The 230,686-nt window shown below is 71.8% G+C and carries 161 protein-coding genes, 3 pseudogenes and 1 riboswitch (2 of these 165 cut by a window edge); of the genes and pseudogenes, 69 read left to right on the top strand and 95 right to left on the bottom strand.

Features of this window, described 5'->3' with window-relative positions:
- The 6 genes from CGL27_RS42710 to CGL27_RS42685 form a co-directional block, all read right to left on the bottom strand.
- Positions 1–676, bottom strand: partial view of a phosphatidylinositol-specific phospholipase C domain-containing protein gene (locus CGL27_RS42710; protein WP_119992905.1) — the 5' portion only. Its footprint begins 392 nt before the window's first position; only the first 676 of its 1,068 coding nucleotides appear in the window; it begins with the start codon at positions 674–676; its stop codon lies beyond the left edge, outside the window.
- A 231-nt stretch (positions 677–907) separates the two neighbouring features.
- A complete protein-coding gene (locus CGL27_RS42705) occupies positions 908–1,996 on the bottom strand; it encodes an NAD-dependent epimerase/dehydratase family protein (RefSeq protein ID WP_119992903.1) in 1,089 nt (362 codons plus the stop codon).
- A gap of 64 nt (positions 1,997–2,060) precedes the next feature.
- The gene (locus CGL27_RS42700) at positions 2,061–3,899 is read right to left on the bottom strand and encodes a transketolase (RefSeq protein ID WP_119992901.1); all 1,839 of its coding nucleotides are present in this window, start codon (positions 3,897–3,899) and stop codon (positions 2,061–2,063) included.
- Positions 3,900–3,926: 27 nt separating this feature from the next.
- Positions 3,927–5,246, bottom strand: a complete 1,320-nt coding sequence (locus CGL27_RS42695; RefSeq protein ID WP_078639052.1) for an NAD(P)/FAD-dependent oxidoreductase — start codon at positions 5,244–5,246, stop codon at positions 3,927–3,929.
- Between the two features lie 140 nt (positions 5,247–5,386).
- Positions 5,387–6,598 carry an NAD(P)/FAD-dependent oxidoreductase gene (locus CGL27_RS42690; RefSeq protein WP_119992899.1) on the bottom strand — a complete coding sequence of 404 codons (1,212 nt, stop codon included), beginning with the start codon at positions 6,596–6,598 and terminating at the stop codon, positions 5,387–5,389.
- 241 nt (positions 6,599–6,839) lie between these two features.
- On the bottom strand, positions 6,840–7,706 hold the full coding sequence (locus CGL27_RS42685) for a DNA-formamidopyrimidine glycosylase family protein (RefSeq protein WP_119992897.1): 867 nt from the start codon (positions 7,704–7,706) through the stop codon (positions 6,840–6,842).
- A 159-nt stretch (positions 7,707–7,865) separates the two neighbouring features.
- Between CGL27_RS42685 and CGL27_RS42680 the strand changes: the two genes are divergently transcribed.
- Positions 7,866–10,697 carry a peroxidase family protein gene (locus CGL27_RS42680; RefSeq protein ID WP_119992895.1) on the top strand — a complete coding sequence of 944 codons (2,832 nt, stop codon included), beginning with the start codon at positions 7,866–7,868 and terminating at the stop codon, positions 10,695–10,697.
- Between the two features lie 24 nt (positions 10,698–10,721).
- Here CGL27_RS42680 and ccrA read toward each other — a convergent pair whose 3' ends face one another.
- The 21 genes from ccrA to CGL27_RS42555 all read right to left on the bottom strand — a co-directional run bounded on the left by ccrA (position 10,722) and on the right by CGL27_RS42555 (position 70,280).
- Complete coding sequence (ccrA, locus tag CGL27_RS42675; RefSeq protein WP_119992893.1) at positions 10,722–12,065, bottom strand: crotonyl-CoA carboxylase/reductase; 1,344 nt, start codon at positions 12,063–12,065, stop codon at positions 10,722–10,724.
- A gap of 113 nt (positions 12,066–12,178) precedes the next feature.
- Positions 12,179–13,555 (bottom strand): NDP-hexose 2,3-dehydratase family protein, encoded by a 1,377-nt coding sequence (locus CGL27_RS42670; protein ID WP_119994827.1) that lies wholly within the window; start codon positions 13,553–13,555, stop codon positions 12,179–12,181.
- Complete coding sequence (locus CGL27_RS42665) at positions 13,549–14,535, bottom strand: aldo/keto reductase (protein WP_119994826.1); 987 nt, start codon at positions 14,533–14,535, stop codon at positions 13,549–13,551. The genes CGL27_RS42670 and CGL27_RS42665 overlap by 7 nt, the downstream gene beginning before the upstream one ends.
- Positions 14,535–15,500, bottom strand: a complete 966-nt coding sequence (locus CGL27_RS42660) for an NAD(P)-dependent oxidoreductase (RefSeq protein ID WP_119992892.1) — start codon at positions 15,498–15,500, stop codon at positions 14,535–14,537. Before CGL27_RS42660 ends, CGL27_RS42665 begins: the two co-directional genes overlap by 1 nt.
- 92 nt (positions 15,501–15,592) lie before the next feature.
- Entirely contained in the window at positions 15,593–16,294 is a 702-nt protein-coding gene (locus CGL27_RS42655) for a response regulator transcription factor (protein ID WP_119992890.1), read from the bottom strand.
- Positions 16,291–17,553, bottom strand: a complete 1,263-nt coding sequence (locus CGL27_RS42650) for a sensor histidine kinase (protein WP_119992888.1) — start codon at positions 17,551–17,553, stop codon at positions 16,291–16,293. Before CGL27_RS42650 ends, CGL27_RS42655 begins: the two co-directional genes overlap by 4 nt.
- Before the next feature lies 1 nt (position 17,554).
- Entirely contained in the window at positions 17,555–18,292 is a 738-nt protein-coding gene (locus CGL27_RS42645) for an ABC transporter permease (protein WP_119992886.1), read from the bottom strand.
- Between the two features lie 21 nt (positions 18,293–18,313).
- Positions 18,314–19,222 carry an ABC transporter ATP-binding protein gene (locus CGL27_RS42640; protein WP_014056963.1) on the bottom strand — a complete coding sequence of 303 codons (909 nt, stop codon included), beginning with the start codon at positions 19,220–19,222 and terminating at the stop codon, positions 18,314–18,316.
- Between the two features lie 163 nt (positions 19,223–19,385).
- Positions 19,386–19,982 carry a dTDP-4-dehydrorhamnose 3,5-epimerase gene (gene rfbC, locus CGL27_RS42635; protein WP_078639059.1) on the bottom strand — a complete coding sequence of 199 codons (597 nt, stop codon included), beginning with the start codon at positions 19,980–19,982 and terminating at the stop codon, positions 19,386–19,388.
- Positions 19,979–21,232, bottom strand: a complete 1,254-nt coding sequence (locus tag CGL27_RS42630) for an activator-dependent family glycosyltransferase (protein WP_078639060.1) — start codon at positions 21,230–21,232, stop codon at positions 19,979–19,981. The genes rfbC and CGL27_RS42630 overlap by 4 nt, the downstream gene beginning before the upstream one ends.
- Positions 21,233–21,246: 14 nt before the next feature.
- Positions 21,247–22,032: an alpha/beta fold hydrolase gene (locus CGL27_RS42625; RefSeq protein ID WP_119992884.1), complete on the bottom strand. Its 786-nt coding sequence runs from the start codon at positions 22,030–22,032 to the stop codon at positions 21,247–21,249.
- A gap of 57 nt (positions 22,033–22,089) precedes the next feature.
- Complete coding sequence (locus CGL27_RS42620) at positions 22,090–28,356, bottom strand: type I polyketide synthase (protein ID WP_119992882.1); 6,267 nt, start codon at positions 28,354–28,356, stop codon at positions 22,090–22,092.
- A 41-nt stretch (positions 28,357–28,397) separates the two neighbouring features.
- A complete protein-coding gene (locus CGL27_RS42615) occupies positions 28,398–38,600 on the bottom strand; it encodes a type I polyketide synthase (protein WP_119992880.1) in 10,203 nt (3,400 codons plus the stop codon).
- A gap of 24 nt (positions 38,601–38,624) precedes the next feature.
- Positions 38,625–43,526 carry a type I polyketide synthase gene (locus CGL27_RS42610; RefSeq protein WP_119992878.1) on the bottom strand — a complete coding sequence of 1,634 codons (4,902 nt, stop codon included), beginning with the start codon at positions 43,524–43,526 and terminating at the stop codon, positions 38,625–38,627.
- Between the two features lie 61 nt (positions 43,527–43,587).
- The gene (locus CGL27_RS42605; RefSeq protein ID WP_119992876.1) at positions 43,588–48,546 is read right to left on the bottom strand and encodes a type I polyketide synthase; all 4,959 of its coding nucleotides are present in this window, start codon (positions 48,544–48,546) and stop codon (positions 43,588–43,590) included.
- On the bottom strand, positions 48,546–61,901 hold the full coding sequence (locus CGL27_RS52615; RefSeq protein WP_276147897.1) for a type I polyketide synthase: 13,356 nt from the start codon (positions 61,899–61,901) through the stop codon (positions 48,546–48,548). The genes CGL27_RS42605 and CGL27_RS52615 overlap by 1 nt, the downstream gene beginning before the upstream one ends.
- A 137-nt stretch (positions 61,902–62,038) precedes the next feature.
- Complete coding sequence (gene rfbB, locus CGL27_RS42575; protein WP_119992873.1) at positions 62,039–63,013, bottom strand: dTDP-glucose 4,6-dehydratase; 975 nt, start codon at positions 63,011–63,013, stop codon at positions 62,039–62,041.
- A 13-nt stretch (positions 63,014–63,026) separates the two neighbouring features.
- Positions 63,027–63,899 carry a glucose-1-phosphate thymidylyltransferase RfbA gene (gene rfbA, locus CGL27_RS42570; RefSeq protein ID WP_119992872.1) on the bottom strand — a complete coding sequence of 291 codons (873 nt, stop codon included), beginning with the start codon at positions 63,897–63,899 and terminating at the stop codon, positions 63,027–63,029.
- Between the two features lie 135 nt (positions 63,900–64,034).
- Positions 64,035–66,908 (bottom strand): AAA family ATPase, encoded by a 2,874-nt coding sequence (locus tag CGL27_RS42565; RefSeq protein ID WP_119992870.1) that lies wholly within the window; start codon positions 66,906–66,908, stop codon positions 64,035–64,037.
- 574 nt (positions 66,909–67,482) lie between these two features.
- On the bottom strand, positions 67,483–69,201 hold the full coding sequence (locus tag CGL27_RS42560; protein WP_119992868.1) for a 3-hydroxyacyl-CoA dehydrogenase: 1,719 nt from the start codon (positions 69,199–69,201) through the stop codon (positions 67,483–67,485).
- 38 nt (positions 69,202–69,239) lie between these two features.
- Positions 69,240–70,280, bottom strand: coding sequence for a beta-ketoacyl-ACP synthase 3 (locus CGL27_RS42555; protein WP_119992866.1), 1,041 nt, complete (start codon positions 70,278–70,280; stop codon positions 69,240–69,242).
- A gap of 295 nt (positions 70,281–70,575) precedes the next feature.
- Between CGL27_RS42555 and CGL27_RS42550 the strand changes: the two genes are divergently transcribed.
- Complete coding sequence (locus tag CGL27_RS42550) at positions 70,576–72,021, top strand: lipase maturation factor family protein (RefSeq protein WP_119992863.1); 1,446 nt, start codon at positions 70,576–70,578, stop codon at positions 72,019–72,021.
- A gap of 19 nt (positions 72,022–72,040) precedes the next feature.
- Here the strand turns inward: CGL27_RS42550 and CGL27_RS42545 are convergent, their stop codons facing one another.
- Complete coding sequence (locus CGL27_RS42545; RefSeq protein WP_119992862.1) at positions 72,041–72,355, bottom strand: hypothetical protein; 315 nt, start codon at positions 72,353–72,355, stop codon at positions 72,041–72,043.
- A gap of 104 nt (positions 72,356–72,459) precedes the next feature.
- Between CGL27_RS42545 and CGL27_RS42540 the strand changes: the two genes are divergently transcribed.
- Positions 72,460–77,094, top strand: a complete 4,635-nt coding sequence (locus CGL27_RS42540; protein ID WP_162953196.1) for a cation-translocating P-type ATPase — start codon at positions 72,460–72,462, stop codon at positions 77,092–77,094.
- A gap of 167 nt (positions 77,095–77,261) precedes the next feature.
- Complete coding sequence (locus tag CGL27_RS53315; protein WP_014056945.1) at positions 77,262–77,390, top strand: hypothetical protein; 129 nt, start codon at positions 77,262–77,264, stop codon at positions 77,388–77,390.
- Between the two features lie 155 nt (positions 77,391–77,545).
- Here the strand turns inward: CGL27_RS53315 and CGL27_RS42535 are convergent, their stop codons facing one another.
- A complete protein-coding gene (locus CGL27_RS42535) occupies positions 77,546–78,544 on the bottom strand; it encodes a cation diffusion facilitator family transporter (protein WP_119992857.1) in 999 nt (332 codons plus the stop codon).
- A gap of 294 nt (positions 78,545–78,838) precedes the next feature.
- Between CGL27_RS42535 and CGL27_RS42530 the strand changes: the two genes are divergently transcribed.
- On the top strand, positions 78,839–79,093 hold the full coding sequence (locus CGL27_RS42530; protein ID WP_119994824.1) for a hypothetical protein: 255 nt from the start codon (positions 78,839–78,841) through the stop codon (positions 79,091–79,093).
- A gap of 76 nt (positions 79,094–79,169) precedes the next feature.
- Here the strand turns inward: CGL27_RS42530 and cobN are convergent, their stop codons facing one another.
- Complete coding sequence (gene cobN / locus CGL27_RS42525; RefSeq protein ID WP_119992855.1) at positions 79,170–82,814, bottom strand: cobaltochelatase subunit CobN; 3,645 nt, start codon at positions 82,812–82,814, stop codon at positions 79,170–79,172.
- Positions 82,815–82,868: 54 nt separating this feature from the next.
- Positions 82,869–82,952: riboswitch (cobalamin riboswitch) on the bottom strand.
- Positions 82,953–83,084: 132 nt separating this feature from the next.
- On the opposite strand from cobN, the gene CGL27_RS42520 reads away from it, so the two are divergent.
- Genes CGL27_RS42520 through CGL27_RS42510 form a run of 3 tightly spaced genes read left to right on the top strand, consistent with a single transcriptional unit; the run spans position 83,085 to position 86,856 of the window.
- Entirely contained in the window at positions 83,085–84,713 is a 1,629-nt protein-coding gene (locus tag CGL27_RS42520) for a nitrite reductase (protein WP_119992854.1), read from the top strand.
- The gene (locus tag CGL27_RS42515) at positions 84,710–85,360 is read left to right on the top strand and encodes a precorrin-8X methylmutase (RefSeq protein WP_119992853.1); all 651 of its coding nucleotides are present in this window, start codon (positions 84,710–84,712) and stop codon (positions 85,358–85,360) included. The genes CGL27_RS42520 and CGL27_RS42515 overlap by 4 nt, the downstream gene beginning before the upstream one ends.
- A complete protein-coding gene (locus CGL27_RS42510; RefSeq protein ID WP_119992852.1) occupies positions 85,357–86,856 on the top strand; it encodes a precorrin-2 C(20)-methyltransferase in 1,500 nt (499 codons plus the stop codon). Before CGL27_RS42515 ends, CGL27_RS42510 begins: the two co-directional genes overlap by 4 nt.
- Before the next feature lie 9 nt (positions 86,857–86,865).
- Here the strand turns inward: CGL27_RS42510 and CGL27_RS42505 are convergent.
- Positions 86,866–87,626 (bottom strand): annotated as a pseudogene (locus CGL27_RS42505) (cobalt-precorrin-6A reductase).
- Positions 87,627–87,679: 53 nt separating this feature from the next.
- Here CGL27_RS42505 and CGL27_RS42500 point away from each other — a divergent pair.
- Positions 87,680–88,828, top strand: coding sequence for a cobalt-precorrin-5B (C(1))-methyltransferase (locus tag CGL27_RS42500; RefSeq protein ID WP_119994823.1), 1,149 nt, complete (start codon positions 87,680–87,682; stop codon positions 88,826–88,828).
- A 28-nt stretch (positions 88,829–88,856) separates the two neighbouring features.
- Here CGL27_RS42500 and CGL27_RS50500 read toward each other — a convergent pair whose 3' ends face one another.
- From CGL27_RS50500 to CGL27_RS42440, 14 genes are all read right to left on the bottom strand, one after another.
- A complete protein-coding gene (locus CGL27_RS50500) occupies positions 88,857–88,994 on the bottom strand; it encodes a hypothetical protein (protein WP_162953195.1) in 138 nt (45 codons plus the stop codon).
- 473 nt (positions 88,995–89,467) lie between these two features.
- Positions 89,468–90,238 carry a precorrin-4 C(11)-methyltransferase gene (gene cobM, locus CGL27_RS42495; RefSeq protein ID WP_078639081.1) on the bottom strand — a complete coding sequence of 257 codons (771 nt, stop codon included), beginning with the start codon at positions 90,236–90,238 and terminating at the stop codon, positions 89,468–89,470.
- Positions 90,235–91,530, bottom strand: coding sequence for a precorrin-6y C5,15-methyltransferase (decarboxylating) subunit CbiE (cbiE, locus tag CGL27_RS42490; RefSeq protein WP_346345771.1), 1,296 nt, complete (start codon positions 91,528–91,530; stop codon positions 90,235–90,237). The genes cobM and cbiE overlap by 4 nt, the downstream gene beginning before the upstream one ends.
- 50 nt (positions 91,531–91,580) lie before the next feature.
- Complete coding sequence (locus CGL27_RS42485) at positions 91,581–92,390, bottom strand: acyltransferase (protein WP_119992848.1); 810 nt, start codon at positions 92,388–92,390, stop codon at positions 91,581–91,583.
- Positions 92,391–92,442: 52 nt separating this feature from the next.
- Entirely contained in the window at positions 92,443–93,186 is a 744-nt protein-coding gene (locus CGL27_RS42480; RefSeq protein ID WP_119992846.1) for a (2Fe-2S)-binding protein, read from the bottom strand.
- Positions 93,179–94,177 (bottom strand): methylmalonyl Co-A mutase-associated GTPase MeaB, encoded by a 999-nt coding sequence (meaB, locus tag CGL27_RS42475; protein WP_078639084.1) that lies wholly within the window; start codon positions 94,175–94,177, stop codon positions 93,179–93,181. Before meaB ends, CGL27_RS42480 begins: the two co-directional genes overlap by 8 nt.
- 3 nt (positions 94,178–94,180) lie before the next feature.
- On the bottom strand, positions 94,181–96,409 hold the full coding sequence (scpA, locus tag CGL27_RS42470) for a methylmalonyl-CoA mutase (RefSeq protein ID WP_078639085.1): 2,229 nt from the start codon (positions 96,407–96,409) through the stop codon (positions 94,181–94,183).
- Positions 96,409–98,292 (bottom strand): methylmalonyl-CoA mutase small subunit, encoded by a 1,884-nt coding sequence (gene mutA, locus CGL27_RS42465; RefSeq protein ID WP_119992843.1) that lies wholly within the window; start codon positions 98,290–98,292, stop codon positions 96,409–96,411. Before mutA ends, scpA begins: the two co-directional genes overlap by 1 nt.
- Before the next feature lie 337 nt (positions 98,293–98,629).
- Complete coding sequence (locus tag CGL27_RS42460; RefSeq protein ID WP_119992841.1) at positions 98,630–99,859, bottom strand: cytochrome P450; 1,230 nt, start codon at positions 99,857–99,859, stop codon at positions 98,630–98,632.
- A 191-nt stretch (positions 99,860–100,050) separates the two neighbouring features.
- Positions 100,051–101,235 carry an MAB_1171c family putative transporter gene (locus CGL27_RS42455; protein WP_119994821.1) on the bottom strand — a complete coding sequence of 395 codons (1,185 nt, stop codon included), beginning with the start codon at positions 101,233–101,235 and terminating at the stop codon, positions 100,051–100,053.
- Positions 101,228–101,965, bottom strand: coding sequence for a hypothetical protein (locus CGL27_RS42450; protein ID WP_119992839.1), 738 nt, complete (start codon positions 101,963–101,965; stop codon positions 101,228–101,230). The genes CGL27_RS42455 and CGL27_RS42450 overlap by 8 nt, the downstream gene beginning before the upstream one ends.
- Positions 101,952–102,479, bottom strand: coding sequence for a helix-turn-helix transcriptional regulator (locus CGL27_RS42445; protein ID WP_078639089.1), 528 nt, complete (start codon positions 102,477–102,479; stop codon positions 101,952–101,954). Before CGL27_RS42445 ends, CGL27_RS42450 begins: the two co-directional genes overlap by 14 nt.
- Before the next feature lie 280 nt (positions 102,480–102,759).
- Positions 102,760–102,930, bottom strand: coding sequence for a hypothetical protein (locus CGL27_RS50495; RefSeq protein WP_162953194.1), 171 nt, complete (start codon positions 102,928–102,930; stop codon positions 102,760–102,762).
- Between the two features lie 181 nt (positions 102,931–103,111).
- Entirely contained in the window at positions 103,112–104,740 is a 1,629-nt protein-coding gene (locus CGL27_RS42440) for an FAD-dependent monooxygenase (protein ID WP_119994820.1), read from the bottom strand.
- 131 nt (positions 104,741–104,871) lie between these two features.
- Here CGL27_RS42440 and CGL27_RS42435 point away from each other — a divergent pair, with 131 nt between their 5' ends.
- The 4 genes from CGL27_RS42435 to CGL27_RS42420 all read left to right on the top strand — a co-directional run bounded on the left by CGL27_RS42435 (position 104,872) and on the right by CGL27_RS42420 (position 111,043).
- The gene (locus CGL27_RS42435) at positions 104,872–105,468 is read left to right on the top strand and encodes a TetR/AcrR family transcriptional regulator C-terminal domain-containing protein (RefSeq protein ID WP_119992837.1); all 597 of its coding nucleotides are present in this window, start codon (positions 104,872–104,874) and stop codon (positions 105,466–105,468) included.
- A gap of 244 nt (positions 105,469–105,712) precedes the next feature.
- Positions 105,713–108,043 carry a glycoside hydrolase family 95-like protein gene (locus tag CGL27_RS42430; protein ID WP_119992835.1) on the top strand — a complete coding sequence of 777 codons (2,331 nt, stop codon included), beginning with the start codon at positions 105,713–105,715 and terminating at the stop codon, positions 108,041–108,043.
- 209 nt (positions 108,044–108,252) lie between these two features.
- Positions 108,253–109,812 (top strand): phosphatase PAP2 family protein, encoded by a 1,560-nt coding sequence (locus CGL27_RS42425; protein ID WP_119992833.1) that lies wholly within the window; start codon positions 108,253–108,255, stop codon positions 109,810–109,812.
- Positions 109,813–109,909: 97 nt separating this feature from the next.
- The gene (locus CGL27_RS42420; protein WP_119992831.1) at positions 109,910–111,043 is read left to right on the top strand and encodes a DMT family transporter; all 1,134 of its coding nucleotides are present in this window, start codon (positions 109,910–109,912) and stop codon (positions 111,041–111,043) included.
- A 77-nt stretch (positions 111,044–111,120) separates the two neighbouring features.
- On the opposite strand, the gene CGL27_RS42415 is transcribed toward CGL27_RS42420, so the two are convergent.
- Entirely contained in the window at positions 111,121–112,005 is an 885-nt protein-coding gene (locus CGL27_RS42415; protein ID WP_119992829.1) for an NAD(P)-binding domain-containing protein, read from the bottom strand.
- A 140-nt stretch (positions 112,006–112,145) separates the two neighbouring features.
- On the opposite strand from CGL27_RS42415, the gene CGL27_RS42410 reads away from it, so the two are divergent.
- Together CGL27_RS42410 and CGL27_RS42405 are read left to right on the top strand one after the other, a co-directional pair.
- Positions 112,146–112,484, top strand: a complete 339-nt coding sequence (locus tag CGL27_RS42410; RefSeq protein ID WP_078639095.1) for a helix-turn-helix domain-containing protein — start codon at positions 112,146–112,148, stop codon at positions 112,482–112,484.
- A 184-nt stretch (positions 112,485–112,668) separates the two neighbouring features.
- The gene (locus CGL27_RS42405) at positions 112,669–113,958 is read left to right on the top strand and encodes an MFS transporter (protein WP_237298495.1); all 1,290 of its coding nucleotides are present in this window, start codon (positions 112,669–112,671) and stop codon (positions 113,956–113,958) included.
- Between the two features lie 25 nt (positions 113,959–113,983).
- Here CGL27_RS42405 and CGL27_RS42400 read toward each other — a convergent pair whose 3' ends face one another.
- Positions 113,984–114,451 carry an ATP-binding protein gene (locus tag CGL27_RS42400; protein ID WP_078639097.1) on the bottom strand — a complete coding sequence of 156 codons (468 nt, stop codon included), beginning with the start codon at positions 114,449–114,451 and terminating at the stop codon, positions 113,984–113,986.
- 224 nt (positions 114,452–114,675) lie between these two features.
- On the opposite strand from CGL27_RS42400, the gene CGL27_RS42395 reads away from it, so the two are divergent.
- The 3 genes from CGL27_RS42395 to CGL27_RS42385 are packed head-to-tail and all read left to right on the top strand — an operon-like array spanning position 114,676 to position 116,650.
- Positions 114,676–115,533 (top strand): helix-turn-helix transcriptional regulator, encoded by an 858-nt coding sequence (locus CGL27_RS42395; RefSeq protein WP_078639098.1) that lies wholly within the window; start codon positions 114,676–114,678, stop codon positions 115,531–115,533.
- Positions 115,534–115,535: 2 nt separating this feature from the next.
- Positions 115,536–115,835 (top strand): DUF397 domain-containing protein, encoded by a 300-nt coding sequence (locus CGL27_RS42390; protein WP_078639099.1) that lies wholly within the window; start codon positions 115,536–115,538, stop codon positions 115,833–115,835.
- Positions 115,832–116,650, top strand: coding sequence for an SAM-dependent methyltransferase (locus CGL27_RS42385; protein WP_119992827.1), 819 nt, complete (start codon positions 115,832–115,834; stop codon positions 116,648–116,650). Before CGL27_RS42390 ends, CGL27_RS42385 begins: the two co-directional genes overlap by 4 nt.
- Positions 116,651–116,707: 57 nt before the next feature.
- Here the strand turns inward: CGL27_RS42385 and CGL27_RS42380 are convergent, their stop codons facing one another.
- Both CGL27_RS42380 and CGL27_RS42375 read right to left on the bottom strand, forming a co-directional pair.
- Positions 116,708–118,120, bottom strand: coding sequence for a HAMP domain-containing sensor histidine kinase (locus CGL27_RS42380; protein ID WP_119992824.1), 1,413 nt, complete (start codon positions 118,118–118,120; stop codon positions 116,708–116,710).
- Positions 118,120–118,824, bottom strand: a complete 705-nt coding sequence (locus CGL27_RS42375) for a response regulator transcription factor (protein ID WP_119992821.1) — start codon at positions 118,822–118,824, stop codon at positions 118,120–118,122. Before CGL27_RS42375 ends, CGL27_RS42380 begins: the two co-directional genes overlap by 1 nt.
- Positions 118,825–118,999: 175 nt before the next feature.
- Here CGL27_RS42375 and CGL27_RS42370 point away from each other — a divergent pair, with 175 nt between their 5' ends.
- Positions 119,000–120,262 carry a glycosyltransferase family 4 protein gene (locus CGL27_RS42370; protein ID WP_119992819.1) on the top strand — a complete coding sequence of 421 codons (1,263 nt, stop codon included), beginning with the start codon at positions 119,000–119,002 and terminating at the stop codon, positions 120,260–120,262.
- Between the two features lie 229 nt (positions 120,263–120,491).
- Here the strand turns inward: CGL27_RS42370 and CGL27_RS42365 are convergent, their stop codons facing one another.
- The 7 genes from CGL27_RS42365 to CGL27_RS42335 all read right to left on the bottom strand — a co-directional run bounded on the left by CGL27_RS42365 (position 120,492) and on the right by CGL27_RS42335 (position 127,181).
- Positions 120,492–121,970, bottom strand: coding sequence for an SDR family oxidoreductase (locus CGL27_RS42365; RefSeq protein WP_119992818.1), 1,479 nt, complete (start codon positions 121,968–121,970; stop codon positions 120,492–120,494).
- 90 nt (positions 121,971–122,060) lie between these two features.
- Positions 122,061–123,167 carry a pyrroloquinoline quinone biosynthesis protein PqqE gene (gene pqqE / locus CGL27_RS42360; protein ID WP_119992817.1) on the bottom strand — a complete coding sequence of 369 codons (1,107 nt, stop codon included), beginning with the start codon at positions 123,165–123,167 and terminating at the stop codon, positions 122,061–122,063.
- Positions 123,164–123,475, bottom strand: a complete 312-nt coding sequence (gene pqqD / locus CGL27_RS42355; RefSeq protein WP_119992816.1) for a pyrroloquinoline quinone biosynthesis peptide chaperone PqqD — start codon at positions 123,473–123,475, stop codon at positions 123,164–123,166. Before pqqD ends, pqqE begins: the two co-directional genes overlap by 4 nt.
- Positions 123,472–124,179 (bottom strand): pyrroloquinoline-quinone synthase PqqC, encoded by a 708-nt coding sequence (gene pqqC, locus CGL27_RS42350; protein WP_119992815.1) that lies wholly within the window; start codon positions 124,177–124,179, stop codon positions 123,472–123,474. The genes pqqD and pqqC overlap by 4 nt, the downstream gene beginning before the upstream one ends.
- Entirely contained in the window at positions 124,176–125,075 is a 900-nt protein-coding gene (gene pqqB, locus CGL27_RS42345; protein WP_119992814.1) for a pyrroloquinoline quinone biosynthesis protein PqqB, read from the bottom strand. The genes pqqC and pqqB overlap by 4 nt, the downstream gene beginning before the upstream one ends.
- A 10-nt stretch (positions 125,076–125,085) precedes the next feature.
- Entirely contained in the window at positions 125,086–125,229 is a 144-nt protein-coding gene (gene pqqA, locus CGL27_RS42340) for a pyrroloquinoline quinone precursor peptide PqqA (RefSeq protein ID WP_078639109.1), read from the bottom strand.
- 158 nt (positions 125,230–125,387) lie between these two features.
- Positions 125,388–127,181 carry a discoidin domain-containing protein gene (locus CGL27_RS42335; RefSeq protein ID WP_119992812.1) on the bottom strand — a complete coding sequence of 598 codons (1,794 nt, stop codon included), beginning with the start codon at positions 127,179–127,181 and terminating at the stop codon, positions 125,388–125,390.
- A gap of 273 nt (positions 127,182–127,454) precedes the next feature.
- Here CGL27_RS42335 and CGL27_RS42330 point away from each other — a divergent pair.
- The 3 genes and pseudogenes from CGL27_RS42330 to CGL27_RS42320 form a co-directional block, all read left to right on the top strand.
- Positions 127,455–128,681, top strand: a pseudogene (locus tag CGL27_RS42330) (glycoside hydrolase family 27 protein); the annotation flags it as partial.
- 90 nt (positions 128,682–128,771) lie between these two features.
- Positions 128,772–128,960, top strand: a complete 189-nt coding sequence (locus CGL27_RS42325) for a hypothetical protein (RefSeq protein WP_119992811.1) — start codon at positions 128,772–128,774, stop codon at positions 128,958–128,960.
- Between the two features lie 11 nt (positions 128,961–128,971).
- Positions 128,972–130,054, top strand: a complete 1,083-nt coding sequence (locus tag CGL27_RS42320; RefSeq protein WP_119992809.1) for a PQQ-dependent sugar dehydrogenase — start codon at positions 128,972–128,974, stop codon at positions 130,052–130,054.
- 75 nt (positions 130,055–130,129) lie between these two features.
- On the opposite strand, the gene CGL27_RS42315 is transcribed toward CGL27_RS42320, so the two are convergent.
- Genes CGL27_RS42315 through CGL27_RS42305 form a run of 3 tightly spaced genes read right to left on the bottom strand, consistent with a single transcriptional unit; the run spans position 130,130 to position 133,983 of the window.
- Positions 130,130–131,275 carry a glycoside hydrolase family 88 protein gene (locus CGL27_RS42315; RefSeq protein ID WP_119992807.1) on the bottom strand — a complete coding sequence of 382 codons (1,146 nt, stop codon included), beginning with the start codon at positions 131,273–131,275 and terminating at the stop codon, positions 130,130–130,132.
- A gap of 27 nt (positions 131,276–131,302) precedes the next feature.
- Positions 131,303–132,589, bottom strand: coding sequence for an FAD-dependent oxidoreductase (locus tag CGL27_RS42310; RefSeq protein ID WP_078639115.1), 1,287 nt, complete (start codon positions 132,587–132,589; stop codon positions 131,303–131,305).
- Positions 132,586–133,983: an MFS transporter gene (locus CGL27_RS42305; protein ID WP_078639116.1), complete on the bottom strand. Its 1,398-nt coding sequence runs from the start codon at positions 133,981–133,983 to the stop codon at positions 132,586–132,588. Before CGL27_RS42305 ends, CGL27_RS42310 begins: the two co-directional genes overlap by 4 nt.
- Before the next feature lie 170 nt (positions 133,984–134,153).
- Between CGL27_RS42305 and CGL27_RS42300 the strand changes: the two genes are divergently transcribed.
- From CGL27_RS42300 to CGL27_RS42285, 4 genes are all read left to right on the top strand, one after another.
- Entirely contained in the window at positions 134,154–135,365 is a 1,212-nt protein-coding gene (locus CGL27_RS42300) for a sugar diacid recognition domain-containing protein (protein WP_119994818.1), read from the top strand.
- Positions 135,366–135,392: 27 nt separating this feature from the next.
- The gene (locus CGL27_RS42295) at positions 135,393–136,373 is read left to right on the top strand and encodes an iron-siderophore ABC transporter substrate-binding protein (RefSeq protein ID WP_119992805.1); all 981 of its coding nucleotides are present in this window, start codon (positions 135,393–135,395) and stop codon (positions 136,371–136,373) included.
- Between the two features lie 340 nt (positions 136,374–136,713).
- Positions 136,714–138,072: a glutamine synthetase family protein gene (locus tag CGL27_RS42290; protein ID WP_119992802.1), complete on the top strand. Its 1,359-nt coding sequence runs from the start codon at positions 136,714–136,716 to the stop codon at positions 138,070–138,072.
- 3 nt (positions 138,073–138,075) lie between these two features.
- Positions 138,076–139,245, top strand: a complete 1,170-nt coding sequence (locus CGL27_RS42285) for an amidohydrolase family protein (RefSeq protein ID WP_078639118.1) — start codon at positions 138,076–138,078, stop codon at positions 139,243–139,245.
- Positions 139,246–139,318: 73 nt separating this feature from the next.
- Here the strand turns inward: CGL27_RS42285 and CGL27_RS42280 are convergent, their stop codons facing one another.
- Both CGL27_RS42280 and CGL27_RS42275 read right to left on the bottom strand, forming a co-directional pair.
- Positions 139,319–139,783 (bottom strand): hypothetical protein, encoded by a 465-nt coding sequence (locus tag CGL27_RS42280; protein WP_078639119.1) that lies wholly within the window; start codon positions 139,781–139,783, stop codon positions 139,319–139,321.
- Positions 139,780–140,019 carry a hypothetical protein gene (locus tag CGL27_RS42275; protein ID WP_119992800.1) on the bottom strand — a complete coding sequence of 80 codons (240 nt, stop codon included), beginning with the start codon at positions 140,017–140,019 and terminating at the stop codon, positions 139,780–139,782. Before CGL27_RS42275 ends, CGL27_RS42280 begins: the two co-directional genes overlap by 4 nt.
- A gap of 717 nt (positions 140,020–140,736) precedes the next feature.
- On the opposite strand from CGL27_RS42275, the gene CGL27_RS42265 reads away from it, so the two are divergent.
- The 6 genes from CGL27_RS42265 to CGL27_RS42240 all read left to right on the top strand — a co-directional run bounded on the left by CGL27_RS42265 (position 140,737) and on the right by CGL27_RS42240 (position 148,294).
- Positions 140,737–142,053: a transcriptional regulator gene (locus CGL27_RS42265; protein WP_240450830.1), complete on the top strand. Its 1,317-nt coding sequence runs from the start codon at positions 140,737–140,739 to the stop codon at positions 142,051–142,053.
- Positions 142,054–142,069: 16 nt separating this feature from the next.
- The gene (locus tag CGL27_RS42260) at positions 142,070–142,798 is read left to right on the top strand and encodes a 5-formyltetrahydrofolate cyclo-ligase (protein WP_119992799.1); all 729 of its coding nucleotides are present in this window, start codon (positions 142,070–142,072) and stop codon (positions 142,796–142,798) included.
- Positions 142,799–143,077: 279 nt separating this feature from the next.
- On the top strand, positions 143,078–143,569 hold the full coding sequence (locus CGL27_RS42255; protein WP_119994816.1) for a MarR family winged helix-turn-helix transcriptional regulator: 492 nt from the start codon (positions 143,078–143,080) through the stop codon (positions 143,567–143,569).
- A 253-nt stretch (positions 143,570–143,822) separates the two neighbouring features.
- Entirely contained in the window at positions 143,823–144,614 is a 792-nt protein-coding gene (locus tag CGL27_RS42250) for an SDR family NAD(P)-dependent oxidoreductase (RefSeq protein ID WP_078639124.1), read from the top strand.
- 126 nt (positions 144,615–144,740) lie between these two features.
- A complete protein-coding gene (locus CGL27_RS42245; RefSeq protein ID WP_119992797.1) occupies positions 144,741–147,146 on the top strand; it encodes a GH92 family glycosyl hydrolase in 2,406 nt (801 codons plus the stop codon).
- Positions 147,147–147,229: 83 nt separating this feature from the next.
- A complete protein-coding gene (locus CGL27_RS42240; RefSeq protein ID WP_119992795.1) occupies positions 147,230–148,294 on the top strand; it encodes a zinc-dependent alcohol dehydrogenase family protein in 1,065 nt (354 codons plus the stop codon).
- Between the two features lie 154 nt (positions 148,295–148,448).
- On the opposite strand, the gene CGL27_RS42235 is transcribed toward CGL27_RS42240, so the two are convergent.
- Positions 148,449–149,756 carry a citrate:proton symporter gene (locus CGL27_RS42235; RefSeq protein WP_162953193.1) on the bottom strand — a complete coding sequence of 436 codons (1,308 nt, stop codon included), beginning with the start codon at positions 149,754–149,756 and terminating at the stop codon, positions 148,449–148,451.
- A gap of 144 nt (positions 149,757–149,900) precedes the next feature.
- Here CGL27_RS42235 and CGL27_RS42230 point away from each other — a divergent pair, with 144 nt between their 5' ends.
- The 4 genes from CGL27_RS42230 (at position 149,901) to CGL27_RS51160 (ending at position 153,735) form a co-directional block, all read left to right on the top strand.
- A complete protein-coding gene (locus CGL27_RS42230) occupies positions 149,901–150,845 on the top strand; it encodes a LysR family transcriptional regulator (RefSeq protein WP_014056888.1) in 945 nt (314 codons plus the stop codon).
- Positions 150,846–150,959: 114 nt separating this feature from the next.
- Entirely contained in the window at positions 150,960–152,171 is a 1,212-nt protein-coding gene (locus CGL27_RS42225) for a CoA transferase (protein WP_119992791.1), read from the top strand.
- A gap of 22 nt (positions 152,172–152,193) precedes the next feature.
- The gene (locus CGL27_RS42220; RefSeq protein WP_240450829.1) at positions 152,194–153,171 is read left to right on the top strand and encodes an aldolase/citrate lyase family protein; all 978 of its coding nucleotides are present in this window, start codon (positions 152,194–152,196) and stop codon (positions 153,169–153,171) included.
- 246 nt (positions 153,172–153,417) lie between these two features.
- Complete coding sequence (locus tag CGL27_RS51160) at positions 153,418–153,735, top strand: hypothetical protein (RefSeq protein ID WP_205587839.1); 318 nt, start codon at positions 153,418–153,420, stop codon at positions 153,733–153,735.
- On the opposite strand, the gene CGL27_RS42210 is transcribed toward CGL27_RS51160, so the two are convergent.
- Positions 153,656–155,251: a serine hydrolase domain-containing protein gene (locus CGL27_RS42210; protein WP_240450828.1), complete on the bottom strand. Its 1,596-nt coding sequence runs from the start codon at positions 155,249–155,251 to the stop codon at positions 153,656–153,658. The genes CGL27_RS51160 and CGL27_RS42210 overlap by 80 nt on opposite strands.
- Positions 155,252–155,361: 110 nt before the next feature.
- Between CGL27_RS42210 and CGL27_RS42205 the strand changes: the two genes are divergently transcribed.
- Together CGL27_RS42205 and CGL27_RS42200 are read left to right on the top strand one after the other, a co-directional pair.
- The gene (locus CGL27_RS42205) at positions 155,362–156,582 is read left to right on the top strand and encodes a sensor histidine kinase (protein ID WP_119994814.1); all 1,221 of its coding nucleotides are present in this window, start codon (positions 155,362–155,364) and stop codon (positions 156,580–156,582) included.
- Positions 156,573–157,220, top strand: a complete 648-nt coding sequence (locus tag CGL27_RS42200; protein WP_119992787.1) for a response regulator transcription factor — start codon at positions 156,573–156,575, stop codon at positions 157,218–157,220. The genes CGL27_RS42205 and CGL27_RS42200 overlap by 10 nt, the downstream gene beginning before the upstream one ends.
- A gap of 175 nt (positions 157,221–157,395) precedes the next feature.
- Here the strand turns inward: CGL27_RS42200 and sigJ are convergent, their stop codons facing one another.
- Complete coding sequence (gene sigJ / locus CGL27_RS42195; protein WP_119992785.1) at positions 157,396–158,286, bottom strand: RNA polymerase sigma factor SigJ; 891 nt, start codon at positions 158,284–158,286, stop codon at positions 157,396–157,398.
- Positions 158,287–158,484: 198 nt separating this feature from the next.
- Between sigJ and CGL27_RS42190 the strand changes: the two genes are divergently transcribed.
- Positions 158,485–160,332 (top strand): glycoside hydrolase family 9 protein, encoded by a 1,848-nt coding sequence (locus tag CGL27_RS42190; protein WP_119992783.1) that lies wholly within the window; start codon positions 158,485–158,487, stop codon positions 160,330–160,332.
- Positions 160,333–160,393: 61 nt separating this feature from the next.
- On the opposite strand, the gene CGL27_RS42185 is transcribed toward CGL27_RS42190, so the two are convergent.
- On the bottom strand, positions 160,394–160,882 hold the full coding sequence (locus CGL27_RS42185; protein WP_119992781.1) for a glutathione peroxidase: 489 nt from the start codon (positions 160,880–160,882) through the stop codon (positions 160,394–160,396).
- Positions 160,883–161,042: 160 nt separating this feature from the next.
- Here CGL27_RS42185 and CGL27_RS42180 point away from each other — a divergent pair, with 160 nt between their 5' ends.
- Complete coding sequence (locus tag CGL27_RS42180; RefSeq protein ID WP_119992779.1) at positions 161,043–161,588, top strand: DUF3761 domain-containing protein; 546 nt, start codon at positions 161,043–161,045, stop codon at positions 161,586–161,588.
- Positions 161,589–161,656: 68 nt separating this feature from the next.
- On the opposite strand, the gene CGL27_RS42175 is transcribed toward CGL27_RS42180, so the two are convergent.
- Together CGL27_RS42175 and CGL27_RS42170 are read right to left on the bottom strand one after the other, a co-directional pair.
- A complete protein-coding gene (locus tag CGL27_RS42175; RefSeq protein WP_078639138.1) occupies positions 161,657–162,571 on the bottom strand; it encodes a YceI family protein in 915 nt (304 codons plus the stop codon).
- Between the two features lie 90 nt (positions 162,572–162,661).
- A complete protein-coding gene (locus tag CGL27_RS42170) occupies positions 162,662–164,410 on the bottom strand; it encodes an FAD-dependent monooxygenase (RefSeq protein ID WP_119992777.1) in 1,749 nt (582 codons plus the stop codon).
- A gap of 162 nt (positions 164,411–164,572) precedes the next feature.
- Between CGL27_RS42170 and CGL27_RS42165 the strand changes: the two genes are divergently transcribed.
- The 6 genes from CGL27_RS42165 to fxsT all read left to right on the top strand — a co-directional run bounded on the left by CGL27_RS42165 (position 164,573) and on the right by fxsT (position 175,722).
- Complete coding sequence (locus CGL27_RS42165) at positions 164,573–166,360, top strand: helix-turn-helix domain-containing protein (protein WP_240450827.1); 1,788 nt, start codon at positions 164,573–164,575, stop codon at positions 166,358–166,360.
- An 86-nt stretch (positions 166,361–166,446) separates the two neighbouring features.
- Complete coding sequence (locus tag CGL27_RS42160) at positions 166,447–167,004, top strand: hypothetical protein (RefSeq protein ID WP_078639141.1); 558 nt, start codon at positions 166,447–166,449, stop codon at positions 167,002–167,004.
- A gap of 81 nt (positions 167,005–167,085) precedes the next feature.
- Complete coding sequence (locus CGL27_RS42155; protein ID WP_119992773.1) at positions 167,086–168,309, top strand: hypothetical protein; 1,224 nt, start codon at positions 167,086–167,088, stop codon at positions 168,307–168,309.
- 392 nt (positions 168,310–168,701) lie between these two features.
- The gene (locus tag CGL27_RS42150) at positions 168,702–170,189 is read left to right on the top strand and encodes a hypothetical protein (protein WP_237298505.1); all 1,488 of its coding nucleotides are present in this window, start codon (positions 168,702–168,704) and stop codon (positions 170,187–170,189) included.
- Positions 170,186–171,367 carry a MoxR family ATPase gene (locus CGL27_RS42145; protein ID WP_119992771.1) on the top strand — a complete coding sequence of 394 codons (1,182 nt, stop codon included), beginning with the start codon at positions 170,186–170,188 and terminating at the stop codon, positions 171,365–171,367. Before CGL27_RS42150 ends, CGL27_RS42145 begins: the two co-directional genes overlap by 4 nt.
- On the top strand, positions 171,364–175,722 hold the full coding sequence (fxsT, locus tag CGL27_RS53310; protein WP_119992769.1) for an FxSxx-COOH system tetratricopeptide repeat protein: 4,359 nt from the start codon (positions 171,364–171,366) through the stop codon (positions 175,720–175,722). The genes CGL27_RS42145 and fxsT overlap by 4 nt, the downstream gene beginning before the upstream one ends.
- Before the next feature lie 45 nt (positions 175,723–175,767).
- On the opposite strand, the gene CGL27_RS53305 is transcribed toward fxsT, so the two are convergent.
- The 3 genes from CGL27_RS53305 to CGL27_RS42130 form a co-directional block, all read right to left on the bottom strand.
- The gene (locus CGL27_RS53305; protein ID WP_119992767.1) at positions 175,768–177,588 is read right to left on the bottom strand and encodes an HEXXH motif domain-containing protein; all 1,821 of its coding nucleotides are present in this window, start codon (positions 177,586–177,588) and stop codon (positions 175,768–175,770) included.
- 6 nt (positions 177,589–177,594) lie between these two features.
- The gene (locus CGL27_RS50490; protein WP_162953191.1) at positions 177,595–177,771 is read right to left on the bottom strand and encodes a hypothetical protein; all 177 of its coding nucleotides are present in this window, start codon (positions 177,769–177,771) and stop codon (positions 177,595–177,597) included.
- Positions 177,772–177,934: 163 nt separating this feature from the next.
- A complete protein-coding gene (locus CGL27_RS42130) occupies positions 177,935–178,684 on the bottom strand; it encodes a DUF4232 domain-containing protein (RefSeq protein WP_119992765.1) in 750 nt (249 codons plus the stop codon).
- A 266-nt stretch (positions 178,685–178,950) separates the two neighbouring features.
- Here CGL27_RS42130 and CGL27_RS53300 point away from each other — a divergent pair, with 266 nt between their 5' ends.
- Entirely contained in the window at positions 178,951–179,370 is a 420-nt protein-coding gene (locus tag CGL27_RS53300) for a LysM domain-containing protein (RefSeq protein WP_119992763.1), read from the top strand.
- Between the two features lie 139 nt (positions 179,371–179,509).
- On the opposite strand, the gene CGL27_RS42120 is transcribed toward CGL27_RS53300, so the two are convergent.
- Both CGL27_RS42120 and CGL27_RS42115 read right to left on the bottom strand, forming a co-directional pair.
- Positions 179,510–179,779, bottom strand: coding sequence for a DUF1876 domain-containing protein (locus CGL27_RS42120; protein WP_078647125.1), 270 nt, complete (start codon positions 179,777–179,779; stop codon positions 179,510–179,512).
- A gap of 17 nt (positions 179,780–179,796) precedes the next feature.
- Positions 179,797–180,459 carry a phosphoribosyltransferase gene (locus CGL27_RS42115; RefSeq protein WP_119992761.1) on the bottom strand — a complete coding sequence of 221 codons (663 nt, stop codon included), beginning with the start codon at positions 180,457–180,459 and terminating at the stop codon, positions 179,797–179,799.
- Positions 180,460–180,603: 144 nt separating this feature from the next.
- Here CGL27_RS42115 and CGL27_RS42110 point away from each other — a divergent pair, with 144 nt between their 5' ends.
- Together CGL27_RS42110 and CGL27_RS42105 are read left to right on the top strand one after the other, a co-directional pair.
- The gene (locus CGL27_RS42110; RefSeq protein ID WP_078639150.1) at positions 180,604–180,843 is read left to right on the top strand and encodes a hypothetical protein; all 240 of its coding nucleotides are present in this window, start codon (positions 180,604–180,606) and stop codon (positions 180,841–180,843) included.
- Positions 180,840–181,598, top strand: coding sequence for a DUF72 domain-containing protein (locus CGL27_RS42105; protein ID WP_119992759.1), 759 nt, complete (start codon positions 180,840–180,842; stop codon positions 181,596–181,598). Before CGL27_RS42110 ends, CGL27_RS42105 begins: the two co-directional genes overlap by 4 nt.
- Before the next feature lie 51 nt (positions 181,599–181,649).
- Here the strand turns inward: CGL27_RS42105 and CGL27_RS42100 are convergent, their stop codons facing one another.
- From CGL27_RS42100 to CGL27_RS42085, 4 genes are read right to left on the bottom strand one after another with little or no spacing between them, the layout of a single operon-like run.
- Positions 181,650–182,474: a carbohydrate ABC transporter permease gene (locus CGL27_RS42100; RefSeq protein WP_119992757.1), complete on the bottom strand. Its 825-nt coding sequence runs from the start codon at positions 182,472–182,474 to the stop codon at positions 181,650–181,652.
- On the bottom strand, positions 182,471–183,379 hold the full coding sequence (locus tag CGL27_RS42095; RefSeq protein ID WP_119992755.1) for a sugar ABC transporter permease: 909 nt from the start codon (positions 183,377–183,379) through the stop codon (positions 182,471–182,473). Before CGL27_RS42095 ends, CGL27_RS42100 begins: the two co-directional genes overlap by 4 nt.
- The gene (locus CGL27_RS42090; RefSeq protein WP_119992753.1) at positions 183,376–184,806 is read right to left on the bottom strand and encodes an extracellular solute-binding protein; all 1,431 of its coding nucleotides are present in this window, start codon (positions 184,804–184,806) and stop codon (positions 183,376–183,378) included. Before CGL27_RS42090 ends, CGL27_RS42095 begins: the two co-directional genes overlap by 4 nt.
- Before the next feature lie 31 nt (positions 184,807–184,837).
- Positions 184,838–185,965, bottom strand: a complete 1,128-nt coding sequence (locus CGL27_RS42085; protein WP_119992751.1) for a PfkB family carbohydrate kinase — start codon at positions 185,963–185,965, stop codon at positions 184,838–184,840.
- A 142-nt stretch (positions 185,966–186,107) separates the two neighbouring features.
- Between CGL27_RS42085 and CGL27_RS42080 the strand changes: the two genes are divergently transcribed.
- From CGL27_RS42080 to CGL27_RS42045, 8 genes are all read left to right on the top strand, one after another.
- Positions 186,108–186,869 (top strand): DeoR/GlpR family DNA-binding transcription regulator, encoded by a 762-nt coding sequence (locus tag CGL27_RS42080; RefSeq protein ID WP_078639156.1) that lies wholly within the window; start codon positions 186,108–186,110, stop codon positions 186,867–186,869.
- Entirely contained in the window at positions 186,866–188,218 is a 1,353-nt protein-coding gene (locus CGL27_RS42075; RefSeq protein ID WP_119992749.1) for a 6-phospho-beta-glucosidase, read from the top strand. Before CGL27_RS42080 ends, CGL27_RS42075 begins: the two co-directional genes overlap by 4 nt.
- Before the next feature lie 277 nt (positions 188,219–188,495).
- On the top strand, positions 188,496–189,257 hold the full coding sequence (locus CGL27_RS42070) for a DeoR/GlpR family DNA-binding transcription regulator (protein WP_078639158.1): 762 nt from the start codon (positions 188,496–188,498) through the stop codon (positions 189,255–189,257).
- A gap of 53 nt (positions 189,258–189,310) precedes the next feature.
- The gene (locus tag CGL27_RS42065) at positions 189,311–190,660 is read left to right on the top strand and encodes a sugar ABC transporter substrate-binding protein (protein WP_119992748.1); all 1,350 of its coding nucleotides are present in this window, start codon (positions 189,311–189,313) and stop codon (positions 190,658–190,660) included.
- Positions 190,657–191,622: a sugar ABC transporter permease gene (locus CGL27_RS42060; RefSeq protein WP_078639160.1), complete on the top strand. Its 966-nt coding sequence runs from the start codon at positions 190,657–190,659 to the stop codon at positions 191,620–191,622. Before CGL27_RS42065 ends, CGL27_RS42060 begins: the two co-directional genes overlap by 4 nt.
- Positions 191,619–192,497: a carbohydrate ABC transporter permease gene (locus CGL27_RS42055; protein ID WP_078639161.1), complete on the top strand. Its 879-nt coding sequence runs from the start codon at positions 191,619–191,621 to the stop codon at positions 192,495–192,497. Before CGL27_RS42060 ends, CGL27_RS42055 begins: the two co-directional genes overlap by 4 nt.
- Positions 192,494–193,483, top strand: coding sequence for a zinc-dependent alcohol dehydrogenase family protein (locus CGL27_RS42050; RefSeq protein WP_059146081.1), 990 nt, complete (start codon positions 192,494–192,496; stop codon positions 193,481–193,483). The genes CGL27_RS42055 and CGL27_RS42050 overlap by 4 nt, the downstream gene beginning before the upstream one ends.
- Positions 193,484–193,561: 78 nt before the next feature.
- Positions 193,562–194,932, top strand: a complete 1,371-nt coding sequence (locus CGL27_RS42045; RefSeq protein WP_119992746.1) for a hydroxylase — start codon at positions 193,562–193,564, stop codon at positions 194,930–194,932.
- Between the two features lie 82 nt (positions 194,933–195,014).
- Here the strand turns inward: CGL27_RS42045 and CGL27_RS42040 are convergent, their stop codons facing one another.
- Positions 195,015–195,782 (bottom strand): aldolase/citrate lyase family protein, encoded by a 768-nt coding sequence (locus CGL27_RS42040; protein WP_119992744.1) that lies wholly within the window; start codon positions 195,780–195,782, stop codon positions 195,015–195,017.
- A gap of 327 nt (positions 195,783–196,109) precedes the next feature.
- On the opposite strand from CGL27_RS42040, the gene CGL27_RS42035 reads away from it, so the two are divergent.
- Positions 196,110–196,907: a DeoR/GlpR family DNA-binding transcription regulator gene (locus CGL27_RS42035; protein ID WP_240450826.1), complete on the top strand. Its 798-nt coding sequence runs from the start codon at positions 196,110–196,112 to the stop codon at positions 196,905–196,907.
- A 61-nt stretch (positions 196,908–196,968) separates the two neighbouring features.
- On the opposite strand, the gene CGL27_RS42030 is transcribed toward CGL27_RS42035, so the two are convergent.
- Complete coding sequence (locus CGL27_RS42030) at positions 196,969–197,529, bottom strand: snapalysin family zinc-dependent metalloprotease (RefSeq protein WP_119992740.1); 561 nt, start codon at positions 197,527–197,529, stop codon at positions 196,969–196,971.
- A 159-nt stretch (positions 197,530–197,688) separates the two neighbouring features.
- On the opposite strand from CGL27_RS42030, the gene recQ reads away from it, so the two are divergent.
- Positions 197,689–199,560: a DNA helicase RecQ gene (gene recQ, locus CGL27_RS42025; protein WP_078639167.1), complete on the top strand. Its 1,872-nt coding sequence runs from the start codon at positions 197,689–197,691 to the stop codon at positions 199,558–199,560.
- 154 nt (positions 199,561–199,714) lie between these two features.
- Here the strand turns inward: recQ and CGL27_RS42020 are convergent, their stop codons facing one another.
- Together CGL27_RS42020 and CGL27_RS42015 are read right to left on the bottom strand one after the other, a co-directional pair.
- Entirely contained in the window at positions 199,715–201,868 is a 2,154-nt protein-coding gene (locus CGL27_RS42020) for a family 16 glycoside hydrolase (protein WP_237299787.1), read from the bottom strand.
- Between the two features lie 62 nt (positions 201,869–201,930).
- Positions 201,931–204,387 carry a ThuA domain-containing protein gene (locus CGL27_RS42015; RefSeq protein ID WP_119992739.1) on the bottom strand — a complete coding sequence of 819 codons (2,457 nt, stop codon included), beginning with the start codon at positions 204,385–204,387 and terminating at the stop codon, positions 201,931–201,933.
- Positions 204,388–204,650: 263 nt separating this feature from the next.
- Between CGL27_RS42015 and CGL27_RS42010 the strand changes: the two genes are divergently transcribed.
- The gene (locus CGL27_RS42010) at positions 204,651–205,637 is read left to right on the top strand and encodes a multicopper oxidase domain-containing protein (protein ID WP_240450825.1); all 987 of its coding nucleotides are present in this window, start codon (positions 204,651–204,653) and stop codon (positions 205,635–205,637) included.
- A 67-nt stretch (positions 205,638–205,704) separates the two neighbouring features.
- Here CGL27_RS42010 and CGL27_RS42005 read toward each other — a convergent pair whose 3' ends face one another.
- Complete coding sequence (locus CGL27_RS42005; protein WP_119992735.1) at positions 205,705–206,898, bottom strand: S1 family peptidase; 1,194 nt, start codon at positions 206,896–206,898, stop codon at positions 205,705–205,707.
- Between the two features lie 130 nt (positions 206,899–207,028).
- Complete coding sequence (locus CGL27_RS42000; RefSeq protein WP_119992733.1) at positions 207,029–207,739, bottom strand: FadR/GntR family transcriptional regulator; 711 nt, start codon at positions 207,737–207,739, stop codon at positions 207,029–207,031.
- Between the two features lie 232 nt (positions 207,740–207,971).
- Here CGL27_RS42000 and CGL27_RS41995 point away from each other — a divergent pair, with 232 nt between their 5' ends.
- The gene (locus CGL27_RS41995) at positions 207,972–209,243 is read left to right on the top strand and encodes an SLC13 family permease (protein ID WP_119992731.1); all 1,272 of its coding nucleotides are present in this window, start codon (positions 207,972–207,974) and stop codon (positions 209,241–209,243) included.
- A gap of 42 nt (positions 209,244–209,285) precedes the next feature.
- Here CGL27_RS41995 and CGL27_RS41990 read toward each other — a convergent pair whose 3' ends face one another.
- The 3 genes from CGL27_RS41990 to CGL27_RS41980 all read right to left on the bottom strand — a co-directional run bounded on the left by CGL27_RS41990 (position 209,286) and on the right by CGL27_RS41980 (position 213,257).
- The gene (locus tag CGL27_RS41990; RefSeq protein WP_119992729.1) at positions 209,286–211,700 is read right to left on the bottom strand and encodes a glycosyl hydrolase family 65 protein; all 2,415 of its coding nucleotides are present in this window, start codon (positions 211,698–211,700) and stop codon (positions 209,286–209,288) included.
- A gap of 92 nt (positions 211,701–211,792) precedes the next feature.
- A complete protein-coding gene (locus CGL27_RS41985) occupies positions 211,793–212,248 on the bottom strand; it encodes a lamin tail domain-containing protein (RefSeq protein WP_119992727.1) in 456 nt (151 codons plus the stop codon).
- Between the two features lie 265 nt (positions 212,249–212,513).
- The gene (locus CGL27_RS41980; RefSeq protein ID WP_119992725.1) at positions 212,514–213,257 is read right to left on the bottom strand and encodes an SDR family oxidoreductase; all 744 of its coding nucleotides are present in this window, start codon (positions 213,255–213,257) and stop codon (positions 212,514–212,516) included.
- 251 nt (positions 213,258–213,508) lie between these two features.
- Here CGL27_RS41980 and CGL27_RS41975 point away from each other — a divergent pair, with 251 nt between their 5' ends.
- Positions 213,509–216,070 carry a PA14 domain-containing protein gene (locus tag CGL27_RS41975; protein WP_240450824.1) on the top strand — a complete coding sequence of 854 codons (2,562 nt, stop codon included), beginning with the start codon at positions 213,509–213,511 and terminating at the stop codon, positions 216,068–216,070.
- Positions 216,071–216,127: 57 nt separating this feature from the next.
- Here the strand turns inward: CGL27_RS41975 and CGL27_RS41970 are convergent, their stop codons facing one another.
- Both CGL27_RS41970 and CGL27_RS41965 read right to left on the bottom strand, forming a co-directional pair.
- Positions 216,128–216,793: a TetR/AcrR family transcriptional regulator C-terminal domain-containing protein gene (locus tag CGL27_RS41970; RefSeq protein ID WP_119992721.1), complete on the bottom strand. Its 666-nt coding sequence runs from the start codon at positions 216,791–216,793 to the stop codon at positions 216,128–216,130.
- Positions 216,794–216,946: 153 nt separating this feature from the next.
- Positions 216,947–217,420: pseudogene (locus CGL27_RS41965) on the bottom strand (RNA-guided endonuclease TnpB family protein); the annotation flags it as partial.
- Between the two features lie 448 nt (positions 217,421–217,868).
- Between CGL27_RS41965 and CGL27_RS41960 the strand changes: the two are divergent.
- From CGL27_RS41960 to CGL27_RS41930, 7 genes are all read left to right on the top strand, one after another.
- The gene (locus tag CGL27_RS41960) at positions 217,869–219,311 is read left to right on the top strand and encodes an MFS transporter (RefSeq protein WP_119992719.1); all 1,443 of its coding nucleotides are present in this window, start codon (positions 217,869–217,871) and stop codon (positions 219,309–219,311) included.
- Positions 219,312–219,751: 440 nt separating this feature from the next.
- Entirely contained in the window at positions 219,752–220,306 is a 555-nt protein-coding gene (locus CGL27_RS41955; RefSeq protein ID WP_237298511.1) for a GNAT family N-acetyltransferase, read from the top strand.
- A 177-nt stretch (positions 220,307–220,483) separates the two neighbouring features.
- Positions 220,484–221,392 carry an amino acid ABC transporter permease gene (locus tag CGL27_RS41950; protein WP_119992718.1) on the top strand — a complete coding sequence of 303 codons (909 nt, stop codon included), beginning with the start codon at positions 220,484–220,486 and terminating at the stop codon, positions 221,390–221,392.
- On the top strand, positions 221,389–222,177 hold the full coding sequence (locus CGL27_RS41945) for an amino acid ABC transporter ATP-binding protein (RefSeq protein ID WP_078639180.1): 789 nt from the start codon (positions 221,389–221,391) through the stop codon (positions 222,175–222,177). The genes CGL27_RS41950 and CGL27_RS41945 overlap by 4 nt, the downstream gene beginning before the upstream one ends.
- Before the next feature lie 91 nt (positions 222,178–222,268).
- Positions 222,269–223,522 (top strand): membrane dipeptidase, encoded by a 1,254-nt coding sequence (locus CGL27_RS41940; protein ID WP_078639181.1) that lies wholly within the window; start codon positions 222,269–222,271, stop codon positions 223,520–223,522.
- 53 nt (positions 223,523–223,575) lie between these two features.
- On the top strand, positions 223,576–224,520 hold the full coding sequence (locus tag CGL27_RS41935; protein ID WP_119992716.1) for a transporter substrate-binding domain-containing protein: 945 nt from the start codon (positions 223,576–223,578) through the stop codon (positions 224,518–224,520).
- An 8-nt stretch (positions 224,521–224,528) separates the two neighbouring features.
- A complete protein-coding gene (locus tag CGL27_RS41930) occupies positions 224,529–226,430 on the top strand; it encodes a CocE/NonD family hydrolase (protein WP_205587838.1) in 1,902 nt (633 codons plus the stop codon).
- Between the two features lie 21 nt (positions 226,431–226,451).
- Here CGL27_RS41930 and CGL27_RS41925 read toward each other — a convergent pair whose 3' ends face one another.
- The 8 genes from CGL27_RS41925 to CGL27_RS41890 all read right to left on the bottom strand — a co-directional run.
- Positions 226,452–227,543: a helix-turn-helix domain-containing protein gene (locus CGL27_RS41925; RefSeq protein WP_078639183.1), complete on the bottom strand. Its 1,092-nt coding sequence runs from the start codon at positions 227,541–227,543 to the stop codon at positions 226,452–226,454.
- Between the two features lie 109 nt (positions 227,544–227,652).
- The gene (locus CGL27_RS41920) at positions 227,653–227,952 is read right to left on the bottom strand and encodes a gas vesicle protein K (RefSeq protein WP_078639184.1); all 300 of its coding nucleotides are present in this window, start codon (positions 227,950–227,952) and stop codon (positions 227,653–227,655) included.
- Complete coding sequence (locus tag CGL27_RS41915) at positions 227,942–228,154, bottom strand: gas vesicle protein (RefSeq protein WP_014056820.1); 213 nt, start codon at positions 228,152–228,154, stop codon at positions 227,942–227,944. Before CGL27_RS41915 ends, CGL27_RS41920 begins: the two co-directional genes overlap by 11 nt.
- Complete coding sequence (locus tag CGL27_RS41910) at positions 228,151–228,978, bottom strand: GvpL/GvpF family gas vesicle protein (RefSeq protein WP_119992714.1); 828 nt, start codon at positions 228,976–228,978, stop codon at positions 228,151–228,153. The genes CGL27_RS41915 and CGL27_RS41910 overlap by 4 nt, the downstream gene beginning before the upstream one ends.
- Positions 228,975–229,355 carry a gas vesicle protein gene (locus CGL27_RS41905; RefSeq protein ID WP_119992712.1) on the bottom strand — a complete coding sequence of 127 codons (381 nt, stop codon included), beginning with the start codon at positions 229,353–229,355 and terminating at the stop codon, positions 228,975–228,977. The genes CGL27_RS41910 and CGL27_RS41905 overlap by 4 nt, the downstream gene beginning before the upstream one ends.
- Entirely contained in the window at positions 229,352–229,798 is a 447-nt protein-coding gene (gvpO, locus tag CGL27_RS41900) for a gas vesicle protein GvpO (protein ID WP_119992710.1), read from the bottom strand. Before gvpO ends, CGL27_RS41905 begins: the two co-directional genes overlap by 4 nt.
- Positions 229,799–229,801: 3 nt before the next feature.
- On the bottom strand, positions 229,802–230,053 hold the full coding sequence (locus CGL27_RS41895) for a gas vesicle protein GvpG (protein WP_059146109.1): 252 nt from the start codon (positions 230,051–230,053) through the stop codon (positions 229,802–229,804).
- Between the two features lie 2 nt (positions 230,054–230,055).
- A protein-coding gene (locus CGL27_RS41890) for a GvpL/GvpF family gas vesicle protein (protein WP_119992708.1) crosses the window boundary here: on the bottom strand, positions 230,056–230,686 show its 3' portion. The gene runs 155 nt beyond the window's last position; 631 of the gene's 786 nt are visible here — the last part of the coding sequence; its start codon lies off the right edge, out of view; it ends in the stop codon at positions 230,056–230,058.

Raw genomic sequence — 230,686 nt, 5'->3', positions numbered from 1 at the left:
TCCACAGCGAGTCCAGCGGGTTGTTCTCCTCGACGGTGCCCGGGATCAGCTCGACGACGAACTTGCCCGCGAGCGCGGAGCGGGACGGCCAGCCGTCCGCCCGCACCGCCTCGTCGAGGTTGGCGTGGCCGCCCACCACATCCGCCGGGCGCAGCAGCGCGTCGCCCAGGGTGGCGCTGAGGAGGGCATCGAGGTCGCCCGGGCCGCGTCCGCTCTTGCCGTAGAAGCCGTCCTTCATCTCGACCTTGATGAAGACGGGACGGTGGCCCGGATGGGCCTGGTGCCAGGCCCGCATGTCGGCGAGGCAGCCGGTCAGGCTCTGGTCACGGGGCTTGGTGCGCAGCTCGTCGGGGCCGGCGGCGTTCTCGCAGTTGTTGTCGTTGCCGAGCGGATTGCCGTGCGAGACCCGCCAGCCGGCGCCGAACGCATTGGTCCACACATCGAGTTCCAGGAGCGAGGCGCCGGAGTCCAGCGCGTCGGCGAAGTACGGATACTTGCCCTTTTCGTACGCGTTGTGCACCCCTACCGAAGTGGTGGCGGAATAGGACGGATCGTCCGCGGCGGCGGGCCGGGCCTCCGCCGGTGCCGTCAGACACAGTGCGGCGGCCGCCGCGGCGACCGCCACCGTCCCCGTGCGCCGGGCATGACCGCGCGCCGGATTCCCCACCCTGCCCATGTGTCCCCACCCTCGTCGACAACCCGACCAACTGGGCAGAAGCGTACGGGAGTCGCGTCACGGGTTACGAGGGGCTATGGGTCACAGCGGGACGGGCCCCGCGGCGGTGCTGCCGCTGAGCCCGTCTCATGTGCCGCGTCTCACACGGCTGGGGGCCGTTCCCCACCCGGCCGACGCCCCGGCCGGGGCCCTTTTCGGGGTCAGGGGATCGGCGGGGTAAGGGGCTCGGGGTCAGGGTCGCTCCCCCACACCGGTCGTCGCGGCCTCGCGCGGCCGTCCGCCGGGCAGCTTGGCGGCCAGCGGGGCGGTCTGATCCATACCGGTGCCGCGCCGCAGCCCGGTGAGGAACTCCCGGAGCGTCTCGACGGCGGTGTGCCGGGGCCGCCAGCCCAGTTCCTCCTGGGCACGGGTGGTGTCCATCAGCGGGAGCCGCAGGGCCGCGTCGAAGAGCTGGGGCGAGGGAGGCAGCAGACGCAGATGCCAGGCCGTGGCCATGGCCGAGCGGGCGGCGACGCGCGGGATCCGCACCGTCCGTGCGTCGAGGAGGCCGGCCAGGGTCTCGCCGTCGACCGGCGGTTCGGCCGCGAGGTTGAAGGCGCCGCGCACCTGCCGACCGAGCGCCAGGCGGTACGCCTCGGCGGCGTCGTCGGTGTGCAGGACCTGGAGGCGCAGCCCGGGCAGGTCGAAGACCGCGGGCAGGAAGCCGGCGCGGATCAGCCGCCGGGGCAGGAACGGCCCCATGAACAGCCGGCGCTGCTCGGCCGCCGCCTCCTCCTTGAAGAGGAAGCCCGGCCGCATCCGCACCACCCGGATCTGCGGATGCTCCCGTTCGAAGGTGTCGAGCACCCGCTCCACATACGCCTTCTCACGGCAGTACGCGGCCTCCGGCCAGCCGTGGGTGGGCCAGGACTCGTCCACCGGGCGGCCGTCCTCGGGGCCGGGTGAGTAGGCGCCCACCGAGGAGGCGTACACCAGCACCGGCACCTCGGCCCGCGCCACCGCCTCGAACACGCGGATGCTGCCGAGGACATTGGTGTCCCAGGTGACGGCGGGCCGGTGGCTGGGCTGGATCAGCCAGGCGAGGTGGACGACCGCGTCGGCGCCCTCGAAGTGCCGTACGAGATCGGCCTGGGCACCGGCGTCCCGGCCGATGTCCGCCCGTACCCAGGTGGTCTTCGGCGGCGACCAGTTGGGCACCCGGCGGGCGACGCCCACGATCGACTCGATGTCCGGGGCCTCGCCGAGCGCACGGACGACGCTCGTACCGGCGTTACCGGTGGCTCCGACCACCACCACGCGCATGCCCTGCTTGATGCCCATGTGTCCGCTCCTTCCGGCCGCGTCGTGTCCTCGGCCGTCCCGGGGTCCTCGGCCGTCCGCCTCCTCAGCCGGCCCGGCCGACCAGCTCGCGCGCGGCCGCGACGATCGCGTCCGCGTCGATCCCCGCGTCGCTCAGTTGCTCGTCGGGGGTCGAGGAGCCCGGCATCGTGCGCAGTGCGAGCCGGATCGTCCGGGGCGCCGGGCGGCCGTCGCCGAACGCCCCGAGCACCGCGTCGCCCAGTCCGCCCTCGGGGTGGTGGTCCTCCACGGTGATCAGCCGGCCCGTCACCTCGGCGGCGGTGCGCAGCGTCTCGGCGTCCACCGGCTTGACCGAGTACAGGTCGATGACGCGGGCGGGGATGCCCTCCTGGGCGAGCCGGTCGGCGGCCTCGATGGCCTCGTGCAGGGTGACCCCCGCGCCGATGAGGGTGACCTGGTCGTCGTCGGTGGCGCGGACGACCTTGGAGCCGCCGATGGGGAAGCTCTCGGTGGGCGGGTAGATGACCGGCGTTCCGCCGCGGGTGGTGCGCAGATAGCGGATGCCGGACTCCGCGGCCATGGCCGCGGTCAGCTGGGCGGTCTGGTTGGCGTCGCATGGGTAGAGCACCGTGCTGCCGTGCACCGCCCGCATGGCCGCCAGGTCCTCCACGCCCATCTGCGAGGGGCCGTCCTCACCGATGGCCACCCCGGCGTGGGAGCCGATGAGGTTGAGGTCCGCGTCGCTGATGGCGGCCATCCGGATGAAGTCGTAGGCGCGGGTGAAGAAGGCCGCGAAGGTGGAGACGTACGGGTTCCAGCCGCGGGCCTGCATGCCGACGGCGGCGGCCACCAGTTGCTGCTCGGCGATGAAGAACTCGAAGTACCGCTCGGGGTGTTCCTTGTGGAAGTACTCCAGGCGGGTGGAGTCGCCCACCTCGCCGTCGAGCGCCACCACATCGCCGCGGGCGGTGCCGACGGCGGCCACCGCCTCGCCGAACGCGTCACGGGTGGGGACCGAGTCGCCGGTGTTGTAGCGCGGCAGGACCAGCGGGCCCTCGGCGAAGGGCCGGGTGGGAGAGACCGAGGGCGGGCCGAGCACCGGCACGGCCAGGTTGCGTACGCCGCCGAGTTCGGCGATGGCCTCCTCCGGGTTCTTCAGCGGCTTGCCGTGCATGCCCTCGCGGTTCTCCACCGAGGCGACGCCGCGGCCCTTCATGGTGCGGGCGATGATGGCGGTGGGGCGGCCGACCGTGGACAGCGCCTCGGCGTAGGCGCGGTCGATGGCCTCGATGTCATGGCCGTCGATCTCGATGGTGTGCCAGTCGAAGGCGCGGATGCGCCGCGCGTAGGCGTCCAGGTCCCATTCATGGCGGGTGGGGCCGCGCTGGCCGAGCCGGTTCACATCGATGATGGCGGTGAGGTTGTCCAGCCGCTCATAGCCCGCGTGCTCGAACGCCTCCCACATCGAACCCTCGGCCATCTCGCTGTCGCCGCACAGCACCCAGACGCGGTACGGCAGGTGGTCGAGCCGCTTGCCGCTCAGCGCCATGCCCACGCCGTAGGGCAGGCCCTGCCCGAGCGATCCGGTGGCCACGTCCACCCACGGCAGCCGCGGGGTGGGGTGGCCCTCCAGCCTGCTGCCACGCTTGCGGAAGGTGATGAACTCCTCGTCGCGGAGGGCCCCGGCCGCCTTGTAGACCGAGTAGAGCAGCGGGGAGGCATGGCCCTTGGAGAAGATCAGGTGGTCATTGCCCGGACGCTCGGGCTGCTCGAAGTCATAGCGCAGATGGTTTCCCATCAGGACGGCCATCAGGTCCGCCGCCGACATCGACGACGTGGGATGGCCGGACCCGGCGGCATCGGCGGCGCGCACCGAGTCCACACGGAGCTGCTGGCCGAGCTCGCTGAGTTGTTCGTGTCGCATTGTTCTCCTTCCAGGTTTCGCCGACGGTCAGCCGCGACCCGCCCGTACCGTCTGCGCGACCTCGGGCGATTCGGTGTCCAGCGGCACCGCCCACGGCGGGATCACCCCGAGCTGCACCGCCTGACGTGGCAGCACCGCGTCGAGCAGCCAGTCGGCGGCGACCCGGACCCGGTTCCCCGGCATCGCCATCAGGTGATAGCCGCGGGTGACCGCGTTCGCGATCGGCCCGGACAGCGGTATGTGCAGCGGGTCCGCGGCGGCCTGCACCCCGCCGAGGTCGACGGTGAACCCGAGGTCATGGTGTTTGTACGGTTTGGGGTCGCCGCGCCCGAGGGAGGCCAGGACGTTGTGGGCCGCGACCTTTCCCTGCCGGTGGGCGTGCTGTGCGGTCATCGGGGTGAACTGGCCCGGCCGGGTCAGATCGGGTACCGCGGCGGCGTCCCCGCAGGCCAGCACCTCCGGATGGCCGGGCACGGCCAGATACTGGTCGACCCTCAGCCGGCCGCGTTCGGTCGGCAGCCCGAGCTGCTCCACCAGCGGGTCGGGGCGCACCCCGACACACCAGATCAGCGACCGGGTGTCGATGAACTCGCCGTCGTCCAGCCGAACGCCCTCCGAGGTGGCCTCCTTGACCGTGGTACGGGTGCGGATCTCCACGCCCCGTTTGCGCAGCACCCGGTCGGCCGTGCGGGACAGCTTCTTGTCCAGCTCCGGCAGCACCCGGGGCGCGATGTCGACCAGCAGCCAGCGGGGCCGCGGCGCGTCGCGCAGCGTGGTGTTCTCGCGCGCGAGCGAGTCGGTGAAGAGCACCCCGTGGGCGGCCACCTCGGTGCCGGTGTAGCCGGCGCCGACCACCACGAAGGTGCGGCGGGCGGCCCGCTCCCGCGGGTCCTCACTGGTGCCGGACATCTCGATCTGCCGGGTGACGTGGTCGCGCAGGTAGAGCGCCTCCGGCATGCCGCGGAAGCCATGGGCGTGCTCGGCCACACCGGGAATCGGCAGCAGCTTGTTGACGCTGCCCACGGAGAGGATGAGGCGGTCGTACGCCATCTCGGCGGTCCGTCCGTCCGGGTCCCGCCAGGAGATCCGGCGGGCGTCCAGGTCCACGCCGTGAACCTCGCCCAGCACCAGCCGGACATGCGGCAGGGTGCCGGTGAGAGAGACCGAGATCCGGCGGGGCTCCAGGACCCCGGCCGCCACTTCGGGCAACAGCGGCAGATACAGGAAGTAGTCATTGGGGTTGATCAGGACGATGTCCGCGGCGCCCCGCAGAGTGCGGGAGAGGTCACGGGCGGCCTGATAACCGGCGAAACCGGCACCGACGATCACTATGCGTACTGGGCTCACACGAATCTCCCGGGCATACGGGGCCAGGGAGCACCAAGTGCCCGTGAGAGTCCGGACCAAACGTCGGGCCCACGCGGCCCCGCCCCCGGGACCGCGTTCCGGAGGGTCCCGGTACGGTCCGGGGGCGGGGCCGCGGTGGGTCAGCGGCGCCGGCGGGCCGTCTGCGCGTCGACCGGCTCGTCCCAGTCGATGCGGTAGCCGGTCAGCCAGTCGGGGGCGCCGTTGCCGGCCCGGTCCAGCTTGCGCGGCATGGTGGCATCGCGCAGGGCCCGCGCCACGGGTCCCGGCGCCGTGCGGCGGGCCATGCCCGCGCTGCCCGCGGCGACCTTCTCGACCCGCTCCCGGCGCAGCGCCTCGTACGCGGCGAAGGCCGACTGGGGCGAGCGCAGATCGCGCAGGCATTTGGCGAGCACGACACCGTCCTCGATGGCCATCGACGCGCCCTGGGCGGCGTTGGGCGCGCAGGCGTGTGCGGCATCGCCGACGATGACCATGGCCTCCTCGGACCAGGTGGGGGTGGAGACGATGTCGTAGGCGGCGGTGGCCACGATGGCGTCGCTGGTGGCGCGGACCAGGTCGGCGGCGGGGGTGTTGTCCTCGGCGAAGAGCTTCAGCAGCCGCTCCCGCCACTCCTCGGCGGTGATGGCGGCGAGCTCACCCTTGGACATCTCCTCGGCGGGAGCGTTGCAGAACCACCACACCTCGCCGTCCGGGGCGGTGGTGCAGCCGAAGAACGCCTGCTTGCCGAAGATCATGGTGTAGGCGTCCGGGTCCGGGGGCGTCTCGGCGTCACGGGTGTAGCCGCAGACGGTGTGCTGTCCGGTGTAGCGGGGCCGGGGCGCGGCCGCGTCGATGGACCTGCGGACGAGCGAGTGGATGCCGTCGGCGCCGATCAGCACATCGCCCACGGCGCGCCCGCCGTCGGCGAAGGAGCCGACGATCCGGCCGTCGGGGCTGGTGTGTGCGGCCAGCAGCCGCTTGCCGTGCTCGATGCGCACTCCGCGGCGCACCGCCTCCTCGCGCAGCACCCGGGCGAGGGTGGCGCGTTTGAGGGTGACGGAGCCGAGGCCACCGTCCTGCGATCCGGACATGGGCCGGTTGCCGAGCCGCTTGCCGGTGTTGCTGATGAACTCGACGCGGCCGACCGGGAAGGAGTTCTCCAGCACCGGTTCATGGGCGTCGATGGTGCGCAATGCCTCCAGGCCGTTGGCGGCGACGACGAGGAACGCACCCGCGTCGGTGGCGTCCGTGGGGTACGTCTCGTAGACGACCGCGTCGATCCCGGCTTTCCGCAGGGCCATCGCGGTCACCGTGCCGGCGATGCCGCCACCGATGATCAGGGCTGTGGTCATGGTGCTCCGTGACGTGGCGTGGGGTGGTCGTGTCATGGGGTTGCGACAGCACCATATGGCGGACCGGAGCCCCCCGGGTCAAGACCGGCAGTTCAACTGCCCTGCGGCGGGCGGCATTTGGGACAGCTCCGGCAACCCGCCACGTGAGCGGCCCGCTACCTGAGCCGCCCCGCTACCTGAGCCGCCCCGCTACTTGAGCGGATCCGCCACATCAGCGGCTCCGCCACGTCAGCGGTCCCGCTTACTTGAGCAGCCGGGACAGCCGCCGGTCGGCGAGCGGCTTGCCGCCGGTCTGGCAGGTGGGGCAGTACTGCAGCGAGGAGTCGCGGAAGGACACCTCGCGGACGGTGTCCCCGCACACCGGGCACGGCTGCCCGGTGCGGCCGTGCACCCGCATGCCGCCGCGCTTCTCCCCCTTGAGGTCGGTGGCGGCCAGACCGCGGGAGCGCTCGACGGCGGAGCGCAGCGTGGCGCCCATCGCCTCGTACACCCAGGCGATCTCCTCTTCGGTGAGGTCCGAGGCGAGCCGGTAGGGCGACATCCGGGCGGCGTGCAGGATCTCGTCGGAGTAGGCGTTGCCGATCCCGGCGATGACGCTCTGGTCGCGCAGCACCCCCTTGATCCGGTGGCGTACGCCGCGCAGCAGCCCGGCGAACGCCTCCAGGGTGAAGGAGTCGTCGAGCGGGTCCGGGCCCAGCCGGGCGATCCCGGGGACCTCCCGCGGGTCGCGGACCACGTACACCGCGAGCCCCTTGCGCGTCCCGGCCTCGGTGAGGTCGAACCCGGAGCGCTCCGGACCGGCCAGGAGCAGCCGCAGCGCGAGCGGGCCCTTGCCGGGGCGGGGCGGGGCCTCGGGGAGTCCGTCCCGCCAGCGCAGCCAGCCCGCCTTGGCGAGGTGGACGACCAGATGGGGGCCGTCGGTGGCCAGGTCGAGGAACTTGCCGTGGCGGGCCGCCGCCGTGATGGTGTGGCCTTCGAGCGCGCTCGGCGGCGGGTCGTAGGTCTTCAGGACGCTCACCGCGACGGGGAGGACACGGGCGATCTCCCGGCCGGCGGCGCGCTCGGCCAGGATCGCGGTGAGGGCCTCCACCTCGGGCAGCTCCGGCATGCCACCAGTGTGCCGCAGGGCGGAGGTGATTCACCCGGGGCGCCCCGGAGGGGGCCGGTTACCACCGGCGCACCGCTCCGGGCTGCGGCCTCGCGGGCGCTCCCTTACCGTCTCTTTTGTCCCCTCTCGTCCCAGCCTGCCCCGTACGGAGCGTTCCTCATGGTCGACACCGGACAGCAGTCCGTACGAAGCGAGGCAGTACGCGGCGGTGCGGCGGCACGCGTCGGCGAGGCGGCACGGCACGAGGCGACGGGCGGGACGCGAGGCGCGACGTACGAGGGCTATGAGGCGTACGAGGGCGGCAGCCCCGAGGCCGAGCGGCGGCGCTTCGAGAAGCTGACCCGCGAGCTGATGCGGACGCAGCGGGCACGCCCCGGCGGCGCGGACGGCCTGGGCGCCCCGCAGCTCCTGCGCCCCTTCCGGGCCAAGGCGGCGCTGGGTGTGGAGAACGCCCGGCTGCGGTTCCGTGACGACCTTCCGCCGGAGCTGTGCGTGGGATACGCCCGGCCGGGCGCCGAGTACCCGGCCGTGGTGCGGCTGTCCAGCGCGAGCGGCACCGAGCGGCACGACACCACACCCGATCTGCGCCGGATGGCGGTGCGGGTCCAGGCCGGTCCTGAGGAGACCCACGATCTGCTGGCCACCAGCTTCCCGGTGTCCCATGCCGCCGATGTACACGAGTTCGTCGCCTTCGCCAAGGCCACGGCGGGCGCGGGGAGCACCGTGGAGAAGGCGTTCGGGCTCTTCGTCCGGCTGCCGCTGGCGGTGGGCTGGGCCACCGCCGACCGGATGCGCCGCAATGTGCGGATCGCCACCCGCCATACGGTGGGCTCGCTGGCCCGCGAGACCTTCTGGAGCCGGGGCGCGATCCTGTGGGGCCCGGCCGGTCCGGTGCGGTATCAACTCCGTCCGGCGCCCGGCGGCACCGCCGCTCCCCCGCCCGACCGCGGCGACCCCGAGTATCTCGACCGTGAGCTGGCGATGCGGCTGTCCACCGGCGACATCGCCTTCGAGCTGTGTGTGCAGCGCTATCTGGACGACCGCCGCACCCCGGTCGAGGACGGCTCGGTGGAGTGGCGGGAGGGCGACGCCCCGGTCGTCCCGGTCGCGGTGCTCACCGTGCCGTGCCAGGACCTGGACAGCGCCCGGGCCCGGGCCGCGGCCCGCCGGGTCGAGCTGCTGGCGTTCAACCCCTGGCACACCACCGAGGAGTTCCGTCCGCTGGGCAATCTCAACCGGGCGCGCAAGGCCGCGTACGAGGTCGCCGCGGCGCACCGCCTCGGCCTGCGCTTCCCCACCGCGGGGCCGGGCCCCACCGCCGGGCCGGGCCCTGCCGCCGAGCCGGGCCCCTCCTGCGAACCGCGTCCCACCGCACTGCTGCCCGTTCCGGTGCGCGCCGCCTTCGGCCTGCCGGTGCGCGCGGCCTTCGGCCTGGTCAACCGCTGTGCGCCCTGGCATCGGCTGCCGGACCCGCTGGGGCTGCTCAACCCGGTCGCGCTGGGCCGGACGCTGCACCGGCTCGGCCTCCTCGACGCGGCCCCGCCCGAGGCGCCGCCGCGCCCCGATCCGGCTCCCGCCCCGGCCGGGGAGAGGCCGCGGGTGGCGCGCCCGTACGACGGCCCGGCCGGCGATCCGGGCATGGCGCGAAGAGACGTGGCCGGGGCCGCCGTCGGCCGTCGTCTGTCACCGGTCCGCCGGCCCGAACTGATCCATGTGCCCCACCCCGCCACGGTCAGCGGACGGCTGCTGCACCGGGAGCGTTTCCGGCCCGCCACCTCGCTCAATGTCCTGGCGGCCGCCTGGACCCACTTCCAGTCCCCGGACTGGGTCGACGCCACCTCCCACCGGTGGGACGGCTCGCAGGTGCACGGCGGCACCGGGCCGCGCCTGGAGGAGGGCCATCTGCCGCTGGGCCCGGGCGGAGTGCCGCCGATCGGCTCGGCCGGCGCCTGGTGGCTGGGGCTCAGCGCGATGCACACGCTCTTCGCCCGTGAGCACGAGGCGGTGTGCGAGGCGCTGCGCCGCACCCATCCGGCGATGGACGAGGAGTCGGTGCGTCACACGGCCCGGCTGGTGGTCTCCGCGCTCATCGCCAAGATCCATACGGTGGAGTGGATTCCGGCGATCCTCACCACCGAGGTGATCGACCTCGGCTCGAAGACCAACTGGCAGGGCCCGCCCGCCCATTGGCTGTCCCGGCTCGGCCTGTGGCTGTTCGAGGCGAGCGCGGCGGCGGGCGGCCCCCGCGGTGTGCCGGACCATCCCGGGGTGCCGTTCGCCCTCGCCGAGGAGTTCATGACGGTCTACCGGACGCATCCGCTGGTCCCGGACGACGTCGAGCTGTGCGACCACCGCTTCGGGCGGCGGTCGCGGTCGCTCGGCTTCGACGAGGTTCGGGGCGCGGCGGCCGAGGCGGTGATGCGCAAGACGGGGCTCGCGGACGCCCTCTACTCCTTCGGCATCGCCCGTCCGGGCGCGATCACCCTGGGCAACTACCCGCGCGCACTGCGGCGTTGTGAGCGGGACGGCGAGCTCCTCGATCTGCCGGTGGCGGATCTGATGCGGGCCCGGCGGCGGGGCGTACCGCGGTACAACGACTTCCGGGCCCGGCTGGGCAGAGCGCGGATCCGCTCCTTCGAGGAGCTGTCCCCCGACCCGGACACGGTCGCGCGGCTCGAGGAGGTCTACGCCTCGGTCAATGAGATCGACACCATGGTCGGGCTGTTCGCGGAGAACCGGCCCGAGGGGGCCGGCTTCAGCGAGACGGCGTGCCATGTCCTGCTGCTCATGGCCACCCGGCGGATTCAGGACGATCGCCTTCTGACCGTGGATTTCCGGCCCGAGGTGTACACGCCGCTGGGGCTGGACTGGGTGGAGAAGTCCAGCATGACCTCGGTGGTCCTGCGGCACTGCCCGGAGCTGGCCGGAGTGCTGCCCCGCGGGGCGAGTCCGTTCGCGCCCTGGCGGCCGGTGGTGCCGTCGCTGTCCTGACCGCGGCCGTGGACCGGTTCAGGTTCAGTCCTGGCTGCGGAAGCGGTTGATGGACGGCAGATGGCGCTCGCGCAGCTCCGGATCGCGCACCCCCAGGCCCTCCTCCGGGGCCATGCACAGGACGCCGACCTTCCCGGAGTGGCGGTTGCGGTGGACGTCCTGGGTGGCCGTGCCGACCGCGGCGAGCGGATAGACCTTGGAGAGCGTGGGGTGCACCATCCCCTTCTCGATCAGCCGGTTGGCCGCCCATGCCTCACGGTAGTTGGCGAAGTGGGTGCCGATGATCCGCTTGAGCGCCATCCACAGATAGCGGTTGTCGTACTCATGGCGGTAGCCGGACGTCGAGGCGCAGGTGACGATCGTTCCGCCGCGCCGCGCCACGTACACACTGGCGCCGAAGGTCTCCCGGCCGGGGTGCTCCAGGACGATGTCCGGATCGTCGCCGCCGGTCAGTTCGCGGATCCGGGCGCCGAAGCGCTTCCACTCCTTGGGGTCGGGCGTGGTCGCGTCCTTCCAGAACCGATAGCCCTCCGCGGCCCGGTCGATGACCAGCTCGGCCCCCATGGAGCGGACGAGTTCGGCCTTGCGCTGCCCGGAGACCACGCACACCGGGATGGACCCGCCGTTGACGGCCAGTTGGGTGGCGTACGAGCCGAGGCCACCGGCCGCGCCCCAGATGAGGGTCACATCGCCCTGTTTCATCTGGGCGCCGTTGCGGGAGACGAGCTGCCGGTACGCCGTGGAGTTGACCAGGCCGGAGGACGCGGCCTCCTCCCAGGTGAGGTGGGCGGGCATCGGCATCAGCTGGTTGGCCTTGACCAGCGAGAGCTCGGCGAGCCCGCCGAAGTTGGTCTCGAAGCCCCAGATGCGCTGCTCGGGGTCGAGCATGCTGTCGTCGTGGCCGTCCGGTGAGCGCAGTTCGATGGACAGGCAGTGGGCCACCACCCGGTCGCCGGGCTTCCAGTGGCGCACCCCCGGCCCGGTGCGCAGCACCACACCGGCCAGATCGGAGCCGAGGACGTGGTAGGGCTGGTCGTGGCGGGCCGCTCCGGGGTCGTCGGTCCGTGCGTACCGCTCCAGGAAACCGAAGGTCGGCAGCGGCTCGAAGATGGCGCTCCACACGGTGTTGTAGTTGATCGCGCTGGCCATGACCGCGATCACCGCCTCGCCCGGGCCCGGTTCGGGCGTGGGCACCTCACGGATGTGGAGCGACTTCTGAGGGTCCTTGTCCTTGGTGGCCATGCCCTCGAACATCCCGGATTCCTCTTTGAGGATCACCGCGCCCCGATAGGACTCGGGCACGTTCAAGGCGGCGAAATCCGCGGCCACCGCATCTTCTGCCAGCACGGCGCTGATGATGTCCTGCATGACATGTCCTCCGATGTACCGCCCCGGGCAGCCTGTGTCCCGGAGGCTATGGCAGCGGCCACGATCCGAATAACCCCTACGTCCGCCCAGGTCCGGCCCCCCTAGGCGCCCCCCTATACCGCCAGGGAGTGCAGACAGGCGATGAGCGTGCGGGCCTCGACATTGACGTAATGGCTGTGGCGTATCAGGTCGAGCAGCTGACGCACCGCCATCCAGCGGTAGTGCGACGGCTCCTCGGGGACGGCGCTCATCTCGGTCTCCACGACGAGATAGCGGTTGAAGGCGTGGAAGAAACGGCCGCCCTCCTCGGAGAGCACGGTGTCGAACCGCACCCGGTCGGCAGGCGCCTCCACCACCTCCCGGAGAAACGGCGGGGTGGCCCCCTCGGGCAGGTGGGTGTAGTTGCGCGGGATGCACTGCACGGTGGGGGCCAGCTCCACCACATCCGTGTAGCCGGGTTCGGCGCGGGCCTGCACCAGCACATGCGGCACCTGGTCGGCGTAGGCCAGCAAAAAAGCCGCCACGCCCGGGCCATGGGGCTCGATCATGGGCTGGGTCCAGCCGCCCACCTCACGGCCGCCCGCGGTCACGTCCACGGCCATCACGCTGAAGAAGCGCCCGCTCTCATGGGAGATCCGATGGGCGCTGCGGTGCCAGCCGGCCGTCTCCCGCAGTGGTATCCGCTCGGTGAACACCTCGCGCTCGGTGCGCAGCCCGGTGATCCAGCTCAGGATGTCGGCGTCACGGTGGCGGCTGTGGGCCTTGAGGGCCGGGAAGGTCTCCTCGGGGTCCAGCGGGGAGTGCGGCAGACAGGCCAGGACGCTGCGCGCGTCCATGTTCACCAGGTCCTCCACGGCCAGCAGATGGTGCAGCTGGCCCAGCGTCAGCCAGCGGAAGCCGTCGCGCACCTCGACGTCCGTCTCCGGTGCGACCTCGACCAGCATGTTGCGGTTGCGCTTGTGGAAGAACCAGCTCCCCTGCTCCGACTGGCGGACGTCGGCGAGCACCCGGTGCCGGTCCGCCCGCTGGAAGTACTCCACATACGGCACGGCCCGGCCCTTGTGCACCCGGGTGTAGTTGCTGCGGGTCGCCTGGACGGTGGGCGAGAGCTGCAGTCCGCCGTGGTTGCCCGGCTCCATCTTGGCCTGCATCAGGAAGTGCGGTACGCCGTCGAAGTCCTTGACCAGGATGCCGAGGATGCCGATCTCCGGCTGGTGGAGGATCGGCTGGCGCCACTCCTCCACCGGCGCCCCGGGCATCCGTACCCGGATGCCCTCGACGCTGAAGAACCGGCCGGTCTCATGGACGAGGTTGTGGGTGTCCGGCGCGAAGTCCCAGCCGCGCAGCTTCTCGAACGGAATGATCTCGACCCGGGACTCGTCGGCGTCGACGCGCTCCCGGAACCAGCGCTGGAAGTCGGCGAGCAGGGTCACCGAGCTGTCGACGGTGGCGGCCGAGCGGACCAGCCGCTCCTGGAGCGTTTTCACCACGCCCACGCCTCCGGTCCGGGGCCGCCGTTGCCGATCGGCGGGAACAGCCGGTCCAGTTCGGTCAGCACCTCGTCGGACAGCGTCAGCTCCATGGCCTTGAAGGCCCCTTCGAGCTGCTGCAGGCTGCGCGGCCCGATGACCGGCGCGGTGATGCCGGGGCGGCCCATCACCCAGGCCAGGCCCACCTCGGCCGGGTCGGCGCCGAGGCCGTCGCACAGCTTCTCGTACGCGGCGACGGCGTCCCGGTGGACCTCCAGCGCCTGGGCCGCCCGGCCCTGGGCGGTCTTCATCGCGGTGCCCTCGGCCAGCTTGCGCAGCGCCCCGCTGAGCAGTCCGCCGTGCAGCGGGGACCAGGCGAGCACCCCGACCCCGTACCGCTGGGCGGCGGGGATCAGCTCCAGTTCGATATGGCGGGTGACGAGGTTGTAGACGCTCTGCTCGGAGACGATGCCGAGGAAGTGGCGGCGGGCGGCGGTCTCCTGGGCCTCGGCGATATGCCAGCCGGCGAAGTTGGACGAGCCGACGTAGCGCACCTTGCCCTGCCGGGTCAGCGTCTCCATCGCCTGCCACACCTCCTCCCAGGGGGCGTGGCGGTCGATGTGGTGCATCTGGAACAGGTCGATCCAGTCGGTGCCCAGCCGGCGCAGCGAGTCCTCGCAGGAGGCGATGATGTGCCGGGCGGACAGCCCCGAGTCATTGGGCCAGTCGCTCATCGGGTTGAACACCTTCGTGCCCAGCACGACCTTCTCGCGCCGGCCGCCTCCCTGGGCGAACCAGCCGCCGAGGAACTCCTCGGTGTAGCCCTTGTGCTTCTGCCAACCGTACTGGTTGGCGGTGTCGACGAAGTTGACCCCGCGGTCCAGTGCGGTGTCCAGGATCGCGTGGCTCTCCTCGTCGCTCGCCCTGACCCCGAGGTTCAAGGTGCCCAGGCACACCCGGCTCACCTTGAGGCCGGTGCGTCCGAGATAGGTGTACTCCATCAGTGTCCTTCGGTACGGGCCGCCGCGGCAGCCGGTCGGCTCGAGGTGGCGGAGGCGGCCCACAGGTCGTGGAGGGATTCCTTCATGGCCACCTTCGGGGACCAGCCCATGAGCCGCCGGGCGAGGCGGATGTCGGCCTGGGTCCAGCTGCCGCCCTTGCTGTGCACGGCACCGCTCTCCTCGCGCACCAGATCCGCGGGGACCTGGGAGGCGGAGATCAGCAGCCAGGCCAGTTCGCGCATGCTGGAGGCGTCGCCCTGCCCGATGTTGATCGCCCGGCCGGTCACCGGGCTGCTCGCGGCCAGCGCCACGGCCTCGGCGACGTCGCGGACGTCGATGAAGTCGCGCTGGTCGTCGACGAGGGTGAGGGAGAGCGGAGCGTCCTTGGTGGTCCGGCGCAGCCGGTGGGCGAGTCCGCCGAGGAAGCTGCCCCGGGGGGTGCCCGGTCCGCAGACGTTGGTGACGCGCAGGACACAGCCGTCGATACGGCCCGCGTCCGCCGCGCCCAGGACGATCCGGCTGCCGACGAGCTTGGTGCGGGCGTAGGGGGTGTGGGGGGCGGTGGGGTGGTCCTCGGTGATGGCCGTGCCGTCGGGGACGGGGCCGTACTCGTGCACCGAGCCCAGATGCACCAGCCGCGGCCGCCTGGGGAGGGTCGCCACGGCGTCCACCAGCCGGTCGACGAGCGGGATGTGCGAGGCCGTCATGCTCGCCTCGTCGCCTTCCCAGCTGTCGCCCGCGGCGTTGACGACGAGATCGGCGGACTTCGCGGCCCGGGCGATGTCGTCGCTCGGCGCGGATACCGCGTCAAGGGGCAGAAATGCGACTCCGGGAATGGGTTCAGCGGGTTTTCTCGCTATTGCCAGGACTTCATATCCGCGTTTGGCGAGAGCCCTGCAGATATGTCGCCCGATGAATCCGGTGCCGCCGATCACAACGGCCTGCCGATCTCGCATGTGGGCCATATCGCCACCGTATTGGCGCCGCTTCGAGCGGAACAACCCCTACCCTCATCCACCCCTATCTGCCACCCCTATCACGGCTCCGACCTGCGATGTCATTGGAATAGATGTCGTTTATGGGCCTCGCTGACGGCTGCCGCGCGATCCTTCACCCCGAGTTTCTCGTAGACATGCAACAGATGTGTCTTCACGGTCGCCTGACTGATGAACAACGCCGCCGCGGCCTGTCGATTCGTGGCCCCGTCCGCGATAAGCCTGAGCACTTGGAGTTCTCGGTCACTCAACGGTCCCTGGGTGGGTTTGCGGACCTGGCCGAGAACTCGTCCGGTGACCGCGGGCGAGAGGACGGACTGGCCCGAGGAGGCGGACCGCACGGCACGGGTCAGCTCCTCGCGCGGGGTGTCCTTGAGGAGATAGCCGGTCGCCCCGGCGGCCAGGGCGCCCATGACGTCGCTGTCGGTGTCATAGGTGGTCAGCACCAGGATCCGGGCCTCCGGGTCGCCGCGCAGCAGCCGTTTGATGGCCTCGACCCCGCCCATCCGGGGCATGCGCAGATCCATCAGGACCACATCGGCCGGCCGCCGCTCGTACAGTTCGACGGCCTCGGCACCGTCACCGGCCTCGCCGATCACCGTGAAGTCGGGGTCCCGCTCCAGCACCCCGCGCAGCCCGTCGCGGACCACGGGGTGGTCGTCCACGATGAGGATGCGGATGGGCGCGGCGGTGGCGCGGTGGGCGTCGCCGCCGTCGTGGGCGTTACCGCCGTGGGTGTGACCGCTGGGGGTGATTCCGCTCATGCACCGGCTTCCTGGGGGATGACGGGGACGGCCGCGCTGATGGCGGTGCCCTCGCCACGGGCGCTTTCGATGTCCAACGTACCGGCGACCCGGCTCAGCCGGCGCCGCATCGCCACAAGCCCCAGCCCGTGGTCACCGGAGGTGCCGGCCGCGGCCTCCGCGGCCACGGGGTCGAATCCGACGCCGTCGTCGAGCACATCGAGGACGACCACGTCCTCCATGTACGACAGCGTGATGCCCACCTTCGACGCCTCGGCATGCTTGGCGATGTTGGCGAGGGCCTCCTGCGCCACCCGGTAGAGCGTGGCCTCCAGTTCGGCGTGGACGGGGGTGGCGGTCCCGGTCGTCGCGAACGCGACCTTCGCCCCCCGCCCCCGTGACCAGCCCTCGGCCAGGCACTCCAGGGCGTCGGGCAGCGTCCGGGACTCCAGTTGCTCGGGGCGGAGCGCCTGGACCGACCGGCGCGCCTCGGCCAGGCTGTCCCGGGCCAGGTCCTTGGCCGCGCCGAGATGGCGGCGCCACACCTCGCGGTCGCCTTCGGCGTGTTCGGCGGCTTCCAGCTGCCGGATGATGCCGGCCAGCCCCTGGGCGAGGGTGTCATGGATCTCCCCCGCCATCCGCTGGCGCTCGTCCAGCACTCCGGCCTCCCGCGCCTGGGTGATGAGCTGGGCGTGCAGCCCGGCGTTCTCGTTGAGCGCCGACCGGAGTTCGGCCACGGTCCGTTTACGCCGCTGATGCTGTTCGTTCAGCCGGCTCGACAGCAGATTGATCCAGCCGATCACCACGGTCTGGAAGGCGATGGCGGCGATATAGCCGACCACCGCGCCGGTCGTGGGGCGCGGGAAGCCGTCCGGCACGGTGTTGACGACGAACGAGGTGGCCGCCACGGACACCAGCGCCCAGACCGTCGGCAGCAGCACCAGCGCCTGCAGGAACCCGGTGGCGGCGAAGACCATGAACACCTGGTCCCGCGCCATCAGCGCGGCAGAGAGGGCGAGCAGCCCGGTGAAGTAGACGGCTGTCGGCGCCATGCCGTACGGCTGTCTGCTGCGGCGGCCCGTCGGCAGGGTGTAGGTGCCCAGGATCCAGAGGGCGGCCAGCGCCGCCAGGCCGAGCGTGGTGAGCAGCTCCCGGGCCGGCGGCGGGCCGTGGACCACGCTCAGGGCCGTGGACAGAAACAGCAGAAGGTAGGGCAGCCCTCCGAACAGGATGTCGGAGTGCCGCTCCCACCGTCCGCCGTCGTCCTTGGACGCGCTCACCTCACTCCCAGCGGAACAGCTTGGCCGCGGCCGCGGTGGCGGCCACCGAGATCACCCCGAGGACGGTCAGATGCAGCGCCTGCGGCCACTGGTTCTCCCAGGAGTCGCGCAGGGCCTGCAGCGCGGCGCCCAGCGGGGTGTAGTCGCCGATGGTGGACACGGTCTCGGGCAGATCCTCCTTGGGGAGGAACGCCCCGCCGAAGAAGAGGCTGGGGAAGAGCAGGGAAAGGCCCATCGCGGTGGCCGACTTGCTGCTCGGCGCGATGGCCGCGATGACCAGGCCGATGGAGAACAGCGCCCAGGTGCCCAGGGCGAAGCTCACCAGGAAGGCCGGGACGTCACCGGGCAGCTTGGTGTCGAAGGCGGCCTTGCCGACGATCAGCACCAGCACCGCGGAGACCGCCGCCGTGACCAGGTTGATGAAGAGCTGGGCGATCAGCAGGTTCCCCGGGTGGACGGGGCTCGCGGCCAGGCGCCGCAGAATGCCCTTCTCCCGGTAGGTCGCCAGCGTCGTGGGCAGCAGGTTGAGGGCCAGCATCGTCAGACACAGCGACATGGCCATCGCGGGGACGAACGCGGCCATCGACTCCTTGGTGGCGGCGTCGTCGTTGGACTTGGTGGTGACGAAGTGGAAGATGGCCAGCAGCATGATGGGCAGCGCGATGACGAAGAACACCGCGGTGGGATCGCGCAGGAACAGCTTGCTCTCGACGAAGGTGAGCTTGGTGCGCCCGGACATGGCAGAGATCTCCTCGGCGGTTCAGTTGGCGGGCTTGGAGCCGGTCAGGGCGACGAAGGCGTCATCGAGACTCGCCTGCTCCAGGCGGAGTTCGTTCGCCACGATCTGATTGCGGGCCAGGACGGAGATCACCGCGTAGACGACATTGCCCTTGCCGACCACCGTCACCTGCGACTTGGACCGGGTCACGCTGCTCACCTCGGGCAGCGAGGTCAGCAGTTCGTCGTCCATCGGCACGGACGGCTTGAACCGGATGATCTGCTGCTCATCGACCCGGGACACCAGTCCGGAGGGGGTGTCCAGGGCCACGACCCGGCCGGATTCGATGATGGCGATCCGGTCGCAGAGCCGCTCGGCCTCCTCCATGAAGTGGGTGACCAGCAGCACGGTCACGTCCTGCTCCCTGACCTTCTCGATCAGCTTCCAGGTCTCGCGCCGGGCGTGAGGGTCGAGTGCGGTGGTCAGCTCGTCGAAAACGGCGATCCTGGGGTTGCCGACCAGGGCGAGCGCGATGGACAGCCGCTGCTGCTGTCCGCCGGACAGCGATCCGTAGGGCGTGTCGGCCTTGCCCGAGAGGCCCCAGTCCTTGATGAGCTCGCGCCAGTCGACGGGGTCGCGGTAGAAGGTGCTGTAGAGCTCGAGCGCCTCCCACACCTTCATCTTGGGGGGCAGTTCGCTCTGCTGGAGCTGGATCCCGATGGACTCGCGCAGCTCGGCGAGGTCCTTCAGCGGGTCCAGGCCCATCACGGAGATCTCGCCACCGTCCCGTTTGCGCATCCCCTCGATGCACTCCACGGCGGTGGTCTTGCCCGCGCCGTTGGGGCCCAGGATGCCGAAGATCTCACCCTCCTCCACGGAGAAGGACACGTCTTGTACCGCGACGTGATTGCGGTATTCCTTCCGCAGGTTACTGACCTCGATCAGCGGCATCGGCCCGGGTCCTCCTCGCTCGGTTCCTTCACTCTTCCACCGTAGGAAGCGGGTATCCCCCGCGGATCGGCCCATCGGCTGCCCACCGGGCTGATCCTCCCTCCACCCACCGGCTGACCGGCCGCATCAACCGATCGGTGGAGAGGGGTACGCCACGGCCGGGTCAGTCACGCCGGGGGTGCAGCGCCCGGCAGACCTCGTAGGACGGCAGCAGGCCCGCCCGCTCGGCCTCGGCCAGCCCGGGGGCGTTCCGGTCGCGCTGGGAGACCAGATACTCCAGGTCCGTGGGCCAGGGCAGGCCGAGCGCCGGGTCGAAGGGGTCGATCTCGTGCTCGGCGCCCGGGTTGTACTCCGCCGAGTTCAGATAGGCCGCCACGGTGTCGTCCCGCAGGGCGATGAAGGCGTGGCCGAGGCCCTCCTCCAGATACACCGCCCGGTACGAGACGGCATCCAGGCGCACACTGTCCCAGTGGCCGAAGGTGGGCGAGCCCACCCGCAAGTCCACCACCACATCGAGGAGTTCACCGCTGGTGCAGGTCACCATCTTGGCCTGGCCCGGAGGTACGTCCGCGTAGTGCACCCCGCGGACCGTGCCGCGCCGGGAGACACTGTGGTGGTTCTGGCCCAGGCGCAGCGGATGGCCGACGGCCGCGGCGAAGGCCGCTTCGGTGTAGTGGGCGACGAACGCGCCACGCTCGTCACGGTGGACGTCCGGGCTGAACTCGTAGGCGCCGGAGACCGCCAGCTCACGTACCTTCATCGGCCGTGCTCCATGGTGAGCTTCTCCAGCACCGGCACCACATCGTGCGGGGTGGGCGTGTGCAGGTTCTCCTCGCGCAGCCGCTCGGCGGTCTCCTGGTACGTGGCGTCCCCCAGCAGCCGTTCGACGCTCTCCCGCAGCACCTCTGCGGTCAGCTCGGAGGCGTGCACGGCCAGTCCGGCACCGGCCTCGTGCAGACTGGTGGCCTTGTTCCACCAGTCGCCGTAGCGGATGGTGGGGATGAACTGCGGTACGCCGTTGACCAGTGCGGTGCCCCAGGAGCCGAAGCCGCCGTGGTGGATGAGGACCGCGGCGCCGGGCAGCAGGGCGTGCAGCGGGACGAAGTCGACGATGCGGGTGTTGGCGGGGATCTTCTCCAGGGCCTCGACGTCCTCGGGCGGCAGCGCGGCCACCACGTCGATGTCCATGGTCCCGAGGGTGTCGATGATGTCGGTGACCGGCATGAAGGTGCCGCCCAGGGCCGCCCGTGCGGAGACGCCGGAGGTCAGCACGACCCGCGGCCGCTCGGGGACCTCGCGCAGCCAGTCCGGGATCTCACAGGGGCCGTTGTAGGGCAGATAGCGGACCGGGACCCGCTGGACCGAGAGCGGAAGCTGGAGGCTGGTGGGGATCTGGTCGATGGTCCACTGGCCAACCACGACCTCCTCGTCGAAGGTGCGGTCGTAGCGGGCGAGGATGCCGCCGAGCCAGTCGGCCAGCGGATCCTCGCGGCGCTCCTCGGGCTGCTCCGCGAGGCGGGTCAGGAACACCTCGCGCATCTTGGAGTAGATGTCGATACACCACAGCAGCCGGGCGTGGGCGGCGCCCACGACCCGGGCGGCCACCGGGCCCGCGTAGGTGACCGGGTCCCAGATGACCAGGTCGGGCTGCCAGTCGCGGGCGTAGGCCACCAGCTCGTGCACCATGCAGTCGTTGTAGGTCTGGTACGCGAACATCACGCTGACCTTGAACTTCATCAGCACCTGTTCCCAGGAGTGCTGATCGAGGTCCGGAGTGGACCAGTCGGACAGCGGGTTCTCCAGCGAGTCGCGGTTCTGCGTCAGCATCTCGTGGAGATTGTGGTCGGTGCCGACGGAGACGGCCGTCAGACCGGTGCTCTTGATGTGCTCGGTCAGCGCGGGGTTGCTGGCGACATGCACCTCGTGGCCGGCCGCGGCCAGCGACCAGGCGAGCGGGACCATGGTGAACAGGTGCGATTTCTCGGACACCGTCGCGAAAAGGATACGCATCGTCGGTTTCTCTCTCAGTCGATAGGTCGTCGGGGGCGGGCGGTGGCCGCCCGCAGGGTGTCCGTGATGACTCCGGCCACCGCTGCCTTCTGTTCACCCAGGTAGAAGTGGCCGCCGGAGAAGACCTCCAGCCGGAAGGAGCCCGAGGTGTGCTCCCGCCAGCCCGCCATCTCCGGGGCCCTGACGCGGATGTCGCTGTCGCCGGCGAGCCCCACGATGTCGCAGCGCAGCCTGGCGCCGGGCCGGTACTCATAGGTCTCGGCCGCCTTGTAGTCGCTGCGGATGGCCGGCAGGGTCAGCCGCAGCAGTTCGGCGTCGCCGAGGATGCGCGAGTCGGTCCCGCTGACCAGCTGGAGCTCGGCGATGAGCCCGGCGTCGTCGCGCCGGTGGATGCCCAGGCTCCGGTGGTGTGAGGGCGCGGGCCGGCCCGAGGCGAAGAGCACCACGGGGACGGTTCCCAGCTCCCCTTCGAGCAGCCGGGCCAGCTCGAACCCGACGCTCGCGCCCATGCTGTGGCCGAACAGCGCGACCGGCCGGTGTGCGGTCAGTGGCGTCAGCGCCTGGAAGATCTCGCCCGCCATCTCATGGATGTTCTCGATGGGCGTGTCATGGCGGCGGTCCTGCCGTCCCGGGTACTGGACGGCCAGCGCCTCCACGGTCGGCGGCAGCAGCTCGGAGATGGGGAAGTAGAAGCTGGCGGCTCCTCCGGCGTGCGGCAGGCAGACCAGGCTGACCTCGGCCTCCGGACGCGGATGGAACCTGCGGAACCACAGGCTCTCATCGGTGACGGGCAACGCCATGGTCGTCGTTCCTTTCGCGGTGCGGGGAGGGCGCCTCGGCGGCGGGTGCGGGCGTGGTCAGGCGCCGTCGCGCGGCAGGGACTCCAGCCAGTCCTCGATGGCCTGGGCGGTGGGGAGGGAGTGGTCCTCCATCATGGTGAAGTGGTTGCCGCGCACATCGACGATGTCGTGCGGCAGCTCCCAGAAGGACCGCCAGTCGGGCAGCTCTTCGAGCTTCAGCGAACCGGTGGACAACGGCTCCAGCGCGCGCACGAGGAGGGTGGGGGTCGCGATCGGCTCGGGATCCCAGCTTCCGAAGAGGTTGAGATACCAGCCCATGGCCGACAGCCGGTCGTCGTCCATGGTCACGAACACGCCCTCGCGCTCGGTCATCCCGTCCATGAGCGAGAGCCCGAACTGGTTGAGGATGCTGCTCTTGGGCACGTACGTGTCCACCAGCACCACCGCGGTCGGCTGGATGCCCATCCGCTCCAGATGTCCCGCCGCCGCATGGGCGAACCAGCCGCCCGCCGAGGAACCGAGCAGCACGATCGGCGCCCCGTCCGCGGCCTTCGCCACCGCCTCGGCCTGGGCGGCGACCACCGCGTCCGCCGTCTCCGGAAGGGGCTCGCCGCGGCCGAAGCCCGGCAGCGCGAGCGCCGACACATCGCGCCGGCCCCGCTGCGAGGCCGCGAACCGCGCGTACTGGTGGATGCCCGCGACCGCCAGGCACGAGGAGAAGCAGAACATGTGCTGCTCGGCCGGGCCCTTGCTGAGCCTGACCGGCGTCGGCAGCTTCGCCAGCTCGGAGGTGGCACTGAACCGGGGCCGCAGCGCCGCCGTGGCATGCAGCAGGTCGAAGATCTCTTTCCATTTCCCGGTCTCGAACGCCTGGGTGTAGAGCGCGCTCAGCGTGGTGGACTCACCCGCGGCGGCGGCCGTCGTGCCCGTGGGCGTCTCCACGGACGGGCCCGACTGCCGGGCCGCGGCCAGGTCCGAGCGGAGCCGGGCGGCCAGATCGGTGGGCGTCTCGTGGTCGAAGACGAGCGTGGCGGGAAGCCTCAGCCCGGTGGCCGCGTTCAGCCGGTTGCGCAGCTCGACCGCGGTGAGCGAGTCGAAGCCGGAGTCCACGAACTCATGGGTGGCGCCGATGGCGGACGGGTCCGGGTGGCCGAGCACGGTGGCCACCTGCGTCCGCACCAACTCCACCAGTACGGCGTCCTGTTCGCTCTCGGTCAGCCCGGCGAGCCGTTCCCGCAGCGCGGATTCGCCACCCGGTGAGCCGGCGCGCGTGGTCGCGCCCGCCCGGCGCGCCGGTGCCCGCACCAGTCCACGCAGCAGCAGCGGCACCGAGCCGGATCCGGCGTTCGCGCGCAGCGCCGCGAGGTCGAGCCGCATCGGGATCAGCAGCGGAGTGTCCAGGGCGAGGGCGGTGTCGAGCAGTTCCATGCCCTGTTCGGAGGTGAGCGCGGCCACGCCCGAGCGGGCGGCCCCGGCCGTGTCCGCCGTGCCGGTCATCGTGCTGGTCTGCGCCCACAGCCCCCAGGCGAGGGAGTGGGCGGGCAGCCCCTGCGCCCTGCGGGTCTGCGCGAAGGCGTCGAGGAAGCCGTTGGCGGCCGCGTAGTTGCCCTGTCCGGCGCCGCCGAGCACCCCGGCGGCCGAGGAGAAGAGCACGAACGCGGCCAGGTCCAGCTCCCGGGTGGCCTCGTGGAGGTGGAGTACGGCGTCGGCCTTGGGCCGCAGCACCGTGTCCATCCGCTCGGGGGTGAGCGAGGAGAGCACCCCGTCGTCCAGTACCCCGGCGGTGTGGAACACCCCGGTCAGCGGGTGGTCGCCGGGCACCTGGGCCACCAGGGCGGCCACGGCGTCCCGGTCGGCGGTGTCGCACGCCGCCACGGTCACGGTGGCGCCGAGCGCGGTCAGTTCGTCCCGCAGCCGCCCGGCGCCCTCGGCGGCCGGTCCCCGGCGGCTGGTCAGCAGCAGATGGCGGACGCCGTGCCGGGTCACCAGGTGGCGGGCGAGCAGCCCGCCGAGCGTACCGGTGGCGCCGGTGATCAGGACGGTGCCCTCGGGGTCCAGCGCACGCGTGGCGCCGGTCTCGCCCTGAGCGCGGGCGAGCCGCGGGGTGTGCGCCTGGCCGGCGCGCAGCGCGAGCTGTGGCTCGCCGGAGGGGAGGAGCGCCGGGAGAGCCCGTACGGACTCCTCGTGCTCGTCGAGGTCGACGAGGGTGAACCGGTCGGGGTTCTCCGACTGCGCCGAGCGCACCAGGCCCCAGACGGCGGCGCCCGGCAGATCGGTGACGTCCGCGCCGGGTGCGGTGGCCACGGCGCCACGGGTGACGAACACCAGCCGGGAGTCGGCGAACCGCTCATCGGCCGACCAGTTCTGGGCCAGCTCCAGGGCGGTGCCCAGGGAGGCCCGTACCGCGTCGGCCGGTGCGCCGGGCCCGGCCTGGCAGCACACCAGGACCGCCGCGGGGGCGGCCGTACCGGCGTCGACGGCCGCGCCCAGCGACTCCAGGTCCACATACGACTCCAGGTGGACTCCGGCCGCGAAGAGGCTCTCGGTCACCTCCAGTCCGTCGTCGCCGACCAGCGCGGCCCGGGTCAGCGGGGTGGCCGGGGCGGAACCGGCGAGAGCGGGCCAGTCGAGCTGGAACAGTGCCTCGTTGCTCGCGGCGCGGGCGCCGCTGAGCTGGTCGCCGGTCATCTTCCGCAGCAGCAGGCCCTCGATGGTGGCCACCGGGCGGCCGGTGGGGTCGGCCACCGCGAGCGCCACGGTGTCCTCCCCGGCCGGGGAGATCCGCACCCGCACCTCGTCGGCCCCGGCGGCGTGCAGCGACACCCCGGTCCAGGAGAACGGCAGCCGCCCCTGCGCCGTCTCGGGGTCCTCTCCGGCGAAGAGGGTGCCGAGCGCGATGCCGTGCAGGGAGGCGTCGAGCAGGGCCGGGTGGATTCCGTACGCGGCGGCGGCCGACTGCTGCTCCTGGGCCAGCCGTATCTCGGCGAACACCTCGTCGCCGCGCAGCCAGGCGGCCCGCAGGCCCCGGAAGGCCGGGCCGTAGCCGAAGCCCCCCGCCGCGTACCGCTCGTACATGTCGCTGACGTCGAGTTCGGTGGCATCCGCCGGAGGCCACGCGGTCAGCTCCGCGGGCGTGGCCGGGGCGGCGGTGGCGAGCGTGCCGGTGGCGTGCGGGGTCCACGGCTCGCCGAACCCGGCGCCCTCGGGGCGGGAGTGGACGTTCAGCGGGCGCCGTCCGCTCTCGTCGGGTTCCCCGGCGGTCACCCGGAGGGTGAGCGCGCCACGGGCGGGGAGGATGAGCGGCGCCTGGAGCGTCAGCTCCTCGACCTGGTCGCAGCCGACCTGGTCACCGGCCTGGACCGCCAGCTCCAGGAAGGCGGTGCCGGGGAAGAGGACCGTGCCGGAGACGGCGTGGTCGGCCAGCCAGGGCTGGGCGGCCAGAGACAGCCGGCCGGTGAGCACCAGGCCGTCGGTGTCGGCGAGTTCGACGGCGGCGCCCAGCAGCGGATGCCCGGCGGCGCCAAGACCCGCGGAGGTCACGTCGCCGGCCCGGTCGGGGCCGTCCAGCCAGTAGCGCTGGCGCTGGAAGGCGTACGTGGGCAGCTCCACCCGGCGGGCGCCACGGCCCGCGAACACCTTCTCCCAGTCCACCTCGCCGCCGTGGGCATGCACCCGGCCGACCCCGGCCAGCAGCGACTCGGCCTCACCCCGGTCCTTGCGCAGCAGCGGGACGAACGCGACGTCATCGGTGCCGGAGACGCACTCCTGTCCCATCACGGACAGCACACCGACCGGGCCCAACTCGACATAGCGGGTCACGCCCTGGTCCTCGAGGAACCGCATGCCGTCCTGGAACCGCACCGGCTGCCGCACATGGCGCACCCAGTAGTCGGGCGTGCACAGCTCCTCGGCCGCCGCCTGGCCGGTCACATTGGACACCACCGCGATCCGTGGGGTGGCGTAGGTCAGCTCGCCGACGACCTTGGCGAACTCCTCGAGCATGGGGTCCAACAGCGGCGAGTGGGCGGCGACGCCGACCCGCAGCCGCTTGCTCTGGACGCCCACCGCTTCCGCGATCCGCAGGACGGTCTTCTCGTCACCGGAGATCACCGTGGCGGCCGGGCCGTTGACCGCGCCCAGGGCCACCTGGTCCTCGTGGCCCGCCAGATGGGGCAGCACCTCGGCCTCGCCGGTCTGCAGCGAGACCATCGCGCCTCCGGCGGGCAGCGCGTCCATCAGCCGGCCCCGGGCCGCGACCAGCGCACAGGCGTCCGGCAGCGAGAACACGCCCGCCACATGCGCCGCCGCCAGCTCGCCCACCGAGTGGCCGACCAGGAAGTCCGCGGTCACGCCCCAGGATTCCAGCAGCCGGTACAGCGCCACCTCGACGGCGAAGAGGCCGGTCTGGGTGTAGAGGGTCCGGTCGAGCAGCTCCGCGTCCTCGCCGAAGACCACGTCGCGCACCGCGTGCTCGACATGGCCGTCCAGGTGGCGGTCGAGTTCGGCGCAGACGGTGTCGAACGCGGCGGCGAAGACCGGGAAGGCGGTGTGCAGGGCGCGTCCCATGCCGAGCCGCTGTGCGCCCTGCCCGGTGAACAGGAACGCCGTCTTGCCCGCACCGGCCACCGCGCCGGGCGTGACACCGGACGCCAACTGGTCGAGTTCGCCGAGCAGTTCGGCACGGTTCGATCCCACGACCACCGCGCGGTGGGTGAAGGCGGAGCGGGTGAGCGCCAGCGAGTAGCCGATGTCCACGGTGGACGGCTCGGGCGCGCCCGCCACATACGACCGCAGTCGCGCGGCCTGAGCCCGCAGGGCCTCCTCGGTCCGCCCCGACAGCGGCCACGGCACCAGGTCACAGGCGGCGGGCCCGGTGTCCGCGGGGGCCTCGGCCTCGGCCTCGGCCTCGGTCTCGGTCTCGGCCTCGGTCTCCTCGGCGGGGGCCTGTTCCAGGATCACATGGGCGTTGGTGCCGCTGAATCCGAAGGCGGACACGGCGGCGCGGCGCGGCCGCTCGGTGTCCGGCTCGGGCCACGGCCTGGCCTCGGCCAGCAGCCGTACCGCGCCCGACTCCCAGTCGACGTTGGGTGTCGGCTCCTCGGCGTGCAGTGTCCTGGGCAGCACGCCGTGGCGCAGCGCCAGCACGGTCTTGATGATCCCGCCGACGCCCGCGGCGGCCTGGGTGTGGCCGATGTTGGACTTCAAGGAGCCGAGCCACAGCGGGCGGTCCTCGGGCCGGTCCTGGCCGTAGGTGGCGAGCAGGGCCCCGGCCTCGATGGGGTCGCCGAGCGAGGTGCCGGTGCCGTGTGCCTCGACCGCGTCCACATCGGCGGCGGTGAGCCCCGCGTCCGCCAGCGCCTGCCGGATGACGCGCTGCTGGGAGGGGCCGTTGGGGGCGGTGAGCCCGCTGCTGGCGCCGTCCTGGTTGGTGGCGGAGCCGCGGACGACCGCGAGCACCCGGTGGCCGTTCTCCCGCGCGTCGGACAGCCGCTCCACGAGCAGCATGCCCACGCCCTCGCCCCAGCCGGTGCCGTCGGCGGACGCGGCGAACGCCTTGCAGCGGCCGTCGGAGGCGAGCCCGCGCTGCCGGCTGAAGTCCACGAAGGCCACCGGTGTGGACATCACCATCGAGCCGCCGACGAGGGCGAGTTCGCACTCCCCGCGGCGCAGCGCCTGCGCGGCGAGATGCAGGGCCACCAGCGAGGACGAGCAGGCGGTGTCCACGGTGACCGCGGGGCCTTCGAGACCGAAGGTGTAGGCGATACGGCCGGAGGCGATGCTGCCGGAGCCACCGCTGCCGACGTATCCCTCGACGTCGTCGGGCACCTGGCGCAGCCGGGTCGCGTAGTCCTGGTACATCACCCCGGCGAAGACCCCGGTGCGGCTGCCGCGCAGCGTGGCCGGGTCGATCCCGGCCCGCTCCAGGGCCTCCCACCCGGTCTCCAGCAGCAGCCGCTGCTGCGGGTCCATGGCCAGGGCCTCGCGCGGGGAGATGCCGAAGAACGCGGGGTCGAAGTGGTCGGCGTCGGTGACGAAGCCGCCTTCCCGCGCATAGCTCGTCCCCGGCTTGTCCGGGTCCGGGTCGTAGAGGGCCTCCAGGTCCCAGCCCCGGTCGGCGGGGAACTCGGTGACCGCGTCACGGCCGTTCGCCACCAGCTCCCACAGGTCCTCCGGGGACGCCACACCGCCGGGGTAGCGGCAGGCCATCCCGACGATGGCGATGGGCTCGTGGTCCTTGGCCTCGGCCTCCTGAAGGCGCTGGCGAGTGCGGTGCAGATCCGTGGTCACTCGCTTGAGGTAGTCGCGGAGCTTTGCCTCGCTCACCGTGTACCGCCCATCTCTTTGATTTCCAACTCCGGGTACTGTCAGGACAGGCCGAGTTCGTTCTCGATGAAGTCGAAGATCTCGTCGTCCGAGGCGGCGTCGATGCGGCCGGCGACCGCGTCCTCCGCGTCTTCCGGGCCCTGGCCGAGCCGTACCAGCAGGTCCTGCAGACGTGAGGCGAGCGTGGTGCGCGCCTCCTCGTCGGTGGCGACCCGGGCCAGATTGCTTTCCAGGGCGTCGAGTTCCGGAAAGGCCATCGACGCGGCGGTGAAGGTCTCCGGGGCGATCTCCGCTTCCAGGTACGCGGCCATCGCCGTGGAGGTGGGGTAGTCGAAGAGCAGGGTGACCGGCAGCCGCCGGCCGGTGGCCTTGCCGAGCTGGTTGCGGAGTTCGACCGCGGTGAGCGAGTCGAAGCCGAGGTCCAGCAGACCGCGTTCCGCCTCGACGGCGGCCACCGAGTCGAAGCCCAGCACCCCGGCCACGGTCGTGCGGACCAGGTCCAGCAGGAACCGGCCGCGCTCGGCCTCCGGCAGGCTGGAGAGATGCTGCTTGAGCCCCTCGGGCCGGGCGGGCGCTGCCCCGGCGCCCGCTCCCGCGACGGCCGGCCGGGCGGGTTTGGCGGGCGCGGCCTTCACCAGCCCGCGCAGCAGCGCCGGTACGTCACCGGAGCGCGCCGCGAGCCCCGCGGTGTCGAGCCGCATGGGCAGCACGACGGCGGCGTCCACGGCGCGTGCGGCGTCGAAGAGCCTGGCGCCGTCCTCCGAGGAGAACGGGACGATGCCACCGCGCGCCAGCCGGTTCAGATCGGCGCCCTCCAGCTTGCCCGTCATGTCGCTGCGCTGGGCCCACAGCCCCCACGCATGCGACTGGACGGGGCGGCCCTGGGCGCGGCAGTGCTGGGCGAAGGCGTCGAGGAAGGCGTTGGCCGCCGAGTAGTTGCCCTGGCCCATCCCGCCGAAGGTGCCGGCGATGGAGGAGAAGAGGACGAGCGCGGACAGGTCCAGGTCGCGGGTCAGCTCGTGCAGGGTGAGCGCGGCGTCGACCTTGGGCCGCAGCACCCGGTCCATCCGCTCGGGGGTGAGCGAGGACACCACCCCGTCGTCCAGGACGCCCGCCGTGTGCACGACGGCCGTCAGCGGATGTGCGGCGGGGACGGTGGCCAGCAATGCCGCCAGCGCCTCCCGGTCGGCCACATCGCAGGCGGCGAGGGTGACCTCGGCGCCCAACTCGGTCAGCTCCGCCCGGAGTTCGGCGGCGCCTTCGGCGTCCGGTCCGCGGCGGCCGGCGAGCAGCAGATGCCGTACGCCGCCCTCGGCCACCAGATGGCGGGCGATGACCCCGCCGATGGTGCCGGTGGCTCCGGTGACCAGCACCGTGCCCTCGGGGTCCCAGGCGGGCGGGGCGGTGTCGGGGGCGGGGGTGGTGGCGAGCCTGGCCACCGTGATGTCGCCCCGGCGCACCGCCACTTGCGGCTCGTCGAGGGCGAGCGCGGTCGGCAGTGCGCCCACCGACTCCTCGTGCTCGTCGAGGTCGACGAGGACGAACCGGTCGGGGTTCTCCGACTGCGCGGAGCGCACCAGGCCCCAGACGGCGGCGTGGGCCAGATCGGGCACCTCAGCGCCGGGCGTGGTGGCCACCGCGCCCCGGGTGACGAACACCAGGCGGGAGTCGGCGAACCGCTCCTCGGCCAGCCAGGCCCGGACCAGCGCCAGCGCCCGGTGGGTCGCCGTCCGTACGGCGTCGGCCACCCCCTGGGGCTCCGGTGCGCAGGGCACCAGCACGGTGGCGGGCATGGCGGCCGGGTCGGCGGGCAGCGCGTCCAGGTCGCGGTAGGTGTGCGCGTCGAGTCCGACCAGCTTGAAGTCGTCGTCGCCGAGCAGACCCCAGCTCCCGGCGGGGTGCTGCTCGGGCGCGGCGGCGGAGGTGTCGGCGGCCACCCAGTCGAGCCGGTAGAGCGTGTCACCACCGGTGGCGGCGTCGCCGAGCCGTTCGGGCCGCTTGCGCAGCACGAGGGATTCGACGGTGGCCACCGGGCGGCCGATGGTGTCCGCCACGGTCAGGGCCACCGTGTCGGCGCCGCCCGGTGTGAGCCGCACCCGTACCTCACCGGCCCCGGCGGCGTGCAGCGACACCCCGGTCCAGGAGAACGGCAGCCGGCCCTCGCCATCCTGGAACGTCGGGCCGAGCGCGATGGTGTGCAGCGCGGCGTCCAGCAGGGCCGGGTGCAGTCCGTAGCCGGTGGCGGCGGACTGCTGTTCCTGGGCCAGCCGTACCTCGGCGAACACCTCGTCGCCGCGCAGCCAGGCCGCGCGCAGCCCCTGGAACGAAGGGCCGTAGCCGAAGCCGCCCGCCGCGAACCGCTCGTACAGGTCCTCGACCTCGATCGGTTCGGCGCCCGGCGGCGGCCATGCCCCGCCCAGGTCGTAGGAGCCCTCGGCGGCACCGACCGCCAGCACACCGGTGGCGTGCCGGGTCCACGGCAGCTCCCGCTGCGCGTCCTCGGGGCGGGAGTAGACGTTCAGTGTGCGGTGGCCGTCCTCGTCGGGCGCGTCCACCACCAGTTGCAGGGTGACGGCTCCGCGCTCGGGGAGGATGAGCGGCGCCTGGAGGGTCAGCTCCTCGACCCGGTCGCAGCCCACCTGGTCACCGGCCTGGATGGCGAGCTCCAGAAACGCGGTGCCGGGGAAGAGGACCGCGTCCAGGACCGCGTGGTCGGCCAGCCAGGGCTGACCGCGCGTGGACAGCCGCCCGGTGAGCACCAGGCCGTCGGTGCCGGCGAGTTCGACGGCGGCGCCCAGCAGCGGATGCCCGGCGGCGCCGAGACCGGCCGAGGCCACATCGCCCACGGTGGCGGGCGCGTCCAGCCAGTAGCGCTGCCGCTGGAAGGCGTACGTGGGCAGCTCCACCCGGCGGGCGCCACGGCCCGCGAACACCTTCTCCCAGTCCACCTCGCCGCCGTGGGCATGCACCCGGCCGACCCCGGCCAGCAGCGACTCGGCCTCACCCCGATCCTTGCGCAGCAGCGGGACGAACGCGACGTCATCGGTCTCGGTGTCGGTCTCGGCCAGGCACTCCTGGCCCATGGCGGAGAGCACACCGGCGGGGCCGATCTCGATGAAGCGGGTCACCTTCCGCCCGGCGAGGCAGCGGATGCCGTCCCCGAAGCGCACCGCCCGGCGGACGTGGCGCACCCAGTACTCCGGCGAGCACAGCTCCTCGCCCGCCGCCTCACCCGTGACGTTGGAGACCACCGCGATCCGCGGCGCGGAGTAGCCGATCCCGGCGGCCACCGTGCCGAACTCGGCGAGCATGGCGTCCATCAGCGGCGAGTGGAAGGCATGGGACACGGTGAGCCGCTTGCTCTTGCCCCCGACCGCCTCCGCGATCCGCAGGACGGTCTCCTCGTCACCGGAGATGACGGTCGCCCGCGGCCCGTTGACCGCCGCCACGCTCACCCGGTCCTCATGGCCCTCGAGATGCGGCAGCACCTCGGCCTCGGCCGCCTGGAGCGACACCATCGCACCGCCCTCGGGCAGCGCCTGCATCAGCCGGCCCCGGGCCGCCACCAGCGCACAGGCGTCCCGCAGCGAGAACACGCCCGCCACATGGGCCGCCGCCAGCTCGCCCACCGAGTGGCCGACCAGGAAGTCCGCGGTCACGCCCCAGGACTCGACCAGCCGGTACAGCGCCACTTCGAGGGCGAACAGCCCGGTCTGGGTGAACACGGTCCGGTTCAGCGGCTCCGGGTCCTCCCCGAACACCACCTCCCGTACCGAGCCGTCCAGATGCGGGTCCAGCTCCGCGCACACGGCGTCGAACGCCGCCGCGAACACCGGGAAGGCGTCGTACAACTCCCGTCCCATACCGGGTCGTTGAGCGCCCTGTCCGGTGAAGAGGAAGGCGGTCTTCCCGGTGTCGGCCACCGTCTCCTGGGCCGTTCCCGAGGCAAGCTCCGCCAGGCCCCGCAGCAGTTCCTCGCGCGCGGCGCCGACGACTACGGCACGGTGGCCGAAGGCCGAGCGGTTCGTCGACAGCGCGTAGCCGACGTCCACCGGGCGCAGCTCCGGCCGCTCCTCCAGATAGGCCCGCAGCCGCCCGGCCTGCGCCCGCAGCGCCGTCTCGCTGCGCCCGGAGAGCGCCCAGGGCACCACATCGGAGTCGATCGACCGCTCGGCCACCGGCGCGGTGGGCTCGGGGCCCTGTTCCAGCACCACATGCACATTCGTGCCGCTGACGCCGAAGGCGGACACGCCCGCGCGCCGCGGCCGTCCCGTTCCGGGCCACTCCCGGGCCTCGGTCAGCAGCTCCACCGCACCGGCCGACCAGTCCACGTCGGGCGAGAGCGCATCGGCGTGGAGGGTCTTCGGCAGCACACCGCGGCGCAGCGCCAGCACCATCTTGATGATCCCGGCGACACCCGAAGCGGCCTGAGTGTGGCCGATGTTGGACTTCAGCGCACCCAGCCACAGCGGCCGGTCCGCGTCCCGCCCCTGGCCGTAGGTGGCCATCAGGGCCTGTGCCTCGATCGGGTCGCCGAGCCGGGTGCCGGTGCCGTGGGCCTCGACCGCGTCCACATCGGCGGCCGACAGGCCGGCGCCGGCCAGCGCCTGGCGGATCACCCGCTGCTGGGAGGGGCCGTTGGGGGCGGTGAGGCCATTGCTGGCGCCGTCCTGGTTGACGGCGGAGCCGCGCACCAGGGCCAGCACCTCATGGCCGTTGGCCCGCGCGTCCGACAGCCGCTCCAGCAGCAGCATGCCGACGCCCTCGGCCCACCCGGCGCCGTCGGCGTCCGCCGAGAACGCCTTGCAGCGGCCGTCGGGGGCCATGGCCCGCTGCCGGCTGAACTCGATGAAGGTGTCCAGCGTGGACATCACGACGACGCCGCCCGCGAGCGCCAGCGAGCACTCCCCCTGGCGCAGCGCCCAGGCCGCCTGGTGGAGGGCGACCAGCGAGGACGAGCAGGCGGTGTCGACGGTGACCGCGGGGCCTTCGAGGCCGAAGGTGTACGAGATGCGCCCGGACGCCACGCTGCTCGCGCTGCCGGTGGCCAGATAGCCCTCGAACTCCTCGGGCGCGCGGCCGAAGCGCGATCCGTAGTCGTTGTAGCTGGCGCCGATGAAGACTCCGGCCTGGGTGCCCTTCACCGAGGCCGGGTCGATCCCGGCCCGTTCGAACGCCTCCCAGCTTGTTTCCAGCAGCAGCCGCTGCTGCGGGTCGATGGCGAGCGCCTCGCGCGGGGAGATCCCGAAGAACTCGGGGTCGAAGTGGTCGGCCTCGTGGAGGAAGCCGCCGCCGGTGGCGTAGAAGGTGCCCGGCTTGTCGGGGTCGGGGTCGTAGTGGCCCTCGATGTCCCAGCCGCGGTCGGTGGGGAAGTCCGAGACGGCGTCGCGGCCGTCCATCAGCAGCTGCCACAGCTCCTCGGGGGTGGTCACCCCGCCGGGCAGGCGGCAGCTCATGGCCACGATGGCGATCGGGTCGTCGTCAACCGCGACGGTGGCGGGCACCGGGCCCACCGGGGCGGTGGTATCGGTGCCGTCGGCGCCGCTCTCGGCCAGCAGGAAGCGGGTCAGCGCGGTGACGGTCGGGTAGTCGAAGACGAGGGTGACCGGCAGCCGCAGTCCGGTGGCCGCGTTCAGCCGGTTGCGCAGGTCGACGGCGGTGAGCGAGTCGAAGCCCAGTTCGCGGAAGGCGCGCCCGGACTCGACCGCCGTGGTGTCGGGATAGCCGAGCGCGGCGGCCACTTCGGTGCTGACGAGGTCGGCCAGCGCGTCCTCGGCCTCCTGCGGCGACAGTCCGGCCAGCCGCTGGGCGAGCGGGGTGTCCGCGTCGGCCGTGGTGGCGTCCGCCGCGTCCGTCCGCCGGGCGTCGGGGAGTTCGCCGAGCACGGCGGCCCCGTCCAGCGAGGGGGTGGCGGCGATGAGCCGGTCCCACTCGATATCGGCCACGGCCACATGGGTGTCGCCCACGTCCAGGGCACGCTGCAGGGCGCCGATCGCCGGGTCGGGCGACATCGCGGGCATACCGGTGGCCCGCAGCCGCGCCTCGACCGCCTCGTCGACCAGCCCGCCACCGGACCACGCGCCCCAGGCCACGGAGGTGGCGGGGAGGCCCTGGGCGCGGCGGGCGTGGGCGAGCGCGTCGAGGAAGGCATTGGCGGCCGCGTAACTGCCCTGGCCGGGGCCGCCGAGTGTGCCCGCGAAGGAGGAGAAGAGCACGAAGGCGGACAGCTCACGGTCGCGGGTGAGCTCGTGCAGATGGAGCGCCGCGTCCACCTTCGGGCGCAGCACCCCCTCGGCGCGCTCGGGGGTGAGGGTGTCGAGCACCCCGTCGTCCAGGACGCCCGCGGTGTGGACGACCGCGTCGAGCGGGGCCTCGTCCTCGTCCAGCGTGGCGAGGAGGGCGGCCAGCGCGTCGCGGTCGGCGGCGTCGCACGCGGCCACGGTCACCCGGACCCCCGACTCCCTTAGCTCAGCGGCGAGTTCGGCCGCGCCGGGAGCCTCGGGGCCCCGGCGGCCGGCGAGCACCAGGTGTTCGGCTCCGCCCCGGGCCAGCCAGCGCGCCACATGGGCGCCCAGGCCGCCGGTGCCGCCGGTCACCAGCACGGTGCCGCGCGGCCGCCACGGCGCGGTGGCGTCGGTCAGCGCCGCCGAGGCCCTGACCAGCCTGCGTCCGTGGACACCGGAGGCGCGCACCGCCACCTGATCCTCACCGGTCAGACGGCCCGCGAGCACACCACACAGCCGGGCGATGGCGCGGTCGTCGAGGGTGCCGGGCAGATCGACCAGACCGCCCCGGCGCCTCGGGTACTCCGCGGCGGCGATCCGGCCCAGGCCCCAGGTGAGGGCCTGCAGCGGGTGGTCCAGTACGTCCGCGCGGCCCACGGACACCGCCCCGCGCGTGGCGTACCAGATGGGGACGTCGGCGCCGGTGTCGCCGAGCGCCTGCAGCAGGGCGAGGTTGAGGGCGAGGCCGAGCGGCTGTGCCGTGCCCGTCCCGTACGGCTCCTCGGCGAGCGCGAGGAGCGAGAGCACCGCGGTCGGTGGCGCGTCCGCGGTCGAGGGCGCGTCCGCCGTCGGGGGCGCGTCCGCCGTCGCCTCGCCGAGCCTGCGGGCGAGTACCTCGCGTACGGCGTCCGCTTCGGTCAGCTCCACCAGCCGGACCTGGGCGCCGCGTTCCCGCAGCGCCTCCGCGACGCGCGGGCCTTCCGGCGCTCCGGCGGGCGCGGCGATCAGCCAGGTGGCACCAACCGACGACCGGTCGTGCGGGGCGGTGAGCGCGTCGCCCAGGGGCGTCCAGGTGATGTGGTAGCGCCAGGAGTCGAGTACCGACCGCTCGCGGCGCGCCCGGCGCCATGAGGCCAGTGCCGGAACCACCATGGCCAGGGACGACTCGTCGGCGTCCACCTCCAGCGCGGCGGCCAGCGCCGCCAGGTCCTCGCGCTCCACGGCGTCCCAGAAGTCCGCGTCCGCCGCGTCGCCTTCGGCGGCGGGTGCGGAGGAGCCCTCGAGCCAGTAGCGCTGTCGCTGGAAGGCGTACGTCGGCAGTTCGACGACCGAAGCCCCCGCCCCGGCGAACAGCGCGGCCCAGTCGACGGCCACGCCACGGACGAACGCCTCGCCCAGCGAGGCCAGGAACCGCTCCGGACCGCCTTCGTCACGCCGCAGCGACCCCACCACGACCGCGTCCTCGACGGTCGCCTGCAACGGCATCGTCAACACCGGATGGGGGCTCATTTCGAGGAACGTCCCGAACCCGGCCGCCGACAGAGCCCGCACCGCCGACTCCAGCTCCACCGTCTCCCGCAGATTGGTGTACCAGTACCCGGCGTCGAGCCCGGTGGTGTCGATGGTGTCGCCGGTGACCGTCGAGCAGAACGGCACCTCGGCGCGGCGCGGGGCGATCGGGGCGAGGACGTCGAGGAGTTCGTCGCGCAACTCCTCGACATGGGCCGAGTGGGACGCGTAGTCCACCGGAATGATCTTCGCCCGTACGTCCTCGGACTCGTACTCCGCCTGGAGTTGGCGCAGCGCCCCCGGGTCACCGGACACCACGATCGAACCGGGGCCATTGACCGCCGCCACCGAGATACGGCCCTCCCAGGCGGTGATCCGCTCCCGCACCCGATCGGCGCTCTCGGCGACGGACATCATCCCGCCACGACCCGCCAGCCCACGCCCGATGGCCTGCGACCGCAACGCCACCACCCGCGCCCCATCCTCCAACGACAACGCACCCGCCACCACCGCCGCCGCGATCTCACCCTGCGAATGCCCCACCACCGCCGCAGGCACCACCCCACACGACCGCCACACCTCCGCCAACGACACCATCACCGCCCACAACGCCGGCTGCACCACATCCACCCGCCCCAACCCCGGACCCCCACCCCGCAACACCTCACTCAACGACCACTCCACAAACCCCGACAACGCCACCTCACACTCCGCCAACCGACCCGCGAACACCGGCGACGAATCCAACAACCCCACCGCCATCCCCACCCACTGCGACCCCTGCCCCGGAAACACGAACACCGGACGGGCGTCGGTCGCCGTGACTCCCTCGCCGCGCACCACGTGCGGGGACTCGCCGCCCGACGCCAGAGCGCCCAATGCGTCGATCAGCTCGTCACGGTCGACACCCAGGACCAGCGCACGGTGGTCGAAGCGGCCACGAGTGGTGGCGAGCGAGTGGCCGATGTCGACCGGGGACAGGCCGGGGCGCGCGGTCACATGCGTCAGCAGCCGCTCGGCCTGCGCCCGCAGGCCCGCCGCGCTCTTCGCCGACAGCACCCATGGGACCACTCCCCCGCCCACCGGGGCGTCCCCCTCGGCCGAAGTGCCCGAAGGCTCCGCCTCGGGCGCCTCCTCGATGATGGTGTGCACATTGGTGCCGCTGGCCCCGAAGGCCGAGATACCGGCCCGGCGGGGCTCCTCGCCACGCGGCCACTCCCTGGCCTCGGTCAGCAGCTCCACCGCCCCCGCCGGCCAGTCGATCCGCGAGGAACGCTCCTCGGCGTGGAGCGTCTTGGGCAGCAGGCCGTGGCGCATGGCCTGCACCATCTTGATGACACCGCCGACCCCCCCGGCGGCCTGCGGATGGCCGATGTTGGACTTCAGCGAGCCGATGAGTACGGGGCGGTCCGCCGCGCGGTCCTTCCCGTACGTGGCGAGCAGCGCGCCCGCCTCGATCGGGTCGCCCAGCGGGGTGCCGGTGCCATGGGCCTCGACCGCGTCGATCTGCTCCGCCGTCAGGGCGGCGTTGGCGAGCGCCTGGCGGATCACTCGCTGCTGGGAGCGGCCGTTGGGGGCGGTGAGGCCGTTGCTGGCGCCGTCCTGGTTGACGGCGGAGCCACGCACCAGAGCCAGCACCGGGTGGCCGTTGCGGCGGGCGTCCGAAAGCCGTTCCAGCAGCAGCATGCCGATGCCCTCGCCGAGGCCCATACCATCGGCGCCCTCGGCGAACGCCTTGCAGCGGCCGTCCTGCGCCAGTCCGCGCTGCCGGGCGAAGCCGATGAGCCCCATCGGGGCGCCCATCACGGCGGCGCCGCCCGCGAGGGCGAGGGAGCAGTCGCCCTGGCGCAGCGACTGGCAGGCCAGGTGGAGGGCGACCAACGAGGAGGAGCAGGCGGTGTCGAGGGTGACGGCAGGGCCCTCCAGGCCCAGGGTGTAGGCGATGCGGCCGGACATGATGCTCGCGGAGATGCCCGTGACCAGGTGGCCCTCCAGCCCTTCGGGCATATGGGGCCAGTCGGGGATGTAGCCCTGGTAGGCGGCGCCCACGAAGATGCCGGTCTTGCTGCCACGCAGGCCCGCCGGATCGATTCCGGCGCGCTCGAACGCCTCCCAGGAGGTCTCCAGCAGCAGCCGCTGCTGCGGGTCCAGCACGGTGGCCTCGCGGGGCGAAATGCCGAAGAACGCGGGGTCGAACTGGTCGGCGTCGTGCAGGAATCCGCCCTCGGTGGCGTAGACGGTGCCCTGCCGGTCGGGGTCCGGGTCGTACAGGTTCTCCAGGTCCCAGCCGCGGTTGCCGGGGAAGCCGGAGATGGCGTCGCGCTCGCCGGTGACCAGCTCCCACAGGTCCTCGGGGCCACGCACATCGCCCGGGTAGCGGCAGCTCATCGCCACGATGGCGATGGGTTCGCGGGACGCGGCGGTGAGTTGCTGATTGGCCCGGCGCAGCCGTTCGGTCTCCTTCAGAGACTCCCTCAGCGCGCCAACGATCTTGTCGGTTGGGTTTGCCATTGTCAGCTCCGCAGTCGAGTCTCGTCAGAGGTCGTTCTTGTCGTAGGCCATGCGGACGAGGTCATCCACGTCCAGGTCGTCGATGGACTCGGCGGGCTCCTCGTCCACCGGTCCGGTGGCGGGGTCGTGGGAACCGGCCAGCCGCAGCAGCTCGTCCAGCAGCCCGGATTCGCGGAGCCGGAGCAGGGGGATGGAGGTCAGCGCCGCGCGGACCTCGGCCTCCTCGGGGTCGAGGCCGCTGCCCGCGGTGTCGTCGGGGAAGAGTTCGGCGCCGATGTGTCCGGCGAGCTCCTCCGCGCTCGGGTAGTCGAAGACGACGGTGACGGGGAAGCGGAGCCCGGTCGCGGTGCCCAGGCGGTTGCGCAGGTCGACGGCGCTCAGGGAGTCGAAGCCCAGCTCACGGAAGGCGCGCTGGGCGTCGACGGCCTCCGGGCCGGGGTAGCCGAGCACGGTGGCGATTTGGGAGCGCACCAGCGACAGCACGGCCGCCTGCCGGTCCGCCGGGGCCAGGTCGGCCAGCCGGTCGCGCAGCGAGGAGGACTCGCCGGTCGGGTCCGCCCCCGTGTCGGCGTCGGCGGCGAGGATCCGCGCCACGTCGGGCACCTGGCCGATGAGCGGGCTGGGCCGGGCCGAGGTGAAGACGGGGACGAACCGCTCCCAGTCCACGTCGGCGACCACCACCACGGTCTCGTCCCCGTCCATCACCTGCCAGAACGCGTCGATGGCGAGCCTGGGCGTCATGAACGGGATGCCCCGGCCGCGCAGTTGCTCCTCGGCGAGGTTGGCGGCCATGCCGCCCTCCTCGGGGCTCCAGATGCCCCACACCACCGAGGTGGCGGTGAGGCCGCGGGCCCGGCGGTTCTCGGCGAGCCCGTCGAGATAGGCGTTGGCGGCGGCGTAGGCACCGTGTTCGCCACTGCCCCAGACGGCCGAGATGGAGGAGAAGAGCACGAAGGAGTCGAGCGTGTCCCGGTCGAAGAGGGCGTCCAGGTTGGCGGCGCCCGCGACCTTGGCCTCCGCCGTGTCGGCGAACTCCGCCAGATCGGTGTCGGCGAGCGGGACGAGCACACCGGCACCGGCGATGTGCAGCACGGAGCGGATCGGCGGGCCCTCGGCCTCCACCTCCCGTACGAGCGCCTCCAGCGCGGCGCGGTCGGCCACGTCGCACGCGGCGACGGTGACCTTGGCGCCGAGCTCGGTCAGTTCGGCCTTGAGCTTGTCCGCGCCGGGCGCCTCGGGGCCGCGTCGGCTGGTGAGCACCAGGTGTTCGGCACCGGCCTGGGCCAGCCGGCGGGCGATCTGGGCTCCGACGCCACCGGTGCCGCCGGTGAGCAGCACGGTGCCCTCGGGGGTCCAGGCGGCGCCGCTCCCCCGGTGTCCGGCGGCCCGTACCAACCGCCGGGTGAACACACCGGAGGGCCGCAGGGCCAACTGGTCCTCGTCGCCGAGACGGCCCGCGAGCGCGCCGCACAGCCGTGTGGTGACCCGGCCGTCGACGGTGCCCGGCAGGTCGATCATGCCTCCCCAGCGCTGGGGGTGTTCGAGGGCGGCGACCCGGCCCAGACCCCATACGGCCGCCTGGGCCGGGCTGTCGAGGACATCGGTGCCCCCGACGGACACGCCCCCACGGGTGGCCAGCCACAGCGGGGCCGCAACCCCGGTGTCGCCGAGGGCCTGGACGAGGGCGAGGGTGAGCGCGAGGCCCATGGGCACCCCCGCGTGGCCGGGGTGCGGTGCGTCGGCGAGCCCGAGCAGGGAGAGCACCCCGGCCGGGGTGTCTCCGGCGGTGGCCTCGGCGAGCCGTGCGGCGACCGCGGCGCGGTCGGCCTCGGCCGCCTCGACGGTGACGACCGTGGCTCCGTTGGTCTCCAGACCGTCGCGTACGGCGTCGATGAGCTCGGTGCCGGGGTGTCCGGCCGGGACCACGAGCAGCCAGGTGCCGGTCAGGGCCGCCGAGGCCGGGTCCGACATCCGGTTCCAAGTGACGTGGTAGCGCCAGGAGTCGAGCACGGACCGCTCCCTGCTGCCGCGACGCCATGAGGACAGCGCCGGGAGCACGGTCCGCAGCGACGACCGCTCCTCGTCGGCGTCCACCTCCAGCGCGGCGGTCAGCGCGGCCAGGTCCTCGCGCTCGACGGCGTCCCAGAACTCGGCGTCCACCGGGTCGCCTCCGGCGGCGGCCACCGGTGCCGGGGGCTGCTCCAGCCAGTACCGCTGCCGCTGGAAGGCGTACGTCGGCAACTGCACCACGGACGCGCCCAGCCCGGCGAACACCACGGCCCAGTCGACGGCCACCCCGCGGACGAACGCCTCGCCCAGCGAGGCCAGGAACCGCTCCGGACCGCCCTCGTCACGCCGCAGCGACCCCACCACCACCGCATCCTCGACGGTCGCCTGCAACGGCATCGTCAACACCGGATGGGGGCTCATTTCGAGGAACGTCCCGAACCCGGCCGCCGACAGAGCCCGCACCGCCGACTCCAGCTCCACCGTCTCCCGCAGATTGGTGTACCAGTACCCGGCGTCCAGACCCGCGGTGTCCAGGGGTGTGCCCGTCACGGTGGAGTGGAAGGTGATGTCCGAGGTGCGCGGGCGAATCGGGGCGAGGAGGTCGAGCAGTTCCCCGCGCAGCTCTTCCACATGGGCCGAGTGGGACGCGTAGTCCACCGGGATCAGCTTCGCCCGTACGTCCTCTGCCTCGCACTCCGCCTGGAGTTCGCGGAGGGCCTCGGGGTCGCCGGACACCACGATCGAGCCAGGGCCGTTGACCGCCGCGACGGAGATACGTCCGTCCCAGGCGGTGATCCGCTCGCGCACCCGATCGGCGCTCTCGGCGACGGACATCATCCCGCCACGACCCGCCAGCCCCCGCCCGATGGCCTGCGAGCGCAACGCCACCACCCGCGCCCCATCCTCCAACGACAACGCACCCGCCACCACCGCCGCCGCGATCTCACCCTGCGAATGCCCCACCACCGCCGCAGGCACCACCCCACACGACCGCCACACCTCCGCCAACGACACCATCACCGCCCACAACGCCGGCTGCACCACATCCACCCGCCCCAACCCCGGACCCCCACCCCGCAACACCTCACTCAACGACCACTCCACGAACTCCGCCAGCGCCACCTCACACTCCGCGATCCGCCCCGCGAACACCGGCGAAGAGTCCAGCAACTCCACCGCCATCCCCACCCACTGCGACCCCTGCCCCGGAAACACGAACACCGGCTTACCGGCCGGGCCCGCCACGCCCTGGGCCACGAGGCCACCGGGCTCGCCCCGGGTCAGCGCCGTCAGGCCGCCGCGGAAGTCCTCGACGCCGCCACCGACCACCACGGCGCGGTGGTCGAAGAGGGCGCGGGTGGTGGCCAGCGAGAGGCCCACGTCGGCCGGGGCCAGCTCCGGGTCCTCCGCGAGGCGCGCCAGCAGCCGTTCCGCCTGCGCCCGCAGGCCCGACTCGGTCTTGGCCGACAGCACCCAGGGCACCGTTCCGCCGCCCACCGGGGCGTCCCCCTCGGCCGAGGAGCCCGAAGGCTCCGCCTCGGGGGCCTGCTCGATGATGGCGTGGGCGTTGGTGCCGCTGGCGCCGAAGGCGGAGACCCCGGCGCGGCGGACCCGCCCGGTCTCCGGCCACGGCCGGGCCTGGGTGAGCAGTTCGACGGCGCCCGAGGACCAGTCCACGTTGGGCGACGGCTCCTCGACGTGCAGGGTCCTGGGCAGCACACCGTGGCGGATCGCCTGCACCATCTTGATCACGCCGCCGACCCCCGCGGCGGCAGCCGTGTGGCCGATGTTGGACTTCAGCGAGCCGAGCCACAGCGGCCGGTCGGCCGGGCGCTTCTTCCCGTACGTGGCGAGCAGGGCGCCCGCCTCGATGGGGTCGCCCAGCGACGTCCCCGTGCCATGCGCCTCGACCACATCGACATCGGCGCCGGACAGCGTGGCGTTGGCCAGCGCCTGCCGGATCACCCGCTGCTGCGCACGGCCGTTGGGCGCGGTGAGGCCGTTGCTGGCGCCGTCCTGGTTGATGGCGGAGCCGCGGACGACCGCGAGCACGGTGTGGCCGTTGCGGCGGGCGTCCGAGAACCGTTCCAGCAGCAGCACTCCGACGCCCTCGCCCCAGGCGGTGCCGTCGGCCGTCGAGGAGAACGCCTGGCAGCGGGAGGAGGTGGACAGCGCCCGCTGGCGGCTGAACTCGATGAAGCCGCTCGGTGTGGACATCACGGTGGTGCCGCCGGTGAGCGCCATCGAGCAGTCGCCCTGCCGCAGCGCCTGGCCGGCCATGTGCAGCGCCACCAGCGAGGACGAGCACATGGTGTCGACCGTGACGGCCGGTCCCTCCAGCCCCAGGGTGTAGGCGACCCGGCCGGAGAGGATGGCGCCCGAGGCGCCCATGGACATCTGGCCTTCGAGCCCTTCGGGCAGCTCGGTCAGACCGCGGGCGTAGTCGAAGTCGGTGGCACCCATGAAGATGCCGGTGTCGCTGCCGCGCAGGGTGCCCGGGTCGATTCCGGCCCGTTCGAAGGTTTCCCAGACCACTTCCAGCAGCAGCCGCTGCTGCGGGTCCATGGTGAGGGCCTCGCGCGGCGAGATGCCGAAGAACGCCGGGTCGAACTGGTCCACATCATGGAGGAATCCGCCCTGGCGGGCGTAGGTGCGGCCCTCCCGGTCGGGGTCCGGGTCGAAGAGGTTCGGCAGGTCCCAGCCCCGGTCGGCCGGGAAGTCGCCCATGCCGTCCCGGCCTTCGGCTACGGCCTGCCACAGGTCCTCGGGGGACCGGATGTCGCCCGCGTAGCGGCAGTTCATCCCCACGATGGCGATGGGCTCGGGGGTCTGCAGCTCCTGGATCCGGCCGTGTGCCGCGCGGAGGTGGCCGGTGGCCCGCTTGAGGTAGTCGCGCAGCTTCTTCTCGTTGTCCATGGTCGTCAGCTCCTCAAGAGGGCCGGAACGTCGGTGGCGGCCGGGGCGGTGGCGCGGGGGTTCATCGGGCCGTCAGATCCCGGCCCAGCAGCTGGAACATCCCGTCCAGCAGCTCGAACATCTCGTCGTCCGTGGCCGATTCGATGTCGTCCAGCTCCAGGGCGGCGAGGGTGGACTGGGCGCGGTCGAGCTCCGCGAGCGACGTGGTGTCCATGGACTCCTCGTCCGAGGGCAGGAGTTCCTCCCGCAGCAGCCCGGCGAGGTCGCCGGCGGTCGGGTAGTCGAAGACGAGGGTGACCGGCAGCCGCAGACCGGTGGCGGCGTTCAGCCGGTTGCGCAGATCGACCGCGGTGAGCGAGTCGAAGCCCAGCTCCTTGAAGGCCCGCCCGGTCTCGACCGCGCCCGCGTCGGTGTAGCCGAGGGCCGCGGCCGCCTGCTCGCTCACCAGCTCCACCAGGGCGGTGTGACGGTCGGCCGGGCTCAGCTCCACGAGCCGCTTGCGCAGCGCCGCGGCGCCACCGGCCTCCTCCCGCTCCGCCCCGGCCGGGTCCTGCCCGGTGCCGCCCGCCTCGGGGAGGTCGGCGAGCAGCGGCAGCGGCCGGAGGGCGGACAGGGTGGGTGCGAAACGGCCCCAGTCGATGTCGGCGGCGACGAGGAAACCGTCGCCGTGCGCGACCGTCTGCCGCAGCAGTTCCAGGGCCCGCGCACCGTCGATGGGGGGCGCGCCACGCCGTCCTAGCTGGTCCGCCACCTCACCGTCGATCATTCCGCCGCCCGCCCAGGCGCTCCAGGCCACCGACGTGGCGGGCAGGCCGTCCGCGCGCCGGAGTTGGGCGAGTGCGTCGAGATACGCGCTGGCCGCCGCGTAGTTGCCCTGTCCGGCGGCGCCCACGGTGCCGGCGATCGAGGAGAGCAGGACGAACGCGTCGAGGTCCAGGTCCCGGGTGAGCTCGTGCAGATGGCGCGCGCCCGCCGCCTTGGGGCGCAGTACGGCCTCGATCCGCTCGGGGGTGAGCGCGTCGACGGTGGCGTCGTCCAGCGCGCCCGCGGCGTGCACCACGGCGGTCAGCGGGTGGTCCGCGCCGTCGCCCGTGACCGAGTCCAGCAGATGTGCCAGCGCCGCGCGGTCGGCCACATCGCAGGCGGCGACGGTCACCTGGGCGCCGCGCCCGGTCAGTTCGGCCGCCAGCTCGGCCGCGCCCGGAGCCTGGGGCCCGCGGCGGCTGACGAGCACCACGTGTTCGGCGCCCTCGTGGACCAGCCCGCGGGCGATCTGGGCGCCGACGCCGCCGGTGCCACCGGTGATCAGGACGGTGCCGCGGGGCCGCCAGCGTTCGGCGGAGGAAGTGGCACCGGCCCGCCTCAGCCGCCGGGCGAGGGTGCCCGAGGCGCGGATGGCCAGTTGGTCCTCGCCGTCCTGGGCGGTCAGGGCGCGGGCGAGCGCCCGGAGGGAACCCTCGTCGAGCCTGGCGGGAAGATCGATCAAACCGCCCCAGCGCTGCGGGTGTTCCAGGGCGACCGCACCGCCCAGGCCCCAGACGAGGGCTTGCGCGGGGGCTTCGAGACGGTCGGCGCCACCCGCGGAGACGGCGCCGCGGGTGACACACCACAGGGGCGCGTCGAGGCCCGCGTCGCCCAGCGCCCGCACCAGGGCGAGGGTGGTGGCGAACCCGGTGGGGACGTCGAGGTGTGCCGGATGCGGTGCCTCGTCGAGGGCCAGCAGGGACACCACCCCGCCGGGCGCCCCGGCTTCTCCGAGTGCCTCGGTGATACGGGTGGCGAGGCGGGCGCGGTCGGTGTCGTCCGGGCCGATCCGCAGGGGGACGATCTCGGCGCCGAGGGCGGCGAGTCCGGCGGTGATGGCCTCGGTGTCGGCGGCTCCGGCGTGGGTGGCTCCGGTGTCGGAGGCATCGGTGTCGGCGGCATCGGTGTCGGAGGCATCAGTGCTGGTGGCCTCGGTGTCAGCGGCCCCGGTGGTGTCGGGCACCGCCACCAGCCAGCGGCCGGTGAACGCGGGGGTCCGCTGTCCGTCGACCGGCTGCCAGCCGATGCGGTAGCGCCACGAGTCGAGCAGCGCCTGGTCGCTCAGCCGGGACCGCCACGAGGAGAGCAGCGGAAGCACCTCGCTGAGGGGCGCGTCGGCGCCGGTGCCCAGTGTGGCCGTCAGCGTGTCCAGGTCGGCGTTCTCGACCGCAGTCCAGAACTCGGCCTCCGCCCGGCCGGTGGCCGCTTCGGCGACGGGCCCGGTCTGGGGCTCCACCCAGTAACGGGCGCGCTGGAACGCGTACGTGGGAAGGTCGACGCGGCCGACTCCCCGCCCGGCGAACAGCGCCCGCCAGTCCGCCTCCGCGCCGTGGACGTACGCCTGGGCGAGCGAGAGCAGCATCCGCTCGGGGCCGCCCTCCTCGCGACGCAGGGTGCCGATGACGGCGGCCGTGCCGTCGGCGGCCTCGACGGTGGCCTCCATGGCGGCGGCCAGTACGGGGTGCGGGCTCACCTCCACGAACAGCCGGTGGCCGCTGGTGAGCAGCGCCCGGGTGGCCGTTTCGAGCCGCACGGTCTCGCGCAGGTTGCGGGCCCAGTAAGCGGCGTCGAGCCCGGCGGTGTCGAGGGGTTCCCCGGTGACGGTCGAGTGGAAGACGATCCGCGAGGTGCGCGGACGGATGGGGGCGAGGATGTCCAGCAACTCGTCGTGGATCTGCTCCACCTGGGCGGAGTGCGAGGCGTAGTCCACCGGGATCACCTTCGCCCGTACGTCCTCGGCCTCGCAGCGGGCCAGCAGCTCGTGCAGTGCCTCCGGTTCACCGGAGACCACCACCGCGCCGGGGCCGTTGACGGCCGCCACGGAGATACGGCCGTCCCACGCGGCGATCCGCTCCCGCACCTCCTCGACCGGGAGCGAAACGGACATCATGCCGCCGTGTCCGGCAAGGCCGCGTGCGATGGCCTGCGACCGCAGCGCCACCACCCGCGCCCCATCCTCCAACGACAACGCACCCGCCACCACCGCCGCCGCGATCTCACCCTGCGAATGCCCCACCACCGCCGCAGGCACCACCCCACACGACCGCCACACCTCCGCCAACGACACCATCACCGCCCACAACGCCGGCTGCACCACATCCACCCGCCCCAACCCCGGACCCCCACCCCGCAACACCTCACTCAACGACCACTCCACAAACCCCGACAACGCCACCTCACACTCCGCCAACCGACCCGCGAACACCGGCGACGAATCCAACAACCCCACCGCCATCCCCACCCACTGCGACCCCTGCCCCGGAAACACGAACACCGGACGGGCCTCCACCACCGCAGCGCCCTCGCCGCGCACCACCCCGGCGGACACCCCTCCGGAGGCCAACGCCGCCAGATGGCCGAGCAGTTGGGAGCGGTCCGCGCCCACCACGGCGGCGCGGTATTCGAAGGCCGACCGACCGGTGGCGAGCGCGTGGCCGACGTCGGCCGGGGACAGGCCGGGACGCTCGTTCAGCCGCGCCAGCAGCCGCTCCGCCTGCGCCCGCAGGGCCGCTTCGCTTCTCCCGGAGAGCACCCAGGGGACGGCGGAGCCGCCGAGCGCGGTCCCGTCGAGTGCGGGTGCGCCGTCTTCGTCGCCCTCCCCGGCGGCCGGGGCCTGTTCGAGAATGACATGGGCGTTGGTGCCGCTCACACCGAACGCGGACACCCCGGCGCGGCGCGGGCGGCCACGCTCCGGCCACTCCTGGGCCTCGGTCAGCAGCTCGACCGCGCCGGAGGACCAGCTGACGGCCGGGGACGCCTGGTCGACGTGGAGTGTCCTCGGCAGCGTTCCGTGGCGCAGCGCCATCACCGTCTTGATGACCCCGCCGGCCCCGGCCGCCGCCTGGGTGTGGCCGATGTTGGACTTGAGCGAGCCGAGCCACAGCGGATGGCCCAAGGTGCGGCCCTTTCCGTAGGTGGCGAGCAGCGCGCCCGCCTCGATCGGGTCGCCCAGCGCCGTGCCCGTGCCATGGGCCTCGACGGCGTCGACGTCGTCCACCGTCAGCCCGGCGGCGGTCAGCGCCGCCTCGATGACCCGGCGCTGGGCCGGGCCGTTGGGCGCGGCGAGGCCGTTGCTGGCGCCGTCCTGGTTGATGGCGCTGGAGCGCAGGACGGCGAGGACCGGGTGACCGTTACGGCGGGCGTCGGACAGCCGCTCCAGTAGCACCATGCCCGCGCCTTCGCCCCAGCCGGTGCCGTCGGCGCCCGCGGCGAAGGACTTGCAGCGGCCGTTGGCCGCCAGTCCGCGCTGGTGGCTGAACTCGACGAAGACACCGGGGGTGGCCATGACCGCCACGCCTCCGGCCAGCGCCAGCGAGCATTCGCCGCGGCGCAGCGCCTGGGCCGCCAGATGCATGGTCACCAGCGATGAGGAGCACGCGGTGTCCAGGGTGACGGCCGGGCCTTCGAGGCCGAGGGTGTAGGAGATGCGGCCGGAGGCGACGCTGGAGACGTTGCCGATCAGCAGATGGCCCTCGACGCTCTGCGGCGCGTACTGCGGATCTCCGCCGTATTGGAACGAGGCGAGTCCCACATAGACTCCGGCCCTGCTCCCCTTCAGCGAGAACGGGTCGATGCCCGCGCGTTCGATCGCCTCCCAGGACACTTCGAGCAGCAGCCGCTGCTGCGGGTCCATGGCCAGTGCCTCACGCGGGGAGATGCCGAAGAAGGCCGGGTCGAACTGGTCGGCGTCGTGGACGAATCCACCTTCGCGGGTGTTGCAGGTGCCCGACCGGCCCGGATCCGGGTCGTAGAGTCCCTCGACGTCCCAGCCCCGGTTGACGGGGAACTCCGAGATCGCGTCCCGGCCCTCGGCCACCAGCCGCCACAGGTCCTCCGGTGAACGGACACCGCCGGGGAAGCGGCAGCCCATCGAGACGATGGCGATCGGCTCCCGCTCGTCGGCCTCGATCTGGTCCAGCCGCGCACGGGCCTGCTTGAGGTCGGAGGAGACCCGCTTGAGGTAGGTGAGGAGTTTCTCTTCGTTCTCGTTCGCCATCAGGAAGCCCCGAATTCGTTGTCGATGAAGTCGAAGACCTCGTCGGCGGTAGCGGAAAGGAGTTCGGTGTCGGGGGATGGGCTGCCGGTGTGCTCCACGGGCGTGCCGCCCAGCTTCGCCATGAGGTCGCCGAGACGCCCCGTCAGCCGCTCCCGGACTCCGTCGTCGGCGATCAGCTCCGGCAGTGCGGACTCCCACCGGTCCAGGTCGTCGAGGAGGGTGAGCGCGTCCGTCGGCCGGGCCGACGGCAGCTCGCCGCGGAGGTACTCGGCCAGCGGCGCGGGCGCCGGATAGTCGAAGACGAGGGTGGCGGGCAGGTCGAGTCCGGTGACCGTGGCCAGCCGGTTGCGCAGTTCGACGGCGGTGAGCGAGTCGAAGCCCAGCTCCTTGAACGGGCGGCCGCCGGCGACCGCGTCGGACGAGGAGTGGCCGAGCACGGCCGCCGCCTGGGCGTGCACCAGATCCCGCAGGGCCCGGTTCAGGTCCTCGCCCGACAGGCCCGCGAGGCTCTCCAGGAAGGTGTCCGCCACGCCGTCCGGCCCGCCGCCGTCGGGGGCGGCCGCTGTGGTGGCGAGGGCGTCGCGCACCTCCGGCAGCTCGCCGATCAGCGGCCGGGGGCGCGCCGCGGTGAAGCCGGGGACGAAGCGGTCCCAGCGCACATCGGCGAGGACGAGCGAGGTCTCGCCGGTGTGCAGTGCCTCGCCGAGCGCGGCCACCGCCAACTGCGGTGCCATCGCGGGCAGTCCGCGGCGGCTGAGGTGCTCCGCCACCTCGCCGTGCTCGATCATGCCGTGGTCGGCCCAGGGGCCCCAGGCCACGGAGGTGGCGGGGAGGCCGCGTGCCGCGCGGTGCTCGGCGAGGGCGTCCAAGTAGGCGTTGGCGGAGGCGTAGGCGCTCTGTCCGCCACTCCCCCAGGTGGCGGCGATCGAGGAGAAGAGCACGAACGCCTCGAGGTGGTCCTGGTCCAGCAACGCGTCCAGATGGGCGGCGCCCAGGACCTTGCCGTCGGCCATCTCCGCGAAGTCGGCCACCGTGCTGTCGGCGAGTTGGGAGAACTCCACGACGCCCGCGGCGTGGAAGACGGCGTGCACCGGATCGCCCCCGGCGGTGGTCCGGTGCAGCAGCGCCGCCACCTCGTCGCGGTCGCGGACGTCGCACGCCGCCACCGTCACCCGCACTCCGCCCTCACCCAGCGCGGTCAGCTCGTCGCGCAGTTCGGCGGCGCCGGGTGCCGCCGTGCCACGTCGGCTGGTGAGCACGAGATGTTCGGCGCCGGAGCGGGCCAGCCAGCGGGCGACCTGGGCGCCGAGCCCGCCGGTGCCCCCGGTGATCAGCACCGTGCCATGCGGCTTCCAGCTCTCCCGGCCCGGTGTGCGCAGTGGCGCCCGGACGAGCCGCCGGACGAACACCCCGGCGTCGCGGAGGGCGAGCTGGTCCTCCGGACCGCTGTCGCCGACGATGCCGGAGAGCGCGGCGCACAGCCGGTCCGCCGTCCGCTCGTCGAGGTCCCCGGGGAGGTCGACCAGACCGCCCCACCGCTGGGGGTGTTCCAGGGCCATGACCCGGCCGAGGCCCCAGGTGGCGGCCTGGGCGGGGCTGCCGAGCGGATCGGATCCGCTCACCGACACGGCCCCGGCGGTGGCGAGCCACAGCGGCGCGGCGATCCCCGCGTCGCCCAGCGCCTGGATCAGTCCGAGGTTGAGGGCCAGACCGGTGGTGAGCGCGGTGTGTTCGGGGTGCGGGCCGTCGTCGAGGGCGAGCAGCGAGAGCACACCGGCCGGGGTGCCCCCGGTGGCCACCACCTGGCGCAGCCGCTCGGCGAGCGCGTCACGGCCGGTCGTGGCCAGGGTGAGGGGGTTGACGTGTGCGCCGCGCCGGTCGAGGGCCGCCACCACGGCGGCGACCCGCGCGCTGTCGGCCCGGCCCTCGGGCACGGCCAGCAGCCAGGTGCCGGACAGCGGCGCCGTACGTTCCTCGACGGACACCGGGGACCAGGTGATCCGGTAGCGCCAGGAGTCCACGGTGGCGCGGTCGCTCTGGCCCCGGCGCCAGGAGGAGAGCGCGGGCAGCAGTTCGCTGAGCCGCGTCTGCTGGTCGATCTCCAGGGTGGTGGTCAGCGCCTCCAGGTCCTCGCGCTCGACCGCCTCCCAGAAGCGTGCCTCCACGGCGGACGTGTCCGTGGCGGCGGCAGTCGGGGTTCCAGACGTGGCGGGGTCGAACCAGTAGCGCTGCCGCTGGAAGGCGTACGTGGGCAACTCCACCCGGCACGCACCGCGCCCGGCGAACACCCGCTCCCAGTCCACCTCGCCGCCGTGGGCGTGGAACTGGGCGACCCCGGACAGCAACGCCTCGACCTCGGCACGGTCCTTGCGCAGGAGGGGTACGAACGCGGCGGCGGCCTCCGAGACGCAGTCCCGGCCCATGGCGGAGAGCACACCGGCCGGGCCGATCTCCACATACCGGGTGACCCCCTGCCCTTCGAGGAACCGTACGCCGTCCCCGAAGCGGACTGCCTGACGCACATGGCGCACCCAGTACTCCGGCGAGCACACCTCCTCGCCCACCGGCTCACCTGTGACGTTCGAAATGATCGCCAGTCCCGGTGCGGAGTAGGTGATCCCGGCCGCCACTTCGGCGAATTGGCCTAGCATCCCCTCCATCAGCGGCGAGTGGAAAGCGTGCGAGACGCTCAGTCGCCTGCTCTTGACGCCCACCGCCTCGGCCACCGCCAGCACCGCCGACTCCGCACCGGAGATGACGGTCGCCGCCGGGCCATTGACAGCCGCCACACTCACCCGGTCCTCGTAACCGGCCAGATGTGGCAGCACCTCGGCCTCCGCGGCCTTCAGCGACACCATCGCACCGCCCTCGGGCAGCGCCTGCATCAGCCGACCGCGCGCGGCCACCAGCGCACACGCGTCCTCCAGCGAGAAGACCCCCGCCACATGGGCCGCGGCCAGCTCCCCCACCGAATGCCCCACCACGAAATCCGGTGCGAGACCCCACGTTTCGATGAGCCGGAACAGCGCCACCTCCACAGCGAACAGCCCGGTCTGCGTGAACACCGTCCGGTCCAGCGCCTCCGCATCCCCGCCGAAAACCACCTCCCGCACCGAACCACCATCCAGATGACGGTCCAACTCCGCACACACCGCGTCGAACTCCGCCGCGAACACCGGGAACGCCGCGTACAACTTCCGTCCCATACCGGGTCGTTGCGCACCCTGCCCGGTGAACAGGAACGCCGTCCTGCCCTCCTCGTCCGCCACCGCGCCGGGGGTGACGCCCGTGGCGAGCTGGTCCAGCCCGCTCAACAGCTCCGCCCGGTCGCGGCCGATGACCGCCGCGCGGTGGCCGAAGGCGGTCCGGGCCAGCGCCAGCGAGTAGCCCACATCCACCGGGTCCAGCTCCGGCCGCTCCGTCACGTACGACCGCAGCCGCGCTGCCTGGGCGCGCAACGCCACCTCGGTACGGCCGGACACCACCCACGGCACCACATCGGTGCGCACCGACGGCTCCGGGTCGGCGGCGGGCCCGGCGGGCGGTTCCTCCAGGATGAGGTGGGCGTTGGTGCCGCTGATGCCGAAGGCGGACACCCCGGCGCGGCGCACCCGCTCGCCCACCGGCCAGTCCCTGGCCTCGGTCAGCAGCTCGACCGCTCCGGCCGTCCAGTCCACATGCGGGGTGGGCTCCTTGACGTGGAGTGTCCTGGGCAGCAGACCGTGGCGCATCGCCATGACCATCTTGATGACACCGGCCCCGCCGGCCGCGCCCTGGGTGTGGCCGATGTTGGACTTCAGCGCGCCCAGCCACAGCGGCCGTTCGGCCTCCCGGCCCTGACCGTAGGTGGCGAGGATGGCCTGGGCCTCGATCGGGTCGCCGAGCGTGGTGCCGGTGCCGTGGGCCTCGACGGCGTCCACCTCGGCGGCCGACAGCCCGGCGTTCGCCAGGGCCTGGCGGATCACCCGCTGCTGGGAGGGGCCGTTGGGGGCGGTGAGGCCGTTGCTGGCGCCGTCCTGGTTGACGGCGGAGCCGCGCACCAGCGCGAGTACCTCATGGCCGTTGGCCCGGGCGTCGGACAGCCGCTCCAGGAGCACCATGCTGACGCCCTCGCCCCAGCTGGTGCCGTCGGTGTCGGAGGAGAACGCCTTCGACCTGCCGTCGGGGGCGAGGCCGCGCTGCCGGCTGAACTCGATGAACAGGCTCGGCGTGGACATCATCGTCGTGCCGCCCGCCAGCGCCATCGAGCATTCGCCCTGGCGCAGCGCCTGCGCCGCCTGGTGGATGGCGACCAGGGAGGAGGAGCACGCGGTGTCGATGGTGAGCGCCGGGCCCTCCCAGCCGAGGGAGTAGGCGATGCGGCCGGAGACCACGCTGGCGGCCTTGCCGGTCAGCAGATACCCCTCCATGTCCTCGGGGATCTCGCCGAGCCCCGAGGCGTAGTCCTGGCCGGTGGAGCCGATGAACACGCCGGCGGTGCTGCCCCGGGTGGTGTGCGGGTCGATCCCGGCGCGCTCCAGCGCCTCCCAGGAGGTCTCCAGCAGCAGCCGCTGCTGCGGGTCCATGGCGAGCGCCTCGCGCGGGGAGATCCCGAAGAACTCGGGGTCGAAGTGGTAGGCGTCGTAGAGGAAGCCGCCCTCCTTGGCGTAACTCCTGCCCGGCGTATCGGGGTTGGGGTCGTACAGCTCCTCGACGTTCCAGCCGCGGTCGGCCGGGAAGGCCGAGATCACATCGCGGCCGTCGGCCACCAGCTCCCACAGCTCCTCGGGCGCGCGGACCCCGCCCGGCAGCCGGCAGCTCATGGCCACGATGGCGATCGGGTCGTCATCGGCGGGCCGGACGGCGGCCACCACGGCCGCCACCTCCTCCCGCTCGCCCAGTGCCTCGCGCCGCAGATGGTCCACCAGCACGGCGGGGGTCGGATAGTCGAAGAGGAGGGTGGTCGGCAGCCGCAGCCCGGTGGCCGCGCCCAGCCGGTTGCGCAACTCCACGGCGGTCAGGGAGTCGAAGCCGACCTCGCGGAAGGCGCGGGTGGCCTCGATGTCCTCCGGGGCGGCGAGCCCCAGCACGGCCGCCGCGTGTTCCCGCACCAGGTCCAGCAGGAACGGATCACGGTCGGCCGCCGCCAGGGCGGCCAGCCGCCGGCCCAGCGAGCTCTCGCCGGTTTCCACGGCTCCGCCTCCGCCACCGGCCCGTACCACCCGGCGGACCGGCGTCCTGACCAGGCCGCGCAGATAGGCGGGGACGGCGTCCTGGCCGGGGGTGCCGCTCGTGGCCCGCCTGCGCAGGTCCGCCAGATCGAGCCGGACGGGCACCAGAGTGGCGTCCCCGGCCGCCCGCGCGGCGTCGAAGAGTTCCATACCCTCCACGCTGGGCAGCGGACGGATGCCGGAGCGCGCCATGCGCCGCACATCGGCGTCGGCCAGATGGCCGCTCATGCCGCTGCGCTGCTCCCACAGGCCCCAGGCGAGGGACTGGGCGGCCAGGCCGCGGGCCCTGCGGTGCTGGGCGAGGGAGTCCAGGAAGGCGTTGGCAGCGGCGTAGTTGGCCTGTCCGGCGTTGCCGATGGTGGCGACGACGGAGGAGTAGAGGACGAACGCGGCCAGGTCGTGGTCCGCGGTCAGCTCGTGCAGATTCCATGCGGCGTCCACCTTGGGCCGCAGCACCCGGTCGAGCCGCTCGGGGTTCAGCGCGTCCACGACGCCGTCGTCGAGCACCCCCGCCGCGTGGATCACGGCGGTCAGCGGATGCGCGGCGGGTATCGCGCCGAGCAGCCCGGCAAGCGCCTCCCGGTCGGCCGTATCGCAGGCGGCGACGGTGACGGTGGCCCCCAACTCGACCAGCTCCGCGCGGAGTTCGGCCATGCCCTCGGCGGCGGGCCCGCGCCGGCTGGTCAGCAGCAGATGCCGTACGCCGTGCTCGGTCACAAGGTGGCGGGCGAGGAGCCCGCCGAGGGTGCCGGTGGCGCCGGTGACGAGAACGGTGTCCTCGGGATCCAGCCGTCGGTGGGCGTCGGCGGCCTCGGTGGGCCGTGCACCGGCGGACTCGGTAGCCCTGGTGGAGGCGACCTCGATGGCTTCGGTGGCAGTGGTCTCGGCGGCCTCGGTGGCGGCGGCCACGGTCGCGGCGAGCCCGGCAACCCCGGTGGCGGCAACCCCGGCAACCTCGGTGCCGTTGGCCTCAGCGGTCTCGGCGCCGGTGGCCACGGTCGCGGCGGGCCCGGCAACCCCGGCCCCAGCGACCTGGGCAACCCCGGTGCCGGTGACCCCGGAAGTCCGGGTGGCGACGGCCCCAGCAGCCCCAGCAGCCGCACCGGCCCCAGCCCCCATAGCCACCCGGCCCAGCCGGGGCACCCGGGCCCGGCCCTCGCGCACCGCGCACTGCGGTTCGCCGGAGGCCACCGCGCCCGGGAGGGCGTCCACCGACTCCGGGTGGCCGTCGAGGTCGACGAGGACGAAGCGTCCGGGGTGCTCCGACTGCGCCGAGCGCACCAGCCCCCATACGGCGCCGTATGCCACATCTGGCACCTCTTCGCCGGGGACGGCCGCGACCGCGCCTCGGGTGACGAACACCAGCCTGGAGGAGGCGAGGCGCTCGTCGGAGATCCACCGCTGGATCAGCGCCAGCACGCGGTGGGTGGCCGCGTGGGCCGCCTCCGCCACATCTCCGTCGCCCTCGGCGGTGCGGGTGCACGGCACCAGTACCGCGTCCGGCACGTCCGCCGCCTCGTCGTAGGGCACCGCGTCCACAGCCGGGGAGAGCCCGAGCGGATCGTCGCCGAGCACCGCCCAGGTCGCCGGGGCCACGGCCGTGGCCGCGGCGGGCGCGGCGGGCCACTCCAGGCGGAACAGCGACGGGTGGAGGGCGGAGCGGCCACCGATCGGCTCGGGCGTGTCCATCGTGCGCAGTACGAGCCGGTCCACCGAGACCACCGGGGCGCCGCTCGGGTCGGCCGCGGCCACCGCGTAGGTGTCGGGACCGGCCGGTGTCAGCCGTACCCGCAGTGCCGTGGCGCCCGTGGCGTGCAGTACGGCACCGCTCCATGCGGAGGCCAGCCGCGACCCGCCACCGTCACCCGGGGCCTCCACCACGTCGAGCACGGACTCCAGCAGCACCGGGTGCAGACCGTAGCGCTGGGCGTCGGCCTCCTCGGCCTCGGTCAGCCCCACCTCGGCGTAGAGGTCCTCACCGAGCCGCCAGGCCGCGACGGCGCCACCCGACACCTCCACCGGGACCGCGTCGGCCGGGGGCCACACGGCGAGGCCGGGGTCCACGGCCGGGGCACCGGCGCCCAGAATCGCCGTGGCGTACCGCGTCCACGGCTCGTCGGAGTCCGCGCCCTCGGCGCGTGCGTAGACGCTGAGCGCGCGCAAGCCGCCACCGTCCGGGGCGCCGACGCGTACCTGGATCACCGCGGCGCCCTTCTCGGGCAGTACCAGCGGCGTGTCCAGGGAGAGTTCCTCGATCCGGTCGCAGCCGACCTGGTCGCCCGCCCGGATCGCCAGTTCGGCGAGGGCGCTGCCGGGGAGCACGGCCGCGTCCGGGCCGGTGCGCTCGGTCAGCCAGGGGTGGTCCTGTGCGGAGATCCGGCCGGTGAACAGATGGTCGTCCGCCCCGGCCAGCCGGACCGCCGCGCCGAGCAGCGGATGTCCGGCCGCGTCGAGCCCGGCGGCGGCCACATCGCTCGCCGCGACCGGCTTGTCCAGCCAGTACCGCTGCCGCTGGAACGGATACGTCGGCAGCTCCACGTCCGGTGCGCCGTGCCCCGGGCCGCCCTCGAACACGGCGTCCCAGGACGGCTCGACACCTTGCACGTACGCCTCGGCGAACGAGCCGGCGAAGCGCTCCGGGTGGCCCTCGTCCCGGCGCAGCGTGCCGACGACGGCGGCGCTCCCTCCGGTGTCCTCGATGGTCTGCTGGAGCGACATGGCGAGCATGGGGTGCGGCGCGCACTCGATGAACGCCGTGTGACCGTCGGCCAGCAGCGCCCGGGTGGCCCGCTCGAAGTCCACCGGCTCGCGCATGTTCCGGTACCAGTAGTCGGTGTCCAGCTCCGCGGTGTCCAGCGGCCCGCCGGTCACCGTGGAGTAGTACGCGATCCGCGAGGCGCGCGGCCGCACCCCCGCCACTTCGCGCAGCAGCCGCTCGCGCAAGCCGTCGACCTGCGGGGAGTGCCCGGCGGTGTCCACACCCGGCACCCGGCGGGACTTCACCCCGTCGGCGGCCAGCTCGGCCATGAAGGCGTCCAGGGCCTCCGGATCGCCGGAGACGGTCACCGTCGCGGGGCTGTTGACGGCGGCGATGCCGAGCCGTTCGCTCCACGGCCGAAGCCGCTCGGCGACCGTCTCGGCCGACGCGAGCACCGAGAGCATGCCGCCCTTGCCGCTCAACTCGGCCCATGCCTGGCTGCGCCGGGCCACCACCTTGGCGGCGTCCTCCAGCGAGAGCCCACCGGCCACATACGCGGCGGCGATCTCGCCCTGCGAATGGCCCACCACCGCCGCCGGTTCGACGCCGTACGAGCGCCACAGCGCGGCCAGCGAGACCATCACCGCGAACAGCGCGGGCTGGACGACGTCGATGCGGGACAGCGACGGGGCGCCCGGCTCACCGCGCAGCACCTCGCGCAACGACCAGTCCAGGAACGGCTCCAGGGCGTCGGCGCACTCCTCCAGCCGCTCCGCGAAGACGGGCGAGGCGTTCCACAGCGGGAGCGCCATCCCGATCCACTGCGAACCCTGCCCGGGGAAGACGAACACGGTCTTCCGGCGCCCGCCCGCCGTGCCCTCGACCACATGGGGCGCCGGGGTGCCCTGCGCGAGCGCGCCGAGCCCGTCCAGGAGCCGCTCCCGGTCCCGGCCGAGGATCACCGCCCGGTGACCGAAGGCCGTCCGGGTGGTGGCGAGGGCGCGGCCGAGTGCGGCGAGGTCGGTGCCGGGGTGGTCGGCCAGCTGGTCGCGCAGTTGCTCGGCCCGGGTCCGCAGGGCCTGTTCGGTGCGCCCGGTGAGCACCCAGGGCAGCACGGGCAGGCCCGCGGCAGCGGGACGGGCCTCCTCCTGGGCGGCGACGTCCGGTTCGGCCGGGGCCTGCTCCAGGATGGCGTGGGCGTTGGTGCCGCTGATGCCGAAGGACGAGACGCCCGCGCGCCGTGGCCGCGCGGTCCCCGGCTCCGGCCACGGCCGGGCCTCGGTCAGCAGCTCCACACCCCCGGACGACCAGTCGACATGCGGCGAGGGCTCGTGTACGTGCAGGGTCTTGGGGAGCGTGCCGTGGCGCAGCGCCATCACCATCTTGATGACCCCGGCCACGCCCGCCGCCGCCTGGGGGTGGCCGACATTGGACTTCAGCGAGCCGAGCCACAGCGGCCGGTCCTCGGGGCGGTCCTGACCGTAGGTGGCCAGCAGGGCCCCGGCCTCGATGGGGTCGCCGAGCGAGGTGCCGGTGCCGTGGGCCTCGACCGCGTCCACATCGGCCGTGGTGAGTCCGGCGTCCGCCAGCGCCTGCCGGATGACGCGCTGCTGGGCCGGTCCGCTCGGGGCGGTGAGGCCGTTGCTCGCGCCGTCCTGGTTGGTGGCGGAGCCACGGACCAGCGCCAGTACCCGGTGGCCGTTGCGCCGCGCGTCCGACAGGCGCTCCAGCAGCACCATGCCCACGCCCTCACCCCAGCCGGTGCCATCGGCGTCGGACGAGAACGCCTTGCAGCGGCCGTCGGGCGACAGCGCCTTCTGGCGGCTCAGCTCCACGAAGATCCCGGGGCTGGACATCACGGTGGCGCCACCGGCCAGGGCCAGCGAGCACTCGCCCTCACGCAGCGACCGCACGGCCATGTGCAGGGCCACCAGGGATGACGAGCACGCCGTGTCCACGGTGACCGCCGGGCCCTCAAGACCCCAGGTGTAGGCGATCCGGCCGGAGGCGACGCTGGTGGTGCCACCGGTCAGCAGATAGCCCTCGAACCCTTCCGACGCCTCGTCCATCCGCGGCCCGTAGTCCTGCGGCATGGTGCCGACGAAGACGCCGGCGTCGCTGCCCTTGAGCGTGGCGGGGTCGATCCCGGCGCGCTCGAACGCCTCCCACGCGGTCTCCAGCAGCAGCCGCTGCTGGGGGTCCATTGCCTGGGCCTCGCGGGGGCTGATGCCGAAGAAGGCCGGGTCGAACTGGTCGGCCTCGTAGAGGAATCCGCCCTCGCGCACATAGCTGGTGCCGTGGCGGGCCGGGTCCGGGTCGTAGAGCCCTTCCAGGTCCCAGCCCCGGTTGGCGGGGAAGCCCGCGATGGCGTCCCGGCCCTCGCCGACCAGCTGCCACAGCTGCTCGGGCGTGCGCACCCCGCCGGGGAGGCGGCAGCTCATCGCCACGATGGCGATCGGGTCGTCGTGGCCGGTGGCGCGCCGGGCGGCGGCAGGACGCGTGGCCGTGGCGGTCCGGGAGCCCACCGCCACGTCCTGGACGTGGCGGGAGAGGGCCAGCGGGGTGGGGTGGTCGAAGAGGACGGTCCCGGCGAGCCGTGTTCCGGTGGCGGTGCTGAGGAGGTTGCACAGCTCGACGGACATCAGCGAGTCGAAGCCGAGATCCTTGAAGATCTTCTCGGGGTCGACGGTGTCGGGGCCCCGGGAGCCCAGGACCCAGGCGGTGTGCGTACGGACCAGTTCCAGCGCCACGCGCTCGCGCTCGGCGGGGTCGGTCAGGGCGGCGAACTCCGCGCGCCACGAGAGGGGTTCACCGGTGGCGGCCTCCTCGATCCCGGGCAGGTCGCTGTCCAGCCAGTAGCGCTGCCGCTGGAAGGCGTACGTGGGCAACTCCACCCGGCGCGCACCGCGCCCGGCGAACACCCGCTCCCAGTCCACCTCGCCACCATGAGCGTGGAACTGGGCGACCCCGGACAGCAACGCCTCGACCTCGGCACGGTCCTTGCGCAGGAGGGGTACGAACGCGGCGGCGGCCTCCGAGACGCAGTCCCGGCCCATGGCGGAGAGCACACCGGCCGGGCCGATCTCCACATACCGGGTGACCCCCTGCCCTTCGAGGAACCGTATGCCGTCCCCGAAGCGCACCGCCTGACGCACATGGCGCACCCAGTACTCCGGCGAGCACACCTCCTCGCCCGCCAACTCGCCCGTGACGTTCGAGACGATCGCCAGTCGCGGTGCGGAGTAGCCGATCCGGCCCGCCACCTCGGCGAACTCGGCCAGCATCCCCTCCATCAGCGGCGAGTGGAAGGCATGCGAGACGGACAGCCGCCTGCTCTTGACGCCCACCGCCTCGGCCACCGCCAGCACCGCCGACTCCGCACCGGAGATGACGGTCGCCGCCGGGCCATTGACCGCGGCCACACTCACCCGGTCCTCGTAACCGGCCAGATGTGGCAGCACCTCGACCTCCGCGGCCTGGAGGGAGACCATCGCGCCGCCCTCGGGCAGCGCCTGCATCAGCCGACCGCGGGCCGCGACAAGGGTCGCCGCGTCCTCCAGCGAGAACACCCCCGCCACATGGGCCGCGGCCAGCTCCCCCACCGAATGCCCCACCACGAAATCCGGCGCGATACCCCACGACGCCACCAGCCGGAACAGCGCCACCTCCACAGCGAACAACCCGGTCTGCGTGAACACCGTCCGGTCCAGCGCCTCCGCATCCCCCCCGAAGACCACCTCCCGCACCGAACCATCCAGATGACGGTCCAACTCCGCGCATATCGCGTCAAACTTCGCCGCGAACACCGGGAACGCCGCGTACAGTTCACGCGCCATGCCCAGCCGCTGGGCACCTTGCCCGGTGAACAGGAACGCCGTCCCACCGCGGCCCGCCACCGTGCCCGGGACGACCCCCGTGGCCAGTTCGTCGAGGCCCCTCAGCAGCTCCTCCCGGTCGCGGCCGACGACCGCCGCCCGGTGGCCGAAGGCGGACCGGCCCAGCGCCAGCGAGTGGCCCACATCCACCGGCTCGAGCTCCGGCCGCGCCGCCACGTACGACCGCAGCCGCCGCGCCTGAGCCCGCAGCGCCGCGTCACCGCGGGCCGAGAGCACCCAGGGCACCACGTCGAGGTCCATCAGCCGTTCCGCGGCCGGGTCTTCGGCGGGTGCCTGCTCCAGCACCATGTGCACATTGGTGCCGCCCATGCCGAATGAGCTGACGCCCGCGAGCCGTGGGGTGTCCGCTTCCGGGGCCCAGGGGTCGAGGGCGGTCTGAACCGTGAGGCCCAGGGTGTCCAGGGGGATGGCGGGGTTCGGTGTCCGGTAGTTGAGGCTCGGGAACAGTTCGCGGTGGGTGAGCGAGAGCACCGTCTTGATGAGGCCGGTGATTCCGGCGGCCCCTTCGAGGTGGCCGACGTTCGTCTTGGCGGAGCCGACGCGCAGCGGCGCGCCGTGCGCCCGGCCGACACCCAGGACCGCGCCCAGTGCCTCGGCCTCGACCGGGTCGCCGACCTTGGTGCCGGTGCCGTGCAGTTCGACGTACTGGACCCGGGCGGGGTCGACCCCGGCGCGCTCGTAGGCGGCGCGCAGCATGGCCACCTGCCCGTGGGCCGCGGGGGTGGTGAGGCTGTCGCCGCCGCCGTCGTTGTTGGCCTCGGAGCCGCGGATCACCCCCAGCACGGGGTCGCCGTCGCGTCGGGCGTCCGCGAGCCGTTTGAGCACGACGAGGCCGCCGCCCTCACCGCGCACATAGCCGTTGGCGCGGGCGTCGAAGGTGAAGGAGCGGCCGTCCGGGGAGAGCGCGCCGAACCGCGAGGCGGCGATGAAGCTGTCGGGGGCGAGGTTGAGCTGGACGCCGCCCGCGACAGCGGTCTCGGTCTCGCCGCGCCGCAGGCTCTCGCAGGCCAGGTGGACGGCGGCCAGGGACGAGGACTGCCCGGTGTCCACGGCCACGCTGGGGCCGCGCAGTCCCAGGGCGTAGGAGACCCGGTTGGCGATGATGCCGCGGTTCAGACCGGTGAGGGTGTGCTGGGTGATGGCGGCCGGTTCGCGGCGGTGGACCAGTGTCGCGTAGTCGTCGGCGATGGCGCCGATGAAGACGCCGGTGCGGCTGCCCTCGAGGTGCGCGGGGACGAGTCCGGCGTTTTCCAGGGCCTCCCAGCACAGTTCCAGCGCGAGCCGCTGCTGGGGGTCCATCGCCAGTGCCTCGCGGGGTGAAATCCCGAAGAACTCCGGATCGAACTCGGCTGCCGTTTCGACGAACCCGCCGAATCGAATGCCGGCGTCCCGGAGCTCATCGGCATACCGGTCCGCCGGAATCTCCGTGATGGCGCTCTCTCCATTGCGCAGCAACTGCCAGAACTCATCGGGTGTCGATGCGCCCGGTACGCGACATGCCATACCGATGACCGCGATGTGCCCGTCACGCACCAGGGAGTTCTCCGACATCACGACCTCAGACTCTTCTCTCAGTTGAGATACGACGCGACTGGACTGACCATGATCCGGAAGTCGACGGTATGGGCTCGGGAGTCGCCTCAACCACCCCTAACCGTCGGTACCCCTAACCGCGGGTATAGGGGTGGTCACCTCTTCTTGAGAGGTTCCCACCAACCGCGGTGTGTCATGTACCACTTGGCGGTTTCCGCGAGGCCGTTCTCGAACGACATCTCGGGACGGTATCCCAGTTCGGCGGAGATTTTCGCGATGTCCACCGAGTAACGGCGGTCATGGCCCTTGCGGTCGGGCACCCTCTCGACCATCGACCGGTCGGCGCCGAGGAGTTCGAGCAGCCGTTCCGTCAGTTCCAGATTGGTCAGTTCGGTGCCGCCGCCGATGTTGTAGACCTCTCCCGGGCGGCCGTTCTCGGCGACCAGGGCGATACCGCGGCAGTGGTCGTCCACATGCAGCCAGTCCCGGACGTTTCCGCCGTCACCGTAGAGCGGCACCGGTTTGCCGTCCATGAGGTTGGTGACAAAGAGCGGAATGACCTTCTCGGGGTGCTGGTACGGGCCGTAGTTGTTGGAGCAGCGGGTCACGCAGACGGGCAGTCCATGGGTGCGGTGGAAGGCCCTGGCCAGCAGATCGGAGGATGCCTTGGACGCGGAATACGGCGAGTTGGGCTCCAGCGGTTCCTCTTCGCTCCAGGAGCCGCTTTCGATGGAGCCGTAGACCTCGTCCGTGGAGACGTGGACGAATTTTCCGACCGCCGCGTTCGCGGCCGCGTTGAGGAGCGTATGCGTGCCCAGAACATTGGTGCGCACGAATTCCTCGGCGCCGGATATCGAGCGGTCGACATGCGATTCCGCGGCGAAGTGCACCACCAGATCGGTGCCGCGCAGCAGCTCGCCGACGAGCTCGCCGTCGCAGATGTCGCCGCGGACGAAGCGCAGCCGGGGGCTGTCGGCGACCTCGGCCAAGTTGGCCTCGTTGCCCGCGTAGGTGAGCTTGTCGACCACCACGACCTGGGCGTCCGCCCAGGCGGCGTACGCCCCTGTCAACGTCTGCCGGACGAAGTGGGAGCCGATGAAGCCCGCGCCGCCGGTCACAACTATGCGCACTGGAGACAACCCTTCAGCGATGATTGGCCGCGATATCCATCAGATATTTTCCGTAGTCCGTCTTGCCGAGTTCGACACCGAGCTCATAGCAGGCGGCCGCGTCGATGAAACCCATGCGGAAGGCTATCTCCTCGAGACAGGCGATCCGCACTCCCTGGCGCTGTTCCAGAAGCTGCACATACTGGCCCGCCTGCAGCAGCGAGTCATGAGTTCCGGTGTCCAGCCAGGCGAATCCGCGGCCCAGCCCGACCAGTCTGGCCTTTCCGCGCTCCAGATAGACGCGATTGACGTCCGTGATCTCCAGTTCACCGCGCGCGGAGGGCTGTACGTTCTTGGCGATGTCCACGACGTCGTTGTCGTAGAGATACAGACCGGTGATCGCCAGATTGGACTGGGGAGCGGCCGGCTTCTCCTCGAGGGAGATCAGCCGGCCCTGCTCGTCCATTTCCCCGACACCATAGCGCTCGGGGTCCTTGACTCCGTAGCCGAAAAGCACACAGCCGTCGACATGGCTTGCCTCGTTGTGCAGCATCTTCGAAAACCCGGGCCCGTGGAAGATGTTGTCGCCCAGGACCAGCGCCACCTGGTCGTCGCCGATGAACTCGGCTCCGATGATGAATGCCTCGGCGATGCCATTGGCCTCGGGCTGTTCGGCGTACTCGATCGAAAGGCCCAGCCGGCGGCCGTCGCCGAGGAGTGCGCGGAACAGCCCCACATGGAGCGGGGTGGAAATGATCTGGATTTCCCTGACGCCGCCGAGCATGAGCACCGACAGCGGGTAATAGATCATCGGTTTGTTGTAGACGGGAAGGATCTGCTTCGACACCGCATGTGTCAAAGGATGCAGTCGGGTACCGCTTCCTCCGGCGAGGACTATGCCCTTCATGCGGCCAGAAGCTATCAACGCGGTCGGCCCGCGCTCCAGGTCTGCCGCGGCGATAGGGGGGTAATCAGGGGTGGTCTTGGAACAGGGGTGGCATCATGCGGCCACCCCTTCCGCGGGACCTCGCCCCGTCAGCGCTCAGGCGATTTCATCCACCTGGGCCCGCAGCGCGGTCGGCAGCTGCTGGCGACTCCTGATATTCAGCTTGCGGTACACCCGCGTCAAATGCTGTTCAACTGTGCTGATGGTGATGAAGAGGCTGGCGGCTATTTCCCGGTTCGTATAGCCGTCCACCGCCAGGGCGGCGACCCGGGCCTCGGATTCGCTGAGCTTCGTCCCCAGGGACGGCGGCACCGCCGGTTTCGGGCCGAGCGGTCCGGACACCGGCCGCACCACCGGCCGTGGATCGCGGGCCTCCAGACCGGAGTCGAGGCGGATCCGGTCACACAGCTCCTCGGCGCCGCACTCCTTGGCCATCCGCCAGGCCCGGCCGGTGATGGCGTCGGCCCGTCCGAGCTCCCCCGAGCCGCGCAGCGTACGGCCCAGGTCGTCCAGCGCCCGGGCCAGCTCCAGCCGGTCGCCGGAGCACTGCAGCTCCTCCACGGCCTGGCCGAGCAGCCGGGACCTGTTGTCGATGTCGCCCGCGGCGGCCAGTAACCGCAGGGAGACGCCGCGGACCCGGGAATCCCCGGCGCCGTTCCTGGCCAGCTGCTCGGAGACCAGGTTCGCGGCCTTCTCCCGGTCGCCGAGCTCCAGCCACGCCTCGGCGGCGTCGGAGCGCCAGGGCAGCAGCGCGGGCTGGTCGAGCTCCCACAGCTGGGCGAGCCGGCCGGCCATCAGGAATTCGCCGAGCGCCGCGTTGATGCGGTTGGTGGCCAGGTAGTAGCGGCCGCGGGCGCGGGTGTAGCCGAGTCCGTAGATGCTCTTGAACAGCGCCTCGGGGACCGGGCGGCTCAGCTGCCGCGCCGCCGCGTCGTACTTGCCCATCGCCGTGTACGCGAGGATCTGGCTGGCCAGCGGACCGCCGATGAAGACGCTTCCGTCGCTGCCGGGCACGATGTCCAGGGCGGTGGTCGCATAGGCCGCCGACTCCACGAGGTTGCCCTGCCGCAGGGCGATCTCGGCCCGGATCGAGGCGAAGATGGCCCGCCAGCCCGGTGCCCGGCGCCGCTCGGCCTCCTCCATCAGCGAATCGCACCACGGCGCCGCCTTGTCCGGGCGGCCCGCGTACACCAGCGCGTTCACCGAGTTGACGATGGGTTCGAAGGTGGCGTCGGTGAGCGGCGAGACCTCGAGCACCTTCTCCGCCGCGGCGACCGGCGACTCCTCGCTCCCCCCGCGGCCGAAGAAGCCGCTGAACGCCGCCGTGATCGTCGATAGCGAGGAGGGTCTGCGGGATCTGAGCGAGGTACGGGAGGCGCCGTCCTCGCCCTGGCGCGCCGCGGCCCCGGGGCCGCGGTCCGGCGCACCGGCGTCCTGGGCCCAGCGGGCGGTCATCCGGAAGTGGGCCATCGAGGTGGGCCCCGCGTTGCTCATGACGGCGTTGAGCCGGCCGATGGCACCGCGCGCCTCCTCGATCCGGCCGTGGGCGAGCAACAGCTCGATCAGCCGCCCGATATGGGAGGCGGGCAGCCGGTCGGCGCACAGCGCGGCCAGCGGCTCCTCCAGCATCCGCTCGGACGCCGAGGGGTTCAGCCGCCACATGATCCCGGCGGTGCCGATCCTGATGCCGGCCCGCAGCTCCTCGTCCTGGCAGGCCGCGTACGCCAGCTCCAGGCAGGCGACCGCCAGCTTGGCGTCGTCCTCGGCGAGCGCCTGCTGCGCGGCGTCCCGCAGCAGCGGCACCGCCCAGGGCTCGTCGGCGGCCTGGGCGGCGAGCAGATGGCGGGCCACGGCGAGGGTGGCCCCGCCACCCTGGTGCAGCAGGACGGCGGCGCGGCGGTTCATGTCCAGCCGGACCTCGGGGTCCATGTCCTCCAGCACCGCGGCCTCGACATACGGGTGGCGGAAGGCGAGGCCGTCGACGAGGCCCGCCGCGTCCAGCGCGGCGACTCCGCGCCGGGTTCCGGCGGAGCCGATGCGCAGCAGCCGGCCGAGGAGTTCGGAGGAGGCGGACGCGCCGAGCACCGCGATGCCCTCGGCGAGCCGGGAGACGGTGTGCCCGCTGCGGTAGACGCACGTGAGCACGGCCTGGACGAACATGTCGCCCACCACGGGTTCCACGGCGCGACCGTGCCGTGGAGGCGCCCCGGCGGTGCGGTAATCGTCTATCACCGCGCGTAGCAACAACGGATTTCCGCCGCTCACCTCATACCAGCTGTAGGCCACATCGGCCGTATCCGGAAGTCCCAGACGGGTGGTCAGCAGATGTGCGGTCTCCTCCCAGGACAGCCTCTCCAGCCGCAGCCGCTGGAAATTGGGCTGGCGCAGCAGTTCGGTATTGAAGACGGCGTCTTTCTGATCGCTGTCCGTCGCCTGTGCGAACACCATGAGCAGTTTGGCGGAGTGTGAACGGGTCGCCAGATACAGCAGGTACTGGAGTGACTCCGCGTCGACGAGCTGTAGTTCGTCGACGCAGATCACCACCGGTTCACGGGAGGCGAGTTCACACAGCGCGGCACGGAACTCCCGGGCTCCCTGAATATGCGGCGGGGTCACGCCGGCGGGGTCGCCACCAGGGGTTTCGCGGGGCTGTGCGGCGTCGAGGGCGCCCTGGTCGAGCGCCTCGCGCAGATGGTCGGCGGTCGCCTTGGGCAGCCGGGGCGAGTCCAGAAGCTGGCGCAGTGTGCCGAGTGGAGCCCGGTCGGCCGACGTTCCGTATGCCTTGAGGACGAGGGCTCCGGCCTTCGCCGCATGGGCCGTGACGGCTTCGAGCGTATAGGTCTTGCCGCAGCCGACCGCACCCTCGACGAGCACGATGCCCGCTTCCCCGGACAGGCACCGGGAAAACGCCCGGCGAAGTCTCTCGAATTGTGCGTCGAATTGTCTGGCTCTGGCCGATGAAAATACCATTGCTCGCACCCCCGAATGCGACGCGAAGCACTGCTCACGGCAGCCCGCACGACTTCCAGCAAGCTATACGCCCACCTGCCACGCCACCATCGCCGCACGTAAAATCATCGTTAACGAATTACCAATTCTGAGCGGACTGCCCGACGATCGACAAAATCGATGCGATCGAGCCGGCCCCTACCTGGGGCAACACCGCGGAGCCGAAGTGCACCAACACCCTGACAACCCTGCGCCACCCCCGTTCACGTGGGCATTTGTTCGGAGGGGCCAGCATACACGAGACCCCCTAGCAGCACCCGGGGCAGCTCATGACATCCTTGACTTCGGCACTAAGTGGTCATCGATTGAGGCACCCCGGGATCCCCTTCGAACATTTATTTGCCCGTTTTGAGCGCTAATGCGATTCTTATGTCTGTTGCCACTGGTAACCGCAAGCGATTCGCCGGGAATTCTCATGCCATAAAGCGGACAGAGACGTGGCGCGCCAATCCCTGTCACAATGAATTCCGCAGCCACGCATCCAACCCACACATCCAGCCATTGGACTATTCCAATGGCACGTGCATACCCATTGTCATCGCTCGTGGAGGTGCAGCCCCCTGCCGCCCTTGCGGCCCAGGTGACCCGCCTCGACCAGCCGCTCCAGATGGCGGGCCGGCGCCAGGGCCGGATCCCGGAAGGTGCCGTGCAGGGTGCGCTGGATGGCGAGGGAGACATCGAGCCCGATCACATCCAGCAGACGCAGCGGACCCATCGGATAGCCCTGCCCGGCCGCCATCACCGTGTCGATGTCCGCGGCGGTGGCCCAGCCCTCCTGAACCATCGCCACCGCGCTGTTCAGATAGGGAAAGAGCAGGGCGTTGACGATGAAACCGGCCCGGTCCGGGCAGTCCACCGCACGCTTGCCGAGCGCCGCGGCCACCGCGTGCGCCGTGCCCAGCGCCTCCTTGGAGGTGAGCACGGTGTGCACCACCTCGACCAGCCGCATCACCGGGGCGGGGTTGAAGAAGTGCATCCCGATGACGTCCTCGGGCCGCCGCGTCGCCATCGCGCACTCGATGACGGGCAGGCTCGAGGTGGAGGTGGCCAGCACCGCCCCCGGTGCGCACACCCGGTCCAGATCGGCGAAGACGGCCCGCTTGACGTCGATGTCCTCCGCCACGGCCTCGACCACCAGGTCGCAGGTGCCGAGCGCCTGAAGTTCACGTCCCGCGGTCAGCCGGTCCATCGACTCGGTGAGCAGCCCGGGCGCCAGCTTGCCGCGCCGCACCCCCCGCTCCAGCGAGCGCTCGACGGCGGCCGTGGCCTCCTTCGCGCGCAGCTCGCTCCGGGCCACCAGCACCGTCGGATAGCCGGAGCGCGCACACACCTCCGCGATGCCGACGGCCATCGTGCCCGAGCCCACCACGCCGATCCGCCGTACCGCGCGGGCCGGTACGGGCTCGCCGAGGCCGTCCCCCTCCCCGCCCCTCGCGGCCCCGCCCGCCTCGTACTCGTAGAAGCCGCGGCCCGCCTTCACCCCCAGCAGACCGGCGGTCACCATATGGGCCAGGGTGGGCGCGGGCGCGTACCGCGGATCGCCGGTGCGCTCGTACAGCGCCTCCAGGGAGTCCCGCGCGGTGTCCAGGCCCATGGCGTCGAGCTGGGCCAGCGGCCCCATCGGCAGTCCGCAGCCGAGCGTCATGGCGGTGTCGATGCTGTCGCGCGAGGCGTAGCGCCGCTCGTACATGGCCACGGCGTTGTTGAGGTACGCCATGGTGAGCGCGCCCCCGATGAAGCCCGGCCGGTCGGCCACCGGCACCGGGATCCGGCCCAGGTCGCGTACCAGTTCCCGGACGTCCGCCAGGACCGCGTCGCCGGTGAGCGGGGTGCCCACCACCTCCACCGCCCGGTCCTCGCGGTCGGGGCCCAGCGGGAAGAGGTGCAGCCCCACCGTGCGGTCGGTCCGGCCGGAGCCGAAGGCGATCTCGGTCACCGGCAGCCCGGTGGTCGTGGTGGCGAACACCGTCTCCGGCGGACAGTCGGCGTGGGCGCGGGCGAGCAGCCGCCGCTTGGTCTCCAGCCGTTCGGGGACCGCCTCGACCACCAGATCGGCCCGTGCGGCCGCCGCGGGGTCGGTGGTGAATTCGACGGCGGATTCCGCCGCGGTCACCCGCCCCCGGCCGCGCCGCAGGGCCGCCTCGTCCCGCTCCACGGCGATCACCCGCCGACCGCTGCGGACCAGGGCGTCCACGAGGTGGCGGCCGGTGGTGCCGAGCCCGAACACCGCGACGGTGGGAAAGCGCTGTGCCATGCCGATGAGTCCTTTCACTGGCTGGGACCTTGGGTTGGTCACGAACCGCCGTGGCCGTCCTGCCACCTGACGAGCGCCGCGCCGAGCGACATCCCGCCGCCGAAACCGGCCAGCAGCAGCAACTCCCCGTCGGTGAACACGCCCTGCCGCCGGGCTTCGTCGAGCGCCAGCGGGATGGAGGCGGCGCTGGTGTTGCCGTGCTCGGCCACCGTCAGATGCGTGCGCGCCCGCGGCAGCCCGAGGTCCGGGAGCGCCTTGGCCATCAGCACGCCATTGGCCTGATGGGGAATGAAGTGATCCACGCTCGCGGCGTCCGTGCGATGCGTGGCCAGCAGGGCCCGTATCGCACGCGGCAGCTCGGCGAGAACGTACTCGCTGACCGCGCGGCCCCGCATCCGGAAGAAGTGGCCCCCGTCGGCGAGGGTCTTCTCCGACGCCGGCGCGCGGCTGCCGCCCGCCGGCACCTGGATCAGCTCGTGGAGTGCGCCGTCGCTGGTGAGCAGCGACCCGGTGAGGCCGTAGCCGGGGCGTACGGGCCCCAGCACCACCGCCCCCGCCCCGTCGCCGAAGAGCACCGCGGTGCGCCGGTCGGTACGGTCGATGATGCGGGAGTAGACATCGGCGCCGATCACCAGGGCGTACGGGGCGGGGGCGCCGGAGCCGGCCGACAGCAGCCCGGCCGCCGTCACCAGGGCGAACACGAAGCCGCTGCAGACCGCGTTGATGTCGAAGGCGGCGGCGCCCGTGGCGCCGATCCGGTGCTGCACCAGACAGGCGGTGGCGGGCTGGGGGTGATCGGGGGTCGAGGTGGCCACCACGATCCAGCCGAGCTGACCGGCGCGGATCCCGGCGTCCGCGAGGGCGGCGCGGGCCGCCTCCACGGCCAGGTCGGAGGTGGCCTCGTGGGCGGCGGCGTAACGGCGGCGCCGGATCCCGGTCTTGGCCGAGATCCACTCCGCGGTCACCCCGGCGCGCTCGGCCACCAGCTCATTGGACACGGCCTCGGCCGGCAGATAGGAGCCGGTGCCGAGGATCCCGACGGGCCGGCCGCCCGGTGTCCGGACCGGATGGTCGGTCATCTGGCTCTCCCGGCCCGCGCGGCCACCGCCGCCTTCGCCGGTGCCATCGCTGTGGTAGCTGTCCGCGGGGTTCGGCGGTGCTCGAGAAGAAGCATTGAGTGGTTCCCTCCGGATCCATGCCGGGCTTTGACGCTACGGACCGGGCACGGCACGGATAACCCCTAACCCATCACACCCCTAGGCCCCCTACCGGATGAACCCGGTCCGCCGTATGAGCCGGCGCATGGCGGGCACCCGCCCAAGGTGGTACCGATACATGCAGGCCGAAGGCAGTCCGGCTCAGGGAGCGGCCCCCATGGAGTGGTTCACCTCATCCGACTACTGGCTGAGCCGACTCGTCTTCCAACGGGGGCTGGCCGCCGTCTATCTGATCGCCTTTCTGACGGCGGCCCTGCAGGGCCGGGCGCTGCTCGGCGAGCGGGGGCTGACCCCGGTGCCGCGCTTCCTCGAGCGGGTGCCGTTCCGGCGCTCGCCCAGCCTGTTCCATCTGCACTACTCCGACCGGCTCTTCGTCTGCTGCGCCTGGCTGGGGGCCGCGCTGTCGGCCGCGCTGCTGGTGGGGGCCGCGGACCGGGCGCCCCTGGCGGTCGCGATGGTGGCGTGGCTGGTGCTGTGGCTGCTGTATCTGTCGATCGTCAACGTGGGACAGGTGTGGTACGGCTTCGGCTGGGAGTCCCTGCTGCTGGAGTCGGGGTTCCTCGCCGTCTTCCTGGGCAATGAGCACACCGCGCCACCCGTGCTCATCCTGTGGCTGCTGCGCTGGCTGCTGTTCCGGGTGGAGTTCGGCGCCGGGCTGATCAAGATCCGTGGGGACCGCTGCTGGCGGGACTTGACGTGTCTCTACTACCACCATGAGACCCAGCCGATGCCGGGGCCGCTGAGCTGGTTCTTCCACCATCTGCCGAGGCCGCTGCACCGGGCGGAGGCGGCGGCCAACCATGTGGCGCAACTGATCGTGCCGGTGCTGCTGTTCACCCCGCAACCGGTCGCGAGCGTGGCGGCGGGGATCGTCGTGGTCACCCAACTGTGGCTGGTGGCCTCCGGGAACTTCTCCTGGCTCAACTGGCTGACGATCCTGCTGGCGCTCCCGGCGGTCGACGGGCGCCGCGCCGCCGAGGTGCTGGGGCTGTCCCGGCCGCCGCCCCTCGCCGCTCCCCCGGTCTGGTACGAGGTGGTGGTGCTGGCCGCCACCGCGCTGGTGCTGGTGCTCAGCTACTGGCCGGCCCGCAATCTGCTGTCGGGCCGTCAGCTGATGAACTATTCGTTCAACCCGCTGCACCTGGTCAACACCTACGGGGCCTTCGGCAGCATCAGCCGCGGCCGGCAGGAGGTGGTGATCCAGGGCACCGGCGAGGCCGTCCTCACCCCGGACACGGTCTGGAAGGACTACGAGTTCCGGGGCAAGCCGGGCGATGTGCGGCGGAGGCCGCGCCAATACGCCCCGTACCATCTGCGGCTGGACTGGATGATGTGGTTCGCGGGGCTCTCGCCCGCCTACGCCGGGTCCTGGTTCACCCCGCTGATCGGCAAGCTGCTGGTCAACGACCGGGCGACGGTGAAGCTGCTGCGCGCCACCCCCTTCCCGGGGACGCCGCCCACCCATCTGCGCGCGCGGCTTTATCTCTACCGCTTCACCACCCCGGCGGAACGGCGGGCCACCGGGGCCTGGTGGCATCGGACCCTGCTGAGCGAGTTTCTGCCGCCGGTCAGGCTGGAGGACCACGGCTCGTCGCGGGCGTGACACCGGGCCGGGCCGACGCTCAGGCGGCGGCACCCTTCGCGTTCGGAGTCTCGGCGCCCGGCGGGGGGTTGCGCAACACGGCATAGCCGACACCGACGCCCACCGCGATCGGCCATTCCAGCACTCCGGCGAGGCCCATCGCGCCGAGGCCGAGATAGAGCGGAAGCCCGCCCTTGGCGGGCAGGATCCGCCGTGCGGTCCTGATCGGCAGCGTGACCACGCTCGCCGTGGCCATGGCGGCGCGGGGGACGGTGAAGGTGACGGTGCGGTCCTTCCCGTGGGACGCGCCCGTCCTCCGGGCGTCGGCCGTCTTGGCTGTCGTCGCTGCGCTCACGCCTTCCTCCTACCGGATGTCGCTTTGGTTACTTTATGGCGTAATTAGGTAAGTATAGGCCGAATTTACGATCCGGCATATCAGGACCGAGGGGAGAGCAGCCGTTGCTGCCCATCACTATGTTCACGGGCCTCGTCTCCGCTCCGTCCCGCGGGATGAGCGGTCTGCGGCTGCGCCTCGCGGACATCGCCGACGTCCTGCGCGACACCGGCGACCGGCGCACCAGCCGGAGGGTGTGGGCGCGGGCCGGCCGGGCCCATGTGGAGGTCCACGGGCTCACCGGCCACGGGGAGGGCCATGAGCGGCTGGCCCGGGCGGTGGAGGAGGCGCTGCGGCGAGTGGCGGGCGTCAACTGGGCCGGGGTGAACGCGGCACTGGGCCAGGTACTGGTCGACTTCGACGAGGACCAGCTCGGCCCCGAGGACGTGCTGAAGGTGGTCGAGCGCGTCGAAGCGGCCCAGGGGACGGACGCGGACTCCTTCCCGGCGGGCCGTCCGCAGCCGCCGTTCGCCTCCGCGCCGGCGACGCTGGCCGCGGCCGCGCTCGCCGCCGACTGCCTGGGCCTGGTGGCGGCCACGATCCGGCGGGTGTCGATGGTGCCCGCACTCTCCCCCGCGCTGCGCATCCCCACGGTGATGGCGGAGATCCAGCCGCGGGTCCGCGGTCTGCTGGAGTCCCGGCTCGGCCGTGTCCAGGCCGACGCCCTGATCGGCGTGTCGAACGCCGTGGTGCACGCCCTGACCAGGGGCGAGGCCCCGCTCGCCCTGGACGCGCTGCAGCGCATGCTGCAACTCGCCGAGATCCGCGGCCGACAGGTCGTATGGCAGGGCCGGGAGCCCGAGTTGGTGACGGACGGCGACGGGCTCCCCGAGCGCTCGCACCCGCCCGTCCCCCGGCCCGCTCCCCTGCCTCACGGGCCGGTGGAGACCTGTATCGACCGCACCTCCCTGGCCTCGCTGTCCAGTGCGGGCGGGCTGCTGGCGTGGACCCGCGACCCCGAGCAGGCCGCGAAGGCGCTGCTGGCCACCGTGCCGAAGGCGGCCGCCATGGGGCGGGAGGCGTTCGCCGCCCGGCTGGGCGATGTGCTGGCACGCGACGGCGTGGTGCCCATGGACGGCACCGCGCTGCGGCTGCTGGACCGCGTGTCGGCGGTGCTGATCGACTCGCGGGTGCTGTGCGCCGGCCGTCCGCGGCTGATGTCGGTCGCCACCGTCGGCGATCTGGGGGAGGCCGAGGCGTGGAGCGCCGCGCAGTCCGTCCTGGACCGCCGCACGCTGCGGGAGCTGTCCGACGAGGGGCCCTGGACGCGCGGCCCCTGGCGGCTGGAGCGGCCCCACGACATCCCCGCGGCGATCCCGGCGAGCCCCTTGGCGCTGACCGCGGACCTGCACGCCGAGGACGGTCGGCGGCAGGCCCGGATCCGGATCGGCTGCGAACTCGACCCGCTGGCCGATGCCGTGGTGGCGGCGGCCCGCACCGGCGCGCAGCGCCTGGTGCTCACCGGACACGCCAGCACGGACGAGATCGCTCCATGGGCCGACGAACTGCTCCCCCTCGGCACCTCGCTCCCCGACACGGTGCGCCGGCTGCAGATCGAGGGCCACGGCGTGTTGCTGATCAGCGGCGAGGATGACGAGGCGCTCGGCGCGGCCGATCTCGGCGTCGCCGTCACGGCGCGCGGCGAGAGCCGGGTGTGCTGGTCGGCCGATCTGATCTGCGGCCCCGGCCTGCTCCATGCGTGGCGGGTGCTGCGGGCGCTGGAGGACGCGCGCTCGGTCAGCCGGCGCTCGGCCCGGCTGTCGATGGGCGGATCCGCGCTCGGCGCGCTCATCGCCGCGGCGGGAACCCGGCCCGCGGTGGCCGGGCTCGCCACCTCTCCGGTGTACAGCGCGGCGTTCCTGGCCGTGCTCGGCGGGATCGGCGCGGCGCGCCGGGTGGAGCGCCGCCCCCCGCCCCCGCCCCGCGTCCGCGGCAACTGGCACGCCCTGGGGGCGCGGGAGACCCTGAGCGTGCTGTGCGCGTTCCGGGAGAACGGGACGGAGCTGCCCGACGGCTCGGGCGCGTCACGCGGTGCGGGTGCCGGGGAGCCGGGCGCGCCGGGGTCCTCCGGGGCCCTGTGGTCCGCCGGGGTGCGCCCGGTGCGCAAGGCCGCCGGGACGGTCGTAGGGGCCGGGGCGCCCGGTGTCATGGGGTCCGCCTCCGCCCGCTTCGCGGCGCTGCACCGGAACACCGCCTCGCTGGTGAACGCGGTGCGCGAGGAGCTGCACGATCCGCTCACCCCGGTGCTGGCGCTCGGCGCCGCGGCCTCGGCGGCGGTGGGATCCGGTGTGGACTCCTTCCTCGTCGTCAGCGTGATGGCGGGCAACGCGGTGATCAGCGGCGCGCAGCGGCTGCGCGCCGAGCGCTCGCTGCGTGGCCTGCTGCTGGGCGAGCGGATGAACGGACGGCTGGTCGACTGGGCGCCCGCGATGTCCCTGGCGGACGGGGTGGCGGCGGACCGCGAGGTGTTCTTCGCGGGGCTGACCGCCGCCCCGGTGCGCACGGTGGCCGCCGAGGAGCTCCGGGTCGGGGACGTCATCGCGCTGCGGCCCTCGGATGTCGTACCGGCCGACGCCCGGCTGCTGGTGAGCGACCGGCTGGAGCTGGACGAGGCCGGGATGACCGGCGAGTCCGGGCCGGTTGCCAAGGACCCGGCCGCCACTCCGGGGGCCGACCTGGCGGACCGGTCCTGCATGGTCTACGAGGGCTGCACGGTGCTCGCCGGAACCGGTTACGCCGTGGTCGTGGCCGCCGGGGCGCAGACCGAGGCGGGGCGCGCCGCCGAACTGGCCGGACGCGCCACCGCGCCCATCGGGATCGAGGGCCGGCTGGCCGCGCTCACCAAGGTCGCGCTGCCCGCCACCGGCCTCGGCGGCGCCGCCGTCACCCTGCTGGGGCTGATGCGCGGGGTGCCGGTGCGCGAGGCGCTGTCCACCGGCGTGGCCATCGCGGTGGCCGCCGTGCCCGAGGGGCTGCCGCTGGTGGCCACGGTGGCGCAGTCCGCCGCGGCGCGCCGGCTCTCGCACCGCGGAGTGCTGACGCGCTCGCCGCGGGTGCTGGAGGCCCTGGGCCGGGTCGACGTCGTGTGCTTCGACAAGACCGGCACCCTGACCGAGGGCCGGCTGGCCGTGGCCCGGGTCGCCGGGTACGACCACGAGCTGCCGACCGGCAGTGCGCTGGGCATGCGGCTGCTGCGTACGGCGGCCCGGGCCTGCCCCGAGCGCGAGGGCGGGCGGGCGCTGGCCCACGCCACCGACCAGGCCGTCATCGACGCGGCGGCCGCGCACTGCGACGGGGACGGCGCCTGGTCTCCGGTCTCCGAGCTGCCCTTCGAGGCCAGCCGGGGATTCTCGGCGTCGCTGGGCACGGAGTCCGGGCGCCCGCATCTGGCGGTCAAGGGGGCACCGGAGATCGTGCTCGCCCGGTGTGCGTACGCCCTGAGTCCGGGGGCGGCGGGCGACACCGTGCCGCTGACCGCCGAGCGGCGGCATGCCACCGAGCGCCTGCTGTACTCGCTGGCCTCCGACGGGCTGCGGGTGCTTGCGGTGGCCGAGACCCGGCCCGCCACGTCCGACACGCCGTCGGCGGAGGTGGCCGGGATCGCCACGGAGCTCACGCTGCTGGGCTTCATCGCCATCGCGGACACCACGCGGCCGGGTGCCGCCGAGACCGTCAAGCGACTGACGGACGCCGGAGTACGCGTCGCCATGGTCACCGGCGACCATCCGACCACGGCGGTCGCCATCGCCCGGGAGCTGGGCATCCCGGACGCCGAGCCGGTGCTCACCGGGACGGAGCTGGACACCCTGCCCGAAGGCGAACGGGTCAAGCGGATCGCCCGTACCACCGTCTTCGCCCGGGTCTCCCCCGAGCACAAGGTCCGTATCGTCCAGGCGCTGCGGCAGGCCGGGCAGGTGGTGGCCATGACCGGGGACGGGGTGAACGACGCGGCCGCCATCCGCCTCGCGGACATCGGCATCGGGCTGTCCGCCCACGGCTCGGCCTCGGCCCGCGCCGCGGCGGACATGGTGCTCACCGACCCGGACCCGACCCGGATCCTCGACGCGCTGCAGGAGGGCAGGGCGCTGTGGCGCAGTGTGCGCGACGCGGTGGCGATCCTGGTCGGCGGGAACGCGGGTGAGGTCGCCTTCACCGTCCTGGGCGCGGCGGTGGCCGGGCGGGCGCCGCTGGGCACCCGTCAGCTGCTTCTGGTGAATCTGCTCACCGACATGCTGCCCGCCCTGGCGGTCGCCCTCGCCCGGTCCCGGGAGCAGAAGTCCGGTGAGGACCCGCTGGTCGGTGGCCCGGCGTCCGCGCTGTTCGGCTCCGATCTGGGCCGCATTCTCGTGGTGCGCGGCAGTGCCACCGCGCTGGGCGCCGCCGCGGCCTGGCAGTGCGGGCGGATGACGGGCCGGGCCCGGCGGGCGAGCACCATGGGGCTCGCGGCGCTGGTCGGCACTCAGCTTGGCCAGACGTTCATGACCGACTGGCACAGCCCCCTGGTGCTGGTCACCAGCGTCGCCTCGGCGGCCACGCTGTTCGCCATCGTGGAAACCCCGGTGGTCAGCCACTTCTTCGGCTGTACGCCCCTGGGCCCGATGGCCTGGTCGGTCGTCGGCACGTGCTCGGCCGCCGCCACTTTGGGGGCGGCCGTCGCGCCGCGGCTGCTCTTCCCCCGGCGGGCGCCGCTCGCGGTCTGAACGCACCACCCCGGAAACGGGACATCTCGGGCGCTTCTTAACCTGAGCTTTCCATCCATTCACCCCACGCTCACCCGGTGTGCGCCACCCGCTTTCCGGCGCGGGTCAGGCTACGGATTGGAAGCGGATGCCTCGCTTCCGCTCGTGTTCCGTCCAGTGAGGTACTCATGGCCCACATTCTGACGACCGTCCTGGTCAAGCTGGCCCAGATTGCGCTGGAGGCGTTTGTCGCCCAGTTCGTGAAGACGCTTCTGACCTCGACCTTCCGGCCGGCCGCCGCTCCGGCCGCCGCCTGATACGCCGCCTGATACGGCCGGCACCCGCCGGCCGTTCGGGGTGACGTCCCCAGGGACGGCGCCCCGTCATCGTCACCGAGGCCCGGAAGCGCCGCGACGCTCCCGGGCCTTCCGCAGGGCGGCGGCGCTGCGCGGCACTGCTCAGCGCGGCGCGCTCAGTGGCCGTACGACGCCGCCCGGTGCACCGGACCGTGGGCGGTCGGGCAGTGCTCCTCGTCCTCCCGTCCCCGCGCGGCGGGGACGTCCAGATGGTCGACCTGAAGCGTGGTGTGGGTGATCCCGTACTCGCCGCGCAGCACCGTCTCCAGGTCCTCCCGGACCGCATGGCAGTCGCCGCCCGCCGCGACCAGGACATGGGCGGAGAGCGAGACCTCACCCGAGGTGATCTGCCAGACATGCAGATCGTGCACCTCGGCCACCTGTCCGTGGGCGACGAGTCGGCCGCCCACCTCATCGGGCTCGACGCCGGTCGGGGCGGCCTCCAGCAGCACCCGGCCGGAGGCCCGCAGCAGCTCCACACCCGCCTTGATCATGAGGACGACCACCAGCAGACCGGCGATCGCGTCGGCGCGGGCGAAGCCCGTCGTCACCACCACCAGTCCGGCGACGGCGGTGGCGATGAAGGCGTAGAGATCGTTGAGCACATGCTGGAAGGCGCCCTCGACATTGAGCGAGGAGCGGTTCGCCTTCGACATGCACCACGCCGCCGCGAGATTCACCACCACACCGGCCAGCGCGGTGACCAGCACCAGACCGCCGGTCACCTCGGGCGGATCGATCAGCCGCCCCACGCTCTCATAGCCGAGATAGGCGCCGAGCAGCAGCAGAGAAAGGCCATTGGCCTGGGCGGAAAGGATTTCCGACCGCTTGAGCCCATAGGTGTATCCGCCGCGTGCGGGGCGCGCCGAGAGCCGGATCGCGATGAGCGCGAGCACGATCGAGGCGGCGTCGGTGAGCATATGGGCCGCGTCGGACAGCAGCGCCACGGAGCGGGCGATGACCCCGACGACGACCTCGACCGCCATGAAGCCGCTGATCAGCGCGAGGGCGAGGGACAGCCACCGGCGGTCCGCGTTCTCCGCCACGCCGTGGGCGTGGCCACCGTGCCCGGCTCCGCCGTGCCCCTCGTCGGGTCCGTGCGCATGAGCTCCCACCGGCTCCTCCTCGGATCGTGTTCGGGACAGCGCAATTGAAACAGCCCCGAGGGGAATTCACCAAAGGCTGCAATGGACACGGTTATCAATAAACTTCCGCACTGGCGACGAAGAGGCTTTATGAATGCGGCAATGCTTTTCATTACGGAGTGCGAAAAGGGTGCGCGGCCCGGTCGCCCGGGCCCGCCACCAGGGAGTCGCTGACATGTGCGAGACCACGCCGATGCGGGTGAGACCGGCGCGCGGAAGGTGACCCGGCGGGGCACGGCGCGTTGTCCGACTATGACGACGACGATGCGACGCCGTTCTCTCTCGCAGCCGAGCAGAGCGCTGGACCGGAGCACCGAAGGCGACGGAACGGTTAATCAGACCGTTCACACATCCACATCCGTACCGATCTACGCGGATCTGGTCGAGCGCTGGGCGTCCGCGGGGCGCGCGGTGCCCGGGCGCTACGACCGCGAGTGGACCGAACTGGTCAACTGTCCCCCCTGGCCGGACCGGATCCGGGCGGCGGCCCGCCCGGCGGCACGACCGTCCGCCGACTGAACCACCGCCCGTTCACCGGCCGGCTCATCGCGCGGGGCGCGGATATGCCTACTCATCCCCGCGGACGCGGACGCGCCTATTCGTCGTCCCCGCCCTCCAGGCCGCCCTCCGTCTCCAGATACAGCTCCCGCACCCGCTCCAGCACCTCCGGGTCGGGCTCGTCCCACAGCCCGCGGCTCTCGGCCTCCAGCAGCCGCTCGGCCATGCCGTGCAGCGCCCAGGGGTTGGCCTGCTCCAGGAAGGCGCGGTTCTCCGGGTCGAGCAGATAGGTCTGGGCGAGCTTGTCGTACATCCAGTCGGCGACCACGCCCGTGGTCGCGTCGTAGCCGAAGAGGTAGTCGACCGTCGCGGCGAGCTCGAAGGCGCCCTTGTAGCCGTGGCGGCGCATCGCCTCGATCCAGCGCGGGTTGACCACCCGGGCGCGGAAGACCCGTGAGGTCTCCTCGTGGAGGGTGCGGGTGCGGACCGTCTCGGGGCGAGTGGAGTCGCCGATGTACGCGGCGGGCGCGGTGCCCTTCAGGGCGCGCACGGTGGCCACCATGCCGCCGTGGTACTGGAAGTAGTCGTCGGAGTCGGCGATGTCGTGTTCGCGGGTGTCGGTGTTCTTGGCCGCGACCGCGATCCGGCGGTAGGCGCTCTCCATCTCGGCCCGCGCCGGCCGCCCCTCCAGACCGCGGCCGTAGGCGTAGCCGCCCCAGACCGTGTAGACCTCGGCGAGGTCGGCGTCGGTGCGCCAGTCGCGGCTGTCGATGAGCTGGAGCAGCCCGGCGCCGTAGGTACCGGGGCGGGAGCCGAAGATCCGGGTGGTGGCGCGGCGCTCGTCACCGTGGGCGGCGAGGTCGGCGCGGGTGTGCGCCCGTATGTAGTTGTCCTCGTCGCTCTCCTCCAGGGAGGCGGCGAGCCGTACGGCGTCGTCCAGCAGCCCGACGACATGGGGGAAGGCGTCCCGGAAGAATCCGCTGATGCGCAGGGTGACATCGACGCGCGGGCGGCCCAGCTGGTCGAGCGGCACGGGTTCCAGGCCCGTCACCCGGCGCGAGGCGTCGTCCCACACCGGACGGACGCCCAGCAGCGCCAGTGCCTCGGCCACATCGTCGCCGGAGGTGCGCATCGCGCTCGTGCCCCACAGCGAGAGGCCGACGGACTTCGGCCACTGGCCGTCGTTGTCGGCGCGGTAGCGCTCCAGCAGCGAATCGGCGAGGGCCTGGCCGGTCTCCCAGGCCAGCCTGCTGGGCACGGCCTTGGGGTCGACGGAGTAGAAGTTACGGCCGGTCGGCAGGACGTTGACCAGGCCGCGCAGCGGCGAGCCGGACGGCCCCGCGGGGACGAACCCGCCGGCGAGGGCGTGGACGGCGTGGTCGATCTCGTCCGTCGTGGCGGCCAGCCGGGGGACGACCTCGCGGGCGGCGAAGTCGAGAATCGCGGAGACGCCGGGGCGCTGCTCCTCGGGCAGGGTGAGGACGGCCTTCTCGACGGCCTCCGGGGCCCATTCGGCGTCCTCCATCGCCTGGACCAGCGCGCGGGCCCGCTCCTCGGCCTCGTCGGCGCCGGTGCGGGTGGCGGCCGACTCGTCGAGGCCGAGCGCCTCGCGCAGGCCGGGGAGTGCGGACGTACCGCCCCAGATCTGGCGGGCGCGGAGGATGGCCAGCACCAGGTTGACGCGCGCGGGCCCGGCCGGGGCGGTGCCCAGGACATGCAGTCCGTCGCGTATCTGGGCGTCCTTGACCTCGCACAGCCAGCCGTCGACATGCAGCAGGAAGTCGTCGAAGCCGTCGTCGTCCGGCCGGTCGTCCAGGCCCAGGTCGTGGTCGAGGCGGGCGGCCTGGATGAGGGTCCAGATCTGGGCGCGGATGGCGGGGAGCTTGGCCGGGTCCATCGCGGAGATGGCGGCGTACTCGTCGAGCAGCTGCTCCAGCCGCGCGATGTCGCCGTAGGAGTCGGCGCGGGCCATCGGCGGGACGAGGTGGTCGACGAGGGTGGCGTGGACGCGGCGCTTGGCCTGGGTGCCCTCGCCCGGGTCGTTGACCAGGAAGGGGTAGATGAGCGGCAGATCGCCGAGCGCGGCGTCGGGGCCGCAGGCGGCGGACAGTCCGGCGTTCTTGCCCGGCAGCCACTCCAGGTTGCCGTGTTTGCCCAGGTGGACCATGGCGTCGGCGCCGAAGCCGCCGTCGGCGCGGGGCGTGGCCATCCAGCGGTAGGCGGCCAGGTAGTGGTGCGAGGGCGGCAGATCGGGGTCGTGGTAGATGGCGATGGGGTTCTCGCCGAAGCCGCGCGGGGGCTGGATGACCACCAGGAGGTTGCCGCGGCGCAGCGCGGCCAGCACGATCTCGCCCTCCGGGTCGCGGCTGGTGTCGACGAACATCTGGCCGGGCGGCGGGCCCCAGTGCTCCTCGACCGCGTCCCGCAGCGCCTGCGGAAGCGTGGCGTACCAGCGGCGGTAGTCGGCGGCCGGGACACGGACGGGGTTGCGGGCGAGCTGCTCCTCGGTGAGCCACTCCTGGTCGTGGCCGCCGGCCTCGATGAGGGCGCGGATCAGGTCGTCGCCGTCGCCGGAGACCAGGCCCGGGAGCGCGTCCGGCCCGTCCTCGGGGCCGAGGTCGTAGCCATCGGCGCGCAGCCGGCGCAGCAGGGCGACGGCGCTCGCGGGGGTGTCGAGGCCGACGGCGTTGCCGATCCGGGAGTGCTTGGTGGGGTAGGCGGAGAGGACGAGCGCCAGGCGCTTGTCGGCGGCGGGGATATGGCGGAGCCGGGCGTGCCGTACCGCGATTCCGGCGACACGCGCGGCGCGCTCGGCATCGGCGGCATAGACCGGCAGGCCGTCCTCGTCGACCTCCTTGAACGAGAACGGCACGGTGATGAGCCGCCCGTCGAACTCGGGAACGGCGACCTGGGTCGCGGCGTCCAGCGGGGAGAGCCCCTCGTCGTTCTCCTCCCACGCGGCGCGCGACGAGGTCAGGCACAGCGCCTGCAGCACGGGCACGTCGAGCGCGGTGAGCGCGCCCGCGTCCCACGCCTCGTCGTCGCCGCCCGCGGACGCCTCGGCGGGGCGGGTGCCACCGGCCGCGAGGACGGTGGTGACGATGGCGTCGGCCGCGCCGAGGGCCTCGATCAACTCGGGTTCGGGGGCCCGCAGCGAGGCGACGAACAGCGGCAGCGGGCGGCCACCGGCGTCCTCCACGGCCCGGCACAGGGCCTCCACGAAGGGGGTGTTGCCGCTCATGTGGTGGGCGCGGTAGTAGAGCACCGCGATGGTCGGGCCGGTGACGTCGCCGGGGCCGGCCGCGCGGTCGGTGCGCTCCAGCGGACCCCAGGTGGGCGCGGGCGCGGGCGGTTCGAAGCCATGGCCGGTGAGCAGCACGGTGTCGGAGAGGAACCGGGCGAGCTGGTCGAGGTTGGCGGGCCCGCCGTGGGCGAGGTAGGCGTGGGCCTCGGCGGCGATGCCGACCGGGACCGTGGACGCCTCCATGAGCTGGGCGTCGGGCGCCTGTTCACCGGTGAGGACGACGACGGGCAGGTCGCCCGCGAGCAGCGTGTCGAGCCCTTCCTGCCAGGCGCGGATGCCGCCGAGGAGCCGTACGACGACGAGTTCGGCGCCGTCGAGGAGGCCGGGGAGGTCGCCCGGAGCGAGGCGGGCCGGGTTGGCGAGGCGGTACGGCACCGGGCCCGCGGCGGCACGGGCGCTGAGCAGGTCGGTGTCGGACGTCGACAGCAGCAGAATCATGCGGCGGCATGCCTTCCTCGGGGTCCGCGCCCCGGGCGGGTTGAAGACGGCGGCAGTTCCTGGCTCGCGCGGCCGCTGCCGTTCGGCAGCCGCCGCGCTCACAGTGGCGGGACCGCGCCGGATTTCCACCGGCTTCCTACCGTGAGTGCCGTCTTGTGCGTTCGGCGGGCCGGGACCGACCCACCGCTGAGCATAGTAAGCGTTGCTGACCTGCCACGGGATGGTGAGTTCCGGCCTGGCCGGGGCGGCGGGCCGGACCGGATCGTCGGTATGCTCGCCGCCATGCCCCTCCCCCCGACAACCACCCCATCCGGGGATGAAAGCCCCGTGCGCGGGCGCGATGACGCCTGTCCGGGCGCGCTGCGGCTGCACCCGGCGGACGACGGTTCACTCGCCCGGATGCGGGTGCCGGGCGGGCTGCTGACGGGCCGTCAGGCGGTGGCGCTGGGGCGGGTGGCGGAGGAGCTGGGCGACGGGCGGCTGGACATCACCTCACGGGGCAACCTGCAGGTGCGCGGCCTGGACGCGGGGTGCGGCGCGGAACTGGCGGCCCGGCTGCGGGCGGCCGGACTGCTGCCCTCGGACCGCCATGACCGGGTGCGCAACATCGTGGCGTCGCCGCTGTCCGGCCTGGACGGCGGGGGGCATGCGGATGTGGTGGCGTGGGTGCGGGAACTGGACGCCGCACTGTGCGACGGCACACCGGCTGGGGGCGGTGAATTGTCGGGCTTGTCGGGCAGGTTCCTGTTCGCGCTGGACGATGGGCGTGGCGATGTGGCCGCCTTGGGCGCGGATGTGACATTGATCGCAACGCCGGACGGTGGAGCGGTACTCCGGGTCGGCGGTCCGCTGCCGGGTCCGGATGTGCCGTCGCCGCCGACGGCGGGGACACGCCCGGACGCGGCAGGGCGGCGGGGGTCTCGTACGGCCGGGTCGGCGGCGGGGAGCGGCCTCCGGGTGCGGAGCGAGGACGCGCCGCGAGCGGCGGCGCTGGCCGCGGTGGAGTTCCTGGCCAAGGCCCGTGAGAGCGGCACCCGGGCGTGGCGGATACGCGAACTCCCGGCGCGACACGCCGTGACGACCGAGGGATTGGTCGCGCGACTCGCCGACGCGGGCGTCGAGGCCGTACCCGTGGAGCGTGAACCAGCGCCCCGCGCCCGCGCCACACCCCCCGTCCCCGGACCGGTCCCCGGCCCGAACGGGCGTCACGCACTGTCCATCGCCCTCCCCCTGGGCCGGGTGAGCGCCGCGCAGTGGCGGCTGCTCGCCGGGCTCGCCTCCCGGAGCGGGGCCGATGAGCTGCGTATGACACCCTGGCGCGGCGTGGTGCTCCCCGGGTTCGCCCCGGACGACACACGCGGTGCCTTGGCCGAACTGTCCGACGCGGGACTGGTGACCACGCCGGATTCGGCGTGGCTCGGGGTCGGCGCGTGCACGGGACGGCCGGGCTGTGCCAAGTCCCTGGCGGATGTGCGGGCCGACACGGCACGCATGGTCGCGGACCCGGCGCGGGGGGTTGCGGGCACGGCGCCGGGGACCTCGGGCACGGCTCGGGGGGCCGCGGACCCGGCGGGAGTGGTCGCGGACCCGGCGGGAGTGGTCGCGGACCCGGAGGCAGTGGTCGCGGGCGGTTCGATGCCGTGGCCGGTGAGCGGCACGGCGTACGGCGGCGGCCCGGCCGGGCCCGATCCGCTGCCGGTGTATGTCTCCGGCTGTGAACGGCGCTGCGGTCACCCCGGGGGCCGCTGGGTGGACGCGCTGGCGACCGGCGACACGGACTACCGCGTCACCGTACGCGGCGCGAGGGGGGACACGCCGGAGGCGGACAGCACGGACAGCGTGGATGTGACAGCAGAGCAGTTGGCCGACGCCGTCGCGGCGGCCCGTGGAACGACATGATCGAGGACACCGTGTTCGACTACGAGAAGGACGGGGCGGCCATCTACCGCGCGTCCTTTGCCACCATCCGCGCCGAGGCCGACCTCGGCGGGCTCCCCGCCGACGTCAGCCAGGTGGCGGTGCGGATGATCCACGCCTGCGGCATGGTCGACCTGGTCAAGGACGTCGCGTACACCCCCGAGGTGGTCTCCCGCGCCCGCGCCGCGCTGCGGTCCGGCGCGCCGGTGCTCTGTGACGCGCGCATGGTCGCCAGCGGGGTCACCCGCAAGCGGCTGCCCGCCGACAACGAGGTCATCTGCACCCTCGCGGACCCCGCCGTACCGGAGTTGGCGCGGCGCATGGGCACCACACGCAGCGCCGCCGCGCTGGAGCTGTGGCGGGACCGGCTCGAAGGGGCGGTGGTGGTGGTCGGCAACGCCCCCACGGCGCTGTTCCGGCTGCTGGAGATGATCGAAGAAGGAGGGGCGGGCGCGCCGCGCCCGGCCGCCGTGATCGGTGTGCCGGTGGGCTTCATCGGCGCCGCCGAGTCCAAGGAGGCGCTGGCCGGGCATCCGGCGGCGCTCGACCACCTGGTGGTGCACGGCCGGCGGGGCGGCAGTGCCATCGCCGCGGCCGCGATCAACGCGATAGCGAGCGAGGAAGAGTGAGCGAGCAGCAGACGGGCCGGCTCTACGGTGTGGGGCTCGGCCCCGGCGACCCCTCCCTGATGACCGTACGCGCCGTGGAGGTCATCGCCGAGGCCGAGGTCGTCGCCTACCACAGCGCCCGGCACGGGCGCAGCATCGCCCGCTCCATAGCCGAGCGGCATCTGCGGCCCGACCACATCGAGGAGCGGCTGGTCTACCCGGTCACCACGGAGACCACCGACCATCCGGGCGGCTATCGCGGCGCGATGGACGAGTTCTACGCGGACGCCGCCGCCAGGCTCGCCGCGCATCTGGACGCGGGACGCACGGTCGCGGTGCTCGCGGAGGGCGATCCGCTCTTCTACGGCTCGTACATGCACATGCACAAGCGGCTCGCCGACCGCTATCCCACCGAGGTCGTCCCCGGTGTCACCTCGGTCAGCGCCGCGGCCGCCCGGCTCGGCGCGCCGCTGGTGGAGGGCGAGGAGGTGCTGACGGTCCTCCCCGGCACCCTGCCGGAGGAGGAGTTGACGGCCCGGCTGGCGACGACGGACGCGGCGGCCGTGATGAAGCTCGGCCGGACGTTCCCGACGGTGCGGCGCGCGCTGGAGCGGTCGGGGCGGCTCGCGGACGCGCGCTATGTGGAGCGCGCCACGATGGACGCGGAGCGGACCGCCCCGCTGGCCGAGGTCGACCCGGAGTCGGTGCCGTACTTCTCGATGGCGGTGCTGCCCAGCCGGGTGGACGCGCCGCGCGACGAGTCCGGCGCGGGCGAGGTCGTGGTCGTCGGCCTGGGCCCGGCCGGTCCGCTGTGGCTCACCCCCGAGGCGCGCGGCGAACTGGCCGCCGTCGATGACCTCGTCGGCTACAGCACCTATCTGGACCGGGTGCCCGTACGGCCGGGCCAGCGGCGCCACGCCTCCGACAACAAGGTCGAGTCCGTACGCGCCGAGTTCGCCCTCGACCTCGCCCGGCGCGGTCGGCGTGTCGCCGTGGTCTCCTCCGGCGACCCCGGCGTGTTCGCCATGGCCACCGCCGTCCTCGAGGCCGCCTCCGAGGACCCCTACCGCGAGGTCCCGGTGCGGATCGTCCCCGGTATGACGGCGGCCCACGCCGCCGCCGCCCGGGCCGGTGCCCCGCTCGGCCACGACTACGCGGTGATCTCCCTCTCCGACCGGCTCAAGCCCTGGGAGGTCATCGCCGAGCGGCTGCGCGCCGCCGCCACGGCCGACCTGGTGCTCGCCCTCTACAACCCCGGCTCCCGCAGCCGCGTCTGGCAGGTGGGCAAGGCCCGCGAACTCCTGCTGGAGCACCGCGCCCCCGACACGCCCGTGGTGCTGGGCCGCGACATCGGCGGCCCCGGAGAACGGGTGCGGATCGTCCGCCTGGCCGACCTCGACCCGGCCGATGTCGACATGCGCACGATCCTCCTGGTGGGCTCCTCCCAGACCCGCACGGTCCACCGCGGCGACGGCACCGACGTCGTCTGGACGCCACGCCGGTACCCGGAAGGCTAGCCGCCGGGCTCAGGCCAGGGTCGTTCGGAGCCAGGCGGCGGCTTCGGCAGGGGTCTCGGCCACCGGGATGTCCTGGGGGCGGGTGGGCGTTGGATGACGACGACCGGGATGCCGGCGGCGCGGGCCGCGGCGAGTTTGGGGGCGGTGGCGTGGGCGCCGCTGTCCTTGGTGACCAGCACCTCGACGCGGTGGCGGCGCAGCAGCTCCGCCTCGCCGCCGAGGGTGAACGGGCCGCGGTCGAGGATCGCCTCCATCCGGGGCGGGACCGGCGGCTCGGGGGCGTCGACCGAGCGGACCAGGAACCATGGCTCGGTGAGGTGGGCGAAGGCGGCCAGGCCCATCCGTCCCGTGGTGAGGAAGATCCGCTCCCCCAGGGCCGGGGCCAGCCGCGCCGCGTCGGCCAGTGAGCCGGCCGAGTGCCAGCGGTCGCCCGGACCGGGTACCCAGCCGGGGCGGCGCAGGGCGAGCAGGGGAACATGGACGTCGGCGGCCGCCCGGGCCGCGTGGGAACTGATCGTGTCGGCGAAAGGATGGGTGGCGTCGATGAGCGCGTCCACCTGGTGCTCGCGGAGCCAGCGGGCCATGCCCTCGGCGCCCCCGAACCCGCCGATCCGCACCTGCCCCACGGGCAGTCGCGGCGCGGCGACCCGGCCCGCGAGGGAGCTGGTGACGCGCAGGGCGGGGTCGTCGGCGAGTTCCCCGGCGAGGCGGCGCGCCTCGGTGGTGCCGCCGAGGATGAGCACATGGCGCTGCGCCGGTGCGCTGTTCATCGGGTGCCTTTCGTCGTCCGTGCGCCCGTCATCGTATGCGCGGCGGCCGGCCCATGGCTGAGGCGGAGACGGAGGCCAAGGCGACCGGGGGACGGAGCGCGCAGCTGGAGCGGACGGGGCTGCGGCACGGCTGGACCACCGGGGCGTGTGCCACGGCCGCGACGACGGCCGCGTACACCGCGCTGCTGAACGGGGAGTTCCTCGACCCGGTGACCATCGAACTGCCCAAGGGGCAGCGGCCCGCGTTCGCGCTCGCGGCCGAGGAGCTGACGGCGGACCGGGCCATGGCCGCGGTCGTCAAGGACGCGGGGGACGACCCGGATGTGACCCACGGCGCGCTGGTCAGGGCCACGGTACGGGCCCTGCCGCCCGGCGGCGGAGTGGTCTTCCGGGCCGGTCCGGGCGTCGGCACGGTGACCCGGCCCGGATTGCCGCTCCCGGTGGGCGAACCGGCCATCAACCCCGTGCCGCGCCAGATGATGCGCGACCACATCGCCGCGGTCGCGGCCCGGCACGGCGGAACCGGTGACGTCGAGATCGAGATCTCGGTGGACCACGGCGAGGAGATCGCCCGCTCCACCTGGAATCCGCGGCTGGGCATCCTCGGCGGGCTGTCCATCCTCGGCACGACGGGCATCGTGGTGCCCTACTCCTGCTCGGCGTGGATCGACAGCATCCGGCGCGGGGTGGATGTCGCACGCGCGGCGGGGCGGCGCCACGTGGCGGGCTGTACGGGTGCGACGTCCGAGAAGGTGGCGGTGGCCGTGCACGGGCTGCCACAGGACTCACTGCTGGACATGGGCGACTTCGCGGGGGCGGTGCTGAAGTATCTGCGCCGCCACCCGGTGGACCGGCTGACGGTCGCCGGAGGCTTCGCCAAGCTCTCCAAGCTGGCCGCCGGGCATCTGGATCTGCACTCCTCACGCTCCCAGGTGGACAAGGGGTTCCTCGCGGACCTGGCCCGCCGGGGCGGGGCGGACGAGAAGCTGGCGGAGGCGGTTGCGACGGCCAACACCGGCCTGGAGACGGTGCAGTTGTGCTCCGCCCGCGGCGTACCACTCGGCGATCTGGTCGCCGCGGCAGCCCGCGACACGGCGCTCGGCGTGCTGCGCGGGGCGCCGGTGACGGTGGACGTGATCTGCATCGACCGCGCAGGCACGATCGTGGGCCGCGCCGAGCCACGCGGCCCCCGGGAGCGCTGACCCCCGGCGCGATCGCCGCACCCCCGCGTCACAGCACGGCACCCGGCAGGGTGCGGGGCGGCACCCGCACCCGTGCCACGCCCTCCCGGGCCGACACGTCGGCGAGGCGACACACCGGCCCGTGGGATACGGCCACCCGCGGGGCGTGGCACACGGGACGGTGCACGGATCATCACCGCGCCCGCCGCACGGACCCGCCACGCACTGAGTCAGCACCCCCGACACGCCGCGGACACCTCGCCTTGCAGGCCACGCGCGCCGGTGCCGCCGCCTCCGGTCGACGCGACGACACACCGGCACGGCGCGGTACGGCCGCCGTCCACCCGCGCGACGCGGCGAACCGGACGGGGTGCGGGCCTTCACCACGCCCGTCGCGCGGACCCGCTGCCGCCGCAGCCGGCACCGACCCGCTCGGCGCGGTCGCGGTGGCCCGCCGCCGGCGTCCTCGACACGCCGCCGCCCCCTGGCGGCCTTGGACCCCTCGCCCGGTGCCCCGCACGGACCGTGCGACGCCCCGCACGGGCGCGCGTCGCACGCTGCCGGGGCACAGCGTCCCCGACCCCATCGAGGCCACGCCACCAGGGCCGATGCCCCGGCGCCGGCACACGGCGGGCGGTCGTGGTCCCGGCCGGGCCGGGATCAGGTGCCGTGTGGGTGGCAGGACTCGTGGGGGCGTTCGCGGTCCGAGGAGTAGAGGTGGCTGTCGCGGAACTGTTCGGCGCCCAGGGTGCGGCCAACGATGATGACCGCCGTCCGTACCACGCCCGCCGCCTTCACCTGGGCCGCGATGTCGTCCAGCGTGCCGCGGAGCACCAGTTCGTCGGGGCGGCTGGCCATGGCGACCACGGCCGCCGGGCAGTCGGCGCCGTAGTGCGGGAGGAGTTCGCCGACGACGCGGTCCACGTAGCGGGCGGCGAGATGCAGCACGAGCAGGGCACCGCCGCGGCCGAGAGTGGCGAGGTCCTCGCCTTCCGGCATGGGGGTGGCCTGCTGGGCGATGCGGGTGAGGATGACGGTCTGGCCGACGGTCGGGACCGTCAGTTCGCGCTTCAGCGCGGCCGCCGCGGCGGCGAAGGCGGGAACGCCCGGGACGACGTCGTACGGAATGCCGGCGGCGTCGAGGCGGCGCATCTGCTCGGCGACGGCGCTGAAGACCGACGGATCGCCGGAGTGGAGGCGGGCCACGTCATGGCCCGCCTCGTGGGCGGCGGCGAACTCGGCGGTGATCTGGTCGAGGTCGAGCCGGGCGGTGTCGACGAGACGGGCGTCCGGCGGGCATTCGGCGAGCAGTTCACGCGGCACCAGGCTGCCCGCGTACAGACACACCTGGCAGCGGGCCAGGGTCCGGGCGCCGCGCACCGTGATCAGATCGGCGGCACCGGGGCCCGCGCCGATGAAGTACACCGTCATCGTGTCTCTCCTTGAGCGGCTTCGACGGATCCCGCGGGAGCGGCGGCGTACCCGCCAGGGCCCCGGGAGTCGAGCGGTTTGGTGGCGGACCACTGGGTGACCGGCATCGCCTGCCGCCAGCCGGTGAAGGCCCCGACCGGGGTGGCGTGGGAGACGGCGAGGCGGACGAGGTCGCCACCGTGGCGGCGGTACCGGTCGGCGAGCAGCGCCTCGGACTCCAGGGTCACGGTGTTGGCGACGATCCGGCCACCGGGCGGCAGGGCCGCCCAGCACGCCTCCAGCAGCTCTGGGGCGGTCAGGCCGCCGCCGATGAACACCGCGTCGGGGATGGGCAGTCCGGCCAGGGCGTCCGGGGCGGCGCCGGTGACAACGGTCAGCCCGGGCACACCGAGCGCGTCGGCGTTGCGGCCGATGCGCTCGGCGCGCACCGGGTCGCGTTCGACCGAGACCGCCCGGCAGGTGCGGTGGGCGCGCATCCACTCCACGGCGATGGAGCCCGAGCCGCCGCCGACGTCCCACAGCAGCTCCCCGGGGGCGGGGGCGAGCGCGGCGAGGGTGGCGGCCCGCACATGGCGCTTGGTGAGCTGTCCGTCGTGGTCGTACGCCGTGTCGGGCAGCCCCGGCGCGAGCGACAGTGGCCGGGCGCCGTCCGCCGGGGCGCAGTCGACGGCGATGACGTTGAGGGGGTCGCCGGGCGGATGGGGCCATTGTTTGGCCGTGCCCTCCACACAGCGCTCCCGCGCGCTCCCCAACCGCTCCAGCACCCGCATCCGGCTCGGTCCGAAACCGCGGTCCGCGAGCAACCCGGCCACCTCGGCGGGGGTTTGGGCGCCCGCGCTGAGCACGAGCAGCCGCCGTCCGGCGTACAGCTCACGGTTCAGCGTGGCCAGGGGACGGCCGACGAGGCTGATCACCTCGGTCTCCTCCAGCGCCCAGCCGAGCCGCGCACAGGCCAGGGAGACGGACGAGGGATGGGGCAGCACCCGCAGCCGCTCGGCGCCCAGCAGCTCGGCCAGGGTGCGGCCGATGCCGAAGAACATGGGATCGCCGCTGGCCAGTACACAGACCCGCCGCCCGGTGTGCGCGGCGAACAGCCCGGGGACGGCGGGGCGCAGCGGGGACGGCCAGGGCACCCGCTCACCGTGGCACTCCGGCGGCAGCAGGCCCAGATGGCGATGTCCGCCGATGACCACCTCGGCCGTGCGCAACGCCTCACGGGCCGTGGGACCGAGCCCGTCCCAGCCGTCGGCGCCGATGCCGATGACGGTCACGGGGGGAGGCGGCGGGCTCACGATGGTCACCTCGCGGGTCGGGGAACGGTCCACGAAACTCTACTGACCTGCTACGACGCCCCGGCCCCCGGCTCCCGCTCCAGGCCCCGCTCCCCCGGCTGCTCCCGCTGCCCCGCCTGCTCCCGCTCGCGCTCCAGCTCCGCCAGCGCCAGCAGTTGCTCGACGGTCATGTCCTCGGGGATCGGCACCGGCGCCGGGGTGCGCAGCGGCGGCTGCCAGCCCTCCTCCGGGGCCCACCGCCGTATGATCCGGGCCGGCGCCCCGGCCACCACGGCGTGGTCGGGCACCTCGCCCCGTACGACCGCGCCCGCCGCGACCACCACGTTGCGGCCCAGCCGCGCCCCGGGCAGGATCACCGCGCCCGCGCCCAGCCAGCTGCCGGGGCCGATGTGGACGGGCGCGGAGCGCGGCCACTGGCGGCCGATGGGCTGCTCCGGATCGTCGTAGGAGTGGTTGTCGCTGGTCACATAGACGTACGGGCCGCAGAAGACATCGTCGCCGAACTCCACGGGCACCGACGCGATCACATGGCTGCCCCGGCCCAGCACCACGCCGTTGCCGATGCGCAGAACCGGATCGGGGCCGAGGTCCACACCGGGCATCATGCCGGCGGTGAGGGTCACCTGCTCGCCGATGACGCAGTGCTCGCCGAGCTCGATCCACGGTTCGCCGAAGAGGGTGCCCTGGGGGAACGCCAGCCGGGTGCCGACGCCGATGCGGCCGAACCGGTACGGGCCGGGGCGCTCGGCCGTCACCGCGCCGGCCCGCTGCACGGCGCGCCATCCGCGGTGGACCAGACGGGAGGTGACGCGTCCGCACCAGCCCCGCCAGGATGAGAACAGGTTCTCGTTCTTCGGCATTCGCCCACCGTATCGGCCCATCGGGAGGCCGTCCGCGTCACCCCGGCGTCCCCTACGCGCTCCCGCGTCCCGGCGCCTCGCGCAGTACGCAGTCGCCACACAACCCGCCGCCGGGCACGCGGTAGTAGAGACAGCAGGTGCGGCGCCGGTAGCCGAGCGGCGCGGTGCTCAGGGTGCCGGCCTCGCGCAGCGGCGGGTGGGCGAGCTGGGCACGTGCCAGCTCGGTGGCCCGGTCCGCCGCCTCGGCGCGGCCGTGTGCCCGGCACCAGTCGTGCAGCACGCGCAGCGAACCGGCCAGTGCCGAGGCGGCGTTGCCCCACAGCAGCCGCCCCGAGACCCGGTAGGCCCGTCCAATGGCGTGGTGCAGCGGCATCAGCTGGACGAACGCCGCGGTGCCCACCTGACCGGCGAGTCCTCCCGGTTCGCCCATCACCGGCGGCACGCCGGGCCACCACAGGTCGTCGGGGGCGACCCGCCCGGGGTTCCACCACAGCCGGTCGGGCCGGAGGTGGGGCACCTGGTCGGAGAGGGCAGCCGGGCCGAGCGCGAGCGACCACACCCGGGCGGCGAGGCCCTGGAAGGCGAGGGAGGCCGCGACCCTCGGCTCATCGGTGCGCAGGCTCGCGGCGACCGCCTCCACCCGGGCGCGCAGCACCGGCCCGGCGGCGCCCTCGCCGGTCAGCCGGTACGCCTCGCCGATCCGTACGTACCCCTCCTCGCGTGGCTCGCCGATACCGGTGCGCAGGGCGAAGAACGGCCCGACCCGGGCCGCTTCCGGCAGCGGCGCCTCATCCACCGTCGGCCGGGGCCCGGAACGCCTCCAGCAGCCGGTCCGCCGCCAGCGTGGCCGTCAGGGTGCCCTCGCGGACCCGCTGCTCCAGCTCGGGCCCGAGCCGCCGCACCTCGGGGTGGGCGTGCAGCCGCGCGAGCAGTTGGTCGCGCACCATCGACCAGGTCCAGTCGACCTGCTGGTCGCGCCGCTTGGCCTGCAGCGCGCCCGTGGCCTCCAGCACCCGGCGGTGCTGCTCCAGGCGTTCCCACAGCACGTCGAGCCCGGTGGACTCGCGGGCGCTGCAGGTGAGCACCGGCGGGTTCCAGGGCGCGTCCGCGGGCTGCAGCAGCCTCAGCGCGCCCGCCAGCTCACGGGCCGCCGACTTGGCGTCCCGCGCGTGGGGGCCGTCGGCCTTGTTGATGGTGACCACGTCGGCCAGCTCCAGGACACCCTTCTTGATGCCCTGCAGCTGATCGCCGGTGCGGGCCAGGGAGAGCAGCAGGAAGGAGTCGACCATATTGGCCACTGCGGTCTCGGACTGGCCCACGCCCACGGTCTCCACCAGCACCACGTCATAGCCCGCGGCCTCCATGACGACCATGGACTCGCGGGTGGCGCGGGCGACCCCGCCCAGCGTCCCGGCGCTGGGCGAGGGCCGTACGAAGGCGTCGGGGTCGACCGCCAGCCGCTCCATCCGGGTCTTGTCACCCAGGATGGAGCCGCCGGTGCGGGTCGACGAAGGGTCGACGGCGAGCACCGCGACCTTGTGGCCGGCCCCGGTGAGCATGGTGCCCAGGGCGTCGATGAAGGTGGACTTGCCCACCCCGGGCACCCCGCTGATGCCGATCCGCCGCGCCCCGCCGGTGTGCGGCAGCAGCTCGACCAGCAGCCGCTGGGCGAGGTCGTGGTGGTCGGGCCGGGTGGACTCGACGAGCGTGATCGCACGGGCGATATACGCGCGATGGCCGTCGAGCACGCCCTTGGCGTACTCCTCGATGTCGATCGTCCGTGGCATGGACTACAGCTCGTGGCCGAGGTCGGCGGCCAGCTTCCGCACCAGGTCATGGGCGGCGTCCGGGATGACCGTGCCCGGCAGGAAGACGGCGGCGGCGCCGGCGTCGTGCAGGGTCTGGACGTCGTGCGGCGGGATGACCCCGCCGACCACGATGGTGATGTCCTCACGCCCCGCCTCGGCCAGTTGCTCGCGCAGCGCGGGCACCAGCGTGAGGTGGCCGGCCGCGAGCGACGACACGCCGACGATGTGCACATCGGCCTCCACCGCCTGCCGCGCGACCTCCTCCGGGGTCTGGAACAGCGGGCCGACGTCGACGTCGAAGCCCAGGTCGGCGAAGGCGGTGGCGATCACCTTCTGGCCGCGGTCGTGACCGTCCTGGCCCATCTTGGCGACCAGGATGCGGGGGCGGCGGCCCTCGGCGCTCTCGAACTTCTCCACCAGCGCGCGGGTGCGGCTCACGCCGGAGGATGCTCCGGCCTCTTCTCGGTACACACCGGAGATCGTACGGATCTGCCCCGAGTGGCGCCCATAGACCGCCTCGAGCGCGTCGGAGATCTCGCCGACGGTCGCCATGGCGCGGGCGGCGTCCACGGCGAGCGCCAGCAGATTGCCCTCCAGACCCGCGCCCGGACCGGACCGGGCCGCGGCGGTCAGGGCGCGCAGCGCGTCCTGGCAGACGGCCTCGTCGCGCTCGGCGCGCAGCCGCCGCAGCTTCTCGATCTGCTGGGTGCGCACCGCCGAGTTGTCGACCTTGAGGACCTCGAGCTGCTCATCGCTGTCGATGCGGTACTTGTTGACGCCGATCACCGGCTGGCGGCCGGAGTCGATCCGCGCCTGGGTGCGGGCGGCGGCCTCCTCGACGCGCAGCTTGGGGATGCCCGCGTCGATGGCCTTGGCCATGCCGCCGGCCGCCTCGACCTCCTCGATGTGCTGCCAGGCCCGCCGCGCCAGGTCGTACGTCAGCTTCTCGACGTACGCGCTGCCGCCCCACGGGTCGATGACCCGGGTGGTGCCCGACTCCTGCTGCAGCAGGATCTGGGTGTTGCGGGCGATCCGGGCGGAGAAGTCGGTGGGCAGCGCGAGCGCCTCGTCCAGCGCGTTGGTGTGCAGCGACTGGGTGTGGCCCTGGGTGGCGGCCATGGCCTCCACACAGGTGCGCGCCACATTGTTGTAGACGTCCTGGGCGGTCAGCGACCAGCCGGAGGTCTGCGAATGGGTGCGCAGCGACAGCGACTTGGGGTTCTTCGGGTCGAACTGCTTGACCAGCTTGGCCCACAGCAGCCGCGCCGCCCGCAGCTTGGCGACCTCCATGAAGAAGTTCATGCCGATCGCCCAGAAGAACGACAGCCGGGGCGCGAAGGCGTCCACGTCCATCCCGGCGTCCCGGCCGGCCCGCAGATACTCCACACCGTCGGCCAGGGTGTACGCCAGCTCCAGATCGGCCGTGGCTCCGGCCTCCTGGATGTGGTAGCCGGAGATGGAGATGGAGTTGTAGCGCGGCATCCGCTGCGAGGTGAAGGAGAAGATGTCGGAGATGATCCGCATCGACGGCTGCGGCGGATAGATGTAGGTGTTGCGGACCATGAACTCCTTGAGGATGTCGTTCTGAATGGTCCCGGCCAGCTTCTCGGGCGGTACGCCCTGTTCCTCGGCGGCCACGATGTAGAGCGCGAGCACGGGCAGCACCGCGCCGTTCATCGTCATCGACACGCTCATCCGGTCCAGCGGGATGCCGTCGAAGAGCTGCCGCATGTCGTAGATGGAGTCGATGGCCACGCCCGCCATGCCGACGTCACCGGTGACCCGGGGGTGGTCGCTGTCGTAGCCCCGGTGGGTGGGCAGGTCGAAGGCGACCGACAGGCCCTTCTGTCCGGCCGCGAGGTTGCGGCGGTAGAAGGCGTTGGACTCCTCGGCGGTGGAGAAGCCCGCGTACTGCCGGATGGTCCAGGGCTGGTTGACGTACATCGTCGGGTACGGGCCGCGCAGATAGGGCGCGGCGCCGGGGTAGGTGCCCAGGAAGTCGACGCCCTGGAGGTCCTCGGCGGTGTAGAGCGGTTTGACCCCGATGCCCTCGGGGGTGTCCCACACCAGGTCCTCCACGCCCTTGCCCACGCTGTTCTGCAGCGCGGCGGCCCAGTCGCCGGAGCTGGGCACCGGGCCTTCGGCCGGTCCGTCCAGATCGACCGCCGAGAAGTCCGGGATCTTGCCCGGCTCCACCGGAGCGCCGGCCATCACGCCACCCCCATGGTGTTCAGAGCCGAGGTGAGCACCTCGACCGCGTCGCAGCCCGCGAAGACGAATCCGTCCACTCCGGCCCGTTCGTACTCATCCTGTTGTGTGCCCGGCCGTCCGGCCAGGTAGACCCGGGTCGCCCCGGCCGCCTTGAGCCGCTCGGCCACGGCCGCCGCCTCCTGCGCGTACAGCTTGTCGCTGGAGCACAGGCAGGCCACGCGGGCGCCGCTGGCGGCGAACGCCTCGGCGACCGTCTCCGCGGTCACCGTGGCGGGTTCGTGGACCGCCTCGATCCCGCCCGCCTGGAAGAGGTTGGCGGCGAAGGAGGCGCGGGCGGTGTGTGCGGCGGCGGGGCCCAGCGCGGCCAGGAAGATCCTGGGCCGGCTGCCCTCGGCCGCCAGCTGGGCGTCGGCGCGGGTGCGCAGCGCCTCGTACGCCTCGTCGCGGCGCACCCTCGGCAGTCCGCCGCTGGGCGGCTCCGGGACGGGCTCGCGCTCGACGGGCCGCTCGGCGAGGTTCGGGAACTCACTGACGCCGGTGATCGGCTCCTTGCGGCGGGCGAGGTCGCGGCCGCGGCGCGCCCAGGTTTCGGCGAGCCGGTCACGGACCAGCCCGGAGGCGAGGGCCGCGGCCATCCCCCCGGCGCGCTCGATCTCCTGGAACCAGGCCCAGGCGGCGCGGGCGACGTCGTCGGTCAGCTTCTCGACGTACCAGGAGCCGCCGGCCGGGTCGATCACCCGGGCCAGCTGTGACTCCTCCAGCAGGATCGTGGAGGTGTTGCGGGCGATCCGGCGGGCGAAGTCGTCGGGGAGGCCGATCGCGCTGTCGAAGGGCAGCACGGTGACCGCGTCCGCGCCGCCGACGCCCGCCGCGAGAGTGGCGACGGTGGTGCGCAGCATGTTCACCCAGGGGTCGCGCCGGGTCATCATCACCGGGGAGGTCACCGCGTGCTGACGCTGGGCGCGCGCCTCCGACGGCGCGCCGCACGCCTGCGCCACACGCGCCCACAGGCGACGGGCGGCCCGGAGCTTGGCGATGGTGAGGAACTGGTCGGCGGTGGCCGCGTAGCGGAACTCAAGCTGGGCGCAGGCGGCTTCGACGCTCAGCCCGGCCTCGGTGAGGGTGCGCAGATACGCCACCGCGGCGGCGAGGGAGCAGCCGAGCTCCTGGGCCGCCCCGGCGCCCGCCTCGTGGTACGGCAGGGCGTCCACGGCGAAGGCCGTCACTCCGGGGTGGTCGCGGTGGCAGATCCCCGCGAGGTCGGCCGCGGCGGCCAGCTGCCCGGCCAGGCCGTCGTCGCGTCCGGTACGGGCCGCGAGCCCCAGCGGGTCCGCGCCGAGGTTGCCGAGCGCGGCGCCCGGCGGCACCTCGCGGCCGGCGTAGAGCCGCAGCAGGGCGCGGGCGGCGTCCTCGAAGTCGGCGCCCGCGTCGAGGGCGACGGGGGCGAGGTCGAGGTAGACCCCCTTGAGGGCCTCGGGCAGCCCGTCCACGGGCACCCCGGCCGCGCCGGCCGCGAGCCAGACCGAGCCGGCGCCGTTCTCCAGGTCGGCGAGGATCGCCTGGTTGGTGCGCGCCGGATCGGGGTGGGCGTGGCGCTGGCGTACGTCCCATCCGGATACGGCGGAGCCCTCGGCCCGGCCGCCGCGCACGAAGGGCGCGAAGCCGGGGAATCCGGCGTCCTGGGGCGCGTCTTCGGCGGTGTAGAGGGGGTGGACGGTGATGCCGTCCTCGAGCGCGGTAGCGAGGGCCGCTTCGGCCTCGGCGCCCACGGCGTCCGATGTGCCGGTTTTACGCAGCACGCCTTCGACAAGGTGGCGCCATTGGTCTCGCGTCACTTCAGGGAAATCGTCGGCTAGGGGAAGCCCGTCGGGCAGGACCGTCATAGGAGGAGGCTAATGGGGTCCGCTAAAGCCGAAGCAGTGGTTAAGCCTGTGAGCTTACTCTCTAGTGATCTCAGGGGTGAGCTCTAGGGATTTCAGTAGTGTCGACCGCCCACGGCCGGGGTGGGTGAGGCGTATGGGCCCGGCGCGGGGTGCGGAACGGGCTCTCATGGTCGACGACGACCCCGGACCATGGTCGACGACGGCCCTGGACCTGGGACCGCCGCGGACACACAGAGGCCCGCCCGGTGCGACGGGGGATGCACACCGGGCGGGCTCGAAGACCTTTTTACCGCATCGGCGGGGTGTTATGCATCAAAAACGTGTTCGCTTCCCCGTTTCACCATGCGACGGGCAGCGAGATCAGGCCACGCGCGCGGATCGACGGCCGCCATCGGAGCTCCTCCCTCGGGACGTCCAGCCGCAGCCCCGGAAAACGCCGAACCAGCGCGGCCAGCGCGATTTCCAGCTCCATCCGGGCCAGGGGCGCGCCGAGGCAGTAGTGGATGCCATGGCCGAGCGCAAGGTGACCGGACTGGCCAAGATGTGGATTGAAGTCGTCCGGATCCTTGAACTGGGCCGGGTCACGGTGTGCCGAGGCCATCGAGAGCAGCACGGTCTCCCCGGCGGGGATGGTCACACCGCCGATCTCGATCTCCTCGAGCGGGAAGCGGCGGATTCCCAGGGACGCCGGGCCCTCGTACCGCGCCAGTTCGTCGAAGGCGGCCGCGAGACCACCCGGATCCGCGCGCAGCTCCTGGAGGACCGTGGGGTGGTCGAGCAGGGTGAGCACCGAGTTGGCGATGAGGTGGACGGTGTTCTCGTAGCCCGCGAGGAGGATGAGGAAGGCGAGCGAGGTCAGTTCGTCCTCGGTGAGCCTGCCGTCGCCGTCCCCGGGCTCGTCGTCGCGGACCCGGATCAGATCCGAGAGCAGATCGTCCCCGGGCTCCGCGCGCTTCTTCTCGATCAGCCCGGTGTAGAAGCGGAGCATGCTGCCGACCGCTTCCTTCGCCGCCTGCGGCCGCGCCGGATCGGGGGTGATCAGGGCGTCGCTCCAGGCCCGGAAGTCGCGCTGGTCGCGCTGCGGGACGCCGAGCAGATCGCAGATGACGATGATGGGCAGCTGTCCGGCGTAGGCGGCCAGCAGGTCCGCGCGGCCCTCGGACTCGATGGCGTCGAGCAGCTCGTCGGCGATCCGCCGGACCGGTTCGCGCATCCGCTCCACACGGCCGGGGGTGAACGCCTTGACCACCAGTCGGCGCACCCGGGTGTGGTCCGGCGGGTCCATGTTGAGCAGATTGGCGTCGAGGGCGGGCGGCAGGGAGAAGCCGCGGTAGTTGCCCGGGGCGGCGTGGCGCTTGTCCAGGGCCAGGCGCGGATCGGCGAGCAGCCGCCGCACATCCTCGTAACGGGTCACCAGCCAGGCGGGTCGTCCGTCGGTGCCGGCGATCCGATGGACCGGGCCCGCCTCGCGGAGCGTGGCCAGGGCCGGGTAGAGGTCCTCCATCATCGGGGCGGTGTCAACGAGCTCCGGGCCGTCCGTTCCGGCGGCATGCGCGGTGTTCTGCATGGCTCCCGACTCTAGGCGGTGGCGTCCTCCGGGCCTGAACGGGTGGGGCGTTTCAGCCCGTCCGGGCGATGCGCACAGGTGCGTGTGGTGGTGGCCGGGAGGCGGCGCCGGGGCTGAATCCCCCCGGCGCCGCCTGTGCCACGGGCGGCCCCGACCCCCGTCCAGGGCCACCTCGTCTGTGATCCCCCCGTTCACCGCCGCTGGGCGGCGGTCTCCTCCCTCAGTTCCGCGAGCACCTCGTCCACGAGCGGCAGGTGATAGACGTCGGCGACGCGGGCCAGATGCTCGTGCTCCTCCACCAGTTCGGCCCCTGTCGTCATCACCACGCTGTCCGCCGCGGACTCCGGCACATGTCCCGCTGCTTGATTCAGCAAACCGCGTCTGAGCGCCGCTGCTTCCACTACGGCAGCAAGTTGCCAATCGTCGAGTCGCGCCGCGCCGGCCTTGACATGCGCGATCTCCAGGACGGTGGCGTCCACATGGCGCCGTACGCCGCGCTGTACGTCGCGGATCTCCGCCATCTGTCGGTTGGCCCGCCACTCGAGGTCCGCGAACGGCCACCAGCCGGTCCAGCGGGAGTGGCCCATGGACACCTCGGGTGCCTGTGCGGTGACCTCCCGCCACAGCGGCCGCAGCCGCCGGAAGCGGCGCCATGCCGAGGCCCGCGGCCCGACGGCGGGGATGGCGAAGCCGGCCAGCACCAGGAGCGCCGCGACCGAGGCGGTCAGCGGGGCGACCCCGTTGGAGAGCCAGTACAGCTCACGGCCCGCCCAGGAGAAGACGAAACCGATCAGCTTGCAGGCGCAGTACGCCAGTCCCAGCCAGCATCCGGCGGCCAGCACCCGCAGCCCCCGGGCCAGCCATGAGCCGCTTAGGCTGGCGGCATAGCGCGGGCAGAGGATGCCGAGCCCCGCCAGACCGGCTCCGAAGATGGCCAGATACAGCACCAGGAAGAGGACCACTCCGGGGGCGTCGGCATAGGCGGTGCTGAAGTCGCGGGGGTGCTCGACCGCGTCCGGGCGGCCGACCGCGAAGCCGACGATGGCCACGGTCCATGCCACGGCCACGGCGGCGACCACCACGAGGGGCCGCACCGCCGACCCCGTCCAGCGCAGCAGCAGCACCAGGGCGCCGGTGGCGAACACCACGACGGAGGAGTAGAGGAGGACCATGGCGAGATTGGCGACACCCACCAGGCCGTCGAACCAGCGGTAGACGCTGGGCGCGGAGAGCAGGAACACATTCGCCACGGCCGCGGTCATCACACAGGCCAGGCCGAGATCGGCGTTGGCGCGGTCGCGGAACCAGGCCCGGGCCTTGTATCCGGCCATCGTCCAGGCGGCGGCGCCGAAGCAGAGATACACGAGGTCAAACACCGGTGTCACCGCCCGGTTCACCGCGTACGCCACCGTCGGCGCCGCCGGTGCGGTCGGCCCCGTGGGGGTGGTCGGCACTGCCGGTTCGGTCGGCACTGTCGGTGCGGTCGGCATTGACGGCGCGGTCGGTGCGCACGTGGCGCAGCGCCGGGCCGAGCGCCGCGGCGAGTTCGGCCGCCCGGCCCTGGAGCGGCAGCCCGTGGTCCGGTGAGGTCGGCACCACATGCTCCATCAGCAGCGTGCCCAGCACCTCGGTCTCGCGCTCGGTGAGGTTGTCGTAGCAGTGGTGGCGGGCGAAGTCCGGGGTCATCCCCAGCCGGCGCATCGCGGTGGTCACATCGACGGACGGCGTCCACATCCGCAGTGCTTCCTCGGTGACGGCCGGGTCCTGCTCGTGTCCGAGCAGGAGGTGGCCGATTTCATGCAGCACGATATGGATCTGGTGCCAGGGGGACGTCCGGAGCTCGTAGAAGATCCAGTAGTCCTCGTCGGTGGAGGCGGTCATGCCCGAGACCACACCGCCCAGGCTCATCGGCACCAGGTGGACGGGGCGTCCGACGCGGCGGGCGACGATGGCGCACAGACCGGGCAGGTCGGTCGAGGCGGGCAGCCCGAGCTCCTTGATGAGCTGCTTGCACTGCCGCCGTATCCGGCCCACTCGCATGCCTGTACCACCCTCGTATCCGGTCCGCCGCCAGGAGGAGAACAGTTCCGGGTCATCGACGGCCATTCGTCGCCTCGCCGTCCGGACCACCCGAACCGTCCGCTCCGGCGGCTCCGTCCGGACCGGGAGGTTCGGGCGGAAGGTTCATCTGCTGCCGGAACTGGGAGATGATCGTGGTGAGACTGTCCTGGACCTCCGGCGGGAGGCCCACGGAGCGCAGCGCGATGCTGCGGACCCGCTTGTCGCGCATCGCGACGAGGAACCGCACCTCCTCCTCGACCCGCTCGGCCTGCGAAGGCGACAGGTCGCCCAGCAGATAACCGACGGGCACGGCGAAGAACTTGGCGAGCGCCCGCAGCACATCCGGGCTGGGATTGGTGCGCTTGCCGTTGCGCAGCATCGACAGATACTGCTCGGTCACGCTCACCCCGCCGTACTCCTCGCCACCGCTGATCTCCTCGGCGACGTAGGCGTTGGTGTACGGCGCGCCCGGCGGGTGCATGGTGGTGAACAGGTAGTTGAGCCGGTCCGCCAGCGGGCTGTCGGCGGCGTCCGGTGACCTGTCGGCACCCGCTGCCATCTGCGCCCCCTCACGGCTGCTCCCGGGCTCGAACACCCTCACGGTTGGTTAAGGCGGACGATGCCGCGCGACGCATCCTGCCATGTCCATCGCACAGCACACCAGTCCGGTGGCAAATCGTGGGGGCGGCCGACTTAACTACCAGTTGGTAGCTGGGCCAAGAGGGTGATCGATCAGGCGAGGGAGGAGGTCGGCCGACGGCCGCGATGTCCGCTTGCTGCCAGCGGCCGCGGCCGAGGTGCCGGTGTCCTCTCTCGCTCTCAGCGCATGCGCCGGGCCATCAGTCCACGCTCTGGAGAATGTGCGGCTCGGCGAGGTCGTCCTCGTAACCGGCGAGTCGGATCGGCGCGGAACGCGCCCATACTTCCAGACTGCCCACCTCCACGGCCTGCACGAACCGCCCGCTGTTATCGGCGCGCGCGTCGTCGCTCTGTGTTTGTTCGGGGGTCACCGCACACTCCCTCGTGTCGGCTGAACCGGATCTGTCGTCAGATTAACCAGCGTCTGAACGGTCCGCGCGTCGATTCTCAGGGACTGGACAACGAGCCGTCGCCGGAACCCCCTTCCGCGCCCAGTGGCCGCGCGGAGCCGTCCATGGTGAGCTGGTACGTACGGGACCCACCGAACTCGTCTCATCTGCTGGACAGCGCGGCATCCCAGGCGACATGGCCGTCCGGGCGCACCAGCACCGTGCTCCGGCCCGCCCAGCCGTCATGGGCGGTGGTGGGGCGCGCGGTCACGGCCCGTATCCGGTCCGGACTCCCGGCGATCGCCTCGGCGGCGGCGCGGGCGTCGGCGGCACCCGGGCTGTCGGCGGCACCCGGGCCTTCGGCCGCCCCATGCCCCGCGTCGCCGCCCGGGCCGAGGTGGAGCAGTACGAAACGCCCGTCGGCCAGCAGCGGATACAGGCTGGGCTCGGGCGCCCCGTCCAGCCCGAGGTCGGGGGCGCGGCTGCCGGCCAGCGAGTGGCCGCCCCCGGCCTCTCCCGACACACCCGTCTCCCCGGCCCCTCCCGACTCCCCCGTCTCCCCGGCCTCGCCCGACTTCCCCACCGCCGGGTGGTAGACCACGTCCAGCGCGGAGAGCTCCCCGGCCTCGCCCGACTTCCCCACCGCCGGGTGGTAGACCACGTCCAGCGCGGAGAGCTCCCCGGCGAACTGCCGGTTCACCGCCGGGTGGGCGGCCAGGAGCCGGCCGAACACCGAGCGCAGGGCGCGTCCGTCGGCGGTGTACGTGGCGCCGAGCGCGGTCTGGGCCTGGGTGTTCTCCAGCAGCGCGGCCCCCACGGGGTGGCGCTCGGCGTGGTAGGTGTCCAGCAGTTCCTCGGGGGCGCGGCCCTGGCACACCGCGGCCACCTTCCACCCCAGGTTGAAGGCGTCCTGGAGCCCCACGTTCAGGCCCTGGCCCCCCATGGGCATATGCATATGCGCCGCGTCCCCGGCGAGCAGGATGCGGCCGTCGCGGTAGCGGGCGGCCTGCCGGGAGGCGTTGCCGAACCGGGAGAGCCAGCGGGGCGCCCGCATCCCGAAGTCCGTGCCCGCGACCTGGCGCACATATCCGCGCAGCTCGTCGAAGGTGAGCGGCTGATCGGCGGGGATGGTGAGGGACTCCCCGGTGGAGCCCGCGATGCGGTGGTGTCCGTCGGCCAGCGGGACGACCAGGAAGCCCCCGTGCTCATTGTCGACCGAGGGGACCGAGGGCGGCGCGTCGAGCACCACATCGCCGAGGAAGCCGGTCGCGGTGGCCAGGGTGCCGGGGAAGTCGATACCGGCGGAGCTCCGTACGGTGCTTCCGGCCCCGTCGCAGCCCACCACCCATGCCGCGCGCAGGGTGTACGTCCCCTCGGGGCCCGCCACGTCCACCTCGGCGCCGTCCGCGTCCTGGCGCACCTCCAGCGCCCGGTGCTCCCAGCGGATCTCCCCGCCCAGCTCCCGCAGCCGCTCCTCCAGCAGCCGCTCGGTGCGCAGTTGCGGCAGGACCAGCGTGTACGGGAAGCGGGTGTCCAGCACGGAGAAGTCCAGCCGGACCGGCAGCCCGCCGTAGTGCCCGGTGGGCAGCGGAACGCCCTCGCGGACGAACGGCCCGGCGAGACCGCGCATCGCCAGCACCTCCAGGGTGCGCGGATGCAGGGTCAGCGCCTTGGAGTGCGGGCTGCGGGCGGCGGCGCGCTCGATCACGGTGACGCCCACACCCACCAGCCGCAGTTCGGCGGCGAGCAGCAGCCCCACGGGTCCGGCCCCCACCACGACGACGTCGTTCACCACACCATCTCCCTGGTCTCTCGATCTTGTCTCTCGGTCCGCTCCTTGATCCCTCTCTTGATCCAGGATCAATAAGCCGTCCCCAGTACACTTGATCCCGGATCAAGACGCAAGCGAAGGAGATCGGCGGCATGGGCCTGGACCGCACGGCCGTGGTGACGGCGGCGCTGGAACTGCTCGACGAGGCGGGGCTGGACAAGCTCACGATGCGCAAGGTGGCCGAGCGGCTGGGCGTGCAGCTCAACACCGTCTACTGGCACGCCTCCAGCAAGCCCCGACTGCTGGAGCTGATGGCCGACACGATGCTCGAGGGATGCACCGACGCACCGCTCCCGGACCCCTGGGACGACCGGGCGTGCACCCTGGCCCACCGCTATCGCGCCGCGCTGCTCTCCCGCCGCGACGGCGCACGGGTCGTGGCCGGGACGTATGTCGCCGAGGAGCACACCCTGCGCTTGGCGGACACCCTGACCGGCGCGTTCCTCAGCGGCGGCCACAGCCCCGCCGAGGCCGGCTGGCGGACCTGGTCGCTGGTCTACTTCACGCTCGGCCTGGCCCAGGAGGAACAGGCCGCCCAGGGCGTCGGCGGCATGGAGCCGCTGCTGCGGGCGGCCACCGCCGAGCGCTTCCCCGCCCTCGCCGCGGTCGTCGAGCACTTCGGCGACTTCGAGCACCGCTTCCAGCACGGCGTCGGGCTGATCGTCAGGGGGCGGGAAGCGAGCGCGTAACCGGCTCACTCAGAGCCGGGAGGTCCGAGGTCTTACCGCGCCTGCCGCCGCGCAGGCGCCATTTTCCCCATGACTGCTCGCCGTCCATCCGATGTTTATGACGCACAAGGGGTTCCGGTTCCGTCACGCGGGCTGCATCATGCCCGCGGGGGTTCAGATCGTGGAACCTCAGGCATGTACGTGACCGCCCGCTGCTGCCCCCGCAGAAGATCGCCCGCACCCGGTTCACATCCCCTGGAGCGTCATGTCATCCGCACCCACCCGAAGGACAGTCGTCGGCACCGCCGTGGCCGCCGGTGCCGCCGCCGGACTCGCCGGCCCGGCCACCGCGTACGCCGCCGAGCCGCAGGCCCCCGCCGCGGCCGTGGCCGCCCACCCCGCGGGAGACCCCTGGGCCACGGTCCTCGCCGACGCCGACATGGTGTGGCAGAAGATGCCGCAGACCTGGTACGAGGGCCCGTTCCTCGGAAACGCCCTGCTCGGCTCGGGCATCTACGCCGAGCCGGGCGACGCGAACGCGGTGCGCTTCAATGTGCAGCACAGCGAGGTCCAGGACCACCGGCCGGAGTTCGGCTCCCTCTTCGGGCTCGCCCGGCTGCCCATCGGGTACTTCACCCTGGAGCCGGTCGGGGCCATCACCGCCATCGACTGGCGGCTGCGGCTGCGCGACGCCGAGCTGACCGGGACCATCACCACCGACAAGGGCACCCTCCGCCTGCGCGCCCTCGTCCACAACTCCCGTTCCCTGCTGGCCATCGAGGTGACCCCGAGCGCCGGAGAGGCCGCGTTCCGCTGGGTGTTCCACCCAGCCGAGGCCGTCAGCCCGCGGGTCGCCTTCAAACCGGTCCCCGACGGCTACACCGGCAACCCCCCGGCCGTCGTCGAGGACCACCACGGCATCCAGGCCGCCGTTCAGCCGCTGCTCGCCGGCGGACAGCATGTGACGGCCTGGCGGGAGCGGACCCACGCGGGGCGGCGGACGCTGTACGTCACCGTGGCCCACTCCCACCCCCGGCGCACCGCGCGCGACCGTGCGCTCAAGGACATCCGGTTGGCCTCGGCGCTCTCCTACGGCGTCCTCGCGCCCAGCCATCGCGCCTGGTGGCACGCGTACTACCGGAAGAGCTTCCTCTCCCTCCCCGACGCCCGGCTGCAGCGCTTCTACTGGATCCAGCTGTACAAGGTGGCCGCGGCCGCCCGCGCCGACGCCCCCGTGATGGCCACCTCGGGCCCCTGGCTGGAGTCCACCCCGTGGCCCGCGACCTGGTGGAACCTCAATGTGCAGCTCGAGTACTGGCTGATCCACGGCTCCAATCACCTCGAACTCGACGCGGTGACCCGGGCGCTCGGCGAATTCCGCGACAACCTCTCCAACCAGCTCGACACCCCGTACCGCAAGGACTCGGCGGGCATCCCCCGCACCACCGACATCCACCTGGTCAACGGCGGCGACGCGGCGAACGGCGGCTACGCGGTCGGCATTCCCGGCCAGGACCCGCCCACCCCCGAGGTCGGCAACCTCACCTGGGCGCTGCACAACGTCTGGCTGACCTACCGCCACACCATGGACGAGTCGGTGCTGCGCGAGGTGGTCTATCCGCTGCTGCGCAAGGCCATCGCCTACTACCTCCACTTCCTCACCCCCAGCAGCGACGGCAAGCTGCATCTGCCCGCCACCTTCTCGCCCGAGTACGGCGTCAACGCGCCCGACTGCAACTACGACCTGATGCTGCTGCGCTGGGGCTGCGCCACCCTGCTGGACTCGGCCCGGCAGCTCGGCGTCAAGGATCCCGCCGCGCCGCGCTGGCGGGAGGTGCTGGCCAAGCTCACGCCGTACCCCGTCGACGAGAACGGCTTCATGATCGGCGCGGGTGTTCCGTTCGCCAAGTCCCACCGCCACTACTCCCATATGCTCGCCGTCTATCCGCTCTACGAGGTCACCTGGGAGGACCCCGCCAAGCGCGAGCTGATCGAGACCTCCCTCAACCACTGGGTCGGCTTCGAGGGCGCGCTCCAGGGCTACACCTTCACCGGCGCCGCCTCGATGTCCGCGCAGATGGGGCGTGGTGAGGACGCGCTCAAGTACCTGGGCGAGCTGATGAGCCGCTTCATCCAGGCGAACACCATGTACAAGGAGTCGGGCCCGGTCATCGAGACTCCGCTGTCCGCCGCGCAGTCGCTGCACGACATGGTGTGCCAGAGCTGGGGCGGGGTGATCCGGATCTTCCCCGCGCTGCCCGCCGCCTGGCGTGAGCTGGTGGTCCACGACTTCCGCACCCAGGGCGCGTTCCTGCTGAGCGCCGCCCGCGAGGACGGCCGTACCCGCTGGGTGCGGCTGCGCAGCGAGGCGGGCGCGCCCTGTGTCGTACGGCACTCCCTCGACGGGCCGATCGAGGTGCGGGACGCGCGGGGGCGGCGGCTGCCGTACGAGACGGTGGGCGCGGGAACGATCCGGATCGCGCTCAGGAGGGGCCAGGAGGCGATCATCACCGCCCGCGGCGACCGCCCGGACCTGACGGTCCGCCCGGTCATGGCAGCCGAGCCGGCGCCGCGCTGGGGGCTCCCCGCGTCCTGATCCCAGGCAGGGATCTCCCGGCAGCGATCTCCCAGCCGGGCCCGGCCGCCCGGGTGCGGCGGCCCGGCCCGGATCGGCCCGGTCGGCCCGGTTCGGTCCGATGACGCGGTCCGGTTCGACGGCACGGTCCCGTCGACGGAACGGTCCGGCTCGGCCCGGTCGCCGACCAATGACGACTGCCGACCGCGGTTCCGGGATACCCATCACGCATGAGACGCATCAGTGACTTCGACCGCCGGCTGTTCGCACGGGTCGCGGACAGCCGGCTCCGCGGCACCCATCCGCTGCTGCCCCGGCTCAGCCGGGCCGCCGACCACGGCAGGCTGTGGTTCGGCACGGCCGGGGTGCTCGCCACGGTCGGCGGCCGCACCGCGCGACGGGCCGCACTGCGCGGGATCGGCTCGCTCGCCGCCGCCTCACTCGTGTCGAACGTCGTGGTCAAGTGGACAGTGGCACGCAAGCGTCCGGTCCCGGACGTGGTGCCCCTGGTCCGGCAACTGCGCCGGCAGCCATGGACCAGCTCCTTCCCCTCCGGACATTCGGCCTCCGCCGCCGCCTTCGCCACCGGGGTGGCCCTGGAGTCCTCGCGGTACGGCCTGATGGTCGCCCCGCTCGCCGCCGCCGTCGCCGCCTCCCGGGTGTACGTGGGCGTCCACTACCCCAGCGATGTGCTGGCCGGAATCGCCCTCGGCATCGGCGCCGCCGCGCTGACCTGCCGCTACTGGCCGCCGCGCCCCGAGGCCCCGGCGCAGGCCCGGCCGCGGATCTCGGCGCCCGCCCTGCCCAAGGGCGAGGGGCTGGTGGTCCTGGTCAACCAGCGGGCCGGGATGGCCACCCCCACCGGCGGTTTCACCGTCGCCGAGCAACTGCAGGTGCTGCTGCCCGCCGCGGAGATCCTGGAGTGCGGGCCCGACGACGACTTCATCGACCTGCTCCGGCAGGCCGCCCGGCGCGCCGCCGACCGGGCCGGGGCGCTGGGCATCTGCGGCGGGGACGGCAGCGTCAACGCCGCCGCCACGATCGCGGCCGAACGCGGGCTGCCGCTCGCCGTGTTCCCCGGCGGCACCCTCGACCACTTCGCGCTGGACCTCGGCGTACCTGCCTTCGAGGACACCGCCCACGCCGTGACCGAGGGCGACGCCGTGGCCGTGGACCTCGGCCGCGCCACCCCCCTCGCGGGAGGCGGCGCGACCAGCCACTTCGTCAACACCTTCAGCATCGGCTTCTACCCGGAGCTGGTGCGGATCCGGGAGAGCATGGAGGGCCGGCTCGGCAAGTGGCCCGCGGCCGCCGTCGCGCTCACCCGGGTGCTGCGCACCGCGAGCCCCATGGAGGTCGAGGTCAACGGGCGACCGCGGCGGCTGTGGATGCTGTTCGCCGGCAACGGCGTCTACTCCCCCGAGGGATTCGCGCCCACCTACCGTCAGCAACTCGACGACGGGCTGCTCGATGTGCGGGCGATCGACGGCGAGGAGCGGCTGGCCCGCACCCGGCTGCTGATCTCGGCGCTCACCGGCACACTCGGGCGGTCCCATGTCTACACGACACGGCGCATGCGCCAACTGCGGCTGTCGGGCCTCCACTCGGTGGACAGCCGGGCCTACGATGGAGAGGTGGCCGCCGACCCCGCGGAGGAGCTGCTGATCGACAAGTGGCCCGGGGCGCTCACCGTGTACCGCCCCGCCGAGCCGCAGAACGAGCTGCTCCAAAGGGCCCGTACGGCCGCCGCGAAGGCCCCCCATTGGTGGAGGTCTCTACTACGCAAGTAGTACTCGGAAATCTGTGCTCAAGGACGACGACGGGGGCGCCTCCCACCGTCAAGGATGAGGGCATGGACGACGACCGATCGGCCCAGGGGGCCGCGACGTGACCTCCCTTGCGCTGTCTGTGCTGCTGGCCCTGGTCTCGGCGGTCTGCTACGCCGCCGGAGCCATACTCCAGGAGCATGTCGCGGCCACGACGCCGCGCCTCGCCGCCGCTCCGCTGCGGCGCGGGAGTTGGTGGGCCGCGGTGACCCTCAACGGTACGGGCGCGGTCCTCCATGTGATCGCCCTGGCCTACGGCCCGCTGAGCGTGGTGCAACCCCTAGGGGCTCTGACGATCGTCTTCGCCCTGCCGATGGCGGCCATATTCGTCCGCCGCCGGGTCGGCGGATCCGGCTGGCGGGGCGCGCTGCTGGCGACCGCGGGACTCGCCGGGCTGCTCTCCCTGACCGGCACCTCGCGGGCCCAGTCGCTGGCCGAGCAGGAGGGCGTCTGGCTGATCGTGATCACGGTCGCCACCATCGCCGTGCTGGCCGGGGCGGCCCGCCTGATGCGGTCGCCCGTCATCCGCGGTGTGCTGCTGGCGGCGGCCGCGGGGACGGCCTTCGGTGTCTCGTCGGTGGTCACCAAGAACGTCGCCGTGGAGTGGACCTGGGACGCGTGGCAGGACGCCCTGCCCGGCCTGGTCACGATCGGGCTGCTGGCCTCGGGCGGGGTGCTGCTCTCCCAGGCGTCGTACCGGGGCGCCGGGCTGGCCTCGCCGCTGGCGACGGCGACGGTGGTCAACCCCGTGGTCGCCACCGCCGTCGGCATCGCCGCGCTCGGCGAGAACTTCCGGCACGGCACGCCGGGCACCCTGCTCGCCCTGGTCGCCGCCCTCGTCGCGAGCACCGGCCTGGTGATGCTGACGGTGCACAACGCCGAGGCGGAGGCCGAGACCGCGACCGAGACCGCGACCGCGACCGAAGCAGCCGCCGGGGAGGCCCCGGCCGCCCCCGGACACGACGGGCACGACGCCACCGGCGGGGGCGGCGGACCGGAGGTTCCGGAGGGGCCCGGCGGATCCGGCCCGCATGAGGTGCCCCCGCATGAGGTGCCGGACGCCCCCGGCGGGCCTGCCGAGCCCGGTACCCCGCTCCTGCTCCCCCAGCCGATCCCCCGCCAGCCCACCGGCGAGGACGACCCCGGCCCGCGCCTGCCCGAATGCGGCGAGGCCGTACTGCAGCACCACGCCTAGGCAGCACCACGCCAAGGCAGCACCACGCCAAGGCAGCACCACGCCTGGGCAGCGCCACGCCTGGGCGGCGACCTCGCCTACGCGGCGCCGGGCCGTCCCGCGCCGAGCAGCTCCACCAGCCCCGAGAGGCCCTCATGGCCATGGCCGTCGGCGACCCGGCGGGCCATGAGGTCGCCGATCGGGGCGATCAGTTCGGGGCTGATGCCCTGGTCCCGTGCGGAGCCGGTGAAGTTGACGAACGCGGCCGACTGCATGGCGAGGTTGGAGACCACCCCGGTGGCGTGGTCACCGGAGTCGATCTGCCGCGCGTAGCCGTCCACGGCCCCGGACATGGCGGTCAGCCAGCGCCCCAGCAGCGGGGCGGCATCGGCCGCCGCCACACCGTCCGACCGCACGAGGGCGTAGGCGTGCAGCACGCCCGAGAACATTCCGTACATCGCGCTGAGCAGGGCGAGGTCGTACAGCGGGGCGCGGCCGGGGTCCTCGCCGAGATGGTGGCTCTCGCCGAAGAGGTCCAGCACGGCGCGGTGGGCCGCGAAGGCGGCCGGTGAGCCGCTGTAGAGGAGGAAGGCGGCGGGCGTCCCGATCATCGGCGGGACGGCCATGATGCCGCCGTCGAGGTACTGAGCACCGTGTCCGGCCGCCCATGCGGCCAGGTCACGGGCCTGCCGAGGAGTGCCGTTGGTGAGGTTGACGACGGCCTTGCCGGACAGGGCCTCCCCGAGCGGGTCCAGCACCTGCCGTACGGAGTCGTAGTCCAGCAGGCAGACCACCGCCAGGGGACTCGCCGCGACAGCCTCACCGGCCGTGGCGGCGGTCAGCGCGCCCTCGGCGGTGAGTGCCTCGGCCTTGGCGGCCGTACGGTTCCACACCGTCGTCCGGTGCCCGGCCGTCACCAGGGCGCGGGCCAGCGCGGTGCCCATGTCGCCGAGGCCCAGCACCGTCACGGGGGTTTCGCTCATCTCGGTTGCTCCAGTTGTTTCGATACCGCTTGGTTCCTAGGGGTCCGGCGCGCCGCTCACAGCCTCGTTCCCCGGCGGTAATGTGGGCAAGTACCCACTAAAGAGTGCGTACTTACCTTGAGGTCAGTGGGGGCGGGGCCATGCGAAATCAGCCTTATGTCTGCGGTCTGGACGCGGCCGTGGATGTGATCGACGGCAAGTGGAAAGTGCTGATCATCTGGGCGCTCAATCACCAGCGGTGCCGTTTCGGGGAATTGCGGCGGCTGGTTCCGGGCGTGACCGAAAAAGTACTGACGCAGCAGCTCAGGGAGTTGGAGGCGGACGGAATCGTCCACCGGGAGATATACGACGTGGTGCCGCCGAAGGTGGAGTATTCGCTGACCGAGTTGGGCGACGAGCTGAATACGGCACTGGGCCCGCTGGGCGCGTGGGGCAAGCGCCGGATGGCGGTGCTGGAGGAGGAAACGGGGCAGGGCTGACTTACAGGGCTGCCGCACCGCCCGGCGCCGCGGCCCCGCCGGGGAATCGGCGTCAACCGGCGCTGTCACGCGTATTTTCCAACCGGGCCTCCGCGGGGTAGGGGTGTGGAGATCACCCCGCTCACTTGGAGGCCCCGTGACCGACAGCGCTCCCCGGAGCCAAACGCGCACACCCTGGCGAGCCGTGTTCGGCGGCTCGATCGGAAATCTCGTCGAGTGGTACGACTGGTTCGTCTACGCCAGTTTCGCCACCTACTTCGCCGGAGCCTTCTTCCCCAAGGGCAACGACACCGCACAGCTCCTCAACACCGCCGGGATCTTCGCGGTCGGCTTCTTCATGCGTCCCGTCGGCGGCTGGCTGCTGGGCCGGTTCGCCGACCGGCGCGGCCGTAAGGCGGCGCTCACCCTGACGGTGACGCTGATGTCGGCCAGCGCGCTGCTCATCGCCATCGCCCCGACCTATGACCAGGTCGGCTACTTCGGCGCGGCCGTGCTGCTGGTGGCGCGGCTGCTGCAGGGCCTGTCGGTGGGCGGGGAGTACGCGGCCAGCGCCACCTATCTCACCGAGGCGTCCCATCCCGGCGGTCGCGGCTTCGTCTCCAGCTTCCAGTACGTGTCGATGACGATGGGCCAGCTGATCGGTCTCGGCCTCCAGATCGTGCTGCAGCACACCATGTCCGATGACGCGCTGCACTCCTACGGCTGGCGCATTCCGTTCATCGTCGGCGCCGTGGGCGCGGCGGTGGTCTTCTGGCTGCGGCGCAATCTGCTGGAGACCGAGGTCTACACCGAGGAGGACGCCCACCAGGGCGAACGAGGGACGATGGCCGAGCTGCTGCGCCACCGCAAGGAGGCGGCGCTCGTCATCGCGCTGACCATGGGCGGTACGGTCGCGTACTACACGTACACCACCTATCTCACCAAGTACCTGTCGAACACGGCCGGTCTGAGCAAGTCGGACGCGTCGCTGGTCAGCTTCTGCGCCCTGTTCCTGTTCATGCTGTTGCAGCCGCTGGCCGGATCGCTCTCGGACCGGATCGGGCGCCGTCCGCTGCTGATCACCTTCGGCTTCGGCTCGATGCTCGGCACCGTCCCCATCATGACCGCGCTGTCGCACACCGACACCTTCACGGGGGCGCTGCTGCTCTCGCTCGCGGCTCTGGTCATCGTCACCGGCTACACCTCGATCAACGCCGTGGTGAAGGCCGAGCTGTTCCCCACCCATGTCCGGGCGCTCGGGGTGGCCCTGCCGTACGCGCTGGCGAACGCGCTGTTCGGCGGCACCGCCGAGTATGTGGCGCTGTGGTTCAAGAAGGGCGGTGCGGAGTCCGGGTACTACTGGTACGTCTCGGCGTGTGCGGCCGTCTCGCTCATCGTCTACCTCACCATGCGGGAGACCCGCGACGCCGCCCTCTCCCGGGACCGCGCGGACGGCCCGGCCGCCCCTGGGAAGCAGCGGACGACGGCGGTGTGACGGCGCCGAGGGGCCGGGCCCGGCGTCAGCGGCCGGCGGTCACGCCCAGCTGAGCCCAGACCACCCGTCCGCCGTTCACGCCCGGCCGGTCCCCCCATGCGTCGGCCAGGGCGCGGACCAGCGCGAGTCCGCGCCCGCACTCGTCCTCCAGACCGGCCTCCCTCGGCATGGGGACGGCCGGTCCGCCGCCCTGGTCGGCGACCTCGATATAGAGCATGCGCCGCTCATGGGCGCGCAGCACACAGAGGATCTGCTCGCTTCCGGTGTGCACCAGGGCGTTGGTGAACAGCTCGGACATCACCAGCTCGGCAGCATCGCAGAGATCCTCCTGGAAGCCCCACTCCAGCACCCGTGAGCACACCCGGTGCCGGGCGACGGCGACCGAGGCGCCTCTGGCAGGCAGCTGGAACCTCTCCTGACGGAGGGCGGAGTCAACGCTCGCGGAGTTCGGGTGGTGGGCCATCGTCGAGCGTTGACGCAATGCCACGGCCATGTGCCTTCCGTCCGTCTACCTGTGGGGGCGTGAATGCCGTACGTGAATGCCGCAAGTGCGCGACACAGCAGCCACGTTGGACTGGTCACACCCGTCACTATCGTTGCTGCGAGCACCAGTTGGCAAGGCGCGATCTGCAAAATGCAGAATAGCCAGCGCACTCTGTTGCCCTCACCTCGCGCGTGGCACACTGATCCTGACAAGACCGTCCCAGGAGGTACGACGTGGGTGAAGCGCGATCTGCCCCGACCGTCGGGCAGATGGTCCTCGGCATGAGGCTGCGGGACCTTCGCGAGAAAGCCGGCGTCAGCTACGACCAGGCTGCCAGGGCGCTGCACGTCAACCAGACCACGGTGCGCAGGATGGAGAAGGCCGAGGTCGGCCTGAAACTCCCCTACGTCGAGAAGCTGCTGCAGACCTATGGCGCCGAGCAGGAAGAGATCGACTCCTTCCTCGCGCTCGCCGAGGAGGCCAACAGACCGGGCTGGTGGCACCGGTTCCGCGATGTGCTGCCGGACTGGTTCAGTCTCTATGTGAGCCTCGAGGGCGTGGCGAGCCGTATCCGCGCCTACGAGCCGCATTTCATCCCCGGACTGCTGCAGACCGAGGAGTACGCCCGCACGCTGCTCTCCATCGGCTTCCCGCACGGCTCCGCCCAGGAGCTCGACCGCCGGGTGGCGCTGCGGATGGAGCGCCAGGAGCTGCTCAGCCGCCCGGACGGACCGCATCTGTGGGTGGTGATGGACGAGACGGTGCTTCGTCTGTCCATCGGGGGTCCCCAGGTGATGCGCGCCCAGATCGACCACCTGATCGAGGCGACACAGAAGCCCAACATCACCCTTCAGGTGGTGCCGTTCTCCGCCGGCCCTCACCCGGGCATGGGCGGACCCTTCCAGCTCTTCCGGTTCCAGATCCCGGAACTGCCGGACATCGTCTACGCCGAGGGCCTGACCGGCGCCGGCTATCTCGACCAACGTTCCGATGTGGTCGCCTATTTGGAGGCCCTGGACCGCATGGGCACCCAGGCCACACCGGCGCGGCGCACGGAGAGTTTTCTCCGTGGGATTCGCAAGGAGCTCTGACTGTGGATCAGGTACATGTGTACAACGGCATGCCGGCCAAACATCTGGGGACCGAAGGCTGGGCCAAGCCGTGGAGCGGTCCCAACGGCGGTGCGTGCGTGGAGGTCTTGAGGCTGCACGACGGGCGGGTCGCCCTGCGTCAGTCGACCGATCCGGACGGCCCTGCCCTGATCTACACCCACCATGAAATCGAGCGGTTCATCCAAGGTGCCAAGGCCGGCGCCGCGGACTTCCTGCTCAATCGTCCAGACCCCAACCTGACCTCCTCGGCGGGTACCGCACCGGAACGGAGGGCCGCGTGACCGACTACGGGCTCGCCCCTGACCAGATCGACACCACCAAGCCGCACCCGGCTCGGATGTACGACTTCTACCTCAACGGCAAGGACCACTACGAGGTCGACGCGGAGGCCGCCGGGCGGGTGCTGGAGGTCTATCCGACCGTCCGGCTCAACGCCACCATCAACCGGGCCTTCATCCACCGCGCCACCCGCTGGCTGGCCCGGGAGGCCGGGATCCGGCAGTTCCTCGACATAGGCACCGGCATACCCACCGAGCCCAATCTCCACCAGGTCGCCCAGGGCGTCGCCCCGGAGGCCCGGGTGGTCTACACCGATTACGACCCCATCGTGCTGGCCTACGCCCAGGCGCTGCTCATCGGCACCCCCGAGGGCCGTACGTCCTATGTGCAGGCGGATGTGCGCGATCCCCAGCGGATCATGAGCGCCCCCGAGCTGCATGAGACGCTGGACCTGGACCAGCCGGTGGCGATCTCCGTGAACGCGCTCTTCCACTTCATCTCGGAGGAGGACAAGCCGTACGAGATCGTCCGCGAGCTGATGGCGCCCCTGGCCCCGGGCAGCTATCTGATGCTGACCCACTCCACGCATGACTTCTCGGCGGAGACCTGGCGGAACGTCATCCAGGTCTACAAGGAGAGCGGCATCTCCTTCACCACCCGCTCCCAGAGCGAGGTCGGGGGCTTCTTCGACGGTCTGGAGCTGGTCGACCCGGGTGTGTCGGAGCCCCACCACTGGAACCCGGACCCCGGCGACCGCCCGGAGCACATCCGCAGCGCGGACATCAACATGTGGGCGGGAGTGGCCCGGAAGTCCTAGTGGCAGCCGGGAAGCCCCAGCGGCACGATCGTCGCGGCCGGGCTTCACGGCCCGGTGTCACGGCGCCTCGGTGCCGTCGCCGACCGTGAAGCCCAGTATCGCGCCCCCGCCCGGGCGCGGCCGGGCGAAGACGGTGCCGCCGTGTGCGAGGGCGACCTCGCGCACGATGGCCAGGCCCAGCCCCGAACCGGGCAGGCTGCGCGCGCCGGGCGCGCGGTAGAAGCGGTCGAAGACCCGCTCACGGTCCTCCTCGGCGATGCCGGGACCCCGGTCCAGGACCTCCACCCGGCGGCCGGTGATCACCACCTCGACGGGCTCGGTGCCGTCCTGGTCGAACTTGGCGGCGTTCTCCACCAGATTGGAGATCGCGCGCTGCAGGCCGGCCGGGCGGCCCGTCAGCCGGGTGTCGCCTTCGGCCCGTACGGTGATCTCCCGGCCGGTCCGGCGCCGGGCGAGGGTCGCGGCGGTGGTGGCCACGTCCGCCAGCGACACCTCGGTAGGGGGTTCGTCGTCCCGCTGCCCGGCCGCCAGCTCCACCAGCTCATTGACGAGGTCGGTCAGCTCCCGGGTCTCCCCCGCCAGATCGGCCAGCAGATCCTCGCGCGCGGGCCCCGGCAGCTCCTCGAAGCGGCGCAGCAGCGAGATATTGGTGCGCAGTGAGGTGAGCGGGGTGCGCAGCTCGTGCCCGGCGTCCTCGACCAGCCGCCGCTGGTCGTCCTTGGAGCGCGCGAGCCGGCCGAGCATGCCGTCGAAGGCCCGCCCGAGGCGGCCCACCTCGTCGTCCCCGGCGACCGGCACCGCCACCTGCATCCGGCCGGTCGCGGCCACACTCTCGGCGACCCGGGTCAGCCGCACCAGCCGCCGGGTGATCCGCCCGGCCAGCCACCAGCCGGCCAGTCCGGCGGCCAGGATGACGGCGACCACGAACAGCGCGGTGCGCTTCTGGAGTTCTCGCAGCAGATCCTCGGTGTCGCTGATCTGCTGGGCCACCTGGACCGCGCCGGTGCCGTCGCCCACGGCCACCGTGGCCATGCGGTACTGCTCTCCGCCGATGTCGATCTCGCGCCGTACGACGGTGCCCGGCGTGTGGGAGGCGGCGGTGATCCGGTCGTCGCCGGTCACCGGCAGCGGGGGCTTGCCCGCGTCATAGACCGTGCCGTTGCCGTTGATCACCTGGACGTCCATCCGGCTGATCCGGCGCAGATCGTCCCGCAGGCCGTAGGGGACGGGCACGGTGGGCTCGGTGGGGTACTGCCGCAGGATCACCTTCTCGCCGCGGACCTCGCCGCGCAGATCGCGGATCACATCGTCGAACGCCGTCTGCTGGTCGACCCGCACCAGCCCGGCCGCCGCGTCATAGCTGAGGCCGCCGACCAGGAGGGTGACCACGGAGGCCGCCGCCGCGAACGAGAGCGCGAAGGTGGTCCGCAGACTGGGCCGCCCCCGGCGGAGCGGTGGAAACCGCACCATTACTCCTCCCGCAGGGTGTATCCGACTCCGCGCACCGTATGGATCAGCGGGGTGCGCCCCTCCGGATCGACCTTGCGGCGCAGATAGCCGATGTAGACGGCGAGGTTCTTCGATCCGGGGCCGAAGTCGTAGCCCCAGATGCGGGCGTAGATGGTGGTGTGGTCCAGGACGATGCCCGCGTTGCGCGCCAGCAGCTCCAGCAGGTCGAACTCGGTGCGGGTCAGCTCCAGCTCCGTACCGCCGCGCCAGACCCGGCGCGCCGAGGAGTCCAGGTGCAGATCCGCGACCTCCAGCACGCCGTCGATGGCGGCGTCCTCCGGCGCGGGCGGTTCGGCGGGGGCGGCCCGGCGCAGCAGTGCGCGCAGCCGGGCGAAGACCTCCTCGACCTCGAAGGGCTTGGCCACATAGTCGTCCGCCCCGGCGTCCAGCCCCTCGATCCGGTCGGCGGTCTCGACCCGCGCGGTGAGCATCAGGATGGGGGTGCGGTCCCCCTCGGCGCGCAGCACCCGGCACACCTGGAGCCCGTCCACGCCCGGCATCATCACATCCAGGACGACCACGTCCGGGCGCTCGCGGTGGATGGCCGCCAGCGCCTCTATCCCGTCGGGCACGGCGGTGACGCGGTACCCCTCCAGGGTCAGGGCGCGGTCCAGCGCCTGGCGGATGGCACGGTCGTCCTCGGCGAGCAGCACGGTGTTGGTCACACCCCGAGTCTGCCAAGGCCACCGGGGTGCCCGCCGCGGGCGGGGGGCCTGAGCGGGGCTTCTTACCCCGCTCTCACCTTCTTCACGCGACGGGCTTACCGGGCCCGGACAAGGTGTCCGTTACGTTCCGGGGGGAACTCGCCCCGGGGATGCAACCGGCCGGAGAAAATACCGCATGAAGATCGCATTCCTGCTGCACAACGCCTACGGGATCGGCGGAACGATCCGGACGACGATGAATCTCGCGACGGCGCTCGCCGACCGCCACGAGGTGGAGATCGTCTCGATGATGCGGCATCGCGAGACGCCGCGTTTCGCCCTCGACCCCCGGGTGCGGCTGGTCCCCCTGGTGGACTCGCGTCCGGAGAGCGCGGACGCGAAGGACCCGCTGTTCTTCGAGGCCAGCCGGGACTTTCCGGCCGCCGAGAAGCGGCACCACCAGTACAACCGCCTGATCGACACGCGGGCCGCGGAGTATCTGCGCGACTGCCCCGCCGATGTGATCATCGGCACTCGGCCGGGGGTGAACGTCTACATATCCCGCTTCGCCCCCCGTCGTGCGCTGCGCATCGCCCAGGAGCATCTGCGGTACGAAGCGCACAGCAAGAAGCTGCGGCGGGAGCTGGCCTCGCACTACCGGCTGCTGGACGCCATCGTCACCACGACGGAGGCGGACGCCGCGATCTACCGCAAGAAGATGCCGTTGCCGGGGGTACGGACCCTGGCGATACCCAACAGCGTCCCCGAACCGGCCGTCGCCCCCTCCGAGGGCACCACGCCGGTGATCGCGGCGGCCGGGCGGCTGGTCCGCGGCAAACGCTTCGACCTGCTGATCGACGCCTTCGCGGAGGTCACGGCGAAGTTCCCGGCCTGGCGGCTGCGGATCTACGGCGGGGGCGCGGAGAAGGAGCGGCTCGCGGAGCGCATCGAGCGGCTGGGCCTGTCCGGGAGCGCGGAGCTGATGGGGTCCTACTCCCCCATCGAGGAGGAGTTCGCGAAGGCGTCGCTGGTCGCGGTGGCCTCGGACGCCGAGTCGTTCGGGATGACGATCGTGGAGGCCATGCGCTGCGGGGTGCCGGTGGTGAGCACCGACTGCCCGCTCGGCCCCGCCGAGATCATCGAGGACGGGGTCACCGGACGGCTCGTCCCCACCGGGGACGCGCAGGCGCTGGCGAGCGCCCTGATGGACCTGATGGCCGACGCCCCGGCCCGGCGGGCGATGGCCGCGGCCGCCTTGGAGAGCTCCCGGGCCTATGACCCCGCGCCGCTCGCCCTGCGCTACGACCAGCTCTTCGAGGAGCTGCGCGCGAGCCGGTTCGCCCGCTTCTGGGAGCGCGGCCGGGCCGCCGCCCGCGCCCGCCTGCGGCGCCTGGCCCGCCGCTTCGGCATCTCCCCCGCCCGCCGGACGCCGGCGGCGGGCGGAAAGGCGAGCGCCTGACGCCACGGCGGAAAGCGCCGGGCGAGGCGTAACCGCTACGGCCGGGGTTCGCGGAGCCGCCCCGCGAGGCGCCCTGGCTCGCCGTGGTGGCGGTGGCCCCTGCCGTGGTCCAGCCTGGCCGCGCCCGCCGACGGCGTCACCCTGCCGCGCGCCCCCGATGCGGGGGCGCGTGCCAGGCGTCACGGGCCCGCGACGATCCGCCGGACAGGGCCTGGGCGGCGCCCCGGCGTTACCAGGACGTCGGGGCGTAGTCCTTCAGGAAGCAGCCGAAGAGGTCCTCGCCGCTCTCGCCCCGGACGATCGGGTCGTAGACCCGGGCCGCGCCGTCCACGAGGTCGAGGGGGGCGTGGAAGCCCTCGGCCGCCAGCCGCATCTTTTCCGGGTGCGGGCGCTCGTCGGTGATCCATCCGGTGTCGACGCTCGTCATCAGGATGGCGTCGGCCTCGAACATCTCCCGTGCGCTGGTGCGGGTCAGCATGTTCAGCGCGGCCTTGGCCATGTTGGTGTGCGGATGGCCCGCGCCCTTGTAGCCCCGGCCGAACTTGCCCTCCATCGCGGAGACGTTGACCACGTACTTGCGCCGGGCGGGCGAGGCGGCCATCGCCGGGCGCAGCCGGCTCACCAGGATGAACGGCGCCGTCTCATTGCAGAGCTGGACCTCGAGCATCTCGACCGGGTCCACCTCGTTGACCCGCTGCACCCAGGTGTTGGTCGGGTCCAGGTCCGGGACCAGCCCGCCCGCGTCGATCGCGGTCCCGGCCTCGATCCGGGCCGGTGAGGCGGAGCCGCTGGTGAGGGCGAGGGCGGTGAGGTCCTGCGGGGTGAGGGCGCCGTCCTGTGGCGTGCGGGGCGCCGGAAGGGCCGCCTGGGCGCCGCTGCCGAAGGCGCCGAGGACCAAGGACTCGGGGAGCTCCCCGGCGGGGAGCGGAGCCGACTCGCCCGCTATCAGCTCCGCGTACGCCTGGGGCGTGCGGCGGACGGTCTGGGCGGCGTTGTTGATCAGGATGTCCAGCGGGCCCGTGGCGCCGACCTCGTCGGCCAGCGCGATGACCTGGGCGGGGTCGCGCAGATCGATGCCGACGACCTTGAGCCGGTGCAGCCACTCCCCGCTGTCCGGCATGGCCTTGAAGCGGCGGATGGCGTCGCCCGGGAAGCGGGTGGTGACGGTGGTGTGCGCGCCGTCGCGCAGCAGCCGCAGCGCGATGTACATGCCGATCTTCGCCCGGCCGCCGGTGAGCAGCGCACGGCGCCCGGTGAGATCGGTGCGGGCGTCGCGGCGGCCCCGGTTCTCGGCGGCGCAGTCGCGGCACAGCTGGTGGTAGAAGGCGTCGACCTCGACGAACCGGGTCTTGCAGACATAGCAGGAGCGGGGGCGCGCCAGGATGCCCGCGATCTCGGTGGAGACGGAGCTGCTGAGCGCGCGGCCCAGCGTCTCGTCGTCGATGCGGTCGGCGGCGCCGGTGGCGGTGGCCTCGGTCACGGCCTTGTCATTCGCGGTCTTCGCGGCCCGCCGCTCCTGGCGCCTGCGCTGCTTCACGCTGCGGTAGATGCCGGAGGTGGCCCGGCGGACCATGATCGCGTCGGGGTGGTCGACCGGCAGCCGGTCGAGTTCCTCGAGGACGCTCAGACAGGTCGCCAGCCGCTCCGGGTCGATGCCCGGCTCCACGGCCGCCGCCTGTTCGGCCCGGCCTTCGTCTATCACCGTCATCGCCGCTGCCGCTTTCTGGTTCGCCTGTTCCCCTGGACAACGGCGAAACTTTACGGAAGCGGAGGCGGATGCGCCAAACCGCGCCCGTCCTCACCCTCCTCCGGGCATGCGGTACGCATAGCCGCCGGTCCGCGCCGGGGCCTGTGCTCCGGCCGGGTGCCCGGCGTCCGTCAGCGCGCGGATCACGCCGTGGTCCGGGGAGAGAGCGCAGGCCGGGTCGGTACGGGCGGCGTCGCCGGTCAGGGCGTACGCCTGGCAGCGGCAGCCGCCGAAGTCCGCGGTGCGACGGGAGCAGGTGCGGCACGGCTCGCGCATCCACTCCTCGCCCCGGTAGCGGTTGAAGGCGGTGGAGTGGTCCCAGATCCACTCCAGGGTGTGGTCGCGCACATTGGGCGGGTCCAGGTCCGGCAGGCTCGCGGCGGCGGGGCAGGGCAGCGCGGTGCCGTCGGGCGCGACGGTCAGCGAGACCGCGCCCCAGCCGCCCATGCAGGGCTTGGCGACGCCGTCGAAGTAGTCGGGCACGACCCACACCAGGTCGACGGTGCCGCCCAGCCGCTGCCGCCGGCGCTCGACCGTCTCCCGCGCCCGGGCGAGCTGGTCGCGGGTGGGCAGCAGGGCGTCGCGGTTGCGCAGCGCCCAGCCGTAGAACTGGGTGTTGGCCAGCTCGATCCGGTCGGCGCCCCAGTCCAGGCCGCGCTGGACGATGGCGTCGAGCGCGTCGAGGTTGTCGCGGTGCAGGACGACATTGATCCCGAGCGGCAGACCGGCCTCGCGCACCAGGGCGGCGGCCCGCTCCTTGGCGGCGAACGAGCGGTACCCGGCGATCCGGTCGGAGGCGGCCGGGTCGGCGTGCTGCAGGGAGAGCTGGACACTGCGCAGCCCGGCGGCGATCAGGGCGGCCAGCCGGGGCTCGTCCAGGCCCACACCGCTGGTGACGAGCTGGGTGTAGATCCCGGCGGACTCGGCGGCGGTGACGATCTCGGCCAGATCGCGGCGCAACAGCGGTTCCCCGCCGGAGAGATGGGTGTGCACCACGCCGAACTCCCCGGCCTGGCACATCACTCGCGTCCACTCGGCGGTGGACAGCTCACGCGAGCGGCGGACCAGCTCCAGCGGGTTGGAGCAGTAGGGGCAGTGCAGCGGGCAGCCGTGGGTGAGCTCGGCGAGCAGGGCCCAGGGGCGGGGCGCGGCGGTCATCGGACCCAGCCCTCCGTACGCATCCGGCCGAGGAAGGCGGGCACGTCCTCGGCCACGGGCGCGCCGGGGAAGCGGCTCGTGAGCTCCACCACGATGGCGTCGAGGTCGCGGGCGCCGTCGCACAGCCGCAGGATCCGGGCGGCACTGCCCCGCAGCACCACCACCCGCTCGGGCAGCACCAGCAGATCGGCGTCACGCACCCGGTCATGGCGCAGGCTCACGGCGGGGGCCAGCGCGGGCCGCCATCCGTCCGGGGCGGGCGGAACGGTCGGAGTCTCCGGGGCGGGCGGGGTGTCGGCGGCGGTCATGCTCCCTCCCCGGGGCCGTCCTTGGTGTCGGCGTGCTCGACCGCGTCCAGCAGCGACCACAGCACATCGCATTTGAAGGCGAGCGCCGCCACCGCGCGGTCCTCGTCCTCGGGGGTCCGCGCCCAGGTCAGGACCAGGTCGAGCGCCTCGGTGCTGTCCCGGCGTCCCTGGTCGACCCGGTTGCGGAAGTAGGCCAGGCCCTCGCGCTCGATCCAGGGGTAGTACCGCTCGAAGGCGTCGATACGGGTGAGCATGATGCCGGGCGCGGACAGCTCGGTGAGCGAGGCGGCGACGGCTTCCAGCGGGCCGCGCAACCGGCAGAAGTTGACATAGCCGTCGACCGCGAGCCGCACCCCGGGCACCACCTCGGCGCCGGACAGCAGCCGGTCCCGGTCCAGGCCGGCGGCCTCGCCTAGCCGCAGCCATCGCTCGATGCCGCCCTCACCGTCGGCGGCGCCGTCGTGGTCCTGGATACGCCGCAGCCACATCCGGCGCAGCCGTGCGGTGTCGAGTTTGGCGGTGATCAGCGCGTCCTTGACGGGGATGTGGCGCTGGTAGTGGAAGCGGTTGAGGATCCAGCGGCGCAGTTCGGCGGAGGTGAGCTCGCCCGCGTGCATCCGTACGTTGAAGGGGTGGCGGTCGTGGTAGCGCTCCTGCGCGACCGCGCGCAGCCGCTCCTCAAGACGTGTCCGTGGGGTGCTCACAGGTCGATCACCATCCCGTCGGCGGCCACCTCGACGCCCAGCTCGCGCAGCACCGTGTGCTGGGGCGCGGCCGGGTCGTTGAGGGGGTTGGTGTTGTTGAGGTGGGTGTACAGGGTGCGCGCTTGGAGTGCGGCGAGCCGCCGCGCCGTGCCGTCCGGTCCGTCGATCGGCAGATGCCCCATGGCGGTGGCGGTACGCGAGCCGAAGCCGCTGGTGAGGGGCTCGTCGTCGGACCAGAACGTGCCGTCGACGATGACGTGGTCGGCGCTCTCGGCGGCGCGCTGGAAGGCGTCGGACCAGGCGGCGAGCGCGGGGGCGTAGAGGAGGGTGCGGCCGGTGGTGCGGTCGGTCAGCCGCAGGGCGACCACCCAGGCGTCGCCGTCCGGGGCGTCGAGTCCGGCCGCGTAGCGGGGGCGTTTGGCGGAGACGGGGACGGCGCCGACGACGAGGCGGGAGTCCTCGGCGAGCGGCCGGTCCTCGGGACCGAGGGGACGCCAGTCCAGCCGGGCGTACGGGGTGAGGACCTCGCCCAGATGGAGTCCGGTCAGCAGGGTGTGCCGGACCGGGGCAGTGGCCACGATCTCGATGCCGTCCGCCTCGCGCAGCCGGGCGATGCCGAGGGTGTGGTCGAGTTCGGCGTCGGTGAGGATCACCCCGGCCAGCGGGGTCCGGCGCGGTTCGGGTCCGGGGTGCAACTCGGGGCAGTCTTCGACCTGTTCGCCGAGGTCGGGGGTGGCGTTGACCAGATACCAGCGGCCTTCGGCGGACTGGACGGCGAGCGAGGCATGGCGGCGGCGCCACCCCGGGTGGGCGCGTGCCCCGGAGCATCCGGGGCACGCGCAGTTCCACTGGGGTACGCCGCCACCCGCCGCGGTGCCGAGCACGCGCACGCGCATGGCGGGGAGCTCAGCGGGCGTTCAGCGAGTAGGCGGTGACCTCCAGCGCGGTCTCCACGACCACGTAGTCGGGCGTCTGCCAGGCGGTTTCCCCGGCGTCCGTACGGGTCCGGTCCGTCGCCTCGGGAGCTGTGTGCGGTGTGGTGTCGTTCATGGCTTCGACCTGCCTTCCATCTGGGTGGGGATTGGTCAACGGGACGGGACGGACCGTCAGTCGGGCCGTTGGTCGGCGGTGAAGGATCCGCAGCGCCCCGCCGTCGGGGGTGGTGCTGTCGTCCGCGATGGTCGATGGCGTCGTCGTCGGGCACGGGGTCATGAGCCGCTGCCGGGGTAGGCGGTTCCGATGCGCACCTCGTCGAGCAGCAGCTTGCGGTAGTGCTTGGTGTCGGTGGCCGCCGCCCAGGTGCTGTTCACCGTGAGCCGGACATAGCGCTTGGTGGTGGCGGGGATGTCGATGAACGCCACCCCGCGGGCGCTGGGCAGCGTTCCGCTCGCCACCGGGCTGCCCCAGTCGCGCCCGTCGCCGGAGACCTGCACCTGGTAGTCGCGGATGCGGGCGGACTGCTCGGTGTCGGAGCGGGCGTAGGAGACCGACCACTCCCGCTGGTTCACCGCCAGATAGCGCAGGCTCTTGGCGGACCGCAGATCGAAGGTGACCGAGGCGGGCAGGGTGGTGCTGTTGTCCCAGTAGGTCTCCGGATCGCCGTCGAGCACGGCGGAGGCGGGGTGGCCGCTCGCGGAGACACTGGCGCTCGCGCTGACGGAACTGGCCGGAACGACACCCTGGCGGCCGTCGGTGCGGACCGCGAGGACGGTGTCGTACGGATCCCAGGCGCTGATGCCGGAGATGGTGATCCTGCCGTCGCTCTGGCGGAAGTTCAGCTTCTTGCCGGTGCGGAAGTCGGTGACGCCGGTCGCCTTGTAGCCGTTGTCCCGCACGGTCAGCGTGGAGCCCGAGGGCCTGGTGAGGACGTGGACGAAGTGGCGGTCGGGGTCGGTCTTGCTCACCGTGGTCACCCCGTGGGCGCCGTCGTTCCAGGCACCGGGCTGCAGTCCGCCGTAGGAGTAGCCACCGCCCTCGGTGCCGCCCAGCGACCCCCAGATCTTGTCGAGATAGCTCTTGGCGTAGTCGTTGAAGGCTTCCTGCTTGCTCGGGAACCGCCCGTTCACCTGGGCGGTTTCGGCCATGAGTGATTTGACGGAGGATCCGGAGTTGCTGATCAGCCGGCCGAGGGTGAGTCCGTGGTCCACCACCGAGTCGGTGCCGCTGTACCACCAGGCCCCGCTGCTGGGCAGCTTGAAGCAGGCTTCGGTGAGCCGGGGCTGCGGGGTCCAGATGGCCTGGGGATAGTCGTAGGCCGGGGTCATCCCGGTCTTCTGCTCATTGCTGACCGTGTCCATGATCGGCGTGTCTTCGTTGTTGTTGCTCAGCAGCCAGCCGGGACGGTCGGCGCGGATCTTCTCGTAGAGCCCGTGGTCGATCCAGTAGTCGTTGTCGTTGTCGATCCAGAACCCGGACAACTTCGGGTACTTCCGCATCACTTCCACGAAGTTGTCGTAGGAGTATTCGCCGAAGCCGTCGCGCGTGGTCAGGTCGACGTCATGGCCCTTGTAGGCCGAGTAGGCCGCCGAGTCGAGCCATTCATGGCCGCCCTCGGCATGCCACTGCGGATCGTCGGTCATATAGAGCATGACCTTCAGCCCCTGGGCGTTCGCCGCGTCGATCAGCTCGCCGAGGAAGTCCCGCTTGGTGGAGCAGCTTCCGGGCACGGCGGACGGCCAGGCCCGGGCGTAGCCCAGACGGCTGTGGAAGGAGGCGAGCACCAGGTAGGAGGCGTGCAGCTTTTTGGCCTCGGCCACCCAGTAGTCGGCCTTCCAGCCGCCGTCGGTGACGGCCTTCTCCCAGGCGGAGCAGCTCGTATAGCCGGGCGAGGTGCGCATGCCCCAGTGCAGGAAGAGGCCCGCCTGGGAGTCGCGCAGCCACTGCTGGCGGGGGTTGACCACATCGGCCCGCGCCGGGGCGGGGCCGGTCAGGGCGAGGGTGGCGACGAGCGACAGCACGGCTGCCAGCCAGGCGCCGAGGCGCCGGCGCGATCTGCGGCCCATGAGGGCTCCTTCTCGAGGGCGTACGGTCATGTGCCGTTCTGTTGCAGCGTCACCGGCTGTTGGGGTCCGGTCAATAAGCGTGCGTCAAAAATCCTCCGACCTATCCGGCTGTACATTCCCTGTGCGACACCAAGAAACAAGCGGAACCTGCTGGTAGTTGGCCACTTTTCGCCGACCGCCACCCACACCACCACCTCCTTGGTCCACACCATTCCTTGACTCATCGCACCACACCTCCTACCTTCCGCGATGCACTGTCCGCGCTCAAAGGAGATGATCATGCAAAGATCCACACGATCACGCGGTCTTCGCTCCTGCCTCGCGGCCGTCACCGCGGCCACCACGGTCGCCGCCGGCGCCCTCACCGTGAGCCTCACCACCGCGGCGCCGCAGGCCGTCGCGCTGGACAACGGCCTGGCCCGTACGCCCCCGATGGGCTTCAACAACTGGAACGCCACCCACTGCGACGCCTCGTTCAACGAGTCCATGGTCAAAGGCGTCGCCGACGCGTTCGTCTCGCTCGGCCTCAAGGACGTGGGCTACACCTACGTCAACATCGACGACTGCTGGGCCGAGCCGAGCCGGGACGCGAGCGGCAATCTGGTGCCCCACCACACCCGCTTCCCGAACGGCATCAAGGCCGTGGCGGACTATGTGCACGCCAAGGGGCTGAAATTCGGGATCTACACCAGCGCCGGCACCAAGACCTGCAACGCGGCGAACGGCTTCCCGGGCGGGCTGGACCACGAGAAGCAGGACGCCAAGCAGTTCGCCTCCTGGGGCGTGGATTACCTCAAGTACGACAACTGCAACAACCAGGGCGTCGACGCCCAGAAGCGCTACCAGGCCATGCGCGACGCACTCGCCGCCACCGGCCGCCCGATCCTCTACTCGCTGTGCGAATGGGGTCAGACCACGCCCAAGGTGTGGACCTGGGGCGAGCCGGTCGGCAACTCCTGGCGCACCACCGGCGACATCAGCGACAAGTGGTCCAGCATGATCGACAAGCTGCACATCAACGACGATCTGGCGCAGTACGCGGGCCCCGGCCACTGGAACGACCCCGACATGCTGGAGGTCGGCAACGGCGGGATGACGGCCACCGAGTACCGCACCCACTTCAGCCTGTGGGCGATGATGGCGGCGCCGCTGCTGATCGGCAGCGACATCCGGAACGCCTCCGCGACCACCCAGTCGATCCTGAAGAACACCGACATCATCGCGCTCGACCAGGACACTCTGGGCAAGCAGGCCACCATCGTCTCCTCCAGTGACGGGAAGACCGTATACACCAAGCAACTGGCCAACGGCGACCGCGCGGTGGCGCTGCTCAACGAGAACTCGTCCAGCAAGACCATCTCGACGACGGCGAGCGCGATCGGCCTCGGCGGCTCGTCCTCGTACCGCCTGAAGGACCTGTGGTCGAAGGCCACCTCCACCACGAGCGGCTCGATCAGCGCCTCGGTGCCCGCGCACGGCACGGTCGTCTACCGGGTCTCCCGCGGTTGACCGTGGCCGACCTGTTGACGCATTAGGAAGCCTTCCTTACAGTCCCCCCATGTGAACAAGGATCAGACAGGAGAATCCTTGATGGAGCGTTCACCGCTCTTACCACGCACCGCCCTCGCTCTCGCGACCTCCGCCGCGAGGGCCGACTCGGACGCGTACGCCGACTGGTCGGTGACCACCGACGGCAGACGAGTCGCCTCGTACAAGCGCACCGGCCTCCGGACCACATACCTGCTCACCCGGAACTTCAAGGCATACAAGCTCCAGTAGGAGGGCGCGCGATGAAGAGCTATCGGAAGACCCTGGTGGCCGCGGCCGCCACCACCGCACTCACCGCGGGGCTGCTGCTCACCCAGACCGGCACCGGCAGCGCCGCGACCTCGGCGGCCGACTCGGCCCCCTCGGACATCAAGACCGTCTCGTCCGGCTGGTCGATCCCCTGGGGGCTGAGCTGGCTGCCCGACGGCTCGGCCCTGATCACCGAGCGGGATTCGTATCTCGTCTACAAGCTCACCCAGTCGGGCACCAGGACCAAGGTGGGCACGGTGCCCAATGTGGTGACCACCGGCGGTGAGGGCGGGCTGCTGGGCATCGCGGTCTCCCCGAACTGGAACAGCGACCACGCCGTCTATCTGATGCACACCGCCTCCGACGGCAACCGCATCGCCCGGATGACCTACGACGGCTCCTCGCTCAGCGGCTACAAGGCGCTCGTCACCGGCATCAAGAAGAACAAGTACCACAACGGCGGACGCCTGAAGTTCGGCCCGGACGGCTATCTGTACGCCACCACCGGGGAGGCCCAGACCCCCGATCTCGCCCAGGACAAGAACTCCCTGAACGGCAAGATCCTCCGGATGACCACGGACGGCAAGCCCGCCCCGGGCAATCCGTTCGGCACGCTCGTCTACTCCTACGGCCACCGCAATCCGCAGGGCATCACCTGGGACCCGCAGGGCCGGCTGTGGGAGGCCGAGTTCGGCGACAGCAAGTACGACGAGCTCAACCTCATCGAAGCGGGCAAGAACTACGGCTGGCCGATCTGTGAGGGCGAGTGCTCCACCTCGGGGATGACCAGCCCCAAGCGCCAGTGGCCGACCGGCGACGCCTCGCCCAGCGGGGTCACCTACGCCGACGGCGCGATGTACCTGGCGGCGCTGCGCGGTGAGCGGCTGTGGCGGATCCCGGTGGACGGGACGAGCGCGGGCACCCCCAAGGCGTACTACACCAGCTCCTACGGGCGGCTGCGCACCGTGGAGACCGTGCCGGGCAAGAACACGCTGTGGCTGTCCACGACCAACGCCGACAACAACGGCGGGGAGCCGGACGGTGCGGACAAGGTGTTCCAGGTCGAGTTGAAGTAGCGCCTTCGCGGGTGAGCGTACGGGCGCGGTCCGCGGACCGCGCCCGTACGTCCGTGTCGCGCCCCTACGTCCGTGTCAGTGTGCGAGCCGCTCGTTCATGAGCAGGAAGGCGCCCAGACCGTGGAGGTCGTTCGTATTGCGCGGCCGGTTGAGGTAGTAGGCCAGGTCTCCGACGTTGGTGCCCTCGCTGATGTCGGAGATGTTCGTCAGCCCGTCGGAGCCGACCGACACCTTCCGCAGCACGCCCTGATAGCCCCTGCGCGCCGCCGAGGCGTAGCTGCCGCCGCTGATCCAGCCGTGTTTCAGGGCCGCGTGCAGCATCAGGGTGTACATGCTGGAGGCGGAGGTCTCGGTCCAGTTGCCGGGGTCGCTCGCCTTGTCGACGACCTGGAACCAGCGGCCGGTGGCCGAGTCCTGGTAGCGCGCGAAGCCCTTCGCCAAGTGCCGTACGTTGCCGATCAGTTCGGCGCGGCGCGGGTGGTTCGCGGGGAGCATTTCCAGCACCTCCACATGGGTCATCGCGGTCCAGCCGATGGCCCGTGCCCAGAAGTAGCCGGAGGTGCCGGTGGTGGCATCGGGCTTCCACGGGGCGTCGCCGTCCGCGTCAAAGGCGTGGTAGAGCAGCCCGTTGGACGCCTTGAGGTGGCGGAAGTACACCGAGAGGTTCTTGGTGACCTCCTCGTACGCGTACGCCTGGTCGCCGTAGGCGATGCCGTAGCGCAGCAGGAAGGGCTGGGCCATGAAGACGCCGTCGCCCCACAGTTCGTTGGTCTTGCCGGTGGCGTGCCACATCCCGCCGTCGGCGGTGCGCGGATAGGTGGTGATCCGGTCCCGGATCTGGTCGGCGGCGGTCCGGTAGCGGGGGTCGCCGGTCTCCTGGTGGAGGATCAGCAGCAGATTGCCGGACTGCATCGCGTCGAGGTTGTCGAAGGTCCGGCTCATATGACCGTCGGCGTCGACGAAGTTGTCCACCCAGCGCTTGATGTACGCCAGGTACGAGGGCTCCTTGACCCGCTGGTAGACCCGGTGGGCGCCGAGCAGGAACAGCCCACGGGTGTAGCCCCAGCCACCGAGCGAGGCGGGGTCGGGGTAGCGGGCGATGGTGGAGTCCACCACCGCCCGGGACCAGTCGGCGGGCGCCGCGCCGGCGCCCGCCGTCGGGAGGAGAAGGCCGCCGGTGATGCCCAGTGTGCTCGTGAGCAGGGTTCTGCGACTGATCACTGGAATCTCCTTGGGTGTCAGGGCGCCCTACTGGACGCCATGTACACGCCAAGAATATCGGCGAACGTTCCGTACCGGAGCAAAAGCGGAGGAAAGCCGAGAATCCGCCGTACCCGTCAGTAGTCCGGCCACCAGCCGACCGGTGGCGGGCGCGAGCATCAGCCCCAGCATGTTGTGACCGGTCGCCAGCAGCACCCGGGGATGGCCGGGCACCGGGCCGATCAGCGGCAGCCCGTCGGGGGTCATGGGCCGCGGCCCCACCCACTCCTCCTGGCGGTCGTCCCAGTCGGCATGGCGCAGATACGGGCGCGCGGCGGCGACGATGGCATCGATGCGCCGCTGCCGGAACCGGTCGGCGTCGCGCTCGAACTCCATCGTCCCGGCGACCCGGACCCGCTTGCCCATCGGAGTGAGCACCACCTTGGCCGCGCCGAGGTGGACCAGGCGGGAGGGCGGCGGCTCGGCCGCCACGGAGAAGCTGTACCCCTTGCCCGCCACCAGGTCGACGTCCAGGCCGAGCCCGCGGACCAGCTCGCGCGACCAGACGCCCGCGGCGATGACCACCGCGTCGCTCCGGTACGTCCCCGCCGAGGTGCGCACCTCGGTGCGGCCACCCCGGTCCGTGACGGCCGACACCCGGGCGCCCTCGACCAGTTCGACGCCCTGGCCCCGCAGCCGCTCGGCGAGCCGGTCCACGAAGAGCGAGGGGTCGAGCGACCACTGGCGCTCCACCACGAACCCCGCCCGCGCGCCGTCGGTGAGCGAGGGCTCCGCCTCCGCGAGCCGGGTCCCCTCCAGCACCCCGCCGGACGCGATGGGGGCGTCCAGCCGGCGGAAGGCGGCCAGCGCCTCGGCGGCGTACTCCCGGGAGGGGAAGGCGAACAGGAACCCGTCCTTGTGCGCCTCCCCGTCGACACCGGCCGCCTCCAGCTCCTCGAAGAGCCCGAAGGTGCCCTTCGCGAGCGCGCCGAGGGCGGCGGACCCCCGCGCGTAGTGGCGCGAGGTGGCCCGCAGCCCGAACCGGACCAGGAACCGCAGCAGTTGGGCACCGGCCGGGGGGTGGATGGCAAGCGCGCTGTCCGGACGGTGCAGTCCGCGCAGCGCCGTACCGATGACACCGGGCGCGGCCAGCGGTTCGACCAGGTCGGGGCAGACCTCCCCGGCGTTGCCGCGGGACGCGCCGCTGCCCAGCCGGTCGCGTTCGAGGACGGTGACCCGCAGCCCGGCGGCGCTGAGGTAGTGGGCACAGGCCAGGCCGACGACTCCGCCGCCGACGATCGTGACCGTGGCGGGCGGGGTGTCCGGGGAGGTCATGAAGGCTCCTTCACCGCGGGAGACGGTGTGGTCGTAGAGGTGTCACGGCGGGTACGAAGACGCCCGCGGGGGCTGTGGTCCGCGTCCGCCGCGCTGGCGTCGGCGAGGGTGAGCCCGCTGGTCTCCGGCGCGAGGACGTACGACGTGCCCCAGCCGATGACGCAGATCACCGCGCCGAGCAGCATGGCCAGCCGGGTGCTGTGGTCGAGGACGACGGGCGCTCCCCAGGTGCCGATCGCGGCGCCGACCCGGCTGATGCCGGTGGCGAAGCCGTTGGCGGTGGCCCGCACTCCGGTCGGGAACAGCTCGGAGGGGTAGATGGCCTGCAGGCACTGGCTGGAGAAGGCCGCCACGCCGAAGGCCGCGAACAGGACCACCACGACCGCCGGTGCGGGGCGGGCGAGGGCCGCGAGGCAGAGCAGGGGGATCGCGGAGAGGCCGAAGCTCCACAGGAGCAGGGTGCGCCGCCCCTTGTTGATGACCAGGATCCCGGAGAGCGAGCCGAGCACGAAGAAGATCTGCACCACGACCGAGCCCAGGTAGGAGTCGTTGCCGTCGGCCAGTCCGAAGGAGGACAGGATGGTGGGTTCGTAGGTGGTGATGGCGTAGATCGGCAGGAGCTGGCAGGCCCAGAAGACGCTGACGAAAATGGTCCGGCGCAGATAGGCGCCGCGGAAGATATCGGTGTAGCGGGTGCGCGAGGCGGTGTCCGCCTCCAGATCGGCCAGGGTCGCGTCCGGGCCGAGCATCTGCTTCAGCACGGCCTCCGCCTCCTGGTTGCGGCCCTTGCTGAGCAGCCAGCGCGGCGACTCGGGGGTGCCGAAGCGCAACAGGAGGATGAGGACGGCGGGGATGGCGCTGCTCGCGAGCATCCAGCGCCAGTTGTCATGGCCGGAGGACATCATCGCCCAGCCGACGACATAGGCGACGGCGGCGCCGACCGACCACATGGTGACCATGATGACCAGCAGCGGGCCCCGGGAATTGCGGGGCGCGAACTCGGAGGCGATGGTGCCCGCGATGGCGAAGTCGGCGCCGATGGCGATGCCCATGAGGAAACGCAGCACGGTGAGCTGCCAGGGATCGCTGACGAAGAACTGTGCCGCGGAGAGCAGGATGAAGGCGGCGATGTCGAAGAGATAGACCTTCTGCCGCCCGACCCGGTCGGTGACATAGCCGAAGACCAGGCCGCCGGCGAACATGCCGACCAGGGAGGCGGAGCCGACCACTCCGGAGTCGAAGGAGTTGAGGTGATAGTCGGCGGTGAGAAGCGGAAGCGCGACGCCGATGATGCTGAGGATGTAGCCGTCGCAGAACTCACCACCGCCGGCGTAGAGCGTGATGAGCCAGTGGGTGCGGGTGGGACGGGATTTCTCCAGTGATGCTGTGCTCATGGCCGTCTCCTGAGGAGATGCTCCTGGGGAGGAGGAGGACGGATGGCCGGGCGGTCGCGAGGCGCCCGGTGCTGATGTCCGAAGACGGTAGGCAGCGTCCGGCGGTCGGTCATCGTTGGAATCGTACGAACCGATCGCCACCTGGAAGCCCATGCTTGTACGATCCGTCCATGGACCCCTCGATCGATCCCATGAGCGGCCGTCCCGTCCTGACCCCGGAGCTGGCTCAGGAGATCGCCCAGGACATCGGCCGGATCACCGGCTTCAATGTGCTGATCACCGACCCCTCGGCGGTTGTCATCGGCTGCGGCGACCTCGAGCGCGTCGGCACCGTCCACGAGGCGTCCCTGGAGGTGGTGCGCACCGGGCGGCCCGCCACCCACACCGCCCAGCAGGCGGGCCGGATGCGCGGAGTGCGGCCCGGGATGAGCCTGCCGATCACCGTCGGGGAGGAGGTGATCGGCACGGTCTGTCTGACCGGGGTACCGGCGGAGGTGCACCGCTTCGGCCTGGTGGTACGGCGGCAGACGGAGATCCTCCTGGAGGAGGCGGCGCTGCTGCGCTCGCGGCTGCTCCATGAGCGGGCGGTCGACGACTTCGTACGGGACATCGCGCTCTACGACCCCGAGGTGGTCGACGCCGGAGCGGTGGACGCCCGGGCGGTGGAGCTGGGTCTGGCCCCCGGGCTGGCCCGGGCCGCGGTGCTGCTGGAGGTGAGCCAGGCGGACGAGGGCGCGGCGGCGGTCTCCCGGATCACGGTGCTGCGGACCGTACGGGAGGTGTTCCGGGACCGGCAGGACGTGGCGGGCGTCCAGGCGGCGGGGCGGTACGTGGTGCTGGCCGCCGCGCACGGCGAGCGGACGGCGCCGGGACGGCTCACCGACGCCTGCGGCCATCTGCTCTCGCTGCTGTACGACCGGCACGGTCTGGACGGCCGGATGGCCGTCGGTGAACCCGGCGCGGGCACCACCGGGATGCACCACTCCTATCGCGACGCCGCCACCGCGCTGCGCACCGGACCGGCCGTCTTCCCGGGCGACCGCGTTTTCACCGCCGCCGACCTGCGGATACCGCATCTGCTGGGCGCCGCTCCACGGCAGGCTCGGGCGCGGTTCGCCGACGCCGTGCTGGGGGAGCTGCCCGGACAGCCCGACTGGCCGACCTTGCGGGAGACGCTGATCGGCTGGGCGGAGGGGGGTTTTCATCTGGTGCGGGTCGCCGAGCGGCTGCACATCCACCGGAACACACTCCTGTACCGGCTGGAGAAGATCGGAAAGTTGTCGGGGAGACAGGTGCGGGAGCCGGCCCAGGCCATCGAGATGTATCTCGCCTGCCTGACCGACATCCTCCAGGAGAGCGCCACCCAGGGCAAGGTAAGGTAAGCCTGACCTTACCCACTGGAGTTGTCCGTGCGCCCCCACCGCCTGTTCCCCCTGCTCTCGGCCGCCCTCGCCGTCACCGTCCTCACCGGCTGCGGCTCCTCGGATGCCGCGTCGTCCTCGACGTCCTCGAAAGCCCCGGAGTCCCGAGCGGCGGACGGCGCCTTCCCCCGCACCGTCACTCATGCGCAGGGCGGCACGCCGCTGAAGGCCGAGCCGAAGCGCATCGCCGCGATCAGCACCGGGCAGCTCGACGATCTGCTCACCCTCGGCGTCGTGCCGGTGGCCACCACCCGCGCCGACCACGCCGGACTCGTCCCCACCTATCTGCGCACGGCCTTCCCCCGGCAGGCCAAGGCGCTCGGCGCGATGGCGGACATCGGCACCCGCGCCTCCCCCAACATGGAGAAGCTGGCCGCCGCCAAGCCCGATCTGATCCTGGTCAACAGCACCCAGGGCAATCTCTACGCCACCCTGTCCGCCATCGCCCCGACCGTGGTCACCAAGGGCCGCGGGGTGAACTGGAAGAAGGATCTGCTGACCGTCGCCGACGCGGTGGGCAAGCGCGAGCGGGCCCGCACCCTCCTCACCCGCTTCGAGAAGGACGCCGCCGACCAGGGCGAGAAGCTGGGCGGCGAGCACACGGAGCTGTCGATGGTGCGCTTCAACCCCGACCGGGTCCGGATGTTCGGGAAGAAGTCGTTCACCGGCACGATCGCCGACGACATGGGGCTCGGCCGCCCCAAGTCCCAGCGCTTCGACGACATCTCACAGGACCTCAGCGGTGAGCGGATCCCGCAGATGGACGGCGACTGGATCTTCTACTCCGTCCAGGGCCGCCCCGGAAAGACCGACGCCGCCACGTATCTGTCCAATCCGCTGTGGAAGAAGCTGGGCGCGGTCCGCGCCGGACATACCGTCAAGGTCGATGACGACCCCTGGTACCTCAACGCCGGGCCCGCCGCCGCCCGGGTCGTCCTGCGCGACATCACCGAGCGCCTCGGGCGCTGACACCGGACCCTTCGGACGCTGACGCCGAAACCTCGGGCGCTGAGGCCGGACACCTCAGGCGCTGAGGCCGGACACCTCGGGCGCTGAGGCCGGACACCTCAGGCGCTGAGGCCGGACACCTCGGGCGGTGACTCGGGGCGTCCCATACGGGCGTCCCGTATGGCCGAAACCGGACCCCTCGACCGGCGGGCCGGGCCCCTCGACGCCCCGGCCGGCCGTGTCAACCTCCGACCGGCATAAGCCACCGTCACACCCCGTATGCGATCGGGACAACGCGTCACCACAAGACCGTCCTCAGGCAATAGTCTCGGCGTACAGGACGTGGCTTAAGGAGGCGCCCATGGGGACCGGCGATCGTGAGCAGACATACGCACGGGCTCGGCAGGAGGCCGAGCGGCTCACCGCGAGCGGCATCCAGGGCATCGCGCTGACCTGGGTGGACAACGCGGGTCTTACCCGGGTGAAGTCCGTGCCCACCGCGCGGCTGCCCCATGCCGCGCGTCGCGGGGTCGGTATGTCCCCCGTCTTCGACGTCTATCTCGTGGACGACTCCATGACCACCAGCCGCCATGTCGGCGGCCCCGACGGGGATCTGCGGCTCATCCCCGATCTGGACCGGCTCACCCCACTGGCCGCCCAGCCCGGCTGGGCCTGGGCCCCGGTCGACCGGTACGACCAGCGGGGCCGGGCGCACCCCGTCTGCCAGCGGCTGTTCGCCCGGCGGATGGCCGAGCGGGCGCGGGAGCGGGGGCTGAGCGTACTTATGGGGTTCGAGACCGAGTGGGTCGTCACCACCGGCGACCCGGACCAGGACCCGCCGCACTACCCCTCCGCCGGTCCCGCCTACGGCATGGCGCGCGTGGCCGACCTCGCCGACTACCTCGCCGATCTGCTCGGGGCGCTGGACGCACAGCACACCGAAGTGCTTCAGCTCCACCCGGAGTACTCCCCCGGGCAGTTCGAGGTGTCCCTGGCGCCCGCCGACCCGGTCGGCGCCGCCGATCTCGCCGTGCTGGTGCGGGAGACGATCCGGGCGTGCTCCGGGCGCGCCGGGCTCAACCCGATGTTCGGCCCGGTGGTGGACCCGGGCGGGGTCGGCAACGGCGCCCATGTCCATCTGAGCCTGTGGCAGGGAGACCGCAATCTGTGCCGGGACGGCGACGGGCCCAACGGCATGACCGCGACGGCCGAGGCGTTCCTCGCCGGGGTACTGCGCGAACTGCCCGCCCTGCTCGCCATCGGCGCCCCCTCCCCCGCGAGCTACCTCCGTCTCGAACCCTCGCGCTGGGCCGGGGCGTACCAGTGCTGGGGCCTGGAGAACCGCGAGGCCGCGGTGCGCTTCATCACCGGCCCACCGGACGACCCGGGGGCGGCCAACGCCGAGATCAAATCCTTCGACCCGGCCGCCAATCCCTATCTGGTGGCGGGCGCGGTCATCGCCGCGGGCCTCGGCGGGCTGGACTCCGGGCTCTCCCTGCCGCCACCCGTCTCCGGGGACCCCGCGGTCGAGGGGCGCGAGCGGCGGCTGCCCACCTCGCTGCTGACGGCGCTGGAGCACTTCGAGGACTCGACGGTGCTGCGCGAGGCGCTGGGCGATCCGCTCTTCGAGTCGATCGCCGCGGTGCGCCGGGCGGAGGCCGCCCTGTTCGAGAAGTCGTCCCCGCGGGAGATCGCCGTCGCGACCCGGAGGCGGTACTGACCGATGGAGGCCGCCGAGCAGACGGATCCGACCGAGCCGCCGCTGCCGCCCCTGGTGGACCACCACTGCCATGGGGTGGTCCGCTCCGAGCTGAGCTCGGCCGTGTTCGAGGCGTTCCTGACCGAATCCGACGCCCCCGCCGCGCTCGGCACCACCTTCTTCGACAGCCAGCTCGGGTTCGCGGTGCGCCGCTGGTGTCCTCCGCTGCTGGGCCTCGAACCGCACTGTCCGCCCGCCCACTACCTCGCCAGGCGGCGCGAGTTGGGCCCGCGGGAGGTGACCCGGCGGCTGCTGAGCGCCGCCGGGATCAGCGAGTTCCTGGTGGACACCGGGCTGCCGGGCAATCTGACCACCCCTCAGGAGCTGGCCCTCGCGGCAGGCGGCACCGCCCATGAGATCGTCCGTCTGGAGCAGTTGGCGGAGCGGATCGCCGACACCTCACTGACCGCCGACGACTTCCTGGCCGGGGTGGCGGACGGGATCCGGGAAGCGGCCCGTACGGCGACCGGTTTCAAGTCGGTGGCCGCCTACCGCCACGGACTGGACTTCGAGCCCGATCCGCCGGGCCCCGGCGCCGTCCACACCGCCGCCGAACACTGGCTCGCCCGGCGCGGTCAGGGCGGCACCGCCGCCGCCCGGATCACCGACCCCGTACTGCTGCGCCATCTGCTGTGGTCGGCGGCGTACACCGGACTGCCGCTGCAACTGCACACCGGATTCGGGGATCCCGATCTGCGGCTGGACCGCTGCGATCCGCTCGCCCTCACCGACTTCATCCGCGCGGTGCGCCCCACGGGCTGCACGCTGATCCTGCTGCACGGCTATCCGTACCACCGCGGCGCCGCCTATCTGGCCGCCGTCTTCCCCCATGTCTACGCCGATGTGGGACTGGCCCTGTCGCACACCGGGGCGCGGGCCGGGGCCGTACTCGCCGAGATGCTGGAGCTCGCCCCGTTCGGCAAGGTGCTGTTCTCAACCGATGCCTATGGGCTGCCCGAACTGTATGTGGTGGGGGCGCGGCTCTTCCGGGAGGCGCTGACCGGACTGCTGACCCACTGGGTCGCGGAGGGCGCCTGGTCGCGCCGCGACGCCCGCCGGGTGGCCGCGCTGCTGGGCGCGGACAACGCCCGCCGCGTCTACGGCCTCGGCACCCCGGCCCCTCGCGAGGGCTAGGGCCCTCCGGCGGATCTTCGCGCCCGTGACACCAGCGGCTCCCACCGCGGGGCCCGGTGCGGCATCCAGCGGGTCAGTCGGTGTCCCGACCGGTCCCGATGAGGTAACCACCGAGTCCGGCGACCAGTACGAACGCGGTCAGGACCAGCGGCCCGGCGAACCGCCCCAGCCACGCCACCGCACGACGGCAGCAGGTGCCCCAGCGCCCGGAGGCGCGGTGCGTGGCGGGCTTCCGGTTGGCGGTGCGGTCGCTGTGGCTCGGAGCCGGGGGCAGCGTAGCCGTGCCGTGCCTGTCTGGGGAGCGTAGGGGGTCCACTCGCCAGTGACGTTCAATGGTCACGAGGAACTGGCCATGATTCAGCCCCTGTTGTTCGGTGTGGAGGATGGCCCAGCGCGCGACGGGACCGGGGTCGTTGTCCACCCGCCCCGACGTGGCGGGACACGTCATGCACTCGGCGAGATAGATCCCGTCCGGCGCTCCCTGCGCGCGCTCGGCACTGAGCACCAGGTCCGAACCTCTCAGGATGGTTCGCGTCACTGCCACGCCCCCGGCTCGAACCGACAGGGGCGCGTGATGATCTCCCGGTAGGTGAAGTGCTCCGGGTTCGCCTTCAGGTGGCCGGATGCCCACGCGTGCGCGGGGGCCTGGTCCCCGTTGGGCTCTCCGGTCTCCTCGCACACCGCGCACTGCATGGCGAACGTGAGCGGTTCGGCGTCAGGCTCCGTGTCGGGGATGAGCTGGAACCCACGGAAGCGGTAGATGGCCCGGGTCATGCCCTCCCCTTTCCGGCGAGAGCACGCCTCTTGCTGTGGTGGGGGTGTCGCCTCAATAACACTTCACAGTCGGTGACCTTGCTCAGGTCTCCGGACTTGCGTGCCGCTTCCTTCTCGCGTTCCAGGCGCGCGCATTCGGCACACTTCACGCTCATGACGCCCCCACCGTGCGCCGTGCCTCTTCCAGCCGTCGCGCCATATCGCACGGCTGGTCAGGCGTGCACGCCTTGCACTCCTGTCTGTGCATGCGGTAGGCCGCTTGAAGTTGCTCAATGTCAGCGGTACGGGGGAGTTCGGAGATTTCGCGTTCAGGCACGGCAGACCTCCGCCGGGCGAAGATCTTCGGGGCATGCCTGCCATTCCTTGCCCCCGTGCTGGGGCTTGAGCAAGGCGTACGGTCCGCCCCGGCCCATGTAGACGCCTACGTGGTCGGTGGTCTGGTCTCGGACGAGTGTCCCCACGTTCGGGTGATCGTGGCTACTCTTACGCACGGCTGCCTGTCCTTCCTCTTAGGTGTACAGGTGGTCCGCGCCCCCGGACGTTCGCCCGTCGCGGGGGCACCCTGCTGAGCGCGTTGCACGTGTTCCATGAGCTTCGAGGCGGCAGACGCCCGAGAGAACCGCGAACGGGGAACCCCGCAAGCCACTTTGGGGAACCCCATTGCGGGGAATCCGGGGCTACCCTGGGGAGATCACTTCCGTCCCTGCTAGGTGGCCCATGGACGAACGCGAGAATCAACGCGCCGGCTATCCGCTGACGATTCCTGACGCGCTGCTTCGGAGTGAGGCCATGCAACGGGCATGCGCCACCCGAAACTTCCGGGAGATCTTCCGACTCGTCAACAGGCGTACAGGCTCAAGTCATGCGGCCATGGCCGCCGCCATCGGCAAGATGACGAGTTCCCGCGTGAGCGACATCATCCGGGGCGTCCGTGGTGTACGCGGCCAACAAGTAATCGAACGTGTCGCCGATGGCTTCGGCATTCCCGGCGACATGCTCGGACTGCCAAGACGGTCATGGGAGGGTTCCCCAAATAACATTGACGGAACCGCCAATACCGGCACTACCGTCGGAGCTATGACTGATTCCGAGGCTAAAGCGCGTGCTCAGCATGTACGGGAGAACCCCGGAAGCCTCGACCTATTGGCAGTAGCTGAACTCCGGCAACAAGTACAAACCCTCGACGCGCGCTATGTCACTGAACCGTCTACGGCTCTAATCGCCGAGATCGGGCAGCACTTGGGGCAACTTGCATACTGGCATAGTCACACGACCACGTACGCTGTTCGCCGAGATCTCTATGCCGCACAGACGGAAGCCTCCACACTAATGGGGCAATTGGTATGGGATGCTTCGGGAAGGACCGACCACGACACCCCTCGCGCTTACTTCGCTCAAGCTGCCGATGCGGCACGTGAATTGCGCGATCCCGTTGGCGAAGGACTAGCTTTGCTGCGCACCTCTTTTGTTGCCCTATACGGGGAGAGGAATCCGCGCGCCGGCCTAGAACTTGCACAGCACACCGCCGACACGGTTGAGAATACTAGCCACGTTCTCGCGGGCCTAGCTGTTCTGCACACGGCCGAGGCTTACGCGATGCTACAGCAACGCCGAGACTCCGAGAAGGCATTGAGAAACGCCGAATGGCATTTCAGTCAAGTTGGTGCCAACGATGTCGGTACATCAATGTTCTCTCCTGGCCAGTTCGGGCGATTGGCCGGCTCTTGCTTTCTTTTCTTAAATGACACTGCTCGCGCGCAGGAGTTACTAGAGAGTACCGCTAAAGAGTTGCGTGAGGGATCAAAATCTCATGCTATCGCTCTGGGGAATCTGACTCTTGCCTATATTCGGCAACGGAAGGTAGACGAAGCTGTCGGTACGCTCGGCGAAGCGATCGGCATTGTAGAGCGCAATCGGGGCGGCGGCGGGCTGAACCTCATCTTTCAGGCAGGTCGCGAACTGCAACCCTGGCGGGACGTCCCGATAGTGCATGAACTGAACGACCGGCTTCTGGGTGTCATCGCATCGGCCTAAGACAGAAAGTGCATCGATGAATAGGGCGCATATCCAACATGCTAAACAAGCCGTCCGCGAACGTGTCTGGGGCCTGCTGGAGCCCACACACGGAGACGTGACGGGCCGTATCCCCTCCTTCATCGGCGCGGACTCTGCCGCTGCGCGTCTTGCTGCGCACCCTGCTTGGCAGAACGCGAGGGTCATTAAAGCGGTTCCGGACAAGGCGCAGTTGCCCGTGCGAGCCCGAGCGCTCCAAGAGGGCAAGCGGGTGTATATGGCATCATCGAAGCTAGCCACAGAGAAGCCGTTCTACCTACTGGACCCTGGAAAACTCACCGCCCCAGTGCGTGAAGCCGCCGAACGTCGCATAGCAGCAAAAGTTGCACAGCCCGTAGATCTAGACGAGATGTCGCCAGTTGACTTGGTTGTCTGCGGGAGCGTTGCCGTGAACCCGGATGGTGTGCGGCTCGGAAAGGGCGCAGGATACTCCGATATCGAAGTTGCCCTGCTTCAAGAGGCTGGACTCATCGGCCCGGACACCCTCATTGCGACCACCGTTCACCCCCTCCAAGTCCTGGACGAGACGCTACCGGAGGCAGAACACGATTTCCGCGTGGACCTGATCATCACGTCCGATAGAGTCATCGAATGCGCACCACGCCGACGCCCGCCCGGAATCATCTGGGAACACCTCACCCCTGACGCCATCGCCGCAATTCCCACACTCGCAGCTCGCAAGCCAACTGACGCACAAAGCGCATGAAAGCCTCACTCCAGGCAAATTGCGATGCATGGAGCGCGGCTTTTTGGAGCCTTGTAACTCATCGGGGTCAGGTCCACGTGAACCACAACTTGCGACAGGCGTGACACGCGCCGCCCGCCTACTGCCGCCAACGTCCTGCCCCGCAACAACTAGACGAGCTATTCGGAAGGGTGACGGTGCGGGCATGGGGTTGCAGGAAATGCGCCGCGCCACCGCGGCGGCGGTTGATGCGGCCTTCGACAGTGTTCAGGCTGGACGCGCGGATGTAGCGTCGTGATCATGGATTTCCTGACTGGCACCACCACCGACCAGGCGCCGGCCGATCCAGCTGCCACCGACGACATGCTGGCCGGCCAGCCCATCGGCTACTGGAGTGGTCAGGCGCACGCGGTCGTTACCCGGCAGCTGCGTGACGCCATGGCTGGGATCGACGTCACGCAGCCTCAGTACTGGGTACTCAACAGCGTCAAGTACTGGCCTGCGGCGCCGAGCCGCGACGAGATAGCCGCCCAGCTGTTGCCCCTCGCAGACGGGCAACACGAGATCCCCCGTGTCGTCGCCCAGTTGCTCCACCGCGGCTGGCTGCGGACCGACGCCGGACATCGTCTGCACCTCACCGACGCAGGAGAATCCGCCAGGATACGGCTGCGCGAGCTGGTAACCGAACTTCGTGCCGTGGTCCACGACGGCATCAGCGACGAGGAGTACGTGGCCGCGCTCAAGGTGCTGCGCAGGATGATCTCCAACGTCGAGGGCGCCAGGAACCCGTAGGCGTACGTATCGAAGCAGCCGGACTGGAACAGGCGCCTGCGGGCCGCGCTCCCGCTCATCAAGCAGGCGATACGGCTCCTCGCGACGTACACCGATTTCTGGTTCGACAGCCACTGGATCATCGACTCCAGCCCGGTGCCGTGCGGCATGTCGAGGCCGATGGTGGAGCGGGCGGGAACGGGCCCCCGCCCGGCGCGGAGCGCATACCCAGTACCGTGCCGGAACGTACTCGACCGTAACCGGAGGAGATCGCATGCGGATCGGCGGCACGACCGTCCTGCTCACCGGGGCCACCGGCGGCATCGGGCAGACACTGGCCCGCGCGCTCGCGGCCAAGGGTGCCAAGCTGCTGCTCACCGGGCGCCGTGAGGAGGTGCTGCGGCCGCTGGCCGAGCGGCTGGGCGGCCGGGTGATCGTCGCCGATCTGGCCGAACGGTCCGATCTGGAGCGCCTGGTCGAGGAGGCGGCGGACGCCCGGATCCTCATCGCCAACGCCGCGCTGCCCTCCAGCGGCCCGGTCCTGGACTACCGGCCCGAGGAGCTGGACCGCGCCCTCGACGTCAATCTGCGCGCACCGATGCTGCTGTCGCGGCTGATGGCGCCGCGCATGGTGGAGTCGGGATCCGGTCAGCTGGTGATGATCGGCTCACTGTCGGGCCGTACGGCCTCCCCCGGCGCCGCGCTCTACAACGCGGCTAAGTTCGGGCTGCGCGGCTTTACCCTGGGCCTGCGGCAGGACCTGCATGGCACGGGGGTGGGGGTTTCGCTGGTGCAGCCCGGATTCGTGGGCGACGCCGGGATGTTCGCCGACGCGGGCACGTCCCTCCCCACCGGGGTCCGTACGATCTCCAGCCGCCGGGTGGCGGCCGCGACCATCCGGGCCATCGAGCGGAACCGGGCCGAGGTGAACGTGGCCCCGCTGGAGCTGCGCCTGGGCAGCGCCCTCGGCGGGCTGTTCCCGACCCTCGCCGAGCGGGCCCAGCGGGGCGCGGGCGCCGGGGAGACGTCCCGTCAGCTCGCCGACGGTCAGCGCGGCAAGCGCTAACGCCACGGCCTGATGCGCGGGCGGTGTCAATGACCCGTCCGCGCACGGGTCATTGACACCGCCCAGCCCCCATGCCAAAGTTTCGCGACCCTGATTAGACAACGTTGTCAAGCGGAGGTGCGTCCCATGCGGTCGCTGATCGGTGGAATCCGTGCGCGCGCGGCGGGCACGGTCGCGGGGGTGATGACGGCGGCGCTGCTGGGCGGCGGTCTGCTGGGACCGCCGGGGGCGACGGCCGCCGCCGCGGCCGGGGACCCTCCGGCCGACCCCACCTCGCTGGTCCATCCCTTCGTGGGCACCGAGAACTTCGGCAACACCTTCCCCGGGGCGAGCGCCCCGTTCGGCATGGTCCAGGTCAGCCCGGACACCGGCGGTCAGGGCGGCTACGACTACGACCAGAACGCCATCCACGGCTTCAGCCAGACCCATCTGTCCGGCGTCGGCTGCGGGGTGGCGGGCGAGCTGCCCATCATGCCGACGACCGGCGCGGTCACCGACGTCGACCCGGACCACTACCGCTCCACGTACAGCCATGACGACGAGGAGGCCACCCCGGGCTACTACCGGGTGGGCCTGAAGACCTACGGCATCGACGCCGAGCTGACCGCGACCCAGCGCACCGGCTGGCAGCGCTACACCTTCCCGGCCACCGGCGCGGCCAATGTGCTGTTCAACACCGGCAAGGCCAATCAGAACGTCTTCGGCTCCGAGATCCGCGTGGTCGGGGACCGGACCGTCGAGGGCCGGGTGGAGGCCGGGAACTTCTGCGCCGGAAAGGACCGGCACACCGTCTATTTCACCGCCACCTTCGACCGCCCCTTCGCCTCCTACGGCACCTGGCGCGGCACGACCCCCTCCCCCGGCTCCCGCGAGGCGGCCGGAGAGGGCGGCAACGGCGCCTGGGCCAGCTTCGACGCGAGCCAGGACCGGGATGTGGTGGTCAAGGTCGGGCTGTCGTACACCGGGCCGGAAGGCGCCCGTAAGAACCTCGCGGCCGAGACCGGGGACTCCTACGACTTCGACGCCACCCGCGCCGCGCTGCACGACACCTGGCGCGAGAAGCTCGACGCGATCCGGGTCGGCGGCGGCACCGAGGAGCGGCAACGCGCCTTCTACACCGCGCTGTACCACGCCCAGCTGCACCCCAATGTGGCGGGCGACGTGGACGGCCGCTACACCGGTTTCGACGGCGCGGCCCACACCGCCTCCGGCTATACGCCGTACCAGAACTTCTCGCTGTGGGACACCTACCGGCCGCAGAACCAGCTCCTGGAGCTGCTGGAGCCCGGGGTGGCCCGCGATGTCGCGCTGTCGGTCGTCGCCATCGGCCGGGACGGCGGCTGGCTGCCGCGCTGGGCGCTGGCCAACAGCGAGACCAACATCATGACGGGCGACCCGGTGACCCCGTTCCTCGTCGAGGCGTGGTCCAAGGGGCTGCTGGCCGGGCACGAGGACGAGGCGTACGCACTTCTGAAGAAGAACGCGACCAGCACCCCGCCCGCCGACTCCCCCTACAACGGCCGCTCCGGAGTGGACTATTACCGCAAGCTGGGCTACGTCCCCTCGGGGCTGAAGCTCGGCACCGACTGCGCCGACAAGGGCGGTGACAACGACTGCGTCCACCCCGCCTCGGCCACCCTGGAGTACTCCGCCGCGGACGCCGCGCTCGCCCTGATGGCGCGCGGGCTCGGACACCGCGCCGACGCCCGGATGTTCGCCGAGCGCGGCCAGACCTTCCGCACGCTGTGGGACCCGTCGATCGGGCACTTCCGGCCGCGCACGGCCGACGGGGCGTGGGTGACCCCGTACGACCCGGTGGAGGCGGGCAAGCAGTTCCACGAGGGCGGCGCCTACCAGTACCAGTGGCTGGTACCGCAGGACCCGGCCGGTCTGGTGGAGCTGATGGGCGGCAGGCGCGCGGCCGAGAAGCGGCTGGACGACTTCTTCGCCTACGACAAGCTGCTCACCGACCCGGCGGGCACGGCCCGTAATGACTGGATCTCCGCCCCGTACGACTACTACGGCAAGCCCACCTACAACCCCAACAACGAGCCCGATCTGCACGCCCCGTACATGTATCTGTGGGCGGGCGCGCCCGCGAAGGCGGCGACCGCGGTACGGGCGGCGATGACCCTGTTCACCACCGGGCCGGACGGGATGACCGGCAATGACGACCTCGGCACGATGTCGGCCTGGTACGTCTTCTCCTCGCTGGGCCTGTACCCGACGATGAGCGGCGGGGACTTCCTCGCCCTGTCCAGCCCGCAGTTCGCCTCGGCCGTGGTCCGCGTCGGGCGGTACGGCGCCCGGCAGGGCGGCACGCTGACGGTCACCGCACCGGGCGCGAGCGACGCCAAGCGGTATGTCCGCAGCGTCTCGCTCGACGGCCGTAACGTGGCGCGGACCTGGCTGGACTGGGACCAGGTCGCCCACGGCGGGAAACTGGCCCACCGGCTGTCCACCGAGCCGTCGTCCTGGGGCACCGGCCCGGGCGCGGAGCCGCCGTCGGTGGGCGCCACCCGCAAGGGCTGATACCGGCCGGTTGTGGTGTAGGTTCTAGGGCCCGCCTGGACACACGGGCCTGGGGGTGTGGTCGAGCGAGGGAGCGGGTGTCCATGCGTGCTGTGGTGTTCGACGACTTCGGGCGCCGGCCCGAGGTCCGAACCGTCGAGGACCCCGCTCCCTCCCCGCGCGGTGTGGTGATCCGCGTCGAGGCGACCGGGCTGTGCCGCAGCGACTGGCACGGCTGGATGGGGCACGACCCGGACATCCGGTTGCCGCATGTCCCCGGCCATGAGCTGGCGGGGGTGATAGAGGAGGTCGGGCCCGACGTCCTCAACTGGCGCCCGGGGCAGCGGGTCACCGTGCCGTTCGTGTGCGCCTGCGGGCGCTGTGCCGCCTGTGCGGAAGGCGCCCAGCAGGTGTGCGAGCGGCAGACGCAGCCGGGGTTCACCCACTGGGGCTCGTTCGCCGAATACGTCGCGATCGAGAACGCCGATGTGAACCTGGTCGGGATTCGCAACGAACTGTCGTTCACCACGGCCGCCGGTCTGGGCTGCCGCTTCGCCACCGCCTTCCGCGCCGTCGTCGCCCAGGGCCAGGTCGCCCCGGGCGAGTGGGTCGCGGTGCACGGCTGCGGCGGGGTGGGGCTGTCCGCGGTGATGATCGCCGCCGCGGCCGGGGCCCGGGTGGTGGCGGTGGACATCTCACCGGAAGCGCTCGCCCTCGCGGCCCGGTTCGGCGCGGCGGTGTGCGTGGACGTGGCGTCCACGCTGGGCTCGGTGGCGGAGGCGGTCGCGGACGCCACGGGCGGCGGCGCCCATGTCTCGCTCGACGCGCTGGGCTCCCCGCGGACCTGCGCCGCGTCCATCAAGAGCCTGCGCCGCCACGGCCGCCATGTCCAGGTCGGGCTGCTGCCACCGGCCGCCGGGACCCCGATGATCCCGATGGACCGGGTCATCGCGCAGGAGCTCCGCCTGCTGGGCAGCCACGGCATGGCCGCCCACGACTACGGCCCGATGATGGAGATGGTCGAGGCCGGTTCGCTGCGGCCGGATCTGCTGGTCACCGATGTCATCGGGCTGGACGCGGTCCCGGAGGCGCTGTCCACGATGGCGTCGGGGGCCAGGGGCGGGGTCACCGTCATCGAACCGCACCGCCCGCCGCTCACCGGGAACTGACGGACCGTCCCGGCGCTGACCGGAGGCTGACCGACCGCCCCGGCGCGGGCCCTCACACCGTCCCGCTGGTCCCCCGGCTCCCGCCCCCGCCGCCGGAACGGCCGGCGATGGCCGGAGGCGAACCGAGCCTCTGAAAAGGCGTGGGCGGTCCGGGTCAGAGCGGCACGGCGCCCGTCGCGAGGGCGGCGGCGGTCATCACCAGCGTGGTGCCGAACGCCCAGCGGAAGAGGAAGCGCTGGTGCTCCCCGAGCTGGACGCCGCTCATGCTGAGGAGGATGAAGGTCGCGGCGGTGAGCGGGCTCAGCGGGAAGCCGGTGGTCATCTGGCCGAGGACGGCGGCGCGGGCGATCTCGGCGTGGTCGGTGCCGAAGGCGTCGGCGGTCCCGGCGAGCACCGGCAGAACGCCGAAGTAGTAGGCGTCCGGGGTGAGGACGAGGCTCAGCGGCATGCTGGTGACGGCCACGAGCACCGGCAGATGCCCGCCGAGCCCGTTGGGAATGACGTCGACCAGCGCCTCGGCCATCTTCCCGATCATTCCCGTGCCACCGAGGATGCCGGTGAACACCCCGGCCGCGAAGATCATGGTGATGACGAGCACCACGCTCTTGCCGTGCCTCTCCAGCAACTCCTGCTGGTCCTCCCAGCGGGGGTGGTTGACCAGCAACGCGAGGACGAAGGCGAAGACGAAGAGCACGGGCAGCGGCATGGCCTCCAGCACCAGGCAGACCAGCAGCGCCACGGTGAGCAGCAGGTTGAAGGCGGTCAGCGCGAGGCCGGGGCGGGCGGCGACCCGCGGTGTGCCGGGGCCGTCCCCGACCGCCACCTCGGCCAGCGGGGCGGGCTCGACGGCTTCGAGCCGCCGCCGCTCACGGCGTCCGATGAGGTAGGCGGCCAGGAGCACCCAGGCGATTCCGGCGGCGAGGGCGGGCAGCAGCGGCGTGATGATGTCGGACGTGTCGATCTTCAGGGCCGCGGCGGCGCGGGCCGTCGGCCCACCCCACGGAATCATGTTCATCACGCCCGCGCCGAGGCCGACGACCCCGGCGAGCACCAGCCGGCTCATCCCGAGCCGCTGATAGACGGGGAGCATCGCGGAGATGCTGATGAGGAACGTCGAGGCGCCGTCGCCGTCCAACCCGACGCACACGGTCAGCACGGCGGTGCCGACGGTGATCCGTACCGGGTCGTTCTTGGCGGCGCGCAGAATGCCGCGGATCAGCGGTTCGAAGAGGCCCGCGTCGATCATCAGGCTGAAGTAGAGCACCGCGAAGGCGATCATGATGCCGGTCGGGGCGACCTTGGACAGCCCGTCGAGCGCCATCGGGCCCAGATCGTCGCCGTATCCGCCGATGACCGCGGTGACCACGGGCGTGAGGACGAGGGCGACCAGCACCGAGACCCGTTTGAACATGGTCAGCAGCAGGAAGCCGCCGATCGTGCAGAATCCCAGTGCTGCCAGCATGGCCGCTCGCTTCCTCGTCCGGTCGGGTGCTGCCGAAGAGTTTCCGAGCGGGGAAAGATCCGCGTCCAGCATTGAACACAGATCTATCCATGCGATCTGCGCAACAGTTCCGCCGCGCGGCCACCACGCCTACGCTCACGGACCATGGACGTCACCCTGCGCCAGCTGACCGCGTACGCGGCGGTCGCACGCGCCGTGAGCTTCACCGCGGCCGCCGCCGAACTGCATGTGTCCCAGTCGTCGCTGAGCCGTGCGGTCGCCGATCTGGAACGGACGCTGGGGATGCGGTTGCTGGAGCGGGACACCCGCAATGTGCGGCTCACCCCGGCGGGCGCCGAGGCGCTGCGGATCGCCGACCAGATCCTCTCCGCGCACCGGGCGGGCCTGGCCCAGCTGGGGCGCTACGGGGCCGGTGAGCGCGGTGCGGTGGCCCTGGCGACCCTGCCCTCGGTCGCGGCCGTGCTGCTGCCGCCGGTGATCTCCGCCTTCCGCGCGCGGCGCCCGGAGATGACCGTACGGCTGCTGGACGGGCTGGAGCGCTCGGTGCTGGAGCGGGTGGTCGACGGGGACGCCGACTTCGCGGTCAGCACAGTGGCCCGGCGCGCCCCGGGCGTACGGCTGCGGCCGCTGGTGCGCGACCGCTTCGACGCGGTGCTCCCGGAGCACCATCCGCTGGCCGAGCGGGAGGAGGTGACCTGGGAGGAGCTGGGCCGGGAGCCGTTTCTCGCGGTGGGCACCGACTCCAGCGTGCGCCGGATGACCGACGCGGCCTTCGCCCAGGCCGGTATGGAGGCGAACCCGGCGGCCGAGGCGTCGAACGTGGCCACGGTGGGCGGGCTGGTGGCCGCCGGGCTCGGCGTCTCCGCGCTGCCGGCCCTGGTCCATCCGCTGATGGTGCCGGGCCGGCTGGTGCGGCGCCCGCTGGTGGGGCCGGTGGTGGAGCGCCGGCTGTATGTCGTCCTGCCGACGCGCCGCACCCTGCCGCCTGGGGCGCGCCGCTTCCTGGACCAGTTGGAGGAGTTCCGCTCCGCCGCCGATGCCCTGCCGGCGGGGGTGGTGTGGGAGGAGGCGGACGACGGTCCGTGGTGAGGCCGCGGGGCGCCGTTCAACGGCGACGCTCCACAGCGATCCTTGCGAGATCCGCATGAATTGATCCCCTTTCATTGCTGGACGCGCATACACCCCACCCCGCAGCCTGGCCGCATGGAGGACCAGACCAGCACACGGCAGGGACAGCTCACAGGGCTGAGGGTGGTGGAGTTCGCCCATGTGGTGGCGGGCCCGCTCGCCGGGGGGATGCTCGCCGACCAGGGGGCGGACGTCGTCCACGTGGAGCCGCCGGGCTCCGGTGACGCGGCGAGAGCGATGGGGCCGCGGCGCGACGGTGTTCCGCTCTGGTTCAAGGTGGCGGGCCGCAACAAGCGCTCCGTAACCCTGGATCTGCACCACGAGGAGGGCCGGGAGGTCGCCCGGGAGCTGATCGCCTGGGCCGATGTGGTGATCGTGACGCTCCGGGCGGGCCGCCTGCGCGCCTGGGGCCTGGACTGGGAGGCCGTCCACGCGCTCAACCCCACCGCGATCCTGCTGCAGATCTCCGGCTTCGGCGCGACCTCTTCCCGTGCCGACGCACCCGGCTTCGGGAAGATGGGCGAGGCCCGCAGCGGTGTGGTCCACCTGACCGGCTTCCCGGACGGCCCACCGGTGCACACCGGTTTCTCGCACGGTGACGCGGTCACCGGGCTGATGGGCGCGTTCGCGATCCTGGCCGCCCTGCACCGCCGTGACACCGATCCGGACTTCGACGGCGAGTGGATCGACCTGGCGCTGTTCGAGCCGCTGTACCGCCTGGTGGAGTGGCAGATCATCGCGTACGACCAGCTCGGCGCGGCCCCCGAGCGGGCGGGCAACCAACTGGCCGTCGCCCCGGCCGCCGTCATCAACACCTACCGCAGCGCCGACGGCGACTGGCTCACCGTCACCTCCGCCACCACCCGCTCGGTGCGCAATGTGGTGCGACTGCTGGGCCTGCCCGACGGGGAGTTCGCCACCGTGGACCAGCAGCACGCGGGGCGCGAGCGGCTCGACACGGCGCTGCGGGACTGGGTCGCGGTGCGCCCGGCGGCCGAGTGCCTGGCGGCGTTCGAACGGGCCGAGGTGGTGGCCTCGCGCGTGTTCACCGCCGCCGACATCGTCGCCGACCCGGTCTACGCCGAACGCGAGGACATCATCACGGTGGACGACGCCGACCTCGGCCCGGTGCGGATGCAGTCGGTGATCCCGCGCTTCCACCGCTCCCCCGGCGCGGTGTGGCGGACCGGCCCCGCGCTCGGCGCGGACAACGCGCTGGTCTACGGGGAGTGGCTGGGCATCGACGACGGACGGCTGGCGAAACTGGAGGCCGAGGGTGTCATCTGACGGCGATACGGGCGTGACGGGCGTGACGACGCATCGCGTCCCCCTGCGCTCCCTGCTCTTCGTGCCCGGCAGCCGGACCGACTGGCTGCCCAAGGCGGAGGCGGCGGGCGCCGACGCGGCCATCCTCGACCTGGAGGACGCCGTCCCGGAGGACGGCAAGGCGGCGGCACGCGAGGCCGTGGCCGGGGCCGTCGACCGGTCTGTGGCCGGGGCCGCCGACGGGGCGGTGTCCGGGGCCGAGGACGGGGCGGTGTCCGGGGCCGAGGACCGGGGGGCGGCCGGAACGCCCGCTCCGATGCGGCTGCTCGTACGGATCAACGCGCTGGACCGCGCCACGGGCTGGCAGGGCGCCGACGACCTGCGAGCGGTGGCCCGTCCCGGGCTCTACGGCATCGTGCTGCCCAAGGTGAGCGGCCCCGAGGACGTGACGACCGCCGACCGGCTGCTGGCCTGGTGCGAGCGCGAACACGGCCTGCCCGAGGGCCATTTCGCCCTGCTGCCGCTGCTGGAGACGGCGCGCGGACTGCGCGAGGCGTACGCCATCGGCCGGGCCGCCACCCGGATCGCCCACCTGGGCGCGGTGACCGCCCCGGGCGGGGACGTGGAGCGGGCGATCGGCTACCGCTGGAGCCCGGAGGGCGAGGAGACCCGTGAACTGCGGGCCCGGGCGCTGCTGGACGCCCGCGCCGCGGACCGCCCCCATCCGGTGGCCGGGCTATGGGCGGACGTGGCGGACCTCGCGGGACTGCGGCGCTTCGCCGAACAGAACCGCGCCCTCGGGTACGAGGGGATGGCACTGATCCACCCGTCCCATGTGCCGGTGGTCAACGAGGTGTTCGCACCCGACGCCGAGGAACTGGCCCGCTGTGGCCGGCTGATCGCGGCGGTGGAGCGGGCACAGGCCGAGGGGGCGGGGGCAGTGCTCTTCGAGGGGCGGATGGTCGACGAGGCGATGGCGGCAACGGCCCGCCACACCCTGTCCCGCCACGGTGGGGGGTGAGTCCTGGGCCGCCACGGTTGGGGGTGACGGTGGGCCCCTGTCCGTGCGACGGCCGCGGGAGTTGCCCCACCCCCGCCCCTTCCCAAAACCGGGGCTCCGTACCGGCCCCCGTTCCGGGGGCTCCGCTCCCAGGTGTGCCTGCCCCCGCACGCCCAGACCGTCGGGCCGGCTACGGCTGACGAGTTTCGCCGTGATCCGCGGTCATAGGCACCGAGTGAAGAAGCGACACCGCCGGACGGGAGTGCCATGAGGATCGTCGTTGTCGACCACGTCACCCTGGACGGTGTCATGCGAGGGCCCGGCCGGGCCGATGTTCTGGGCCACTGGAACGCCCAGGCCAGCCCGTTCCGCGACGCCCTCAACAACGCTCCCAAGTACGTCGCGTCCAACACCCTGGCCGAGCCCCTGCCGTGGCCCCACTCCACACTGCTCAGCGGCGACATCCCCGCAGCGGTCGCCGACGCGACCCCGACGGCCGGCGGCGTCATCGTCGGCTATCGGCCCCCGCGGAAGGTAGAACACGGGTCCGCCGGACCAGGAGCACGGCGAGCGACCGCGCGGTGATCACCGCGGTTGAGGCCAGGGCAGCCGTGGCCGACAAGATGACGAGGGCAGGCCATATGTACATCAGCTGGGCCAGTGTCCCCGCACGGTTCATGAACAGGCCGACGAGGTCGGTGAGCTGGGCGAGAAGGACGATGGGAAGGGCGCAGGGCAGCATGCGCAAGCCCATTCGCCACAGCGGTCGGTCCACGGTGCGCCGTGCCCAGCGGCGTGCTCGAACGGCGCCGAGCACGCCCAGGGCGACCGCCAGCAGGGTGAGCGCCGCGAGGGCGTAGTCGGCCTTCATGGCGAACGGGGTCCGCACCGTCGGGGACTTGCCCTGGGCCAGGTCGACCAGCCCCTGAAGCATGACGGCGGCGTCGTCCCCGGAGATCATGCCGGTGTTGGTCACGATCGCGATGCCGGTCCGGCTGTCGGGCAGCAGGGTCTGGATGGCGTTGTGGGTCAGGAGTTCACCGGTGTGCCGGATCTGCCGGGGCTCTTCTCCAGCGGGGCTCAGGGACCAGCCCATCGCGTACTCGCGACCCTCCGGTGGGGTGTGCATGACGTCGATGCTCCGCGCGGAGACGACGCGCCGGCCCGTCGCGGACATGCCCTGGTTGTTCTGTGCGATCAGCCATTGGGAGAGGTCTTCCGCCGTGGTGATGACGCCGTGGCCCCCGGCCGCGAACCAGCGGGGGTGGGAACGTGAGAACAGCATGCCGTAGGCGCGGACGTAGCCCCGGGCGTGATCGGGCATGTCATCGGTGGTGTCGACGGACTCGGTGTGTGTCATGCCCAGTGGCCGGAACACTCGGGTGGCCATGTAGTCCGCGAAGGGCCGCCCGCTGACGACCTCGACCAGCCGTGCGGCGACGAAGTAGTTGGGGTTGTGGTAGTTCCACTCGGCTCCCGGTTCCGCGGCGAGCCCGGCCTTGCGCATATCCGCGACCGCCTCGGTGAGCGTGTGTGCCTGGGGCCGGGTCAGGTCGGGGTAGGCGGAGTCGGCCATGCCCGATGTCTGGTTCAGCAGCTGCCGTACCGTGATCTTTTGGGCCCGCCGGTCGGCCATCGTGAACTCGGGCAGATAGTGGTGGGCCGGCTTGTCCAGGTCGACTCTGCCGTCCTCCACCAGCCGCATGACGGCCAGGGCGGTCATGGACTTGGAGAGGGAGGCCACGGGCACCGGTGTCCGCGCGGTCATGGCGTTCCCGGCCGCGGTGTGCCCGTATCCGGCCGCGTGGACGACCTTGTCGCCCCTGGTGACCGCCACCACGGCACCTGGGAGCTGGGTCCGCTCCAGGTAGGCGTTGACGTAAGCGTCGATCGAGGCGGCGTCCAGCGTGGGGTGGGAGGGGGCGGCGACCGCGGTCGCCGGGCAGCACCACGCCGTCGAGGCGATGACCAGGGCGGCCACCACCGGCCCGCGCGCCCCGCGCCGAACGGCGCCGCGCCGGGGGTGGAGCACGCGTCGGACGAGCCGCAGCCCCGCGGCCCGGGCGGTCTTGCTGTATGTGCTGTATCTACGCATCGGCATGGCTCTCATCCCACCGGGAGCGGGGTGGCCGCCACATTGGTGTGCGTGCGAGACCAGGGGTAGTGCGCGCACTACCGACCGAGGCCGGACAGGTCGCATATCTTCTGCGGGTGCCTTCTCGAACAGCCTGGCAGGCTCTCGCACAGCATCCCTTGGGGTTCCTGGCCTCGGCGTGGCCCTGGCGGGCGCTGGTCTATCTGCTGTCCGGGGTCGTCTTCGGCGCGATCGCCCTGGTCACGTTGCTGACCATGGCCGTGGCCGGGCTGGTGTCGCTGGTCCTGGTGGTGGGGGCCGGGCTCCTCCTCGCCGTGGCGCTGTCCGGCATCGTCGTCACCCGGATCGAACGCCGGCGGCTGCGGCTGGTGGACCTGGACCCGGCACCGGATCCGCACCGGGCTCCTGACCGTCCCGGGCCGCGGGGGTGGCTGGAGACCCGGCTGCGGGAGTCCGCGACCTGGCGGGAGCTGGGGTTCACCGCTGTGTCGCTGACCGCCCTGTGGTGGATGGATCTGCTCGTCCTCGGGTTCGCCCTGGCCCTGCCCGTACTGCTCATGACCTCACCGATGGATGACCCCGGTGCCTGGCCGTGGCTGGTCATCGGCGTGTGCCTGCTGCCCGCGGCGCCGTACACCATCACCGCCTGGGCCGGCGCCCGCGCCGCGCTGACCCGCCTGATCCTCGCACCGCGCGACGGTGAACTGGGCCGGGAGCTGACCGAAGTCCGGGCCTCCCGGGCGCGTCTGGTGGACGCCTTCGACGCCGAGTGCCGACGGATCGAGCGTGACCTGCACGACGGCGCCCAGCAGCGGCTGGTCTCCATCAACGTCATGCTCGGCCTGGCCGGTCTTGACGCCGAGCCGGGCTCGCCGGTCGCTCGGCAACTCGCTCTGGCCCAGAGCGAAGTCACCCTCGCCGTGGGCGAGTTGCGTGAGCTCAGCCGAGGCGTACACCCCAAGGCCCTCACCGACCACGGACTCGCCGCGGCCGTCGGCAACCTCACCACCCGCTCCGCCCTGCCGGTCACCGTCGACATCCGGCTTCCGTACCGCTTGCCCATGGCTGTGGAGAGCACGGGGTACTTCGTCGTCGCCGAGGCCCTGGCCAACGCCACCAAGCACAGCCGGGCCACTCAGGCCGAGGTCCACGCCCGGCTGGAGGCGGATGTCCTGACGCTGACGGTCCGCGACAACGGCGTCGGCGGGGCGGATCCGGCCGCGGGCACCGGGCTGGTCGGCCTGGCCGACCGCGTCGCCGCGGCGGACGGCAGAGTGCGGATATCCAGCCCGGCGGGCGGCCCTACACTGCTGCGCGTGGAGCTCCCGTGCCGCTGAACATCGTGCTCGCCGAAGACTCACCGCTGTTGCGGGACGGCCTGGTCAGCGTGCTGACCCGGGTCGGCCACCAGGTGTCGGCGGCTGTCGGCGACGCCGACGCGCTGATCGCCGCGGCCCACGAGCACGACCCCGACATCGTCATCACCGATGTACGGATGCCACCGGGCAACGCCGACGACGGTCTCCGCGCCGCGGTCGCGCTACGCGATCACCGCGCCACCCTGCCCATTCTGGTGCTCAGCCAGTACATCGAGCAGTCCTACGCCACTCATCTGCTCGACCTGGGCAGCGAGACCGGCATCGGCTATCTGCTCAAGGACCGGGTCAGTGCCGTCACCCAGTTCGCGAGCGCGGTCGAGGAGGTGGCCGCCGGTGCGACGGTCATGGACCCCGAAGTGGTGCGCCAACTCCTGCGCCGACGGCATGACCCCCTGCGGCAGCTCACCCCCCGGGAGCGCGAGGTCCTCTCCCTCATGGCCGAAGGACGCTCCAATGGCGAGATCGCCCGCGACCTCTATGTCACCGAGGCCGCGGTCAACAAGCATGTCAGCAGCATCCTCCAGAAACTCGACCTCCGCCTGGACGGCCAGGGACACCGGCGCGTCCTCGCTGTTCTCACCTACCTGCGCGCCTGACCGCCCGATGCACCCGATGCGCCCGATGCGCCCGATGCGCCCGATGCGCCCGAAAACAATGAAGGCCCTCGACCCCGACCGCTTACGCGCTCCCAATCGACCGAATCCGACGCCGCCTGCCCGACTCGGCGCCAGGCGGCTATGGGGCTCTTGCGGCTATGTGCCTCTGGTGGCGTCAGCCCAGGACCGTCAGATCGAGCCCGTTCAGCCGCTCGGGGTCGGCCAGGATGTCGATCGCCACGATCCTGCCGTCCGTGACCGTGAAGGCCAGCACCGAGAACGGCCGGCCATCCCGGGAGCGGACCACACCCACCGCCCCGTTGACGAGCGCGGGACGGGCGAGGAGGCCCGGGCCGCTGAGGCGGGAGAAGGTGAGCGCCTGGTCCGCCACGGCCGCCGCGCCGCGCACCTCGCGCGGGGCCGGGGCGGGCGCGGGGCCGTAGTCGGCGCGCAGGACGACATCCGGGTCGAGTACGGAGATCAGCCCCTCGAAGTCGCCGTCGCGCGCGGCGGCGAGGAAGGCGCCCACGACCTCGCGCTGCCGGGCCAGGTCCGCGTCGGGGACCGGGGCCGCTCCCCGCACCCGGCGGCGGGCGCGGCTGGCGAGCTGACGGGCGGCGGCCGGGGTGCGGTCGACGATGGGGGCGATCTCGTCGAACGGCACGGCGAACAGATCGTGCAGTACGAAGGCCAGCCGTTCGGCGGGGGCCAGCGTCTCCAGGACGACCAGCAGGGCGAGGCCGACCGAGTCGGCGAGCAGCGCCTGGTCCTCGGGGCCGGGCCCGGTCTCACCGCTGATGACCGGGTCGGGGAGGTGCACCCCCAGGGGCTCCTCGCGCCGGGCGGTGCGCGAGCGCAGCATGTCCAGGCAGACCCGGCCGACGACGGTGGTCAGCCAGCCACCCAGGTTCTCCACCACGGCGGTGTCGGAGCGGCTGAGCCTCAGCCATGCCTCCTGAACGGCGTCGTCCGCCTCGCTCAGCGAGCCGAGCATGCGGTAGGCCACCGCCCGCAGATGACCGCGGTGGGCCTCGAAGCCCTCCGCCAGAAGGTGGTTCTCGTTCATCGGTCACATCCCCTTGTCGCAGACCGCACCGTCGCGGGCCACACCGTGCTGACGGATGGGCCGGGTGCGATGTGACGGAGGGGGACGGAATGTTCTGTGCGGGCCCGTGCACCCGTCCAGTCCCTTGACGCACTGCGATCACATCATTACACAAGTTGGGAGCGCTCCCATGCCTCCCACTCCCCAGGAGGGTCCGTCATGCCCGTGTCCCTGTTACCCCGTCCGCGCGGTGCGCGGACCGCCACCGCGCTGCTGACCGGCGCACTGCTGCTGATCGCCGCCCAGTCCGTGCCCGCCGGAGCGGACTCCCCCGCGGTGCCCGCACGCCCGACCGCTGCCTCAGCCGCGCCGTCCGCCGTCCAGGTCAATCAGCTCGGATATCTGCCGGACGGCCCCAAACGCGCCACCGTCGTGAGCGCGAGCGCCACCGCCCTGCCCTGGCAACTGCGCGACGCGACGGGCCGCACCGCCGCCTCGGGCACCACCACCGTACGGGGCGCGGACGCCGCCTCCGGGCAGTCGGCCCATCTGGTGGACTTCTCCGCGTACCAGGGGACGGGCACCGGCTACACACTCACCGTGGACGGCCGGACCAGCCATCCCTTCGACATCCGCGCGAACCTCTACGACGGGCTGCGCACGGACGCGATGTCCTTCTTCTACCAGCAGCGCAGCGGTATCCCCATCGAGGCGTCCCTGGCCGGTACGGCCTACGCACGCCCGGCGGGCCATCTGGGGGTCGCCCCCAATCGGGGCGACACCGCCGTGCCCTGTGTCAGCGGGGTGTGCGACTACACCCGGGATGTCCGCGGTGGCTGGTACGACGCCGGTGACCAGGGCAAATACGTGGTCAACGGCGGGCTCGCGGTCTGGCAGCTCGTCAACTCCTTCGAGCGCGCGAAGCGCACGGGGCACGCGGCGGCGCTCGGGGACTCCACGCTGCGCGTCCCTGAGCGCGGCAATGGGATCCCGGATGTGCTCGACGAGGGGCGCTGGGAGCTGGAGTTCCTGATGCGGATGCAGATCCCGGAGGGCAAGCCACGGGCGGGGATGGCCTTCCACAAGGTCCATGACGCCGCCTGGACCGGGCTGCCCACCCGTCCGGAGCAGGACGCCGAGCCGCGTGAGCTGCACGCGCCGTCCACCGCCGCGACCCTCAATCTGGCCGCCGCGGCGGCGCAGTGCGCCCGGGTCTACGCACCGTACGACGCCGCCTTCGCCGCCCGCTGCCTGGACTCCGCGCGCCGCGCCTGGGCCGCCGCGCAGGCGAATCCCGATGTGCTCGCGCCGGGTTCCGACTCCACCGGCGGCGGGGCGTACGACGACAGCGAGGTGGGCGACGAGTTCTATTGGGCGGCGGCGGAGCTCTACGCGACCACCGGGGAGGCGCGGTACCGGGACGCGGTCACCTCCTCGCCGTACCACACCGCGAGCGATGTGTTCACGCCGTTCGGCTTCAGTTGGCAGGCCACCGGGTCCCTCGGACGGCTCGTCCTGGCCACCGTCCCCAACGGCCTGCCCGCCACCGACCTCGCCCGCGTCCGCGCCTCCGTGGTCTCGGCCGCCGACGCACGGCTGAGCACGATGGCCGGCCAGGGCTACGGGGTGCCACTGCCGGCGGACGGCTATGTGTGGGGCTCCAATGGCCAGGTGGCCAACAACGGGACCGTCATGGCCGTCGCCTACGAACTCACCAAGCAGCGCCGCTACCGCACCGGGGCGCTGGAGACGCTGGACTATCTGCTCGGCCGCAACGCGCTCGGCCAGTCGTACGTCACCGGCTACGGCGAGCGCGCCGCGCAGAACCAGCACCACCGCTTCTGGGCACACCAGTACGACGCCTCGCTGCCGAACCCGCCCGCCGGATCCATCGCGGGCGGCGCCAACGCGGGGCTGCAGGATCCGGTGGCGCAGGAGAAGCTCCCGGGCTGTGCGCCCGCGGCGTGCTACATCGACGACATCGGCTCGTACTCCACCAATGAGGTGGCGATCAACTGGAACGCGCCGCTGGCGTGGCTGACCGCGTTTGCCGCGGAACGCGGCTGAAACGGGGTACGCGATCGGCCCGGCGGGCGAGGGGCCGGTGGCCCCTCGCCCGCCGTCGCTTTCACCGGGGCAGCTGCGCCTCGATCGCGGCGACGACGTCGTCCGCCTCCGGCTCGGTCCGCGGCCGGAACCGGCCCACGACCTCTCCGTCCGGCGAGATCAGGAACTTCTCGAAGTTCCACTGCACATCCCCCGCCTCGCCCTGCGCGTCCGGCGTCCGCGTCAGCTCGGCGTAGAGCGGATGCCGCTGCTCGCCGTTGACATCGATCTTCTCCAGCAGCGGGAAGGACACGCCGTAGGTCGTCGAGCAGAACGTCTGGATCTCGTCGCTCGTCCCCGGCTCCTGCCCGGCGAACTGATTGCACGGAACCCCCAGCACGGTGAACCCGCGCTCGGCATAACGCTGCTGCAGCCGCTCGAGCCCCTCGTACTGCGGGGTGAGACCGCACTTGGACGCCACATTGACCACCAGCAGCGCCGCGCCCCGATGCTCACCGAGAGAGGTCTGCTCGCCGGTAAGGGTGTGCAGGGGAATGTCGTACAGGCTCATGGGATCAACCGCCTTCGTCGTTCGGTGGGTGAGCCCAAATCTATGCGCTCATGGGCTCGTGACGCCCGGTCACAATATGAACACCAAGCACACACAATCTCTTCACTTTTCAATCAGCGTGGCTAGGGTCGGTTCCTCACGTATCACTCAAGGGGGGATCATGTCCTGGAATAACCAGCCATCACCGGCACCGAGACGCCCCGGATGGGCACGCAAGCGCGTCGCCATCCCGGTCGCGGCCATCCTGCTCTTCACCGGAGTCGGCATAGGGTCGGCCCAGGGCGAGGACGCGAAGGCGGCGGACGGCGACAAGCCCACGCCCAAGGTGACGGTCACCGTCACGGCAAAGCCCGCCCGGGTGAAGGACGCGGCCGAGCCGACTCCTACCGTGACGGTCACCAAGACCGTCACCGCGAAGCCGAAGCCGAAGGCCACGCCCAAGGCGACGAAGAGTGCTGAGGACGACTCGTCCTCCTCCACCGGTGGTGTCAGCTCGTCATCCGGCGGATCGTCCTCGTCGGGCTCCGGGGGCGGCGGGTCGTCATCCGGCGGGTCGTCCGGCTCCTCGTCCGGCGGATCGTCCAGCAGCACGGGCGGATCGAGCAGCGGTGCCACGGCACTCTGCAACGACGGCACCTACTCCTACGCCGCCCACCACCAGGGCGCGTGCTCGCATCACGGTGGCGTCGCCGTCTTCTACAGGTGATCTGACACGGCGCTGGGGCGGGCCGCGAAGCCCGCCCCAGCGCCTGCCGGACAGCGCCGGGTGACGGCCTACTCGGGGGGTGTCGGCGTGTCGTGGCTGCGGTACATCGCCTGGATGTCGAGCTCCAGCTTGACCGTGGGGCCGACCACGGCGATGCCGCGGGCGAGCATGTTGCGCCAGTTCAGGGTGTAGTCCTCGCGGTGCAGTTCCGCCGTGGCGAGGGCGGCGCAGCGCAGTTCCTGGTCGTAGCCGCCGTTCACGGCGCCGAGGTAGGTGGTGTCCAGGGTCACCGAGCGGCTGACGCCGTGCATGGTGAGGGGGCCCTGGAGGGTCCACTTGGGTCCGCTGCGCCAGGTGAAGCGGTTGCTGGCGAAGTGGATCTCCGGGAAGTTCTCGACGTCGAGGAAGTCCGCCGAGCGCAGGTGGTTGTCGCGGGTGTTGTTACCGGTGTTGATGCTGGAGGCGTCGATGACGACCTCGACGCGGGAGTCCTCCATCCGCTCGGCGATGTGGATGCCGCCCCGGAAGCGGGTGAAGCGGCCGTGCACATTGGCCATGCCGACGTGGCGGGCGATGAAGCGGATCGCGGTGTGCGGCGGGTCGAAGAGCCAGGTGCCCGGCGGGGGGAGTTCGAGCTGCTGGGAGGGTTCCATCTGCACCCGGCGGGGCGGTTCGCTCTGGCCGTGGGCGATGTCGACGGTGAGGCGGTTGGGCTGCAGCCCGCTTCCGGTGAGCAGCACGGTGTACTGCCCCGGCTCGAGCGTGGCGAGGAAGAGGCCGTGTGGATCGGTGGTGGCCTTGGCCACAGTACGGGCGGCGCCACGCGTCTCGGTGACGGTGACCTCCACGCCGCCCAGGGCCTGGCCGACGGGGTCCAGGACCTCGCAGCTGAAGGCTCCGGCACCCACGGGCAGGGGGATCCTGAGTCCTGATCCGCGGTCCGGACGCTTGGTGCGCATGCGCCGGAGCAGTGCGAGGGGCATTGCAGTCATCTCACTAACGGTTTCTCTGGGGATGTGGGCGCGTCCATGATGGAGCCCCAGGTCGGGCTCGCTGCGCTTGGGGGGTGGGTGTCAGACGTGGCCGAGGATCTTCCGTAGCGCCCCGATCAGCAACTCCCCCGCGCGCGGGGACATTTCGTGGTGGCGGAAACCGATGTGGTTGTCGGGGCGGGTCAGCAGGGCCCCGCAGTCGCCGATCTCCCGCAGCCGGGCCCAGTCGCCGTACGGGTCCTCGTACTCCTGGCCGGGGCCGATGGAGACGGTGACGAGCTGGATGCCGAGTTCCTTACGGGCCGCCGCGGCGGCCTCCTCCCAGCGGTCCCCGCCGATGCCGGTGAAGAGGGTGAACCGGCCGTGGCCACCGAGGTCGAGGGTGGACAGCCGCTCACGCCCCCGGACGACCCATGCGTGCGGCAGCTTGGCGCCGGGGCGGGTGCTGGGCTGGTGGTGCAGCTCGGGGTCGCGGCCGAAACCGGGGTCGGGGGTGCCGTCGGGGACGATGGCGTCCGACACGTACCGCTGGTTCATCTCCACACCGTGCGCGTTGAACTCGTACACCTTGGCCGCGATGGCCTCGCGCAGTCCCTGCCGTTGCTTCGCGCCATCGGGCGTGGCGGCCTTACGGGCGTCGACATTGCGCCACATCTGCTCGGTGTCGGAGGTGGCGAGCACACCCAGCGCCTCGAAAACCGGCGCGGTCTCACCGATGCTCCGATTGGCCCGCTCGACGATCTGCCGCCCCACCGGTGCCCGTTCGGCGGAGTAGGTGTCCAGAAGGGCGGGGGCGGCGGTGCCGTCGAGGACCAGCTTGAGCTTCCAGGCGAGGTTGTACGCGTCCTGGATGGAGGTGTTGGAGCCCAGCCCGTTGGACGGCGGATGGCGGTGGACGGCGTCGCCCGCACACAGCACCCGCCGGTCGGCGTAGGTCTCGGCGTACAGATGGTTGACGGTCCACGCGGAGGTCGAGGTGATGCGCACGGGGATCGTGTCGTCGCCGAGCAGCCGGTGCACCACGGACCGCGCGAACTCCTCGGTGAGGTCCGGCGGGCCCGCCTCGAGGTCGTAGCCCCACACCACCATCCACTCGGTCCAGGGGCGCACACAGCGCACCAGGCCCGCGCCGATGCCGCCCACCGTCGCGCCGGGGGCCAGCACCCAGTAGAGCGTGGAGGGGCGATGGGCGGTCAGCTCGGTGAGATCCGCCTCGAAGACGATGTTGAGGCTGCCCGCGACGCCCATCCGGCCGACCGTGGGCAGCCCGGCGTTCTCCACGACACGGCTGCGTCCGCCGTCCGCGCCGACCAGATAGCGGGCCCGGACGCGGTAGGTGTCCCCGCGCAGCCGGTCCTCGACCACCGCGGTCACGCCGTCGTCCGACTGCTCATGGGAGAGATACTCGGTGTGGAAGCGCAGCGCGGTGCCCCGGGAGACCGCGGCGTTCACCAGCACCGGCTCCATCAGGTGCTGGGGCATGTCGCACATCCGGCTGGGGCTGGCCAGTTCATGCGCGGCCTGGACGAGCGGGTCGTTGCCCCAGGAGCGCAGCCGTCCCAGCTCCTCGCCCGCGAGGCTGGTGCAGAAGACGGTGTTCCCCATCAGCGGCTGCGGCGTGGCCTGGGCGGTGACCTGGTCCTCGACGCCGAGGTCGCGCAGCACCTCCATGGTGCGCTGGTTGGTGATGTGCGCGCGGGGCGTGTCCGCCAGGCTTCCGTACCGGGTGACCATGACGTTGGGCACGCCGTAGGTGCTCAAGGCGAGCGCCGTCGCGGCTCCGGCGGGGCCACTGCCCACGACCAGTACGTCGGTCTCGACGGTCTCCACTGCTGAAGGGCTCCTCTTCGGGTGATGGGCGATCTCCTGACGACCGGCGGTCTCCCGGCGACCGGCGACCAGCGATCGGCCATTGGTGATCTTGTTCCAGAACCCGGGCCCCGAGGTGTCTCATTTCGAAACACCGGCGACGTATACGGTGGAGTGGCTGTGATGACCACCGACGACACCCCCGCCGACCCGGCCCTCTCATCCCTGCGCCGGGCGCGCGACCGGTTCCTCAGCGGACGGCCACCGGGCGACGGGGTCCCCGAGGACCTCGCCGAAGCCTGGCGACGGGCGCGGTTCTTCGGCGTACCGCGCGATCTGGTGGCCCCGCCCAGGGTCCGGCCGCCCGAGGACTCACCGCTGCTGGCCGCGGCGCGCCCCGCGCTGGACCGCGTGGCGCCCACGCTGAGCGGTGAGATGGGGCTGGTGCTGGTCGACTCCCGCTGCCGCGCGCTGTGGTCGGGCGGCGGCCGTTACACCGGCACGTCCGCCGATGTGGCCGGTCTCGATCTGTCGGAGAAGGCGGTCGGGCACAACAGCTCCGCGCTCGCGCTGCGCACGGGGCGCCTGGCCGAGGTCCACGGCCCGGAGCACTTCCTCGATCTGTGGCAGGAGGTGTCCGCGGTCAGCGTGCCGCTGTACGAGCCGACGGCCGGCCGCCCGGCCGGCACCATCACCGTGGTGACCCCGCTGGGCGAGGGCCGCACCGCCCACCCGGGCGCGGCCGTCGCCGAGGCCACCGCGCACGCCGTCGAGACGGAACTGCTGGGCCGGGCGCGCCCGCCGGAGCGGGTGCTGCTCGACGCGTATCTGCGTCAGCGGGCCGACGGGGCGGCCGTGGTGGCGCTCGACGGCAGCAGCCGCCTGGTCAGCCCGGAGGCCGCGCGGCTGCTGTCGCACGAGACGCTGGCGCGGCTGGAACGGCATGCCACGGCCCTTCTCAGGGACGCGGACGCCGGACCGGACGGCGCGCACTCCGGGACACCGGAGGAGATCGGCGTACCGGACGGCGCCGGGCTCACCGTAAGGATGACGCGCGTGGTGCGTGGGGGCGAGGTCATCGGGGCCGTCGCCACGGTGTGCCCGGCGACCCGGCGGGCGCGGGCGGCGGAGCGGCAGGGCCATGACCGGTTCCCGGGGCTCGTGGGCACATCCCCGCCCTGGCGGGTGGCCGTCTCCCGGGCGACGGAGCTGGCGCGGGCCACGGAGCCGCTGCTGCTGATCGGGGAGCCGGGCGTGGGGAAGACCGCGCTGGCCCGTGCCCTGCTCGGCCGCCGGGGCACGGCCGCACCGTGTCTGGTCGACGCCGCCGAGCAGGTGGCCGGCGAGGTCCCGCGCTGGTGCCGCGCGCTCGCGGAGGGGGACGGCGGCGCACCGCCGCTGCTCCTGCGCCACGCCGAGCGGCTGGGTCAGTCCGATGTGGCCGCGCTGCTCTCGCTGCTGGAGGAGCGGCCCGCGGTGCCATTGGTGGCGACGCACACCCCGGGTGCGCCGACCGGTCCCTGTCTGAGCCGGCTGCTGGACATCCTCTCGGCCCGGTCGGTGACGCTGCCGCCGCTGCGCGAACGCGTCGAGGACATCCCGGCACTGCTGGCGGGCCTCGCCCGGCGCCCCTCCCCCGGACGTCCCCCGCTGACCTGGAGCCTGGACGCGCGCCGGGCGCTGGAGCAGCACACCTGGCCGGGCAATGTCACCGAACTCGCCCATGTCGTACGGGAGGTGGCCGAGCGCCGCCGTTCCACCGGGCCGGTGCGGCGCGAGGAGCTGCCGTACGGACTGCGGGTGCCACCGGCCGCCCGCCGGCTGAGTGGCATGGAACGGGCGGAGCGCACGGCGATCCTGGAGGCGCTGCGCCGCCACGGGGACAACAAGGTGCGGGCCGCCGAGTCCCTGGGCATCGGCCGGGCCACGCTGTACCGGAAGTTGCGGGCGTACGGAATGGACCAGGCGTAGGGGAATGGACCAGGCGTAGGGGCGGAAACAGTCACCAGGGGGGCCGGTCGCAGGGGAGCCGGTCATCGGTCGCGGAGGGGGCAACGGTGACGCGAGACAACAGCGCCGAGGGCGAAGCGGTCACGGGCAGGCTGCTGATCCTGGAGTACGAGCAGGTGAAGGAGGAGCAGCGGGCGCGGATCGGCTTCCGCGACAATCTGCTCTACGCGACACTCGCCGCGATGGCGGCCATCATCACCTTCTCCCTCCAGAGCCATGGACGTCCGGAGCTGCTGTTGCTGCTGCCCCCGGCGTCGGCCCTGCTGGGCTGGGCATATCTGGTCAACGACGAGAAGATATCGGCCATCGGGCGGTATGTCCGGGAGGATCTGGGGCCTCGGCTGGCGGCGCTCGTCCCGGGCCGGCCACCGGTGTTCGGCTGGGAGCGGGCCCACCGCGACGACGGCCGCCGGATCTCCCGCAAGCGGCTGCAGCTCGCGGCCGATCTGTTGCTGTTCACGGTGGCGCCGATCGCCGCCCTCGTCGTGTACTGGGCCACGGAGCCGGTGCGGGCGGTGCTGCTGGCGGTGTCGGTGGTCGAGGTGGCGCTGATCACCGTCCTGGGGGTGCAGATCGTGCTGTACGCGGATCTGCACCGGCCCTGACACATGAGAACCAGACGCATGAGAACCATAGGGTGCGTCGCATCCGTAAGGTGTCGACGGAAGCTGTCCTAGGGGGGATCCATGGGCGCTGAGGGCAAGGGCGGGGCGGGGCGGGCCGATGTGGTGGTCCTGACCGCGCTGGAGGTCGAGTACCGGGCGGTGCGGGCCCATCTGGAGGACCCGCGTCCGGTCCGGGCGGAGCGGGGCGCGCAGTTCGAGCTGGGCGTGTTCCGCGACGGATCCGGCGAACGGACGGTCGCCATCCATATGACGGGTCCGGGGAATCCGGGCGCCGCGGCCTCGGTCGAGCGGGCCGCGGCGCTCTTCGCGCCCCGGGCGGTGCTGTTCGTGGGGGTCGCGGGCGGCGTCAAGGACGTCGCGCTGGGCGATGTGGTGGCCGCCGACGCGGTGTACGACTACGAGACCGGTAAGGACACCGAGTCGGGTTTCCTGCCCCGGCAGAAGACCTATCAGTGCGCGTACGGGCTGGTGCAGCTGGCCCGGCTGGTGGCGGCGGGCGACGCGTGGCAGCGGCGGATCCGCCCGGGGGACGACGCGCCACGCCCCCGTGCCCATGTGAAGCCCCTCGCGGCGGGCGGCCGGGTGGTGGCGCACCACCGCTCGGATGCCGGGCTCAGGCTCACCGCCAGTGCGGGTGACGCGCTCGCGGTGGACATGGAGGGCTTCGGCTTTCTCGCGGGCGCGTATGTCAATCAGCAGTTGGACGCGCTGGTGATCCGCGGGATCTCGGATCTGCTCGGGGACAAGGGCGAGGCGCACGACGAGCGCTGGCAGCCGGTGGCCTCCAGGAACGCGGCGGCCTTCGCCTTCGAACTGATCGGCCGGATCCCGGTGGCGGCGGACGCCCCGGCGGTGGCGGATGCCGAGACGGCCCAGCCGTTCACCGCCTATACGCGGTCCCTCGACACCGATACGCGGTCCCTCGCGGCCGATACGCCGCCGCTCGCCACCAGCACACGGTCCCTCGCCGCCGAGACGCGGCCCGAGGCCCCCCGGCGGCGCAAGCTGACGATCCGTGATCTCGGCGGTCTCGCGGACACGCTGCTGGCCGTGTCCGGGATGACCTCCCCCGCCCGCTGGCAGCAGCTGCTCGACGAGCTGCCCACCGTCGGCACCGCGGTGGGCCGTCAGTCGGCGAGCCGCGCGGAGGCCCTGTCCCTGCTGCGCACCTGCGAGGTGCGGCGCGCGATGGGCGAGCTGGTGGAGGTGGTCGCGGTGTTCGCCCCGGACGATCCGGCAGCCGCCGAACTCGCCCGGCAGGTCGAGGAGCTCGGATTGGAGTGACCCTCCTCACCCTCCCGACCCGGCGGATGCCGAACCCCGGGCCGCGTGCGCGCGGGGCCCGCACGCTCCCCGGGCCACGGCGGAAGGCCGTACCGCACACCAGGTCGCCGGAATCGTCCAGGTGGCCCCCTGGGGAGGACCTCCCTCCGCCTCACGGGCATAGGCTCCCCCGGTCCGCCACCGGGACGTGTCCCCGCCGCGGCGGGGCCCGCCGGGGGCGGGGACCGTGCCCTGGACATACTCCCCCAGGGGGTGTCAGGCGGAACTCGTGGGGAAAACAACATGTCCCGGAGTCCGAGCGGTTGGCGCCCGCGTGTGGCAGGGTCTCCGGCGGGATCATCGGCGGCGGGGACCGGTGATGCGGCCTCGGGGGAGGGCACAGCATGGCGGCCATGGGGGAAGGTGGCCTGAAATCGGTTGGCAACCTCGTCACGGCGTTGAAGGAGTTCCGCTGTCTGACGGATCCGGATCTGCGCACGCTGTGTCTGGATCTGGTCGCCATGGAGCTGGAGATGACCAGCGTTCCCGTGCGCGTCCACCGGGTGACCGACTACTTCCTGGTGGAGCTGGCCCGCGAATGCCTGGAAAACGTGCGGATCATGCACGCGCTACGCGCGTCCCTCGCGGTGATGGCGGCGGCCGACGAGGACGCCATGATGCGGCTCGACTCGGTCATGGAGCAGATGACGGCCCGTCCGGCACTGCCCGAGACCGCCGCCGCGAAGCTGCGGTCGCTGCTGGAGGAGCTGAAGATCGAGCAGTTGGGCCAGTTGTGCCGTACGGCGGCGGGCCCGCTGCAGGACATCCCCGCGGTCACCAGCCCCTGGCACGCCTTCGAGGTGCTGAGCCGGATGAACGCGCAGCCGGGCGGGGTGCCGCCGGGGCTCGCCCTCGTGGAGTACCTCGCGGCGGCGGCGCGTCCGCTGCAGCGGGCCGACGCGCTGCGCGAATGGGCCGATGAGCAGGCCCGGGAGCTGGGCCTGACGCCACAGCTGCGGTCGCTGCGGCAGCAGGTGGGGCATGCCGCCCCGGCCGGGCCGGTGGACGCCTATCTGGTGATCCGGCTGCTGCCGCAGGAGGAGGCCGGGTGCTACGAGCTCTCGTCCTGGCACCAATACGACCCGACCGGCTGGCATCCCGCCCGCGGCCCGGTCACCCAGGTCACCTCGGAGACCGCGGAACGGGCGGTCCAGACGCTGGTGTACGAGGCGGCCGAGGAGTGGGACGACGCCGGGGCGATCCATATCGAGTTCATGCTCGGCCCGGATGACCTGAATCTGCCGGTCCACCGCTGGCGTCTCGAGCTCGACAGCGAGTTGCCCACCCCGCTGTACATGGACTATCCGGTGGTCGTACGGAGCCTGGAGCGAAGCCGGACCAGACGCTGGCACCGCGAGTGGAAGCAGCGCTGGAACGTCTTCGACCAGCAGCCCGAGCGCGCCAAGCAGCTCGTCGTGGACGGCGAGGACCCGGACAGCCCGCGCTCCGGCGACACCCCTGCCCTGCTCGCCCGGCTCAAGGCCGACCCCCAGGTGGTCGCCCTGATCCTCAACTCGCCCCCGGGGGCCACCCCCGAGGGAAACTCGGAGGTGCTGACCGCCTGGCGGGCCGGGATCCCGGTGGTCGCCTGGGACGGCCGGACGCCCCGTGACCCTGGCTTCGTCCAGCAACTGAGACAAAAACAGGCCGAGCCGAGCGGGAACCTGGCACGGCTCCGCGAAGCCGTGACAGAGTTACGTCTGGACGCCCATACGATCGGCTCCGCGGAGGGGGAGCATCACCTCGGGCAATATGTGGTGCTCGTTTGGGACGACCCAACCCGACCGGTGGAACCTTTTGGGCGCATTTCGGGGCCGGACGACGGGGTAGGTGGTCGATGAGCGACGGAGAGCCTGCGCGGCGCCACAACGGACGGGTCCAGCAGGACTCGGGGTCCGCTTCCGGTGCCCTGCCGTCCGGGATACCGCGCCCCTGGTGGATCTACCAGGGCACCGGGCGCCCGCTCCACGACGTAAGCCTGGAGGAGATCCTTCCGCCGCCGCCCCCATGGCGCACCTTCGGCGGGGTCTCGGCCTGCCCGCCCGACGGCGACGGCCGGTCCGGCGCGTTATCCGATCGGGACGACACCCCGACCGAGCCCCCGGCGCCGCCGGAGGACGAGCAGGACACCGCCCGGCGGCTGGGCACGGCACCCCTGGGCGTGCGCTCCGACCCCGAGGAGGCCGATCTCGTCAACGCGGCGCTGATCCTCAGGCGTCCCCTTCTGGTGACGGGCCGCCCGGGCACCGGCAAGTCGACGCTGGCGTATCGCATCAGCCGGGAGCTGGGCCTGGGCCGGGTGCTGCGCTGGCCGATCACGACGCGATCCACCCTGCGGGCCGGGCTCTACGGCTACGACGCCGTCGGCCGTGTGCACGCCGCCGCGGCCGGCCAGGCATCGGAGGGGGACACGCACGAACCCGGACCGGAGGACATCGGCGACTTCCTCCAACTCGGCCCGCTGGGCACGGCGATGCTCCCGCACCGTCTGCCGCGCGTCCTGCTCATCGACGAATTCGACAAGAGCGATATCGATCTGCCCAATGATCTGCTCGACATCTTCGAGGCCGGCGAATTCTCCATTCCCGAGCTGGTGCGCATCCGCCGACGCCGCCCGGCCGTATCGGTCCTCACCGACGATCCGGAGCGCAGTACCGTCATCGCCTCGGGTCGGGTGCGCTGCAGCGCCTTCCCCGTCGTCGTCATCACCAGCAACGGCGAGCGGGATTTCCCGCCCGCGTTCCTGCGGCGCTGTCTCCAGCTTCGGCTGCCCGACCCGGACGCGGACCGGCTCGCCGCGATCGTGGCCGCGCATCTGGGACGGGCCGACGATCCACGCGCGCGGGAGCTGATCCAGATGTTCCTCGAGCGCAGCGAGCGCGAAGGCGGCCTCGCCGCCGACCAGTTGCTCAACGCGGTGTATCTGGTGACGGCCCAGTCGCATGTACCGGGGCCCGAGTGGGAGGAGCTACTGCAGGCCGTCTGGCACCGGCTGGACAGTGCAGCAGGCTCGACATGACATATGACCCAGGCGGCCGGTCCGCCGGGCCCGTCCCACGGGACCTCGACTGGCGGCAGCTGGCCGACGCCCTGTGGCTGGCGGTCTGCAAGGCCGAGACGGACCCCGGCCCCGGACGGCCGGACCCGGGACCCCTCCCGGGGACACCGGAGGCGGACGCCCCGCCGCCCGGTGACGAGCCGTCCGACGAGCCGCGGCAGGACCGCGAAGGGGAGCACCCCGCGGCCGAGTCCGAGGCTGGGCCCGCGGTCGCGGAGCCGCTGCTCCCCGTGGAGCTGCTCGGCGTCCCCGCACCGCCTGGAGACGCGGAGCCGGTGACCGTCGCGGAAGCCTTCGTGCCCGCGCGCCGGGCGTCGGTCTCCGAGCCGCCGCTGCCCGAGCGCGCCCTGACCCGGGCGCTGCGGCCGCTCAAGCGCACCTCGCCCTCGCTGGTCGAGATGGAGATCGACGAGGAGGCCACGGCCGAGTGCGCGGCGCGCGAGGGGCTGTGGGTGCCCGCCTTGGTGCCGGTGCGCGAGCGCTGGATGGACGCCGTTGTGGTGGTGGACTGCGGCAGTTCGATGGTGGTGTGGCGGCGGACGGCCGAGCATCTGGTCACCGTGCTGCGGCGCACCGGCGCCTTCCGGGATGTGCGGGTGCACCGGCTGAACACCGACCATCCCTTACCCGAGGACCGGTCGCCGGTCGAGGGGATGGCGCCGCGCGGCAAGCGGACGGTGCTGGTGCTCACCGACGGCATCGGCGCGGCCTGGGCCGATGAGAGCGCCCAGCGCGCGCTGGCCCACTGGGCGCGGCACGCCTCGGTCGCCGCGCTGCATGTCTTGCGCCAGGGCCGCTGGCACCACACCGGTGTGGCGCCGGAGCGGGTGCGGGTGCGGGTCCCCGAACCGGGCGCGCCCAACGGCACCTGGCGGCGGGCGGACGGCGGTTCCTGGCCGGGCGGCGCACCACCGGTCCCGGTGCTGGAGCTGGACACGCGATGGATGGCCAACTGGGCACGGTTGGTGACCCGCCCGTCGGCGACCGGCGAGGACACGATGGCGCTGCTGCCCGGGGCGCCGGCCGAGCGCTGGGACCCCGAACCCGAACCGAGCGCCTGGGACCGCGTCTTCCGGTTCCGCGCCACCGCCTCGCCGAACGCCTTCCGGCTGGCGGCCCGGCTGGCCGCCGCGCCGTTGAACATTCCCGTGATGGAGTTCGTGCAGGGGATCCACCAGCCGGAGGGCAGCCCGGGCGATCTGGCCGAGGTCCTGCTGGGCGGACTGCTGCGCAAGGTGGGGACCGCCGACCCGCTGGACGAGACGGGCATCGGCTACGAGTTCCACGACGGGGTACGGGAACTGCTGCTGTCCGCCGGGATGCGGGATGAGTCGCTGTACATCCTCGGGAGCGTCCTCGATCGGCTCGGCCGCCGCTGGAAGCCGCTGCTGATGCTCCGCGATCTGCTCAACCACCCCTCCGGGTCGGTGCGCGACCTTCCCAGGACGGAGCGCCTGCTTCCGTATATCCGCCTTCAGGAACAGGTCTACCAAGCGCTTTCCGGTCCGTATCTGGAGGGCGCGCGCTCCTTTCGCGCCCTGGTCCTGGCCCATCAGGCGCTCGCCCGCTCGGGGGAAAGCCGACCCGATCCAGTTGAAGACGCATCACGCAGGGGAAAATATGTGGACTCTGAGGCGGTTGACATGACGTACTCCACGACTCCCCGACCTGATCCGCAACCCGAGGCCGACGATTCACCATCCCCGCCGGCGCACGGCACGCCGGGCCCGGCGGCGGAGCATCTGAGAGGAACATTCGTGTCCGTGACCGCTGCCCGGTCCCAGCCCGCCGTGGAGGAGCGCCAGGCCGGGGAACCCCCGTCCATCTGGGGAAATGTACCGCCCCGGAACAACAACTTCACCGGGCGGCAGACGTTGCTCGACACTCTCCACGAGCGGCTGAGGAGCGAGGGCACCGCCGCTGTGCTGCCCGAGGCCCTGCACGGGCTGGGCGGGGTGGGCAAGTCACAGATCGCACTGGAGTACGTCCATCAGCACGCCGCCGACTACGACGCGGTGTGGTGGGTCCCGGCGGAGCGCCCCGAGCAAATCCGCCAGGCGCTGGTGCAGTTGGCCGACCGGCTCGGACTGCGCGCGGGCATGGAGGCCAACACGGCCGTGCCGAGCGTGCTCGACGCGCTGCGCACCGGACGCCCGTGCCGCAACTGGCTGCTGGTCTTCGACAACGCCGAGGAACTGGAGACGGTGCGGCCGTTCTTCCCCGCGGGCGGGCCGGGCCGGATCCTGGTCACCTCGAGGAACGCACAGTGGTCGCGCGCCGCCCGCACGGTCGAAGTGGACGTCTTCGAGCGGGAGGAGAGCATCGAGCTGCTGCGCCGCCGGGGGCCGGAGCTGCCGCGCGACCAGGCGGACCGGGTCGCCGACGCCCTGGGGGACCTTCCGCTGGCCATCGAGCAGGCGGCGGCCTGGCTGACCGAGACGGGTATGCCGGTCGACGAATACCTTCAGGTCTTCGAGGACGAGCGGGCCGATGTCTCCACCCGCCGCAACGAGCTGCTGGCGGCGGGCGTTCCGGTGGACTACCCCGAACCCGTCGCCGCCGCCTGGAACATGTCGCTGCGCCGGCTGGCCGAAACCCATCCCGGTGCGCTCCAACTTCTCCAGATGTGCTCGTTCTTCGCGCCCGAGCCGATCTCCCGGCGGCTCTTCTCCGGCGTGCGCGGGGTGTCCCTCTCCCCCGAGCTGTCGGAGGTGCTGCAGGACCCCATCAAGCTCGGCCACGCGATCCGTGAGATCAACCGCTACGCCCTGATCAAAATCAATCACCGCAACAACACAATCGAAATGCACCGGCTGGTGCAGGCCGTGCTGATCGGCCAGATGTCCACGCAACAGCAGGCGGATATGCGCCACAGCGCCCATGTGCTGCTGGCGTTCGGCGACCCCAACGACGTCGCTCCCCCGAACTGGGGGCGGTACGCCGACCTCCTCTCCCATGTCCGGGCGTCACGCGCGATGGAGTGCGATGACAAATGGGTGCGGCAGATGGTGCGTAATCTGGTCCGCTTCCTCTATATCTGGGGGGACCACGAGGGTGCGCTTGAGCTCGGTACCCAGGTGCGCCGGGAATGGGTGGAGACGCTCGGCGAGGACAGTGCGGAGACGCTGGCCGTCTCCCGGACCCTGGGCCATGTCCTGACCGTGCTCGGGCACTTCAAGGAGGCCCGGGAGCTCAACCGCCGGACGCTGGAGCTCCAGCGCGCCAAGGACGGCGACGACCACGAGAACACCCTGGTGACTCAGGGCGCGGTCGCCGTCGACACCCGCTACCAGGGCGACTACGCGCCCTACGTGGAGCTGGAGAAGGACCGCTGGACCAGGACCCTGCGGCTCTTCGGGGACGAGGACCCGTACTCCATCGGCTCGGCGAACGACTACGCCCTGGCACTGCGCGCGGTGGGGGACTACGAACGCGCCCGGCAGCTGGACGAGGGCGCCCGGCGCACCGCCGGTCTGGTGCTCGGCGAGAACGCCCTGCTCACCATTCTGGTGGAGGCCAACCTCTCCATCGACATCCGCGAGGGCGGGGACTACCTGGCCGCCCGCGACATGCTGGAGCAGACCTGCGCCCGCGCCCGCCAACTACTCCCGCAGAACGCGCCCATCGGGGTCTACGCCCTGCGCAACCTCGCCGTGGCGCGTCGTAAGGCGGGCGACCACGAGGGCGCCCTGGACCTCAGCCGGGAGGTGCTGGAGCGCTACCGGCTGCGCTACACCGAGCCCAACCTCAACATCACCATCACGGCCCTGGCCCTCTCGATGGATCTGCGGCAGACCGCCGATCTGCAGGGCGCCCGTGAGCTGGGCCGGAAATGCCTCGACGAGATGCGCGCCCTGCTGGGGGAACGGCATCCGGCGACTCTGGGCGCGGCGACCGACCTCGCCGTGACGCTGCGGCTGCTGGGCGAGACGGATGAGGCGCTCGCGCTGAACAAGCAGACGCTGCCGGTGCTCGTCGAGCGGCTGGGAGCCGACCACCCCACGGCGCTGGCCTGTGCCATCAACATGGCCAGCGACCACTACACCCTCGCGGACTACCAGGAGGCCCACGACCTGGACACCACCACCCTGGCGACCTGCCGGTCCAGGCTCGGTGAGGACCACCCCACCACCCTCGCGTGTGCGGTCAATCTGTCGGGGGATCTGCGAGCGCTGGGCGAGGGCAGGCAGGCGGAGGAGCTGCACCAGGACGCGCTCGGCAGGCTGCGCCGGGTGCTGACGGCCAACCACCCGGCGACGGTCGCGGCGGCCCGTGGCATCCGGGCGGACTGCGATGTGGAGGCGATCTCCATCTGAGCCGCCGTCCGCGGCTCCGTTCACGGGCCCCGCGCCGCGCTCCGTTCACTCGGGTGTACGCGTCCCGATCCACCGCGCCAGAGCCACCGGATCGGGACCCGCGTCCGGCGCGGTGCGCAGCTCCCGGTGGACGGCCAGGGCCAGTTCGGGGTGGTTCAGCAGCGTCGTCCTGGCCGCGCCGTCCGGCAGGCTGAGCGCGAGCCCCGCCCATGCCGCGATGTCGTCCGGGTCCGCTTGCAGGCGAGCCCGGTAGCCGCGCAGCGCGGCCACTGGGTTTCCCGCGGCCCAGTCGAGGTCAGCCTGGTCAGGGGCGTCACCATCCCCGGGCAGCCCCTCTCCCCGGTCCTCGCACAGCCGGGCGAACCCCGCCGGATCCCCGAGCCGGAGCCGGGCGAGCGCGGGGCGCGCCGGTGCCTCGGGGCGGGTCGGCCGGACGGAGGCCCCGGGCAGCTCTTCGGGAGGGTCAGTCCGTTCCCGCCAGGCCCGTGCCCACCGGACGGTCGGCTCCGGGTCCGCCGACAGGTGGCGCATGCGGTGGACAAGCCGGTGATCAAGGATCAGATCCGACGCCAGGCGCTCCGGTACGGAGGGCACCCGCTGCGCCAGCCACAGCCTCAGGCGTTCCCCCAGCCGGTTGAGGAACTCCGCGCCCCGGGGCGTCAGTTCGGCGTGAGCGAGGAGCGTGCGCAAACCCGAAGCGGTCTGTGCCCGCCGCAGCGCGAACTCGAACGCGGCGCTGTCCCGAGCCGGTCCGGGCTCGGCGCGCCGCACCCGGTCCCACCAGAAGCCGGTCACGCCCAGGAACGCATACACCCCCTGGAGGAGTCCGCGCAGCGGTCGCGGGTCCAGCCGCCAGGGCGCGTAGTGGATTTCCTCCAGGCCCCCTTCGATCAGGGGCACCAAGTCCATCAGGGCACTGAGTTTGATGTGCTGGGCCTCGTGCACCAGCGCGGCGGCGAGGGTCAGGGGGTCCGTGGCCCCGTTGAGCAGCACACAGCCGTACGCCTCCGGCGATGAGGCGCTGAACGGTTCGGGCCAGGCGGCGTACGGCACGGGCACGACGGAGGCCAGACAGGCGCCGATTCCCCGGGGGTCCACTTGGCGCTGCTCCGAGACCAGCCGCCAGGCATTGTCGAATCGCCCCTGCCAGCCCTGCCACTCTTCGTCGTCGAGCCGCTCCGGGTCTCGGATCCGGAGAAAGTCGCGATAGGGATCGATGTCATCGACAAGGGGCGAGCAGACAATCCCCTGGTGTTCTCCGCGCAGTCGCCGCAGACCGTGCCAGCCAGGAGCGTCCTCGGATAAGTCGGCGGGCAGCGTCACTGAATGCGGGCCGGATAACACCGCCGCCTTCTTCCCGCTCATGACGACCTCGGCGACATCGGTCGTGTCCGGAATGCGGGCGAATCCCAGGGCCGGCAATATCACCCCGCCCTCACGCACGGGAACGGCGCCGCGAAAGTCGATTCCGGCGAGAAGAGCGGCGGAGGCGGCTACGGCATACAGATAACCCACCACACTCCACACAGGCTCGTCCCCCGATTCCAGACCGCGCAGCCTGCGCAAACAGCGGTTGAGCCACACACCCATGGGAGGATGCAGCAGCAGCCTGTCCACGGCGGCCGGGGAGCGGTGCTCGGCCCGAATCAGCAAGTGCCAGGCGTCCCGGGGCGGGGGAAGAGGGCCGGGCAGGGCGGGATGCGCGGAGGCGATGTCCACCAGGGCGCGCAGCAGCAGCATGGTCCGGCTGCGCTGTCCCGACCTCAGTTCGGCCACGGTGGAGGGGCCGCCCGAACCCCGCGCCAACTCGGCGAAAACCTCCGCCGATAAACGATGGTTGAGGCCGCGCGTGACGGAGGACGTCATAGCCGCCTAACTCACACAACCGTCCTGCGACACCGACGAGTTGCCGATCGTCGGCGGGCGCTGGACGATGTCGAGCAGCCGCTCCGTCACCGCGGAAAGCCCCTCGTGCCGCTCAAGGTCTTCGAGTGTCGCCCCCGATAGGTCCAGTAGCTCCGTCTCGACCTCGGTCGCGACTCGTTCCATGACACGGTCCCCCTCCGGACGCTCCCTACCGGCTCATTTGCGGCATCCCTATGGTGGCCTATCCCCTATTGATTGCGAAAGGGTGAACACGGCCAGTCGGCGCCCGCCTTGTCAAGATTTTCGGACACGTCGGTGCGCAGAGGAACGCCCCGATATGCCGGTGTCATCCACCCGTTCCGGAGCGCATCGTCTCGACCTCGAACACGCCTCCGCACGCCCGGAACGATCGCGCCGAGATCTTCATCGCGTCGAAGGAATCCGGCGGATAGACGCGAATCCGCGCGGCGGCGCGGCGGCACGGGGTGTCGGTCATGCCCTCGTTCAGCGTATGCAGCGCGGCGGAGGCGCTGCCGCCGGGCGGCAGGGAGATCGGAGAGTGAGTGGGGCCGCGTCGGGTGGCGGGGGCGCCGATCGCCGAGTCGGCGGAATCGAGCAGCGAGACACCGGGATATCCGGTAAGAGTGCAGGCCGTGGCGCCCTTGTTGGTGAACACCAGGGGCAGATACACATTGCCGGCGCCCACATCCACCCGGCCGGCCGACAGCGTCAACTGCGTCTTGGAGCAGACACGGCGCACACCGGAGGCGGCGGCGGGCTGCGAGGAGGACGCAGGCGAGGGGGCGGAGTGCGCCGACGGCGGAGGGGACTGCGCGGTGCGCGAGGCGGGTCGCTCGTTCCGTGAGCCTTCGGATGTGCCGGCGGAGTCGGCCGAAGGGGAGGAGGGTGGTGCGGCCGAGGAGGCGGAGGTGACGGACGGGGCGCGGTGCGCGGAGTCCCCGTCCCTGGTGTCGCTGCCGCAGGCGGTGACCGTGGCCAGCGCGCCGACGAGCAGCGCGCATAAGACCGGTGGCCGGAGCGAGCGGGACCGCGATGTCGTCGTACGCCGAGCAGCCGAGCCGTTGCGTTGACTCATGAGCGACCTCCCGAGGTCAGCCATCTGCCGGGGACCGGCCGCGAGGTCGGGTGCCCCGATGTCTCCCGTGCGTCCCCCTTCGGTCTCCCTTCCCCGCCCGAAGGCTCTTATGTCCGGGCACATTGATCGCATCAGCGCGCCAATTCCTCACATGGGATTCTCTACCGCAAACATCAGAACGTCTTGTCCCAGCCAGAACCGTGGGATTACTGTTCGGCAGCCATCGCACTTGCCAACTGCCGTACCAGGACAGGAAGAAGGACTCCATGGCCGCTCGAGGACGTCATCGCCGGCCCCGCCCCCACCGCGTCTCCCGTGCCTCACTCGCGATCACCGCGGGCGGCGCCGGGGTCGCCCTGCCGCTCATCGGCATCAGCCAGGCGAACGCCGCCTCAGTCGCCACACCCACCTCGCCCACCCCGGCCGTCACCACCGTCAAGACGGTCACGGCCGCGAAGGCGCAGCCGCTCCTCATCGTCCCGAAGGCCGTGCCCGAGCCCCCGGCCAAGGCGCACCCTCAGCCCACCTCGTACACGGTCGTCCACGGCGACACCCTCTCCGCGATCGCGGACACGGAGAACGTGCCGGGCGGCTGGGAGCGGCTCTACGAGATCAACCGCCAGGTGATCGGCGCCGACCCGGATGTGATCCGCCCCGGCCAGCAGCTCACCCTCGCGCGCCACTGAACAGGCGCCACTGGACGGCCGGGCGTCCGGACAGCGACGGGCATACCGGCACGCGGATAGACGGACACGCGCGCATACGCGTATGAGCCTCCGCCCGCGGTGGACCACCGCGGCGGACGGCCCTGCGCCTCAACGGGCCTCAGATCAACAAATGCGCCTTGGAGTGGGTGACTTCCTCGATGTCGCCACCTGCCTTGCCGATCAGCCGGCGCGCCAGATTGGTCAGTGCCCGCGCCGCCGCGATCTCCTCGCCGACCCTCGGCTGTGACGGGTCCTCGGGGTTGCGGTTGGCACGGCCCTGAGCCAGCATCTCGGTGCCGTCGTGCATCCTCAACCGGACGACCGCTTCGGTCAGCGGACCGATCTCACGGAATTCCATCTGAATGTCGCATCCCACGATCGTCTCCATCGCGATCACCTCCTGCGTCACCTTCCAGGATGCGCCTCACCCGTCTCTCCAGTCGACCGGGACAGCAACTCCACCACCTCGTCGTCCGCGGTCTGGGAGAAGTCCTCGTACCACTCCCCCACCGCCGCGAAGTCCGAAGGGGTGGAGAGGGCCACCACCTCGTCCGCGTCCTCGCGCAGCGTGGTGACCGCGTCCGGCGGCGCCACCGGTACGGCGAGGACCACCCGGGCGGCGCCCTGGACCCGTGCGACCCGGCAGGCGGCCTGGGCCGTGGCGCCGGTCGCGATGCCGTCGTCCACGACGATCACGGTGCGGCCCTCGACCGGGACCCGTGTGCGGCCCTGGCGGAACCGGCGCGCCTTGCGGGCCAGCTCCTCCCGCTCGGTCCGCTCCACCTCGGCGAGGTCCTCCTGGTCGGCCCGGCTCATCCGGACGATCGCCTCATGGACGACCCGTACATCGCCCTCGCCGATGGCGCCGAACCCCAGCTCCCGGTGGAAGGGGACGCCGAGCTTACGGACGATGATCACGTCCAGGGGCGCATGGAGCGTCCGGGCCACCTCGAAGGCCACCGGCACCCCGCCCCGCGGCAGCCCGAGCACGACCGGTTCGGCGTCGCCCAAGGGGCGCAGCGCCTCGCCGAGGCGCTGCCCGGCGTCCACCCGGTCGGTGAAGATCATGGACTCACCCCCGCTGCTCAGGACTCTTCTGCGAAGCAAGCCGACGGTTACGAATCAAGCCGACGATTGGCCCGTCCGCAAACCGGCGGCCCCCGGCCGACGGCCAGGGCTCGCGAATGCCGCGGACTCCGGCACCCTGGAGGTATGGAGAACGCCACAGGCCCGGGCGAGTCCGGATACCCCGTCTTCGTCGAGTCATTCGACACCGACAGCCGCTACCGGCGGGTGCGGCTGCGCGGCCTGGGCTGCGAACCACTCGAACCGGAGGAGTTCGAGCCGCGCGTCCGGCAGGTCTTCCCCGATATCGACCTCGACGACCCGGCCCAGGTCCACTGGGCGGACCGGCCCGGGCAGTGGCCGCCCTGGCATCCGGGCGAGGCATGACCGTCCTGGTCGGCACCTCGGGATGGCAGTACCGGGACTGGCGCGGCGATCTCTACCCGGAGGGCTGTCCGCAGCGGTTGTGGCTCGAGGAGTACACCCACGCCTTCGACACGGTGGAGAGCAACAACGCCTTCTACCGGCTGCCCTCGTACGACCAGTTCGCCACCTGGCGGGAGCGCCTTCCCGAGGGCTTTGTGATGGCGCTCAAGGCGAGCCGGTACCTCACCCACATCAAGCGGCTGCGCGATCCGGACGAGCCGGTGGCGCGGCTGATGTCCCATGCGGCCGGGCTCGGCGACCGGCTGGGCCCCGTGCTGCTGCAGCTGCCGCCCACCCTGCGGGCCGACGGCGAGCTGCTGGACCGCTGCCTGCGCCGCTTCCCCGCCGGGACGCGGGTGGCCGTCGAACCGCGGCACACCTCCTGGTGGACGGAGGAGATCCGCGCGGTGCTGGAGCACCGCGCGGCCGCGCTGTGCTGGGCGGACTCGGGCTCCCGCCCGGTCACCCCGCTGTGGCGGACCACCGGGTGGGGGTATGTGCGCTTCCATGGCGGCCTCGCCCGGCCGGCCCCGCACTACGGGCGCCAGGCGCTGGACACCTGGGCGCGGCGGATCCGGGACACCTGGCCGCCCGAGGCGCGGGTCTACGCGTACTTCAACAACGACACGGGCGGGGCGGCGGTGCACGACGCGGCCGTCTTCGCCCGCGCCGTGGCCCGCGCCGGCCGTCCGGTCAGCGCCGCCCCCGCGCGGTAGCGACCGCCCGGTCAGCGGCACCCCACTCCGTAGGCCCGCTGCCCGTCGGGCTCACTCCTTCACCGCCCCGCCCAGCATGCCCTCGATGAACCGGCGCTGCAGCGCCACGTAGACCACGACCACCGGCAGGGCGATGAGCACCGAGGCCGCCGCGAGGAGCGCCGCGTCGGAGCTGTGCTGACCCTGGAAGAAGGCAAGGCCGAGGGGGACCGTGCGATGGGCCTCGTCGCTGACCATCACCAGGGCCATCAGGAACTCGTTCCAGGTCCACATGAAGGTGATCACGACCATGGTGGAGATCGCCGGGCGGGCCATCGGGACCAGGACGCGCCACAGTGTGGTCCAGGTGTTCGCCCCGTCGATCCGGGCCGCCTCGATCACCGCCCGTGCGCTGCCGCGGAAGTACGTGCGCATCCAGAAGACCCCGAAGGCCAGGGACTGCGCGGTCTGCGGCAGGATCAACGCCCAGTAGCTGTCGGTGAGTTCGGCGTAGCGCAGATCGAAGTAGAGCGGGACGACCAGCGCCTCCTGGGGCAGGGTCAGCCCGATCACGAAGAGGTGGAAGAGCACCGTGGAGCCGGGGAAGCGCATCACCCCGAAGGCGTACGCGGCGAGGACGGCCAGCACCGTGGTGGCGGCCACCACGACCGCGGTGACCAGGACCGAGTTCCCCAGATAGGTGCCGAAGTGGCCACGGCTCCAGGCGTCGGCGAAGTTGCTCCAGTGCAGACCGCCCTTCGGCAGCGAGAAGCCGGTGTCCAGGGAGCTCTGCGAGCCGAAGGCCGTGGAGAGGATGCCGATCACGGGGGTGAGCGCGATGACGGTGAAGAGGCCGAGGATGCCGTAGGTGACGTTGCGTTCCAGGCGTGTCGTCATGCCCGCCGCCCTTCCACGAGCCGGGAGACCGTGACGGTCAGGACGAAGATCAGGACCGTGAGGGCCACGCCGACGGCGGCGGCCGAGCCGACCTGGTTGGTCTCGAAGGCCCGGTGGTAGACCTCGTAGGCGGGTACGGAGGTGGCGTTTCCGGGGCCGCCGCTGGTGGTGATGTAGATCAGGTCGAAGTTGCGCAGCCCCGCCACGATGGTCAGGGTCAGCGCCACCGCGATCTGCGGTCGCAGACCGGGCAGGGTGACGGTGAGGAACTCGCGCAGCGGCCCGGCGCCGTCCATTCGCGCCGCCTCGTACAGCTCGCGCGGAATGCGCTGGGCCCCGGCGAGGAAGAGGACCATGCACAGTCCGGTGCCGACCCAGGTGCCGACGATGCCGACGGCGGGCAGCGCCCAGGTGTAGTCGCCGAGCCAGGGGCGGGCGAGGCCGCCGAGGCCGACGGTGCGGAGGGCGTCGTTGAGCAGCCCGTCGGGGGCGAGGATCGAGCGCCAGGCCACGCCGACCACGATCAGCGCCAGGACCTGCGGCAGGAACAGCACCGTACGGAAGAAGGTCATCCCCCGGATCCGGACCCGGGACATCAGGGCGGCCAGCAGCAGTCCGATGGCCACCGGCAGGGCCGCGTAGAAGACGAGCAGCAGCAGCGCGTGGAGGAAGGGGGCGCGCAGGCTCGCATCGCTGAACAGCGCGCGGTAGTTGTCGAATCCGGCGGGGGTGGCGACCGTCAGCCCGTCCCAGTGCACGAACGACAGCCACACCGCCTGCCCGAAGGGGTAGAGCAGGAAGGCGGCGTACACGATCAGCGCGGGCAGGATGTACACATAGCCGATGGCGCGCGGCTCTCCGGGCGCCCGGCGGCGGTAGGCCCTGGTCCAAGCGGTGGCCTTCATCGGGTCCCCGCCGGTGCGGGGGTGGCCTTGTGCTGCTCGCGCTGCCTCTTCATGAACGCGCCGTAGTCCTTCTGCAGGGTCGCGGCGAAGGTGTCCGGGGAGGTCTTGCGGCTGATCACGCCCTGGAGGGCGGCCGAGAGCGTGTCGTAGAAGCTGGGAGTGGAGTAGTCCAGGTACGGGACGAGTCCGTCGGCGGCGCTCAGCCGCTTCCAGCCGGCGAGCATCTGGCCGTCCGCGCTGTCCGGGCTCACCTGTTCCGCGGCCTTGCCCGGTACGGCGGGCAGCACTCCGTGCCGGGTCATGACGTCGGCGGCGTGCGCGTCGGTGAGGAAGTCCAGATACGCGGCGGCCACCTCCGGGTGGCGGGAGCGGGAGGTGATGGACCAGGCGAGACCCTGGCCGCCGGTGGTGACGGGGTCGCCGCCGGCCTTGGCGGGCGGGGGCGGCATGATGCCCAGCTTGCCGCCCATGGACTTCTTGAGGTCGGCGAGCTGCCAGGTGCCGGTCAGCAGGTACGCGCCGTCGCCGGAGGCGAACTTCTTGGCCGCGTCGTCGTAGCCGAGGCCGTTGGCGCCGCCCGGCAGATAGCCGCGCTTCATCCAGTCGGCGAGGGTCGCCGCGGCGTCCTTGGTGGCGGCGTTGTCGAAGCCGTCGCCGCGGCCGAGGACGGTGTCGCGGGCGTCGGCGGCGCCGAGCTGGGCGTGCAGCACCCCGAAGGTGTGGATGGCCGGGTACTTGTCGAGGTTGCCGAACTGGACCGGCAGCTCGCCGCGGTCCTTGAGCCGGGCCAGGCCGTCGGTGAACTCACCCCAGGTGCGCGGGGGCTGGAGCCCGGCCCGGTTCAGCAGGTCCTTGTTGTAGTAGAGGCCGATGTACTCGCCGGTCTGGGAGATGCCGTAGAGCCGCCCCCTGCCGAAGTCGTTGCCGTCGGCGGAGACCCGGTTGAGATTGAGCAGGGTACTGGGGTAGCGGGTGTTCCAGTCGTAGACCCCGGCGTAGTTGTCGAGCGGGGCGAGCAGCCCGGCCCGGACGAAGGCCACCATGTCCGGGTAGCCCTGGTTGGCCTGGATGACATCGGGCGGATTGTTACCGGAGACGGCCAGCTTCAGGGTGGTCTTCAGATCGGTGAAGCTCCGGGCGACCCGCTTGATCCGCACATTGGGGTACTTCTTCTCGAACTCCCGGTTCAGCTCCTGTATCTCGCCGTTGGTCCCGCCGCGTATCTCCTGGTCCCACACGGTCAGCGTGGTCTTTCCGGCCTTGGCCGGATCGGGTATCGCGGTGGCCGCGCCGGTCCCGGCACCGGCGGCCCCCGAGCCGCCGGTGCCGGGGACACACCCCGCGGCGAGCAGGACGACGCCGACGGCGAGCGCGGCCGGGACGGCTCTGCCGCGTGGCCGGCGCGCCCGGGTACGGGCGAGTTCCATGGGGTTCTCCTCGATGCGGTGGTCAGCAGCGTCAGGACCGTTGGGCGCTGTCATGCACCCGGAAGCCGATGGTGGGCAGGGCCCGCGGCCGTGGGCAGTCGCGCACCCGGTCCGGGATCAGCTCGCTCAGGAAGGCGTAGCGGCGGGCGAGTTCGGCCGCGTCCGCCGCGCCGTCGGCCGACCGCCGCACGCGGTTCCACCAGGCGGCCACCTCCGGCCAGCCGGGCGCGGCCAGGGAGCCGCCGAAGTGCTGGACGGAGAGGGCGGCGGTGAGGTTGGCGAAGGCGAGCCGGTCGGCGAGCGGCCAGCCCGCGAGCGTTCCGGTCATGAATCCGGCTACGAAGACATCGCCTGCCCCGGTCGGGTCCAGGGCGTCCACGGGCAGCCCTGGCACCTCGGCGCGCTCCCCGGTGAGCGAGTCGATGGCCACGGCGCCCTCGGCGCCCCGGGTGACGACCGCGATCGGCACCAGCTCCGCCAGGGCGCGCACCGCCCGCTCGGGGCTGTCGGTGCGGGTGTAGCGCTGGGCCTCGGCCGCGTTGGGCAGGAAGGCGTGGGTGTAGGGCAGATCGGGGAGCGCGGCGGGGTCCCAGCGGCCGGATTCGTCCCAGCCGACATCGGCGAAGATCTTGCTGCCCTGGGCGTGCGCCTGGCGCACCCAGTCCTCCTGGCGTCCCGGTTCGAAGGCGGTCACACAGGCGCGGGAGCGGGGCGGCGCGCCCTGGACGGCGGGCGGCGGGGCCGGATGCTCATGGGTGACCATGGTGCGCTCGCCCTCGTACGCCATGGAGACGGTGACCGGGGAGTGCCAGCCGGGGACGCGCCGCGAGTGGGTGAGGTCCACCCTCTCGCCGAGGGCGAGGCTCTCCCAGCAGTAGTCGCCGTAGACATCGGTGCCGAAGGCGGCGGCGAGCGTGGTGTGCAGTCCCAGCCGGGCCAGGGCGGTGGCCATGTTGGCGATGCCGCCGGGGCTCGATCCCATGCCGCGCGCCCAGGACTCGGTGCCGCGGACGGGGGCGTGGTCGAGCCCGGTGAAGATGATGTCCAGGAACACGGTGCCGGTGAGGTACACGTCGTGCTCGGGGTCCGCGGAGGCGCGCAGCGCCGCGAGCGGGTCGATCGGCTGGATCGGATCGGGTGTTGCGGCCGTGGTGCTCACCGACGTGCCTTTCCTTGTGCGGCATGGCCTGTTCGCGCCCAGGGCCCTGGTGGCGTGAGCGACACCTTGCACCTCGGCCGTGTCGAATGCAAGAGGTCGATCACAGTCGCGCACACTCGCTCATCTGGAGTACGTTGCCACCATGCTGCGAGAGACCCGCCACGAGAAGCTGCTGAGCATCCTCGGCGCGGAGGGCGTGCTGCCCATCGGGGAGATCGCCACGCGTCTGGGCATCAGCGAGGCCACCGCCCGCCGGGACCTCACCGAACTGGGCCGGGCGGGTCGGCTCACCCGGATCTACGGCGGCGCGGTGGCGGCACCCACCGAGGACGAGGAGCGCCCGTTCGGCGAGGTGGCGGTCGACGACCTGGCCGACAAGGAGGCCGTCGCCCGCGCCGGCGCGGAGCTGGTCGCGGACGGCGATGTGCTGCTGCTGGACATCGGCACCACCACCCTCCAGCTCGCCAAGCTGCTGCGCGGCCGTCCGGTCACCGTGGTGACCAGCAATCTCGCGGTCTACGACGAGCTGCGCGACGACCCGAAGGTGACCCTGATCCTGCTGGGCGGGCAGGTGCGCGCCAACTACCGCTCCCTGGTCGGCTTTCTCACCGAGTCCAACCTCCGCCAGCTTCGGGTCGGCCGGCTCTTCCTCGGCGCGAGCGGGGTCCTCCCCGACGGCAGCGTGCTGGACAGCACCCATGTGGAGGTGCCGGTCAAACGGGCCATGCTCGGCGCCACCCGGGAGGTGGTGCTGCTCGCCACCGCGGGGAAGTTCCCCGGTGACACCGGCCTCGCCCGGATCTGCGGACCGGAGCGGATCGACACCCTGATCACCAACAAGACATCCGACCCGGCGACGCTCGCCGTATTCCGCGAGGCCGATGTGGAGGTAGTGACCGTATGAGGCTGACTGTGCTGGGCGGCGGCGGATTCCGTATGCCCCTGGTGTACCGGGCCCTGCTCGATGACACCGGGGACGAGGCCGGGCGCTGCACCGAGCTGGTGCTGTACGACACCGACCCGCACCGGCTGGACGCGATCCGCGCGGTCCAGGCCGAACAGGCCGAGGGCCGCCCCACCGCCCCCGCGGTCCGGGCCACCACCGATCTCGACGAGGCGCTGCGCGGCGCCGACTTCGTCTTCTCCGCCATCCGCGTGGGCGGCCTGGAGGGCCGGGCGAACGATGAGCGGATTCCGCTCGGCGAAGGGGTACTGGGGCAGGAGACCGTGGGCGCGGGCGGGGTGCTCTACGGGCTGCGCACCCTCCCGGTGGCGCTGCGGATCGCGGAGCGGATCGCCACCGTGGCCCCGGACGCGTGGGTCATCAACTTCACCAATCCCGCGGGCATGGTCACCGAGGCGATGCAGCGGGTGCTCGGCGACCGGGTGATCGGCATCTGCGACTCCCCGGTCGGCCTGTGCCGGCGCGCCGCGCGGGCGGTCGGGGCCGACCCGGACCGGGCCGTCTACGACTATGTGGGCCTCAACCATCTGGGCTGGCTGCGCCGGGTGGTGGTGGACGGCCGGGACCGGCTGCCCGAGCTGCTCGGCGACACCGCCGCCCTGGAGTCGTTCGAGGAGGGCAAGCTCTTCGGCGCCGAGTGGCTGCGGGCGCTCGGCGCGCTGCCGAACGAGTATCTGCACTACTACTACTTCAACCGGGAGGCGGTGGCCTCGATCCGTCAATCCCCGGCCACCCGGGGGGAGTTCCTCCGCGACCAGCAGGCCCGGTTCTACGAGACGGCGGGCTCCGGCGCACCCGGGGCGCTCGGGGCGTGGGAGCGCACCCGGCTGGAGCGCGAGGCCACGTACATGGCCGAGAGCCGCGAGGCCACCGGTGGCTGGGAGCGCGACTCCTGCGATCTGGACGGCGGCGGCTACGACCGGATCGCGCTCGCCATCATGCGGGCCATCGCCCGCGATGAGCGCGCCACGCTGATCCTCAACGTGCGCAACCGTACGGCGGTCCCCGGGCTGGACGAGGACGCCGTGGTGGAGGTGCCCTGCCTGGTGGACGCGGGTGGGGCGCGGCCGCTGGCGACCGGCGCGGTGGCGCCGGACCAGCTCGGCCTGATGCTGTCGCTCAAGGCGGTGGAGCGCTCGGCCATCGAGGCGGCCACGACCGAAGCGGGCAGCGATTCGGGCATCGCCCGCGGCGCGGCCCTGCGGGCCCTGGCACTTCACCCCTTGGTGGACTCGGTCAAGGTCGCGGGCCGGATTCTGGACGCCTCCGGGGCGCTCGCCCGCTCATAGCACATGTCCGTTCGGGCATTCCCCAGTATCTGGAGGCGCCCGGTCGGGCTCCGTTCACGCCCTCTTTGGGTAAACGGGCGAGAATCGGGCCCGCCGGGGGGACAATCAGGCATCCGGGTTCCTCACCGTCCGTTGCCTCATCCGCCCTGACCTGCTGAGATAACGGTTGTGAAACGGGCGCATACAGTCATGATCTCTGCGGTGCCAAGGCTGGCCACTCCTGTTGCACGCTTGTAAAACTGCCACGCAAGCCGAAAGAGAAGGCAGGAGGTGCGGCGTGGACGCCGAGGAACGCCGTCGGGAGATCCTCGACACGGCTCGCCGTGCCGGCGTCGTCGATGTGGGCAAGCTCGCCGCCGACCTCGGGGTGTCCAAGGAGACGGTGCGCCGCGATCTGCGGGTTCTGGAACAGCACGGACTGGTGCGGCGCACCCATGGCGGCGCCTACCCCGTGGAGAGCGCCGGTTTCGAGACCACCCTGGCCTTCCGCACCACCATGCATGTGCCGGAGAAGTCGCGGATCGCGACCGCGGCCGCCGATCTGCTGGGCGATGCCGAGACGGTCTTCATCGACGAGGGATTCACTCCGCAGCTGATCGCGGAGGCCCTGCCCCGGGACCGGCCGCTCACCGTGATCACCGCTTCCCTCACGACCGCCACCGGCCTCGCCACCCGTGACAACACCACCGTGCTGCTCCTCGGCGGCCGGGTGCGCGGCGGCACGATGGCCACCGTCGATCACTGGGCGACGCATATGCTCTCGGGCTTCGTCATCGACCTGGCGTTCATCGGCGCCAACGGCATCTCCCGCCAGTACGGCCTGACCACCCCGGATCCGGCGGTCAGCGAGGTCAAGGCGCAGGTGGTGCGGGTGTCCCGGCGGAAGATCTTCTCCGGGGTGCACACCAAGTTCGGAGCTGTCAGCTTCTGCCGGTTCGCCGATGTCTCGGACTTCGAAACGATCGTGACCGACGCCGGTCTACCGCTGACCGAGGCACATCGCTATTCGCTGCTGGGCCCCCAGATCGTCAGGGTCTGACGCCCTTCCTCCGCTGTTTTCACCTTCCCCACGTCCCTTCGATTGGACCCGTTATGCCAGTCCTGACTCTTCGTGCTGCCCGGATACCGGTGGTGGCCCTGACCGCGGGCGCGCTCCTGACCGGTTGCGCCGGTATGGGGGGCGGCAGCTCAGGCGACAAGACCATCCGCGTTCTGATGGTCAACAACCCGCAGATGGTGGACTTGCAGAAGCTCACCAAGAAGTATTTCACCAAGGAAACGGGCATCACGGTCAAATTCACGATGATGCCCGAGAACGAGGTCCGCGACAAGATCAGCCAGGACTTCGCCAATCAGGCGCGCCAGTACGACGTGGCCACCATCAGCAATTTCGAGGTGCCCTTCTACGCGAAGAACGGCTGGCTGATGCCGCTGGACGGCTATGCCGCCAAGGACAAGGCATTCGACCAGAAGGACGTCCTCCCCTCCATGCGGCAGTCGCTGACCGCCGAGGACGGCAAGCTCTACGCCGAGCCCTTCTACGGCGAGTCGTCGTTCCTGATGTACCGCAAGGACGTCCTCGCCGAGAAGCATCTGAAGATGCCCGAGCGGCCCACCTGGCAGCAGGTCGCGGACATCGCGGCCAAGGTCGACGGCTCCCGCAAGGGTATGAACGGCATCTGCCTGCGTGGGCTGCCCGGCTGGGGTGAGCTGATGGCCCCGCTGACCACGGTGGTCAACACCTTCGGTGGCACCTGGTTCACCAAGGACTGGAAGGCGCAACTGGACTCGCCCGAGTTCACCAAGGCGACCAAGTTCTATGTCGACCTGGTGCGCAAGCACGGTGAGGCCGGCGCGGCCCAGTCGGGCTTCGCCGAGTGCCTGAACAACCTCACCCAGGGCAAGAGCGCCATGTGGTACGACGCCACCTCGGCCGCCGGGTCGCTGGAGGCCGCCAAGTCCCCGGTCAAGGGCAAGATCGGATATGTCCAGGCGCCGGTGGAGAAGACCGCCAGCTCGGGCTGGCTCTACACCTGGGCCTGGGGCGTCCAGAAGGCGTCGCGCCACCCCGACAACGCGTGGAAGTTCATCTCCTGGGCATCCAGCAAGAAGTACGAGGACCTGGTCGGAAAGAACTTCGGCTGGGCCAACGTCCCCGCGGGCAAGCGGTCGTCCACTTATTCCAATCCGGACTACCGCGACACCGCCGGCTCCTTCTCCGAAGAGACCCGCAAGGCGATCCTCAGCGCCAAGCCGCGTGATCCGGGAGTGCAGCCCCGGCCGACCATCGGCATCCAGTTCGTCGACATCCCCGAATTCGCCGATCTGGGCACCAAGGTCGCCCAGGAGATCAGCGCCGCCATCGCCGGAAAGCAATCCGTCGAGTCGGCATTGAAGAAGTCGCAGCAGCTGGCCGAGAAGGTCGGCGAGGAGTACCGATGAGTAATCCGACGACGGCAGTATCCGTGAGCGGCGAGCGGCCACCGACCGCGGCGCCCACCCCCGCACGGCGCCCCGTGGCGCAGCGGAACCGGGCCCGGGAGTGGGCCACCCGGGCGCCGCTGCTGCCCGCACTGATCTTTCTGATCGTGGTCACCCAGCTTCCGTTCGTGGCCACGCTGGTGATCTCGCTCTTCGACTGGAACTCGTTCCGGCCCGACCGCCGCGCCTTCGCGGGGCTGGAGAACTACAAGACGGTGCTCAGCGACGAGGCGCTGCGCGAGTCCATCGTCACCACCGTGCTGCTGACCGCTTCCGTGGTGATCGTCAGCGTGGTGCTGGGGCTGCTGCTGGCGCTGCTGCTGGACCGCAAGTTCCGTGGCCGGGGCCTGGTCCGCACCATGCTCATCGCGCCGTTCCTGCTGGTGCCGGTGGCCTCGGCGCTGCTGTGGAAGCACGCGCTGTACAACCCCGAGTACGGCCTGTTCAACGGCGTGCTCAACTGGCTGGGCGGGCCCCAGCCGGAGTGGCTCACCGATACGCCGCTGATCGCGGTGGAGGCGTCGCTGATCTGGCAGTGGACGCCGTTCATGATGCTCATCCTGCTGGCCGGGCTGCAGAGCCGCCCGCTGGACATGATCGAGGCGGCCCGGCTGGACGGGGCGGGGGCCTGGCAGATCTTCCGCTTTCTGACGCTGCCGCATCTGCGCCGCTATCTGGAGCTCGGCACCCTGCTCGGGTCCATCTACATCGTGCAGAACTTCGACGCCGTCTTCACCATGACCCGCGGTGGCCTGGACACCGCCAACCTGCCGTACACCATTTACGAAACCTTCTACAACGCCCACGAGTACGGGCTGGCATCGGCCGCGGGGGTCGTGGTGGTGATCGGCACGATCATCATCGCCACCTTCGCGCTGCGCGTGGTGTCGTCCCTCTTCCGTGAGGAGGCGTCCCGCGCATGACCGCCGTGAGCACCCCGGTGCCCATCACATCCGTTCCGGAAGCCACCCGCCGGGCCAAGCGGCGCGGTGCCGCGCTCGGCGTACTGGCCTGGTTCATCGGCATCGTCTTCGTCCTGCCGGTGCTGTGGATGCTGCTGACCTCGTTCCACTCCGAGGCCGACGCCGCCACCAACCCGCCGTCGCTGGCCGCTCCGCTGACCCTCGACGGGTACAAGGACTTCTTCGGCGTGGGCGGCGGGGCGAGCCCCTGGCCCGCGCTGCTCAACTCGGTGGGCACCTCCCTCTTCTCCACCTGCTTCGTGCTGGTGCTGGCGCTTCCGGCGGCGTTCGCGCTGTCGATCCGGCCGGTGCGCAAGTGGACGGATGTGATGTTCTTCTTCCTGTCCACCAAGATGCTGCCGGTGGTGGCCGGACTGCTGCCGGTGTTCCTGTTCGCCAGGGACATCAACTTCCTGGACAACGTCTGGTTGTTGGTGATCCTCTACACCTCGATGAACCTGCCGATCGCGGTGTGGATGATGCAGTCCTTCCTCGCCGACATCCCGGTGTCCATCATCGAGGCCGCCCAGATGGACGGGGCGCGGCTGCCCACCATCCTGTGGCGGGTCGTCGCCCCGATCGCGGGCCCGGGCATCGCCGCCACCTCGCTGATCTGCTTCATCTTCAGCTGGAACGAGATGCTCTTCGCCCAAGTGCTCACCGGTGTGGTCGCCCAGACCGCCCCGGCGTTCCTGACCACGTTCGTCACCAGCCAGGGGCTGTTCCTGGCCAAGGTGTGCGCGGCGTCGATGGTCATTTCTCTGCCGGTGCTGGCCGCCGGTTTCGCCGCCCAGGACAAGCTGGTCCAGGGCCTTTCGCTAGGAGCAGTCAAATGAGGGCCGCAGTCATCGAAGCCCCCGGCAAGGTCACCGTCGCCACCGTCGCGGACCCCACCCCGGGCCCCCGTGAGGTCGTGGTGGACGTGGCGGCCTGCGGGCTGTGCGGCACCGATCTGCACATTCTGCAGGGGGAGTTCGCGCCCACGCTGCCGATTGTCCCCGGGCATGAGTTCGCCGGTGTGGTCGTGGGCATCGGCAGCGGTGTCACCGAGCTGGAGGTGGGCGACCGGGTCGCGGTCGACCCCTCCCTGCACTGCCACGAGTGCCGTTACTGCCGGATCGGCCGGGGCAATCTGTGCGACAACTGGAACGCGATCGGGGTCAGCGTCGCCGGCGGGGCCGCCGAGTTCGCGGTGGCCCCGGTGGCCAACTGCGTCAAGCTGCCCGAGCATGTGGACGTGGCCGACGCGGCCCTGATCGAGCCGCTGTCCTGCGCGGTGCGCGGCTATGACGTGCTCAACGGCAACCTGGGCGCCGAGGTGCTCATCTACGGCTCCGGCACCATGGGGCTGATGATGCTGGAGCTGGCCAAGCGGACCGGCGCCGCCAGCGTGGACATGCTCGACGTCAACTCCGAGCGGCTGGCCACCGCCGGCACCCTCGGCTGCACCCGGTCCGCCGCCTCGGCGGACGAGCTGGAGCAGCCGCGCGGCTGGGACGTGGTCATCGACGCCACCGGCAACCAGGCCGCCATTCAGGACGGCCTGGGCCGGGTGGCCAAGGCCGGAACGTTCCTGCAGTTCGGTGTCTCCGACTACGCGACGCGGGCCACCATCGAGCCGTACAAGATCTACAACCAGGAGATCACCATCACCGGCTCCATGGCCGTGCTGCACAGCTACGAGCGTGCCGCCGGGCTGTTCGCGACCGGCGTGCTGGACCCGAAGATCTTCATCAGCCACCGGCTGCCGCTGGAGGAGTACCCCCAGGCGCTCGACCAGTTCAAGGCGGGACAGGGCCGGAAGATCGTGGTCGTCCCGTAACCGTACGTGGTTGACGGCCCAGGCCCGGGGCACCAGGCTTGGGCCGTCAATGATCACGGTCGGCGGGAGGGCGGGCAGATGGGCAAGGGCGGCGCGGTGGTGGTGGGCGGAGGGCTCGCGGGCACACTGGCCGCGGGGGCGCTCCTCGGCCACGTGGACACGGTCACCCTGGTGGAACGCGACCGCTACCCGGAGCAGCCCGCCTTCCGCAAGGGCGTGCCCCAGGGCCGTCATCTGCATGTCTTCCTCAGCGGCGGGCGGCGCGCCCTGGAAGAGCTGTTTCCCGGGCTGAACGGTGAGCTGGAGGCGGCGGGCGCGCACCGTCTGGAGGCGCCGCGCGATGTGATCACCAAGGCCCCCAACGGCTGGCAGCGCCGCTTCCACGAGGGCAGACACGCCACGACCAGCTGCACCCGGGCGCTGTTCGACGCCACCGTACGGGCGCGGGTGCTGGCCGAGGCCGAGGGATCCGGGACCCGGGTGGAGGTGCTCCAGGGCACCGAGGCCATCGGGCTGCTCGGCGGCGCGGACCGGGTGACCGGCGTACGGGTGCGGGCGCGCGACGCCGGGCGCACCGGCCGGGAGCTGCCCGCCGATCTGGTTGTCGACGCCTCGGGGCGCGGCTCGCGCGCCCCCAAGTGGCTGGCGGAACTGGGCGCTCCGGCGCCGCGCGAGGAGATCGTCGACGCCGGGATCGGCTACTGCACCCAGATGTTCCGGCCCGCCGAGCCGCTGGACATGGTGATGGTCATCCAACCCCGCCCGGACTGTCCGCGCGGTGCGGCCTGGTCCCCGGTCGAGGGCGGCAACTGGCTGCTGACGCTGTCGGGGGTGCGCGGCCAGCATCCGCCGACCGAGGGCTCGGAGGTGCTCGGCTTCGTCAAGTCCCTGAACGAGCCGGCGCTCTACGAACATCTGCGGACCTGTGAGCCGGTGTCCCCGCCGTACGGGTTCCGCGACACCTCCAACCGCCGCCGCCACTACGACGCCCCGGGCGCGCTGCCCGAGGGGTTTCTCGCGGTCTCGGACGCCGCCTGCACCTTCAACCCGATCTACGGTCAGGGCATGGCGGTGGCCGCCCTCAGCGGGCTGGCCCTGCGCCGCTGCCTGGCCGAGTCAGGTCTGCGGCCCGGTTTCGCGGCCACGGCACAGCGTGCTGTGGCCCGGGCGAGCGACACCGCCTGGCTGACCGCCGTCGGCGCGGACCGCCCGTACGCCGCGGACGCGGACACCACGCCGCCCGGTGCGGCCGAGCGGCTGCGGAGCTGGTACTTCGGGCGGCTGGCGGACCGGGCGGCGATCGACCCGGTGGTCGGGGCGGCGTTCCGTGACGTCACGTATCTCGCGGCGGGCCCGTCCCGTCTGCTCTCCCCCGGGGTCGCCCTGCGGACGGTGCTGCTGCCGAGGGCCGGGGGCCTGGCGGACCCGCCGCTGCGCGTGGAGAGCTGACCCGGGTCCGGGGGCTTTCGCTGGGGCGGAGCCCCCGGACCCCGTCCCGTGGGCTCCGCCGCCCCGGGACCCGGGGATGCGCTCAGGCGGTCGCGTCCCGCAAATGTGCCGCCGCCGCCTGCTCCAGGTGGACCAAGTCGCTGCTGACAGTGGCGAAGGTGAAGCCCTGGGCCAGGCGCCCCGCGGCCGTCGCCCCGTCGGGGCAGTGAATTCCGGCGGCGATGCCCGCGGTCCGTGCCTCCTCGGTGACCTTCGCCAGCGCCGCCTCGAACTTCTCCGCCACCGACGTGTCGGTCGAGGTCCGGCCGCCGAGCGCGATGGTGAGGTCGGAGGGGCCGATATAGACGCCGTCGAGCCCGTCCGTGGCACAGATCTCCCCGGTGTTGGCCAGTGCCTGGGCCGTCTCGATCATCACGACGCGGGCGACCTGCTGATTGGCCTCGGCCGGGGCTGGACCCACCCGCAGGCCCGAGCGCATCGGGCCGTAGGAGCGCACCCCGAGCGGGGGGTAACGGCAGGCGGCGACCGCGGCTGCCGCCTCCTCGGCGGTGTTGACCAGCGGGACGATGACCCCGCGGGCCCCGGCGTCGAGGGCCTGGCCGATCCAGAAGCCGTCGTTGGCCGGGACGCGCACCATACCGGCGGCGGTACCGCGGGCGTCGATGGCCGTCATCGCGCCGAGGGTGCCCTTGTAGTCGAGGAGGCCGTGCTGGGCGTCGACGCAGATGTAGTCGTAGCCGAGCCCGGCCAGGCGCTCGGTGCCCACGGGGTTGTCGAGGACGACCCAGTAGCCGATGATCCGCCGGCGGGCGCGCAGCCGGGCGGCGAAGTCGGCGGGGGAAGTGTTCATGCTGTCAGCTTCTCTCGCTCTCTCTCGTTCTGGCTCGGCGCACTGTTCCGCGTGGATCGCGCGGCGGCTCCTTGATGTCGCCCGCCCGCAGTGCGTACGGATCGTCGGACGGCGCTCGCCCACCGTTCCGACCTGCGCCGGCACACTGTCCGCCGTCATGCGACCTCCCCGCTCCATGCGCGTTGTGAGCGGAGTGCTCGCGCGATTGCGCGTAACACACAAGACTCTGCGCAGCGTCCGCGCGGAAACAGCGCGGAATGCGCAGACTGATAATGTTGCTCAGGGCTGCGCAGAGTCGCGCAGAGTGAGGGAAGGATGGGGGCCGCCATGAGCCAGGAGGCCGGTGTGGAGGAGCGCGGACGGCTGCGCGCCGGGGACCGCCGGGAACTGATCGCCCGAATGATCCAGACCGATGGCACAGTCGTCGTGGAGGAGCTGGCCCGCTCACTGGAGGTGACCCCCTCCACCATCCGCCGGGATCTCGCGCTCCTCACCGAACAGGGCGTCATCGCCCGCACCTACGGCGGCGCGATGAGCGCGGGTCACACCGTCGAGCCCACCCTCGGGCAGCGCAGCGGGCTCGCGGTCGCCGAGAAGGACCGCATCGGGCGCTGGGCGGCCACCCGGATCGGGCCGGGCGACACCGTCATCCTCGACGCCGGTACCACGACCGGACGGCTCGCCCAGCATCTGCGCGCCCGTACCGATCTGACCGTGATCACCAGCGGGCTCACCGCGCTGCGCGAGCTGGCCGAGGCGGACGGCGTCGAGCTGATCACCCTCGCCGGGACGCTGCGCCATGTCAGCCAGGGTTTCGTCGGACCGCTCGCCGAACTGACCCTGTCCCGGCTGACGGCGGACAAGGTCTTCCTCGGCGCCGACGGGCTGGACGCGCGGCGGGGCATCTGCGAGGCGTGCCTCCAGCAGACCTCGCTCAAGGAGATGATGGCCGACCGCGGCAAGGAGCTGTACGTCCTCGCCGACAGCAGCAAGCTGGGCCAGTCACCGTTCACCGCCTGGGCGCCGCTGGACCGGCCGTGGACGCTGGTCACCGACAGCGGGGCCACCGATGACCGGCTCGGTCCCTTCCGGGCGCTGCCCGACGTCGAGGTGATCACCGTCTGACGACGGGCCGCTCCGGTGCGGGCGAGGGGGCCGGGAGCCGGGCGCTCCCGGCCCGCTCGGGTCAGTCCCGGTACATCCGTGGCCCGGCCGTCGTCGCACCCACGAGGCCGAAGCTGTCCTCGACCTCGGCCTTCTCAGCGGTGTTCGGGTAGGGGTTGGTGCAGGGGATCCCGGCGGTGGAGCCGGACATCAGGCTCGAACACGGCCCCGGCTTCATGTCCGGCAGGCCGAGGATATGGCCGAGCTCGTGCGAGGAGATCCGCACCGTGTTGTAGCCCTCGTCAACGGCCTGGCGGCCGAAGTAGATCGTGCCGCGGCCCAGTCCGGTGGAGAGGGTGCGGGGCCAGCCGTTGTCCGCGATGATGCGGACGTTGGCCTGCTGCCCGGACGCGGCCGGCTTCAGCTCCACGTTGGCCACGCTCTCGTTCCAGATCGCCGCGCCCTTGGAGACGGCGTCCTTGAACTCGGCCGCCCCGCTGGCGTCGTACGTCACGACCCGCGCGGCGGCGGTGTGCTCCGCCGGGGCGGCGGAGGAGGGAGCGGCCACGGCCTGTCCGGCCGTCAGGGCGAGCACCGCCGTCACCGCGGCGGGTAAGGCACGGACGAACTTGCTGGATCTCACGATCGGCCTCCTTGTGGGGGAAGGACGGACAGAGCAAGTGGGCATGAGCATGGCACGCCACCCATCTCATCGGCCACTGCGCCCACACACCTTGCCTCATCCGGCCGGTTGTCCACAGGTGGTCGCCGCGGGTTACGGCGGGCCCCCTAGAATCGGCGGATGGCTCTTCCCGACACCGGCCCCGATACGAGCGCCGCGCTCGGCACCGATGCGAGCGACGCGCTCGGCGTGCTGCACCGCGTCTTCGGTTACGACTCGTTCCGGGGAGGTCAGCAGGAGATCATCGACCATGTCGTGGCCGGTGGTGACGCGCTCGTCCTCATGCCGACCGGCGGTGGCAAATCGCTGTGCTACCAGATCCCGGCGCTCGTGCGGAAGGGCGTCGGCGTCGTCGTCTCCCCCCTGATCGCGCTGATGCAGGACCAGGTCGACGCGCTGCGGAACCTCGGGGTGCGGGCCGGGTTCCTCAACTCCACCCAGGACCTGGACGAGCGGCGGATGGTCGAGGCCGAGTTCCTCGCGGGCGAGCTGGACCTGCTCTATCTCGCGCCCGAGCGGCTGCGGGTCGAGTCCACGCTGCGGCTGCTGGACCGGGGCACGATCTCGCTGTTCGCCATCGACGAGGCGCACTGTGTGGCCCAGTGGGGGCACGACTTCCGGCCCGACTATCTGGCCCTGTCCGAGCTGCATGAGCGCTGGCCGACCGTGCCCCGGATCGCGCTGACCGCGACCGCCACCGAGGCCACCCACTCGGAGATCGCGTCCCGGCTGAAGCTGCAGGACGCGCTGCACTTCGTGGCCAGCTTCGACCGTCCGAACATCCAGTACCGGATCGCTCCCAAGAACGAGCCCAAAAAGCAGCTTCTGGAGCTGCTGCGGGCCGAGCACGCGGGCGACGCGGGGATCGTCTACTGCCTGTCCCGCTCCTCGGTGGAGAAGACGGCCGAGTTCCTGGTCGCCCAGGGCATCGACGCGGTGCCGTACCACGCGGGGCTGGACGCGCGGATGCGCGCCGAGCACCAGGCGCGCTTCCTGCGGGAGGACGGTCTGGTCGTGGTGGCCACGATCGCGTTCGGCATGGGGATCGACAAGCCCGATGTGCGGTTCGTGGCCCATCTGGACCTGCCCAAGTCGGTCGAGGGCTACTACCAGGAGACCGGCCGCGCCGGGCGGGACGGGCAGCCCTCCACCGCCTGGCTGGCGTACGGGCTCCAGGATGTCGTCCAGCAGCGGAAGATGATCGACACCTCGGAGGGCGACGACACCCATCGGCGCCGCCTCGGCGCCCATCTCGACGCGATGCTGGCGCTGTGCGAGACGATGGAGTGCCGCCGGGTGGGGCTGCTGGCCTACTTCGGCCAGGAGTCCACCCCCTGCGGGAACTGCGACACCTGCCTCACTCCGCCGGAGTCCTGGGACGGCACCGTCCCCGCGCAGAAGCTGCTGTCCACGGTGGTGCGGCTCAAGCGGGAGCGCAACCAGAAGTTCGGCGCGGGGCAGATCATCGACATCCTGCTCGGCAAGAAGACGGCCAAGGTCATCCAGTTCGACCATGACGCCCTCTCGGTGTTCGGCATCGGCACGGAGCTGCGCGAGGCCGAATGGCGCGGCGTGGTACGGCAGTTGCTGGCGCAGGGGCTGATCGGCGTCGAGGGGGACTACGGCACGCTGGTGCTCTCCGACACGAGCTCGGAGGTGCTGGGCCAGCGGCGCGAGGTCAGGCTGCGGCGCGAGCCGGAGAAGGCGCCGCGCGCCGCCAAGGCGAAGACGGGGGCTTCGGGGAAGTCCAAGAAGGCCCCGGTAGATCTGCCGGAGGAGGCCGTGCCGGTCTTCGAGCGGCTGCGCGCCTGGCGTGCGGCGACCGCGAAGGAGCAGGGCGTCCCCGCGTATGTGGTCTTCCATGACGCCACCCTGCGCGAGATCGCGACCCTCTCCCCCACCACGCTCGATGAGCTCGGCACGGTGAGCGGGGTCGGCGAGAACAAGCTGGTGAAGTACGGGCAGGGGATTCTGGACACCCTGGCATCCTGACGGTACGTCAGTACGTCGATCCCAATGGGGGTTACCGATGGGTGTTACCTGAGGTAACGTCGGTCCGTGCCACAAGAGGGTGGCCGCCGGGGGCTGGGGTGCTCCGGCGGCCACTCATCTCCTCGCGCCGTTCCTCACGTCGTACGCGGCTGTCCTACAGCTCCTTGATGCGGATGTCGCGGTACGAGATCACATCATCGGTGCTGTGGACCTGGAGACCGATGTACCCGGAGGAGTACCGACGGCCGTCCGTACCGGGGTCGTCCCCGCGCGGCGGGGTGAACTCCTGGCCGCCGGTGTTCTCGAACTCATTGAGCAGCACACCGTTGCGGTAGATCGAGTAGTGCTGACCGACCACCCGGATCTCATAGTCGTTCCAGCTGCCCTTGGGGGTGACCCCGGCGCCGCTGAGCCCGACCCGGTCGAAACCGTAGATCGATCCGGTCTTGTACATGTCGCCGTCGGGGCGGTCGAGGATCTGCACCTCGTGCCCGTATTTGATGGCGACCCACTCCGGACGGGACTCCTCGGGGTGGTCGTGCACATAGGGGAAGCGCACGAAGACACCGCCGTTGGCATTGCCCGTCCCGGGTGCGTCATCCCGGAACTGGAGCTTCAGCGAGAAGTCGTCGTACGTCCGCTGCGGGAACCACAGCATGCCCATGCCCTCGACCGAGGTGCTGCTGGTGATGCTGCCGTCGTCATTGAGACCGAAGGCCCCGCCGCCCACGTGCTGCCACTTGTCGTAGGACTTCTTGGTGCCGTCGAACAGCGGGCGGTAGCCCTCGTCCTGACCGGGCTTGCCGATCCCGGACTGCTTGGCCGCCTTGTTGATCGCCCGGTACTCGCGCTGGTCGATGACGCCGTCGGTGAGCAGCTTGTCGGTGACGGTGGTGACGTGCTTGAGGAAGAGGGCGTGGGAGGACCAGTCCTTCTCGTCCTCGATCAGCTCATTGATGGTGCAGCGGCTACGGGTGATGCGGTTGGGGACGCCGGTGTCCACCGTGCCGACGATCACCGTAAGGCGCTCGTCCCACTCCGGGCACGCGGGTGCGGGCACCCCGCCGCCCTCGGCCACGGTGAACGCCAGTTGCCGCGCCTCGGAGGTGTTGCCCGCCTTGTCGGTCGCGCGGTACGCGACGGTGTGGCGGCCCACCCGGTCCACCGCCACGGGGGTGGTGTAGGCGAGATACGGACCGCTGTCCAGGGAGTACTCGACCTTCTCCACCCCGGAGTCGTCGTCGGTCGCGGTGAGCGAGACCTTGGCGCTGCCCACATAGGCACCGTCGGAGTTCTTCGTTCCGTCGACCGTCGCGGAGACCGCCGGGGGTGTGGTGTCCTCGGCCGGCGGGGCCACGACGGTGAAGTCCACCGACTTCACCTCCGAGACGTTCCCGGCCTTGTCCGCCGCCCGGTAGCGCACCGTGTGGGAGCCCGCGTCATGCACCATCACCGGACCGGTGTAGGGCTGGAACTCCCCCTCGCCCAGGGCGTAGTCGATCCGGTTGACCCCGGAACCGGTGTCGGAGGCGGTGATGGTCACGGTGGCCATGCCGATGTACGCACCGGACGGGTCCTTCTCACCGGAGACCGTGGCGGAGGTCTCGGGCGCCGTGGTGTCGTCCGTCGGCGGCGCCACCACGGTGAAGTCCACCGACTTCACCTCCGATACGTTCCCGGCCTTGTCCACGGCCCGGTAGCGGATGGTGTGCGGGCCCACCTGGTGGACCATCACCGGGGCGGTGTACGGCTGGAACGCCCCGTCTCCTTCCGCGAACTCGATCCGGTCCACGCCCGAGCCCTCGTCGGTGGCGGACACCGTGACGGTGGCCATCCCGATGTACGCGCCGTCCGCGTTCTTCTCGCCCTCGACCTTCGCCGTGGCGTCGGGCGCGGTGGTGTCCTCGCCACCGCCGCCGTCGGTGACCACCAGGATGCCCTGCATCTGGCCGTGGCCGGGGATGGTGCAGTGGTAGCGGTAGCGGCCGGGGCTGAGGGTGACCTCGGCGGTGTGCTTGCCGCCGCTGTCGTCCGAGGGGTTGGCGAGGATGTTCAGCGGGACGTCGTTGTTGTACTCGGGGTCGGAGACATCGAAGGTCAGGGTGTGCGGCATCCCCATGGTGTTGCCGGTGGCCGTGCTGTTCTCGAAGACGATGGTGGTCTTCCCGGCGACCGCGGTGGTCGGCGCCGAGGCGTACTTGGTGATGTCGTCACCCGCGGTCCAGGTGAGGGTCTGCTGTACGGCCTGCCGGGTGTCGTTCTGCCCGTGGGCCGCCGTCGCCGTCGCCGAGCTCAGCCCGAGGATCATGAGCAGCGCGGCGAGGAGGGGCAGCCAGGGTCTGCTGGGTTTGGGGCGCCTTCGTTTCACGGTCACTCCGCCTTCCTGGCCAGATCCTGGGCGAGCGGAGTGGGCTCGCCGCCGGTGTAGGTGATGTGCCACAGCGCCGACTTGGAGTCGGAGGTGAAGAAGCCGCGCCCGTAGTCGAGGACGTAGAGCGAGCCGTCCGGGGCGAACTTCCAGTCCATGAGGTTGCGGATGCCGTCGGCACCCACCGGGATGATCTTCTTCAGGGTTTCGGCGTGCACCGGCAGACCGCCCTTGCCGACGGTCTTCGGGTCGGTCACCACCGCGTGGCGCGGCTGGTCGGCGTCGTAGAAGTCGCCGACGAACCATTTGCCGTCCCAGTAGGCGGGCCATTTGGTGGTGGAGTCGCTGTCGGCGTCATAGCGGTAGACCGGGCCGTTCATGGTGGCCTGACCGCCGCCCTTGAGCCACGGCAGCAGGAACTTGGCCTCGGACGCCTTGTAGCTGGGGATGCCGTTCGCGTCCCGCGGATAGTCGGGGGCACCGCCCTGCGGCGAGTACCAGATGGTGTTCCCGGTGATGGGCGGCAGGTTCACCAGACCGTTGTTGTTGGGCGACTCGTTCTTGGGGTGGTCGCAGTCGTACCAGCCCAGCGGCTTGCTGGGGTCGGGCAGATTGCGGTCCCGGTAGGGCTGCTTGTTGCCCATGCAGTACGGCCAGCCGTGGTTGCCCGCCTTGGTGATGGCGGCGAAGGTGTCGTACTTGGCCGGGCCCCAGGTGGTGCTGGGCTCGCCCGCGTCGGGGCCGACCCATCCCGCGTAGAGGATGTCGGTCTTCTGGTCCACGAAGATCCGGGCCGGGTTGCGCACCCCCATCACATAGATCTCGCCACGGGTCTTGCCCCCGCCCTCGTCGGGTTCCTTACCGGTGAAGAGATTGCCCTCGGGGAGAGTGTAGGTGCCGTCGTCCTCGGGGTGGATCCGCAGGATCTTGCCGTTGAGGTTGTTGGTGTTGCCCGCGGTGCGGCGGGCGTCGGCGAAGGAGACGCCCTTGTAGTTCGGCTGCGGGTTGTTACCGGAGTAGCCGTCGCTGAACTGCGAGGAGTTGTTGTCGCCGGTGGCGATGTAGAGATTGCCCTTGGAGTCCCAGGACATCCCGCCGCCCGCATGGCAGCAGCTGTGGATCTGGACCGGCCAGGAGAGCAGGACCTTCTCCGAGCCGAGGTCCAGCTTGTTGGTCTTCAGGTCCAGGGTGAAGCGGGAGACGCGGCGCTCGGCCATCTGGGTGTCCCGGTTGATCCGGGAGTGCGGGGTGTAGTGGAGATACACCCAGCCGTTGTCGAGGAAGTCCGGGTCCAGCTCGATACCGAGCAGCCCCTCCTCGACCTTGATCAGCTCATCGCCGCCGCCCTTGTTGCCGAAGACGGTCAGGGCGCCCGCGAGCGTCACCTTTCCGGTGGCCGGGTCGTAGACATGGATCTGGCCCTGGCCCTTGCCGATCTCCGGGTCGTTCCAGTCGGTGACCACGGGCGCGCTGTTGTCACCGCCGCCCCGGCCGATGTAGAGCACCCGGCCGTCCTTGGCGACGACGAGGCCGTGCGGCTCGCCGATCTGGTCCGACTGGCCCGGCTGATTGGGCTTGGTGACGCGCTCGGCCTTGTAGTTCGCGTTGATGGTGGCCTTGCAGTCGGCGCTCGAGAGACGGGTGGTCCACAGCAGCGCGCCCCGCAGATGGGCACGGAAGTCGGTCTCCTGGAAGGTGGCGACCGTACCGCCCATCCCGGTGTAGAAGGACCGGCCGCCGTCGTAGTCACGGCACCAGGAGATCGGGTGGTCCCAGCCGTTGGCGCCGGTGCCCGGCTGGTAGCTGGACTCCCGGACCCGGGCCACGGTGTGCACCGTGCCGGAGGGGTTGTCCTTCCAGTTCAGCCAGGTGTCCGTGCGCTTCCACTCCAGCGGCAGCTCCTTGGTGGCCGGGTGGACGCGGTCGCCGACCTCCACCACGGCCCGCTGGGCGGTGCCGGGGCTGGTGGCCGCCGGGCGGGCGCCGATCAGCCCGCTGTACCAGTCGGAGTACGGCTCGTTGCGGGCCGCGTCATGGATGCCGAGGAAGCCGCCGCCCGCCTTCATGTACGCCTCGAGCCCCGCTTCCTGCTCGGGGTCGAGCACATCGCCGGAGCCGGTCAGGAAGACCACGGCGTTGTACTTGCCGAGCTTGGGCTTGGTGAAGACCGAGGCGTCGGCGGTGGCGTCGACGGTGAACCGGGTCGCCGCGGGGCCCTGGTTACCGATCTTCTCGATGGCCTCGATGCCCGCGTTCACCGTGGCCGGCTCGTCCCCCGCAGAGCCGTGGAACACCAGCACCCGGACGTTGTCCCCGCCGGGCGGGGACGGCAGCGTGAGTGGCGCACGATCCTCGGGCCGGGCGCTGGCGGGGCTCCCGCCCAGCAGGGTCGCGGTGAGCGCGCCGAAGAGCAGTGCCGCCACCCCCGCGCGTCTCTTCCGCAGCCGACCGACTGTCATCCCTCTCCACCTTGAGGGCATTTGGTACGGTTTGTCCCGCATGGGTCACCCATCCCTCTCACATACCGGAAACCACCGCTGAAGGAAGCTAGACGGCTTTTCGCAACCCGCCAATAGCTATGACCGCGATTCAACGAACTTTGTCCTGAGTGTGGATGAACGAGGCTCCCCCGGCTACCGTGAAAGCACCCCGGGGCATCTGCGCATCGTCAACGGCAGGGGATCCACAGCGATTTGGGAGAACGATGAGCGACGCACCCGGCATGACCTCCAGACGCGGTCTCAGCAGACGGCTCTTCACCGGCGGCGCGGCCGCCGCGGCCGTCGGACCGCTGGCCCTCACCTCCTCCGCCGCCGCGAAGGCGCCGAAGGTCCCGTCCGGCGCGGTCCGGACGGCGACCGCGGGCGGGGTGGTCCGCCATCTCAAGCTCTACGCCGAGAAGCTGCCTGACGGCCAGATGGGTTACGGCCTCGAGAAGGGCAAGGCCACCATCCCCGGTCCGCTGATCGAGCTGACCGAGGGCGACACCCTGCACATCGAGTTCGAGAACACCATGGACGTCACGGCCAGCCTCCATGTGCACGGCCTGGACTACGACGTGGCCAGCGACGGCACCCAGCTCAACCGCAGCGCCGTGGAGCCGGGCGGCACCCGCACCTACACCTGGCGCACCCACGCCCCGGGCAAGCGCGCCGACGGCACCTGGCGGCCGGGCAGCGCGGGCTACTGGCACTACCACGACCACGCGGTGGGCACCCCGCACGGCACCGGCGGCCTCCGGAAGGGGCTGTACGGCCCCGTGGTGGTGCGGCGGGCGGGCGACATCCTGCCGGACAAGCAGTTCACCATCGTCTTCAACGACATGACGATCAACAACAAGGCGGGGCATGAGGCCCCGGAGTTCCGGGCGACGGTGGGCGACCGCGTCGAGATCATCATGATCACGCACGGCGAGTACTACCACACCTTCCATATGCACGGGCACCGCTGGGCGGACAACCGCACCGGGCTGCTGGAAGGCCCGGACGATGTGAGCCGGGTCATCGACAACAAGATCACTGGGCCCGCCGACTCCTTCGGCTTCCAGGTGATCGCCGGGGAGAACGTCGGCGCCGGCGCCTGGATGTATCACTGCCATGTCCAGAGCCACTCCGATATGGGCATGGCCGGGCTGTTCCTGGTCGCCAAGGCCGATGGCACCATCCCCGGCCACGACCCGCACCGGCTGTCCGCGCACCACCACGGATAGGTGGCGAAACGATACGACGGGGCGGGCCGCCCGGCCCGCCCCGTCGTCTTGTCGCGGTACCGCCCCGTCAGGCGGTGTGCAGCCGCAGGCCGTACACCGACAGGATCTCGTTGATCGGCTGGTACCAGGTCTCGCCACCGCCGGAGCAGTTGCCCCAGCCGCCCGAGGTCACGCCCTGGGCCTGGTCGCCGCTGATGAACGAGCCTCCGGAGTCACCGCCCTCGGCGCACACACTGGTCTTGGTCATCTCGTACACGGCGCCCTGGCTGTAGTTCACGGTCTCGTTCTTGGCCAGGACCGTGCCGCAGTGCCAGTGGGTGGTGGAGCCGGAACGGCAGATGGAGGCGCCGATCGGGGCCTCGTTGGAGCCGCGGACCAGCTGGTCGGGAACGGTGCCCCAGCCGAGCACCACCGGCACGGTCCACCAGCCGCTGCCGACGCTGACGTAGGCGTAGTCGTTGCCGGGGAAGGAGGAGCCCTGGAAGTTGCCGATGTACGAGCCGTCCCAGCCGCTGACGGAGCCCCCCGCCTGGCCGCAGTGCCCGGCGGTGACGAAGCCGCCCTGGACCGAGAAGCCTATGGAGCAGCGGACGTTGCCGGTGTAGTACGGGTCGCCGCCGACCGTACCGGCGGCGAAGGTCGTCGGCGCCTGGGCGGGGGCCTTCTCGACGGTGACCGGGACCGAGGACGAGCGCTTGGCCTCGCGGAGGAAGGCGCGGACGGCGGCGTCGCCCTCGCTGCCCTCGCGGACCCGGACCACGACGCCGCCCGCGCGGGGGTCGGCGCTCCAACTGCTCACCCCGGCCGGGGCGGCCTTCTCGCGGGCCTTGTCATCGAGGCGCGCCTTGGCCGCGTCGAGCGCGCCGGCGCTGTGCTTCACGATCCGGGTGGTGGCGCCCGTGGCCCGTACCGACGCGGCCCGCTCGGCGCTGGTGACGCCGACGACCAGCTTTCCGCTGCTGGTGTCGAACCACGAGCCGCCGTAGGACGCGCCCGCGGCGCGCTCGGCCTTGGACTCCAGCCTCATGGCGGCGGCCTCCTGGCCGAGCCGCTCACGCGCCTGGTCCGCGGTCAGGCCGAGGTCCCGGCCGAGCGCGCGGACGAGACCGGCGGACGGCGCCGACGCGGCGGCGGGCTTCGCCGCGGGGGCGTCGGCGCCGGATGCCGCGGCGGCGGTCGAGAAGGCCCCGCCGGCGCCCGAGAGGGCACCGAGGACGAGGAGTGCGGACAGTCCGGCACGGACAACGGGCTTCCGTCTCATGGAAGTTCCCCTTCTGTTCGGCGGGTGAGAGCGCTTTCACATGTCGATCGCGCCGAGCCTAACGAGCCAGGGGGGAAAGTCCAGACCAAGACCGTGATCGGTCACACTCGGAACGGCTGCCGCGGCGGGCTCACGGGGCGTCGTCCGGATTCCAGTTGAGCAGCCGCACCTGGGCGACGGTGCGGACATGGCGGCGCATGGCCGCGGCGGCGGCCTTGGGGCGGCGCTCGGCGATGGCGTCCAGGATGCTCTGATGCTGGCCGAGCGAACGCCTGGGACGGCCGGGCTGGCGCAGCGACTCCTCGCGGCTCTCGGCGATCTGGTCGGCGATGGAGCGCATGAACTCGCCGAGCAGCGGGCTGTGCGCGGCCGCGGTGACGGCGGCGTGGAAGCGGAGGTCGCCCTCGATGCCGTAGCGCCCGGACTCGATCTCGTCCTCCATCCAGATCAGGGCCTGCTGGAGGGCCATGAGGTCGTCGTCGGTGCGGCGCTCGGCGGCGAGTTCGGCCAGCTTGGTCTCCAACGCCTCGCGGGCGTCGAGCACATCGGGCAGCCTGCGGCGGCGCTCGACCAGCCGCTCGACGGGCTCGGTGTCGAGGCTGTCGCGCAGCAGGCGCATACCGCCGCCCTGGCGCACCTCGACGAGCCCCTGCACCTCGAGGACGACGATGGCCTGTTTGACGGAGGCGCGGCTGATCCCGAGGCGCTGGGCCAGCTCGCGCTCGGTCGGCAGCCGGTCACCCGCGCGCAGCCCGCCCTCCTCGACGTAGGCGCGCAGCCTCTCCAGCACCTGCTCGTACAGGCGCTGACGGTTCATCGGTCGCAGCGCGTCCCCGGGCATACGGGCTCCCCCCATCGCGGTTTGTGATGGCCCCGATTCGCAGCGTAGCACCGGGTGGAGCGATGGCGCGGTGATCTGACGGACCGGTGGAGCACTGACCAATTGGCTGAGCCAATCTGCCACCGACGTCTTGACTGCTGAACCGCCCGGCCCCCAACGTGAGTCAGCCAGCAGGCCACTTGGCCCGACCGTCCCCGGTCCGCCGACCGGGTCCCCGTGACGGGAGCGCTCGATGTCCGACGAATTGATCTCGATACTCGTGCTGGTGGTGGTCTTCGTCATCGCCACCACTCGTTCGATCAACATGGGCGCCCTGTCCTTCGCCGCCGCCTTCGGCGTGGGCGAGCTGGTCGCCGACTTCAGCGCGGACCATATCTTCGCCGGGTTCCCGGGCGATCTGTTCGTGGTCCTGGTGGGGGTGACGTATCTGTTCGCCCTCGCCCGGGCGAATGGCACCACCGACTGGCTGGTGCACGCCTCGATCCGGCTGGTGGGCGGGCGGGTCGCGCTGATCCCCTGGGTGATGTTCGCGATCAGCGGGGTGCTGACCGCGATCGGGGCGGTGAGCCCGGCGGCGGTCGCGATCGTCGCCCCGCTCGCGCTCTCCTTCGCCGCGCGGTACCGCATCAGCCCGCTGCTGATGGGTGCCATGGTGGTGCACGGCGCCCAGGGCGGCGGCTTCTCCCCCATCAGCATCTACGGCTCGATCGTCAACGGCATCGTGGACCGGGAGAAGCTCCCCGGCAACGAGGTCACGCTGTTCCTCGCGAGCCTGGTGGTCAACCTGATCATCGCCGCCGTCGTCTTCGTCGTCTGCGGCGGGCTGAAGCTCCCCAGGACCGCCGTCGCCGCCGGGGAGGCGCGGGAAGACGGGGCGGCGGAGGCGCCGGCCGACACGGAGGGCCGTCTCACCCCGGCCCGTATCGCCACGCTGAGCGCGCTGGTGGTGCTGGTGGTCGCGGTGCTCGCCTTCGACCTGGACGCCGGGCTCACCTCGATCACCCTCGCCGTGGCCCTGAGCGTCTTCTGGCCGGACCACGGCAAGAAGGCCGTCAACGAGGTCACCTGGCCCACCGTGCTGCTGATCTGCGGTGTGCTCACCTATGTCGGGGTGCTGGACGAGATGGGCACCATCGACTACGCGGGCAAGGCGGTCAGCGACATCGGGATTCCGCTGCTCGCCGCCCTGCTGCTCTGCTACATCGGCGCGATCGTCTCCGCCTTCGCCTCCTCGGTGGGCATCATGGGCGCGCTGATCCCGCTCGCCGTTCCCTTCCTGGCCCAGGGCGACATCGGCGCGGTGGGGATGATCGCGGCCCTCGCGGTGTCGGCGACCGTCGTCGATGTCAGCCCCTTCTCGACCAACGGGGCGCTGGTGCTGGCCAACGCGCCGGATGTGGACCGGGACCGGTTCTTCCGGCAGCTGATGGTCTACGGCGGGATCATGGTGGTGGCGGTGCCCCCGGTCGTCTGGCTGGCGTTGGTGGTCCCCGGCCTCGGCTGAGCGGGCCGACGGGGGCTGCCACCCGGGGTTCAGGCCGCGGGTTCAGCCGGGCGGCAGCGGAACCCAGCGGGATTCGCCCGGGGCGACGGTCAGCGAGCGGTCGGCGAGCCGCACCTCGATCGGGGACTCCTCCGAGTCCGGCACGCTGATCCACAGCCTCCCGGCCCGCACCCGCAGGGCGACGCCCCAGTGACCGCGATAGCGCACCGAGAACCGGTACTCCGACAGCCCGGACAGCTCGGGGAGCGGCACCGGGTCCAGCCACAGGGCGTCCTCGCGGGTCTCCAGCCCGGTCAGGCCGCGCTGCACCAGATCGAGGGTGCCGCCCATGGCGCCGAGGTGGATGCCCTCGCCGGTGGTGCCGCCCTGGACGTCCGCCACGTCGCCGAGCAGCGCCTCCTGGCAGTGCCGCCACGCCTCGGCCCGGCGCGCCCGCACCAGCACCCAGCCGTGCACCAGCTCGCTGAGGGTCGAGCCGTGGCTGGTCCGGGGCAGGTAGTACGCCACGGTGGCCCGCCAGACGTCGTCGTCCAGGACGTAGCCGAGCCGCCGGAAGAGGCCCGACAGCTCGGCGGGGGCGAAGAGGTAACCGAGCATCAGCGCGTCGGCCTGCTTGGAGACCTGGTACCGGTTGACGGAGTCGCCCTCGGACTCCAGGATCCGGTCCAGCCGGCGGATGTCGCCGTAGCGGGCGCGGTAGCCGTCCCAGTCGAGTTCGGCCAGCTCCCCGTAGCCCTCGAACTGGCTGACGACGCCCCGGTGGAAGGGGACCAGCAGCCGCCGTGAGACGTCCTCCCAGCGCTCCGGCTCCGCGCGGTCCAGGCCCACCCGCTCGAACAGCTCACGGCGGCGCGGCTCGGGCAGGGTGCGGGCCATCTCCAGGGCCCGGTCGAGCACCCAGGCGGCGGTGACGTTGGTGTACGCGTTGTCGTCGATCCCGGGGCGGTCGGTGCCGGGATAGCCGTCGTGGTATTCGTCGGGCCCGACCACCCCGCGGATGCGGTACCGCCCGTGGTCCGGATCCATGACGGCGGTGTCCGCCCAGAAGCGGGCGATCTGTACCAGCATCTCCGCGCCCTTGGTGTACAGGAAGTCGGTGTCGCCGCTGGCCTGGCAGTACTGCCACACGTTGTACGCCACCGCCGAGCCCACATGGTGCTGCAGCCGGGAGTGGTCCGGCAGCCAGCGGCCGGAGCGCGGGTTCAGATGCAGCGTCTGGGTCTCCTCACGCCCGTCGCCGCCGCTCTGCCACGGGTACATCGCCCCGGCCCGCCCGGCGTCCGCGGCGGCGCGGCACGCCTGGGGCAGCCGCCGGTGGCGGTAGTGCAGCAGGGCCCGGGACACCTCGGGGAAGTGCAGGTTCAGATACGACAGCACGAACAGCTCGTCCCAGAAGACATGGCCGCGGTACGCCTCGCCATGGAGGCCGCGGGCCGGGACGCCCACGTCCAGCTCCGCGGTGTGCGGCGAGAGCGTCTGCAGGATGTGGAACATGTGCAGCCGCAGGATGTGGCCCGCCTCGCCGGGGACCTCCAACGCCGCCTCGCGCCACAGGTGTTCCCATGCGGTGTGGTGGGAGGCCAACAGCTTCCCGAACTCCGGCGCCCGGGCCACTCCGTCGAGGGCGGCCTGGGTCGGATCGCTCATCGCGGGGTCCTTGGAGGTGTACACCGCCACGGTCTTCTCGACGATGACCGGAGCGTCCGGCCCGACCGGCAGGGCCAGGGTGCGCATCGCCGCGCTCTCGGTGAGCCGCTGCCCGCCGCCGGTGGGCACGCCGCGGACGGCCCGGGTGCGCGCGGCCATGGCCACGCGCACCTCGGAGGTGGTGGTGCGGCAGCTCAGCCATACGGTGTCGGGGCTCGCGGCGCCGGTGCGCCGGTCGATGAGATGGCGGCCGGACAGCGCGGCGTAGCGGGCCACGCCGGTGTTGGCCACGGCACCGTCGAGCCCCGACTCCAGCTCGACGGTGCCGGACCAGCCCTCGGCCCGGAGGGTGATGCGCATCGCCGCCAGGTGCGGATCGCCCATGTGGACGAGCCGCTCCTGCTCTACGTGGAGCACCCGGCCGTGCCGGTCGGTGTACCGCAGCCGCCGCATGAGGGTGCCGTGCCGGAGGTCGAGGGTCTGCCGGTAGCCGGTCAGCTCGGCCCCGTCGGGTGTGAGCCAGCCGCCGGTGCCGGCGGGCCGGTCCGGCTCGTGGACGCGGTAGCGCAGCGGCAGCCAGTTCGGCAGGTTGACCAGGTCCTCGTTCTGGACCTGCCGTCCGCCGACCACCGACGTCAGCCGGTTGTAGCAGCCCGCCGCATAGGTGCCCGGGTAGTGCGTCTCATCGGCTGCCGCCTCGGAGGCCGCGCCCCGGGTGGCGAGATAGCCGTTGCCGAGCGTGCACAGCGACTCGCGCAACCGCTCCTCGCCGGGCTCATAGCCCTCGTACTCCCACACCCAGTCCGCCACGGCCGCTCACCGGCTCTCCTCCCTCGACACCCCCATTGTCGTCCGGGCCGCGGGACTTCACCGGCTGCGCCGCGCCCCCGCGCGGCGGGCGCTCAGCAGATCTTGTAGTCGACCCGGCTGCTGTTGTACGAGCAGGTGTCGACCGTGGAGCCGCCGGTCTTGCGGAGGGTGGCCTTGTCGGCGTCGTTGTTCCAGACGTACGCCCGGCGGTCCTGGTACTTGGTGGCCGAGGTGTCGGAGCCGATGCCGGTCCGGACGGTCACGGTCTTGCCCGCGCCGAGGGTGTAGCTCGGGAAGGTGTACTTGTGGTTGCTCGCGTCGACGAGCACCCAGCCCTTCAGGCTGACCCTGCGCGAGGTGGAGTTCTTGATCTGGACGTACTCGCCGTTGAGGCTGGAGGTGCTCCGGTTGTCCGTGCCGGGCGAGTCGTAGTAGATCTTGGAAAGGTGTACGGAGCCCGCGGCACCGGCGGGCGTCGCCGGGTACAGCAGGGCGATCGCGCAACCGGCGGCGAGCGCCGCGCCGATGCGGGCGGTGTATGCGGACATGAGGTCCCCCCTTGCGTCGTGCATGGTGAAGCGGTGGTAACGCAGGACGGACGGGCGGCCGCGCCCGAAGATGGTTTGGAGTCAGCGAGCTGACTCCTTCGGTGCGGCCGTCCGTCCGTCTTCCCCCCACCTGTGTGGAGGACCAGATTGGACCACGGCTGAACGCGGCGGCAGGGCTGCGCGGCCCTTGCTCCAGGGCCGTATGGCCCTAGCGCGGATCCGATCCGCGGCTATATCCGGCGGGGGCGCCGGGGGCGAGGCGGCGTCAGCGGCCGAACTGCGCACCGCCGTTGATGTGCAGGACCTGACCGGTGACGTACGCGGCCTCCGGGGAGGCCAGATAGCGGATGGCGGCCGCGATCTCGACGGGCGTGCCGGGCTGCCCGGTGAGCGTCTGCCCGATCTGCTGGGCGATGAACTCGGGCGTGCCGCGCTCGCCGAAGAACTCGGTGTCCTCGACATAGCCGGGGGCCACCGCGTTGGCGGTGACGCCCTCCGGGCCGAGCCGCTTGGCCAGCTCGAAGGTGTAGGTGTGCAGCGCGGCCTTGGTGCCGCCATACGATCCGGGACCGCGCAGCGCCGCGACCGAGGACAGATGGACGATCCGGCCGCCGGGCCGGGTGAGGTGGGGCACCAGCGCCTCGGTGAGCAGGACGGCGGTCAGCACGTTGGCCGCGAAGTTCCGCTGGTACTGGTCGGCGATGCCTTCGAGGGTGCCGTCGTTGGAGGCCGCGACATTGCCGCCGGCGTTGGTGACGACGACGTCCACCCCACCGTCCGCCGTGATGAACTCGGCGGCGCGCCGGGCCTGCTCGGGGTCGCTGAGGTCCGCACTGGTCCAGGTGACCAGGTCGGGGCCGTAGGCGGCGTTGAGCTTGTCCGCCGCCGTGCGCAGCACCTCGGCGCGGCGCCCGAGGATGACCACCCGGTCCCCTTCGGCGGCGAAGGTCTCCGCGGCCGCCAGTCCTATGCCGGTACCGCCGCCCGACACCACGATCCGTCGCCCCATCACGGGCCTCCTCCGTGCAGCTTATTGAATTCCAGTCACATCTATGAACCGCACGCTAAGGAGAAAGCGCATTCCCGTCAAGGCTCGTACCCAACAGGCAGGCTGTTGCCTTGCGTTCACTATTGACAGGTTCTGTTGGGGATGGCGCAATGGCGGCGCCCCACTTGTCCCAGCAACAGCCTCAGTAGCTGTTCCAGCAAGGAGGACATGTGCGTTTTCGTTCATCTTTCGCCAGATCCGTGGTCGCGACCGTGGCCTTGGCGCTTGGCGCGCTCGGTCTGCTGACCGGTCCAGGTCCGGCCGCGGCCGACACCCCCTCCGACGACTCCCCGGTCGTCCACGGCCTCCGCGGCGACTACTACCTCCAGTCCGCCCCGGGGGCTTTCGACTTCCACCAGCTGAAGGCCACCAGCCTCGACACCGCCCTGGACTTCGACAATCTGGATCCGCGGCTGCAGGCCACCACCGGACAGTCCGACGACGTCAGCGTCCGCTGGACCGGCCAGATCACACCGGAGCGCTCCGGTGCGCACACCTTCTCGATCACCGGCGACAACGGCTTCCGGCTGTGGATCGACGGCAAACCGGTCATCGACCACTGGGTGGACGACTGGGACAAGGAGCAGACCTCCCAGCCCGTCGAGCTCACCGCGGGCAAGGCGTACGACATCAAGGTCGAGTACTTCGAGCACTACGGCGGCTCCAACCTCCATCTGTCCTGGACCCCGCCGGGCGCGGCCAAGGCGCCCGTGCCCGCGTCCGCCTTCCGGCTGCCCGCCGACTTCGACTACGACGGCCCGGTGACCAGCGCCGTCCAGCCCGACGGCCGCACCCTGCTGCTGGACTTCGCCCAGCCCCTGACCACTCCCCCGGCCGATCTGACGTCACATCTGACCGCCGTCATCGGCGGCGCGGCCTGGCCGCTCGGGCGCGCCCGGCTGGACGCTTCCGACCCGTCCCGGCTGCTGCTCGCCCTGAAGGAGCCGGTGGTCGGCCGCGGCGGCGAGGCCGTCGTGCGCTACGACGGCGAGGGCGGCCTGGAGGACGGCGACGGGGCGATCGAGCCGTATGTGTCCTTCGGGGGCAACACCTCGACGTATCAGCTCAGCACCCCCTGGGCCAAGGACGTCGGCCCGGACAACGCCCACCCCGAGTACCCGCGCCCCCAGCTCACCCGTGATCAGTGGCGCAACCTCAACGGCAGCTGGCAGTTCGCCGCCGCGAAGGAGGGGGAGAAGCCCCCCGTCGGGCAGCGGCTCAAGGAGCGGATCCTGGTGCCGTACCCGGTGGAGTCCAAGCTCTCCGGCGTGGAGCGCCATGAGGACCGCATGTGGTACCGGCGGACGTTCACCGTCCCGGCCGACTGGAAGGTCGGCGACGCAAAGCGGTTGCGGCTGAACTTCGACGCCGTCGACTGGCGGGCCGAGGTGTACGTCAACGGCACCCGGGTGGCCGACCACCGCGGCGGCTACGACCGGTTCAGCGCCGATGTCACCGACGCCCTGCGACCGGGCCGCACCCAGGAGCTGATCGTCGGCGTCTACGACCCGACGGACGCGGCCGACGGCGAGAACCCGCCGATGGGCAAGCAGCGTCTCGACCCCAGCGGCATCTTCTACACCCCCTCCTCCGGGATCTGGCAGACCGTCTGGATGGAGCCGGTCGCCACCGACCACGTGGACACGCTCAAGCTGACCCCGGACGTCCCCGGCGAAACCCTCACCACCGAGGTCCGCGGGGTGCGGGACGGGGTCCCGGTCACCGCGACCGCCTACGACGGACGGCGCGTGGTCGGCACCGCCACCGGGCGCACCGGGAAGCCGCTGACCGTCCCCGTGCCCTCGCCGCACCTGTGGTCCCCCGACGATCCGCATCTGTACCAGCTGAAGGTCACGGTCGGCCGGGGCCCCTCGGCGGACCGGGTGGAGAGCTACTTCGGCATGCGGAGCATCGCCGTCAAGGAGGTGGACGGCAAGCAGCGCACGGTGCTCAACGGGAAGCCGATCTTCTCCATGGCCACCCTCGACCAGGGGTTCTGGCCCGACGGGCTGCACACCGCGCCGACCGACGAGGCCCTCGCGTACGACCTGAAGATGCACAAGCGCATGGGCTTCAACTCGGTGCGCAAGCACATCAAGGTCGAGCCCGACCGCTGGTACTACTGGGCCGACCGGCTGGGCCTGATGGTGTGGCAGGACATGCCCGCCATGAACACGGTCACCCCGTCCGAGAAGGCGCAGGCGCAGTACGAGCACGAGATGAAGCGGATGATCGACCAGCACATCAGCAGTCCGTCGATCGCCATCTGGGTCACCTTCAACGAGAGCTGGGGCCAGTACGGCGGCCCGAAGGTGCCCGAGCTCGCCAAGGGCTGGGACCCCACCCGGCTCATCGACGGCGCCAGCGGCTGGAACGACACCGGCAACGGCGACCTCGCCGATATCCACGCCTATCCCGGACCGGGCGATCCGCGCCCCGACGCCTCACGGGCGGGTGTCACCGGGGAGTACGGCGGCCTGGGCCTGGCCATACCGGGACACGCCTGGCCCGTGCAGCACACCTATGTCGGCGTGGACAAGGACCAGTACACCGAGGAGTATCTGAAGCTGCTGGACAAGGTGCGCGAGCTGGTCGCGTGCAACGGCAGCAGCGGGGCCGTCTACACCCAGATCACGGATGTGGAGGGCGAGCTCAACGGGCTTCTCACCTATGACCGCAAGGAGATCAAGCCCGATGTGGAGCGGCTGCGCCGGGCCCATCAGGCGCTGATCCGCGACGCGGCGGACCCGGCGTCCATGGAGTGCACCACGTAAGCACACGGCTCGGCCATGGTGGTGACCCGTTCCGGGGCGCGGCAGCCCCGGGGCGGGTCATTCCGTCGCCAGCGCCTCGATGGCGGCGACCGTACGGTCCACCACCACGTCGTACAGCCTGCTCTGGGCCCGCGGCAGCCTCGACAGCAGCGGGGCGACCGCTTCCCGCTCCTCCTGGGGGTAGAGGGCCAGCGCCTCGCTCAGTGCGTCCAGCTTGCGGGCGGAGACGGGGCCGCGGTGGGTCTCGTAGACCGCGTGGCCGATGACGGTGGAGCCGATGAGGGTCACCGCCAGCGCGAGATCGTCCTCGGTCAGCCGCAGGGGACGCAGCATCCGGGTCAGGGTCACCAGGGAGGAGATCCGGGCGGGCTGCTGGGTGGCGGCCATATAGGGGAGCAGCTGGCGGTGGGGCAGCAGATAGTCACGGCTGCTGTGCATCCAGGCGCGCAGCCGCTCCTGCCAGGTCTCCCCCGGCGGGTCCTTGTGCTGGGTCTCGGCCAGGACCCGGTCGGCCACGGCCTGGAGGAGATCGTCGCGGTCGGGGAAGTAGCGGTAGAGCGCCATGGGGGCGGAACCGACCGCCTCGGCGACCTTCTTGACGGTCAGCGCGACCTCCGGCTCGCGGAGCGCCAGCTCCGCGGCGCTGCGGACGATCTGCTCGCGCGACAGGCGGGGCGGGCGCCCACGTCCCCTGCGGACGGTCCCCTCCGCGGTCCCGGCCATCCGGTGTCCTTTCGCTCGCCCCCGTCGTGCCAGGCCCCAAGGCTACGCAAGTCGGCTCGGGTGCCGCTCGTGGCCGTCCGAGGCCGTGGACGCCATCCCACGCCGTGCCGGGATGACGACCCGTCCGGCCCGTCCGGACCCCGGGAGATCTGACACGATGTCCCCGGCCAGGTGCAGGCGCCCGCCCCTGTGGCGGAAGCCACGACGGGTGTAGTTCAAACTCAGCCGGGCGTCTCGCTTGCTCTTCCAGCGCGGCATTCCCGCCCGGCGGCGCACCGGCAGCCGATCCTTGACGTCCTTCAAGGCCATGGCCCGCGCCGTGGAAAAATCGCGGATCACCTGCTGCTGCGGAACACTCGCGCCCTCCGCAGGCCAAGGAGTGCTACGCCGGGCCCGCGTCAGCATCCTGTCGAGCTGGGCCGGACCGCACGTCAGCTTCTCGCCGGTCGCCTTGCTGCGCTGATGCACGGCCTTGGAGTTGGCGACGCATTCGTTCCAGATCCACCGGCACCGGTCCCACTCCGCCAGCAGCGCCCCACCAGCGGTCGACGACACACGAAGCCGGTACGTGTACCGGGTATGCCCAGCCTTACCGGCTTCACTTGGCGTCGTCGTGAACGCCCTCAGTTCTCCCCTGGCAGACCCCGGACCGCCCGGCGGCGATCCGGCTTCTCCTGCCCCGCTACGCGGGAAACCGGATTGCTCCCCGGCCTGAAAGCCGGGGCATCCTCCGGAAATCCGGTGACCGCGCTGGTGGTGGCCAAACCGGGGCGGGAGGTGAGCACGGAGGAGATCCTCGCGCACTGCCGGAGGCGGCTCGCGGCGCTCAAGGTGCCCAAGGGCTCACCGAGGCGCTGCCGAAGAACCCCAGCGGCAAGATCCTCAAGCGTGAACTGCGGGAGATCTACCGCGACATGGCCGAGGAGTCCGGGGGCGAGAGCGGCGGCTATATTTGACGTACCAGTTACACAAAATTGTGCGACACTGCTGCGGCACCTGACGTGGACCGGCCGCGCCCCGACGAAGGACCACCGTGACTTCCTTGCCTCCGACCCCCGATGCCCCCGAAGTGGCGATGACCGCCCACCCGCCGCGCTCCGGACCAGTGGTCGCCGTCCTGGCGTTCGGCGGAATCGTCGTCTCCCTGATGCAGACCCTCGTCGTGCCGCTGATCCCGGATCTTCCGGGACTGCTGCACACCTCGGCCTCGGACGCCTCCTGGGCGATCACCGCCACCCTGCTCGCCGGGGCCGTGGCCACCCCCGTGCTGGGCCGGCTCGGCGATATGTACGGCAAGCGGCGGACGCTGTTGCTCAGCCTGACGATGCTGGTGATCGGATCGGTGGTGTGCGCGCTCTCCGACGCGCTCGCGCCCATGATCGTCGGCCGGGCGCTCCAGGGCTTCTCCGCGGGCGTGATCCCGCTGGGCATCAGCATCATGCGGGACGAATTGCCCGCCGAACGGCTCGGCTCGGCGATGGCCCTGATGAGCTCCTCGCTGGGCGTCGGCGGCGCCCTCGGCCTGCCCGGCGCCGCGGCGCTGGCCGAACACGCCGACTGGCATGTGCTGTTCTGGGTCTCGGCGAGCCTGGGCGTGGTGGTGATCGCGCTGGTGCTGGCGCTCGTACCGGAGTCCCCGGTGCGCGGCGGCGGGCGGTTCGACCTGGTGGGTGCCATCGGGCTGTCGGCCGGGCTGCTCTGTCTGCTGCTGGCCATCTCCAAGGGCGCCGACTGGGGCTGGGGCAGCACGACCACCATCGGGCTGTTCGGCGGCGCGGTGGTCGTGCTGCTGCTGTGGAGCCGGTGGGAGCTGCGGGTGACCGGGCCGCTGGTGGATCTGCGCACCACCATGCGCCGTCAGGTGCTGCTGACCAATCTGGCCTCCATCGTCATCGGCTTCGCGATGTTCGGGATGTCGCTGGTGCTGCCGCAGCTGCTGCAGATGCCCGAGGCGACCGGGTACGGACTGGGCCAGTCGATGATGACCGCCGGTCTGTGCCTGGGCCCGTCCGGTCTGGTGATGATGGCCATCTCACCGCTGTCGGCGCGGATCACGGCCACCTGGGGCCCCAAGGTGTCGCTGATGCTCGGCGCGGGGGTGATCGCCGCCGGGTACGGCATGGGCGTCTTCCTGATGGACGCCGCATGGCAGGTCGTGATCATCTCGTGTGTGATCGGCGCCGGGATCGGCCTCGCCTACTCCGCCATGCCCGCGCTGATCATGTCGGCGGTACCGGTGTCCGAGACGGGCGCGGCCAACGGCCTCAACACCCTGATGCGGTCCATCGGCACCTCGACCGCCAGTGCCGTGGTGGGCGTCGTCCTCGCCCATATGACCACCGCGTTCGGGCCCACCGAGGTCCCGTCCCTGAACGGCTTCCGCACCGCCTTCGTGATCGGCGGCGGCGCCGCGCTGGTGGCGCTCGCGGTCGCCTCGCTGCTGCCGGGCCGCGGTCCGGACCGGCTCACGGCCCCATCGGAGCGGTCCGGCACACCGCAGCCGGTGGCGGGCCGCTGACCTGGGCCGACGACCGACGGCCGACTGCCGAGGCCACTCCGCAGCCGCCCGTATCTCCCCGCCCGCCCGTGTGGCGGAAGGGGGGATACGGGCGGCTTTGTCGTGGCGGGGGCGCATACGGGCCATCATGTGGACAGCGGTTGACGGAACGGGCCTGTGCGGGGCTGAATGATGCGGGTGAGGACTGAGCTGCCCCTGGTCACACGCGACCACATCGACTTCGGTCGGGTGTGGTCCGCTTCCTGTTCCGGCTGACCCGGCAGCGGGCCGTCCCACCGGCCGCCCTCCTCTGATCTCAGGCTCTTCCGATCTCAGGGCCCTCGTCTGCCACTTCCGCGCCTGACGCGCCATCACCCCGCAAACCGCGCCATGTTCCGGTTCCGGGGTGCTTCTCCCCTTTTCGGCTTTGCCCCCTTTCCCGCTTCCCGAAAGGTCACCCCATGTCCGTGGAGTTCCTCGGCACCGCCGCCACCGACGACGACTCGCAGCCCGGTCCGCGCTCCGGCGCGGCCTTCGCGGCCGAACCCCCGCCCCGCCTGACGGTGGCCCGGGTGACCGTCGACGATCCGCGGGTCGAGCCGCTGCTGCGCGAGCTGGCGTACGAGTACTCCACCCGCTACGGCAGGGCGGCCGACAGTGAGCTGAGCCGCTATCCGGCCGAGGACTTCGCCCCGCCGCACGGGGAGCTGCTTCTGCTGCTGGAGGGCGGAGAGCCGGTCGCCGGGGGTGCGTACCGGCGGTATGACGGGCGGACGGCGGAGCTCAAGCGGATCTGGACGCACTCGGGCCATCGGCGCCGCGGGCTGGCCCGCCGGGTGGTGGCGGAGTTGGAGCGGTCGGCCGCCGAGCGCGGCTACCGCCGGATCTACCTCACCACCGGGCCCCGCCAGCCGGAGGCGCGCGGGCTGTATCTGGCCACCGGCTACACCCCGCTGTTCGATATCTCGGCCGACCCGGAGACCATCGGCCCGCTCCCCTTCGAAAAGGGGCTGTAGGCCCGGCGGAGCCCACTCCGCCGACACCCGTCCGTCCGCCCGCCCGGCCGCTCCGGGCGGACGGGCACATTCCCCCGTTTACGGTTGACCGTTCTGTGTCAACTGTTGGTGAACGCCCCCACGTGCGGTTTTAGGATGCGGTAATTCTGCCGCGACCCGACTGTCCGAAGGCACACCATGACCCAGGCCCCGAACGTCGATGCACTACCCGAGCCAACCGTGCTCAAACGCGCGAAGCGACGGCGTCCCGGACTTCTGGTGGCCAATGCGATCGTGCTGGTACTGGCCGCGATGGCGGTCACCACGATATTCACCAACCCTCGTTTCGAGTGGCACACCGTCGCGAAATACTTCTTTGAAATCCGGGTGCTGAAGGGCATCGGGGTCAGCATCGGAATGACCGCGGCGACCATGGCGATTTCTCTGGTGTCCGGCACTCTGGTCGCTCTTATGCGGATGGGCGACTCCCGGCTCATGTCCACGGTCGCGGCGGCGTTTATCTGGGTTTTCCGCAGCATTCCCATGCTGGTGCAGCTACTGTTCTGGTACAACCTCGCCGCCCTGTTTCCGACGCTGTCCCTCGGCATTCCCTGGGGGCCGCGTTTCGTCACCTTCGACTCGAACGACGTCATCGGCCCGCTGACCGCCGCGATCATCGGCCTGACCCTCCATGAGACGGCGTACATCGCGGAGTTGATCCGTTCGGGGCTGCTCTCGGTGCCCGACGGACAGCATCAGGCGGCATCCGCGCTGGGGTTGACGCCGACTCAGGTCTTCTTCCGCATCACCCTCCCCCAGGCGCTGCGGGTCATCGTCCCACCGATGGGAAATGAGCTGATATCTCTCCTCAAGGCCACCTCTCTGGTCAGCGTGATCACCCTGGCCGACCTGCTCTACTCGGTCCAACTGATTTACGCCAAGAACTTCCAGACCGTTCCGCTGTTGATCGTGGCCGCCATTTGGTACATGATCATCACTGGCGTCATCACTCTTCTGCAGCAGCGCCTGGAGCGACGTCTGGGACGACACACCCTGATTTCGGCCGACAAGGCCGGGAAAGTGAAGAGGATCGAGCACTCGGTATGACCGTGGCATCGGAAAAGCAATCGCAGGCGGTCGTCTCCCTGCGTGGGATCCGTAAGTCATTCCGTGGCACCGAGGTGTTGCACGGCATCTCCCTGGATATCCGCCGAGGTGAGACGGTCTGTCTGATCGGTCCCTCCGGATCCGGAAAGAGCACGCTGCTGCGCTGCGTCAATCACCTCGAGGTGCCGGACCAGGGCGTGGTGGTGGTCGACGGCAGCGTCATCGGCTACCAGCTACGCGGCCGTACTCTGCATGAGCTGGGCCCCCGGGAGCTGGCCGCCCAGCGCTCGGCGATGGGCATGGTGTTCCAGAGCTTCAATCTGTTCCCGCACCTGACCGCCCGCGAGAACATCGTGGAGGCCCCGCGCCGGGTGCTCGGGCTCTCCAAGGCCCAAGCCGACCAGCGGGCCGTGGAGCTGATGACCCGGGTCGGGCTCGCCCACAAGCTGGACAGCTATCCGGACAAGCTCTCCGGCGGCCAGCAGCAGCGGGTGGCCATCGCCCGCGCCCTGGCGATGCGCCCCAAGGTGATGCTCTTCGACGAGCCGACCTCCGCCCTCGACCCCGAGATGGTGCAGGAGGTGCTCAGCGTCATCAGGGACCTGGCCCGCGAGGGCATGACGCTGGTCGTCGTCACCCATGAGATGCGCTTCGCCGCCGATATCGCTGACCGGATCGTTTTCATGGACGACGGCCGGATCGTCGAAGAAGGTGCACCTGACCAGCTACTGCGCACCCCCTCACACGACCGCACCCGTACGTTCCTGTCGAAGGTCTCCCCATGAGCGACGCACGCGCGGCTGCCGGGCCGCACCCGGCTACGGTGCCCGCGCCGCTGCGCCGCGCGCGCGGAGAAGCGAATGAAAGCTGCACAGCATGAGCACCGAACTTCCCCTGCCCGCCAAGACCGTCCGGCGCCTGGAGCTGTGGGACTCCTACCGCTCGTACCAGTATCTGGAGGCCGGGGAGGACTTCCGCGCCTTCGAGCTGGCGCCCGCGCTCGGCCGGGTCCCCGGGTCCGCGCTGGAGTGGAGCGAGGATGTCGAGGTCCGCGCGCGGGACTTCGAGGAGCGCCATCCGGTGATCTCCGCGCATGACCATCTCTCGCTGCGCCCCGCGGACCCGGGGGACTTCGCCGACTACCGCCGTCAGGGCCGGGAGTCGATTCCCTACGAGGGCATCGCCCACTCGGGGGTCGACCTGTTCTTCGACGGCGGCCCGGCCGCGGTGAGCATGATCCGCTCGCATGCCCCCTGGGACTGGGACGACACGGTCAGCGATCTGGCCATGCGCCAGGCGGACCTCGCCCATCAGCGGCTGGTGACGCCCGTCCGTACGCTCGAGGAGGCCGACCGGGCACGGGCCGGCGATCAGGTGGGGGTGGTGCTGACCCTGGAGTCCGCCTCCCCCATCGGCAATGACATCGACCGGCTCGATCTGCTCTACGGTCTGGGCGTCCGCCTGCTCGGCCTGGTCTACAGCGAGAGCAATCAGCTGGGTTCGGGGCTCGCCGACACCGGTGACACCGGTCTGACCCTGCTCGGCCGCCGGGCGCTGCGCCGGATGAACGACCTCGGGATCATCGTCGACGTCTCGCACAGCGGGGACGCGACGGCCCTGGACGCCGTGCGCCGTTCCGCCGCGCCCGTGGTGATCACCCATGCCGGGTCCCGGGCACTGTGGCCGACCCCGCGGATGAAGCCGGACGATGTGATCCGGGCCTGCGCCGGGTCCGGCGGGTTCATCGGCGTCGAGGCGGCGCCGCATACGACCATCACCGCCCAGCACCCCCGGCACAGCCTGGACTCGGTGATGGAACACATCGAGCGCTGCGTCGATCTGGTCGGCATCGACCATGTGGCCTTCGGCCCGGACACCAACTTCGGCGATCACACGGCCTGGCACCGGACGTTCGCCCCGCTCTTCGGCAAGGACGACGCGCACGACGGCAAGGCCCCCGAACTGCCGCCACACGAGGAGGTCGCGTACGTACGCGGCTGTGAGAACCCCGCGGAGGCAGTCGGCAACATGATCCGGTGGCTGTTCGAGCGGGGCTACTCCGAAGCGGACGTGGCCAAGCTGGCCGGGGGCAACGTACGGCGCGTCGCCGAGACCGTCTGGGGCCGCTGACCGGTCCCGTTCTTCCGCATCCGCTACCCCCCACCTCCCGGAATGGAGCACCCATGCGCAACCGTCCCCATGTCGCCGCATGCGCCCTGCTGGCTTCCCTGACGCTCACCCTGTCCGCCTGTTCGGTGGACGACACCCCTGGCGACGGCAAGGCCAAGAGGAGCCATCCGGCGGCCACGCTCGCCCCGGAACCCAAGGACAGCGCGCTGGCGGCCGAGGTGCCCGAGGAGTACACCAAGAAGACACTGATCATGGGTGTCAGCGAATACGCGCCGTATGTCACCTTCGAGTCCGACGGGAAGATCACCGGGCTGGTCCCCGAACTGTCGGCGCAGCTCTCCTCGTTGCTCGATGTGAAGATCAAGGTGGAGCGGACCAACTTCGACGCGGTGATCCCGGGGCTGAAGTCCGGCCGGATCGACCTCAGCGCCCCCTCCGGCGACTTCATCGAGCGTCAGAAGGAAGTCGACTTCGCCGACTTCGCGCAGAGCAGTGTGACGCTGATGGTGCTCAAGGACAGCTCCTTCCGCCCCAAGAACGGTCTCGAGGTCTGCGGGCACAAGGTCGGCATCGAGAAGGGCGCCGGAACGCAGAACGTGCTCGCCGCGCAGAACAAGCGCTGTGCCGCGAAGGGCAAGCCGTCGGTGGACGTGAAGCCCTACACCGACCTGCCCGCCGCCTCGCTGGCGCTGCAGAGCAAGCGCGTGGACGCGGTGGCCGCGCCCAGCGCCTCCAACACCTCGGTCAGCCAGAACGCGCAGGACCGCTTCACGACGCTCGAGCTCAAGGACATGATGGACCTGCCCGCCGCGACGGCCATCTACGGCATCCAGGCCAAGAAGGGCACCGGGCTCGCCTCCGTGATCGTCAAGGGGCTGCAGAAGATGTACGAATCGGGCACCTACGCCAAGCTCTTCGGCCAGTGGGGGCTGCCGCTGTCCACGGTCACCCGGTCCCAGCTCGCCGTCAACGGCTCCAAGCAATCCCAGACCCAGTGAGATCATCCATGGCACGAACCAGTCGGGCCGAAACGAGCGGGGACAGAGAGCGGGCGGCCTGGGAGGAGCCCGCCCGGCTGCTGGACGAGCGGGTGTGGCGACGCACCCTGCGCGTTCCGACGCGGGACGGGATCGTCCTGGCCGCCGATCTGTTCACCGCCGAGGAGCGGCCCGGGCCCCGTCCGGTCATCCTCGAGCGGACCCCCTACGGCCGCCGCGACATACGCGACTCCGACCGCAGCCGCCACGACGAGCCGGTGCCGACGCCGGAGGAGACCTCGGCGTTCTTCGTCCGCGCGGGGTACCACGTGGTGCGGCAGGACTGCCGGGGCCGCGGGGACTCGGACGGCACCTTCGTGAAGTATCTGGGCGAGGGGCCGGACGGCGCGGACACCATCGACTGGATCGCCGCCCAGCCCTGGTGCGACGGCCGGGTGGCCATGATGGGGGTGTCCTACTCGGCGCACGCCCAGACGGCTGCCGCGGCCGAGTCCCCCACCGGCCTGTCCGCGATGTTCATGGACTCCGGCGGCTTCGCCAGCGCCTACGAGGCCGGGATGCGGATGGGCGGCGCCTTCGAGCTCAAGCAGATCACCTGGGCCTTCCGGCACGGTGAGGAGAGCCCGGAGGCGGAGCGGGACCCGCTGGTGCGCAAGGCGTTCGCGGGGACGGATCTGCGCGACTGGTTCACCGTGCTGCCGTGGCGCACCGGCGTCTCCCCGCTGCGTCAGGTGGGGAGTTACGAGCGCTATCTGCTCGACCAGTGGCGGCATGACGCCTTCGGGGCGTACTGGCGCCAGCCGGCCATCTACGGGCGCGGCCACTACGACCGCTTCCCGGATGTGCCGACCCTGCACATGTCGAGCTGGTACGACCCGTATGTGCGCTCCACCATCGAGAACTTCACCGCCATGGGCCGTCTCAAGCGGTCCCCGGCGTATCTGGTGATGGGGCCGTGGAAGCACGGGCTGCGCTGTGTCACCTTCGCCGGTGATGTGGACTTCGGGCCCGCCGCGACGTTCAGCGGCAATGTGGACACTTCGTATCTGTCCTTCCGGCAGCGCTGGTTCGACGCGGTGCTGGGGGGCGGCGACCCGGAGTCGATCCCGCGGGTGCGGTATTTCCTGATGGGCGGCGGGGACGGCAGGCGCGACGAGGCCGGGCGGATGCGGCACGGCGGCCGGTGGCACACCGACACCCAGTGGCCCCCGGCCGGGACCCGGGAGACCGCGTTCTACTGCCACACCTCGGGCGAGCTGAGCCGGGAGCGGCCGACGGCCGAACGGGCCTGGGTGGAGTACGACTTCGACCCGAACGACCCGGTGCCGACGCTGGGCGGCCAGGTCACCTCGGGGGAGCCGGTGATGGTGGGCGGCGCCTTCGACCAGGTGCCGGACGAGCGGTTCTACGGTGTCCGGCCGCCGTATCTGCCGCTGGACTCCCGGCCCGATGTGATCTCGCTCGCCACCCCGCCGCTGGAGGAGCCGCTGGTGGTGGCCGGACCGGTCACGGCGCGGCTGTTCATCTCCTCCTCCGCGCCGGACACCGACTTCACGGTGAAGCTGGTCGATGTGTATCCGCCGAACGAGGACTATCCGCACGGCTTCGCGATGAACCTCACCGAGGGCATCTTCCGCTGCCGCTTCCATGAGTCGTTCGAGCGCCCGGAGCCGCTGGAGCCGGGCGAGGTGTACGAGATCGAGATCCCGGCGCCGGACACGGCCAACCGCTTCGAGGCCGGGCACCGGCTGCGGGTGGACATCTCCTCCAGCGACTTCCCCCGGTTCGACGTCAATTCCAATACCGGGGTGCCGGAGGCGGTGAGCCGCCGCAAGGTGGTCGCGACCAACCGAGTCCACATGGACGCGGACCGCTCCTCGGCGGTGCTGCTGTGGACCCAGCCGGGCTGACGGATCGCGGACGCGCGGCCGTCACCGCATGATGGTCGCCAGCACGTCCTGCCCCAGCCGGAGCAGGGTGCTGGTGGCCAGCCGGTGGTAGACGTACTTGCCCTCGCGCTCGGACTCGATGAGCCCGGCGTCCCTGAGCTGGCGCAGGGTGCGGGAGACCTGCGTATCGGCGAGCCCCATCCGCTGGGCCAGTTCGGAGGTGGTGATGGGCTCGCCCAGCAGATGGCGGCACACCTCCATCCGGCCCAGGGACGCCAGTGCGGACATCCGGGCCCGCAGCTCCGCCTGGGTGAGCTGATCGGCCGTCCCGTCCTCCCGGGCGGCGAACTGGAGCACCACGGGGTGGGACTCCTCGTCCTTGACGGTCAGATGCGGCCAGACATGGACGGAGGGGAGCAGGAAGAGCGGGCGTGGGCCGATCTCGATCTCGGCGACGGCCAGCTTGTCGTAGCGCACCCGCTCCCCGCCCCGGGAGACCACCGCCGTGGGGCTGAGCCCGGCCAGCACCTCGGCCAGACCCCGCCGCCGGATATCGCTGCGGACCCGGGCGGCGGCCGACTCCAGCCGGTCGCGGACCGTGCGCCACTCGGAGGCGAAGAACGCCTCGGCGCAGGAGTCGAGGAAGCACAGGAGCCGGCCGCGCAGCCTCTCGGGCGAGGCCACCAGATCGTGGGCCAGCTCCCCGCGCCGGATGGACCGCAGCTCGCACTGGGCCACATAGCGCTCGGCGGCCTCGGGGTCGGTGAGCAGGCTTCGGGCCGGGGGCACGGCCTCGCGGAAGCCGAGCACTCCCTGGGAGCACAGGCCCACGAACTCCTCGAGCGGCAGCTTCTCCAGATGGCGCAGCTCGTCCTCGAAGGGCTGGTCCAGCGGAAGTCCCAGCGGAAACAGCAGCCGGCAGCGGAGCCGGGCCCACAGCGGGGACAGGGCGCTCATCTCATGGGCGAGGGAGGGGGAGATCGCCATCCCGAGCCGGTGCGTCCAGCGCTGGGCCTCGGGGTGGTGGTCGGGCTCGGCCATGATGTGCAGCACCGACATGAGCTCGGCCAGCGCCGACCGGCCGACGTACACATCGGCCGGTCGTGCGCGCTGGAGGTTGAGCGTGATCCCCACACCCGCACATTACTCGGCGGGTGACGGGCCCGACCGGGGAGTCTCCCGAATCGGCGCCGGACCCCCAGGTCAGGGGCTTGGGGCGGCCGGGGCCGGTGGCGGGGCCCGGTCAGTCGCGGGGCAGCAGGGGGCCCAGCGGGCCCAGATCCAGGTTGAGGTCGTCCTCGGTCAGCCCGAAATGCTCCCGCAGCTCGGCCATGTTCCGCTCCAGGGCCATCAACGTCAGCCCGAGCTTCTCTATCTGCTCATCGCTGATGCCGCCCTGCTCGACGCGGCGCAGCGCCTGCCGCTCCATGAGCTGCCGCAGCAGTTCGACGATGGTGAGCACCAGACCGGCCAGGCTCTTGCGGACCGACTCCTCGTCCACTTCGATCCGCCGACCGGGCCGGGGAGCGCGGTCATCCGTCATGGCGGACCCCCTCCCTTCCTCCTCGTTCCTCCTCCTCGTTCTCCACCCGTACGGAGGCGATCAGGGCGCGCAGGGAGATCCGCACCAGGTCGATGTCGGCGATGGTCAGGGTGATCTCCCCCGCGATCACCACGCCTCCGGCGAGCACCCGGTCGAGCAGGTCGACCAGGGCCACCTCCCTGCGCTCGATCGCACGGGTCACGACGGCGCCTCCTTGGGCCGGGCCTCTCCTTCCTGTCCTTCCTGTCCTTCCCGCTTCGGTGGAGCGGTGAAGGAGTACGGCGGCCAGGGGCCGCTGACCTCCAGGGTGAAGGCGAGGCAGCGCTCCCCCAGCGCGGTCACCAGGGCGGTGAACTCCTCGGTGAGACCGTCGGGTACCAGATAGGAGTTGTTCAGCACCATCCATCCCTCGTAGGCGGCCAGCGCGGTGTCCTGCGGTGGATGGGCGGCCGTCGCCACCGCCAGCGCGGCGAGGGAGGCGTGGATCTCCTCCGCCCGCTCGGTCGCCCGCAGATGCGCGGTCTCCTGGTCCTGCCGCTGGGCCCGCCGGCGCAGCAGATAGGCGGTGCCGGGGCTGTCCTCGCCGCCGGCGGGCTCGTCCGGGTCGGGCAGGAAGGACCTGGGGTCGACATACGCCTTGACGCCCCACTCGGTGCGGCCCGCCACCCGCCGCAGCGTGGCCGCGAAGTCCTCCCGGCGCTCCTGGAGCATCGCGCGGACCCGGTCGTCGTCGTGGTAGAGCGTGGCGAAGCGCAGCGGGATGACCTGGCCCTGGCGGGCCACGCCGTTGATCACCCGGTGATGGGCGCGGGCCGTGCGCTCCAGCCACTCCAGGTCCTCCAGATGGCCGCGCAGCGCGTCCTCGTCGAACTCCTCCAGGGGTACGGAGCCCACGACGGCGGCCAGCCCCGCCTTCTCCACCAGGCGCACCGGCTCGTCCGCCACACCGGTGAGCCCCTGCGGCGGGGTGCCGCCCTCGGGGGCGGCCGTCACCGCGTACAGCCAGGTGGCGAGGGAATCGGTCACCGTTCGTCCTCCCGCTCCGCGCCACGGTCCACCTCGCGCGCGCCGTGACCGTCCTCCAGCTCGCCGACGCGCCGCCGCAGCCGCTCGTTCTCCTCCAGGACGTCCCGGGCGCCGGAGGAGAGCGTGGGGTCGTGCTCCCACCAGTCGATGCCCATCTCCTTGGCCCGGTCCACGGAGGCGACCAGCAGCCGGATCTTGATCGTCAGCAGTTCGATGTCCAGCAGATTGATCTGGATGTCACCGGCGATGACGATGCCCTTGTCGAGCACCCGCTCCAGGATGTCGGCCAGGCTGGAGGGCTCGGATCCGCGGCGGGCCGGTTCACGTGCGCCGCCGGTGCGCCGGACCGGAGCGTTCCAGTCGGAACTCTGGTTCATGTCCGGTCCTCCCCCCTGCCCCGGTAGTAGCGCTCGGTGCGGCGATAGGAGGCGAGTTCGCCGCTATCGTCCAGCTCGACCTGGTACTCGGCGAGGATGTCGGTGGAGTCCGGTATCCGGTGGGTCTCGACGACCTCGATGCCGATGACCCAGCCGTCCTTCCCACGCTCCAGCGAGGTGACGCCCTCCGCGGCCCGCCCGGTGAGCCCCTCCACATGGCGCGCCGCACGCCGCGCGGCGTCACGGGCGTCGAGGGCGGGACGGCGGGGCCGGGGCCGCTCCCGCTCATGGCCCTGCTCGTGCCGGTCCCCTTCCTCACGGGGCCGGGTGCGCGGCCGCTCCTCGTGGTGGCGTTCGTCGCGGTGGCGATCCTCGTCGCGGCGATCCTCGTCGTGGCGATCCTCACGGCGGCGCTCCTCGCGAGGCCGTTCCTCGGGGGGCACGGCTCATACCTCCATGCCCCCGCCGGGCGGCCCCTGGGACATCAGCCTGCGAACCAGCTCGTCCTCCTCGCGGGCCGCCTCCTCCTCGGTGAGCTCTCCGCTCTCCCGGGCCTCCGCGACCTCTTCCAGCCGCTGCTTGATCACCTCGGGGTCGTAAAGCTGCCGATGGGCCTCGTCATGGAGCCGCTCGGCGACCCAGACGACACCTCGCACCGGGGCCAGCGGCAGCGTGGCCAGGCCGGTGAACAGTCCCATGGCTACTCGTCGCCTTCCTCTTCTTCGAGCAGTGCGTCGGCCACGAAGTCGTACGGCGCCAGCGGGCCGAGCAGCCGCAACCGGACCCGGCCGTGCCAGTGCTCGGCGAGCTCCTCGGCCGCCTCCTCGAACGCCTGCCGCTTCGCGTCCTCCACCAGGAACGAGGCGTTGACCAGCCCTTCGGCGGACGCCGCCTCCTGCGACACCGAGCCCAGCGCATACGGCCCCAGCCGCCGGTCGAGCTCCAGCGCGTCCACGCTCCGCTTCGCGTCGATGGTGTCCAGGACGAGTCGGCCGAGCTGGATCCGCTGCTCGTACCCCTCCTCCTCCGGCAGCCCCCGCAGTTCCTCGCGGAGCCGTCTGGCCTCCGGCTGTTCGGTCACCACCTCGCGCAAGACCGCGTCCTGCTCATACCGGGCCCGCACGGTGAGCTGCGAGCGGCCGCGGAGCCGGTCCAGGCCGCGGGCGAAGTCGTCATGCCCCTCGGCCAGCAGCTCGTCGGTCACCGCGGCGGTGTCGCGTACCACGGTGCCGAAGCGGAACGGCAGCACCGGTGGGCCCTGCTCGGCCAGGCTGTCCAGCACCTTGGCATGCGTACGCAGATCCTCGGGGGTGCCCAGCGGCTTGCCGACG

This window comes from Streptomyces sp. 11-1-2, from assembly GCF_003595545.1.
In the GTDB taxonomy this organism is placed as follows: domain Bacteria; phylum Actinomycetota; class Actinomycetes; order Streptomycetales; family Streptomycetaceae; genus Streptomyces; species Streptomyces hygroscopicus_B.
Note: the sequence above shows the minus strand (reverse complement) of the source record. Positions and strands in the feature narration are given on the sequence as shown.

Coding starts and splice junctions, on each gene's coding strand:
- CGL27_RS42705 (WP_119992903.1), bottom strand. CDS start 1,996: ATGGGCATCAAGCAGGGCATGCGCGTGGTGGTGGTCGGAGCCACCGGT.
- CGL27_RS42700 (WP_119992901.1), bottom strand. CDS start 3,899: ATGCGACACGAACAACTCAGCGAGCTCGGCCAGCAGCTCCGTGTGGAC.
- CGL27_RS42690 (WP_119992899.1), bottom strand. CDS start 6,598: ATGACCACAGCCCTGATCATCGGTGGCGGCATCGCCGGCACGGTGACC.
- CGL27_RS42685 (WP_119992897.1), bottom strand. CDS start 7,706: ATGCCGGAGCTGCCCGAGGTGGAGGCCCTCACCGCGATCCTGGCCGAG.
- CGL27_RS42680 (WP_119992895.1), top strand. CDS start 7,866: ATGGTCGACACCGGACAGCAGTCCGTACGAAGCGAGGCAGTACGCGGC.
- ccrA (WP_119992893.1), bottom strand. CDS start 12,065: ATGCAGGACATCATCAGCGCCGTGCTGGCAGAAGATGCGGTGGCCGCG.
- CGL27_RS42665 (WP_119994826.1), bottom strand. CDS start 14,535: ATGGAGTACACCTATCTCGGACGCACCGGCCTCAAGGTGAGCCGGGTG.
- CGL27_RS42660 (WP_119992892.1), bottom strand. CDS start 15,500: ATGGCCCACATGCGAGATCGGCAGGCCGTTGTGATCGGCGGCACCGGA.
- CGL27_RS42655 (WP_119992890.1), bottom strand. CDS start 16,294: ATGAGCGGAATCACCCCCAGCGGTCACACCCACGGCGGTAACGCCCAC.
- CGL27_RS42645 (WP_119992886.1), bottom strand. CDS start 18,292: ATGTCCGGGCGCACCAAGCTCACCTTCGTCGAGAGCAAGCTGTTCCTG.
- CGL27_RS42640 (WP_014056963.1), bottom strand. CDS start 19,222: ATGCCGCTGATCGAGGTCAGTAACCTGCGGAAGGAATACCGCAATCAC.
- rfbC (WP_078639059.1), bottom strand. CDS start 19,982: ATGAAGGTACGTGAGCTGGCGGTCTCCGGCGCCTACGAGTTCAGCCCG.
- CGL27_RS42630 (WP_078639060.1), bottom strand. CDS start 21,232: ATGCGTATCCTTTTCGCGACGGTGTCCGAGAAATCGCACCTGTTCACC.
- CGL27_RS42625 (WP_119992884.1), bottom strand. CDS start 22,032: ATGGCGTTGCCCGTCACCGATGAGAGCCTGTGGTTCCGCAGGTTCCAT.
- CGL27_RS42615 (WP_119992880.1), bottom strand. CDS start 38,600: ATGGCAAACCCAACCGACAAGATCGTTGGCGCGCTGAGGGAGTCTCTG.
- CGL27_RS42610 (WP_119992878.1), bottom strand. CDS start 43,526: ATGGACAACGAGAAGAAGCTGCGCGACTACCTCAAGCGGGCCACCGGC.
- CGL27_RS42605 (WP_119992876.1), bottom strand. CDS start 48,546: ATGGCGAACGAGAACGAAGAGAAACTCCTCACCTACCTCAAGCGGGTC.
- CGL27_RS52615 (WP_276147897.1), bottom strand. CDS start 61,901: ATGTCGGAGAACTCCCTGGTGCGTGACGGGCACATCGCGGTCATCGGT.
- rfbA (WP_119992872.1), bottom strand. CDS start 63,899: ATGAAGGGCATAGTCCTCGCCGGAGGAAGCGGTACCCGACTGCATCCT.
- CGL27_RS42565 (WP_119992870.1), bottom strand. CDS start 66,908: ATGGTATTTTCATCGGCCAGAGCCAGACAATTCGACGCACAATTCGAG.
- CGL27_RS42560 (WP_119992868.1), bottom strand. CDS start 69,201: ATGGCACAGCGCTTTCCCACCGTCGCGGTGTTCGGGCTCGGCACCACC.
- CGL27_RS42555 (WP_119992866.1), bottom strand. CDS start 70,280: ATGACCGACCATCCGGTCCGGACACCGGGCGGCCGGCCCGTCGGGATC.
- CGL27_RS42550 (WP_119992863.1), top strand. CDS start 70,576: ATGGAGTGGTTCACCTCATCCGACTACTGGCTGAGCCGACTCGTCTTC.
- CGL27_RS53315 (WP_014056945.1), top strand. CDS start 77,262: ATGGCCCACATTCTGACGACCGTCCTGGTCAAGCTGGCCCAGATTGCG.
- CGL27_RS42530 (WP_119994824.1), top strand. CDS start 78,839: ATGCGACGCCGTTCTCTCTCGCAGCCGAGCAGAGCGCTGGACCGGAGC.
- cobN (WP_119992855.1), bottom strand. CDS start 82,814: ATGATTCTGCTGCTGTCGACGTCCGACACCGACCTGCTCAGCGCCCGT.
- CGL27_RS42520 (WP_119992854.1), top strand. CDS start 83,085: ATGCTCGCCGCCATGCCCCTCCCCCCGACAACCACCCCATCCGGGGAT.
- CGL27_RS42515 (WP_119992853.1), top strand. CDS start 84,710: ATGATCGAGGACACCGTGTTCGACTACGAGAAGGACGGGGCGGCCATC.
- CGL27_RS42500 (WP_119994823.1), top strand. CDS start 87,680: ATGGCTGAGGCGGAGACGGAGGCCAAGGCGACCGGGGGACGGAGCGCG.
- cobM (WP_078639081.1), bottom strand. CDS start 90,238: ATGACGGTGTACTTCATCGGCGCGGGCCCCGGTGCCGCCGATCTGATC.
- CGL27_RS42485 (WP_119992848.1), bottom strand. CDS start 92,390: ATGCCGAAGAACGAGAACCTGTTCTCATCCTGGCGGGGCTGGTGCGGA.
- meaB (WP_078639084.1), bottom strand. CDS start 94,177: ATGCCACGGACGATCGACATCGAGGAGTACGCCAAGGGCGTGCTCGAC.
- scpA (WP_078639085.1), bottom strand. CDS start 96,409: ATGGCCGGCGCTCCGGTGGAGCCGGGCAAGATCCCGGACTTCTCGGCG.
- mutA (WP_119992843.1), bottom strand. CDS start 98,292: ATGACGGTCCTGCCCGACGGGCTTCCCCTAGCCGACGATTTCCCTGAA.
- CGL27_RS42460 (WP_119992841.1), bottom strand. CDS start 99,859: ATGCAGAACACCGCGCATGCCGCCGGAACGGACGGCCCGGAGCTCGTT.
- CGL27_RS42450 (WP_119992839.1), bottom strand. CDS start 101,965: ATGGCCGTCGATGACCCGGAACTGTTCTCCTCCTGGCGGCGGACCGGA.
- CGL27_RS42445 (WP_078639089.1), bottom strand. CDS start 102,479: ATGGCAGCGGGTGCCGACAGGTCACCGGACGCCGCCGACAGCCCGCTG.
- CGL27_RS42435 (WP_119992837.1), top strand. CDS start 104,872: ATGGGCCTGGACCGCACGGCCGTGGTGACGGCGGCGCTGGAACTGCTC.
- CGL27_RS42430 (WP_119992835.1), top strand. CDS start 105,713: ATGTCATCCGCACCCACCCGAAGGACAGTCGTCGGCACCGCCGTGGCC.
- CGL27_RS42425 (WP_119992833.1), top strand. CDS start 108,253: ATGAGACGCATCAGTGACTTCGACCGCCGGCTGTTCGCACGGGTCGCG.
- CGL27_RS42415 (WP_119992829.1), bottom strand. CDS start 112,005: ATGAGCGAAACCCCCGTGACGGTGCTGGGCCTCGGCGACATGGGCACC.
- CGL27_RS42410 (WP_078639095.1), top strand. CDS start 112,146: ATGCGAAATCAGCCTTATGTCTGCGGTCTGGACGCGGCCGTGGATGTG.
- CGL27_RS42400 (WP_078639097.1), bottom strand. CDS start 114,451: ATGGCCGTGGCATTGCGTCAACGCTCGACGATGGCCCACCACCCGAAC.
- CGL27_RS42380 (WP_119992824.1), bottom strand. CDS start 118,120: ATGGTGCGGTTTCCACCGCTCCGCCGGGGGCGGCCCAGTCTGCGGACC.
- CGL27_RS42370 (WP_119992819.1), top strand. CDS start 119,000: ATGAAGATCGCATTCCTGCTGCACAACGCCTACGGGATCGGCGGAACG.
- CGL27_RS42365 (WP_119992818.1), bottom strand. CDS start 121,970: ATGACGGTGATAGACGAAGGCCGGGCCGAACAGGCGGCGGCCGTGGAG.
- pqqE (WP_119992817.1), bottom strand. CDS start 123,167: ATGACCGCCGCGCCCCGCCCCTGGGCCCTGCTCGCCGAGCTCACCCAC.
- pqqD (WP_119992816.1), bottom strand. CDS start 123,475: ATGACCGCCGCCGACACCCCGCCCGCCCCGGAGACTCCGACCGTTCCG.
- pqqB (WP_119992814.1), bottom strand. CDS start 125,075: ATGCGCGTGCGCGTGCTCGGCACCGCGGCGGGTGGCGGCGTACCCCAG.
- pqqA (WP_078639109.1), bottom strand. CDS start 125,229: ATGAACGACACCACACCGCACACAGCTCCCGAGGCGACGGACCGGACC.
- CGL27_RS42335 (WP_119992812.1), bottom strand. CDS start 127,181: ATGGGCCGCAGATCGCGCCGGCGCCTCGGCGCCTGGCTGGCAGCCGTG.
- CGL27_RS42325 (WP_119992811.1), top strand. CDS start 128,772: ATGGAGCGTTCACCGCTCTTACCACGCACCGCCCTCGCTCTCGCGACC.
- CGL27_RS42320 (WP_119992809.1), top strand. CDS start 128,972: ATGAAGAGCTATCGGAAGACCCTGGTGGCCGCGGCCGCCACCACCGCA.
- CGL27_RS42310 (WP_078639115.1), bottom strand. CDS start 132,589: ATGACCTCCCCGGACACCCCGCCCGCCACGGTCACGATCGTCGGCGGC.
- CGL27_RS42305 (WP_078639116.1), bottom strand. CDS start 133,983: ATGAGCACAGCATCACTGGAGAAATCCCGTCCCACCCGCACCCACTGG.
- CGL27_RS42300 (WP_119994818.1), top strand. CDS start 134,154: ATGGACCCCTCGATCGATCCCATGAGCGGCCGTCCCGTCCTGACCCCG.
- CGL27_RS42290 (WP_119992802.1), top strand. CDS start 136,714: ATGGGGACCGGCGATCGTGAGCAGACATACGCACGGGCTCGGCAGGAG.
- CGL27_RS42285 (WP_078639118.1), top strand. CDS start 138,076: ATGGAGGCCGCCGAGCAGACGGATCCGACCGAGCCGCCGCTGCCGCCC.
- CGL27_RS42275 (WP_119992800.1), bottom strand. CDS start 140,019: ATGACCCGGGCCATCTACCGCTTCCGTGGGTTCCAGCTCATCCCCGAC.
- CGL27_RS42265 (WP_240450830.1), top strand. CDS start 140,737: ATGGACGAACGCGAGAATCAACGCGCCGGCTATCCGCTGACGATTCCT.
- CGL27_RS42260 (WP_119992799.1), top strand. CDS start 142,070: ATGAATAGGGCGCATATCCAACATGCTAAACAAGCCGTCCGCGAACGT.
- CGL27_RS42255 (WP_119994816.1), top strand. CDS start 143,078: ATGGATTTCCTGACTGGCACCACCACCGACCAGGCGCCGGCCGATCCA.
- CGL27_RS42250 (WP_078639124.1), top strand. CDS start 143,823: ATGCGGATCGGCGGCACGACCGTCCTGCTCACCGGGGCCACCGGCGGC.
- CGL27_RS42245 (WP_119992797.1), top strand. CDS start 144,741: ATGCGGTCGCTGATCGGTGGAATCCGTGCGCGCGCGGCGGGCACGGTC.
- CGL27_RS42240 (WP_119992795.1), top strand. CDS start 147,230: ATGCGTGCTGTGGTGTTCGACGACTTCGGGCGCCGGCCCGAGGTCCGA.
- CGL27_RS42235 (WP_162953193.1), bottom strand. CDS start 149,756: ATGCTGGCAGCACTGGGATTCTGCACGATCGGCGGCTTCCTGCTGCTG.
- CGL27_RS42230 (WP_014056888.1), top strand. CDS start 149,901: ATGGACGTCACCCTGCGCCAGCTGACCGCGTACGCGGCGGTCGCACGC.
- CGL27_RS42225 (WP_119992791.1), top strand. CDS start 150,960: ATGGAGGACCAGACCAGCACACGGCAGGGACAGCTCACAGGGCTGAGG.
- CGL27_RS51160 (WP_205587839.1), top strand. CDS start 153,418: ATGAGGATCGTCGTTGTCGACCACGTCACCCTGGACGGTGTCATGCGA.
- CGL27_RS42210 (WP_240450828.1), bottom strand. CDS start 155,251: ATGCCGATGCGTAGATACAGCACATACAGCAAGACCGCCCGGGCCGCG.
- sigJ (WP_119992785.1), bottom strand. CDS start 158,286: ATGAACGAGAACCACCTTCTGGCGGAGGGCTTCGAGGCCCACCGCGGT.
- CGL27_RS42190 (WP_119992783.1), top strand. CDS start 158,485: ATGCCCGTGTCCCTGTTACCCCGTCCGCGCGGTGCGCGGACCGCCACC.
- CGL27_RS42185 (WP_119992781.1), bottom strand. CDS start 160,882: ATGAGCCTGTACGACATTCCCCTGCACACCCTTACCGGCGAGCAGACC.
- CGL27_RS42180 (WP_119992779.1), top strand. CDS start 161,043: ATGTCCTGGAATAACCAGCCATCACCGGCACCGAGACGCCCCGGATGG.
- CGL27_RS42175 (WP_078639138.1), bottom strand. CDS start 162,571: ATGCCCCTCGCACTGCTCCGGCGCATGCGCACCAAGCGTCCGGACCGC.
- CGL27_RS42165 (WP_240450827.1), top strand. CDS start 164,573: ATGACCACCGACGACACCCCCGCCGACCCGGCCCTCTCATCCCTGCGC.
- CGL27_RS42155 (WP_119992773.1), top strand. CDS start 167,086: ATGGGCGCTGAGGGCAAGGGCGGGGCGGGGCGGGCCGATGTGGTGGTC.
- CGL27_RS42150 (WP_237298505.1), top strand. CDS start 168,702: ATGGGGGAAGGTGGCCTGAAATCGGTTGGCAACCTCGTCACGGCGTTG.
- CGL27_RS42145 (WP_119992771.1), top strand. CDS start 170,186: ATGAGCGACGGAGAGCCTGCGCGGCGCCACAACGGACGGGTCCAGCAG.
- fxsT (WP_119992769.1), top strand. CDS start 171,364: ATGACATATGACCCAGGCGGCCGGTCCGCCGGGCCCGTCCCACGGGAC.
- CGL27_RS53305 (WP_119992767.1), bottom strand. CDS start 177,588: ATGACGTCCTCCGTCACGCGCGGCCTCAACCATCGTTTATCGGCGGAG.
- CGL27_RS50490 (WP_162953191.1), bottom strand. CDS start 177,771: ATGGAACGAGTCGCGACCGAGGTCGAGACGGAGCTACTGGACCTATCG.
- CGL27_RS42130 (WP_119992765.1), bottom strand. CDS start 178,684: ATGAGTCAACGCAACGGCTCGGCTGCTCGGCGTACGACGACATCGCGG.
- CGL27_RS53300 (WP_119992763.1), top strand. CDS start 178,951: ATGGCCGCTCGAGGACGTCATCGCCGGCCCCGCCCCCACCGCGTCTCC.
- CGL27_RS42120 (WP_078647125.1), bottom strand. CDS start 179,779: ATGGAGACGATCGTGGGATGCGACATTCAGATGGAATTCCGTGAGATC.
- CGL27_RS42115 (WP_119992761.1), bottom strand. CDS start 180,459: ATGATCTTCACCGACCGGGTGGACGCCGGGCAGCGCCTCGGCGAGGCG.
- CGL27_RS42110 (WP_078639150.1), top strand. CDS start 180,604: ATGGAGAACGCCACAGGCCCGGGCGAGTCCGGATACCCCGTCTTCGTC.
- CGL27_RS42105 (WP_119992759.1), top strand. CDS start 180,840: ATGACCGTCCTGGTCGGCACCTCGGGATGGCAGTACCGGGACTGGCGC.
- CGL27_RS42100 (WP_119992757.1), bottom strand. CDS start 182,474: ATGACGACACGCCTGGAACGCAACGTCACCTACGGCATCCTCGGCCTC.
- CGL27_RS42095 (WP_119992755.1), bottom strand. CDS start 183,379: ATGAAGGCCACCGCTTGGACCAGGGCCTACCGCCGCCGGGCGCCCGGA.
- CGL27_RS42090 (WP_119992753.1), bottom strand. CDS start 184,806: ATGGAACTCGCCCGTACCCGGGCGCGCCGGCCACGCGGCAGAGCCGTC.
- CGL27_RS42080 (WP_078639156.1), top strand. CDS start 186,108: ATGCTGCGAGAGACCCGCCACGAGAAGCTGCTGAGCATCCTCGGCGCG.
- CGL27_RS42075 (WP_119992749.1), top strand. CDS start 186,866: ATGAGGCTGACTGTGCTGGGCGGCGGCGGATTCCGTATGCCCCTGGTG.
- CGL27_RS42065 (WP_119992748.1), top strand. CDS start 189,311: ATGCCAGTCCTGACTCTTCGTGCTGCCCGGATACCGGTGGTGGCCCTG.
- CGL27_RS42060 (WP_078639160.1), top strand. CDS start 190,657: ATGAGTAATCCGACGACGGCAGTATCCGTGAGCGGCGAGCGGCCACCG.
- CGL27_RS42055 (WP_078639161.1), top strand. CDS start 191,619: ATGACCGCCGTGAGCACCCCGGTGCCCATCACATCCGTTCCGGAAGCC.
- CGL27_RS42050 (WP_059146081.1), top strand. CDS start 192,494: ATGAGGGCCGCAGTCATCGAAGCCCCCGGCAAGGTCACCGTCGCCACC.
- CGL27_RS42045 (WP_119992746.1), top strand. CDS start 193,562: ATGGGCAAGGGCGGCGCGGTGGTGGTGGGCGGAGGGCTCGCGGGCACA.
- CGL27_RS42040 (WP_119992744.1), bottom strand. CDS start 195,782: ATGAACACTTCCCCCGCCGACTTCGCCGCCCGGCTGCGCGCCCGCCGG.
- CGL27_RS42035 (WP_240450826.1), top strand. CDS start 196,110: ATGAGCCAGGAGGCCGGTGTGGAGGAGCGCGGACGGCTGCGCGCCGGG.
- recQ (WP_078639167.1), top strand. CDS start 197,689: ATGGCTCTTCCCGACACCGGCCCCGATACGAGCGCCGCGCTCGGCACC.
- CGL27_RS42020 (WP_237299787.1), bottom strand. CDS start 201,868: ATGATCCTCGGGCTGAGCTCGGCGACGGCGACGGCGGCCCACGGGCAG.
- CGL27_RS42015 (WP_119992739.1), bottom strand. CDS start 204,387: ATGACAGTCGGTCGGCTGCGGAAGAGACGCGCGGGGGTGGCGGCACTG.
- CGL27_RS42010 (WP_240450825.1), top strand. CDS start 204,651: ATGACCTCCAGACGCGGTCTCAGCAGACGGCTCTTCACCGGCGGCGCG.
- CGL27_RS42005 (WP_119992735.1), bottom strand. CDS start 206,898: ATGAGACGGAAGCCCGTTGTCCGTGCCGGACTGTCCGCACTCCTCGTC.
- CGL27_RS42000 (WP_119992733.1), bottom strand. CDS start 207,739: ATGCCCGGGGACGCGCTGCGACCGATGAACCGTCAGCGCCTGTACGAG.
- CGL27_RS41995 (WP_119992731.1), top strand. CDS start 207,972: ATGTCCGACGAATTGATCTCGATACTCGTGCTGGTGGTGGTCTTCGTC.
- CGL27_RS41985 (WP_119992727.1), bottom strand. CDS start 212,248: ATGTCCGCATACACCGCCCGCATCGGCGCGGCGCTCGCCGCCGGTTGC.
- CGL27_RS41980 (WP_119992725.1), bottom strand. CDS start 213,257: ATGGGGCGACGGATCGTGGTGTCGGGCGGCGGTACCGGCATAGGACTG.
- CGL27_RS41970 (WP_119992721.1), bottom strand. CDS start 216,793: ATGGCCGGGACCGCGGAGGGGACCGTCCGCAGGGGACGTGGGCGCCCG.
- CGL27_RS41960 (WP_119992719.1), top strand. CDS start 217,869: ATGACCGCCCACCCGCCGCGCTCCGGACCAGTGGTCGCCGTCCTGGCG.
- CGL27_RS41955 (WP_237298511.1), top strand. CDS start 219,752: ATGTCCGTGGAGTTCCTCGGCACCGCCGCCACCGACGACGACTCGCAG.
- CGL27_RS41950 (WP_119992718.1), top strand. CDS start 220,484: ATGACCCAGGCCCCGAACGTCGATGCACTACCCGAGCCAACCGTGCTC.
- CGL27_RS41945 (WP_078639180.1), top strand. CDS start 221,389: ATGACCGTGGCATCGGAAAAGCAATCGCAGGCGGTCGTCTCCCTGCGT.
- CGL27_RS41940 (WP_078639181.1), top strand. CDS start 222,269: ATGAGCACCGAACTTCCCCTGCCCGCCAAGACCGTCCGGCGCCTGGAG.
- CGL27_RS41935 (WP_119992716.1), top strand. CDS start 223,576: ATGCGCAACCGTCCCCATGTCGCCGCATGCGCCCTGCTGGCTTCCCTG.
- CGL27_RS41930 (WP_205587838.1), top strand. CDS start 224,529: ATGGCACGAACCAGTCGGGCCGAAACGAGCGGGGACAGAGAGCGGGCG.
- CGL27_RS41920 (WP_078639184.1), bottom strand. CDS start 227,952: ATGACGGATGACCGCGCTCCCCGGCCCGGTCGGCGGATCGAAGTGGAC.
- CGL27_RS41905 (WP_119992712.1), bottom strand. CDS start 229,355: ATGAACCAGAGTTCCGACTGGAACGCTCCGGTCCGGCGCACCGGCGGC.
- CGL27_RS41895 (WP_059146109.1), bottom strand. CDS start 230,053: ATGGGACTGTTCACCGGCCTGGCCACGCTGCCGCTGGCCCCGGTGCGA.